Origin of the sequence: Streptomyces flavovariabilis, from assembly GCF_000725785.1 — a bacterium.
Taxonomy (GTDB): Bacteria; Actinomycetota; Actinomycetes; order Streptomycetales; family Streptomycetaceae; genus Streptomyces; species Streptomyces hawaiiensis.
The window spans coordinates 115,344-346,029 of the sequence record NZ_JNXD01000004.1 but is presented as its reverse complement, the minus strand read 5'-3'; the positions used below and the strand labels follow the sequence as shown (position 1 = coordinate 346,029).

Genomic DNA, 230,686 nt, shown 5'->3' with positions numbered 1-230,686 from the left:
TCGGCAAGGGCCCGTACTTCTACCTCCCCAAGACGGAGTCCCACCTGGAGGCCCGCCTCTGGAACGAGGTGTTCGTCTTCGCGCAGGAGTACTGCGGCATCCCCCAGGGCACGGTCCGCGCGACCGTCCTCATCGAGACGATCACCGCCGCGTACGAGATGGAGGAGATCCTCTACGAACTGCGCGACCACGCCTCCGGCCTGAACGCGGGCCGTTGGGACTACCTGTTCTCCATCGTCAAGAACTTCCGTGACGGCGGCGCCAAGTTCGTCCTACCGGACCGCAACGCGGTGACGATGACGGCCCCGTTCATGCGCGCTTACACCGAACTCCTCGTCCGCACCTGCCACAAGCGCGGCGCCCACGCCATCGGCGGCATGGCGGCCTTCATCCCGTCCCGCCGGGACGCCGAGGTCAACAAGGTCGCCTTCGAGAAGGTCCGCGCCGACAAGGACCGCGAGGCCGGCGACGGCTTCGACGGTTCGTGGGTCGCCCACCCCGACCTGGTGCCGATCGCCATGGAGTCCTTCGACAAGGTCCTCGGCGACAAGCCCAACCAGAAGGACCGGCTGCGTGAGGACGTCGACGTCCGGGCGGCCGACCTGATCGCCATCGACTCGCTGGACGCCAAGCCGACCTACGCGGGTCTGGTCAACGCCGTGCAGGTCGGCATCCGTTACATCGAGGCCTGGCTGCGCGGCCTCGGCGCGGTCGCCATCTTCAACCTGATGGAGGACGCGGCCACCGCCGAGATCTCCCGCTCCCAGATCTGGCAGTGGATCAACGCGGAGGTCGTCCTCGACAACGGCGAGCAGGTCACCGCCGAGCTGGCCCGCAAGGTCGCCGCCGAGGAACTCGCCGGCATCAGGGCCGAGATCGGCGACGAGGCCTTCGCGGCCGGCAACTGGCAGCAGGCGCACGACCTGCTGCTGACGGTCTCCCTCGACGAGGACTACGCCGACTTCCTGACGCTCCCGGCGTACGAGCAGCTCAAGGGCTGACCCCGCACCGAACGGCTAGCGCTCCGAGTGGCCCAGGGACTTCCCCGGGGCCACTCGGTCGCGTACGGCCCGCTTCACGGCCGTCGGCTCCGGGAAGCCCTGTTCGCGCCTGTCCCAGACGACCTCGTCGCCCACGCGGACGACGAACACCCCGCCCGTGCCGGGCTTGAGAGCCAGCTCCGTCAGCTCGGCCTCGAACGTCGTGAGCAGTTCCTGTGCCAGCCAGGCCGCGCGGGGCAGCCAGCGGCACTGTGTGCAGTACTCGATCTCGACACGGCCACTCATCCGAGGTGCACCGACCAATCCTGCTGGGCCGCGGGCTTGCCGTGCAGGTCGGGCACCTGCTTGAGCCACGCGGGGCGTTCCTGCTGGTTCTTCGCCGCCCTGAGGGCCTCCTCGGCGGCGAGCTCCTCCCGGGTGGGGAAGCCGGTGGGCAGCCAGGCCCCGGAAGCCTCCACGCGCGCGTGGAGGTACGTCACGTACGCCTCGCGGACCTCCTGCGCGGTGGCGAAGCCCGGCTCGTCCGCGAGCCAGGCGTCCGGGACCTCGTCGAGGATCCGCCGCAGCAGTTCCTCGGTGACCCGGGGTGCCAGCTCGGTGTCGGCGGCCCGGACGTCGGGCCCGTAGTGGCCGAGGGCGTGGTGCCGGAAGTCGTAGGCCTTGCGGGGGTCGGTGGCGTCCCAGCGGTGGTGGAAGACGAGGGCCGCACCGTGGTCGATCAGCCACAGGCGCGGGCGGGCGACACCGAGGGTGGGCCACACCATCAGGTTGGAACTGTGGACCGTACGGTCGACGTTCACGGTCAGGGCGTCGAGCCAGACGATCTTCCCCGCCTCCAGCGGATCGACCGGAAAGACCCGGGCGATCTCCGGTGTGAAGTCCCGGGCGCCCGGCAGGTGATCCATGCCGAGGTTGACGCCCGCGCTGGCGGCGTGCAGCTCCCGCACCTCCTGGTGCGGCTCGTGCTCCGCGATCGCCGGGTCGAAGCGCACCAGGACCAGCTCGGGGAAGCGCAGCCCGAGGGCGCGGGCCAGCTCCCCCACGATCACCTCGGCGACGAGCGCCTTGCGGCCCTGCGCGGAGCCGGTGAACTTCACGACGTACGTGCCCAGATCGTCCGCCTCGACGACAGCGGGCACGGAGCCGCCGGACCGCAGGGGTTCGACGTAGCGGGTTGCAGTGACCTCTCTCAACACTTACGAAGGTCCCGTCGCATACTTCCCTCACATTCCACGACTACCTCCGAGGTGCTGCAATCCGGGGAACCAGCCACGATCACCCCTGGGGAGAATGCCTCCGGCATGAAGTGAGCATAGTAACCAAGCGTGACAGCCGGAGCGGCTGGGTTTAAGCCCTACGTCGGTGCCTGAAAGCCGCCGATCTTCTGCTCAAGCAATGCGGCCAGCCGCAGCGGGGTGCGGTCCTCGAACATCGGGCCGATGAGCTGCACCCCCACCGGCAGGCCCTCGGGCGACCGGCCCGCCGGTACAGCGGTGGCGGGTAGACCGGGCAGAGTGGCCAGACCGGCCCAGACGAGCTGGTCGAAGTACGGATACTCGACACCGTCGATGTCGATCCGGCGTCTCATCGGGTCGGGGTGGTGGTCGTGCGGGAACGCGGGAGTGGGCGTGATGGGACACACCACGGCGTCGAACCCTGCGAAGAACCGCCGCCAGCCATGGCGGTGGAGCTCGCGCAAGCCGTTCGCCTCGATCCAGTCGCGGTGGCTGAGCACCATGCCGCGCAGCCGCGCCGCATCGAGGCTCCGGTCGTCCGCGCTCAGTCCGGCGGCGCGGGCCTGCAGCTGCTCGTACGCTTCGACGGGAAAACGTGCAACGGAGCCCGAGAACAGGAACTGCGTGTAGAGAATTGCGGCTTCGGCCAGATCGGGCAGCAGCGGACTGTCCCGCTCGACGCGGGCACCACCGTCGACAAGCGCGTCGGCCACCCGGCCCACGCCTGCCCGCACGGCAGACCCGGTCGGAATGAGCGGATGCTCGTCGAGGACCAGGACCCGGAAGTCGCGGAGCCGTTCGTGGCGCGCGGGCGGCAGCGTCAGCCGGTACGCCACACCGAGCGTCAGCGGGTCCGGTCCGGCCATGACGTCGAGCAGGAGCGCGAGGTCGCGAGCGGTGCGCGCCATCGGACCGACGACGGCGAGGTCGTGCTCGGCCGGCAGGGCCGGGCCCGGCGGCGGGACCATGCCTCGGCTCGCCGCCAGCCCGACGGTCGGCTTGTGCGCGTAGATGCCGCAGAAATGCGCGGGGGTGCGCAACGAACCGGCGAGGTCGGAGCCGATGGACAGTGCGCCGAATCCGGACGCCAGGGCCGCCGCCGAGCCGCCGGAGGATCCGCCCGGCGTACGACGGTGGTCCCACGGGTTGTTGGTCGTGCCGTAGATCTCGTTGAAGGTCTGCACGTCCTGCAGCCCCACGGGCACGTTGGTCTTGCCGAGCACCACCGCGCCCGCGGCCTTGAGCCGCGACACCTGCACCGCGTCCTCGGCCGGCACGAAGTTCCGCGGCGGCATACCCCAGGTCGTGGGCAGCCCCGCGATGTCGTACGACTCCTTGACCGTCACCGGAATGCCCAGCAGGGGCCGGTCCTCACCGCGGGCACGCGCCCGGTCGGCACCACGCGCGGCGGCCCGTGCGCGGTCGAAGTCCGGCACACAGATCGCGTTGATCGCAGCGTCGTCCCGTTCGATACGGGCGATCGCCTCGTCGGTCAGTTCCGCCGAGGTCACTTCACCGGCACGCAAGGCAGCCGCGAGTTGCTCGGCCGTCGCAAGATTCCACTCCATGAATCCGACCGTATGGGCCTGTGGAAGAGGGCACGAAATGCCGCTTCGCACAACGGAGTGGATGTCTCGGCCAGGTCATTCGTGTCCGGGCACGGTCTTCCTGTGGAAGCAGACTCGGTCCTGCCCCGGGCCGTCGTAGTCACTGCACACGGGCAAGCCGTCGACCTCGCGGTCGCCCGGTTCGAGAGTGAACCCCATGGCCTGGTGGAACGCGATGGAACCGGTGTTGCCCGGCGAGGTGATCGCACGTACTTCGCGACGGCCTGCGGCGTCAGCGCGTCGGAGGAACTCCGTGTAGAGCCTGCGGGCCAGCCCCTGCCCGCGCAGTGTCGGATCGACTCCCACGAAGTGGATGTAGGCCTCCTCGTCGTTGTCCGCGGAGTAGAAACCGATGAGGAACGCCCTGATGCCCGCGTCGTCCTCCAGCACCAGACTGGTGCCGGAGAAGAACTGCAGAAAAAGCTTCGGCAGGAGCAGCGACAGTTCGCGGGCCTGGTCAGGCGTGCGGGAGTCACTCCACCACTGCTGCACGCACCCGACGATCATACGGTGATCAGAGACGCGCGCCTGGCGCAGCTCGAGTGCAGCATTCACTTCCGGCTCCATTCGTCCTCCCCGACTGGAACGAGAGACCGCGAGATCCTTACCGTGCTCAGGGAGATCCGGCTGCCCGTCCGAGATGTCCCGCGCCATCTCCAGGAGCAGCATTCCCAGCCGGACCCCCAGCGGCCCCAACTCGGCGCGGTAGCGCCACAAGGCCTCATTCTCCCAGGCGAGCTCGGACCTCGGCCGGCCCATGGCGGTGCGCAGCTCACCCAGTCGGCGCGCCGCGTCGGTGCGTTGCCGCATCAGTGCGGCGATGGTCCGGTCCATACCGGCGATGAGGGCCAGTTGCTCTTCGACCGCGGAGAAGGAGACCCCCGTCATGCGAACGGATCCAGCGCTTCGTGGGCCTCGGCGAGGACGTCCCCCATGGTCGGCGCGGGCTCGTCGGCGACCGGTGTGGTCCGCATGACGATCGACGCGGCGACCTCCCGGACGCGCCGCACGGCCTCCGCACCGGTGGGCGCCTGCACCAGGACATAGCCAGGCCTGTCGTCGGACCACTGCGCGGGCCGGACGACGTCCCCGACCTCGGCCCGCACGCTCAGTTCCACCACCCCGTCCGCCGCTCGGGCGGAGTCGACGCCGGACACCTCGGTGATCCGGCCCGGCGCGACATCGAGGAACTGGACGGCTGCACCGCCGCGCAGCCGGGGGGCCGGGACGGTGAAGCCCGGGTCGGCGGCCATCCGGAACGGCAGCGCCTCCAGGTCGATCCCGGTGGCCAGCTCGACGAGCTTGCTGATGCGGTCGCCTCCGGCCCTGCTGTGCGACTCGATCACCCGCGGCCCCCGCGCCGTCAGCATGATCTCCGTGTGGGCCACACCGTCCACGAGGCCCACCCCGTCCAGCACCGCACAGGTGAACTCGCGGACCGCGGTGGTGTCCCGTTCGCCCAGCGGCGCGGGCACCACATGCCCCTGCTCGATCACGCCGTCCTTCGTGTCCTTTCCCGTGATCGCGAGGACGGTGTGGCGGCCGGCGTGGGAGAAGGTCTCGACACTCAGCTCCTCACCTGTCAGCAGCGCCTCGATCATGAAGTCGCCGACGCCGTACGAATCGATCCACTCCCAGGTCTCGGCGACCTCGTCGACCGAGCGGATCTTGCGCACGCCGAGGCTCCCGGAGCCCATCAGCGGTTTGACGACCGCGCCCCCGTGCTCGCTCACGAAGGCGCGGAGTTCCTCGCGGGTCGTCCTGCGGGCGGCGGGAACGGGCCCCAGACCCTTGTCGTTCAGCAGTTCCCGCAGCGCCAGCTTGTTGTGCAGGGTCCGGGTGACCTCCAGGCCGTTGCCCGGGAGCCCCAGGGTGGTGTTCAGGTGCCCGGAGATCACCTGCCCGATCTCGCTGTGCGTGATGATCCGGGAGAAGGGGGCGACGGAGTGGAGCGTGCGGGCCAGCTCCGTGACGAGCCGTATGTCCTGGAAGTCGAAGAGATGCAGTTGGGAACAGTACTGAGCCACCTGCGGGTCGAATGTGCCGGGCTTCTCGAAATTCGTGACACGCAGACCGAGGTTCGCCGCCTTCTCCAGAATGCGGGCGTTTCCGGCGAGAACAAGGATGTGAGGATGTGCCATTTCCTACCTCTGACCAGGAGTGTTAACCGTTTGATTTCGCCGGGCTGTGGATCGCGTCGGCCATGTGCCGGCGGAATCGGAGAGAGCCCGCGAAATAGAGTGCGCAGGCCGTCGCCACCGCGGCCGCGGGAATCCAGCTGCCGACGGAACTGCCCGCATGCTCCGCCACATAGCCACCCAGCGCGTTTCCGCAGGCCACACCAATGTTCGCACTGGCACCGGCCCAGGTGAACACCTCCTGCAGCCGGGCCTCCGAGCCGGCGATCCGGCTGAGCAGATTGAATTCCTCGATTCCGATCGCGGCCATCGGAATACCGGCGAGGAAGAGGGCGCCCGCGAGCAGCCAGGGATCCGACTGCAGCGCGACGAGAGCGAAGAGGGGCAGCCAGACAAGCAGCAGCCGGCCGAATCGGCGGCCGGGCGCCGATTCGGCCGGCAGCAACCCGTAGGCGACGCCGCTCAGCACGCTCGCCAGCGCGGGCGCGAGCAGTACGAACCCCGCTGCCTCCGCGTCACCGGCGTCACCCAGCACCGACACGACGGATACGTCCATGGCTCCGGTCACCGCCGCCGTCACCCCGCCGACGCCCACCAGCCAGGCCACCGGCAGCGGCACCTGCCGGGAGGAGCCCCGGCGCCGGGTGCCGCCGTCGGGACCCAGGCACTCGCGTACGAGCCGCGTGCACGAGAACCCCACCCCGCCGACGACGACACAGCCGTCGGCGACGGCCAGGGCCAGTCCGGGGTGGACGGCGGCCAGCACTCCCATCACCGGGGGCGCGACGACGAAGAGCAGTTCCGTGACCACGGACTCCAGGGAGTTCGCCGTGCCCCGCAGCCGTTCAGGGGTCCCCGACCTCGGCCACAGGGCGCGCATCGCCGCCCCGACCGGCGGTGTCGTCATGCCGATGACGCAGCATCCGGCGACGAACGAGGGGACCGACCGGCCGTCGGCCCCGGCCAGCGCCAGCGCGGTGCCCGGGACGCTGACGCAGGCCATCGTGGCGTAGACCGCGGAGGTGCCGTACCGGGAACTCAGCCGTCCGGCGACGGGACTGCCGACGGCGACCCCGAGCATGAGGCCGCCGGCCCCCAGGCCACCGACACCGATGCCGAGGCGGGCGGTTCCCAGGAAGAGGGCTCCCAGCCCGCACGCGACGTAGCCGAACCGGCCCAGGACCGAGAAGAACTCGGCCTGCCTCAGCCCCGGGCGGTGGAAGAGTTCGGCGTACTGCCTCATCGTGCGCCGGGATCGGAAGGCTCTCGCAGCGGAGCCAGTTCCAGGGTGATGGCGCCCTCGATCGCCTTCAGCCGGGTGAAGAAGTCGCCGAAGTCGTCGCTCGTCGCGAGCACCCGGAACGGGTGTGAGATCGTCCCCTCGTCGGCGACCAGCCGGTCCCCGCGCCGCTTGGCGCGTACCACCTCCAGTACACCGGGGAGCCGGGCGATCTCCTCCTCGCCCCCGATCTCGATCACCTCGTACTCTCCCTGCGGCGGCTGAGGCGTGTAGTAGAAGGCGTGGCCGCGGAAGCGGGGCAGGCCCGCCGGCGGCTGCCCGAGCGCGATCCGTGCCAGCTGTTCCACGACGTCGTAACCGGCGGCCGCGCGCAGGAGTTCGGACACGCCACCGCCGATGCGTCCGTTGATCTCGATGACGACCGGGCCGGCGGCGGTGAGCATGAGTTCCGTGTGGGTGGCACCGCGAGTGACGCCCAGGGCCCGCAGCGCGTCGGTGGTGGACTGCCGGATCTCCGCGACCCGGGGCTCCGGCAGGCCGGACGGCATCACGTCCCCCACTTCCCGGAAGGGGGGTGCCAGGGGCAGCTTGTCGGTGACCGCCAGGTGGTGGACCGTGCCGTCGTCGATCAGTGACTCGACGCTGACCCGGGTTCCCATGCGGTCGTCGGCGTGCCAGTTGTCGCCCTCGATGACCTCCTCCACGACGAACACCGGCGGAGCGCCGATGACCCGCGGGTCCGTCGCATACATCCCGGCCGCTCGCCGGAAGGCGGCGAGCAGCTCGGGCAGGTCGTGCACGAGCGTCACGCAGAGGCTGCCGACGCCGACGGCGGGCTTGAGCACCACCGGGAACGCCAAGTCGGCGGCGGCGGACCGCAGTCCGTCCTCGTCCGACACGACGGCGAAGGCCGGGCAGGGCACTCCCGCCGCCCGCAGCGCCTCTCGTTGCAGGTCCTTGCGGCGCAGGCGAGCGGTCGCGACGGGCGGGTTGGACGGCAGCCCGAGCGCGGCGGCGGCGACGGCGGCGTGGTAGCTCACCAGCTCGCTCAGGGCCAGAACGCCGTCCACGGGCCCGGACCGCGCGGCGATCCGGAGCACCTCGTCGATGGCTTGATCCGGTCGTTCGATGACCTGGACGGGACCGAGTGCCGCCAACTGCCCGACCCGCCGGTCCTGGTCCTCCCGTGTTCCCCAGCGCAGTGTGACGACACTGCAGCGGGCCACGCCCCGCAGGGCGCTCAGGATGTCCTGCAATCCCGGTCCGGGAGGCGCGTCCACCAGGATCAGATGCGGCTTGGGCGGCGACTGCGGCACTGCGTTCTCCCTTGTTACCCACATTTCGGCACGGATTGACAAGCGTAGATCGGCAAGCATGGATCGACGCTCGACAAGCCCGGACAAGCGGGCCCGAAAAGGCCGCCGGAAGCGTATCCCGAGTCCTTTCCGGCCAACACCGTATTTCAAGCCAGTTGATCGTCTGCGCTCGCCGATCCGATGCCGACGCTTTCCGGGAACCCACTGGTCGGCGGCGGGCGAATACGGCATGATGACCTCGCCGAATCACGTTCCCGAAGGAGGATTGAGTGAGCCTCGTCGATCTGAAGCCGATTCCGAGGGACCAGCTGGCGTTACGAGCGCCGCAGGTTTTCGAGGATGTCACGGAAGAACGGCGGCATCGCCAGGAGGGGCTGGTTATCGCATTCCGTCTCTTCGGAAGGTTCGGGTTCGAAGAGGGAATCGCCGGCCATATCACGGCTCGCGATCCTGAACACACCGATCACTTCTGGGTGAACCCGTACGGAATGTCTTTCAAACACATCCGGGTCAGCGATCTGGTGCTCGTCAACTCCGCGGGCGAGGTGGTGCACGGCCGGTACGACATCAACGAGGCCGCGTTCGCGATCCACTCCCAGATCCACGCCGCGCGCCCCGAGGTGGTCGCGGCGGCTCACAGTCACTCCCTGCACGGCAAGGCCCTGTCTGCGCTGGGCGAGAAGCTGGAGCCGATCACCCAGGACGTCTGCGCGTTCTACGAGGACCACGGCCTGTACGAGGAGTACAACGGCCTGGTGGACGACACCGAGGAGGGCCGCCGCATCGCCCGCGCCCTGGGTGACCACAAGGCGGTGATCCTGCGCAACCACGGGCTTCTCACCGTGGGACGGTCGGTGGAGGCCGCCGCCTGGTGGTTCGTCACCATGGAACGTTCCTGCCAGGCGCAGCTGCTGGCCAAGGCGGCGGGCAAGGTGGTGCACATCGACCACGAAACGGCCGCGGCGACGCGCCGGGACATCGGCGGCGACGACTTCGCGTGGGTCAATTTCCAGCCGTTGCGCGACCAGATCCTGCGGGACGAGACCGACCTCTTCGACTGACACTCCCGGCCCGGGGGCCGGCCCGCCCTTCACTCGCGATGCTCCTCGCCCGCCGGCGCCCGGTCCTCCCCCTTCACCGCCCGGCCGCGTTGCCCGCCCACTGCCGCCCGGTCCCACCAGGCCGGGACGAGGGCCGTCAGCATCAGGGCCGCGGTGAGGGCGAAGGCCCAGGGGTAGCCGGTCAGGCCGGCCACCGCGCCGAAGCCGACGGCGCCGATGCCCATACCCGCGTCGTAGGCGACGTTCCACAGGGCGCTGACCGTCCCGTATCCGGAGGCCGGGACCCGGGAGTACATCAGCGTGATGGTCGCGTTCTGGGTGATGCCGAAACCGATCCCGAACACGGCCACGCCCACGAGGACCGCGACGGGGACATTCGTGAGGGCGACGACGAGGATGCCGGCGGCCGAGGCGAGCAGCCCCGGCACCATCAGCCCGGCGGCCCCGTGCCGGTCGCCGTGCCGGCCGGCGAACCAGCGGGAGGCGGTCGCGGCGGCGGGCTGCAGGAACAGCGCCGCGGCGACCACGCCGGAATGGCGCGACGCAACGGCCAGCGGCAGGAACGTGACGACGATCCCCGCGCCCAGCGCCGTCACCGCGAAGACGGCCGTGGGCCGGGCGAGCGCGCCGGAACGGGCCCCGGCGAACACCCCGAGCGGCGGGCCCTGCGTCGCCTCCCGGTCGGGCAGGCCCGGTACGGCGGCGATGGAGACCAGCGCCAGCAGGGCCGCCGCCGCGCAGACCGGACCGTATCCCGTGTGCGAGGCCAGCCACGCCCCGAGCGGCAGCGCCACGAGCGACGGCACACCGGCCACGATCCCGGTCAGGGCCAGTCCCTCGCCGCGGCGCTCGGGCGGGATCAGCGATACGGTCAGCGCCCCGCCCGCCACGACGGCGAACGCGAAGCCGAGACCGCGTACGAGACACACCGCGACGATCCACACCATGCTCTGCGAGACCGTCAGGGCCAGGGCCGGAGCACCCAGCAACAGCAGCCCCGCGCCCAGCATCAGGCGATAGCCGCAGCGGGCTGCCAGCCACGGGGCCATCAGCTCGCCGACAACCGTCGCCAGCATCAGCGCGCCGGTGACCAGGCCCGCCTCGTCGCTGCCCCGGCCCGGCACGCTCTGCGCGTACATCGGGACGACCGAGAGCAGGAGGAAGAAGCTGGCCGAGGAGCCGACGACGGTGACGAAGCGCATCAGCAGCGCCCGGGTCAGCAGCCGCGGCCGTGACCCGGCCGCCCGGTGCTGCGGATCGACGGATGAGGTCATGCGGTGAACCTAAGGATCGGGCCGGCCATCGGTAAGCTCCAATTCCATGCCGCTCGAGTGGGCCGGTTCGTCGCCGGACCTGTTGCTGGTCATCGACCGGGAGAGCCACGAGCCGCTGCGCTCCCAGGTGGAGCGCGGGCTGCGGGAGGCGATCCGGGCCGGCCGGCTGTGCGGCGGCGAACGGCTCCCGTCCTCCCGCGCCCTCGCCCACGGTCTCGGTCTGTCCCGCGGGCTGGTGCAGGAGTGCTACGCCCAACTCCAGGCCGAGGGCTATCTCGTGCCCCGCGTCGGCTCGGGCACCCGGGTCGCCGTGCACACGCCCGTACGGCAGCCGCCGGCCGAGCGCCCGGCCCGGCTCGTCCTGGAGTTCGGGAACGTGAGCGAGGACGCCCTGACCGCCGGCGTCGCGGCGGTGGGCGACCTGCTCGGCGGTGACGGCCGCGGACCGCACGGCCGTCACGTGGGGCGGGTGTGAATCACGAGCCGGCCGGCGGCCCGGCGGGACCGGGCGACGGCGGTGTCCGTGTCGGGGCCCCGGGCGGCCACGTGGCCCAGGCCGTCCCACTGGCCGGCGAACGGCCGCACCAGGTCGCCGGGGCCCACCCACAGGTCGACCGCCACCGTGTCCGGGTCCGCTTCCACCGTGGCGAGGCCGTCGACGCGGTCCACCCGTCCCTCGTCGGCCAGCAGCAGCCAGCTGGCCGCGGCCCCGCGCGGCGCCGGCCGCTCCGGCAGCGGGTCCACCAGGCCCGCCGGCCAGCCGATGGCCATCGACATCGGGTCGTGCCCGTAGACGTCCTCGATCATGTCGGTCAGCAGTGCGCCACCGACCCGGTTCTGCGACTCGCAGATCACCGGGCCGCGCGGGCCGAGAATGATCTCCGTGTGCGTGGGACCGTCCCGGAAGCCCATGGCGTCGAGGAACGCGACCGCCGTGGCGGCGACCGCCCGCTCGGCGTCGGGGCCGAGCCGGGCCGGGATGGCGTGCCCGACATGGACGTGGTTCGACTTCTCCGTGATCGCCTCCGTCACGGCCATCACCACGTGCCGGCCGCCGAAGCTGAACGTCTCGGCGCTGTAGAGCGGTCCCTCGACGTACTCCTCCATGACGAACCGGTCGATCCGGTAGGCGTCGATCAGCGGATGTCCGGAGCCGGACCGCAGGTGCTGGACCTGACGCCAGGCCGGTTCGGTGGCGGCGCGGTCCCGCACCACCATCACGCCGAAGCTGGCGGTGCCGTTGCTGGGCTTGACGATGAACGGGTATCCGTGTGCCTCGCCGAACCGGACGAGGCTGTCGTGGCCGTCCACCAGCTCCGCGGCCACGGGCAGCAGGCCGTCGGGTGCCGTCTCGGCGAGACGGCGGCGCATCAGCCACTTGTCGGTGAACCGATGACTCACCTCGTACGGCGTTCCGCCCAGCCCCAGCAGGTCGTTGACGCGGGCGACGGGGTCGAGACCCGGCTCGGTCAGCGACACGGCTGCCGAGAAGCCCCACTTCTCGTACGCCTCCTCCACCAGCGGCCGCAGGGTCGTCCAGTCGGTGTAGTCGGTGAGCAGGACGTCGTCGACCAGGTCCCGCTGCCCGGGAGCGAAGTCCTGCTCGAACTGGCAGTACACGACGTCCAGACCCAGGTCCTTGGCCTTCTGGAGCTGGTAACCCGGGCCTCCGACGAGGAGGATGCGCTTCGGACTGGTCACAGGGATCCCTCGTTGAACAGGTTCGGGAAGTAGTTGATGTCGGCGGTCAGATCGGCGAGCACCGAGCGGGCCGACGGGCTGGGGCCCGCGGGCAGGCACAGGAGTTCCCGGTGGCGCGCCAGCGTCCCGGCGGACAGCGGGAGGCCGCCGGCCGAGAGGTAGCGGACGGCTCCTTCGGGGTCCCGCTTGGGGATGACCCGGGACCGGGCGAACCGGCTGGCGCTGAACGGGATGTCGAGGGTGCCCCGGTCGAACGCCTCGACGATCGCCGGTATCGGTTCCCGGCGCGCCAGGACCGGTTCGACGATCTCGTCGACCTCGGCCAGGATCCACTCCCGCTCGCGGCGTACCTGGTCCCGGTCCACGGACAGGAAGCCGAGCAGCGGGGAGTTGCACCGGTCGGCGAGCCTGAGCCCCTCGATGTTCGCGCGGGTGCCCGGAATACCGAGCGCCTCCTGGTGGGTCTTGGTGATGATCTTGGAGGCGCCGCCCAGCCGGGCCACCAGGGCGCCGTAGAGGATCAGGTCCTCGGCGTTGCCGCGGAGCCTCGGGAAGACGCCCATGAACGCGTGCAGGACAGGGTGGACGTCGACGCCCGCCGGCAGGTATCTCCCGGCCAGCTCCGGGATGGCCTCCAATGCGGCCACGTCCTGGGCCAGATGGCCGCCCTGCGGATAGGCGACGGAGACACACCGCACTCCGGCCCGGGCGGCGAGCACGGCCTCCAGGACGCTGACGGCCAGGCTGACCGACGGCGGCACCAGGACGGCGGTCAGGGTGCCGAAGAGTTCCCGGTCGACCACGACCCCCGCCTCGGCCAGTTCCCCGCACCTTCTGTCCACGGCCTCCCATGCGGCCAGCGAGGTGGCCAGCGGCACCGCCTTCGCGTAGGGCAGGTTGTACGAGATCCCGCCCCCCTCGAACGACGTGATACCGCTGGCGAGACAGACGTCGAAGAGGATCCGGGGGTCCGGCGAGCCGTGCCGCACCTCCAGCGGGGCCGCGACCGCCTCGTTGAGCTCCCGGCCCCGGCGCCACCCGTGGGCCACGAGCGGATAGCCGTTGAGGTCCTCCGGCCGCGTGGCGAGGGTGCGCGCCGCCTCCTCGAAGCGCCGCAACCGGGTGTGGGAGTCGATGGTCACGGTGAGGACGTCGGGCTCGGCCTCCGTCTCCAGGGCGAGGAGCAGCGCCTTCATCTCCTCGTGGCCGCCCACTCCGCACCGGGGCTGAACGGCCACCCGTCGCCGGGCCCGCACCTCGCCGAGTACCTGCGCGACGGTGGGCTTGCCCAGCGAGGTGATGTAGGAGACGGACTCCCTCAGGCCGGGCAGGGGGCCGGGCGCCCCGGCGCCCCGCCTGGGTCCCCGGCGCCCCGCGGAGGCGAGGGAGCTCGGTCGGTTCATGACGCGGCCGGCTGCGCGAACCGCCCGTCCGTGGCCCGGGTGGCCCGCAGCTCGTCCAGTACGGCGGGCAGGTCGGCGGGGTCCGCCACGATCCGGTCCACGCCGCAGGCGTAGAGCCGGGCCAGGGCCGAGGGGTCCTTGCGGCTGCCCACCGACAGGTTCCCGCCGACCACGACCGGGCACCGGATGCGTCCCGAGAGCTTGGCCTCCGCCAGATCGCGCAGGTCCGCGTGGACATGGCCGTTGAGGCTGCCGATCAGGACCGCCTCGGCCTCCGGGTGCGCCGCGCAGGCGTCGGCGAACTCGTCGACGGAGGTGCACGCGCCCAGGTTGACCACGTGGAAGCCGAGCTCGTCCAGGAAATGGGCGATGAGCTGGTTGGCCACCACATGGGAATCGCTGGCTGCCACGCCGAGGATGACCAGCCGGCGGCCGCCGGGCGCGCGGGGTGCGGGGGTCCGCGGTTGCTCCCGTGACGTCGACATGTGAACTAGACCAGTTCGCCGGTGCACAGGTCGTCGAGGTACGCCTGCTTGGCGGCGTGGTCGCGCTTCGAGAGCAGGTAGCGGGACCAGCCGCGCCGCTCGTGGGCGGTGGCGTCGAGTTCCTCGATGCTCTGGGTGGGCCGCAGAAAGCCGGGCTTCGGCGGGTAGGGCAGGAAACCCGCGTCGTCCTTGTAGTAGAGGCCCTGCCACATCTCGTTCTTGTCCCGCCAGACGCAGACGAGCATGAAGTACTTCGCGCCGTCCCGGTGCAGCAGGACGAACCCCAGTTCCCGGCGGAACTCGAGCCGTTCGGCCGCCACCTCTGCCGCCAGGAAGTCCCGCGCCTCGGCGCTGACCTCCGGGGTGGCGTGCTGGTCGGCGCCTCGGACGTCGTACCACTTCAGACAGGCTCCGGGCAGGTACAGGGGCTCGCCGGGGAAGATCCGCTTGGCGCTGTGCGTCCAGTCCGCCGGGTAGTCGGCGAGACCGTCGAGGGAGGACGTCGTCTGGGTCATGGGATGCGGGTGCCTTTCCATGGGTGGTGTCGCGGGGTCAGGCCGGCCGGGCGCACGGAAACGCGGCGTAGAGGCCGTTCTTCTCGAGGTCGCGCAGTCGCCGGTAGTCCGCCTCGACCCGGGCGGTGTCGGCGGCGGCGAGGTACAGGTAGCCGGGTGAGGTGAACAGGTCGACGGTGCGGGGCAGCGGTGCGTCCTGAGGGAGGGTGAGGACCAGGTCGACGAAGGAGTCGAGCGACCGCACCTCCGCGAGGTGCTCGGCCGACAGGACCGCCGCGTCGTACGGGTTGACGAGGGTCACGTACCGCAGCCGGGACGAGGGCCGGTAGCGGGGCAGCCGGCGTTCTGCGAGGTCCTCGGGCCGGGCGATGGCCCGTGCCATGCAGTCGAGTTGGTCGGTGCCGAGGAACCGCGAGACCACCGCGGGGGCGTGCGATCCGCCGACCCGCGCGGCGGCCTCGACCAGGACCGGTCCGCGCTCGGTGAGGATCACCTCGGTGTGCGCCGCCCCGTTGCGGATCTCCAGCGCGTCCAGGACGGACAGGACGTACGGCACGACGGTGGCGACGGCCGGGTCCTCCGGCGGCACCGGCTCCTCGAAGTCGTACATCGGGCGGGCGCCGTCGACGGGGCTCTTGTGATACCTCCACACCTCCACCAGGTGGTGGGCTCCGTCGCGGCTCACGGTGTTGACGAAGTACTCGTCGCCGTGCAGGTACTCCTGGGCGAGCACCGTCGTGTTGTCACCGCCGTAGCGGTCGGTGCAGGCGGTGACGGCCTCGAACGCCTCCTTCAGGTCCTGCTCCGAGTGGCAGAAGCGGACGTTGTCCGTACCGGCGCTGGCCCTCGGTTTGAGCACCACGGGCCAGGAGTCGTGGTCCCGCGCCCACCGGGCGAGCTCTTGCGCGGACGAGGTGGCGATGCTCGCCGCGGTGGCCAGGCCGGCCTCGCGGACGGCCTGGGTCATCTCGTACTTGTCCCGCCTGGCCGCCGGCCGCGACATGCCGTTGCCGGCCGTGCCGAGTTCCGCGGAGAGCCGGTCGGCGAGCAGGACGCCCGACTCGGTGCCGGCGATGACGAAGCCGACGCCGTGCATCCGCAGCGCCCGGGCGGTGGCGGCCACGTCGCCGTGGTGCCGTACCTCCACGGTGAAGTCCCCGGCCGCCCGGTCCGCCATCTGGAGGTCGGGGGTGTCGGAGCACACGTGGACGCACGCGACCCCGTGCCGGGCCAGGGCCGCGGGCAGGAAGGCGCCCATGCCGTGGGCGTCGACGACGGCGGCCGTCAGGGCTCCCGCGGAGGCCGCCGGTGCGCCGGCCGCGGGCGGCCCCGGGTCGGCGGAGCGCCGGGCCGTCATACGGCGGCCACCTGAGGGATGCTCGCCGCGGCCCGCTCCAGCGTCTCGTCGTCGGCCTCGGCCTCGTTCAGTTCACCGGCGAAGTACGAGTCGTATGCGGCCAGGTCGAAGTGGCCGTGGCCGGAGAGGCCGAACACGATGGCCCGGGAGACGCCCTCCTCCCGGCAGCGCATCGCCTCGTCGATGGCGACGCGGACGGCGTGCGTCGACTCGGGCGCCGGCAGGACGCCCTCGGCGCGGGCGAAGGTGACGCCCGCCTCCAGACAGCGGACCTGGCCGACGGCGACGGGCTCGATCAGCCCGTCCTCCACCGCGCGGCTGACCAGCGGGGCCATGCCGTGTGCGCGCAGCCCGCCGGCGTGCACGGCCGGCGGCACGAACGCGTGGCCGAGCGAGTGCATCCGGAACAGCGGGCCGAGCCGGCCGGTGTCGGCGTAGTCGTACACGACGGAGCCCTTGGTCAGGGTGGGGCAGGCGGCCGGCTCCGCCGCGATCACCCGCACCGGTGTGCCGCCGCGCAGCATGGCGCCCATAAACGGGAACGCGAGGCCGGCGAGGTTGCTGCCGCCGCCCGCGCAGCCGACCACGATGTCCGGGTAGTCGTCGGCCAGCTCCAGCTGCCGGACGGCCTCCTGGCCGATCACGGTCTGGTGGAGCAGGACATGGTTGGCCCCACTGCCGAGCACATAGCCGAGCGAGGGGTCCCGGGCGAACGCCTCCAGCGCCTCCGAGGTGGCGATGCCGAGGCTGCCGGGGCTGTCCGGGTCGTCGGCGAGCACGGCCCGGCCGACCGCCGTCTCCGGACTGGGGCTCGGCACGCAGACCGCGCCGTACGTCTCCATCAGCGACCTGCGGTAGGGCTTCTGACGATAACTCACCTTGACCATGTAGATCTTGGCGGTCATGCCGAAGAACGAGGCGCTCAGCGCGGTGGCGCTGCCCCACTGGCCGGCGCCCGTCTCGGTGACCAGGCCCGTCTTGCCGGCCAGCTTGTTGTAGTAGGCCTGCGGGATGCCCGTGTTGGGCTTGTGGCTGCCGGTCGGTGCCACGCCTTCGTACTTGTAGTAGATCCGCGCCGGGGTGTCCAAGGCCCGTTCCAGGCGGCGGGCGCGGAACAGCGGGGAGGGCCGCCACAGGGCGTACAGCTCCCGGACCTGCTCGGGGATCTCGTAGGTGCGGTCCGTGCCGGTCTCTTGCTCGATCAGCGGCTCCGGCATGGTGTGGGCCATCTCGTCGCGCGTCAGGGGCTTGCCCGTGTCCGCGTTGAGCGCCGGTGCGAGCGGCGGTCCCGGCAGGTCCGCGGCGATGTTGTACCAGTGGGTCGGTATGTCGGCCTCAGCCAGCGAGAACTTCGTCCTCGGCATGTCAGGAACCCTCCACAGTGATGGCCTCCGTGACGAGCGAGCCGGCAGCCGTCCGGTCCGTGCTCGCGAAGAGCAGCGGATGCGCCTGCCTGATGCCATCGGTGACCAGGGAATAGGGAACGTCGTCGAACTCACCGCGCAGGGTGAGGAACTCCATGTGCCGTCGCCCCTGCTCGTCGTAGGGGTGGTAGAGGCTGTCCGTGCGGCCGTCGAAGTCGAGCGGCTTGATGCCGTAGAGCCGGCAGAGCAGTTTGTTGAAGACCGGAGTCGCCTTGAGCCAGGTGCCGCCGAGGTGGACCGACGTGAGGCTGTGAAAGCGGAAGACGTCGCCCCCGACCAGCTCCCGCAGCCGTGGGGAGGCGAGGTGGTTGCGTACGTCCGCGTAGACGATCCGGCTGGGGACGCCCACGGCGCGCAGCGCGGCCGCGTACACGATGGACTTGTGGACGCAGAAACCGGCGCCCCGTTCGATGACCCGGCTCGCCGTCAGACCGCGGCGGGACAGATCGGCGTCGTAGACCTCGTACCGGATGCCGTCCCGGACCGCGTAGTACAGCGCGACGGCCCGGTCCGTGTCCGTGGCCGCGCCGGTGCCCGCCAGGGCCCGGTCGACGAACTCGCGGACCACCGGGGACCGGTGGTCGAGGAACTCCGTCGGGCTCAGTGTCGCGTCGAGGCTTTCGGTCATGTGCGCACTCCTCTAACCGCCCTGCACCGCAGGGGACTTGTGCAGGCCCATGAAGGAGGCGAGTCGCTGCCGTTGCATTTCCGAGGTGCCGGAGTAGATGGTCCCGGCGACCGCGTTCCGCAGCTCCTTCTCGATTCCGTACTCGGTGCTGTATCCGGCTCCGCCGAAGATCTGCACCGCCGCCAGCGCCGACCGTACGTTCGCCTCGCTCACCACGAGTTTGGTGATGGCCAGGTCTGTGGCTATGCCCTGTTTGCCGGCGAACTTCTCCGCCGTGTCGTAGAGCCACTTCCGGGATGTCTCCACGTCCATCCGCATGTCGACGACCCGGTGTGAGATCGCCTGGTTGGAGCCGATGTTCACACCGAACTGGACCCGGTCGCGGACCTGTTCGACGCAGCGTTCCAGCCGGTGGCACATCTCGCCGAGGGTGCTCGCGAACGAACAGAGGATCTCCCACTTCATCACTTCGTCCAGGACGAGGAATCCCGAACCGACCGCTCCCAGAACGTGGGTGCGGGGCACCCGGACGTCGTCGAGGAACAGTTCCGAGGTGGGCGAGGTACGCAGGCCCATCTTGCCGATCGGTGCACCGACGGCGAGGCCGGGCGTGTCCGCCGGGACCAGGAACGCGGTGATGCCGTCCAGGGCGCCCGCCGCCCCGGTACGCGCGTAGACGACCACCAGATCGGCGATCGGACCGTTGCTCACGAACGACTTGGTGCCCTTGAGCACGAACGCGTCACCGTCGGCGACGGCCGTGGTGCGCATGTTCAGCACATCGGAACCGCCTTCCGGCTCGGTGATCGCGTGTGCTCCGATCAGCGAGCCGTCGCAGACGGACGGCAGGTAGTGCGCCTTCAGCGACTCCGAGCCGAAACGCTGCACCGATACGCCCGTGCTGACCAGGTGCGTGACGGCCGAGAAGGTGAGGCCGGCGTCGCGGCATCCGTGGCCCAGGCCCTCCAGGACGTACATCGTGGTCGGCAGGTCCAGCCCCGCCCCGCCCCATGCGGCGTCGAAGGGCGCCCCGAACAGGCCGATGTCGCGCAGTCCCGCCCAGCCCTCCCATGCGAAGCTGCCCGGACCGTCACGCTCCAGATGATCGGCGCCCACGGCCTCGCCGGCCTTCTCGGCCACGGCCCGCAGCGCCTTCTGCTCGTCACTCCACCGAATCACTCGAGGCCCCCTCAGTACTGCGAGAACGCGTCCTCGTCCAGGGTGTGCCGCTCATCACCCTGGAGCGGCGGATTGAAGACGCTGATCAGCTCGAGATCGACGTCCGGAGCCGCGATCAGGAAGTGCGCGTCGTGCTCGTCGAGCGCGTAGAGGACGCCCGGGAGCAGTTCGTGCGCGGTGCTGCCGTCGGCGGTGGAGACCCAGCCACGTCCGGCGATGCAGTAACAGGCCTCCAGGTGACGCCGGTATTCCAGCCGTGACTTGGTGCCGGCGCGGACCACGGTGTGGCAGACGGTGAATCCCATCCGGTCGCCCTGCAGAAGGAAGCGATAACTGAGACCGTTTCCCCAGTCGACGATCTTCACCTCTTCTTTCCTTCTGACGATCATCCCCGTCATTCCCCGTCCACTCGCGCATAGGACAGCTCCTGGGCGTTCCCCACGAATTCCCGTATCGCTGCCACGGAGCGGAACGACCGTGGAGACAGCGCCAGGTCGTCGACCGGAATGGCATAGCGGCTGCGCAGCCACTCGATGAGTTCGAGCAGTTGCAGACTGCTCACCACTCCGCTGTCGAACAGGTCCAGTGTCGGCTCGAGTTCGTCGGCGGGAGTGCCGGGCAGATAGGTCGACACGATGTGCTCGGTGATCTCACGTTCCAGGCTCATGCGGGAATCTCCAGGGAATCGAGCGGCATGCGTGCGGGCACGAAGTGGAACCGGACGGCAGGGAGGTGACGGTGGTGTCGGCCGCCGGCCCGCGGGGGGGTCAGGCGAGCGCCGGGTCCGTCCGGAACGCGTCGCGGATGCGGGCCCGGTCGGGCTTCCCCGTCGGGCCGACGGGCAGCGGCTCCCGGGTGAGGCGCACGGTCGGCACGGCCGGCCGCGCGAGCCTGGCCGAGCAGTGCGCCAGGAGCTTCAGGCCACTGAGAGCGGCCTCGGGGCGGGTCCGTACGAGGGCCCACAGACGCGTCCCGGCGAGGGTGTCGGGTACGGCGACGACGACGGCGTCGAGCACCTGCTCGTGACTGAGGATCACCCGCTCCACCTCTTCCAGGTTCACGCGCACGCCGGCGGCCTTGACCTGGAAGTCGTTGCGGCCGACCAGGGTCAGCTCGCCGTCGGGGCCGCGCCGCACCAGGTCACCGGTGCGGAACCAGCGGCGGGCACCGGGCTCCGGGCCCTCTTGGAAGAACCTCTCCTGCGCCGCCTGCGGGTCGAGGTAGCCGTGCGCCTGGAACGGTGTGGAGACGACCAGTTCGCCGGTGCCGGGGCCGTCCAGGACCGTGTCCGCCTCCCGCAGGGACAGGTGTACGCCCGGGAGCGGCTGCCCCAGGGGGAGCACCTCCCGTTCGGCGGCCTCCTCGGCCGTGCACGAGTACAGCAGACTGTCGTTGGTCTCCGTGCATCCATAGACGTTGTGGAACACGGCGTCCGGGAACATCCGCGCGATCGTGCCCCGCAGCGGGCGGGGGGCGTGGTCGCCGGTCAGCAGCACGTGCCGGACGCCGGCGACGCGGTCCGGGGCCTTCGAGCCCTGGGTGAGCAGGCGGAAGAACAGGGGTACGGCCTGGACGACCTCGGGCCGGGTGTCCTGCAGGAGCTTCGCCAGATAATGCGGGTTGGCGGCTCGTTCCGGGTCGACGAGGATCACACAGCCGCCCTGGCTCAGGGTGGTCCAGATGTCGAGCAGAGTGAGGTCGAAGTTCAGCGGCGCGTGGCTGAGGACCCTCGTGCCGGGTCCGATCCCGAAGGCCCCGGCCGCCCATGCGGTGAACCGGTCCACGGCCGCGCCGCCGAGCGGCACGAGCTTGGGAAGACCCGTCGAGCCCGAGGTGGAGAGAAGGAGACTCGTGTCCGGCGGAACGACGGCCGCGGGCGGTGCGGGCTCGGCGGCGGGTGCGCCGGGGCGGGTGGACCGTTCGTCCTCGTCCGCCGGACCGTCCCCGGTCGTCAGCAGCTCGGGACAGCCGGCCCGCCGAGACAGCCGCTCCAGCACGTCGTGCCCGAGTTCCGGCGACGGCAGGAACACCGTCCGGCCGGCGGCGAGACAGGCGAGGACCATCGCGATCGAGTCCGGCGATTTCCTGGCCCGAAGGCCGATCGGCGCATTTCCTGGTAACGCCGATAAACCGATCCTGTCGGCAGCCCGCCGACTGAGTTCTGCCAGGTGTGCATAGGTGACGACGGCGCCGTTCCATAACAACGCCGGTGCGTCCGGCGTTCTCCTGGCATGGGCGAGGACATCACCGGCCAACAGTTTTGACACTCGTCTCCCCGTATCCCCCGTAGGAAACCGCTCTCTACTGTCACACCGTCGACGTTGAAGCGTCAACGGATCCTGAGGCTGTCAAGACCGAAGTCGAACGCGAGTCCGGATCCGACTCCAGCCACCTTGGCGACGATACCCCCATGGCCAACAGAAATCACCCTGGATTTTCCAGCGCCCGGGGAGGCGCCGTCACATCGGCCCTGATCAGGCATTTCTGCCAAAAACCGGATCTGCGGGAGCGGATTCGCCGACCTGGATGGCCCATGAAAGCAAACTTCCGGCCAGAATGGCTCATTCCGCCGGGGTGCTTCCAGGACAGTGTCGATGAGCCCTTTTCGGACAAGGAGAATCCGATCTTCCACCCCACAAACCGCTGCCCGGCACGGCGACACCCCACCGGAAGGCGCGTCCAATTCCATCGGTCGGCCGTTGACAGGGGCCAGGACCTGTGAGAGAAATCTGCGGTCAATGGATCATAGTTTTCGCTGCAATCCGAGCCACTGCACGACCCGGAACATCGCCCTCCGCCCATTCCGCCAGTGGAGTTGATGAGTGAGCCGCAACGATGTGACCCGCAGATCGGGCAGCCGGGTCGACTCCCAGAAGTCGTAGAAATCACCGGATATCCGCGGATCGGGTAAACGTCCACTTTCTGTTTTCTTTCGGCCGGCACACGGGATGGTGTCACGCCGGTACACGGGGCCCCACGTTCGCGCTTCACGGTGCCCGCCGCCTCGGTCTCCCGGGGCGCGGGCCAAGAGCCGTGCCCGCGCACCGTTCCTTCCGCGCCCCTCTCCCCCCGCAGACGGCGGATCACGTTATGGAGCATGTGCGTGTTTGAGACGTCACCCTTCGACAGGCCGAGAACCGTATCGGCCGACCTCGTGGTGGACGGGGGCCGGCCGCCCCACCCGGCGGCAGCCCGCTCCGTCACGGTGCCCGGCGACAAGTCGGTGAGCCACCGCGCCCTGCTGGCGGCGATGCTTCCCGGCGCCCCGTCGCGTCTCACCGTCCGCAACGCCAACCTGGGCGGCGCGGTGCGCGCGTTGCTCCCCGCCATGCGGGCCCTGGGACACCGCACGACCGTTGACGCCGGCACCCTCACCGTCGAACACGGCGGCCCCGTCACCCCGCAGCCCAGACGCCCGCACCCGGACATCGCACGATGGCCGGACGGCGTGCCGTACCTCGAAACGGGAGGATCCAGCGCCGCCGCACGGCTCCTCATCGGTGTGCTCGCCGGCCTCGGTCGCACCGCCGTGGTCGACGGCGACGACACCTTGCGGCACCGGCCCATGTCCTGGCTCGTCGAGCCGTTGATCCAGCTCGGCGCGGACATCGTCCACCTGGGGGACGCCGGCCGGCTGCCCGTGCTGGTGCGCGGCGCGGTGCACCGGCCCGGAACCGTCGAGCTGACCGTGGGCAGTGCCCAGGCGCGCTCCGGAGTGCTGCTCGCCGCGGTCGCCGCGGGTCTCCCCGTGACCGTGCGCCATCCCGTGCGTTCCCGCGACCACACCGAGCGCATGCTCACCGCTTTCGGCGCGGCCCTGACGGAGTCCCCCGGCGAGGTCCGCTACGACGGCGGCCCCGTCACCGTGCCGCCGGTCGTCGACGTGCCTGCCGACCCTTCGCTCGCCGCGTACCCCGTCGCCGCGCAGCTGCTCGCGGGCGACGGCGGAGAGCTGAGTGTGCCGGAGGTCTGCCTGAACCCGACCCGGCTCGGCTTCTTCGACGTACTGCGCCGGGCGGGCGCCGACATCCGCTACCGCGACACCCGGCTGGGCTCCAGCGGGGAGCCGGTCGGCACGATCGTGGTCCGGGGCGGCACCGAGGGCGTCGAGGGCGTACGCGTGGACGACCCCGCCACCCTGCACGCCCTGATCGACGAGGTGCCCCTCCTCGCGGCCGTCGCGGCCACACTCCCCGGCCCGTCCTGGATCGGCTGTGCCGAGGAGCTGCGCTTCAAGGAGACCGACCGGCTGACCACCACCGCGGGTATGGCCGCGGCCTTCGGGGCTCGGATCGAGGTGGCCGACGACGGGCTGCTGGTGAACGGCGGCGCGCCGCTGTCCGCCGGCCACGTGCCCAGTTACGAGGACCACCGCATCGCCATGGCCGCCGCGACCCTTGCGACCCGCCTGCCCGGCCGCACCACCGTGTCCGGCGGTGCCTGCCACCGGACGTCCTTTCCCGACTTCGCCGAGGTACAGCGTGCCGTCGGCGCGACGATCACCGAGGTCACCCCACGATGAACAGCAACTGCGAGAAGAATGTGGCAGAGGCGCGGTCCACCGGCACCACCCTGGGGCCGGAGTTCCACAGCGGACAGGGCCCCTGGTTACGCGCCGCCGACGGCACCGCCTGGTTCGACGCCACGTCGGGCAGCGGCGCGGCGACCCTGGGCCACCAGCACCCGGCCGTCGTCGCGGCGGCCACGGCCCAGCTCGGCCGGCTGGTGCACACCGGCTGCAAGCTCGGCTCGGACGCACGGGCCTCCCTGGTCCGCCGGCTGGGCGAGCTCTCCCCGTACCGGTCGCCCGCCGTGCTGCCCACGGTGACCGGTGCCGAAGCGGTCGAGAGCGCCCTGAAGATCGCCCGCGCGGCCACCGGAAACCGGGCCGTGGTCGGCTTCACCCACGGATACCACGGCAAGACCACCGGCGCCCTGGGACTGACCTGGCGAGCGGAGTTCAGGCAGTACAGTGCGCTTCCGACCGACGCGGTCGTCACCGCGTCCCTGCCCGAACTGCGCGGTCCCCAAGCGGTGTGCCCCGAGGACACCGCCGCGTTCCTGTCCGGCCTCGAAGCGGCGCTGGACCAGGCCGACCGGCTGGGCGGGACGGCTGCCGTCGTCCTTGAACCGGTGCAGGTCACCGAGGGTGTCCTGATCGTTCCCCCCGCCCTGCTGGACGAGATCGCCCGGGCCGCTCACGCGCGGGGAGCCCTGCTCGTGCTGGACGAGATATACACCGCGCTCGGGCGCGCGGGCCGGATGTTCACCGCCGAGCTCATGTCCGAGACACCCGACCTGACCCTCGTGGGCAAGACACTCGGCAACGGGTTCCCGATCGGCGCCGTCGTCGGCGAGCGCGAGGTGGTGGACGCGCTGCCGGCCGGTGTGCAGACCTCCACGTTCTCCGGGAGCCCGGTGAGCTGCGCCGCGGCCGCCGCGGTGCTGGAGACCGTCGTGGCGGAGGACCTGCCCGCCCGGGCCCGCACGCTGGGCGCGCGGCTGGCGGACGATCTGGCCAGGACGGCGAAGACCTTCCCGTGGCTGAGCCGGGTGCGCACGGCCGGGGCGCTGGCCGCCTTCGACTGCGTGGTGGACGGTCGGCCCCACCCCGGTCTGGCCCGCGCGGTCAGGGAGGCCGCGCTGCGTGGCCGGCTGTTGCTGTTCGGCGGCGGCCCGGAGGACGCCACGATCAAGATCGTCCCGCCTGCGCTTCTCACCGGCAGTGACTACGACGCCCTGATCACGAGCCTGACCACGGCGATCGGCGAGGCCGACCGCGACCTGCCCGCCACGGCCCGCGCGGCCGACGCAGAGGTGGAGACCGTGCGATGAGCTTCCAGCAGCTGGCCAAGGACGTGCTGGAGAACGACCTGTGCACGGTGTGCGGAGCCTGCCAACTGGCCTGCCCGCCCGGTGTCATCGGCTTCGACGGCCTCACCCCGGTGCTGACCGAGCCGGCCTGGACCGAGTCCGACTGCGGCACCTGCGGCGACTGCCTGGACGTCTGCCCCGGGGCCGACCCCCAGACCCCGCGCTCCGAGGAACGGCTGTTCGGCCGCACCCGCGCCCCGGAGGAACGGTGGACCGGCATCTTCTCCGAGGTACTCGCCGGGCACTCCCTCGCCCCCTCGGTCTACGAGTCCTCGGCCAGCGGGGGCAGCCTCACCACACTGCTGCAGACCGCCCTGCTGGCGCTGGACGTGGACGTCGTCCTGTCGATGGGCCGGGACCCGGACGAGCCGTGGCGGGCCGCCCCGGCGATCGTCCGGGACCCGGCGGAACTGACCGAGACCGCCCAGTCCACCTACCAACTGGCGCCGTACCTGGGCGCCTTGCGGCAGGTGATGGACGAGGAGCCCGACGCCCGGGTGGCGCTGACGGGCGTGGCCTGTCATATCCAGGCCATGCGCAAGCTCCAGGGGATGCACACCGAGGCGGGCCGGTGGGCCCGTGACCACGTGGTGCTCATGCTGGAACCGGCCTGCTCCTCCAGCACCCGCCCCGAGGGGACCCGGGCGGTGATCGAACAGCGGGCCCTGGTCCCGGCCGAGTCGGTGGTCCGGCTGCGCTACCGCGAGGGTGACTACCCCGGCGACATCGCCATCGGCACCGACGACGGGGAGCGGCACATCGTCCCGTTCTGGCAGGCCGTGCGCGACTTCGCGGGCAACAAGACCCACCGCTGCCTGTCGTGCGGCGACTGGATGTCGGGCCTTGCCGACGTGAGCGTCAGCGACGGCGACCCGAACATCTTCGCCGCGAGCGTGCACCGCAGCGAACACACCAAGCACGGCCGCGTGTTCGTCCGTACCGGAGCCGGCGCCGAGGCGGTCTCCGCGGCCCTCGCGCACCGGCTGCTGTCCGTGCGTCCGGTCGAACTGCGCGGTCTCAACCTCGGCCTGGAGCGCAAACGCAACCGGCGGGCCTCCTACGAGCAGGCCGACGCGGTCATACCGGCCGGGCCCATCCCGGGTCACCGGGAGGAGCTGGACATCGTCCCCGACGAGCGCTGGATCGCGGCTCCGGATGACACGGATCCGGACGAGGCCGCCGCGAACGGGACGGCGCGACGAGAGGCGGACGAGTGATGCCGGCACCCGGCACCGCCCACGTGGCCTCGCGCCGGCTCCTCGCGGGCGGGCACCCGCTGCCCCGCGTCGAGAAGGTGCGCACCGGCCCGCCCGGCCCCGGCGAGCTGCGCATCCGGGCCGCACACAGCCTGGTCAGCCCGGGCACCGAACTGCACTACCTGGACCGCTTCGCCGACACGGCACAGGACTTCCCCCTCGGCTACTGCTCGGCCGGCATGGTGGACGCGGTGGGCCCGGACTCGCCGGGGTTCGCCGTCGGGGACCGGGTGACCGCGATGGGCTGGGGCGAGGCCGTGCACGGTGACGTGATCGTCGTACCGCACCGCCTGTGCACTCCCGTCCCGGACGACATGGACCTGGCGGACGCGGTGGTGGCCACCCTCGCCGCGACGGCCGTGCACGCCGTGGACCGTGCGGTGCTGCGGCCCGGTGACGAGACCGCGGTCGTCGGCGCCGGGATGGTCGGCCTGCTGGTCGCGCAGATCACCGCCGCCCGGGGACACCCGACCACCGTCGTGGACCTGCGTCCGGACCGGGCTCGCACCGCGGCGGTCCTGGGCCTGGACGCCCACGTCGGGCGCGACTTCCCCGAGGACAGGGCGACGGCACCGGCCGAGGGCGGCCGCTGTGTCTTCCTGTGCGTCACCGGCGAGGCGGGCGACACGGTCGCCGCGGCGGCCCGCTGGGCGGCCCGCGCCCCGGGCCGGCCACGACTGGTCGGGGTGGGCCGCTTCACGGCGCGGGTCGACTTCAGCGTCGAGCTGGGCAACGTGGACATCCGCTACGCGGCCCGCTGCGGTGCCGGATACCGCGATCCGTCGTACGCCCGCGGACTCACCGAGGTCACCGCGCCCGAGGGCGAGGGCACCGTCACCGAGAACCTGCGGCGGGCGCTCGACCTGATCGGTGCCGGAGCCATCCGGCCGGACCTGCTGGGTCTGCCCAGACTGCCGCTGGAGCGGGCCGCCGAGGCCTACGCCGAGCTGCGCGAACGCCCGGCGCACCCCGCCGTGATCTTCGACTACGGATCGAGGTGAGTCCCCTGAAGACGAGCGCCCCCGGCCCCGCCGCGCCCGACGCGGTCAGCGGTCACCGCCCCTTCCCGGCCCCCTCCGAGGCCCGCACCCTGTCCCACCGGTTCCTGGCCATGGCCTCGGCCCATCCCGGCCGGGAGGCCGTCGTCACCCCGCAGACCCGGTGGACCTACGCGGACACCCGCGAGAGGTCCGCACGCGTCGCCCAGGGGCTGAGCGCCGCGGGCCTGAACCCGGGAGAACGGGTCGGGCTCCTGTTCTCGCACGGCGCGGAGATGATCGCGGCCCTGCTCGGCGTCCTGCGGGCCGGGCTGTCGTACGTGCCGCTGGACGCGTCGTACCCGCCGGAGCGGCTCGCCTTCATGGCGGCCGACTCGGGCGTCCACGCCCTGGTCACCGCCGGCCCGCAGGCCGGTCTGGCGACGCGTCTGGCGTCCGAGGCGGAGCTGCCCGCCCTGCCGGTGCTGTCGTACGAGGACCTGGTACGGCACGCCGACGCCGGTGACGAGGAGGACGTCGACCGCGCCCTCCCGGACGCCGAGGCCTACGTGCTGTACACCTCCGGGTCCACCGGCCGGCCCAAGGCCGTGTCCCAGCCGCACCGCAACGTCCTGCACCACACCAGGGCCTGGGTCGACGGCCTGGGCGTCGGCCCGGCCGACCGGCTGTCGCTGCAGTCCGCCTACAGCTGGGACTCGGCGGTCCAGGACACCTTCTCGGCCCTGCTGACCGGGGCCTCGCTGTACCCGGTCGACCTCAAGGCGCTGGGCGTCACGGGTCTGCTGGAGTGGATGCACACCGAGCGGATCACCGTGTACCACTCGACGCTGCCCGTGTTCCGGGCGCTGGTGCGGGCGATGGAGAGCCGCGGCACCCGGCTTCCCGCGATGCGGATGCTGGCCCTCGGCGGGGACACCCTGCACCTCGCCGACCTGGAGGCCTGCCGTCGGCACTTCGAGACAGAGTGCCGTGTGGCCGGGGCGTACGGATCCACCGAGTGTTCCTGCGCCCTGCTGCGCGTCGCCGACCTCGGCTACCGGCCGCCGACCGGCGTGTTCCCCCTGGGGTTCCCGGTCTCCGGGACGGAGGTGCGGCTCACCGACGCCGACGGCCGCACGGTCGAGGGCCCCGGCGAGGGCGAGATCGTCGTCGTCAGCGACCACCTCGCCCCTGGCGCGACCCCCGACGGACGGACCTACCGCACCGGCGATCTCGCGCGGCGCCTGGACGACGGGACGCTGCTGCTCGTCGGCCGCCGCGACTTCCAGGTGAAGATCTCCGGTATCCGGGTGGAGACCGGCGAGGTGGAGAGCGCGCTCAAACAACTGCCGGAGATCCGTGAGGCGGTGGTCGCGCCGTTCACGGACCGGCTGGGCGAACGCCAGCTCGTCGCCTACGTGGTGCCCGACGACGGCGTCGCACCCGAGGGGCCGTCCCTGCGTGCCGCGCTGCGCCGGGTCCTGCCCGACCACGCCGTGCCCACGGCGTACCTCGTGCTGGACGAGCTGCCGCTGACGGCGAACCACAAGATCGACCGGGCCGCGCTGCCCGACCCCCTCACCGAGCAGGACCGGCAGGGCCTCTCCGGCCGCCGTCCGCAGGCTCCCGGCACCCCCGTGGAGGAGGCCGTCGTCGCCGCCTGGCGCGAGGCGCTGGGGGTGCGCCGGCCGGGCCTCGACGACAACTTCTTCGACCTGGGCGGCACTTCGCTGCGCTTGGCCGGCGTGCACGAGCACCTCACCCGCACCGTCGCCCCCGACCTGCGGATGACCGACCTGTACCAGGCACCGACGGTGCGCTCCCTGGTCCGGTTGATCTCGGCCTCCTCGGCGTCCCCCGCCGGTTCCGGCGCCGGTGGCGCCGCCCGCGGACAGAACCGCGGCGAGCGCCGCCGCGCGGCGGCGCGCGTGCCCCGCCGGCCGTCGGGGCGCGCCCCCCGCAGCCCGTACCCGAGCCCGCTGCCCGGCGAGGCTCATGACACCGCCTCAGGAGGCACACGTGACTGAACAGCCGCACCAGGACCCCCTGTCCGGGCGCATCGCCGTGGTGGGCCTCGACTGCCGGCTCCCGGGCGCCCGCGACCACGCCGAGTTCTGGCGCAACCTCCTCGCGGGCACGAGCCACGTCACGGACCTCGACGAGGAGGCCCTGCGAGCCGCCGGGGTGCCGGAGGAAACGTTCACGCACCCCCGTTACGTGCGGCGGGCGGCCGCCGTGGAGGACGCCGACAAGTTCGACGCGTCGTTCTTCTTCCTCAGCTCCCGCGAAGCCGAACGCATGGACCCGCAGCTGCGGCTCTTCCTCCAGACGGCATGGGCCGCCCTGGAGCACAGCGGCCACGACTCGGAGGTCTACGACGGCCGTATCGGGATCTTCGCCGGGTCGCTGACCAGCACCTACCTGCTGAACAACGTGCTCACCGGGGAACGCGGGTTCAACGGCTCGCTCCAGCGCATGCACCAGGACATGGCCACCCTGATGGGCAACGACCCCAACTACCTGACCACCCGCGCCTCCTACCACCTGAAGGTCACCGGCCCGAGCATCGCGGTGCAGACCGCGTGCTCCACCTCTCTGGTCGCGGTGCACCTCGCGGCGCAGAGCCTGCTGACCCAGGAGTGCGACGTCGCACTGGCCGGCGGGGTGGCCCTGCGCTTCCCGCAGGAGGCCGGCTACGTCCACGAGCCCGACGGCATCACCTCGCGCACCGGAGTCGTCCGTCCGTTCGACGCGAACGCGGACGGCACCGTCTTCGGCAACGGCGTCGGAGTCGTCGTACTCAAGCGCCTGGAAGACGCGCTGGCCGATGGAGACACCGTGTGGGCGGTGCTGCGCGGCTCGGCGGTGGGCAACGACGGCAACGACCGCGCCGGCTTCACCGCGCCCGGCATCTCCGGGCAGGCTGCCGTCCTCAGCGAGGCCCTCGCGGTCGCCGACGTGGACCCGGCCACGGTCAGCTACCTGGAGGCGCACGGAACCGGGACCCGGATGGGCGACCCGATCGAGCTGTCCGCCGCCGCCCAGGTCTACCAGGTGCCCGACGCCACCCCGCTCACCCTGGGCTCGGTCAAGGCCAACATCGGACATCTGAGTACGGCGGCGGGGGTCGCCGGACTGATCAAGTGCGTCCTGATGCTGCACCACCGCACCCTGGTGCCCACCCCGCACTTCACCGAGTGGAACCCGGAGTGCCCGGTCGACGGCACCCGCTTCCAGGTCGGCATGGACGTGCGGCCGTGGCAGGACGCGGCCGGTCCGCTGCGCTGCGCCGTCACCTCCACCGGCATGGGCGGAACCACCGCGCACGTCGTCCTGGAGGAGGCGCCGCGAACCGTCGCCGCCCCCGCCGGGACTGCGGCCGTGCCCCCCGTGGTCATGATCCCGGTATCCGCCAAGTCACCCGCAGCGCTGGAGAAGGCGCGTCACGCACTCGCCGACCACCTGGACGAGACCGCGCCGCAGGACTCCACGGCCGCGCCCGGCGACACCTACCTGGACGACGTCGCCTACACCCAGGCCACCACCCGGCACACCTTCGACTACCGGGCCGTCGTCACCGCGCCGGACCGGGCGACCGCCGTACAGGCGCTGCGCACCGCCGACCCCCGGTTCGTGTTCCAGGACTCCGGCCACCCCGCCGACCGCCGGGTCACCTTCCTGCTGCCCGGACAGGGCGCCCAGTACCCGGCCATGGGCCAGAGCTGGTACGAGCACCTGCCCGTCTTCCGCGCCACCCTCGACGAGTGCGCCGAGTTGCTGGCACCGCACCTCGGCCTCGACCTGAGGGACGCCCTCTTCCCGGGACCACGCGGCTACGAGGGCGAGCGGCTGAACCTCGACCGCACCGCGCTCACCCAGCCCGCCCTGTTCGCCGTCGAGTACGCGCTGGCGCGGCAGTGGATGTCCTGGGGGATCCGTCCCTCCGCCCTGATCGGCCACAGCGTGGGAGAGTACGTCGCCGCCACCCTGGCGGGGGTGTTCACCCTGCCCGACGCCCTGCGGGTGATCGCCGAGCGCGGCCGCCTCGTGGACGCGCTGCCCGGCGGTGTGATGCGGGCCGTCATGGCCACGCCCGAGGAGGTGACCCGCCACCTCGTCGACGGAGTCGACCTGGCGGCGGTGAACGAGCCCGGGGTGTGCACGGTCGCCGGACCCAAGGAGGCGATGGGCGAGGTGACCGCCGCGCTGACCGCCGCCGGCATCACCCACCGCAAGGTCTCCACCTCGCACGCCTTCCACTCCGCCCTGATGGACGCGGCGGTGGCGCCCCTCACCGAGGTGCTGCGCGGGGTCGAACTGCGCCGTCCGCAGATCCCCTTCCTGTCCAACCGCACCGGCGACTGGATCCTCGACGAGGAGGCCACCGACCCCGCCTACTGGGGGGCGCACCTGCGGGAGACGGTCCGGTTCGCGGACTGTGTGGAGACCGCGCTGGGCGAGGGGGGCCAGGTCTTCGTCGAGGTCGGGCCCGGTCACACCCTGGCCACCTTCGTCCGTCGCCATCCCGACCGGCAGACCGGGATACCCGTCATCACCTCCACGGCCCGCGGCAAGGACCCGTCCGCCGACCTCACCGCGCTGACGGCCGCCCTGGGCCGGCTGTGGGCCATGGGCCTGACCCCCGACTGGGCGGGCTACTACGCGGGCCGCGGCCGCCGCAAGGCGCCCCTGCCCACGTATCCCTTCGAAGGCACCCGCTATTGGGTCGAGCCCGGCTCGGGCGTCCTGACCGGAGCGGGCGCCACCGCGAACCGCACGCCGGGCAAGCTGCCCCTGGACGAGTGGTTCTCGGCACCGGTGTGGCGGCCCGCCGTGGGCAGCCTCGACGCCGACGCCGAGCCGCTGACGGAACCGGTGCTGCTGTTCGCCGACGACCGGGGCACCGCCGCCCGCCTGGCCGGCCACGCCTTCGCGGGCACAGTGCTCACCGTCACCGCGGGCGACGCGTACGGCCGGGACGGCGACGCCTTCACCGTCCGGGCCGACTCCGAGGAGGACCACAGCCGGCTGATCGGCGAGCTCCTCGCCGAGAACCGGCTGCCCGGCCGTGTCGTACACGCCTGGTCCACCGCTCCACTGCCCGCCGAACGGAGCATCGAGCGGTTCGAACAGGCCCAGCGCCACGGGTTGTACAGCCTGATCGCGCTGGTGAAGGCGTTCAGCAAGCACGACGTCACCAGCCCGCTGCAGCTGGACCTGATCAGCGCCGGAGCCTATGCCGTCACGTCCGCGGAACCGGAACCGGCAGCCGAACTGGTGTCGCTGGCGGTCGCGGCCCGGGTCATCGGCCAGGAGCACGGCAACATCGGCGCACGCCACTTCGACCTGCCGGCCGGCGTGGACGAGCGCTCACTGCGCACCCTCGCCGCCGAGCTCACCGGGCAGCGATCGCCGGAGCTGGCCGTCACCCTGCGCGGCGACAGCCGCTGGACCGCCGACCTGGCACCGGTGCGTGCCGACTGGTCCACCGCGGCCCGGTCCCGGCTCAGGGACGGCGGCGCCTACCTCATCACAGGCGGCCTCGGCGAGATCGGCTCTCTGATCGCCCAGTGGCTGCACCAGGAGTGCGGGGCACGGCTGGCCCTGCTGACCCGGGACCCGCTGCCCGACCGCGAGCAGTGGGACGACTGGCTCGCCGGCCACGACGCCGATGACGAGACGGCGCTGCGCATCACCCGGCTGCGCAAGCTGGAGGCAGCCGGCGCCGAGACCTTCCTGGTCCACACGGACGTGGCCGACGTCGACGGCCTGCGCGCGGCCGTGGAGCGCGTCGAGGGACACTTCGGGGCGCTGCACGGCGTCGTCCACGCGGCCGGCCTGCCCAGCGAGCAGTGGGACCGCGCGATCACCGGCGCCAGCGTCGAGCAGTGCCAGTGGCACTTCGTTCCCAAGGCCCACGGCCAGATCGCCCTGGAGCAGGTGCTCGCCGGCCGGCCGGTCGACTTCTGCCTGATGCTCTCCTCACTGGCCGGAGTCCTCGGCGGACTGCGGCTGCTGGCCTACGGCGCGGCCAACCACTACATGGACGCCGCCGCGGAACGCGCCAACCGGGGCCTGGACCGCACGGTGTGGATCAGCGCGGCCTGGGACGTCTGGCAGCACCACCAGGACGAGAAGCGGGCGATCTCGGCCATCGGCCGGAGCATGGACGACAAGGCGATCCAGCCCGACGAGGGGCTGGAAGCCATCCGCCGGCTGCTGACCCTGCGGGACGTCTCCCACGTGGCGGTGTCCACCTGGGACATCGGGCACCGACTGGACCAGTGGGTGCGCGACGAACGGATCGCACGGCCGGCCGCGCGCACCGCCGCACCCGGGCCGCGCACCGAGACGGAGGCGGCCGGCGACCTCACCGGGCAGGTGGCCCGGCTGGTACGGGACGCGCTGGGCGACGAGGAGATGCCGCCGTCGGGCGACATCTTCGAGTTCGGCGGCGACTCCCTGCTCATCGTCAAGCTGCTGTCCGACATCCGCGAGTTCTTCTCCGTGGAGGTGCCGCTGGCCGACGTCCTCGCCGATCCGACACCGGCCGCCCTGGCCGGACTGGTTCAGCAGCGGCTGGACGCCCGTGAGGAGACCGAGAGCGCCGTACCCGGGGCGGCGCCGGCCGGCGACGCCGACGAGGTCGAGGCACTGGCGGCGGAACTGGCCGGGCTGGACCCGGACCTCACCGAGCAACTGCTGTCCGAGGCCGCCGGCGGGGCCCCGCGAGAAGACGCCGACGAACCCCAGCGAGAGGAGCACTGACCGTGGACTTCAGCCTGATCTTCTTCTCCGGCGACGAGAAGAAGAAGTACCGATTCGTCTTCGACGCCGCCCGGTACGCCGACGAGAACGGCTTCACCGCCATCTGGACGCCGGAGCGGCACTTCCACCGCTTCGGCGGGCTGTACCCGAACCCGTCCGTGCTGGGCGCCGCGCTGGCCACGGCCACGCAGCGGCTGCAGATCCGGGCCGGCAGCGTCATCCTGCCGCTGCACAGCCCGATCCGGGTGGCGGAGGACTGGGCGGTCGTCGACAACCTGTCCCAGGGCCGCGTGGGCATCGCCCTGGCCACCGGCTTCAGCCCGGTCGACTTCGCCATCAACCCGTCCGGCTGGACCGACCGTCGGCAGCACACCTTCGACGCGGTCACCACGATCCGCGAGCTGTGGGAGGGCGAACCGGTCACCGTCCAGGACGGTCTGGGCAACCACGTGGAGGTGGAGCTGCATCCGCAGCCGGTCCAGCCCGAACTGCCGGTCTGGCTCACCTGCACCAAGAGCCCGGAGACCTTCGAGACGGCCGGCCGGCTCGGCTGCAACGTGCTGACGGCCCTCATCGACATGTCGAACGAGGAGCTGGAGGAGAAACTCGACCTCTACTTCAAGACGCTCGAGGCGCACGGGCACGACCGGGACGACGTGACGGTCACCCTCATGCTGCACACGTTCATCGGCACCGACCTCGACGAGGTACGCGAGACGGTATGGCCGCCCTTCAGCGAGTACCTGCGATCCTTCCTCACTGTCATCGACTCGCAGAAGAAGAACCTCGCGCCCGGCGCCGGCGTCCGCGACATGTCGGAGGGCGACGCCGACCAACTGGTCCGGTTCGCCTTCGACAAGTACTTCGAGAAGGGTGCTCTGCTCGGCACGCCCGACTCCTGCATGGCCGTGGTCGAGCGGTTCAAGGGCATGGGGGTGACCGAGATCGCCTGCCTGATCGACTTCGGCGTGGACGAGGACCTGGTCGTCCAGAGTCTCGGCCAGCTCAACGAACTGCGGAGGCGCTACGCATGACCTCGTCACCGTCGCCCGCCCTCGCCGCCCGGCTCGCGGCCCTCACCCCGCAGCAGCGAGCGCTGCTGCGCGCCAAGGTGCTGAGGGCCCGGCCGCAGGAGCGGCTGACACCGGGCCAGCGCAGGCTGTGGGAGACCCACCACGCGATCGGCGGCCGGCCCGCGGACGTGGTCTGCCAGGCCGTCCGCCTCACCGGAGCGACGGCCGACCTCGATCGGCTGGCAGAGCGCGTCGAGGGGTTCGTCCGGGACCACGAAGCGCTGCGCACCACGTTCGAGGAGACCGGGGGTGAGGTCCGGCCGGTCGTCCACGAGGCGCTGCCGCCCCGGCTGACCCGGTCCCACTGTGCGACAGCCCAGGAGGCCGAGGCCCTCGCACGGGAACTGGCCCGGGAACCGTTCGATCTGGCGAGCGGTCCTCTGCTGCGCGTCGTCCTGGCCACGGGGCCCGCCGCCCAGGAGGCGTGGCTGCTCGTCGTCGTGCACAACCTGGTCTTCGACGCGTGGTCCTTCGAAATGCTGCTGGACGCGCTCGACCGTGATGCCGGCGCACCGGCGCCCGCCGTGACCCCGTTCAGCCGTTGGGCCCGGGAACAGGCCGCGTGGGTGGCCGGCGACGCCGGGCGGGCCGCGGCCGAGTACTGGGCGGGGGTGGTCGACGCCCCGCCCCCGCCCCTGCCGACGGACCGGCCGCGGTCCGGGACCACTGCACGGAACGGAAACCGGGTGGCGTTCTCGCTCCCGCCCGGTGTCACCGCGGGGATCGCCGCGCTGGCCAAACGCGAGGCCGCCTCCGCGTACGCGGGCTGGCTCGCGGTGGCCTGGGCGGCCCTGGAGAAGTTCGGAGGACACGCGGACGTCCTTCTGGGGACCTTCACCGCCGGCCGGGACCGGCCGGGCGCCGAGACGGCGGTGGGCTACCTGCTCAATGTGCTGCCGGTGCGGCTGCGCAACCCGGATGACGGTTCCTGGGCTGCCCGCGTGCGGACTGCCCGCACGATCTCCCGCGCGGGGCTGCGGCACGCGGCGTACCCGGGAGAACTCATCGACGCCCCGCGTCGGGTTGCCGGTACGCATCCCCTCTTCGACGCCGTGTTCGTCTTCGACAACCTCGGGGAAACCACCCGCACCCTCCAGGACGCCGTGGTGTCCACGACGGACGTCGACAAAGGCACCGCCCGCTACGACCTGACCCTGGCGGTCTACCCCCGTGCCGACGGAGTGACGGGCTGGCTTGAATACGACACCGAGCTGTACGAGGAGGCCACCGTACGGAGGCTGGCCGAGTTGTTCACGGCCGCCGCCGAGGAAGCGTCCCGGGAGGGCTGCCGGTGATCACTCCGCGTCTGTGCGCCCCCGCCTACGAACTGGGCGAGTATGCCGAGCCGGTGGCCGACCTGCCCGAGTTGTCGGGGTCACCGGCCGCCGCCGACCTCACCTCCCCCTCGGCGGGGTTCGTCACCTACCACTGGTCCGAGGCGCCGATGGTCGAGTTGATGACCGCTTCCGTCAGTCGGACACTGGCGCATTCCGGAGTGCCGGGCAGTGAGATCGACATCGTGCTGCTGGCCACCGACTCGCTTCCACCGGGCCGCGCCGCTCACCGGGATGTCTCGGAGTTCCTGGCGGAGACCGGGATGAGCGGGGCCACGGTGATCACGGTCGGTCTGATGGACTGCGCCACCTCCATGGCCGCGGTGGGAACCGCGGCGTCGTTCGTCAGGGACGGCACCGCCCGTCACGTCATGGTGGTGAGCGGTGACCTCGCCGACATCTCGACCGGAGGTCTGCGTGTCGTGGCGGGCGGGGTGGCGATCGCCAGCGACGGGGCGGCCTCGGCGCTCGTGTCGGCGGAGGCCGCCGGTCTGCCGGTGCTGGCCATGGCACACCATGCCGCCCCGGGTCAGGAGTCGGGGGGCGGATCCGCACACCGGCAGCTCACCTCGCGGATGAACGCGTACCGCGAGGTGTTCGCCCGGCTGTCGGCGCGGCATCCCTTCCGGTCGGCGGGAACACTGGTGCTGCCCAGCAACTTCGCGCGCCATGTGATGCGCATGTACCTCGCGGAGGCCGGTTTCACCGCCGACCGGATCGCGCTGGAGGGGGTGGGCCGTATCGCCCACTGCCAAGGCAGCGATCCGCTGATCGGCCTCGTCGACCGGAGCGGAGAAACGAAACCGGCCGACCCGGAACAACTGGCCGAGCCGGAGACGTACGTCATGCTCGGCGCCGGCATATCCCATCTCGGTGCCGTGCTCCTGGGAGCGCGTCCGCTCCCGGAATCGAAGGAGGGATCGCCCTGAGCCGCCGGACCACGCCCGCATCGTCGGTGACACCGGCGGAGCTGCGCACGGTCGCCCGGCAGCTGCCCACCGGGGTCACCGTGGTGACCAGCGGACGGGGAGACGACATGCACGGGATGACGGTGAACTCCTTCGCCACGCTGTCGCTCTCCCCGCCGCTGGTGAACTTCTCCGTGCGGCACGGGGCCCGGATCACCACTCTCATCGAGAGCACGGGCGGCTTCGTGGTCAATGTCCTCGGCGCGCACCAGCACGCCTTGGCACGCCGGTTCGCCGATCCGGACCGGCCCACCGGATCCGACTGTTTCGCCGCGGTCGAGACAGCGGGTGCTCCCGCGTCGGGCGGAATGCGGCTCGCGGGCACCATCGGGCACTTCGCCTGCCGGGCCGTCCACCTCGTCGAGGCCGGGGACCACACCATTGTCGTCGGCTCGGTGGAGGAATGCGGGATTGTGGGTACGGCCGACCCGCTGCTCTTTGTCAATGGAGAATTCCGATCCGTCCTGTCGGGGTCTCTCCAGTGAGCGTGCACCGGTAACTCCCGTCCAGGATACGGCAGCTGGCGGTGCATCAGATTGTTTCTCGCCAACACTTGCGAGGAAGTCTGCGCCCTTGCCAACATCAAGTGTTTGTCGTTCTGACACCGATCCCATCAAGGAGAAACATCTTGAAGTACGTCAAGCTGGGCTCGACCGGTATGGACGTGTCGCAGATTTGCCTGGGCGCCCTGAGTTACGGCGTACCCGGAAAGGGCGTCCACAGCTGGACCCTGGACCTCGACGAAGCACGGCCGATGCTGCTGCACGCCCTGGAGTCCGGGATCAACTTCCTGGACACCGCCAACGTCTACTCCGCCGGGACCAGTGAGCAGATCGTCGGGCACATACTCCGTGAATACGGCCACCGCGACGAGATCGTGCTGGCGACCAAGGTTCACGGGCGGACGCGTCCCGGACCCAACGGCGTCGGCCTCTCCCGCAAGGCGATCATGACCGAGATCGACAACAGCCTGCGCCGGCTCGGCACCGACTACGTCGACCTTTACCAGATCCACCGGTGGGACCCGGCGACGCCGATCGAGGTCACCATGGAGGCGCTGCACGACGTGGTGAAGGCGGGCAAGGCGCTGCACATCGGCGCGTCATCGATGTGGGCCTGGGAGTTCGCCAAAGCCCAGCACGTCGCCGAGCGGAACGGCTGGACTCCCTTCACCACGATGCAGAACCACTACAACCTGATCTACCGCGAAGAAGAGCGGGAAATGCTGCCGCTGTGCGCCGACCAGGGCGTCGCCGTCATTCCTTGGAGCCCGCTGGCCAGGGGACGACTCACCAGGGAATGGGACAGCGTCAGCGCCCGCAGCGAAACCGACGAGTTCGGCAAGACCCTCTACCGCGACACGGATCGCGAGATCGTCGGCCGGCTCGGACAGCTGGCCGCCAAACGCGGGCTGCCGATGGCACAGCTCGCTCTGGCGTGGCTGCTCTCCAAGCCGGCCGTCACCTCCCCCATCGTCGGCGCCACCAAGATGAGCCATCTCCAGGACGCCATCGCCGCACCGGACGTGGAACTCGACGACGAAGAGATCAGCTACCTCGAAGAGCCGTACCAGCCGCACAACGTCGTCGGACACCCCATCACCCAGTTGCCCGGCCAGCACTGAGGCGCTCCCCGCACGGCGTCGGTTCAGCCAAGTCGCATGACCGGCTCGCTCAGGGCCTCCGGGAACCGGGCCAGCAGGGCGGCGAGCTCGCCGGCCAGTTCCCGGGCGTGTTCGCCGCCCAGCTGTTCTCCGCGGTGGGCCACCAGTCCGATCAGATCGCCGTCCCGCTGCGCCATGGTCACCGTCAGGCCGAACTTGGCGTTCTCGCTGCGCAGCGAGTCGTCCAGTACCGGCGTCAGCCGCGTCCCGCCCAGCACAGCGGCGTGGGCGTCCAACAGGTTCATGTTCAACGTGACGTTCACATAGGGGGTGTGCCCGAACCGCCGGACCGGACTCAGCCGGGTGATCACGTCGTCGAACTGGACGGTCTGGTGCTCCAGCGCACCCAGCGCCTCGCCGCGCATCCGCAGCAGTGCGTCCAGCACTGTGCTGTCCGCGGTCACCCGGGAGCGCAGCACCGCGGTGTTCAGGCACGGGCCGAGCAGTTCGGCGAACCGGGGCTCATTCCGGTTCGCCGTCGGAGACCCGAAGGTGACATCGTCGAGGCCCGTCCACCGGTGCAGGGTCACCGCCAGCGCGGTGGCGGCCACCATGAACCAACTGACGCCGTGTTCGGACTGCACCGCGCCCAGCGAATCCAGTAGCCCCTCGGGCAACGGGATCCGGAACGCCCCGTTCGGCTCCGGCTGCTTCGGCGCGGGCAGCGGCGTATCCGCGGGCGCTCCCTCCAGTGCGGACGCCCAGTACTCCAGATCGGTGTTCCAGGCCTCGCTGTCCCGCTGCTCTCGTTGGTAGGCGGCGAACTCCCGGTACTGGACGACCGGTCGCGGCCTGTCCGAAGCGGTGTAGTGACGGTCCAGCTCCGCGAGCAGCACGGGAATCGACTCCCCGTCGATCACCAGGTGGTGCAGGCAGAGCAGCAGCACCTGCCGGCCGTCACCGAGGTCACCGAGGGCGGCCCTCAGCAGCTGTCCGGACTCGAGGTCGAACGGCAGGCGCAGGGCGGCGTCCAGCCAGTCCATCATGCCGTCGGGGGCGTTCCGCAGGTCGAGCAGTTCCAGCGGCGGCACCCACGGTTGCCCCAGCCGCACGGACAACGCGTCGTCGTCATCGACGAACCGGGTACGGAGTATCTCGTGCTCGGCCACCAGCCGGCCCAGCGCCACACGCAGCCGGCCGGGGTCCAGCCGGCCCTCCACCCGCCAGGCGAGCGGCACGTGATTGCGCACGCTCGGATCGATCAGCTCGGCCAGCCAGATCCGCTGCTGGAAAGCGGTCATCGCCAGGGGAACATCCGTGGCGACGGCATCCGGGATCGGCGCGGTGGGCGCCGCCAGCCCCAGCACGTGCTCGGTGAAATCGCCCAGCCGGGAGTGCTCGAACAGCGTCCGGAGCGGGATCCGCACCCCGAACCGTTCCCCTGCGGCGGTCACCAGGGCACCGGCCATCAGGGATTGCCCGCCCAGGGTGAAGAACGAGTCATCCGGCTTGATCTCATCCTTCTTCAGCACCTGTTGCCACACCTCGGCCATCCGGCGCAGCTGCTCCGGCTCCACGGCGCTCGCTCGCCCGGCCTCGGCCCGCTCGGGCCCGGCCGGCGCGCTCACCGCATCCGGGACCGGGGCGATCGGCCGGCCGGGATCAGCGGCGATCTCCGAGAGCATGTCCAGATACTCCGAAACCATCGCGCGAGCCTCCGCCTCGCCGGCCAGCCCCAGGGGGTCCTTCCACAGCACCTGGGTGCCGGTGCTGTCCTCCCTGACCATGAGCGTCGGGAGGAATCCGGCACTGCTCTCGGTGTCCAGCGGGTTCAGCACGCAGTGGTCGTCGCCCGACACCAGTTCCGGCCGCTGCACATCCAGGCCGGCGCCCGAGCCCACGGTCGTGTACTGGAACGCGGTCTGCCAGGTACGTTCCCCGGCGGCCGACCCGGTCGGTCCGAGTTCACGCATGACCGCCGGAAGCGGCAGCTCGCCGTAGGTCAGGCAGTCCTTCACCTCGCTGCCCGATCGAGACAGCACATCCGCGTAGGAGTCCTGTGCTTTGAACCGGTGGCGGATCGGCAGCATGTTGACGAAGCAGCCGACCTTGTCACGCAGCCCGGGTGCCGTGCGAGAGTGGAACGGGACGGAGACCAGCAGGTCGTCCAGCCCGGTACGCCGCCGCAAGGCCACGAGGTACCCCGCGTACAACGCGGTGAAGTAGGACACACCGAGTTCGCGAGTGCGGTCCCGCAGCCGCCGCGCCAGCGCCGGCGGAACGTCGGCCCGGTACATGACGCTGCGACCGTCCCCGCCCGTCGGCAGCGGAACGCGCGGCAGGTCTGTGCCGAGGAACCGCCTCCAGTGCGCTCGATGCGCATCGCCCGCCGGCGTATCCGACACTTCCCTGGACCGGCGGGCGAACTCGGACAGGGGGCCGCTGTGGTCGGCGGGCTGGAGACGCTGTCCCGCATATGCCTTGCGCAGCGCCTCGGTCAACAGCGGCACGCTCGCGTCGTCGCACACAAGGTGATGCGCGGTCAGCAGCAGAACCGTGTAGTCCGGCCCGTGCAGGACGTGCACCCGCGCCAGGGGCCCGGCCTCGAGATCGAAGGGCCGCTGCCACGCCTGCCGCACCGCCTCATCCCGCCCCAGCGAGATGCTCCGCTCGGCCACCGGAATTCGGGGCGCGTCGGTCCAGGTGAGCAGGGGCCCGTCCGGGGTGCGCTGAATCCGGCCCCGCAGGTGGGGGTACGCCGCGTCCAGGGCGTGAACGGCCGCGCGTAACCGGGGCATATCCAGCGTTCCGTGCACCTGGAACGGAATAGGCAAGATATGGACAGGCGTTTCGGGCTCGGTTCTCCAGGCGGTCCACATCGCCTCCTGACCAACGGACAGCGGAATACTCGACACGGAGTCCATGAGCGTGGCGTCTCCTCATCTCGCGGCGTGAGATATCTGCGTAGATGCTCTGTTCCCAGGCCGGTCTGCAAGCGCACGCGGCCCCGCACGGCAATCTCAGCGGCGGCGGTGCGACCATGCGGTCATCTGGAAAGGCAATTCCCCCTGCCTTCAGTAAGGCTACAGCCCGGGCACGGGCGGGACATCGTCATGTGCCATACGTGGCTGCCTGTCGACCGCCCCTGACGTTCGACAGGATGACTCGGCCCCTGGTCTGTGATCGGATCGGACCTCGGCGAGTGTTCCACCCGCGGGGGGATGAAGATGTCGGACAACGGCTTGTTGCACACCCGGATTCTCGACAAGGCGCAGGCGGACACGGCCTGGCTCGACAGTGCCGGACGGTCGCTGACCTACCGGGAGTTGGACGAGCGGTCGGGACGGCTGGCGAGGCGTCTGGCCGACGCGGGAGCCGGCCCTGGCGAGCGGGTGGCGCTGTTCCTGGAGCGCGGGGCCGACATGGCGATCGGCATGCTCGGTGCGCTGCGGGCGGGTGCCGCGTTCGTGCCGCTCGGTCTGCAGGAACCCGCCCCTCGGCTGGCACGGATCCTCGCGGACTGCGCACCGGTCGTGACGCTGGTGCACGACGCGACGGCGGCCCAGTTCCGGTACGACCGTGTCCGCACACTCGGCATGGACGGGGGCGAGGACGGGGACCGGGAAGGTGAACCGGCCGCCGCAGGAAGCCCGGACGATCCCGCGTACGTCACCTACACCTCCGGATCGTCCGGCACGCCCAAGGGCGTGGTCGTCGAGCACCGTAACCTCACGCCACACCTGGACTGGCTCGCCGAACGACTGCCGCTCGGGCCGGGCGACCGGCTGTTGCAGGTGGCGCCCTACACGTTCGACGCCTCGCTGACCGACTTCTTCTGGCCACTCGGTGCCGGCGCCACGGTGGTCTCCCTCGCCGAGGGCGATCATCTGGACCCGCTCGCCATCGCCACCGCACTCGTCGAGCACGAGATCACCGCGGTACGGCTCCCCCCGGCGATACTGCCGTCACTGCTCGATGAGCCGGAGTTCCGGAAAGCCACCGGCCTGCGGTACCTGATCAGCGGTGGGGACCGGCTGCCGGCCTCGGTGGCCCGCCGCATCACCGAACTGCTGCCCGGGGTGCGGCTGTTCAACCGGTACGGACCGACCGAAGCGGCTGTGGCGGTCACCTACCACGAGTTCGACGCCGGCACGGACACCGGGCCGGAGGTACCGATCGGCCTCGGCGTCACGGGGGTCGAGCTGCACGTCTCGCCGGACGGGGAGCTGCTGATCGGCGGCGCCTGCGTGGCGCGTGGCTATCTCGGCGATGCCGCGCTCACGGCGGAGCGTTTCATCCGGCTGCCTGACCTGGGCCGGGTGTTCCGGTCCGGTGACCGTGTCCGGATGAGCGCTGCGGGCGTGCTGGAGTTCCTCGGCCGGGACGACGATCAGGTTCAGATCAACGGACTCCGGGTGGAGACCGGGGAGGTACAGTCCGCTCTGCGCACGCATCCGGAGGTCGAGGACTGTGTGGTCCTGCTCCAGGACCAGACGCTCGCCGGGTACGTGGTGGCCACGGTGAACCGACCGTCGGCCGATGAGATCCACGACTACCTGCGGGACAGGCTGCCGGGCCACATGGTGCCCAACGTGATCACCTTCGTGGACCGGTTGCCGATGACCGACCGGGGCAAAGTAGATCTCGCGGCCCTGCGCGCCACGCACGCCACAAGCACGGCGCCCACCACGAACAGCCCGGCACCCGCCGAGAACCCGGTACGGGAGGTGGTTCGGCGGGTGTGGTCTCAGCTTCTCGGCGGCATCGAACTGCGGGAGGACGACGACTTCTTCAAGCGCGGCGGACATTCGCTGCTCGCGGTGCAGGCGGTCGGCCGGATCCGCACGGAGCTGGGCCACCGCGTACCGGTGCGGATCATGTTCCAGAAGACCACCCTGGATGAGTTCACCGACGCGGTCACGGAGATCGTCACCTCCGCCGGGACGGTGTCGCCGGCACCCGTTGCATCGGGTGCTGACGGAGGTGATGGTCACCCTGGTCGTCTCCTCCCGGAGCAAGTCCGGGAATGAGACGGAGATGCTCGGGGCGCACCAGGTCGAACTTCAACGCCACCGTCGCCAGCGTGACCCGCTTCCACGCCCGGGTCATCCCGCGCGGGGCCACGATCCCGAGTTTCGTGGCCAGGTAGTCGATGTGGTAGTTGACCGCCGAGCGGCCGAGCGGCCGGTCGGAGGCGGACAGCCGGGCCGAGACCTGCGCCGGGGTCGGTACCGCCGCCACACCACAGTCCCGCAATCTCGGCTCGCACAAGCAGACCAGCACCTGGAAGTACCGGCTTTCCTCGTCCAGCAACGGAATTCCGGCGCCATCCGGCCCGGCGGTGGAGCGGCGTTCCGGGGCGTAGACGGTGAAGCTGTTGCTCCCGGCACCCACGGTCAGCGTCACCCGGCTCAGCTCGAAGGGGATCGGCACCCCGACTCTGCCGGCCCGCACCTTCACGTACTCCCCTGCCCCCTCCAGGTTTTCCACGCAGTAGGTGCCCGCCGCGCCGTAGTTCGACATCAGCCAGTAGTCGCCGAACGCGTGGATCCGGCCCGCGGTCAGCGCCTGGTCGGTGCCGACGGTGATCTCCCCGCCCCGCCAGCCGAACAACACACTGTCGCCGTCGGGCAAGTCCACGGCCGGTGCCCCGTCCAGGCAGACCAGCAGTGACCGGGTGGTGAGTTCAGCCCGCGACATGGCCTGCGTCCACATACGGTTCACGGAGTGCGTCGGCGATCCCGGTCGCGGCGGCACCGGGCACGATCGTGGGATCGTGATCGATGCGCAGCGACAACTCACCCCGGTCATGGACGGCCATGACGATCACCGGGTCCTCGATCCTGGTGCCCGGCGGGTACCTGAACCGGCCGGGCACGCCGTCCAGCACCGGCGCCGGGCGGCGCGTGCGATCGATGACGGTCAGCACGAGATCGAGGTGGCCGGTCCACGGCGCGTGGGACGCTCTGGCGGCCCGGACGACTTCGTCGAACGGGGTGTCCACGAACTCGAGATCCTCCCACCAGCTCTCGCGAACGCCATCGCCCTGCGGGTTGGCCAGCACCGTGTTGATGAAGCAGCCGACCACCCCCGCCCCGTCCTGGCCTCCCCAGGTGTAGGCGACCGGCGCGGTTCCCGGTATCCGGGCCAGCGCCTTGTGGCAGGCGGCCAGCAACACCGGGAACGGCCGATCCGTGGCCTGCCCCGGCAGCGCGACGCGTTGCCAGGTGGACTCCCGCCCGCCCGGTTCACCCGCGTCCCTGCCTCTGCCCCACAGGCCGGGCCCCGCGTCACGCACCCGGGATGTCCAGTGCGCCAACGCCTCCGGCCCGCTGGCCTCGTGTTCCCTTGCCAGCTGCCGCTCCACCGCGTCCCGGTAGCGGCGCAGTTCGGCGGCGGCCTCGGAATCCGGCACGTGCGCCCCGCCCTGATAGCGGGACATCAGCTCGTCCAGCACCAGGCCGGTGGACTCGCCGTCACAGACGAGGTGGTCGAACCCGATGGCCAGCAGATCCCTCCGATCGTCCCTGGCCAGGATCACCCGGAACGAACCACGTTCGGCGGGCCAGTCGTCCAAGGCCGCCCATACGGCGCCGTCGGTGTCCGAGGCCACGATCTCCCGCACGATGGGACCCTCAGGAACCGGACCTATCCGCAGTACCGGCACCCCGCCGGCCGTGTCCGCCGCCCCGCGCAGCGCCGGATGCCGCAGCAGGACCGATCGTGTCGCCTGTTCCAGCCGGTGGGTCGACAACAGGCCGGGCGGGAATTCCACAAAGACCGGCAGGATCCTGACCCGGTCGCGTGGATCGGCGGCCCTGGTGTGGTGGAACCTCCGCTGGGCGCCGGTCAGAGGCATCAGCTCGTCGGCTCCGTTGTGGACGTTCGCGTAAAGCTTGAGGTAAGTCCCGGTGATACTCCGGTGCACGGCTGATCCCCACTGTGTTCTCTTCCCGAGTCGGGTTGTTCACCCCCGTAGGCGGCCCGCCGGCCCACAAAGGACCCGGCGAACCCCTACGCCTTTCATCTGGGCACACCGCGCTCGGCGCGAATCAGATCGGCGCGTACCGTGTCGCTGAGCAGCTTGCCCAGGCCATCGAGGTCGTCCCGGGTGTGGAAGTGACCTCCCGGCCGCACGCACGACTCGAAGGCTCCGTCGGTGTGGTCCCGCCATCCCGTCATCCACGCCCCGCCCTCCGGCTCCCCCGCACCGGCGACAGCGGTGACGGGGCAACGCAGCCGGGGGCCGGGCACGAACTCATAGGTCTCCAGCACCTGGAGATCCGCGCGATAGCAGGCCAGTGCGGCGGAGAGCAGGTCCTCGTCGGATCTGGTCGCCGCGGGCAGCGGGCCCCAGCGCCGTTCGATCTCGGCGTGCAGCGCGGAATCGTCCAGCAGGTGCAACGGCTGGGCCCGCCCGGGCAGGGGCGGAGGCGGGCACGACGAGACGAAGAGCCGTAGTGGCCTTGGCTCCAGGGCCCTGGCCACCTCGTACGCGATGAGCGCGCCGAGGCTGTGGCCGAACAGGGCGAACGGCGGGGTGAACTGCACCTGCGCGAGGATCTCGCTCACCAGCTCCGGCATCGCGGTGAGCGCCCGCTCACCGAGATTGTGCGCCCTGCCCGGTGGTTGGACGGCCACCAGCCGCAAGCCAGGGGCGTACTCCGCCCACCGCGCGTACTCCCCCGCCGCACCACCCGCGTGCGGAAAGCAGTACAGGGTGGCCACAGCGGTGGCCGGCGCCGGGCGCCCGATGACCCGTATGTCAGCCATGCCGCACCGCCGAGTCACGCATCCGCTCTTCGATCAGCGCGGTGAACTCCCGCAGCGACGGCGCGAGATACAGCGACCGCACCTCCAGCTCCACCGGCAGCAACTGCTCGATCCTGGCCACGAGCTCGGTCGCGACCAGCGAATCCCCGCCGAGATCGAAGAAGCTGTCCTCCGGGTCGACGTCCGGCAGGCCGAGCATTTCGGTGAACAGCATGGACACCGTCTGTCGCGTGTCCCGTTCGGCGTCCGGAGTGGACGACGGCGGCTGTGCGGCGGGCCCCGCCTCCAGCAGATAACGCTGCCGCTGGAACGGATAGCCGGGCAAGGGCACCCTTCTCACCTGGCTCGTGTGGGCTGCCGCCCAGTTGACCGGCAGTCCGGCGAGCCACAGCTCACCGAGTGCTGCCAGTGGATCGGTGACCGTGACGGCGATGTGCTCCCGCGTCCACCGGGGGTGCTCCCGCAGCCGTGCGGACAGCCGTGAGTCGCCGATCTCCAGGAACAGCCGGCCCGGAGTGTCCAGAGCGGACCCGATCTCGGCGTCACCACAGTCCGGATGCAGGGTGAGGTCCGGATTCAGGCCGAGGGCCTTCCAACGCCGCACCACCTCCGCGTCGGCCGTCTCCGGCACCAGCAGGGCCACGGCTCGCCCGTCCCGGGCGTGGTCACCGGTGACCAGCCGCTCCGGCGCTTCCCCGCCGAGCACCAGCAGCGCGTCCTGCCGATCCCGCACCACCGCGTACCGGCGGTGCCCGTGCAGCCGCCTGCCGACCTGCAGCGTCCACGCCACATCCCGCAGTTCGAGCTCGGGATGATCGGTCAGCTGAGCGGCGAGCCGCGCCGTCAGTTCGTCAAGGGCGGCCGGGGTGTGCGCGGACAACACCAGCACCTGGTCATCCGCGGTCTGCGCCCTCGGCAGCGGTGACGGCGGCTGCTCCAGCACGACGTGCGCGTTGCCACCGCCGAGCCCGCGCGCGGTGACACCGGCCCGGCGCGGCAGCCCGACGGGCTCCCACGGCGTGGGCTCGGTCACCACGGCGAACGGGCCCGCCGCGAAGTCGATGTCCGGGTTCGGCTCGGAGTAGTGCAGGCTCGGCGGGATGACCCCGCGTTCCACGGCGAGCACCGTCTTGATGAACCCGGCGATACCGGCGGCGGCATCGGTGTGCCCGATGTTGCCCTTCACCGAGCCGAGCAAGCAGGGCTGCTCGTGTGGCTTCCCGTCGGCGAACGCCTGGTTCAGCCCGGCGATCTCGATGGGGTCTCCCACCCGGGTGCCGGTGCCGTGTGCCTCGACGTAGGTGATGGACGAGGGAGTGACGCCCGCGGCGCTTTGGGCGGCCCTGATCACCTCGACCTGCCCTCGGACTCCTGGCGCGGTGAACCCCGCACGGTCCCTGCCGTCATTGTTCACCGCGGAGCCCCGCAGCACGGCATGGATGTGGTCGCCGTCGGCGATGGCGTCGGACAGCCGCTTCAGCACGGTGATCCCGCATCCCTCACCACCGATCACCCCGTCAGCGGCCGCGTCGAACGGGCGGCACGTGCCGGTGGGTGAGGTGATTCCGCCGACCCGGTAATTGTCCAGCTTGGCGGGCAGCCGTACCGAAGTGCCGCCGGCCAGTGCGAGATCGCATTCTCCGGCGAGCAGTGCCTTCGCGGCGAAATGCACGGCGTACAGCGAGGTCGCGCAGGCCGCCTGCACGTTGGCGGTCGGTCCTCGCAGACCCAGCTTGTAGGCGACGCGACTGGCCAGATAGTCGCTGGTGGTGCCGGTCAGGATGTCCCAGTCGGTGATCGAGCCGTCTTCTTGTTGCTTGGCCCGCAGGATCTCCGTGTAGCTGGACAGGCTGCACCCGGCGTAGATGCCGATCTGGCCGGGAAATCGGTCCGGGTCGTAGCCGGCGCCCTCGATCGCCTCGACCGCGCACTCCAGCAGCACCCGATGCTGGGGATCGATGAGCAGGGCCTCACGCGGGGTATAGCCGAAATAACCCGCGTCGAACCATTCCGGTGCCTCAAGCAATCCACGCGCGGGTACGTATTCCCGCGTTCTGCCGCCGGGACCGGTGATGCTTTTCGGGGAGAAACGGCTGACACTGTCCACACCGGACACGAGATTGCCCCAGAACTGGTCGACATCCGCCGCGTCCGGGAAACGACAGGCCAGGCCGATGACGGCGATATCCGTATCGCGCCGACCGGCTCCTGAATCAACGGAGTCCGGACTTTCAGCCCTTTCCTGCGCAGGTGCGACCGCTTCTTGCTTCTGGGCCGATCCGTCAAGAAAAGCGGCGCATGACCGGATCGTGGAGTGGATGAACAGTTCGGTCAGGGTCGGCCGGATGCCGATACGCTGCGCGATCTGCTCTCGCACCAGCTGCATGAGCATCGAGTACCCGCCGACTTCGAAGAAGTTGTCGAGTACGTCGACCTCGTCGAGTTCGAGCAGGTCACACCAGATCTCGGCGAGGATCCGCTCCGTCTGGGTGGCCGGGGGCTGGAGGGTGCTCACTGCATCACATCCCGGCGTCGCCCGTTTCCATGATCAGTTAATAGCGCCCAGCATGAAGAAGTCATCAACACCACCCCGTCCGACAAACCCCAGCAGCTTTTCCGGTCGACACCAGCGAGCATAACCATGCCGATTCACGAAACAACAGGTCCATGGCCAATGCATCTGCTGCCCATCACCTATTGTGCACCGCGTGGACGGAACGCACGAAAGGGATTTGTGCTGCACATTCGGCATTCCAGGTCGACAGGTAGATCCGCACTTGGGGCAACAAGCTGCCATGACCAACCAGTCCGCGTCAACGCTCTGCCGGCGACCGGCGAACCCCCGACTGCCCGTCAGGCCGCCCAGATGGCGCGATAACGCCATCACCGCCCCGTGAACCCCTCACTGACCTGCACATTCAAAGAGTAGCCGATTCCCTTTGCATGGAGTCTGGCGCCGAGAGTGGCTGGTTTCTTGCGACCTCGGCACTCCCGGTTCCCCCATGATCGGGCGTCGAAACACAGGGGGGACGAGAATTCGATCACCGACGAGAAGTATTCCCTTTACATCCGGCAGAGTCGGTCTGTAGAGTGCCGACGCTGTCGTGATCACGAGACTTGCACTATCACTGTCTCCCGACATTCACGCCGGTAGAGCCACCTATTATTCACGATCCATACAATTACTCATTCACCTGCGAAGTGGCGCTGGGGACTGGGGTCGTCGGGACACGTCGTGAATGACGAGGAAAGATGGGGGACCCCATGGGTGAACAGCAGCTCTTTCTCGCCTGCCTGCCCTTCGCGGGCGGTGGTGCCGGATTCTTCCGAGAATGGGAAAAGCTAGGCATATCGGAGGTCACCATGCTTCCGGTCCAGCTGCCGGGACGCGAGGAGCGATTCCTGGATGACCCGTTCACCGAGGTCGCCGACGCCGTCGCCGAACTGACACCGAGGATCCTGGCCGATGCCGGCGAAGGAGGGGCCATCGCGTTGTTCGGCCACAGCCTCGGCGCGGTGCTCGCCTACGAGATCGCCAGGGAACTCGAGCGGATCGGTCACCCTGGACTGAGTCACCTGTACGTCAGTGGATCGCCGGGGCCGCACAGCGGACGGTCCGAACGGGCGACCGGCCTGGCCGACAAGGAGTTCCTGGCCGGGGTGCAACGGTTCGCCGGTTACCGGCATGCGGCCTTCGACGATCCCGAACTGGCCGAGGTCCTGCTCCCGGTGCTCCGCGCCGACGTGGAGATGCACGAGAACTACCGGGCGAGCGGCACCGAGCCGCTCTCGGTGCCGATCACCGCCCTGCGCGGCGAGCAGGACGAACTGGTCTCCCGGGAGCAGGCCGAACAATGGGCCGGGGAGACGCGGGGTCCGTTCGCCTACCGAGAGCTTCCCGGCGGCCACATGTTTCTGGTCGACGAGCCGGAACGGGTGCTGCGCGTGATAGCCGAGAGCCGGGCATGAGGCTGACCGGCAAGACCGTGATCATCACCGGCGCGGCCCGCGGCCTCGGCCGCGCCTGCGCGCTCCGGTTCGCCGACGAGGGCGCCGACCTGCTCCTGCTGGACATCGCGCGGGATCTCGACGACGTGCCTTATCCGCTCGGATCATCCGGCCAGCTGGAACACACCGCGACCCTGTGTGAACGCGCGGGCGCCGCGACCGTGACCGCCGCCGTCGACGTGCGGGACGCCCGGCAGTGCGAGCTGGCGGTCGAGCAGGCACTGGACCGGTTCGGCGCGGTGGACGCGCTGGTCAACAACGCCGGAATCGCCTCGCCCTCCGGGAAGATCGCCCATGACATCACCGAGCGGGAGTGGTCGCTCATGCTCGACATCGACCTCTCCGGCGCCTGGCGGATGATGAAGGCGGTCGCACCGGTGATGGTCCCACGCAGATCCGGCAGCATCATCAACGTGTCCTCGACCGCCGGCACAGTCGGATACCGGCATTTCTCGAGCTACGTCGCAGCCAAGCACGGGTTGATCGGACTGACCAAGGCCGCGGCCCTGGACTACGCCCCGATGGGGGTACGGGTGAACGCGCTGTGCCCCGGCTCGGTCCGTGATGATCCGGTGCTGGAGGGCCGGATGCTCGCCGAGATCGCCCGATCGCTGGAGGTCCCGGTCGCCGAGCACGAGCGGATCTTCGTCCGGGACCAGCCGATGAACGCGTTGATCGAGCCGTCCGACATCGCGAACGCGGCACTGTGGCTCGCAGCCGACGAGTCCCGCCAGGTCACCGGCAGCGTGCTGACCGTGGACGGCGGCTTCACCTCCCGATGACCAGGAGGTCACCCGTGACGACATCGACGATCGAAGACTCCGCCGCCGGATGCCACAGCCTCGTGCTGCGGCTCCCCGACACGGCGGATCCGCAGCGCCTGCTGTCCCGGGCGATGCCCGATCCGGTCCAGGTCTGGCAGACCTCGGTGCCGGTCGGCGCGGACGAACCGACGGCCGAGGAACGCAGGCGCGCCGAGTCCCTCCGGCCGATTCATCGGGACGGCCCCCCGTTACGCGTCGTGGCCCTGCGGTACGCCGACGGGACCGTGGACGTGGTCCTGGTGGCCGTCCGCGCGGTGGTCCCCCCGGACTCACTGCGGCGCATCGCCCGGCTGCTGCTGAACGGACCCGGTGATGGCGTGCCCGGCCTGCCCGCCACCGCCGCCCGGCCGGCCTTCACCTATCGCGGGGGCCTCGAATGGGGCCTGGGCGATCCGGAGCTGCGCGGGGTCGTCGGCAGTGAGCGGATCGATCTCACCCCCCTTGGCGGGCAAGCCGAACGGCTCTTCCTTCCCGCGATCGCACTGGCCGTGAGCCGATACGGCGGCGGTCATCGAGCGGAGCTGGGTGTGCTGGACCTGGGCGACGGCACGGGCGACCATGTCCGCGTTCACGCGGTGGACGAGCATCCGGAGTGCTCGACCGGGGACTTCCTCCGCCGGTTCGACCAGGCGCCGGTCACGCCGCAGGAGCCGCCGTCGGTCGGTGTCATCCTGAGCCCGGCCTTCGAGGAAGGCTGCTATACGGCCTGTCTGACGCCCGTCTTCCCGCTCACCGTCCAGCTGGACCGGGGGTCCTCACGCGCGGTCTGCCGGTTCGACCGGGGCATCGTGGACGCTTCCGTCGCGCAGCGGTTCTGCGCGCACGTGGCGCATCTGGCCGGGCAACTGGCGGACGGCACAGCGGATCGGCCACTGTCCGGGCTGGAGCTCCTGCCCCGCGCCGAACAGGCGGCGCTCCTGCGGGCGGGCGGAGCGGGTGACACGACGCCCGTGCGGGGACGCATCGATCGCGCCTTCGAGGAGGTGGCCGCCAAACAGCCGGAAGCCGTGGCACTGCTGGCCGGCGATGAGCAGTTGACCTACCGGCAACTGGACGAACGGGCGGACGCGGTGGCGGCCGGCCTGAGTGCGCTGGACATCGCGCCGGGCAGCCGGATCGGTGTCTGCCTGGAACGGGACGCCGATCTGGTGGTCACCCTGCTCGGCGTGCTCAAGGCGGGCTGTGCTTACGTGCCGATGGATCCGCGCTATCCGGCGCAGCGCCTGCGCTTCACCGCGCAGAACGCGGGGCTGCCCGTCATCGTCACGTCCGCACCGGAGTTCCCGCCGGTTCCCGGGATTCGGCTGCTGACCCCGTCCGCGCTGACGGAACTCGGAGCAGGTCGGGCGACGACCGGTGCACGGCCTTCCGCCGAAGGTGACGACCCCGCCTACGTGATCTACACATCCGGTTCCACCGGCACGCCCAAGGGCGTGGTCGTGCCGCATCGCAACGTGCTGGCGCTGTTGCGGGCCACCGCCGAGGATTTCGCCCTCGGCCGGGACGACACCTGGACACTGTTCCATTCCAGCGCCTTCGATTTCTCCGTATGGGAGATCTGGGGTTGCTTGCTCACCGGTGGTCGCCTCGTCGTCGTGCCCTATTGGACCACCCGCGATACCGAGGAGTTCTACGCCCTGCTGGCCGAGCGACGCGTCACGGTGCTGAACCAGACGCCGTCGGCGTTCGCGCAACTCATCCGCCACGATCACCACGCCGGCGGGGACCTGGCCCTTCGACTGATCATCTTCGGTGGCGAACCACTCGACGTGCGCATGCTGGCTCCCTGGTTCGCCCGGCACCCGGCCACCGATTGCCGGGTGGTCAACATGTTCGGCATCACCGAGACCACCGTGCACGTGACCGCCCAGACGGTGACCCCGCAGGAGGTCGTGGCGGGCTCACGATCGGTCGGCCGTCCGCTGCCGGGGTGGTCGGTGTCCATCCGGGACGAACGGGGGCGGGTCCTTCCGCCCGGTCCCTCGGGTGAGATCTACGTGGGTGGCGCGGGGGTGGCCGACCAGTACCTCGGCAGGCCCGAACTGACCGAGCAGCGGTTCATCCTCGATGAGCTGACCGGTGAACGGATCTACCGCAGCGGCGACAAGGGGCGGCTGCACCCCGACGGCCGCCTTGATCACCTCGGCCGGCTGGACAGCCAGGTCAAGGTGCGCGGGCACCGCATCGAACTGGATGAAATCCGCATGGTGCTGCTGGGTGCCCCCCAGGTGACCGCCGCGGCCGTCGTGGTCAGCAGGGACCAGCCGGATGATCCGGCGAGCAGCCGGATCGACGCCTACGTCGTCCTCGAGGCAGCCGCGGACTGCGCACAGGTGCTCGTGCATGCCAAGACGATGCTGCCCGACTACATGACACCCGCGACGATCACCGAGGTCACCGAGATTCCGCTGACGATCAATGGGAAGCCGGACATCTCCAGGCTGCCCGATCCACGCACCGGGCCGGCCGGCGCACCCGACGCCCAGGAGCCCGCCTCCAGCGAACTCGCCGATGACATCCTGAGCATCTGGAGCAAGCTGCTGAACACCCGGGTGAGCCTGCAGGACAACTTCTTCACCCTGGGCGGAAACTCGTTGCTGGTGGTCCGGGTTCTTGCCGAGATGCGGGAACGAAACCTGCCGAAGGTGTCACCGAAGCAGTTCTACGGTCATTCGACCGCGGCGCAGTTCGTCGAGCTCGTCCGGGGGCTCAGCGAAGCCGACCGGTGACGTCGGGCGCCGGGCCGGTCCGGCACGACGAGGGGACCCGCGCCCGTGCGGTGCGCCTCGAGTGCCGTGGGCGCGGCCGATGTCGAGGTGAAGGCGTTCCGGCGTCGGGTGACCGCGCCGGAACGCGCCGGCGAGACCTGTGAGACCGCTGCGGCGTTCACCGCTCAGGCGGGGCTCGACCGCCGGCTCGAGTGATCGTCGCCTGCGTCGACGCCCACCGGCACCGCTTCGGCGCCGAGCCTTTCCGCACCTGCTGTCGCAGCACGGCTGCCCGATCGCGCCGAGCACCTCCGGCGCCCGTCGAGCGCGGCCGGTCAGCCCCGCGGTGCCGGCCGGGACGCCCCGGGCGGACAGGCTGATCGGCCTGTTCGCCGTCAGCCTGCAAGGTCCGCGTCGACGGAGTCCACGATCGGCCTGTACACCACCCCAACTGGGCGACAAGGATGGCCAGTCGTGGATCGGAGGCGCCGAGTCGGACGGGGCTGCGCTCCCGGCTCGGCTCCAGTCCACCCGTCCTGTTCGAGACCACTACCATGCCAGCAAAACGCCGCTCGTCTTCCCGAGGCGGCATGACCGAACCCTCCGACGAATCCAGGACGGTTCACGATGGGAGAACCATGCCAGAGGACAAGCGCACCTCCATACTCCTGCTCGGCGTCGATCGGTACGTGGTGAGTGCCTGCTGCAGGCTGGGTGTTGACGCCGTAGCCGTGTATGGACCCGTCACCCGGGACAACGGCTTGCAGGAGATCCCCGACGGCGTCACAGCCGTGTTCTGTGATGATCACCGCAACCCCGAAGCGGTGCTGACGGCCTTACATCGCGCTGGTCTGGCCGACCGCCAATTCGATGCCGTGCAGACCACTGACGAGTGGGCCCTGGTGACGGCAGCCGTCCTCGGAGCGGCCCTCGGATGCCGGGCCCTCGATTCTGGTGCTGCCGTGTTGTTCCGTGACAAGTACCTCCAGAAGGAGCGGGTGCGCGCAGCGGGTGTTCTCACCGCCCGCACTTGGTTGGTGGAAGACATCCATTTCCTCGACGGCGATGTGCCGCCCATGCCGTTCACGCCGGCTGTGATCAAGCCGGTCGCGGGCGCCGGGACGTCACAGACCTCGGTCGTGAACGATGGTGCGGAACTGGAAACGCTGGCCCGCGCTTACCGGAAGCGGCGCACGGCCAGTCGGACTTTCGTCGCCGAGGAGTTCATGGAGGGCCAGGAGTGGACCGCTGACGGCATCGTGTCCGGAGGGGAACTGGTCTTCTACGGACTGGGTGAGTACGGCGCGTCCTGTCTGTCGGTCATCGAGTCGGGCGCGTCACTGCGGATGCGCAAGTTCGATCCCCACACCGAGCGGTGGGCGTACGACCTGGCCGGTCCGGTTGTACTCGCGGCGCTGACGGCGCTCGGCGCCCCCGACGGCGTCTTCCACATGGAACTGTTCCATGACCCCGAAACCGGTCAAGTCGCCTTCAGTGAGTGTGCGTTGCGGCGTGGCGGCGCGCTCACACAGGAGGAGATCCACTGCAAGTTCAACGTCGACCTCGGGGAAGCGGCGGTGCTGTGCGCCCTGGGCGACCGGCCGGCACCGGTGGTCAAGGTACGGTCCGGAACGGTGGGCTCGTCGTACCTGCCCAGCCGGGCCGGCACCCTGCTGTCATGTCCCACGCCGGAGCAGCTGCGACAGCTGCCGGACGTGGAGTTCGCCCGCATCGACCAGCCGCCGGGCATGGTCCTTCCTGAGGCGTTCGGGGCCACCGGTGAACGGCTCGGCCAGGTGATGTTCACAACGGACTCCGTCGACCTGCTGGATCAGCGTGTCGAGGAAACCCAGTCCTGGTTCCTGGAACATCTGCGGGTGATACCTCACGAGGTCGTCACCCGACGGCTGCGCGATTGGAGTCGGGAGGTTGTCGGAGCGGACTACGCGGACGTTCTGTACGACCCGGAGGGGAAGTGAAGATCCCGTCCGACTTCGTTGGCCGGCGCGCGCTGGCTGATCGGGCCACCCGCCGCTTCGCCTTGGTGACACTGGTGGATTCCATCGGCAGCGGGATGTTCCTGACCGCGTCGGTGCTGTTCCTCACGCAGTGGGCGGGCTTGACGCCGAGCCAGATCGGGACCGGCCTGGCAGTGTCCGCCGGCGTGGCCCTGCTGCTCTCCGTGCCGGTCACCGTGGCCGCGGAGCGGCTGGGTGTTGTTCGGGCGCTCGTGTTGCTGCAGATCTGGCGCGGCGGGTGGTTCCTGGCCTATCTGACGGTGGAGACCTTCCCGGCCTACCTGGTGGTGTGCTGCATGCTGGGACTCGCGTTGCGGGTCATCGGCCCCCTCACCCAGTCAGTCGTGGCAGCGGCTACCTCCAAGGAGGACCGCGTGACAACGATGGCCATGATGCGCTCGGTGCAGAACGCCGGCTTCGGCGTCGGGGCGTTCGCGGGCACGTTGGTCATCGGCGCGGGCTCGCGGGCTGCCCTGGCGGGGCCCATCGTCTTCACGGCCGTGTCGCTCTTCGCCGCCGCCGCGCTGCTGCGAGGACTGCCCGTCCCGGTCGTGCCCGCGGCCTCGATCCGCCGCTCGTCCGCCTGGCGGCAGCTGCGCTCGCTGCGCGACAGACGGTACCTGCTGCTGACCGCCCTCAGCGGTGTTCTGGTGCTGCACATGACCCTGTTGACGGTGGGTCTGCCGCTGTGGATCGTCGAGCACACCGACGCTCCGCCTGCGGTTGTCGGCGTGAGCCTGCTCGCCAACACGGTGCTGGTCGTGCTGTTGCAGGTGCGAGCGTCCCGTGGCTGTGACGACGTGCGGGTCGCCGGCCGTCGGATGGTCCTGTCCGGCATCGCGCTGGCGGTGTTCTGCGCGCTTCTGGCGGCTTCCGGCGAGATGTCGGCGGTCCCGGCGACCGCCGCGATTCTGCTGGCGGCGATCACACTGACCATGGGGGAACTGTGGCACTCCGCCGGCGCGTGGGGGATTTCCTTCGAGTTGGCCCCGGTGGACCGACGCACCGAGTATCTGGCGGTGTTCAACTTGGGGACCATCGTGCAGGGCATCGTGGGCCCGCCGCTGGTGACCGCCCTTGTGCTGCCACTCGGCACACCCGGCTGGTTGATGATCGGTGTCGTCTTGATGGTCGCCGCTGCCGCGGTCCCCGCGGTGACCCGCCTGTCCTCACCGCACGACGCCGAACTGGCGGTGGAGTGACTCGGCCGGGTGCCCCACGGCCGGTCGTCCGGTCCGGGTGCGAACCGAGTTCCATCGCAGTGTTTTCAGCCAGCATTGAATTCTTGACCAGTCTTGTTTCAGTCAAGATCTCGCTTCCCCACTCCGTGCACAGGGCATCGAGCTAGCGTTCGGCGCGTTGAGGGAACCTTCGTTTCGGTGTGCTGGTGCACCGCAGGTCGGGTGGCTGTGTATTGGGCGCGAACGGTCCGGGCAGGCGTGGATTGGCGGTTCCGGGCCATTGTGTCCGCCTATGCCCTGTCGGGCTACGGCAACTACCTCAACCTGATCGCGCTGAGCCTGTTCTCCTACGACGTCACGGGCACCGCGTTCGGTGTCGGGGCGGTCATGGCGTTACGCCTGTTCTCCGGATTTCTGGCCGGGCTCGCTGCGGGGGCGCTGTCGGCCAGGGTCACCCGGCGAACCATGATGATCTCCGCGGATGTTGCCCAGGCCGCTGCCATGACCGTGCTGGCGCTGTGCGTCTCGCGGACGCCTCTGTGGCTGCTCGCCTGCGCGGTCGTCGTCCTGGGTGCGGGCAACACTTTCTTCACCGTCGCTCTGCGCAGTTCGATTCCGGTCATGGTCGGGCAGGAGGCTCGCTCCCGTGCGAACGGGTTGCTGGTCACAGCGCGGTCTTTCGCCACGGTGCTCGGATTCGCCTCCGCGGCGCCGGTCATCGGGCTCGGCGGCTATACCGCCGCCTTTGCCGTCAACGCCGCGAGCTTCGTGGTGTCCGCCACAGCTCTGCTGGTCCTGCGCCCGCGCACGGACGAGACGGACGTCGGTGACTCCGAGGAAGACGCGAAGCCGGACGGTCCGAGGAGCGATGGGCCGCTGCTCCCCAGGTCGCGCCGCGTACGGCGCGCGATGGCAGGCGTGCCGGCACTGCTGATGGGCATGATCCTGCTCAGAGGCGTCGACGCTCTGGCCTCTTCCTCGCACAACGTGGCCTTGCCCGTGGTCGCGCACGCCACCGCCCCGTCCGGCCCTGCGGTGTTCATGACCCAGTTCTGGGTGGCGTGGGCGATCGGCACGCTCCTCGCCCACCAGGCCCTCAAACGCAGGCGCGACGCGGCAGCGTGGGGCGAGCGCGCGTTCGCGGTCGGCACCTGCCTGATGTCGCTCTCCTTCGTGGTCGCGTTCGCGGGACTGCCCACCCCCGCACTGATCGTGGCGGCTGCGTCGGCGGGATTCGCCGACGGCTGCACGGAGATCGTCTACACCTCGCGCCTTCAGGCGGCTCCCGACCGGCAGCGCAGCCGGCTGTTCGGATGGTCCGCCACGGCGGAGCAGTCCGGGTTCGCGCTGGGAACGGTCGCCGCGGCCGCGGCTCTCGAGGTGCTGCCGGCGGTGTCCGTCGTGGGCGCCTTCCACGGCGCGGCGATGTGCGGGGCACTGGCTCTGCTGGTCATCACCATCCGCCGCGGCACGGCTGCCACGCGGTCGTCCACCAGTAAAGAAGACTGAGAGGACACACATGGAACGCGTACGAGGGCAGGCCGTCTGCCGAGGGCCTGAGCCGGAGCACACCGAGGACGATCCACGGAGCGCCGTGCGGGCCCTGCTGCGCGCCGCGGACGCCGCCTCCGGCGCGGCGGTCGTCACCATCTCCCCGGACGGCTCCGCGACCGCGCTGTCGTACCCCGACCTTCTGGCCCGGGCTCGCCGACTGCTGACCGGTCTGCGGGAGCAGGGGCTGCGCGCCGGTGACGTGCTGGTGCTCTGCGGACTGCCGCTGGAGGAGTTCTTCCCCGCTTTCTGGGCCGGCGTGCTCGGCGGCGCCCGGCCCATGGCCATCGCGGAGCACCCCGCCGAGGGCTCCCCGGCGCTGGAACGGCTGCTGCACGCCTGCACGTTGCTGGACCAGCCGCTGGTACTCAGCGACGCGGCCGGGGCTGCGGCTCTGGCGCAGGCGGCACCGCACCTGCGGGCCGTGGTCGCGCAGGACTGCCTGAGTGCGCTGCCCGCGGACGCGCTCACCGAGCCGGCCGCATCCGACGTCGCGCTGCTGATGCTGTCCTCCGGAAGTACCGGTGTACCCAAGGCCGCGCAGCTGACGCACGCCGGTCTGGCCGATTTCGCCGCGAGCAGCCGACGCATCCTGGACGTGCGCCCGGACGACACCATGGTGAACTGGCTGCCGGTCGACCACAGCGGTGCCTTCCTGCTGTACCACCTGCTCGCGGTCTTCACGGGATGCACCAACGTCCATGCCCCGACCGAACTGGTCCTGGCCGAGCCGCTGCACTGGCTCGACCTCCTCGACCGGTATGAGGCGCAGCACAGTTGGGCACCGACCTTCGCCTACCAGCTCGTCGCGGACGCGCTCGCGGCGCGGGGCACGGGCGACTGGGACCTCGGGCGGGTCAAGTCCCTGCTCTGCGGCGGCGAGCAGATCGTGCTGCCGGTGCTGCGTCGTTTCCTCGACGCGACAGCCGCGTACGGCATCCGGGAAGGGCACATCGTTCCGGTGTGGGGCATGGCCGAGACGGTCACGGCCGTCACCTACGGCCGGCTCGACCTGCCGGGCACCGTGCAGCGCCTGCTCAAGAGCAGCCTGAACGGCGATCTGGTGCGGGCCGACGAGCGGGCACCCGAGCGTGACTGCGTCACCTTCGTCGCGGCGGGCTCACCGGCGCACGGGGTCACCCTGCGCATCGTGGACGACCGCGGCGACCCGGCGCCCGAGGGGCGGATCGGCCGGCTGCAAGTGCACTCGCCCGCCCGCCTGACCCCCGGCTACGTGAACAACCCGGCAGCGGACGCGGCGGCTTTCCCCGGCGGACGTGACTGGCTGGACACGGGTGATCTGGCCTTTCTCGACGCGGGCCAGGTCGTGATCACCGGCCGCCGCAAGGACGTGATCATCATCAACGGGCACAACATCCCTTGCCACGAGGTCGAGGAAGCCGCCGGCACCGTCGTCGGCATCCGGCCGGGAGAGGTGGCCGCCTGCGGCGTTCCGCACCCGGACAGCGGCACGGAGGAGTTGGCCGTGTTCTTCGTGAGCCGCGGTGTCCCCGACGACGCGCGCATCACCCGGGAAGTGAAGGCGGCGTTGTTCTCCCGGCTTCGCCTCACCGCCGCCCATGTCCTGCCCGTCCCGCACGACGAGTTCCCGAGAACGCCCGCGGGCAAGGTGCGCCGTGGCGAACTCAGGGAGCGCCTGATCGGCGGCGGGCTGCGGACCGCCACCACGCCGCGTGTCGCAGCGGACCCCGACGAGGTGACGCGGGCGGTGCAGGAGGAGATGTCCGCCGTACTGGGGCGCCGGGTGGAGGTGGATGCGCCGTTCTATGAACAGGGCCTGACGTCCGTGCTCCTTGTGCGCCTTCGTGCGCGCCTTGAGTCGCGGTTCGCGACGACGATCGCGCAGACCGCGTTCTTCGAACATCCCACCGTCGCCGCGCTCGCCGCGTACGTGGCCGAAGCCACCGGGGTGCCGACGGCCTCCGTCAACGCCGGTACCGACACCTCCGACGCCTCCGACGCCTCCGACGCCTCCGACAACATGAACAACAGGGACGACCGCAGCATCGCGGTCGTCGGACTCTCCGTCCGCTTTCCGGGCGCGGACACGGTGGAAGAGTTCTGGTCCAACCTGCGGGACGGCGTGGACAGCGTCCGTGTCTTCGACGAAGAGGAACTCGCGGCGGCGGGGCTCCCACCGGAGCAGCGGCGCGCACCGGATCTGGTGCCCGTCGCCGGAATCCTCGACGGCGTCGACGCATTCGACGCGGACTTCTTCGGGATGAGCCCCAAGGAGGCCGGGCTCACGCACCCCGCGCACCGGCTGTTCCTGGAGTGCTGCCATGAGGCGCTGGAGGACGGCGGCTACGCCGCGGCCGAACCGGGCACCGGCATCGGGGTGTTCGCGGGGTCGGGCATGAACCTCTACGACCACCAGCAGCCGTCGGCGTCAGGCGCCCCGTACGACGGGAGTGATCCCGCCACCGGCATGCAGGCCGCCGTCGGGCAGCAGCCGGACTTCCTCGCCTCCCGAGTCGCCTACCGGCTCGGTCTCACCGGCCCCGCCATCGGCGTGCAGACGGCCTGCTCCACCTCGCTGGTCGCCGTGCACCTCGCGGTCCAGTCCCTGCTGAGCGGCGAGTCGGATCTGGCGCTGGCGGGCGCCGCCGCTGTGCACCTCCCCCAGGAGACGGGTTACCGCAGTCACCCCGGCTCCATCCTGTCCCCCACCGGACGCTGCCGGGCCTTCGACGCGGACGCCGACGGAACCGTCGGCGGCAACGGCGTGGCCGCCGTCCTGCTGAAACGCCTCGACCGCGCGCTGGCCGACGGTGACACCGTGCACGCGGTGATTCTGGGCTCCGCGGTCAACAACGACGGTGCGGAGAAGGTGGGCTTCAGCGCCCCCGGCGTCACGGGTCAAGTGGAGGTCGTACGCCGGGCGCTGCGCAGAGCGGCTGTCCCCGCGGACACGATCTCGTACGTGGAGGCGCACGGGACCGGCACCAGGCTCGGCGATCCGATCGAGCTGGAGGCACTGAGCCGCGCCCTTGGTGAAGGCACACGGAAGACGGCCTTCTGCACCGTCGGTTCCGTGAAGCCGAACATCGGCCACCTCGACAGTTGCGCCGGAATGGCCGGGCTGATCAAGACGGTCCTCATGCTGCGCCACCGGACGCTGGTACCGACACTGCACCTGACTCGCCCCAACCCCGAACTCCCGTTGGCGAACGGCCCGTTGACGTTGGCCACCGAGCTGCGGCCGTGGCCGTCGCCGCACGGTGTGCCACGGCGGGCCGGGGTCAGCGCCCTCGGGGTCGGCGGCACCAACGCCCATGTGGTGCTTCAGGAGCCCCCGCCGCCGACAGCGCCCGCGGCCGCTGACGCCGGCATACCCGTACTCGTTCCGGTGTCGGCCCGCGACGCACAGGCTCTGGCCGAACTGACCGAACGGCTCCGCGACCGGCTGCGACAGCGGCCCGAACTCGCGGCCGGGGACATCGCGGCGACCCTGGCACTCGGCAGGCCACACCGCCCGGCGCGGACCGTGGCCGTCGGCCGCACGGCCGAGGAGCTCGCCCGCGCCCTGCAAGAGCAGCCGGCACCGCCCGGTCCGCTCGGACCGCTCGCGTTCGCCTTCTCCGGGCAGGGCAGCGCCCGCCGCGGCATGGCGGGCGGCCTCTACGCCGCGCATCCCGCGGCCCGGCACATGCTCGACCGGTGCGAGGAGCTCTACGCCGACGAGTTCGGCGGCACCCTGCTCCCGCTCCTGCTCGACGAGTCGGGCCACTCCCCCGCCGCGGGCGACCTGTGGCCCACCGAGACCGCCCAGGCCGCCCTCTTCGCGCACCAGACGGCACTGGTCGAGGTGTGGCGCACCGCCGGTGTCCGCCCCGCGCTGCTGCTCGGCCACAGCGTCGGCGAGTACGCGGCCCTGTACGCGGGAGGCGCCCTGACCCTCGAGGAGGGGCTGCGGCTCACCGCGTGGCGCGGCAGGCTGATGCACACCCTCTGTCCGCCCGGCGGCATGCTGGCGGTCCGCGCCGGCACGACGGTCGCGCAGCGCGTCGCACAGGCAACCGGAGCCGAACTGGCCGCGGTCAACGGGCCGCACGCCCAGGTGCTCTCCGGCTCACCGCAGGTCATCGAGGAAACGATGCGCATGCTGGACCGGGAAGGGCTGCGGTGGCGGGCGCTCGCCGTCGACCGGGCCTTCCACTCGGCTGCGGTCGAGCCGGCGCTGCGCGACTTCCGTTCCCAGGCGGAGCGCATGACGTACAAGCCGCTGCAGGTCCCGTTGGTCACCGCGGCCGACGGCGAGTTCCGCCCGGCGGGCTGGACCGTCGACGCGGACTACCTCTGCGATCAGGCGCGCCGGCCGGTCCGCTTCGATCGCGTCATGGCCGCCGCGACGGAGCACGGTTGCGAGGACTTCCTGGAGATCAGTGCCGGGGACACCCTCTCCGGCCTCGGCAGGCACTGCGTTCCCGGGAGCCGCTGGGTGAGCGGGCAGGGCCGGGGCTCGGTGGCCGACCAGATGGAGGGACTCCTGACAGCGCTGGGGTCGCTGTACCGCGCGGGCGCCGAGCTGGACTGGCGCGCCATCACCGGGCCGGGAGGCAGGGTGCCCCTGCCGGGGCATCCCCTGCGGCGGCGCAAGGTGACACCCCGAGCCACCCTGCCGGCGCAGGTCCCAGGCCACCACCCCCGGCCACAGCCGGCCATCCCCGCGCGGTCCGCCGCCCGGGACCAACTCCTCGATGCCGTACGGGAGCTGACGGCGAACAAGCTCGGCAGCGAGACGGCGGACGTCGCACCCGACAGCTCGTTCTTCGAGCTGGGCGCGGACTCCCTCTCCCTGATGGGCATGACGACGGAACTGGAGCACCGGTACGGCGTACGCATACCCATCAGGGAACTGTTCTCCTCGGCCGACACTCCGCGCAGGCTCGCCGAACGCCTGGTGTCGCTTCGGGGCGGCGCGGCCGAAACCCCGTCCGCGGAACCGTACGCGGCGGAGGCGCCCGTCACCCCACAGCGGCCGCATCCGGAGCCGGGTCCTGCGCCCGGGAGTTCCGGGGAGCACCACGACCTGTTCGCTCGGCAACTGAAGCTGGCCGAGCACCTCATCGACCAGGTGACCGGGGTGATCTCCCGCCAGCTCGACACGCTCACCTCCGCTCCCTCCGCCGCTGCGGCCACCCCGGCCCCGGCGCAGCGGACCTCGGCCGCCGTCCCCGTACCGCCCAAGGCCGAGCCGGAGCCCGAACTCCCGGCCGCGGCACACCTTCCACCGACCCGCGCGCCCGGATGCGACATCAGCCTGTACTTCTTCGGCGACTACCCCGAGGACGCCGAGCGCGACAAGTACACGCTGATCATGGACGCCGCGGAATTCGCCGACCGGCACGGGTTCCATGCCCTGTGGTTTCCGGAGCGGCACTTCAACTCCTTCGGCGCGCTCTTCCCCAATCCCTCCGTGCTCGCCGCCGCCCTCGCGGCCAGGACCCGTCGTATCCGGCTGCACGCGGGTTCCGTGGTGCTGCCGCTGCACCACCCGATACGGGTCGCCGAGGAGTGGTCGGTGGTGGACAACATCTCCGGCGGACGGGTGGGCCTGTGCTTCGCGAGCGGGTGGCACGCCACCGACTTCGCGCTCGCTCCGGAGCACTTCGGCCGGCACCGCGAGGTGATGTACGAGCAGCTGGCGACCGTACGGCGGCTCTGGTCCGGGCAGCCGGTCACGGTGACCGCGGGCGACGGCAAACCTGCCGAGATACGGCTGTACCCCCGTCCTGTGCAGGAGCAGCCGCCCTTGTACGTCGCTGTGGTGGGCAACCCGGACAGCTACCGTCAGGCTGCCGCCCACGATCTGGGTGTGGTCACCAACCTGATGACCCAGACCGTCGAGCAGCTGGCGGAGAACATCTCCCTGTACCGGCGCACGCGCGCCGAGCACGGGCTCGATCCCGCGGCGGGCAGGGTGGTGGTGCTGGTGCACACCTATCTCGGCGACGACGCCGAGCGGGCCCGGGCCGAGGCGTACCGGCCGTTCGTGTCCTACCTGCGTTCCTCGCTGTCCCTCTTCGACCAGGTCACCAACAGCCTCGGCTTCGACGTCGACCTGGACAACACCTCCGAGGACGACGTGGAGTTCCTGCTCGGGCGCGCCTACGAACGCTACTGCGACTCCCGCGCGCTGATCGGTGACGAGCACACGGCCGCCGAGACGGTGTCCCGGCTGGTCGACGCCGGAGCGGACGAGATCGCCTGCTTCGTGGACTTCGGCGTGCCGAAGGAGAAGGTGCTGGCGGCGCTGCCCGCGCTCGACCGGCTTCGCCGCCGTGAGCAGCCGAGGGCTCCGCGGCGAGCGGCACGCGTGCCCGAACGCCTGCCTCTGTCACCCGCCCAGCGCCGCATCTGGTTCCTGGAGCGACTGCACCCGGGGACCAGCATGTACCACGAGCCCAAGGCGATCCGCCTGGACGGCCCGCTGAACGTGCCCGCGCTGCGGTGGGCGCTGCAGCGGGTCGCGGACCGCCACCCGGCGCTCCGTACCGTGTTCCCGGACGCCGACGGCACCCCGTACCAGGAGATCCGTCCACGGGCGCGCCTCGACTGTCCGGTCGACGACCACAGCGGGGAGTCGGAGGATGAGGCGCTGCGCCGCGCTCTGGAGACCGAGGGCCGCCGGATCTTCGACCTGAGCACCGGCCCGCTGGTCTCGGCCCGGCTGCTGCGCCTGTCGGAGGATCGGCACCTGCTCTTCCTGCTGGCCCATCACATCGTCTTCGATTCGGCTTCCACAGCGGTGCTGGCCCGCGATCTCGCCGCCTGCTACCGCTCCTGGCCGCACGGCGATCCCGAACTGCCGTCTCTGCCGGAGGTGTTGACAGCCGGTGAGCCCGGTCCCGCGGCGGTTGCCGCGTCCCTCGACTTCTGGCGGCGCGAGCTGAGCGGCGCCCAGGAACTCTCGCTGCCCACGGACCGGCCCCGCCCGCCGGTCAGGTCGGGGGCGGGGGCGAGCCTCACCCACACGCTGGATGCCGAACTCGTGCACAGGTTACGGGTGTTCGCCGCCGGACACCGCGTCACGGTCTTCATGACGCTGACCGGCGCCATCGCGGCGGTGCTCGGCCGGTTCAGCGGGCAGGAGGAGGTGGTGCTCGGCACCGCGGTCGCCGCCAGGCCCTCCGGCACCGAGCACTGCGTCGGCCTGTTCCTCGACACCGTGGCGCTGCGCCTCGACCTCTCCGGCGACCCCGACTTCCCGGCCCTGCTGCACCGCGTGAGGGAGAGCAGCACCGCGGCGTACGAGCACCTGGCCGTCCCCTTCGACGAGCTGGTCGGCACCCTGAACCCGCGCCGTGACCCGAGCCGCAACCCGCTCTTCCAGGTGATGGTGGAGTACGAGAACGAGGGAGAGGTGGAGTTCGACCCGCCCCGGTTGACGGCCGCACTGCTGGACATGCCGAGCGAACGAGCCCCCTTCGACCTCAGCGTGTATCTCACACACCACCGTGACGGTGTGCGGTTCATGGTCGAGTACGACACGGCCCTCTTCGACGAGAGCACCGTGCGCCGCTTCGCCGACTACGTGGAGCAGGTACTGCGCCGCGCCCTCGATGCCTCAGACGCGCCCCTCGCCGACCTGACCGCTGTCACCGACGCCGACCGCACGGCCCTTGCCCGGCTGGGACACCTGGGCGAGATGTCCGCACCCGGCGTGCCGGACACGTTGCACGCTCTGTTCGAGGAGCAGGTTCGCCGGACACCCGACGCCATCGCGCTCCTGAGCGGCGAACGGCGTGTCGCCTACGGGGAGCTGGACGCGCGCGCGAACAGGCTCGCCCGGCTGCTGCGCACCCGCGGCGCGGCACGCGGACAGCGCGTGGCGGTGCTGCTGCCGCGCGGCCCGGAACTGATCACCGCCCTGCTGGCCGTGCTCAAGAGCGGCGCCGCCTACCTGCCCCTCGACCCGTCCATGCCCCCGCCCCGGCTCGCCGCGCTCGTCGAAGACGGTGCCCCCGTCCTGCTGCTGACGTCCGAGTCCGTCCTCGCACGGAATCCGACGCTCGGGGGGCGTCTCCCCGTGGAGCTGGCGGACCAGGTCGACGACGATCTCCCGGACACCCCCCTGGACGACGGGGCGCGGCCCGAGGACCCCGCGTACTGCATCTACACCTCGGGCTCGACCGGACGCCCCAAGGGGGTCGTCGTGCCCCATCGCGGACCGGCGGGCCTCGTACGCGGGCATGTGGCACGGCATCCCGCGCTGCGCACCCTGCAGTGGACCTCACCCGCGTTCGATGTCAGTGTGCAGGAGATCTTCACCACGCTGGCCGCCGGAGCCGCGCTCGTCCTCGTCGACGACATGGTCCGGCACGATCCCGCGGTGGTCGAGGAGATCGTGCGCCACCACGGGGTGGAGCGCGTGTTCATGCCCTGCACCCCGCTCAAGTACCTGATCGAAACCGGCCCCGAACTGCCGTCCCTGCGCGAGCTGTTCTCAGCAGGCGAGGCCCTGCAGCTCACCGACGCCTTCCGCCGGTTCCTCACCGCGCACCCGCAGTGCACGCTGTACAACCAGTACGGGCCCACCGAGGCGTCGATCATCGTCACCTCGCACCGCGTCGACCCCGGCGGCGAGGAGTGGCCGCCGATCGGCACCCCGGTACCCGGCGCGCGGATCGTGCTGCTGGACCGTGCCGGGCGGGAGGTACCCGTGGGCGCCGTCGGTGAGATCCACCTGGGCGGCAGGCCCGTCGCGCACGGCTACCACGCGCGGCCCGAGGAGACGGCTGCGGCCTTCCTCGACGACGGAACCGGGGCAGTGCTGTACCGGACGGGTGACCTCGGCCGCTGGCGCACGGACGGCACCCTCCAGTACTGCGGCCGCACCGACGACCAGGTCAAAGTCCGTGGCCACCGGGTCGAACCCCAGGAGATCCAGGGGGCGTTGACCGCGCTTCCCGGTGTCCGCGACGCGGCTGTGGTCGCTCGCCGCGACCGGCACGGCGACACGGAACTCGTCGCCTACGTGGTCCCCACGGCACCGGCGGACGACCTCTCCCCGCTGCGCGCCGCGCTCTCGGCCGAACTGCCCGATCACCTGGTACCGCGCCGCTGGGTGAGCCTGGAGCGGCTCCCGGTGAACGCCTCCGGCAAGCTGGACCGCGACCGGCTGCCCGGCCCCGGCACCGACGGCGCGGCCCGTCAGCCGGACGCCGCGCCGGTCACCCGGCTGGAGAAGGCGCTGCACGAACTGTGGTGCGACGAACTCGGGGCGCGGCAGATCCCGGTGACCCGGTCCTTCTTCGAACTCGGTGGCCACTCCCTCAGTGCGATCCGGCTGCTGCACCGGATGACCGACCACCTGGACGTCGAACTCTCCATGGCCGACTTCTTCCTCGATCCGACCATCCGCGGCGTCGCGGCACGCTGCGAACAGCCCACGCCCGCGGGCCGGGTGGTCGACACCGTGCCGATGCCTTCCACACTGCGCCGCCTGTGGCACCGCCACCACGAACGGACCGACCCGAGCGTCTACAACATCGCCCACCGCATCGATCTGCACGGCGATCTGGATCCCGGAATCCTGGCGCGGGTTCTGGAGGACCTCGTCGGGCGCCATCACGCGCTGCGCAGCCGGGCCGCGGTACGTGACGGGCAGTACCTCGTCGAGGTTCTGTCCGACGTGCCCGTGGACCTCTCGATCACCGATCTGTCCGCACACGCACAGGACGCGGCGTTCGTCGAGCGGCACTGCCGGGACGTCGCGTCCGCTCCGTTCGCCATGGACCGCGAACCGCTGTTCCGCTTCCGGCTGGCGCAGCTGGGCCCGGACCGCTGGGTCCTGGTGACCGTCTTCCACCACGCGATCTGCGACGGCTGGTCCATGGGGATCATCCGGCGCGAGCTGCAGGAGCTGTACAACTCCCGGCGTGACGGCGTCGACGGCCGGCTGCTCCCGCCCACCGCACAGTTCACGGATGTCGCACGAGCGGAGCACGCGTTGGACGGTGACCGCAGAGCGGCACTCGAACGGTTCTGGCGCACCGAACTCGACGGCGCACCACTGCGCCCCGCACTGCCCTACGACCGGCCTCGGCCCGAGGAGCTGTCCGGCCGGGGCGCCCTGCACACCTGGGTCATCGACGACGGCACGTCCCGCAAGGTCGCGGATGCCGCAGCCCACCTGCACACGACCCCGTACGCCGTGCTGGCCGCGGCCTTCGCGACCTGGCTGGCCGGGCTGTGCGGCGAGTCCGTGGACGTGGTGCTCGCCGCGTCCAGCGCGAACCGTCTGCGGGCCGAGCGTTCGGAGGTGGTCGGGCTGCTGGGCGACGCCGTCCTGCTGCGCGCTCGGCTGGGCGAGGCCCGGACCTTCGCCGACCTGGTGGGGCAGCTGGCCTCGACGCTCTTCACCGCACTCGACCACGAGGAACTGCCACTGACCGAAGTGGTCGAGCTGGTCGCGCCCGGGGCCGCGGACACCCTGTTCCCCACCGTGCGGTTCACCGTGGTCACTACACCGCCGCCCGCTCTGGACCTGCGGTCGGTGGCGGCTTCGGTCCACGCTCTGCCCACGTCGGGAGTGGCACGGAACGAGCTGTACGTCGTTCTGGAGCCCCTGGACGACACCCTCACCGTCACCTTCGAGTACTCCACGGATCTGTTCGACCACTGCACCGTCGAAGCGTGGGGCAAAGGCTTCACCGAACTCCTGCGAGATGCCACGGACGACCCGGGGCTCGCTGTGTGGAGCCTGCTCCGTCGCTGATCGGAGGAGTCGCGGCACAGCGGCCGGGGCGAGAAGGCGGCACCACCTTCTCGCTCCGCCGGGCGGACCCCGTGGCATCGCGTCTGAGCTGCGGGTCCGCGTGGCGCCGTCACCCCGCTGTTCTGTTTGCCGCCGCTGCCGGTGGGGACCCGGCCGAGCATGAGCACAACCCCTCGTCGCCGCCTGACGCGGCAGAACCGGGTCCTGTGGCTGCTGGACCGCCTGGAGCGGGAGCCCAGGGCCGATGCGGTGATCGACACGCTCCGCGCGGGCGTGCGGGCCCTGCCCCTGGGGCGCGGCCGGGACCTGCTGCACGGCAGGTGGCTGGGGCACCCCGTGCATCCGCTGCTGGTGCAGGTGCCGATCGGAAGCTGGCTGTCGGCGGCGGTCCTGGATCTGCGCCCCGGCCGCTCCAGGGAGTCGCGGCTGCTGGTCGGGGTCGGGCTGGGCGCCGCGGCTCCCGCGGCCGCGGCCGGCTGGGTGGACTGGGCCGAGCTGCACCATCGGCAGCAGCGCGTCGGGCTGGTGCACGCCCTGTCCAACACGGCGGCCGTCGGCCTGTACGCCGCCTCGCTCGTCTGCCGCGTCAAGGGGCGTGAGGCAGCGGGCCGGACGTACGGCTTCCTGGGGCTGACGGCGGTCGGTCTCGGCGGCCTGCTGGGCGGCCACCTGGCCTACCGGCAGGCCTCCGGCGCCAACCACGCCGAAGAGGTCCCGAACGTCGTCTCCGAGGGCTGGCACCGGATCGGGGCCGTCGGCGAGTTCCCGGCCGGGGAGCCGGTGCGGCGCAGTGTGGACGACGTGCCGGTGCTGGTGGTGCGCGAGACCGGCGGGGCGATCCACGCGCTGGCCGAGCGGTGCAGCCACCTCGCGGGGCCGTTGTCCGAGGGCACCGTCGCCGACGGCTGTGTGCGGTGCCCGTGGCACGGCAGCGTCTTCCGGCTGTCCGACGGCTGGAACGTACGCGGGCCGGCCACCGCCCCCCAGCCCTCCTTCGAGACGCGGATCACCGACGGCCATGTCGAGGTGCGCCTGCGTCACCAGGACGGCGGCGAGCACTCGGGGAACGGCCGGGAGATGGCCGCGCAGGGGACCGGAACACGATCGGGGGCTGCCCGTGGGCACGGCGACAGCGACTGACAGCCGCCTCGCGCGGCGGCTGCGCGGAGCACTGCGGCGCACCCGCCGGGACTACGCCGCCGGGCATGACCGGCCACTGGGCGGATATGCCGCGGCCATGGCCGGGTTCGCGGCGTACACGGCCGCCTGGGCCACGGCGGTCCGGCGCAGCGGACGCCCGGTGCCCGAGCGGCCCGAGCCGTGGGACGTGGTCCTGACGTCGGTGGCCACGTTCCGGCTCAGCCGGCTGCTCAGCAAAGCATCGGTGACCAGCCCGCTGCGAGCTCCCTTCACCCGGTACGTCGGGCCCCAGGGCCCCGCCGAGCTGCACGAGGAGGCACAGCCCGAGCAGGGCAAGCACACCGTCGGCGAGCTCGCGACCTGCCCGTTCTGCATGAGTGTCTGGGTGGCCTCGGCCCTGACCGCCGGCCAGCTGCTGTGGCCGCGCGCGACCCGCACGGCCATGGGCACGCTCACCGCCCTGGCGGGTGCGGACACGCTGCAACTGGCGTACGGCGCGCTGGTGGACAGGACGACCGGCGACTGACCGCGGCCGCGAAGGCGAAGGTCCCGTCGGCGTCGCCTTCGCAGAGGCACAACCGGTCCGGCGTCTGCCCGGGCCCGGTCGCCGTGGCGGACGGCCTCGACGCCGACGGGGGACGACCGCGACGGACTCGCCGCGCTCGATGCGGACGGTGACGGGAACGACGCCGGGCGTCCCACCCTCTTGTCAAGGCGATATTAGGTTAGGCTAACCTTCGCCGCGTGAGATGTGGTGAAGAAACGGACGGCGGCCTGCGGCTGCGCGGGCATCGACTGTCGGCCACGGGCGTGACCGTGTCGTACGACGGCACGGACGTCGTGCACGACGCGGCGATCGCGCTGCGGCCCGGTGAGGTGACCGTCCTGGTCGGCCCCAACGGCAGCGGGAAGTCGACGCTGCTGCGGACGATCGCCCGGCTGCAGCGGGCCCGCCGGGCCGAGCTCAGGATCGACGCCGACACCGACGGCCTCGCCCTGACCGCCCGCGAGTTCGCCCGGTACGTGGCCCTGCTGACGCAGGGCCGCCCCACGCCCAGCGGACTGACCGTGCGGGATCTCGTCGAGTTCGGCCGCTACCCCTACCGGGGCCGCTTCGGCCGCCCCGATCCGGACGCGACGGCCGCGGTGGAGCGGGCGCTGGCGCTGACCGGGGTGACGGACCTCGCCGAGCGCGGCGCCGACCACCTCTCCGGCGGGCAGTTGCAGCGCGTCTGGCTGGCGAGCTGTCTCGCCCAGGAGACCGGCGTGCTGCTGCTGGACGAGCCGACGACCTATCTCGACCTGCGCTACCAGATCGAACTCCTCGACCTCGTCCGCGACCTGGCGGACGACCACGGGATCGCCGTCGGGGTCGTGCTGCACGACCTCGACCAGGCGGCGGCCATCGCCGACCGGATCACGCTGCTCGAAGCGGGCCGGATCGTCGCCGACGGCCCGCCCGAGGACGTCCTGACCCCGCAGCGGCTGACCGCCGTCTACGGCATCCGGATCGACGTCGACACAGACCCCCACACCGGCCGGATACGGACCCGTCCGATCGGCCGGCACCACACCCGCACCTCCCGAAGCGAAAGGCTCGGCACCACTTCATGAGACGCCTCCTGCTCACCGCGGCCACCACCACCGCCGCGGCGCTCACCCTCGCCGCCTGCGGCACCACCGAGCCTGCCGCCGACAGCTCGAAGAAGAAGACCTCCGAGGCCATCAGCCTCACCGACTCCACCGGCGCGAAGGTCGAACTCGACAGCCCGGCCGAGAAGGTCGTCGCCACCGAGTGGAACGAGGTCGAGAGCCTCATCACCCTCGGCGTCGACCCCGTGGGCGTCGCCGACGTCAAGGGCTACAAGACCTGGGACACCGCCGTCCCGCTGAAGAACGAGCCGAAGGACATCGGCACGCGCGGCGAGCCGAGCATGGACACCATCGCCTCGCTCTCCCCCGACCTCATCGTGGCGAGCTCCGACCTGCCGGACGCGGCCGTGAAGCAGCTGCGGAAGATCGCCCCGGTGCTGGAGATCAAGTCCGCCGACGCCTCCGACCAGGTCGGCCAGATGTTCAAGAACCTCGACCTCATCGCCGAGGCCACCGGCACCACCGACAAGGCCGCCACCGCCAGGAAGAACTTCGAGGCCAAGGTGGCGGAGGGCAAGAAGGCCCTCGCCGACGCGAAGCTCGACGGCACCGACATCGCCTTCGCCGACGGCTACGTGACGTCCAACCAGGTCTCCCTGCGCCCGTACACCAGCGGCTCCCTCATCGGCGCCGTCAACGAGCAGCTCGGCCTGAAGAACGCCTGGAAGGTCAAGGGCGACCCCGCCTACGGCCTCGGCACCACCGACGTCGAGGGTCTCACCGCCCTGCCGAAGGACGTGCGGTTCGCCTACATAGGCAACGACGGCGACAAGTCCAGCAACCCGTTCTCCGGCCAGCTGAAGAAGAACGCCGTGTGGACCTCCCTGCCGTTCGTGAAGGCGGACCGTGTGCACCGGCTGCCCGACGGCATCTGGATGTTCGGCGGTCCCGGGTCGATGGAGGCGTACATCGACGCCCTCGTCGACGCGCTGACGAAGTAGCGGGGCCATGGCCGTCACCGAAGCGCCCCCCGTCCCCCGTCCGCCGGCGGCCGCGTCCCGGACGGGTGCGGCCGCGGTGACGGCCGCTCTCGTCCTCCTGGTCGCCGCCCTCGCCGTCGTCGACATCACCCAGGGCACCGCGGCCGTCGGACCGGCCCAGGTGTTCAAGGCCCTGACCGGGCAGGCCGATCCGGGCGACGCGTCCGTGGTCGTCGCCTCCCGGCTGCCGCGGATGACCGCCGGCATCCTCGTCGGCGTCGTCCTCGGCATCGCGGGCGCGGTTCTGCAGGCCGTCAGCCGCAACGTCCTCGCCTCCCCCGACACCCTCGCGGTGAACGCCGGTTCGTATCTGGCCCTCGGGCTGGTCGGCGCGACCGGCGTCTCGCTGCCGCTGCTCGCCTCGTCCGGCGTGGCCTTCGCGGGCGGGCTGGCGGCCGCCGCCGTCGTGCTCGCCCTGTCCGGCCTCGGCACGGGCACCGTACGGCTGGTCCTCGCCGGCACCGCGCTCGCGCTGGGCCTGAACTCCGCCACGGAAGGGCTGCTCCTGCTGTTCCCGCAGCAGACGGAGGGCCTCTACCAGTGGAACCAGGGCAGCATCAGCCAGAACGGTTTCGACGGCCTCCTGCAGATGCTGCCCGTCGCCCTGATCGGGCTCGTCGGGCTGCTGCTGGTCGCCCGCCGGGTCGACGCGCTCGCCCTCGGGGACGACGCGGCGCGCGGACTGGGCGTACCGGTGCGGGCCACCCGCGTGACGGTGGTGGTCCTGGCGGCGCTGCTGTCCGCGGCGGCCGTCACGCTCGCCGGGCCCATCGGCTTCGTCGGCCTGTGCGCCCCCGCGCTGGTCCGCCCGCTCGCCCGCCGGTTCCGGGGCTTCGTCCGCGCCCGGGCGGTCCTGCCCCTGGCCGGTCTGGCCGGTGCCGCGCTGGTGCTCGGGTCGGACGTGCTGCTGCGGGCCCTCATCCCGGCGGACACGGCGGTCGCCGTCCCCACCGGCATCGTCACCAGCCTGGTCGGTGCCGTCTTCCTGGTGGTGACGGCCCTGCGGCTGCGGGACACCGCCGGGGCCGACGCACCGGACCGGCTGCGCATTCCGAGCCGGACGGCGTTCCTCGTCACCGTGGCCGCTCTCGTCGCCGCGGTCGTCGGCGTCACGCTGGCCGGCGCCCTGCTCGGCGACAGCAAGCTCCTGCTCGGGGATGTCGCCAACTGGGTGCAGGGGCGGGCCGGGCAGACCGTCTCCTTCGTCCTGGACACCCGCGTGCCGCGGGTGCTCGCGGCCCTCTGCGCGGGCGGCGCGCTCGCCCTGTCCGGCACGCTGGTGCAGGCCGTGACCCGCAACCCGCTGGCGGAGCCCGGCGTGCTGGGCGTCTCCGGCGGCGCCGCGCTGGGGGCCGTCCTGCTCGTCACCACCGTGCCCGCAACCGGGTCCTGGGGTGTCGCGGGCGCGGCGTTCGGGGGCGCGGCGCTGGCCTCGGCCATCGTCTTCGGGCTCTCCGCCCGGGGCGGCTACCGGCAGAACCGGCTGGTTCTCGTCGGCATCGGCATGGCGGCCGGTTCCACGGCCCTGATCAGCCTGCTGATCGTGCTCACCGACCCGTTCAACGCCACCAAGGCGCTGACCTGGCTGTCCGGTTCCACCTACGGGCGGACCACAGCGGACGTCCTGCCCGTCGCGCTCGTACTGGTGCTGGGCCTGGCCGTCGCGGTCGCCCGGCGCACCGAGCTGGATCTCGTCTCCCTGGACGAGGACACCCCGCGGCTGCTCGGCCTCGGACTGCCACGGGCCAGGCTCGGCTTCCTGGTGGTGGGCGTGCTGCTCGCCGCGACCGCCGTCGCCTCGGCCGGCACGATCGGCTTCGTGGGTCTGGTGGCGCCGCACGCGGCCCGTGCCCTGGTCGGCCGGCGGCATGTGCGGGTCGTACCCGTCGCCGTCCTGCTCGGCGCCGCGCTGGTCGGTACGGCCGACCTGCTCGGCCGCACCGTCATCGCCCCCGCCCAGCTGGGCGCCGGCCTGATGACGGCGGTGATCGGCACGCCGTACTTCCTGCACCTACTGGTCCGCGGCCGTAAAGCGACATGATGTCCGAAATGGGGATCAATAGTTAAATTGCTCCGCAGGTGCCTGTTGTATGGACGCACGCACAACGGGAGCGAGGGAGCATGGCCAAGGACATCACGGACTCGGGCCCGCCCCCGGAGGCGAGCCTGAAGCCCAACGCGATCGGATTCGTCGACGCGCTGGTCATCGGGCTCAACGCGACCTCCCCCGCGTACTCCGTGGCGGCGGTCATCGGCCCGATCGTGGCGCTGGTGGGCATCTACGCCCCCGGAGTGATGCTCGCGTCGTTCGTGCCCATGCTGCTGATCGCGTCGGCCTTCTACTACCTCAACAAGGTCGACCAGGACTGCGGCACGACGTTCTCCTGGGTCACCCGGGCCATGGGGCCATGGGCAGGCTGGCTGGGCGGCTGGGCCATCGCGATGACGGGCGTCCTGGTCGTCGGGTCGCTCGCGGACGTCGCCGTGACGTTCTTCCTGCTGGCCGTCGGCCTGGACAGCTGGGCCGACAACGACGTGGTGCGCCAGGTGCTCACCGTGCTGCTCATCCTGGTGATGACGGCCGTCTGCGTGATCGGCACCGAGGTGTCGGCCAAGGTGCAGAACGTCCTCATCCTGGCGCAGGTCGTCTGCCTGCTCGCCTTCGCCGTGGTGGCGCTCTACCGCGTCTACGCCGGCACCGGCACCCTCGACGCCATCGATCCGGAGTTCGGCTGGCTCGATCCGTTCGGCGCCGGCGGAGCGTCACTGACCGCGTCCCTGCTGCTGGGCGTGTTCATCTACTGGGGGTGGGAGTCGGCGGTCAACCTCACCGAGGAGGTCGAGGACTCGGCCACCGCCCCCGGCAGGGCGGCCGTCTGGTCGACGGTGCTGCTGCTGGTGACCTACCTCGCGGTCGCCTTCGCGGTCGTGGGTTACGCCGGAACGGACTACCTCGCCGAGAACGCGGCGGAGGAGGAGTTCATCTTCGCCCTGCTCGCCGAGGAGGCCATGGGCGGCTGGGACTGGGTCGTGCTGCTGGCCGTCTCGACGTCCGCGCTCGCCTCCACGCAGACGACGATCATCCCGGCGTCGCGCACGGGCCTGTCCATGGCACGCCGGCACGCGCTGCCCGCGCACTTCGGCCGCATCCACCCGCGGTTCCGCACCCCCGACGTGAGCACCTGGTGGGTCGCCGGCATCGCCATCGCCTGGTACCTCGTCCTCTACCACGTCAGTGAGAACGCCCTCTTCGACTCCCTCACCGCCCTGTCCCTGCTGATCGCCTTCTACTACGCGCTCACGGGCCTGGCCTGCGCGGTGTACTACCGCCGTCAACTGACGCGCAGCGTCCGCAACTTCTTCCTGATCGGCCTCGGCCCGCTGATCGGTGCGGGGCTGCTGGCGTGGCTGCTGGTGGAATCCGTGGCGGACATGTCCGACCCCGACAACTCCTACAGCGGTGTCTCGTGGTTCGGCCTCGGCCCGCCGCTCGTCATCGGGATCGGCATCATCGTCGCGGGCGTCGTCCTCATGGTCGTGTGGCGGCTGATGGCGCCCGCCTTCTGGTCGGAACACCCGAGCGTGGTCGACCCCGACCTCGTCGACGGCAAGGAGTCCTGAAGATGTCGGTGGTCCTCGGCTACGACGAGTCCCCGGGCGCCCTGAGCGCGCTGCGCGTGGCCATCGAGGTGGCGGCGGCGTACGACGAACCCCTGGTGATCGTCTACGGCGTCGCCGCGCCCGGCGTCACGGGCGAGGAGTACGGCGCCCATCACGAGGCCGTCCGCGAGGCCGGCAGCGCCGCGCTCGGTCATGCGCTGCGGGTGGCCGACGAGGCCGGTGTGCGGACGTCGGTGGAACTCATCGACGAGCGGCCCGCGCAGGCGCTGATCGACGCCGCGGCCCGCCACGAGGCCAGGGTCATCGTGGTGGGCACGTGGGGCGAAAGCCCGGTGCGGGGCGCGCTGCTGGGCTCGACCCCGCACAAGCTGCTGCATCTGTCGACCGTTCCCGTGCTGTGCGTGCCGGCCGCGTCATGAGCCGCCGGAGCGGCGTCGCGCGAGCGGTGTGAAGACGTACAGGCCGAGGATGTCGGGCAGGGGCGCGACGCCGGGACCGCCCTCCCGCACCCAGGAGACGACGTCCTCGGTCGCCGCCGGGTCGTTGACCAGCCCCAGCCACACCGGCCGGCCTCCCGCGGCCCGGCCTTCCGCGGACGGCTGGACGACGATGACGTTGGCCTGGTCGCAGACGTCGAGACAGCCGGAGACGCGTACCGGCGCCGCCGCGCGCAGACGCTCGGTCTGGGCGGCGTGATCGACGCCGGTGACCTTGGGACTGCCGCAGCAGCAGTCCCGGCAGACGACGAGGCGGCACGGAAGCCCCCCGGCCGGCGTTGCGGACATGCCGCACCTTCCCTCTCCCCGGGGAGATCCGCCCCGGTGGTCAGTGTCCGTCCGCGCGCGAGGGCGCCGCAGGTGACGTTCCTTCCCTGAGCGGGTTGGGCAGCGGCAGGTAGCGGGCGTCGGCGCCGTCCGCGCCCGTCCAGCGCAGCAACAGGTTCGTCTTGGCCGGGAGCGTGGGTGAGGCGAGCAGGGCGGAGATCTCCGGCAGGTCGTGGCGGGCGAGTTCGCGGCGGGCGGCGGGCCAGGGGTCGAAACCGGGGTGCCGTTCGGTGAGGGCTCCGGCGATCTCGACGAGGTGGTTCACGACCAGGCAGTACACGAGCCGCTCCCAGCCGGCCTGCCGCCCCACCTCCGGCAGCAGCTTCACGCCCTCGGCGTCCCGGTACAGCGCCTGCACCGGCAGGCCGTCGGCGTCCACGGCGACCAGTGTGTTCTGCAGGTGAGCCTCGATGACGACGCCGTGCTCGGCGAACGCCGCCAGCGCCGGGGGCACGACGTGGGCCAGGTACGCCGCCCACCAGGCCCCCGGGTCGGCGGCGCGGTCGAGGGGGCTGCCGTCGAAGCCCTCGACGAGCCCGGCGGCGAGCAGCGGGGTCGCGCCGGGCAGGAGGCGGTCACCGAAGCCGTCGCGGACGAGGACGGCGAGGGCCTCGAAGGCGAAGTCGGCGGTGCGGTATCCACGGTCGGCGAGCCACCCCGGGGGCCCGTCGAACGTCTCGAAGGCGGAGCGGACGGCCGCGTCGGTCCGGCGCAGGGCGAGCAGGTCGTGGCGCCACAGCCGGCGGATGTCGTTGGTGATGCGCACGTCCAGACTGAACTTGAGGAAGAGGTCCTGCTCGGGTGTGTACAGCGTGCGGATCGCGGCTGTGGGCCAGGTGTCGAAGGCGCTCGGGCCGAGCCGGACCAGCCTGCCGTCGGCGAAGGCGGCGGCGAGCTCCGGGGCGGCCAGGTCGAGCTGCCAGGGGTGGGCGGGGAGCAGGCGGTAGCCGGGCGGGGCGGTGCCGAGGGCGTCGAGGGCGGAGGTGTCGCCCTCCTCGGCGACGGCGTCCTCGCGCAGGCCGAGCAGGGTCATCGGGAAGCGGGCGTACGCCTCGGGCGCGTACGGCAGCCAGCCTGCGGCGGGTCCGCCGCCGCGCGCCTTGGGGGCCGGGTGGTGGGTGTGACCGGTGAGGAGAGACTGCTCGGAGCGCAGGTAGGGGTCCTCGGGCGGGGTGGCCCGGACCCGGGCGGCGAGCAGGGCGGCCACGGTGTCCCGGCTGTCGAGCATCTCGGCGGGCAGTTCGTGGTTGGACAGCCCGGTGTGCCGGCGCAGCTCCTCGACGACGAGCTTGACCAGTTCGGTGTGGCCGAGGCGGTGCCAGGCGCCGGCGACCTCGACCTCCGGTTCGGCGGGCCGCCGCGTTCCGCGCACCCGCAGCAGGCGGTTCCCGCCGGGCAGTCGGTAGATCCGGTGCCCGCCCTCCTGGCGCACCGGCCGGGCCACTTCTCGCAGCAGGCAGTTCAGCAGGGGCACGGCGGCGTACGCGTCGGCGAGGCCGGTGGCTGTGTCGTCACCGTGGGCCGAGTCGTCATCGGCGGGCGGGGGCATGAGGTCCACGCGTTCCACTCGTCCCTACGGTCGTTCCAGCGTTCCGGGCGGAGAGGATCAGTATGTCGGTCGTCGCCATTCCGCTGTGACGCCCCTATTCGTACCCGAGGAGCCCGCCCGTGCACCGTCCCCCCTCCGCCGAGTCCGAGGTCGCCGACGAGCTGTCCGTCGTACGGCCCGGCCTGCTGACGCGGTACGAGGCCGAACTGCCCGGCGCCCGGGCGGCCGTGCTGTCCCGGCTGTGGCGAGGTCTCGCCCATGATCCACTGCCCTGGGTCACCCGCAGGGAGCGGGGCCGGGACGGACTGACGCTGTCCTTGTCCGACGGCCGCCGGATGCACGGCCCCCTGCCCGATCCGTACGCGACCGGCGCCCATGTCACCGTCGTACGGCTCGGCGCGGCGGCGCACGAGGATCCGGCGCGGCTGGTGACGGACCTCGCCGTACCGCACTCCGCCTCCTTCGCCGCCGAACTCGGGCACAGTGTCGCCTCGTTGGCGCTGTCGAGAGCGGGGCAGGAGGCCGCTCGGGACGAGTGGCCGGAGAGCGACTGGGCGTGGGAGCAGCGGATCGTCGACGGGCATCCGTTCCATCCGGCATGCCGGTCCCGGCCGGGTTTCTCGGTGGCCGAGCAGCTCGCCTACGGGCCCGAGCACCGGCCGGTCGTGGAGCTGGGTTTGATGCCGGTGCGGGCGGAGGACTGCCTGGTGACGGGGGTGTGGCCGGGCGAGCTGCGGGACGGCGGGCGGGTGATGCTGCCGGTGCACCCGTGGCAGGCGGCGCATGTGCTGAAACGGGCGTGCGAGGAGCGGCGCCCCGCGCATCCACTGATGTCCCTGCGGACGCTCGCCCTGCGCGGCGGGCCGCATGTGAAGACCTCGCTGAGCGCCCGGCTGACGTCCTCGGTGCGGGACATCTCCCTGCCCTCGGTGGCCGCGTCGGCGGTGCTGTCCGACTTCGCCGGGACACCGGCGGCGCGCACGGACGGCCTGTTGCACGTCACCCGCACGCTGGGCGCGGCGGCGGCCGGCTCCCCCGACCTGGCGGCGGTCCTGCGGGAGTCGCCGCAGACGTACGCGGGAAGCGGCGAACGGGTCCTGCCGGTGGCCGCGCTCGCCACCACTGATCTGCCCCGCTCCCCGGCCTGGCTGTCCGGCTTCGCGCGTCTCGCCCTCACCGTCGGGCTGCGACTGCTGGAGCTGGGCGTGGCTCTGGAGGCGCACGGCCAGAACCTCCTGGTGGTCCTCTCGGCGGCGGGCGATCCGCTGCGGCTGGTCTACCGCGACCTGGCCGACATCCGCGTCAGCCCGGCCCGGCTGGCCCGGCACGGCATCGCGGTGCCCGACCTGCCCGCCCGTATGGTCACGGACGACGAACGCGCGCTGCGCCGGAAGCTGTTCGGCTCGCTCGTGGCGGGCGCGCTGGCCGGCACGGCGGGATCGGGCCCGGCGCTCGGGGCGGCGCTGGAGACGGCCGTACGGGACCTGCCGCGCACCCCCGACCTCGCTGCACTGCGTGCGGATCCCCTGCCCACGAAGGCGCTGACGCTGATGCGGCTCTCGCCGCAGACGCCCGGTGACCAGTGGGCGGAACTGCCCAATCCGCTGCTGTGAGCACCGTTTTGGAGCACGGCCGGGATGATCAATAAGATCCGCCGATGATCACAAGTACACGGCTGGCGGCGGGCGTCTGCGCCCTGCTCGCCGCGCTGACGGCCGGGCTCGCCTTCCCGGCCGGAGCGGCCGCCGGTGAACCCACGGGCCAGGACGCCCCCAAGGTCGACCTCGTCCTCGATGTGAGCGGCTCGATGCGGGCCCGGGACATCGACGGCCAGTCGCGGATGGCCGCCGCGAAGCAGGCGTTCAACGAGGTGCTCGACGCGACGCCCGAGGAGGTCGAACTCGGCATCCGCACCCTCGGCGCGAACTACCCCGGGGACGACCGGAAGACGGGCTGCAAGGACACCGCGCAGCTCTACCCCGTCGGCCCGCTCGACCGCACCGAGGCCAAGACGGCCGTCGCCACCCTCACCCCGACGGGCTGGACGCCGATCGGCCCGGCCCTGCTGAAGGCGGCCGGCGACCTGGACGGCGGCGACGGCTCCAAGCGCATCGTGCTGATCAGCGACGGCGAGGACACCTGCGCCCCGCTCGACCCGTGCGAGGTGGCCCGCGAGATCGCCGCCGAGGGCATCGGCCTGACCATCGACACCCTGGGCCTGGTGCCGACCGCCAAGCTGAGCAGGCAGCTGAGCTGCATCGCCGAGGCCACCGGCGGCACGTACACCTCGGTCGAGCATCAGGACGAACTCACCGACCGGGTCAACCAGTTGGTGGACCGGGCGGCCGATCCGGTGGTGACGCCGGTGCCGGCCGAGGGCGCCGGCCGGTGTGCCGGGGCGCCGACGCTGAAGTCGGGCCTGTACAGCGACCGCGAGGAGTTCGGGCAGCAGCGCTGGTACCGGGTGGACGTGCGGCCGGGGCAGGAACTGCGTGCCTCGGTGAGCGTCGCGGCGGACCGGGCCGTGAACCCCGGCTACGGCCTGCTCATGCGGGCCGTCACCTCGAAGGGCCGCGAGATCGTGCGCGGCGAGGCGGCGGGCACCGGCCGTACCGACGTGATCTCCACGGGCCTGCGCTATCCGAAGGCCGGGAGCGACGACGAGGACGCTCCCGCCGAGGCGGTCTGTCTCGCCGTCACGCACTCCTTCTCGGCGGCCCCGGGCGTGAAGGCCACGCCCGGTCTGCCGCTGGAGCTGACGGTGGACGTCGTGGACGCCCCGAGCCAGGCGGGTGATGTGGCCGCCTTCGGCCTCGGCCGCGGCTGGTGGCTGCTCGGCGTGCTGATCCTCGCCGGCTTCCTCGCCGGTCTCGTATGGGGCTGGCTGTCGCGCTGGCGGGTCACGGTCTGGAGGACCAACTGATGCGATTGGTACGTGCGTTGAGCACCGCTGTGCTGACCCTGGGCCTGGCGGCCGCTCCGGCGGCGGCCGACGCCTCGCCGAGTCCGTCGCAGGACGACTCGTCGGCACCGACACGGGCGGGTACGTCGTTCCGTACGGCGACGGAGATCGAGCAGGGGCAGGCGGCCACGGCGAGCGGCTCCACCGGCGACTACCTGTACTGGTCGTTCCCCGCGGACACCGGGCAGCGGCCCACCGTCAAGGCGACGGTGAAGCTCCCCGAGACCCACGTCTCCCAGACCTGGCAGATCGACGTCTACGACGGTCTGCGCCGCCGCCAGGCCTGCCGGTACGGGGCGCAGACGCGCACCGCGGCGGCGGACGCCTCCTCCGTGGAACTGGCCTGCGCTCTGCGCACGGTCCGCGCCTGGTCGGAACCATGGGCCGATGACCCGCTGCCGGGCACGTACTACATCCGGCTGACGGCCACCGGCGTCGCCACCGCCGACCTCGGTCTCCCGGTCGGCAGTGACGTACGGGTGGACTCCGAGGACATCGGCGGATCCGCGGCGGTGGACGGCTCGCTCGCCGAGCCGCTGGTGCCGGGGATCGCCTCGAAGCCCGAGGAGGAGCGGGAGAACGCGGCGGTGCCGGCCGGTCTCGAACCCGAGGACGGCTGGGCGTCCGGCTGGTGGTCGGACCGGTGGGTGTGGACCGCGGCCGGCGGGATCCTGGCCGCGCTGGCGGGTGTCGGCGGGTACGCGCTGACGCGCGGGACGGGACGGCCGCCCCGGGTGCCGCCGGCCGCCTGACCGGCCCCCCACCTGGTCGCACCTCACCCATCAGCCCTCAGAAGGCCCGCTTCGGCGGGCCTTCTCTCATGCCTCGCGCAGCGCCTTGGCGAGCGTGCCCTCGCCGCTCACCTCGACCCGCCCCTCGCGCACGGCGTGCGCGAGGCCCAGCTCACCGCGGGCGATGGCCGTGCACGTGGCGGTGTCCAAGGTCAGCCGGGCGTCCGGCTCCCCGGGAGCGGGGCCGTCACCGTACACGGGTCCCTCCTCGGCACCGGCGTGCAGATGGAACAGACCTTCCTCGAGGCGGACTTCGACAATCCCCTCGCCGTCCAGCTGACGCAGCAGGGGCAGGGCGAACCAGTGCGCCCGCACCGCGTCCGTCGGCCGGCGCTCCCCGAGTCCGGGCCGCCCCCACTCCCCCAGCGCCTGCAACACGGGCAGCAACTGGCGTCCGCGCGGTGTGAGTTCGTACACGAAGGCCGCGCCGGGCGGTGGCAGCCGGCGCCGGGTCGCCAGGCCGTCGCGCTCCATGTCCTTCAGCCGCGAGGCGAGTACGTCGGTGCTGACGCCGGGCAGGTCCGCGTGCAGATCGGTGTAGCGGCGGGGGCCGGCGAGGAGCTCACGGACGATCAGCAGGGTCCAGCGGTCGCCGACGACGTCGAGCGCACGGGCGGCGGAGCAGTACTGGTCGTAGCTTCGGCGAGGTGGCATGCGACGCAGTCTAGACAAGTTGTTGGACTTTCCAAGCGCCTACTTGGTAAAACCAAGCAACACCAGTCGCCAGAGGGGAAGCAGCGCATGGAGTTCCGGCAGTCGAGCAAGCTCAGCGAGGTCTGTTACGAGATCCGCGGCCCGGTCATCGAACACGCCAACGCACTGGAGGAGGCGGGCCACAGCGTGCTGCGCCTGAACACCGGCAATCCCGCGCTCTTCGGCTTCGAGGCGCCGGAGGAGATCCTCCAGGACATGATCCGGATGCTGCCGCAGGCCCACGGCTACACCGACTCGCGCGGCGTCCTCTCCGCCCGCCGGGCCGTGGCCCAGCGCTATCAGACCCTCGGCCTGGAGGTCGACGTCGACGACGTCTTCCTCGGCAACGGCGTCTCGGAACTGGTGTCGATGGCCGTGCAGGCACTCATCGAGGACGGCGACGAGATCCTCGTCCCCGCCCCCGACTTCCCCCTCTGGACGGCGGTGACAACCCTCGCGGGCGGCAAGGCGGTCCACTACCTGTGCGACGAGCAGGCCGACTGGTATCCCGACCTCGACGACATGGCGTCGAAGATCACCGACCGCACGAAGGCGGTCGTGATCATCAACCCGAACAACCCCACCGGCGCCGTCTACCCCGAGGAGATCGTCGAGGGCATCCTCGACCTCGCCCGGCGGCACGGCCTCATGGTCTTCGCCGACGAGATCTACGACCAGATCCTGTACGACGGCGCCGTGCACCACTCCGCCGCCGCACTCGCCCCCGACCTGGTGGTCCTCACCTTCTGCGGCCTGTCGAAGACCTACCGCGTGGCGGGCTTCCGTTCCGGCTGGCTGGTGGTCACGGGGCCGCGGCAGCACGCCAAGGACTACCTGGAGGGCCTCACCATGCTGGCCTCCATGCGGCTGTGCGCCAACGCGCCCGCGCAGTACGCCATCCAGGCCGCACTCGGCGGCCGGCAGTCCATCCGCGAGCTGACGACCCCGGGTGGGCGGCTGCTGGAGCAGCGGGACGTGGCCTGGCGGATGCTCAACGAGATCCCGGGCGTGACCTGCGTGAAGCCGAAAGGTGCGCTGTACGCCTTCCCGCGCCTCGACCCCAAGGTGCACAAGATCCACGACGACGAGCGGTTCGTCCTGGACCTGCTGTTGCGGGAGAAGATCCAGGTGGTCCAGGGCACGGGCTTCAACTGGCCGGCCCCGGACCACTTCCGCATCCTGACCCTGCCGCACGCGGACGACCTGGAGGCGGCGATCGGCCGGATCGGCCGGTTCCTCGGCGGGTACCGGCAGTAGAGGGCGGCTGTCAGTGGTGGGTCGTAGCCTTCGAGCAGGTGGGGCGTGTGCCCCGGGACTGCCCGAAGCCGGAGAGGAGCGCGCCGTGACCCGACCGCCGACCGCCGCACAGCGGCGTGTCATCGACGCCGCCGATCCGGTGACCGGGCGGCTCAGGGGCACGGCGCCGCAGCTCGCGGCTCTGGTGAAGCGGGGGCTGGCCTTCCGGCACCCGAGGCCGCCGCACGACCACTTCCTGACACCGGAGGGACACCGGGTGCGGCAGGGCGTGCTGGAGACACCCGAGCCCGCCGCCCGGGCCCCCGCATCGGCGGGCGTCTTCGCGGCGCGGGTCGGCGGCGAGGAGGTCCCTGTGGATGCCGGGCCCGCCCGGCGCCGAGAGGTGCACAGCGCCTGGGAGGGGCTGCTGGAGCTGCGCCGGATGACCAACCCGGGCGGGGCCACGGACCGGCCGTGCGGCTGGGAGCGTGCGCATCTGGTGCGGGCCGCCGCGCTGGCGCTGGAGGCGGCCGGGCACAGTCCGGCGGGGCAGGAGGGCGGGGGGTACCGCGTGCGGGAGACCCCGCAGCCTGAGGCCGTCGCGGTGCACGAACCGGACGGCGAGGCGCTGCGGGCCTGCGCCGCCACCCTGGAAGGGGCAGGCTGGCAGGTGAGCGAGCACCGCGAGCCACGTGGCGGGACCCGGTATCTGCTGGCTTCGCCGCGCCGGGCGTGATGAGCATGCCAAGATCGGGGGATCGTTGTGCAGTGCACGAGTCCTCGAAGGGGAAGCCGTGAGCGAGCCGTTTTCCGTCCCTGTGACCGTCCGTGGATACGAGACGGACGTGCAGGGACATCTCAACCAGGCGGTCTACCTGAACTACGCCGAGCACGCCCGCTGGACACTGCTGCAGGCCGCGGGGATCAGTCAGTCCGCCCTCATCGGCAGCGGCGTCGGCCCGGTCGCCCTGGAGACGACCATCCGCTACCTGCGGGAGCTCCTCGCGGGCGACGAGGTGGAGGTGACGTGCGCCTTCCGGTGGGGCGGCGGCAAGACGTTCCGGATCGAGCAGAGTGTGGTGAAGGCCGACGGGACGGTGGCCGCCGAGATCTCGGCGGTCGGCGGGATCCTGGACCTCGAAAAGCGCAAACTGGTCGCCGATCCCGCGGCGGTCTTCCGGAAGCTGGCGTCGGACCCGGGCATGTTCGGGCTCCCGTAGTGCCGTGCACCGGGTCCCGGGAGTGCCGCGGCCCGGATCCCGGGCGGGCGGTGGCGCGGCGCGCGCGGGTCAGCGCATGCCGCGCTCCTCCAGGGCCGTCCTGAGGCTGCGCAGGGCGTAGTAGACGCGGGACTTCACCGTGCCCTGGGGGACGCCCAGGGCGATGGCCGCCTGCTGGGTGGTGCGGTCGGCGAAGAAGGTGGCCTCCAGGGCCGCACGGTGTGCGGGGGTCAGCGCCCGGAGGGCGTCGTGCAGGACGATGGACGACAGCATGCGTTCGATGTCGTCGGCGTCGCTGCCCAGTTCGGTCAGCCAGCTCGCGCCGCCTATCTCCTGCGGGCGGGCCGTCTTCGTACGGTGTGCGTCGATCACGATGTTGCGGGCGATGCGGAACATCCAGGGCCGCACGGCCATTCCCTCGCCGTCGGCCAGCGTCTGCTTGTTCCAGCAGCGCAGCAGCGTCTCCTGGAGAACGTCCTCCGCGCGGTGGGTGTCCCCGCCCAGCATGCGCAGCACGTACGCGTAGAGGGCCGGCCCGTGCTCCAGGTAGAGGTTCCTCAGCGCCCGTTCCTCGGGCGACACCGCGCTCGCCGACCCGATCACCGTCACGTTCATGGTGTGCTCCTGCTCCTGCTCCTTGGGGTGGCCCGGCCGGCCGTGCCGACTGGAACCGGGGCCTCCGGTGGAACGGAGTGTGGTCAGGGCAGTTCCACGTTCGTTTGACGCTCGATCGACGGCTCGTACATCGCCCGTCCGCCCGAACGACGCCCACCCCGGTCACACGCAGGACGACAGCACCTCCACGTGAGCGCGCACCCGGTGGGCCAGGTGTTCGTCCGCCGGCGAGAGGCGGCCGCCACCGCGCAACCTGCCCCACATGTGCAGCAGTTCCCGGCCGTGGATCTCCGCCGCCCGGTCGTCCTCCAGCCGTTGCCACGCGGCCGCCGCCCGTGCCACCGCCGCGGGTGCCTGCGGGGCACCCGCGCCGCACAGGATGCGGGCCACCGACAGGGCCAGCACGGTGGCTTCCCGGTGATCCCCGCGCAGGTACGCCAGGTACGCCTCCATGGCCCGGGCCTCCAGGGCGTCCGGGTGCTCCGTACCCGCCGTGCGCGTCAGCTCCTCGCGCAGGGCGGTCACCTCGGCGGACGCCTCCTCCAGTCGGCCCCTCCTCGCCAGCGCGTTGATGTGCGCCACCCGGTCCGCGAGTTCCCGTGGAAGGGGCCGGGAGGGCGGCGGGGGCGGGACGGGGGCCGGCGACGGGACGGGTGCGGGGGGTGCGGTCGCGGCGGCCCGGGCCCGCGCGACCGCCGTGGCGACGGCCGACGCGGGAGTGGGAGCTGCCGGCACGGGAGCGACGACGGACGCGGCGGGACCGGGGGCGGCCGACGCCGGAGTGGGGGCGGCCGGCGCGGGAGTGGGGGCCGGGCCCGGGGCCGGGGGTGGCGGTTCGGGGGCGTGGTCGGCCGGCTCGGTCCGCTCCGTCGGGTCGAGGAGGCGGCTGGAGCCGTCGGGTGCCACCTGGAGGACGAAGTGCGCCCCTCCGGGGCCGTCGTTGACCGTGGCCTCGACCGCGGCGTCGCGCTCCTGCGCGTACTGCTGCAGGCGGTCCAGCACGGCCTCGTGCACGGACCGGCCCTGCCCGACGGCCAGGAGCTCTCCGTTGATCTCGGCGAGTCCCTCACCCGGGATGCGCACGGCGAAGTGGGTCATGACTGCGAGTCCTCCTGATGCTCAAGCGCCGGAAGCGGCGGACGCGGACGGGGATCCCGTGGGGCCGGGGCCCGTTCCGGGGGTGACGCCCGGGGTGGCACCGGGGGGCGGCGCCGCCACGCCCGCGTACTTGGCGAACTGGGCGCGGATGGCGAGGACGTAGCCCTGCGCCTCGTTCGTCTGCGGCACCCCCTTGGCCGCGCGTACGGCGTCCGTCCCCACGTGGTAGCCGGCCAGGGCGAGGTCCAGGACGCTGCCGGTGGCCTCGTTCGCCTCGATCATCCGCCGGGCCTCCTCGGCGAGGTCGCACAGGTAGCGGCCCTGCGCCATGATCGAGTCCTCGGCGTCGAGCGCCGACGTCTCGTCGTTGTCGTCGTCGTCCTCGCCGTACTTCTCGAAGACCGCCGGCGGCAGCTGGGAGATGCCGGTCTCGCCGTTCTCGCCGACCAGTTCCGCGTTGAAGCCGGACTCCCGCTCGATCTGCGAGGCGATGACGACCGGGCCGATCTCCTCGCACAGGCCACCGGCCTCCTCGATCGGGTCCGCCAGATCCTCCGGCACCGTCGAGGTGTCCAGCTCGCCCTTGCCGTCGCCGTTGAAGACGGCGATCACCTCGTCCGCGTCGTCCGCACCGGCGGAACCGTCTCCGCCTCCGCCTCCGCCCGAGAACAGCAGGATCAGCGCGATGAGCGGGGCCAGCAGCACCCCGAACCCTCCGATGATGATGATCACGACCAGGGCGCCGAGCAGCGCGAGCGGCGACAGCAGGCAGCCGCAGCCGGTGCCGGCGGCGATGGTGTTCCGGACGGCGGTGGAGGTTCCGCCCTCCCCGCTCTCTCCCGTGCCCGCGCTCATGCGTGCCCGCCTTCTTCCTCTTCCCTTGAACCGCGACGGCTGGACGGCCCGTTGTGCTGTCGACGGGCTCGGGAGATCGAAACGGGCCCCGGCGCAATTCAGTTCAAACCCGTGGACATCAGATGAGCCAGAGCAGCCGAATCGCGAGCGGAGAAGGAGGGCTGACCGCACATGGGCACTCCTGAGACGACGCCGTCGAACCCGCACTCATGGGTCCGGGGGCCGAAGACCGGACAGCCGGCGGCCCCCGACGGCGGTACCCCCGGTGGCGGTACCCGCGGTAGGGGCACCCCGCCAAGCGCGGGGAAGGGCCCGGCCCCGGCGACGAGCCGTGCCCCCGCGACGACTCCCGGCCCCGCGCGCACACCCGGCCCCCCGGGGACACCCCGCCCGGGCCCCGCGCCCGGCCCCGGCCCCGCTCCGGCGGCCCGCCGAGTCTCCGCCGCCCCCCGCAAGGCCTCCCCGCCCGCCGGCGGCGAGGCTCCCTGGGACGAGCCGGGGCGGCGTACGCCGGTGCGCGGGACGTCGCGGGACGGGATCGCGTGGGTCAAGGCCCACGGCGGGGCCGGCGCCACCTCGCTCGCCGAGGCGCTCGGCGGGGCCGACGTGGGGGCCCGCTGGCCGGAGCCCGCGCGGGGCGAACCGCGCCGGATCGTGCTGGTCGGCCGGACGAGCGCCCGCGGACTGCGCGCCGTGTCCCGGGCGTTGGGCGCGCTGGAGGACGGCAAGGCTCCGCAGGGGCTCGAGCTGCTGGCCGTCGTCCTCGTCGCCGACGCCCCCGGGCGGCTCCCGCTCGGCCTGCTGCGCCGCATCCGGGTCGTCCGCTCGGTCGCCCCCGTGCGGCGGGTGCCGTGGATCCCGGCCTGGCGCGTGGGCGGGCAGCCCACGTACCTCCCCCGGCAACTCAGCGCGCTGGCCGACCTGGTGGGCGCCGACGGCGAAAGAACCGCATCATGACCTCCCCCTTCCTGAGCCTCGCCCTCCCCCCGGGCGGGCTGCTCGCCGCCTACAACCCGACCCCCGACGCGGGCGCCATCCTCGGCGTTCTCGCCTGGTGCGCCTCAGCCGCGGGAGTCGCCGGCCTGCTCATCGTCGGCATGCAGATGGCGATCCAGCTGCGACGCGGCGAACCGGGCGAGGGCGGCGCGTACTTCCACGGCTTCTTCTTCGTCACCCTGGCCTGCCTGCTCGCCACGACGGCCGGCCCGATCGTCGCGTTCCTCGGCGATCTGTCCCTCCACTGAGGACCACGCACCACCTCGGCACCACGCACCTCACCCGCTCCCCGCGCCCGCCGGGCGCCGACCACCCGGAGATCCCATGTCCCTGCTCCACGAAGCCACCCACCTGCTCGCCGCCGGGGTGCCCCAGCCGCAGAGCAACGCCCCCGGCGAACTCACCAGCAAGGTCAACACCGTGCTCGGCATAGCCGCCTGGGCCGGCACCGCCGCCGGTGTCGCCGGGGTGCTGATCACCGGCACGATGATGGCCATCTCGCTCAAGCGCGGTGAGAGCTCCGAGCACATGAGCCGTCTCGGCATGGTGCTCGGCGGCTGTGTCCTGGTCGCCACCGCGGGTCCGCTGGTCGGCTTCGTCTTCAACTGAGCCGGCGACGGGACGATCGAGATGTTCACACGCAGGGAGTACCGGGAGCCACGCCGGCGCCGGTCTGAGCTGTCGGAGCCGTACTGGAGGCAGCGCGGCTGGCAGGTGTCGGCGGCGTTCCTCGGCGTCGTCGTCCTGCTGAGCGGGATCGTCGCCCTGACGGCCGGCCGGGGCACCGCCGACGACCGCGCGGGCGCCCCGCCCTCGAAGGGGCCGCTGTCCGGCTCCCCGGCCATGCGGGACGGCCGGCCCGACGGGTGCCGCACCGACGACGGAGGCGGCGACGTCATGCCCACGGCCCCGCCCGGCGACGTCGACTGGCGCACCCTCGGCGTCACGCGTGTGCCCGTCTCGGCGTCGGCCGGCCCGACCCTGACCCAGGGGCCCGTGTGGTGGTGCTTCGCGCACACGCCGGCCGGGGCCGTGCTGGCCGCCCACATCATTCCCTCGCACATGAGCGGGCCCGACTGGCGGACCGTCGCGCAGGAGCAGGTCGTTCCCGGCCGGGGCCGGGATCTGTTCGTCTTCAAGCGCTCCACGGTCCGGGACGACGCCCCGGGCGGCGGGCGGGACACCGGCTCCGGCTCCAGCCCGGACACCGGGTCCGGCAGCTCGTCCGTCGCTTCCTACGCCGGATTCTCGGTGCCCGCGTACTCCGGCCGGGCGGCGACCGTGGAGCTGCTGCTCAAGACCGCTCAGGGATACGCCACCACCTCGGTCTCCCTGCGCTGGAGCGGCGGCGACTGGAAGGTCCAGCCCTCCGACAACGGTGCCCTGCACACGCCGGTGAAGGCGGTCCAGGGTACGAACGGCCATCTGCTCTGGGGGGTTTGACATGGCGTGCCCGACCGGTAATCCCATCGTCGACATCGCGGTCGGATTCTTCAGCTTCCTCGGCGACCCCATCGGGACCATCGTCGAGGGGGTGGCCAACGCCGTACTGGCGGGCGCCATCGCGGTGTTCGGGGCGCTGACCACCAGCATTCCGACCCTCTCGGGGACCACCACCGCCCAGGACATCAACAGCCAGACCCAGTGGATCGTGGTCTACCTGGCGGTCGGCTCGCTGCTGTTCGCTTCCGCCCGGATGGCGATCGAGCGGCGCGGCGCGGCCGGTACGACCGCCCTGAAGGGCATCCTGCGGGTCGTGCTCGTCTCGGGTGCCGCGACCACCGTGGTCACGGCCGCCGCCGCCCTCTCGGACGACTACTCCACCTACCTGTTCAACGCGGGCGCGGAGAAACAGCTGAGCGCCGTGGGGGCCTGCTCCGACGGCAACGGCATCGAGGCCTTCCTGCTGCTGGTCCTCGCGTTCCTGCTGCTGATCGCCGGGATCATCCACACGATCCTGCTCTACATCCGCCTCGGCGTCATGATCCTGCTGCTGGGCACCCTTCCGCTGGCCGCCGCCGCCTCCATGACGGACTGGGGCGGCGGCTGGTGGCGCAAGCACCTCGGCTGGATGATCGCCTGGCTGTTGTACAAACCTGCGGCCGGTCTGGTGCTGTACGCGGGCTCGGCCATGATCAGCTCGGGGCAGAACGGCGGCAGCGACATCAACGAACGCATCGCCGGTATCGGCGTGATGCTGTTGTCCGCCGTCGCCCTGCCCGCCCTGCTGAAGCTCGTCGTGCCCGCCACCGCCGCTCTCGGCGGGGCGTCCGCGATGTCCGGGGCGATGTCCACGGTCGGCGGGTCCCTCGCCTCCGGCGCCCGTTCGCTCGGCAGCGCCGCCGGCGGCGGGGGCGGCGGGCAGAGCGGTCCGCGAGGCGCGTCGGGGGCGTCCGGTGCGGGCGGCGCGGGCGGCTCACAGGGCACGTCCGGTACCGCCGGCATGTCCGGCCCGTCCGGTACCGGCGGCGCGGGACAGCCCGGTGCCTCGGGCGCCGGAGCGGGCGGCGGCGCCGGCGGGGCGGCCGCGGGCGCGGGCCGGGCCGCCGCGGCGGCGGGCGGCCCGGTCGGTGTCGCCGTCGGGGCGGCGGTGACCGCGGCGCAGATCGTCGGCCGCACCGCCTCCGGCTCCCTGGAGGGCGCCGATCCCGACAAGGGTCACAACACCTGACCCCCGCGGCCCGGACGGGCCCGGCGTTCTCACCGGACGCCCCTCCCGCCGCACCCCGAACGGCCGCCGGGCTCCCGATCCCCCCGCGGAGCCCGGCGGTCTCCGCCCTCCGCCTCCCGCCCGTCACCCCACCACCCCACGAAGGGAAAACGGACCCCCATGTCCACGGAAGCCGCCACCCACCCGACCTACGGGAACTGGCGCCGCCCCCGGCGTCCCGGGCTCGGCCCGCTCGGGCTCGTCGGCACCTTCGGTGTCTTCGGCGGGCTCGTTCTCACGCTGCTCGCGTCACTGATCTCGCTGTACGCGGCGGTGATCGTGTTCACCCCCATCGCGGTGCTCCTGGTCCCGCTCGCCATCCGCACCCAGGACGGCCGCAACGTCTACCAGCTGATGGCCCTGCGCGTCGGCTGGCGGCGGCGCCGGGCCAAGGGGGCGCACCTGTACGTCTCCGGGCCGCTCTCCGCCCGGCCCGGCGGCCGGTTCCGCCCGCCGGGCCTGCTCAACAAGGTGACCGCGACCGAGGGCCGGGACGCCTACGACCGCCCCTTCGGCGTGCTGCACCACCCCAACCGCAACCTCTACACGATCGTGCTGGGCTGCGACCCCGACGGCGGTGCGCTCGTCGACCCCGACCAGGTCGACGTCTGGGTCGCGCTGTGGGGCGAGTGGCTGGCCCGGCTCGCCCACGAGCCCGGCCTGCGCGGCGCGTCGGTGATCGTGGAGACCGCCCCCGACCCCGGCACCCGGCTCGCCCACGAGGTACTGCCCCGCATCCGGGACGACGCGCCGGCCGCGGCCCGGGCCGTGATGGAGGAGGTCGTCGAGCGGTACCCCACCGCGTCCTCCGAGATGCACACGTACGTCAGCCTCACCTACGGCGTCCCCGCGAACCAGCGGCGGAAGAAGGAAGACGTGATCACCGACCTCGCCATCCGCATTCCCGGCCTGCTCAGCGGTCTGGTGGCGGCCGGCGGCGGAGCGGCCTACCCGCTGTCGGCGGAACGGATCGCGGAGGTCGTGCGGGTGGCCTACGACCCGGCGGTCGCCGCCGACGTCCTCGACGCCCGCGCCCGGCACGGCGGCACGGGCCTGGAGTGGGACGACGCCGGTCCCGCCGCCGCCGTCGAGACCGTGGGCAGCTACCAGCACGACTCGGGGGTGTCCCGGACCTGGCTGATGACGCTGGCGCCGCGCGGCACCGTCCGGTCCTCGGTGCTCCGGGGCATGCTGGAGGCGGCGCCCGGCACGCGGCGCAAGCGCGTCGCGCTGGTGTACCGGCCGATCGACCCGGCCACCTCCGCCAGGATCGTCGAGGCGGACCGGCGCAGCGCCCAGTTCATGGCGACGTCGGGCCGGGGCATGGTGCAGGCCCGGGCGGCCTCGGAGATGCGGGCGGCGGAGCAGACCGCGGCCGAGGAGGCGTCGGGCGCGGGACTCGTGGAGTTCTCGCTGATGCTGACGGTCACCGTCGACACCATGGAGCAACTGGCCGACGCGAGTGTCACCGTGCGCAACCTGACCGCCGCCTCGCGGGTGCTGATGCGGCCGGCGGACCGGATGCAGGCGGCGGCGTTCAGCTGCACCCTGCCCGCCGGGATCCTCCCGTGGGAGCAGACCCTGATCCCGCACGAACTGCAGGAGGCGCTGTGAGCCGCCGGGCGGAGAAGCGGGCCGAACAGGCCGACCGGCTGGCCGAGTTGCGGGCGCGCGAGGAACTGGGGGTGCTGCGTGCCGGAGCGGGTGCCGCGCGGCCGGGAAAGTCCGGGCGGAACAAGGCGCCGGGCGAGGACGGCGGCGGGCGGAACGGTGGCCGGAAGGGCCGGAAAGGCCGGAAGGAGAGCGGTTCCCGACCGCGCGAGCTCTTCGTGCCGCCGCGTGGCTGGTACGGGCCCGGGGGCGGGCGGGTCGGCTATCTGGACCCGCCGACCATGTGGCGGGCCACGACCGTGCAGGCGTGCGGCATGTGGCCGTTCGCGGCCGGTTCCGGCTCTCCCATGACGGGCGTGCCGCTGGGACAGCACCTGTTCACCGGCGCCACGGTCTGCGGCGACCCGCTGAACTGGTTCACCCGGGCCCGCTACATCTCCAATCCGTCGCTGTTCATGCTCGGCATGCCGGGTCTGGGCAAGTCCACGCTGGTCAACCGCATGCTGATCGGACTGTCCGCGACCGGGGTCGTCCCGCTGGTCCTCGGCGACCTCAAGCCCGACTACGCCGACACGGTCCGCGCCCTCGGCGGCCAGGTGATCTCCATCGGCCGCGGCCGGGGCGGCATCAACGTCCTCGACCCGGGCGCCATGGGCGCGGCGGCGGCGCGGATCGGCGGCGAGGCGGGCGAGGTACTGAAGGCCGAGACGCACGGCCGGGTGCTGAACATGGTGGCCGCGCTGATCACCATCGTGCGCGGCCGGCCGATGGACGACCACGAGCAGTCGGTGCTCTCCGCCGTCCTGCACCACCTGCGCGAACGCACCCCGCCGGGCCGTACCGTCCTGCTGCCGGACGTGCTCAGGGTGCTCGCCGAGGGCCCCGACCGGGTGCGCGCGGTCACCCTGGACCGCGGGGACGACGCCCGCTACCGGGACGCCGTCGACCCGCTGCACCGTTCCCTGCTGGGCATCCTCGACGGTCCGCTGGGCGACACCTTCGCGTCCGAGACCTCCACGCGCATCGACCCGGCCGCCCCCGCGGTGTGCATCGACATCTCCGGCATCGGTGAGGCCGACACCCAGCTGACCGCCGCCGCGATGCTCGCCGCCTGGTCCGACGGGCTCGGCACGGTGGCCGCCTCGCACGCGCTCGCGGACGCCGGACTGGAGCCGCGGCGCTGGTTCTTCACGGTGCTCGACGAGTTGTGGCGCCCGCTGCGCGCCGCCTCCGGCATCGTCGACCGCATCGACGCGCTGACGCGGCTGAACCGTTCCCTCGGCCTGGGCGACGCCAAGATCACGCACACGCTCAAGGACGCCGAGGCCCTCGGTACCGACGCCGACCGGGCCAAGGCCCGCGGGTTCGTCGAGCGGGCGGGGATGGTGGTGTGCGCGGGGCTGCCGAAGGCGGAGATGGAGGACCTCGGCAAGGTGGTGGGTCTGTCCCGGCGCGAGATCGAACTCGTGTCGTCGTGGTCCTCGCCGCCCGGCTGGGGAGTCACCGGGGAGCACGAGGAGCCGCCCGGCCGGGGCCGCTTCCTGATCAAGGTCGGCGGCCGCCCCGGCATCCCGATCAAGGTCGCCATCACCGACGCCGAACGCCGGCTGCACAACACCAACACCCGCTGGACGCCGAACGAGAACGCCGTCGAGCGGGCGGTCGAGCAGGAACTCGCCCATACCGCCGCGCAGGTGGCACGGGCCGCTCAGGAGGGGGCGTACGCCATGCCGGGGGTGCCCGGCGGCCCGGTGGCCGGGGGCGACGCGGGGAGGTGGACCGCGTGAAGGCCCCGGGCACCGGTTCCGCGCACGAGCAGCTGCCGTGGGCGATCGTGGCGCTCGCCGGCACCGGGCTGGTCATGTTCACCGTCGTCTGGTCCGGCGGGACCCTCGGGTCCGGGCTGACCGGCAACGGCTGGGAGGGCCCCCCGTTCGCCCTGTCCACCGTGGAGCGGCTGGTCTCCGCCGGGCCCGGCGGCCTGTGGCCCGGGACCCCGGCCGCGGCGCTCTACGGGGGCATGCTCGGTCTGCTGGCGCTCGTCGCCCTGCCCGTCGCCCTCCTGGTGCGCTTCCTGCTGGGCCGGGCCGGCCGCACCGAGGGCCTGGCCGGGCGGCGCGAACTCGCCGCGATGTGCCCCAAGGGCATCGAGGCCCGCGCCCGCGACCTGCGCCCCACCCTGGAGGGCCGCGACCGGCTGCACCCGGACGAGACCGGCAACCTGCTGGGCGACCTCATGCCGAACGGGCCCGAGCTGCGCAGCAGTTACGAGGACGTGGAGCTGGACCTGATGGCGCCGCGGGCCGGCAAGTCCACCGGCATCGCCGTCCCCCGGGTGCTGCGTGCCCAGGGCGCGGTCCTGCTCACCTCCAACAAGTCCGACGTGTACGCCGTCACCCGTGCCGAACGCGAGAGGGCGGGCACGGTCTGGACGTTCGACCCGCAGGGCATCGCCCACACCCCACGGGCCATGTGGTGGAACCTGCTCGGCGAGTGCCACACCATCGAGGGATCCCGCCGCATGGCCGGTCACTTCGTGGCGTCCGTCAACGACGACACGGCGAAGAAGGACTTCTGGATCTCGGCCGCCCAGAACACCTTGACGGCTCTCTTCCTGGCCGCGGCCCGCAGCGGCACCCCCCTGCCCGAACTGCTCGGCTGGCTCGCCGACCCCGCCGACCGCACCCCGGTCGACCTGCTGCGCGACGCCGGACTCGTGGCGATGGCCGAGCAATTGCAAGGTACCGTCCGCGGTGCAGTCGAGACCCGGGACGGCATCTACGAGACCGCCCGCCAGACCGTGTCCTGCCTGCTGGACCCGGAGATCCTCGCCTGGGTCACGCCCGACCACCGGCTCCCGGAGTTCCGCCCCGACCGGCACGTCCTCGGCCGGGACACGCTCTACCTGCTGTCCAAGGACGGCGGCGGTTCCGCGGCCGGTGTCATCGCGGGGCTCGCCGACGCGACGATGCGGGCCGGTGTGGTGGCCGCCGAACGCATGGGCGGCCGGCTCGATCCGCCGCTGACCGCGGTGCTCGACGAGGCCGCCAACGTCTGCCGCATCTCCGATCTGCCCGACCTGTACTCGCACTTCGGCTCCCGCGGCATCAACGTCGTCACGCTGCTGCAGAGTTACCGCCAGGGCGCCCGGGTGTGGGGCGAGATGGGCATGGACGCGCTGTGGAGCGCGGCGACGGTCAAGCTCCTCGGCGCGGGTCTGGACGACGCCGACTTCGTGCAGAAGGTCTCCACGCTCGTCGGCCAGCACGACGTCCGCACCCCCACCGTCTCGCGCGGCAAGGAGGGCACGTCGCGGTCGTACTCCTACCGCCAGGAGGCCGTCCTGCCGCCGGACCGCATCCGTGCCCTGCCCAAGGGCACGGCGCTGCTGCTCGCCACCGGCGTCAAGCCCGCGCTGATCCGGCTGCGGCCCTGGTACAAGGAGCCCGGCGCGGCGGCGATCTCGGCGGCGGCGAAGGCGGAGACGGCCGCCATCACGGAGCGCGCCGCGCGCCGTCTTCCGGCGGGGCCGCGCACTGTTCCCGGTCTGCCCGGGCCGCAGGAGGTACCGCTGTCCGAACATGTCTCGTGACCCTCCGCCGGAAGGCCCCGGGGCGCCGTCCCCGTGTGACGGCACGCAGGACGTACTCGGCCGGCCCGTAGCGCACCCGCGCCGACAGCCGGGCGCCGAGCGCCAGCTGGACGGCGTAGAGCAGGACGCACCCGGTCAGGACCACGACCGTACCGGCCCGGTCGTGCAGACCCAGCCCGTACCCGGAGAACACCCAGGCGAGCACGAGCGACTGGGTGAGGTAGTGGCTGAGCGCCATGCGCCCGGCGGCGGCGAGCACACCGGCCGCCGCCGGAACGCGGCTCCCGGCCCACCGCAGCAGCAGGAGCAGACCGCAGGCGTACGACGTGGCGAGCGCCGGGGCGGTCAGGACGGTCGCCGCCTGGCCGACCAGGAACCAGCGGCTGTCCAGCGGCCCGCACGCACAGCAGGCGGCGATCACGCCACCGGCGAGGCCGTACGGCAGCCCGCGCAGGGCTGTCCGGCGCAGCCATGCGCGGTCCCGGCCGCGCCGCTCGGCCAGCCGGGACTTCGCCGCCGCCAGCCCGCCCAGGAACGCGGCCAGCATGGCGGGCGCGTACAGCAGATCGGTGCCGATCGCGGCCGGCAGGTCGCGCAGGTGGGTGCCGAGCACCGAGGCGGCGTCGCCCCGGTAGGCGGCGACCCGCTCGGCGGCCCGGGGCGCGTACGCGGTGACGGTTGCCGGCTCGGTGAGGGCGACGGTCAGCAGTCCGTACCCGAGCAACAGCGTCGCGAGGAGCAGCAGCAGGGCGGCCGCGAGCCGCAGTGCGGCCCGGACGGTGAGCCCGCTCAGCCCGTACAGGACCAGGGCGAGGACGGCGTACGTCGTCAGGACGTCCCCGGGGTACAGCAGGACCGCGTGTGCCGCGCCCAGGACGAACAGGCCTGCTGTGCGCCGCAGATGGCGGGGTGCGAAGGCGGTACCGGCCCGGCGCGCGGACCGGGCCTGGAGGACGAAGCTGTAGCCGAAGAGGAAGGAGAACAGGACGTAGAACTTGGCGGTGACCAGCGCGGTCACCAGCCACGCGGCGCCCCGGTCCGGGGCCGGCGCCCCCGGCCCGCCCCCGAAGACCGTGTACGGGCCCGCCACGAGCAGGGCGTTGACCACGAGGATGCCGAACAGGGCGAACCCGCGCAGCACGTCCAGTTCGCCGACCCGCGGAGCACCGGCCGGGCTCACCCGGCCGTCACGACCCCGGTGCCGAACGCCAGGGTGGCGGACAGGAACCAGCCGAACGACGGCGCCAGCAGGTGCCGGGACGTCCACAGTCTGGCCCGGGTGGGGTGCTCGCGCGCGTACACGACCGGCACGCTGCCGCCGACCGGGGGAACTCCGCAGAACGGCCCGAACGGGCCCGGATCGAGGACGAGTTCCCTTCCCAGGTGGTCGGAGAACACGACCAGCCCGCCGCGCCGCCCGTCGGTCGCCGCGCGTGCCGTCACCCGCCCCATCACCCGCCGGCCGCGCGCCCACAGGGCGGCGGCCGTCGCCAGTGCCCGGACCGCGGCCAGCAGGCATCCGAGGCCGAGCCCCGTACACAGCGCGAGCAGCACCACCTGTGCGTTCACATCAACCCCTTCGCCCGACGCCCCGAGGGCACAACGGGCCGCGGGGGCGTCCCGGTTCACACCGTCCTTGAACCTCCGCAGGGCACGGGTCCGTTGTGCGGGTGCCCAGATGACCACGAAGGAGCCACGAACCGCATGAGACAGATCCCGGGCGCGCACGGCCGCCGGACGGCGGCCGTCGTCACGCTGGCCCTGGCCCTGACGGCGACGCTCCACCAGCCCGCCGGTGCCGAACCGCAGTCCCTCCCCGAGGTACGCGCCGAACTCGACCGCCTCTACCACCAGGCCGAGGTCGCCACGGAGAAGTACAACGCCCTGGACGGCAAGGTCACCCGGCAGGAGAAGCGCCTCGGCACGCTCCGGACCCAAGTGACCTCTGCCGAACGGAAGCTGAGGCGCCTGACCGGACTGGCCGGGGCTGCGGCCCGCTCCCAGTACCGCGGGGGCGCCGTCCCCGCCGAGGTGCAGTTCGCCCTCGCCGGTGATCCCGAACGCGCCCTGGACAACGCGTCGTTGGCCCGTCAGGCGCAGCTGGCCACGAATCGGAGGATCAAGGCCCTTTCCCTGGCGGAGGAGGAGCTGCGCACCCGCGGCGACGAAGCGGCCGACGAGCTGAAGCGGCTGCGCCGCAACCGCGGTTCCCTGGACTCCCACCGCAGGACGATCCGGACCCGGATCGGCGCGGCGCGGCGCGTCGAGTCGCGGCTGGAGCAGAAGCAGCGCCGTGAACTGGCCGCGCTCGAACGCAGGACGGCCGACGAGGCCCAGGCGGAGTGGGTGCGGTCGGGCGTCCTCGACAGCGCGGGCACCGAGGGCAGTACCGCGGGCCGCGAGGCCGTCGCCTTCGCGACCGGGGAACTCGGCAAGCCGTACGTCTGGGGCGCCGAGGGCCCCGACTCCTACGACTGCTCCGGTCTCACCTCGCAGGCCTGGCTGGCGGCGGGCGTGGTCATCCCGCGCACCTCGCAGGAGCAGTGGCGCCTGCTGCACCGCGTCCCGGTGACGAAGATGCGCCCCGGTGACCTGATCATCTACAACGCCGACGCCAGTCACGTCTCCCTCTACATCGGCGACGGCCGGATGATCCACGCCCCTCGCCCGGGGCGTCACGTGACGGAGGCGCCGGCCGGGTCGATGGAGATCCTCGGGGTGGTCCGACCCGACGCCTGACCTCACGGACACGCCTCCACCGGGCACACGACGCCGCCCGGAGCACCGGTCCTCCAGCCGCCACCCCACGCCACGCACGAGCAGGAGAGCGCCATGTCCACCAGCCAGTCGACGCCCCCCTCGGTCTCCGGGGCCGCGCCGCCCCAGGCCGCCCCGGCCGACGCGTCCGCCCCGGCACCCGGTGGGGAGCCACCCACGCCGCCGCGCTTCATCCTCTACCTGGACGGGCCGGCGTACGCGCAGACGCTGCGCCAGCTGACCCTGTGGACGCACCACGTGCTGCTGCCGGTCTACGGCAGGGAGGTCACCTCACAGTCCCCCTGGTGCCCCGTCTGGTGGGAACACCCCGAGGCGGTCGCCCGGTTGCACGGCCTATGGCTCGCCTGGGGCGATCTCACCGGGCCCGGCTCCGACATGACCGGACCGGCCGTCTGGCACCGCGACCACCTGTCGTCGGTCATGGACACGCTGCGGGACCCGCAGGGCCCGTTCGCGGGCTGCAAGCCCGGCATGCACCGCCCCAAGGAGAAACCCACCGTCGAGACGATGGACCCCTTCGGACCGCCGCCCCCTCCCCCGCCGCCGTCCCCGTGGTCGTGAGCGGGCCGCCGGGCGGGCGCCCCGGCGAACGGCACGTGCGGGCGGAAGGGGATGAACCGTCCACCCCCGCCGCCGCGTTGTGGTTCCCGATCGGTACAGCCATCCGGTCGGCGGTGCCGGACCCGGCACCGTCACAGGCTCCGTGCGGAGCTTCGTACGGAGCGCTCACCTCCCGGAAGGAAGGGTGACATGGCAGGATCCCAACACTCGGACGACAGCGCCAACAGCAACGCCAGTTCCTACTCGTCCGTCAGGGTCTCCGACGACGGAAGGCGGGCGCAGGCCCGGGCCTCCAGCGCGCCGGTCCCGGACGACGCGCCCCCGCTGTTCGCCAACGCGGGGACCGGCGTGTACGACCAGACCGCCCGGCAGTTCTACGCGGTCAACACGGCCCAGCCGAAGGGCCAGCAGGTCGCGCGATGGAGCAAGAGCGCCGCCGCCTGGGTCTCGGAGAACAAGTCCCGCATCGTGAAGGCACTGGTCGACGTCACGCCGACGATCATCCAGGGCGCCGCGGGGTTCACGACCGGCCGGGCCAAAACGATCGTGAGCGGCGTCGGCATAGCCGCGCAGGCCGGGGTGGCCGGCTACGAGCTCTACGACCAGGCCAAGCAGAGCCTCGCGGGCGGCCACGTGGACCCGGTCCAGGTCAGCGCGAGCCTCGGCAGGCTTGCGTCCACGGCGCTGAACACGTACGCCGCCGTTGCCGACCAGGAAGCCGCGGCCACCGCGAGGGTCGGCGGAGCGGGTTCCTGGGTGGCCGGAGCCGCCACGATGACCGACGTCGTGCACCACGCCCACACCGACCCGGGACGGGTGGCGGCCGACCCCGGCTACGAGATGTACGGGATGCACCGCAACCCGACGCTCGGTAACCAGCCCGGGCAGTATCCGCCCGGGTTCACCCCCGCACCGGCGCCGCCGTCCTCCAACTCGTCCCTGTCGGCGCCGGCCAACAACACCCCGGCCGGGAACTTCAGCCCGGCCGGCACCTCCAGCGGACGCGTCAGCAGGCAGCAGCCGGCGGAGGCGCAGCTGTCCCAGAAGGCCCAGGGCAAGAAGCCGGTCGGCCGCCGCTGAGGGACACCGCACCGCGGTACCGGCGCGGGCGTGCCGGGGTTGAACCGTTGACCCCGGCACGCCCGTTGTCGCCTCGTGTCCGCACCTTCCCAGCTGAGAGAGGGCCACCGTGGCGGATGACAACGCGGCCTCCCCGGACCGGAACCGGAACCGCCCGGCCGAGGAGCGTCCCGAAGCCGCACTGGCGCGTGACCTGATCAGGACCGAGTACCGCCTGCGGGACGGGCGCCTCGGCGCCGGACGCGACACGGCGGACACGCCGGGCGCCTGGAGGCGTCTGACGGAGCGCCTGCGCAGGCTCGTCGACCGGCTCCTCGGCCGGGACCAGGCCGGTGTCGGCGGCCCGGACGCGGACTCGGCCGGGTCCTGGCAGCCGGCCCCGGCTCAGATGCCCGCCCGGACCTCCGTGGACGGGCCGTCCCCGGCGGCCGCCGGGCCGTCGGCGCATCCGGACGTGGTGCGCCTGGAGCAGCGGATCGGCCGGCTGTCGCCCCTTCGGCACGAGGCGTTCGAGGACGCGGTGCTCCACCTGCTCAGAACCGACGACAGGTGGAGGAAGGCCTTCGAGCGGTCCCCGGAGAGCATGCCGACGGTCGCCCGGTACGCGACCGACGCGCACCTGCGGGAGGCGCTGCGGGAGACGTCCCCGGGCGCGGGCCCGCGGGAGCCCGCGTCGGCTCGGGACGATCTGTCGCGGACCGCGCCGGTCACGCGCATGAACGCCACCACCGACAGCAGTACGCAGACGGAGACCCAGGCGGGCACCCGCAGCGCCGCCGAGGCGCTGGACGCCGCCCGGGACCGGATCATGGCAGCCGACGCACGGCAGTTCGCGGCGCTGCGCGCACGCTGGGAGCGGGCGGCCGCCCCTGAGCAGCCGGGCACCGCACCGGCCCCGGGCGGAACCGGAGCGGGTCCGAGGGCCCCCGGGCAGGACGAGATGGCCGACGGCCAGGCCTTCCGGGCGGCCCAGCGGGCGCAGTGGGAACGGCTCGGCACCGGCGCCACCGCCTCCCCCAGCCCCACCGAGGCCCTCGACGGCGAGGCCTTCCGGGCCGCCGCCGAAGCCCGGCGGGAGCAACTGGGCAACAGCCCCACCACCGTTCCTCGCTCCACCGACGCCTTCGACGGCCACGCCTTCCTCGCGGCCGAGCGAGCCGCTCAGGGGACCGGGCGGGCCCCGGACACCACCGGGCCGGTGGTGGACGCCCTCACGAGCGCGCCCCCGAGCCCGGTGGCCCCGGTGTCGCCCCAGACGCCCGCCGCATCCCCGCCGTCCCTGCTCAGCGGCGAGGGCCACGCGGCCGTACGCAGTTCCCTCGACACCCTCCAGCCCTTTCTCACCTCCACGGCCCCGGGCACCCCCGATGCGCCGACGGGTCCCCACCGCCCGGCGCCCGTCCACAGGCCCACCACCCCCACCACCACTCCCCAGAAGAGAGGACGGACATGACGTACGTCGCCCCCGCGGGAGGCGCGGTCCATGCGTAGACCTCCCCTCCGCAGCCGCATCTCGTTCCTGCTCGCGCTGCTCCTGGTCGTGGCCGGTGTCACCGGCACCGCGCTGCTGATCCAGAACCAGCGCCCGGACGGTGTGAGCATCGCGGGCACACCGGCCGCCGGTGCCGGCTCTGCCGAGCACACCGTCACCTTCCGCAACACGACGGACCACCGCATCTGGATCGGCAGCACGGTCAACGCCGACGGGTCGGCCGCGCTCACCGGGCTGCCCACGCTGGACCCGGGCCAGTCGGGCACCGTCACGATCCCCGAGCAGTCCGGCGCCGGGCACTGGCGCGGCAAGTTCTTCGCCCGCGAGGGCTGCACCGGCGAGGAGGGGAGCACGTTCCACTGCGCCGTCGGTGACTGCGGCCCCTACGCCGACCGGTGCTCGACCGGTGAACAGCCCACCGGACTGGCGGAGTTCAATTTCGACCCGAAGGACGGCCAGGCGCCCTGGTACAACGTCAGCTACGTCAACGCCGTGGCCGCGCCGATCACCATCACGCCGGACGGCGTGACGCCGCCCGAGTCGGGCGAGTGCGCGCCGGCCGGGTGTGCCACGGATCTGCTCGCCGCCTGCCCGGCGGACAACCTGGTCGAGGACCAGGCCACCGGCCGTCCACTGGTGTGCGTCAACCCGAACCGGGACGCGAAGACGCCCTACAGTGACGCGCTGGCCGCGAAGTGCCCGACCGCGTACAGCTGGTCCAAGCACGACACCGAGCAGGGCAACCGGGTCGTGTACCAGTGCCGCGCGTGCACGGGCCTGACCGTCACCTTCCACGGCAGCGGCGACGGCGCCGCCGCACCCGGCCCCGGCCCCGCCGTCACCGGGCAGCCCGGCAGCGGCGGCGCCCCGGAGGCCGCCGGCAAGGGCGTCGCCCTGAACCCCGTGGCGGGCGCCTCGGAGGCCCTGGCCGACTCGGGATCCTCCTGGTACTACAACTGGGCCTCATCGGCCGACGGCGTCACGGGCACCGCGGGCGCCGAGTTCGTCCCGATGATCTGGGGTCCGGGCTCGGTCACCGACGCCGAACTGGGGCAGGCCGCCCGCGAGGGCAAAGCACTCCTGGGCTTCAACGAGCCGGACCATCCGGGCCAGGCCGACATGTCCCCGGAACAGGCCCTCGACCTGTGGCCCCGGCTGGAGTCCACCGGCCTGCGGCTGGGCGCACCCGCGGTCGCCTCCGGCGCGGACGTGGCGGGCGGCTGGCTCGACCGGTTCATGAGCGGGGCCGAACAGCGCGGCCTGCGGGTCGACTTCATCCCGCTGCACTGGTACGGCGCCGACTTCGGCCCCGGCGCCACCGACCAGCTGCGCGGCTATCTGCAGGCCGTCCACGACCGCTACAAGAAGCCGGTCTGGCTCACGGAGTACGCCCTGACCGACTTCTCCCGGGGCGCTCCGCGCTACCCGAGCGAGCAGGAGCAGACCGACTTCGTCCGGTCCTCCACCGAGATGCTGAACGGGCTGGACTTCGTCGAGCGGTACGCGTGGTTCGCGCTGTCGAAGGAGACCAGTCCGACGGGTCTCTACGACGGGGCGGTGCCCAACGCGAGCGGGCGGCTCTACCGAGAGGCGCGCTGAGGCGCCGCCGGCCCGGTGAGGGCGGCTCGCGGGCGTTGAACCGCCCTCACCCCCGCACGCGTTGTGCGGGTGCCCGCCGGCGCATCGCCGGCGGGCCCCACGAACGAAGGAGAGCCATGTCAGGCGGTCCGTCTCGGCGCGGCCTCCCGGGTACGCGCGCCGGCCGGACCGTCCGGCAGGCGGTCGAGCCGCTCACGGACCTGCTCGGCGTCCGGATGGCCGAACTCCGCGAAGATCGCGAGGGCGTGCCGCCAGCTCTCGCGGGCCGCCTCGGTCTCTCCGCCGTCGAGGTGGACGTCCCCGAGGTGGCCCAGGGTGTGGCCCTCGCCCCAGCGGTTGCCGATGTCCCGGTGCGTCGCGAGCGCCCGGCGGTAGTGGTCGACGGACTCGCCGTGGCGGCCGAGCCGGTGGTGAATCGTGCCGAGGATGTCGAGGGTGACGCCCTCGACCCAGCGGTTGCCGCCCGCCCGCAGGACGACCAGCGCCTGCTGCAGGCAGTCGAGGGCCTCGTCGTAGCGCCCCATCCGCTGATAGGCGTCGCCCAAATTGCACAGGGCGATGCCCTCGCCCCAGACGTTGCCCACGATGCGGTCGAGGACCAGTCCGCGGCGGGCGTACTCGACGGCCTCGCGGAGCCGGCCGGCGTGCAGGTAGGCGTCGCCGAGATTGGCGATCACCGAGGTCCAGGTCGCCCTGTCCCCGAGTTCCCGGCTCAGCACCAGCGCCTGCCGGAGGTGCTCGACGGCCTCTTCGAACCGGCCCCCGTTGCGCAGCGCGGCGGCCGTGTCGCACAGGCCCTGGGCCTCCCCCTCCCGGTCCCCGGCGTCACGGGCGGCGGCCAGGCCCGTCCGCGCGGTGTCCAGCCAGTCGTGCACGTGGCTGCGGAGGTAGAAGAACCCCCACAGGACGGCGGGCAGGCGCCACGCGATGCGCGTCTGCCCGGCCTGGGCGGCCTGGTGCACCGCGACGATCAGGTTGGACCGTTCGGTCTCGCACCAGTCCAGGGCCCGTTCGTGCGTCGTGAACTCCAGCGGCCGGCAGTCCTGCGGCCGCGGCTCCAGCGGGATGCGGCGGCGGTTGGGGGTGATGTGCGGGTAGGCCGCGTCGGCGGTGTGCAGGTACCAGGTCAGCAACCGCCCCAGGGCGAGGTCCCGTTCCTGCCGGGTCTCCTCGACGCGGACGCGTTCGGCGGCGTACACGCGCAGCAGGTCGTGCAGGGTGTAGCGCCCCGGGAAATGCTCGGTGAGCAGGTGGGCACGGGTCAGTTCGGCGAGGGGCCCGCGCGCCTCACGCGGGGGAAGACCGGCGAGAGCGGCCGCCGCGGGCGCGGAGATGTCCGGTCCCGCGTGCAGGCCCAGCAGCCGGAACAGGCGCGCGGCCGGGGCGGACACCGCCTTGTAGGACCAGGAGAAGACGGCCCGTACGTCGGTGGTGATGTCGTCGCCGCCGGCGAAGGCGTCCAGGCTGCCGTGGCTGTCGTTCACCTCGTCGGCGATGGCGCTGAGCGGGAAGCCGGGGTGGGCGCGGGCGTGCGCGGCGACGATGGCGAGGGCCAGCGGCAGGCGGCCGCACCGCGTGATGATCTCGTCCGCGGCCTGCGGCTCCGCGGCCAGCCGGTCGGTGCCCAGGCGCAGGGCCAGCAGGTCGTGCGCCTCGGCCCGGGTCAGCTGGTCCAGCGTCAGGGGGTGCGCCCCCTCGCCGGCGACCAGGCCGGCGAGCCGGTTGCGGCTGGTGACGATGACCAGACAGCCCGGGGAGCCGGGCAGCAGCGGACGCACCTGTTCGGCGTCGCGGGCGTTGTCGAGCAGGACCAGCACCCTGCGGCGCGCGAGCAGGCTGCGGTACAGCGCGACCTGCGCGTCGAGACCGGCGGGTATGCGCATCGGCGGGACGCCGAGCGCGTCGAGAAAGCTGCGCACGGCTTCGTCGGGGGTCACCGCGGAGCCGGTCGGGTCGAAGCCGCGCAGATTGATGTAGAGCTGACCGCCGGGGAAGCGGTCGGCGATCCGGTGGGCCCAGTGCACGGCCAGAGTCGACTTGCCGATGCCGCCCATGCCGCCGATCGCGCTGATCACCACGGCCGACGGAGGGCTGCCGTCCGGGGGCAACAAGTCTCCGATGCGGGCGAGTTCGCTGCTGCGTCCGGCGAACGTGGACAGGTCCGCGGGCAGTTGTGCGGGGCGGGCCGGCTGGAACCGGGGCTCGTGCGGGTCGGCCGGGCCGGGCCGGTCAGCGCTGTCCGGCGCCGTGGCGCCGGTGGCTGCGGCCGGTACGGACGGCCGGGCACCCTCGGGCGCCGCCGGAGCCGGACTCCTCGCCGGGTGCGGCATGAGGGCCGGGTCGGCGGCCAGGATGCGGTCGTGCAGCTCCTGGAGCGACACCCCGGGCTCGACGCCCAGTTCCGCCACCAGGGCGTCGCGTGTGCCGCGGTACGCGGCCAGTGCCTCGGCCTGCCGTCCCGACCGGTAGAGGGCGAGCATGAGCAGCCGGCACAGCTCCTCCCGCAGGGGGTGACCGGCGGTGAGCGGGAGCAGTTCGGCGATCACCTCGTGGTGGCGTCCGAGGGCGAGGTCGGCGTCCAGCCGCGCCTCCAGCGCGGTCAGCCACTCCTCGTCCAGCCAGGAGCACACCGTCTCGGCCAGCGGGCCGGGGAGTCCGGTCAGGGCGGCGCCGCGCCAGCCGTCGAGCGCGGCGCGCAGCAGGTCCGCGGCGCCGGGGACGTCGCCCGCGGCGCGCGCCTTCTTCGCCTCCGCGACCCGGCGCTGGAACACGGCGAGGTCGAGGCCGTCGTCCGGCACGCGCAGCAGGTAACCGTCCCCGACGGAGACGAGCACCCGGGGCTGCTGCGCCGGGCCGCGGTCGGGCTCCAGCACCTTGCGCAGGCGCGACACGTAGGTCCGCAGGACGGACACGGCAGCAGCGGGCGGCTCCTCCCCCCAGACGGCGTCGATGAGTTCACCGAGCGGCAGGGGGCGCCCGCGGCGTAAGAGCAGTGCCGCCAGCACCACCCTCTGCTGCGGCGAGCCGAGGTCCAGTTCCCGTTCCCCGCGCCACGCGCGGACCGGCCCCAGCAGAGCGAAACGGAGGGTATTCACGTAGTCCACGTTCGGACTCTAGTGCGCACCCGCCCCGGCGCGGCACTTCAGTGGAACGTGGCGTTCCGTCACAGTCACCGCTGACGTGCCTGCCATCCCCTTGTCACCCGCGCGTTGAACCCTTCGCGGCCGGGGTCCGTTGCGGTACGCGGGCAACGCCGATACCGCCCCGGCCGCACGATCGGCCGGGGCACGTCAGAGAGGAACGCCGATGAGCCCGGGACACGAGGAAGCGGACGAGCCGGTCACCGGAGGCGAAGCCGTCGCGCACGAGGGGCAGTTCGAGCAGTCCCCGCACGTCACGGTGGTCATCTCCGGTGACGGATCTGCCGCCGTCGACGGTGAACCGGTGCCGGTGGCGGAGGGGGCGACGGTCGACGCCGCGATCCTCGACCTGCTGCACGCCCGGGCGAGCGACCAAGGCACCGCCGTCACGGCGGCGATCTCCGACCCCGCCGCGGGGTACGTGGCGCACGTCGAGGTCTTCCCGGACGGCTCCAGTTCGCTGCGGGAACAGCGGCGCGAGACTCCGGAACCGTCCCTCGCCGGGGAAGGCGCCGAAGCGGAGGCCGACGGCACGGCTCCCGCGCCCGCCGCGGGCCCCGGGGGCGGCCCCGTCGACGTCGACGAGGCGGCGTACGCGCTGCCCGAGCCGGAGGGGACACCGGCCGCACGCCCCGTGCCGCCGCCCGCGCCCGCCCGCAGGCCCGGCTCGCGCCAGTCGGACGACGAGTTCGAGGGCCCCGGACTGCTCGGCAGGCCCCTGGTGATCGGGCCGGTGGCACTCGGTGTGGCCGCCCTGGTCGTCGTACCGCTGGTGATCCTGGGCAGCGGCGGGTCCGGCGACGGCGGGAACCGGGAGGAGACCGCCGCGCGTGCGGGCGGCTCGCCCTCGGCCGGGACCTCACCGGCCCTGAGGCCGTCCTCGCTCCCGATCCCGCCCCCGTCGGCCTCGGCGTCCGCCTCTCCGTCGGCCTCGGACAAGGGCAAGGACGGGAGCAAGAAGAAGCCGAAACCGTCGGGCGCTTCGGGGGGGAAGGGCGCGGGCCGGGTCACCGTCACCGTCACGGCCAGACCTCCCGCGGCCACCACCACCGTCACCGCGAAGCCCCCGCAGGACACCGCCGCCAGTGCCGTGAAGCGGCTCGCCGCGAGCGACCCCTCCGGACGGCACATCTGCTACCGCGCGTACGTCTCCGGGCAGGGCTGGCAGAAGCCGGTGTGTGACGGCACGATCGCCGGCAGCTCGGGGCAGAACCGGCCGATCAAGGCCCTCAACATCGCGGTGCACGGCGTCGGCGGGTCGGCCGCCAACGCCTTCCGGCACGTGGCGAAGCCGGTGGACGGCCGCGGCAAGTGGCAGCCGAGCTGGACGGCCGTCACCGGCGACGGCGAGAACTTCACCATCGGCAGCGCGAAGCGGAACGCCCCGAACATGCTGGGCTTCGCCATGAACGTCGGCAGCGGCGAGATCTGCAACACCGTCCGTCTGCGTGGGCGCGACTGGGGCGGGCGGGTGTGCAGCAAGCCCCGCCCCGATTTCACCTTCGGCGGCACCCTGGACAACGACGTCTGGCTGGAGGCCGTGAAGCTCACGGTGTGACACTGCGCCCCGGCCCCCGGTCAACCGTCGTTGACCGGGGGCCGGGGCCTGAGCGGAGTCCCGGGGGCTCAGGACGCGGCCGGTGCCTTGGGCGCGCCCGTGAGCTCCTCGCCCGCCTCCATCGGGTGGGTCACGTCGTGGGCGTCGGGGTTGCCCCGGCCCAGGTGGTTGAAGACCAGGTTGAGCAGCACGGCCGCCACACAGCCCGTGGAGATGCCGGAGTCCAGGACGATCCGGGCCGTCTCCGGGAACGCGTGGTAGAACTGCGGCGCCGTGATGGGGATGATGCCGACGGCCAGCGAGACGGCCACGATCAGGACGTTGTTGTCCTTGTCCAGGGCCGCCCGGACCAGGGTCTGGATGCCGCTGGCGGCGACCGAGCCGAACAGGACCACGCCCGCCCCGCCGAGCACCGGGCGCGGTACGACGGCGATCAGCGAGGCCGCCATCGGGCACAGACCCATCAGCACCAGGAAGCCGCCGCCCGCGGCGACGACGTACCGGCTGCGGATCTTCGTCATGGCGACCAGGCCGATGTTCTGCGCGAAGGCGCTGCACATGAAGCCGTTGAAGAGGGGGCTGACCGCGGAGCCGAGGGTGTCGGCGCGCAGGCCGGCCGCGATGGTCCGCTCGTCGGCCGGGCGGTCGACGATCTCGCCCAACGCCAGCATGTCGGCGGTCGATTCGGTCATCGACACCACCATCACCACGCACATCGAGATGATCGCGGCGAGCTGGAACTGCGGGGCGCCGAAGTGGAACGGGGTGGGGAAGCCGATGACGGCCGCGTCCGCGACGGGAGCGAAGTCCGTGGCGCCGAACGGGATCGCGATCAGCGTGCCGATCACCAGGCCGAGCAGCACGGCGATCTGCTTGACGAAGCCCGTGGTGAAGCGGCGCAGGAGCAGCACGATCAGCAGGGTGACGGCGGCGAGCCCCAGGTTGGTCGCCGAACCGTAGTCGGGCGCCTGGGGGTTCGGGCCCTGCGCCCAGCCGAAGGCGACCGGGAGCAGCGATATGCCGATCAGGGTGATGACCGTGCCCGTCACCACGGGCGGGAAGAAGCGGATCGCCTTGCAGAAGACGGGGGCCGCCAGGAAGCCCAGCAGTCCGGCGACGATGACCGCGCCGAAGATGATCGGCAGGGCGTCGGACTTGTCCTCGGTGGAGGCGACGATCGCGGTCATCGGGGCGACGCCGGCGAAGGTGACGCCGTTGACGAACGGCAGCCGGGCGCCGATCTTCCAGATGCCGAGGGTCTGCAGGAAGGTGGCGAGGCCCGCGGTGAACAGGCAGGCGCCGGTGAGGAAGGTCAGGTCGGTGGCGGAGAGGCCGATGGCCGCGCCGACGATCAGGGGTGGGGCGACGACGCCCGCGTACATGGCGGCCACGTGCTGGAGGCCGGTCGTCGCCATCTTGAGCGCGGGGAGTTTTTCGTCAACGGGGTGGTCGGCCACGGCGGCTTCCCTCCGGTCGGTTACACGGCCGCGTCGATGGCGGCCGTGGGTGTCAGGGAGGTGGTGCGGGTGGTCGTGCGGGACCGGACATGCGGCGGACGGGTCGTGCCGTTCCGGGGCGCACGCGTGGACGCGAGCGCCCCGGAGACGGCGCCGCGGTCCCCGCTCGGGTCCACGGCCACCGGCCGGGAGCCGTCCCTCCCGGCCGGAGTCATCCGGGTGTTCAGGCCTGGGCGGCGATCCTCGCCAGCCGCTGGGCCTCGTCCCGCGTGGCGCGGGCGATGGCGTCCTCGTCGGCCGTGAGCAGCCGCCCGTCCTCGACGATCTGCCGGCCGTCCACGAAGGAGGCGGTGACCGGTGCCGCCGCGCCGAAGACCAGGGCGGTCACCGGGTCGGCGATGGAGGCGTGGGCGAGCGTGTCCAGCTTCCACAGCACGAGGTCGGCGAGCTTGCCCGGCTCCAGGGAGCCGGTCTCCGCGGCCCGACCGAGGACCTGGGCGCCGCCGTACGTGCCGAGGCGCAGGGCCTGACGGGCGTTCAGGGCGGCCTCCCGGTGGGCGCCGAGGCGGTTGATGAGGAGGGCGTTGCGCAGCTCGGTGTGGAGTTCGCCGGACTCGTTGGAGGCGGTGCCGTCGACGCCGAGGCCGACGGGGACGCCGGCCGCGAGCATGTCGGGGACGCGGGCGATCCCGGCCGCGAGGCGGGCGTTGGAGGAGGGGCAGTGGGCGACGCCGGTCCTGGACCGGGCGAAGGCGGCGATGTCGGAGTCGTTCATGTGGACGCAGTGCGCCATCCACACGTCCTCGCCGAGCCAGCCGGTGGACTCGAAGTAGTCGGTGGGGCCCATGCCGAACAGCTCGTGGCAGAACTTCTCCTCCTCCACGGTCTCCGAGCCGTGGGTGTGGAGCCGGACGCCGAGGCGGCGGGCCAGCTGGGCGCCGTCGCGGAGCAGTTCGGTGGAGACGGAGAAGGGTGAGCAGGGCGCGACGGCGACCTGGGTCATGGCGTCGAAGGAGGAGTCGTGGTGCTGCCGCACGGTCTCCTCGGTGGCGGCCAGCGCACCGTCGAGGGTCTCCACGGCGAAGTCCGGGGGCAGGCCGCCGTCCTTCTCGCTGCGGTCCATGGAACCGCGGGCGAGGGTGAAGCGGACGCCCATGTCGCGGGCGGCGCCGATGATCGCGCCGGAGAGGTCGCCGGAGCCCCGCGGGAAGACGTAGTGGTGGTCCATGGCGGTGGTCACGCCGCCGCGGGCCATCATGGCGAGCGAGCCCTGGGCCGCCGCGCGCACCATCGGCTCGTCGATGCGCGCCCAGGTCGGGTACAGCGCGACGAGCCAGTTGAACAGGTTGTGGTCGGTGGCAAGGCCCCGGGTGATCCACTGGTAGAAGTGGTGGTGGGTGTTGATCAGGCCGGGGGTCACGAGGTGGCCGGTGGCGTCGATTCGGCGTACGACGTTCTCCAGGCCCTCGGGGGCCCTGCCCGCGCCGAGCGACTCGATGCGGTTGCCGGCGAGGACGACGTACCCGGAGGCGTACTCGGTGTCGTGTCCGTCGACGGTCGCGATCGCGCAGTTCTCGATGACGATGCGCCGGTCTGCTGCCATGGTGCGTCCCTTTTCACGGAGTGTGCTGAATTGGAGAGGGCACGGCAGGACCCTGGGAGTTTTGAGTGCCGTGGCCGGGAGGAGGGTTCCCCGGCCACGGGTGCCGAAAGAGGGAACGTCAGAGGTTGGTGAGGTCCTCGGGGATCCGCGGCTCACAGCCGTCCCGCAGGATCGTCGCCTCGATCAGGCCGTAGGGGCGGTCGGCGGCGTAGTACACCTCGTTGTCGTTCTTCAGTCCGAACGGTTCGAGGTCGACCAGGAAGTGGTGCTTGTTCGGGAGGGAGAAGCGGACCTCGTCGATCTCGCTGCGGTGGTTGATGATCCGTGAACCCATTTGGTACAGGGTCTGCTGAAGGGAGAGCGAGTACGTCTCGGCGAAGGCCTGGAGCATGTGCTTCTTCACCTGCTCGTAGGACTTCTCCCAGTTCGGCATGCGCTGCTCGTCGTCGGTCCAGTTGAAGCGCCAGCGGCCGGAGACCTCGGTGGCCAGGATGCGGTCGTAGGCCTCCTTCAGCGTCGTGTACTTGTCCTTGACGTAGCCCCAGAACTCGGAGTTGGTCGAGTTCATCACGACGAGGTCCTTCAGCCCCGAGACGACCTCCCACGACGAACCGTCGTAGGTGATCTGGGTCAGCCGGGTCTCCTGGCCCTTGCGGACGAAGGAGTGCTTGACCTCGTCGGCGCCGATGAACTGCGAGTTGACGTCGGAGGCCTCGATCCGCTCCCAGGCGTACTCCTCGATGCGGATCCGGGCCCGGTGGATCGGCGCCTGGCTGGTGACGAAGTGCCGGGCGAGGTGGATGCCGAACTGCTCGGCGGACTCGATGCCGTGCTCCTTGGCGAACGCGTACACCGTGTTCTTGGTGGTGTCGGTCGGCAGGACGTTGGCGTTCGAGCCGGAGTAGTGGACCTCGTCCATGTCGCCGCTCAGCGCCACGGATACGTTCAGGTCCTTGATGTGGTGGGTGGCGCCGTCCCGCGTGATCTTGACGACTCGGTTCTCGGCCTTGCCGTACTGGTTCTGTCCCAGGATCGTGGGCATGTGTCTGCTAGCTCCCTCGGTATACGGAGTAGCCGAACGGGTTGAGCAGCAGCGGTACGTGGTAGTGCTCACCGGGCTTCACGGCGAAGGTGATCGCTACCTCTGGGAAGAACGCACCGCTGTCCCGATTCGCGGGGGCGTCCTGCTGCGCATCGGCTTGCTTCTTCTCGAAGTACGGTTCGACCGCGAAGTCGAGCCGTACGTGGGTGGTGGCCGCCGGCAGCGCCGGCAGGTCCTTGCACCGCCCGTCCGCGTCGGTCGCGGAGCCGCCGAGCCTCTGCCAGTCCGCCTCGCGGCCCGAGCGGGCGGAGAGGTGGACGGCGACGCCCTCGGCGGGGCGGCCGACACTGGTGTCCAGGATGTGCGTGGACACGGATGCGGTGGCGGAGGTGCTCATGCTGCTGTCAGTCCTCTTCGACGAGTCGGGCCAGGCGGATGCGGTTGATCTTCCCCAGTTCGGTGCGGACGATCTCCCGCTCCCGCTCCGGCGTGTTGCCGATCCGTTCCCTGACCGCGTCGCGCATCTGCTCGCCGGTCCGGCCGGTGGCGCAGATCAGGAAGACATGGCCGAACCTCTCCTGGTAGGCGAGGTTCAGCTCCAGCATCTCCGCCTTGAGTGCGTCGGAGGCGCCGGCCATGCCGCGCTGTTCCCGGGCCGAGGTGGGGTCGCCGGGCTTGGGGCGGCCGATGGGCGGGTGGCCGGCCATCGCCTCGTCGAGGTCCGCCGCCGTCAGCTCCGCCATGGCGGCGTCGCTCGCGGCGTACAGGTCCTCGCGGGTGGCGTAGGGGCGGGCGGCCAGCAGACGCTTCGCCCACGCCGTGGCGGCGCACGCCTCGTGGAGCGCGGTGAACGCCGCGTGCTCCTCGAGCGCGTTGAACCGGGCCAGGCCCGGCGGCGTGGAAGTGGAAGTCACGGGAGCCTCCGTGGCCGGATGCGGCCTTCGTGCTGAACGGGCGTGCCGATAGCTAACGCCCTCCCGCGACAGCACGTCAACAGTTTGTTGAAAATTCGGTGGCGCGAAACCGAACCGGTGCGGTGCCGGACCGGTCAGGCCCCCTTCTCGCGGTTGAGGTAGTTGTAGACGGTGAAGCGGCTGACGCCGAGGGCGCTCGCCACGGTCTCCACGCCGTGCCGTACGGAGAAGGCGCCGCGCGCCTCGAGTATCCGTACGACCTCCTGCTTGGCCCTGCGGTCCAGGTCGGCCAGCGGCATGCCCTTGCGGCGCTCCATGGCGGCCAGGATGTGATCGAGGGAGTCGGCGAGCTGCGGCAGCCGTACGGCGACGGCGTCCTTGCCCTCCCAGGCCAGGACGACGTCGTCGGGGCCGGCCTCGTCGGGTGGGATCATCTCGCCGCCCATGGCGTCGACCAGGGGTTTCACCGCCGCGATGAACGGCTCGTCCCCCGCGCCGCTCACGCCTCGCCCTCCTCGACCACGTTGACCTGGAGCGAGACCCGGGTGGCACCGGCCTCCAGGGTTTTGCGCAGCAGGGCGTCCACGGCGGTGAGCACCGCGTCGGCACCACCCTCCGCGGTGTTGCCGAACGGGCCGACGTCCACGGCGTCCAGCTCGGCGGCCTCGATGACCTCCCGGGCCACCAGCGCGTGCGCGGGCGCCTCGTCGAGGTCGAAGGGCTCGGTCGTGAACTCCACCTTCAGTCGCACTGTGCCCCCATGCATCTGCTCCGACCCGCGCGTGCCGCCAGGTCCGCGATCGGGACCGGACCGCCCCGGCCGCTTGGGGAGACCTTAACGGACACGGTTGCGGACCTCGCCTGCTCAGCGGGCCCCGTTCCGTGCGACGGACGTGCCGCCCCGCCGCGTAGAGCAGAGGACGAATCCACACAGGGAGGGGAACGCGAGGTGCGCACATTCAGGAGAGCCGTTCTCAGGGGTGCCGGAGGTACGGCGATCGCGGCGGCGGCCATGGCCGCGCTGACGGCGTCCCAGGCGTCGGGGGCGCTCCCGGCCCGGGCGGCGGAGCCCGCGCGTCAGGCGACACCCGCCGAGCGCGGGCCGAGCGTGTCCGGCGACACCCCCTACCGGACCGAGCTGCCGCCGCTGCGGACGGGGAAGCCGAAGAAGGGCACCGGGCCGGTGACGGGCGGCGGTGCGCTGCCGGCGAGCGTGTTCGCCGCCTACCGGCACGCCGAGCGGGATCTGGCCCGCACCACGCCCGGCTGCGGACTGCGGTGGCAGCTGACGGCCGCGATCGGGCAGGTGGAGTCCGGGCAGGCGCGCGGCGGCCGGGTGACGGCGGACGGCACGACCGTCACGCCGATCCTCGGCCCCCGGCTGAACGGCGGCCCCTTCGCCGTCATCCGCGACACCGACCACGGGGTGTACGACGGGGACACGGCCTACGACCGCGCGGTGGGCCCGATGCAGTTCATCCCGTCCACCTGGGCCCGCTGGGGCGCCGACGGCAATGGCGACGGCCGGGCCGACCCGAACAACGTCTTCGACGCCGCGCTCGCCGCGGGCCGCTATCTGTGTGCGGGCGGCCGGAACCTGTCCGACCCGGCCGACCTGGACCGGGCGATCCTCGGCTACAACCACTCGCGGGCGTACCTGCGCACGGTCAGGGCCTGGTACGCGCACTTCGTGGAAGGGCACCGGGTGGTGCCGGACGGCCGCGCCGAAGCCCCCGGCCGACCGGAGCCGTCGCGCCCGGGCACGCAGAAGCCCGCCGCGCCGCAACCCTCCGGCCGCCCGAGTGCGACCCCCTCCCGTACGCCCGCCGCGCGGCCCGCCTCACCCTCCCCCGCGCCGTCCCGTCCGGCAGGCGGAGCCGGGGAGTTGGAGGAGCCGCTGCTCCCCGTGCCCGACCCGGAGGTGCGGCTGCCCGAGGGCGGGGTGCTGCCCGGTGACGGTCCGCTGACCAGCAACGGTGAGGACACAATGGGAACCGCCCCCTCCACAACCACGGCTACCGGGGGGTAATGTCGCCAGCCGCCGGACGGCACAGGAACCGGCGGGTGAGCGTGGAGGGGCCCTCATGGCGACGGACATGCCTGCTGAGGCAGAGGCGGCCATGGCTGCTCGGACACAGGAGGCCCACGACCGTTGGCAGCGCATGTGGAGCCACCGCGAGCAGTTGCTCAAGGTGGCCCGACGGCGGTCGATGAGCCTGGAGGACGCCGAGGACGCCGTGCACGAGGCGATGCTGCGCGCCGCGGAGCGCCCGGACCTCGACGACGAGCGCCTCGGCGCCTGGCTGACCACCGTGACCATGAGGCTGTGCGTCGACCGGTACCGCCAGGTCAACCGTGAGGCCGAGGTGCGCACCAGCCCCACGCTCGTCGCGCCGGGTCCGGTGCCCGTCGACGAGGTCGTGTGCGACCGGGCCGAGGCCAGGTGGCTGGCGGTGCGCAGCGGGGACCTGCCCGCCCGCCAGGCGGAGGCGCTCCGGCTGAAGTCCGAGGACCTGGACGTCGGCCAGGTCGCCGTGCGGATGGGCCTGAGCTACCGGACCGTCGAGTCGTTGCTGGCCCGGGCCCGGCGCACGCTGCGCGCCTCGCTGGCCGGGACGCTGGGGGTCGTGCTGTTCCTGATCGGGCGCGGGCGGCCGCGCGGGGGCGGCAAGGCGCACGCGGTGGCCGTGGCCTCCACGGCCGCGACCCTGGCGGTGGCGGGGTTCGTCCTGCCGTACGCGCTCGACGGGGGCGGCAGCGGGGGCGGTCCCGCGTCGAAGCCCTCCGTGTCGGGGCCCCCGGAGGCGCTCCGGCCCGACGGTGACGGCCGGGTGGGCACTCCCGGATCGCCCGGGTCGTCGTCCGCGCCGGCGGTGCCCGGTGGCCGGGCGGCGGGGTCTCCCGCCGAGGGTCCGCTGCTGCCGCTGTCCGTGCCGTCCCTGCCGGAGGCTTCGGTGCCCCCGCTTCCGGCGCTGTCGGCCCCCGAGGTCCCACAGGTTCCGCAGGTCCCGGACGTGCCGAAGGTGCCGGAGCTGCCCGAGCTCTCCGGCGTGACCGAAACGCCGGGCCTCCCGGACGTGCCCGATGTTCCGGACGCGCCGGACGTTCCGGTCGGGTCCGCCGTCCCGTCGGTCGTCCTGCCGACCCCGGCGACCCCCTCCGTTCCGGACACCTCCGCCGTACCGAACACCGCCCTCACAGCGCCCACGCTCCCGTAGAACCGCACGTCGGGCCGCCCGTGGAGCGGCCCGCCACCCGACCCGCGAAACCCGTTCGAAAAAAATCCGCCCCGGTCGCGACGGACGCCCCGCCCCTCCCCGTAGAGCAGATGTCGGAGCTGCTCCACGGCTGAAGGGTGAACCGGATGGGTGTCGAGATCTGCGTGGAAGGGCTGACCAAGTCCTTCGGCCACCAGGTCATCTGGCAGGACGTCTCGCTGACGCTGCCCGCCGGGGAGGTCTCGGTCATGCTCGGCCCCTCGGGCACGGGCAAGTCGGTGTTCCTCAAGACGCTCGTCGGCCTGCTGAAGCCGGAGCGCGGCTCGATCACGATCCAGGGCCGGGACATCACCAAACTCCGCGAGCACGACCTGTACGAGGTGCGGAAGCTGTTCGGGGTGCTGTTCCAGGACGGCGCGCTGTTCGGCTCGATGAACCTCTACGACAACATCGCCTTCCCGCTGCGCGAGCACACCCGCAAGCCCGAGAGCGAGATCAGGCGGATCGTCCTCGAGAAGATGGACATGGTCGGCCTGATCGGCGCCGAGGAGAAGCTGCCCGGCGAGATCTCCGGCGGCATGCGCAAACGGGCAGGGCTGGCCCGCGCCCTGGTGCTCGACCCGGAGGTCATCCTCTTCGACGAGCCGGACTCGGGCCTCGACCCGGTGCGCGTGGCCTATCTCAACCAGCTGATCGTCGACCTCAACGCGCAGATCGACGCGACCTTCCTGATCGTCACGCACGACATCGCCTCGGCCCGCCAGGTGCCCGACAACATCGGGCTGCTGTTCCGGCGCGAGCTGGTCATGTTCGGCCCCCGGGAGAAGCTGCTGACCAGCGACGAGCCGGTCGTACGGCAGTTTCTGAACGGCCGGATGCAGGGGCCGATCGGCATGGCCGAGGAGAAGGACGCCGCCCAGGTCGAGCAGGAGCTCGCACAGCTCGGCGCCGGCGCGGGCACGGAGACTCCCGGCGGCCGGGACCTGACTCCCCGCCTGCTGCCGGGACCGGGCATCGCCCGCCCGCCCCGCTGGGAGGCGATAGCCGGACGTGAGGCCGAGCCGCACCGCCGCAAGGAGGTGGCGGACGCATGAGCCTGTCGCCCACCGGGGCGCTGCGGCACTCGGGCAGCCTGTTCGCGATGGCGCTGGACGTCCTGCGCACGATGCCCCGTCGCCCTTTTCAGGTGCGGGAGTTCATCCAGCAGGCGTGGTTCATCGCGAGCGTCACGATCCTTCCCACCGCGCTCGTGTCCATCCCCTTCGGGGCGGTCATCGCGCTGCAGATCGGCAGCCTGACCCGGCAGCTCGGCGCCCAGTCGTTCGCCGGTGCCGCGTCGGTGCTCGCGGTCCTGCGGGAGGCCTCCCCGATCGTCACCGCGCTGCTGATCGCGGGCGCCGGCGGCACCGCCATCTGCGCGGATCTGGGGGCGCGCAAGATCCGCGAGGAGATCGACGCGATGCAGGTGCTGGGCATCGACCCGATCCACCGCCTCGTCGTCCCGCGGGTGCTGGCGTCGATGGTGGTCGCCCTGCTGCTCAACGGCCTGGTGTCGGTGGTCGGCGTCGCGGGCGGCTACTTCTTCAACGTGGTCCTCCAGAACGGCACGCCCGGCGCGTACCTGGCGTCCTTCACCACCCTCGCCCAGCTCTCCGACCTGTGGGCGGCCGAGCTGAAGGCGCTGGTGTTCGGGGCGATCGCCGCGATCGTCGCCTCGTACAAGGGGCTGACCGCCAAGGGCGGGCCGAAGGGCGTGGGAGACGCGGTGAACCAGTCGGTGGTGATCACCTTCATGTTGCTGTTCGTGACGAACTTCGTGATGACCGCGGTGTACTTCCAGGTCGTCCCACAGAGGGGTTAGCCGATGAGACTCCTCGACCGCCCCCTGCGCTCTCTCGAAGAGCTGGGCACCCAACTCTCCTTCTACGGCCGCTCCCTGGCCTGGACCGGCCGTACCCTGCGCCGCTACAAGAAGGAGGTCCTGCGTCTGCTCGCCGAGGTGACCTTCGGCCGTGGCGCGCTGGCCGTCGTCGGCGGCACGGTCGGCGTGATCGCCTTCCTGTCGTTCTTCACCGGCACCGAGGTCGGCCTCCAGGGCTACGCGGCCCTCAACCAGCTCGGCACCTCCAACTTCGTGGCGTTCCTGTCGGCGTACTTCAACACCCGGGAGATCGCCCCGCTGGTGGCCGGCCTCGCCCTGTCCGCGACGGTGGGCGCCGGCTTCACCGCCCAGCTCGGCGCGATGCGGATCAGCGAGGAGACCGACGCCCTGGAGGTCATGGGCGTCCCCTCGCTGCCGTTCCTCGTGACCACGCGGATGATCGCCGGGTTCGTCGCCGTGATCCCGCTGTACGTGGTCGGGCTGCTGTCCTCGTACCTGGCCGCCCGCACCATCACCACCGGCTACTACGGGCAGTCGGCCGGCACCTACGACCACTACTTCCAGCAGTACCTGCCGCCGGTCGACGTGCTCTGGTCCTTCGGGAAGGTGATCGTCTTCGCCGTCCTGATCATCCTGGTGCACTGCTACTACGGCTACTACGCGAGCGGCGGACCGGCGGGCGTCGGCGTCGCGGTGGGCCGCGCGGTGCGCACCTCGATCGTCGCCATCAACGTCCTGGACTTCTTCCTGAGCCTCGCCATCTGGGGCGCCAGCACGACCGTACGGATCGCGGGGTGAGTCACATGAACCGGATGAGAGTGCTCAGGCTGCGGTTGTACGGCATCGCCTTCCTCACCGTGCTCGCCCTGCTGCTGTCCCTCGCCGTGGCCGTCTACCAGCAGGCGTTCACCCCCGTCGTGCACGTCACGCTGGAGGCCGGCAGCCTGGGCAACCAGCTCGATCCGCGGGCCGACGTCAAGCTGCGCGGGCTGCTGGTCGGCGAGGTGCGCTCGGTGCGCGCGGACGGCGAGAAGGCCACGCTCGACCTCGCGCTCAAGCCGGAGCACGTCGCGTCCATCCCGTCGGACGTGCACGCGCGGCTGCTGCCCAAGACGCTGTTCGGCGAGAAGTACGTCGACCTGGTGGCACCGCGCGGCTCCTCGGCCGCCCGGTCCCTCCGCGCCGGGGACGTCATCACCCAGGACCGCACCAGGGTGGGCATGGAGGTGCAACAGCTGATGAACGACCTGCTGCCCCTGCTGCGGACCGTCGAGCCGGGTGAACTCAACTCGACGCTCTCGGCGTTCGCCACCGCGTTGGAGGGCCGGGGCGACCGGATCGGCGACAACCTGACCCGCGTCGAGGACTATCTGCGGCGCCTCAACCCGCACCTGCCGTCCCTGAAGGAGGACATCGCGCGCTTCGCCGACGTCGCCGAGGTGTACGGGGATGCCGCGCCCGACCTGATGAGGATCCTGCGCAACACGGTCACCACCAGCCGCACTCTCGTCGAGAAGAAGGACCGGCTGGCCGCCGCCCTGCGCACGACCGCGACCATGGCGGGCACCACGGAGGACTTCCTGTCCGAGAACGGCGGCCGGCTGATCACGCTGGGCCGGGTCTCCCGCCCCACGCTGGCGCTCTTCGCCCGCTACTCCCCCGAGTACCCGTGCCTGCTGGACGGCCTGGTGCGGCAGGAGGAGGCCTCCGAGGAGGCGTTCCGGGGCGGCAGGATGCGGATCACCCTCGAAGTGGTGCGGGCCCAGCGCGCGTACGAGCCCGGCGAGGAGCCGCGCTACGGCGAGCGGTCCGGACCGGACTGCCGGGGGCTGCCCGGTCCGCCGGTGCCCGGCCCGAAACCCAAACTCAACGACGGTACGTCGTCCGGCGGTTCGGACGACGCCCTGCCCGGAGGTACGCACGTGTCCGCCACCGAGGCCGAGCAGCGGGCCGTCGGCTCGCTCGTGGCCCCCGTCCTGGGCGTGCCCGCCGACGAGGTGCCGCCCGTCACGACCCTGCTGTTCGGACCGCTGGCCCGCGGGACGGCGGTGAGCATCGCATGAGGGCGACCGGAGCACGCAGCACAGCCGCGCCGCTGATCAAGTTCAGCCTGTTCGCGCTGGTCACGATCACGGCGACGGCCCTGCTCGCCGCGACCATCGTCAATGTCTCCCTCGCCGACAAGCACACCTACCGCGCGGTGTTCAGCGATGTGACGGGCCTGGAGGAGGGAGACGACATCCGGGTGGCCGGGGTGCGGGTCGGCGAGGTCGAGGGCATCCGGATCAAGGACCGGACGCTGGCGGAAATCAGCTTCACGGTGGCCTCGGAACGCCCGCTGCTCACCAGCACGCACGCGGTGGTCCGCTACCGGAACCTGGTCGGGCAGCGGTACATCGCGCTGACCGAGGGCGTCGGCACCGACACCCGGCTGCGGCCGGGCGGCACGATCCCGCTGTCGCGGACGCAGCCGGCGCTGGACCTGAACGCGCTGCTGAACGGCTTCAAGCCGCTGTTCGCCGCGCTCAGCCCGCAGGACGTCAACCAGCTCGCCACCGAGATCATCAAGACCCTCCAGGGGGAGGGCGGCACCGTCAACAGCCTGCTCGCGCACACCGCGTCGCTCACCACGACGCTCGCGGGCCGCGACAAGCTGATCGGCTCCGTGATCGACAACCTCAACACCGTGCTGGCCACGCTCGACAAGCGCGGTGCCCGCTTCTCCGGGCTGCTGAAGCAGCTGCGGCGGGTGATCTCCGGGCTGTCCGCCGACCGCAAGCCCATCGGGTCGTCGCTGGTGAGCATCGGCAATCTCACCGCGGCCACCTCGGGGCTGCTGGAGGACGCCCGCCCGGCCCTGAAGGACGACATCGCCGGGCTGACCGATCTCACCGGAACGCTGAACAAGAACGAGAAGACCGTGGAGGGCGTGCTGAAGCGGCTGCCGAACAAGCTGAACGAGCTGACGGGGACGGCGTCCTACGGCTCGTGGTTCAACTTCTACCTCTGCGACTTCGACGGCCGGATCGTGCTGCCGAAGACGAAGCAGGTGCTCACTCCCGAGATGCACGTGGCGCGGGCGAGGTGCGGCGGATGAGCCCGCGCGTCATACGGCGGCGCCGCCGTCGCCCCGAGCCGCTGGTGAAGGTGCGGATCCTGCCGCCGAAGCTGCCGCGGCTGCCGCGCGTCCGGCTGCGCCGCCCGCGCACGAAGCCGTTCCGCGACCGCAACCCGGTGGTGATCGGCGCCGTCGGCCTGACCACCCTGGCCCTGCTGACGGCCGCCGCGTTCAACGCCGACAGCCTGCCGCTGATCGGCGGCGGCGAGACGTACAGCGCGGCCTTCTCGGAGGCCGGCGGGCTGAAGCCGGGCGACGAGGTGCGGATCGCCGGGGTCAAGGTCGGCAAGGTCGAGGAGGTCGACCTGGCCGGCGGCCACGTCGAGGTGACCTTCAAGGTCAAGGACGATCCGGAGTTCGGCACCGAGACCGGCGCCTCGATCCGGGTGAAGACGATCCTCGGCGCGAAGTACCTCGCCCTGCACCCGAAGGGGCCCGGCCGGCTGGAGCCGGGCAGCGAGATCCCGCTGAAGCGGACGGTCTCGGCGTACGACGTCGTGCAGGCGTTCAGCGATCTGACGACGACGACCGAGGAGGTCGACACGCAAAAGCTGGCGAAGGCGCTGGACACCATCTCCACCACCTTCCAGGACTCGCCCGAGGAGGTACGCGCCTCCATCAAGGGGCTGTCGAGGATCTCCCGCACGGTGGCCTCACGCGACAAGGCGCTGCGCGGGCTCCTCGACCACGCGAACGGGGTCACCGGCGTGCTGTCCGACCGCACCGAGGACTTCTCCGCGCTGGTCGAGGACGGCGACAAGCTGTTCAAGGAGATCAGCAAGCGGCGCACGGCGATCCACAAGCTGCTCAAGAGCTCCGCCGCGCTCGGCATCCAGCTCTCCGGCCTGGTCGAGGACAACCGCGAGGAGATCGGGCCCGCGCTCAAGGGACTGAACACCTTCGTCAGGATGCTCGAACGCAACCAGGCGAGCCTCGACCGCAGCGTCGCACTGCTCGCCCCGTACGTGCGGGTCTTCACCAACACCCTGGGCAACGGCCGCTGGTTCGACGCCTACGTCCAGAACCTGGTGGCCGCTCCGGTGGCCCCGCGGACGGGAGGCACGCCATGAACAAGCGCCTGAAGGCTCTCGCCCTGCTCACCGCGCTCGCGGTCGCCGCCGCGCTCACCGTCGCCCTGTGGCCCCGCTCCGGGTCCGTCCGCGTCACGGCGTACTTCCCGCGCACCGTCGGCATCTACCCCGGCTCGGACGTCCGGGTGCTCGGCGTCCGGATCGGCGAGGTCAGGAAGATCACGCCGGAGGGCGGCCGGGTGCGGGTCGAGCTGGAGTACGACGAGGGCCGCGAGGTCCCCGCCGGAGCGCAGGCCGCGATCATCAACTCCTCGGTGGTCAGCGACCGTTACGTGCAGCTGCTGCCGGTCTACCGCAAGGGCCCGGTGCTGCGGGACGGCGACGTCATCCCCGAGTCGCGGACCGCCGTACCGGTCGAACTGGACCGGGTCTTCGACAGTCTGCACACCACGTCCGAGGCGCTCGGCCCGAAGGGCGCGAACCAGGACGGCTCCCTGGCGCGCCTGCTGGGCGTGAGCGCGGACAACCTCGAAGGGCAGGGCAAGAACCTGAACCGGACGGTAGAGGACCTCTCCAAGGCGGTCGCCACCCTGTCCGACGGCCGCGGCGACCTGTTCGGCACCGTGCGCAACCTCCAGGTCTTCACCGCCGCGCTGGCGGCCGACGACAAGAGCGTGCGGTCGTTCAACGGCAGCCTCGCCAAGGTGGCCGGTCAGCTGGCCGGGGAGCGCAAGGACCTGGCGGCGGCGCTGAAGTACCTGGCGGCGGCGCTCGGTGACGTGGCCGACTTCGTGAAGAAGAACAAGAAGACCCTGGCCTCGGACGTCAAGGGCCTCAGCAAGGTCACCAAGGTGCTGGTCACCCAACGGGCCGCGCTGAAGGAACTGCTGGAGGCGGCCCCCACCGGACTGGGCAACCTGCAGAACGCCTACAACCCGTCCGCCGGCACCCTCGACACCCGCAACAACGCGCAGCAGTCGCAGGACCCGGCCGACCTGTTGTGCTCCCTGCTGAGGACGACCGGCGACGAGGGCGGCGAGAACCCCGACTGCGAGGAGCTGGACAAGCTCTTCGACTCCTTGCCCGAGGTGCCGAAGGCGCCGGCGGTGCCGAGCACGGGCTCGGTCGACCGGACACTCGGCGGACTCCTGGAGGCGGACGCATGAGGGGCGGACGCATGAGCGGCGGACGCACGAGAGCCGGGGCGGTCGCGTGGGCGACGGTCGGGACGCTGCTGCTGTCCGGCTGTGAGTTCAACGGCTGGTACGACGTCCCTCTCCCCGGGGGCGCCGCCGCGGACGGCCGTGCCTACCACGTCACGGTCGAGTTCAGGGACGTGCTCGACCTGGTGCCGCAGTCGGCGGTCAAGGTCGACAACGTCACCGTGGGCGCCGTCGAGAAGGTGGAACTCGACGGGTGGCACGCGCGCGCACGACTGCGGGTCGCCGACTCGGTGAAGCTGCCGGGCAACGCGGTCGCCGAGCTGCGGCAGACCAGCATGCTCGGCGAGAAGTACGTGGCCCTGTCCGCCCCGGCCGGCACCGCACCCGCCGGACGGCTGCAAGACGGCGACCTGATCCCGCTGTCCCGCAGCGGCCGCAACCCGGAGGTCGAGGAGGTGCTCTCCGCCCTGTCCGCGCTCCTGAACGGCGGCGGGGTCGCCCAGCTCAAGACGATCACCGTGGAGCTGAACAAGGCCCTCCAGGGTCGCGAGAACCGGGTGAAGTCCCTGCTCAAGGAGCTGAACACGTTCCTCGGCGGCCTGGACGGCCAGCGCGAGGACATCGTCCGCGCACTCAAGGGCATCGACCGGCTGGCCAAGCGGCTCGGGAAGGAGAAGAAGACGATCGCCACGGCCGTCGACACGATGCCGCCCGCGCTGAAGGTCCTCGCCGACCAGCGGCGCGACCTGACGAAGATGCTCACCGCCCTGTCGAAGCTGGGCAAGACCGGCACCAGGGTCGTCAACGCCTCGCGGGACGACACGGTCGCCAACCTCAAGTCGCTGCGGCCGATCCTGGAGCAGCTCAACAAGGCGGGCGACGACCTGCCCAACTCCCTCGAGATGCTCACCACCTACCCGTTCCCGCGCAACGCGGTGGACGCCGTCAAGGGCGACTACGTCAACCTCCGTGTGACCGCCGACCTGGACCTGGCGGGCATCTACGGCAACCTCACCGACAAGCCCGGCGGCAAGGACGGCGACTCGGGCAGGCCCGAGGCCCCGGACCTTCCCGACCTTCCGGATGTGCCCGACGTTCCCGATGTGCCCGGCCTGCCCTCACCGACGGCCCTGCCGGACGCACCGGACGTGCCGGACACGCCCGTCGAACCCCCGGCGCCCCGGGACGCCGACCCGCTGTGCCCGCCGGTGTGCACCGCGGCCCACGGACCCCTGCCCGACTCGCGCCGCCTCCCGCCGGGGATCGACCTCGCGCTCGCGGAGCTCATGCTGAAGGGGATACAGCCGTGATCACACGTACGGTCAAGGCCCAGCTGCTCGCCTTCGCCACCGTCACCGCCGTGGGGGTGTCGTACGTCGGCGCCGAGTACACGGGCCTGGTGGACGGCCTCCTCGACCGCGGCTACACCGTGCGGGCCGACTTCGCCGACTCCGGCGGCATCTTCAGTGGCGCGGAGGTCACCTACCGCGGGGTGCCGGTGGGCCGGGTCGGCGCTCTGCGGCTGACCGGCTCCGAGGGTGTCTCGGTGGCCCTGGAGATCGATGACGGCGCGCCGCGCATCCCGGCGGACACGCTGGCGGTGGTGGCGAACCGCTCGGCGGTGGGCGAGCAGTACGTCGACCTGCAGCCGCGCCGCTCGGGTGGCCCGTACCTGCTGGACGGCAGCGCGATCCCGCGCGAGGACACCCGGGTGCCGCTGCCCGTCACGGACATGGTCGTCAGCCTCGACCGGCTCGTCACCTCGGTCGGCAAGAAGGACCTGCGCATCACCGTCGACGAACTGGGCGAGGCCTTCTCCGGCACAGGGCCTCATCTGAGCCGGCTGGTGGACTCGGGCAACGCGCTCGTCGAGTCGGCCTCCGACTCGCTCCCGGAGACGGTCTCGCTGATCGAGGACTCGCGGAAGGTGCTCAAGACGCAGGCCGACCAGGGCTCGTCCATCAAGTCGTTCTCCCGCGATCTGGCGGCGCTCACCGCGGAGTTGAAGTCGAGCGACGGGGACCTGCGCCGGCTGATCGGCAACTCGGTGCCGGCCGGTCAGGAGGTCAACTCGTTGCTGCGGTCCACCCGGCCGCATCTGCCGGTCCTGCTGGCCAACCTCATCAGCGGCGGCCAGGTCACCGTGGCCCGGCTGCCCGGCGTGGAGCAGGCCCTGGTCACCTTCCCGGTGGTGGTCGCGGGCAGCCACACCGTCATCCCGGGGGACGGCACCACCCACTTCGGCCTCGTCCTCAACGCCGACGACCCGCCGCCGTGCACCCAGGGGTACGGCACGCGGCGGCGCGACCCCGCCGACACCGGCACGCGCCCGGCGAACACCGACGCGCGCTGCACGGCGCCGCGCGGCGGCGGCACCTCGGTGCGCGGGGCGCAGAACGCCCCCGGCGCGTCCGGCCGTTCCGGCGGCGCCGGACCGGCCGCGTACGTCGCCCCGTACGACCCGGAGACCGGGACGGCAACCGGCCCGGACGGAACGCCCGTCGAGATCGGCTCTACGGGCGGCGAACAGACCGTGTTCGGAAAGGATTCGTGGCAATGGCTGCTCGTCGGACCGATGGCATGAGCGGGGGCCTCCTCCCGCTGATAGGCGGCTCCCTCACCTCGGCGCTGCGACCGCTGCGACGGCTGGCCGCCGGACGGGCGGACAGCGGCCGCCGCACCGGGCGGTCCGCCGGGCGCCGCAGGGCCCAGTCGGCGGGACTCGTCGCCTCGACGGCCCTGACCACGGTGCTCGCGGTGTGGCTCGGCCTCCAGACGATCGAGCAGCGCGCGGTGGAGCAGCGCCGGCAGGAGATCCTGGCGGCGGCCCGGCAGTCGGCGCTGAACTTCACCTCGCTCGACTACCGGCACTACGACCGGGACAGCCAGAACGTGCTGAAGGGCGCGACCGGCGACTTCAGGAAGCAGTTCGCCGCGCAGACCGCGCAGTTGACCAAGCTCGTCGCCGGGAACAAGTCGGTGTCCGAGGGCCAGGTCCTCGAAGCGGGCATCGTGCGGTCCGACGCGCGTTCGGCCCGGGTGCTGGTCGTCGCCGACAGCAAGGTGACCAACACCGCCGTGCCGGACGGGGAGGCACGCACCTACCGGCTGCAGCTCGACCTCGTGCACCAGGGCGGCCGCTGGCTGACCTCCGACGTCGAGTTCGTCGGCTGACCACTCGTACCACCCCCGTACCGCCTGTGAGGAGAAAGACCGTGGCGAACCCGACCTCCCGCGTCCGCGGCGCCGGCTCCCCCGCCCGCCGCACCATGACCGCGGCGGCCCGCGCGGCGGCCAAGCGCGCCCGGCGCCCGGAACATCCCGAGCACGGCAGGAGTACCGTCTCGTCCCCGGCGAACGAGGCGCCGCCGCTTCGGGCGGAGGAGCCCGGCTCCGGGCGCACGGTGCTCGTCGACGCGCCGGACGGCGCCTGGGACGACCCGCCGGAGCCGTCGCCCGAGGCCGCCGAGGAGGAGCCGCGGGAGAGCACGCGCGTGCGGCGGTTCCCGCGCGGGAGGCTGCTCACCGCCGCGTCGGCCGTCCTGCTCGTGGCGGGTCTGGTCGCCGCCGCCGTGCTCGGCTGGCAGTACCGGGAGGGGCAGCGCGCGGACCGGGCCCGGGGGGAGGCGCTCGACGCGGCGCGGAAGGCGGCGCCGGTCGTGCTGTCGTACGACTACCGGCGCCTGGACCGCGACTTCGCCCGGGCGCGCACGCATCTGACCGGCGACTTCCGCGACGAGTACGGCAGGACCACGAAGACGGTGGTCGGGCCGACGGCCCGTAAGTACCACGGGGTGGTGAAGGCGACGGTCGTGGAGCCGGCGGGCGGTGGCGCCCCGGCGGCCTCCGTCGTGTCGGCCTCCCCGGACCGGGCGGTCGTGCTGCTCTTCGTCAACCAGGTGACCAGGAGCACCCAGGTCACGGGGTCCCGCGTGGACCTGAACCGGGTGCGGATGACGCTCACCCGTGCCTCCGGGGGCTGGAAGGTGAGCGGCGTCGACGCGCTCTGAACCTCCTCCGCCCCAGCGCCCCCGCGTCCCCGCGCGGGGGCGCTTTTTTGCGGTCGCTCTTGACAGTCTTTCCCGGTCACAGGCAATCTTCCAGTAAGCAGAAAGCAACTTCCGCATTACGGAAAATCCAGGAAGGGAGCGCCGAGCCCGATGGGATTCGCAGAGCAGCGCTTCAACGTCAACCTGTCGATCCTCTTCACGGAGCTCCCGCTCCTGGAGCGTCCCGCCGCCGCGGCGGCTGCCGGGTTCACCGCGGTCGAGCTGTGGTGGCCCTGGGTCGACTCGCCCACGCCGGTGCGTCCCGAGCTCGACGCCCTGAAGCGCGCGATCGAGGACGCGGGTGTCCGGCTCACCGGCCTGAACTTCTACGCCGGGCAGCTCCCGGGCCCGGACCGCGGCGCCCTGTCGATTCCCGGCGAGGAGTCGGAGCGGTTCCGTGCCAACATCGATGTGGCCGCCGACTTCGCCGCCTCCGTGGGCTGCACGGCGCTCAACGCGCTGTACGGCAACCGCGTCGAGGGCGTGGACCCGGCCGAGCAGGACGCGCTCGCCCTGGAGAACCTGACCCTCGCTGCCCGGGCCGCCGACCGGATCGGCGCGATCCTGCTGATCGAGGCGCTGAACCAGCCCGAGTCCCCGCTGTACCCGCTGGTCTCGGCCCCGGCGGCCGTGGCCGTCGTGGACCGGGTGAACGAGGCGACGGGGCTGGGCAACGCCCACTTCCTCATGGACCTCTACCACCTGTCCATGAACGGCGAGGACCTCCCGTCGGTGATCGAGCGGTTCGCCTCGAAGACGGGCCACGTGCAGATCGCCGACAACCCGGGCCGCGGCGCCCCCGGGACGGGCTCACTGCCCCTCGAAGACCTCCTCGACCAGCTGAAGAAGGCGGGTTACGACGGCTGGGTCGGCCTCGAGTACAAGCCGGGCGAGCGCCCGAGCACCGAGGCCTTCGACTGGCTGCCCCGCTGACCCCCGTACCGAAAGGCACCCCATCATGAGCAACGCACTTCCCAAGGTCGCGTGGATCGGCCTCGGCATCATGGGCTCCCCCATGTCCGAGAACCTGATCAAGGCGGGTTACCCGGTCACCGGTTACACACTGGAGCAGGACAAGCTGGACCGCCTGGCCGCCGCCGGTGGCACCGCGGCCGGTTCGATCGCCGAGGCCGTGAAGGACGCCGACGTCGTCATCACGATGGTCCCGGCCTCCCCGCAGGTCGAGGCCATCGCCTACGGCCCGGACGGCATCCTGGAGAACGCGAAGTCCGGCGCGCTGCTGATCGACATGTCCTCGATCACCCCGCAGACCTCCGTCGACCTGGCGAAGGCGGCGAAGGACAAGGGCATCCGCGTCCTGGACGCCCCGGTGTCCGGCGGCGAGGCCGGTGCCATCGAGGCCGTACTGTCGATCATGGTCGGCGGCGAGCAGGCCGACTTCGACACCGCGAAGCCGATCCTCGACGCGCTCGGCAAGACCATCGTGCTCTGCGGCCCGCACGGCTCGGGCCAGACCGTGAAGGCCGCCAACCAGCTGATCGTCGCCGTGAACATCCAGGCGTGCGCCGAGGCCGTGGTCTTCCTGGAGAAGTCCGGCGTGGACCTGAAGGCCGCCCTGGACGTCCTCAACGGCGGGCTCGCCGGTTCGACCGTGCTGACCCGCAAGAAGGACAACTTCCTCGGCCGGGACTTCAAGCCGGGCTTCCGGATCGACCTGCACCACAAGGACATGGGCATCGTCACGGACGCCGCCCGCAATGTCGGCGCGGCCCTGCCCGTCGGTGCCGTGGTCGCCCAGCTGGTCGCGTCCCTGCGCGCGCAGGGTGACGGCGGCCTGGACCACTCGGCGCTGCTGCGGGCCGTGGAGCGGCTCTCCGGCGCGCAGCTCTGACGACCTCCCGGCCCTCGTGATCGCGAGGGTCCCCCAGACCCCGGGCGGCGCCGCCGCTGACACCTGTCCTGTCGCGCCCAAAGCGGCGGCGCCGCCCGGAACCAGTCATGCCCATCGCTTCAACAAACTGTTGACGCTCCGATCGCCCGACCCTAGGCTCCACGAAGCGGAAACATATTTCCGCTGCCCTCTCGTACGGAAGGTCACGATGTCGCAGCGCGTGCTCACCACCGAGTCCGGCGCCCCCGTCGCCGACAACCAGAACTCCGCCACCGCCGGCGTCGGCGGCCCGCTCCTGCTCCAGGACCAGCATCTGCTGGAGAAGCTGGCGCGCTTCAACCGCGAGCGCATCCCGGAGCGCGTGGTGCACGCCCGCGGCTCGGGCGCGTACGGCCACTTCGAAGTGACCGACGACGTCACGGACTTCACCCACGCCGACTTCCTCGGCGGCGTCGGCAAGCGCACCGAGGTGTTCCTGCGCTTCTCGACGGTGGCCGACTCGCTCGGCGGCGCGGACGCGGTGCGCGACCCGCGCGGTTTCGCGGTGAAGTTCTACACCGAGGAAGGCAACTACGACCTCGTCGGGAACAACACCCCGGTGTTCTTCATCAAGGACCCGATCAAGTTCCCGGACTTCATCCACTCGCAGAAGCGCGACCCGTTCACGGGCCGTCAGGAGCCGGACAACGTCTGGGACTTCTGGGCGCACTCCCCCGAGGCCACGCACCAGGTGACCTGGCTGATGGGCGACCGCGGCATCCCGGCCTCCTACCGGCACATGAACGGCTACGGCTCGCACACCTACCAGTGGACGAACAGCCGGGGCGATGCCTTCTTCGTCAAGTACCACTTCAAGACCAACCAGGGCATCCGCTGTCTGAGCAGCGGGCAGGCCGCCGAGATCGCGGGCAAGGACCCCAACTCGCACCAGACGGACCTGCTCCAGGCCATCGAGCGGGGCGTGCACCCGTCCTGGACCCTCTACGTCCAGCTGATGCCGGCGGCCGAGGCGGCGGATTACCGCTTCAACCCGTTCGACCTGACCAAGGTGTGGCCGCACCAGGACTACCCGCTGAAGCGCGTGGGCCGGCTGGTGCTGGACCGCAACCCGGACAACGTTTTCGCCGAGGTCGAGCAGGCCGCTTTCTCCCCGAACAACTTCGTGCCGGGCATCGGCCCCTCCCCGGACAAGATGCTCCAGGGCCGCCTGTTCGCCTACGCGGACGCCCACCGCTACCGCCTGGGCGTCAACCACACGCTGCTGGCCGTCAACGCGCCGAAGGCGACGACCGCCCAGAACTACGGCCGCGACGGCTTGATGGCGTCCAACGCCCAGGGCCGGCACGCGAAGAACTACGAGCCGAACTCCTACGACGGCCCGGTCGAGACCGGCCGCCCACTGTCGGCGCCACTCGCGGTGAACGGCCACACGGGCACCCATGAGGCGCCCGCGCACACCAAGGACGACGACTTCTTCCAGGCCGGCGAGCTGTTCCGGCTGATGTCCGCCGAGGAGAAGTCCCGGCTGGTCGCGAACATCGCCGGGGGCCTGTCCCAGGTCTCCCGCGACGACGTGATCGAGAAGAACCTCGCGCACTTCCACGCCGCCGACCCCGAGTACGGGCGGCGCGTGGAGGAGGCGGTCCGCGCCCTGCGCGAGGACTGAACTCCCTGACCGTGTCCGACCGCCCGGGGCGACCCGGATGAGGGGTGGTCCCCCGGGCACGGACACGGTCAGGGCGCGGACCGCGGCGGCTGCGAGCCAGTGCGGTGGTGAAGGGCCCGGGCCGGTTTCTCGACCTGAGGGAAGCCCGCCCGGAGCCCGTCGCACCCGCCGCGGTCCCAGTGGTGCCTGCCCCCGCAAAGACCCCGTCCGGCGGCGCGAACGTCCTGTCGCGCCCAGCCTCGCGCCGTCGGACGGCCAGCCCCTTTCAGGGTGCGGAACCGTCCCGTTCGCAGCAGCCTGAAGGCATGGCACCTCCCACCGAACATCCGCATGTCGTGGTCCACGCCCCCGCCCTGGACGGCTCCCGCCGGGTCACCCTGGGCGAGGAGCCGCTGGGCGTCGCCACCCACACCGACGACGTCGCCGAGATCCTGCGCCTGGCCGACCTGTACGTCACCGACGTCGCGGAGAGCGACCTCGTCGAGTGGCAGGGCGGCGGCCCGGACGACTGGCCGGGGCTGTCGGAGCACCACGAGGCGTGAGTGCGCCTACGGCACCGGTCGTACAGCCCGTACGGAACCCTCAAATGAACCTCTGAACCCGGCCCCGGGGGCTTCAACTGCCCCCGGGGCCGGGCACATTCTCAACACACGGGGCTCGCCGGCACGGGGGCGGCGGGCCCCGGTACGGGGGTGAAGCCATGAGCGACGGTACGGCGGTCCGGCTGGAGCCGCACGAGATCGCACTGCTGGGGGAAGGCCCGCGGGCCGCCGTCACCGTCGCCGTGGTGGATCTGCATCTGCGGGGCCTGGTGGAGGCGGACCGGCCCGGGACCATCCGGGCCGGTGTCGTGGACGCCGCGCGGGCGGAACAGCCGCCGTCCAGCCTGGCGGCCGCGGTGCACGCCTCGCTGCGGGCGCCCGCCGCTCCCAAGACGCTGGTGAAGGATCCGGACATCCGGCTCGCGGTGGCCCTCATGCGCATTCCGCTCGCTGAGGCGGGCCTGCTGCGCTATCCCCTGCTCGGCGCCACCCGCGCCGCCCGCCGCCACGTCCGCGACCTGCGGCACGTCCATCCCCTGCCCACGAGCAGGCACGGCCTGACCGACCGCGAACGGCTGCTGCTGGTCGCCCTCCACGGCGAGGCGGCCCTGCGGCTGCTGGTGCCGCGCTTCGCCCTGCGGGCGGGTCTGGTCCGCCGGGCCGAGGTGGGCGGCACAGGCCTCCTCAAGCACTCGCCGCACGGCACGAGCAGCGGCGGCGGTGGCGGCTCCTTTTCCTGCGGCGGAGGCGGTGGAGGCGGCGGGGACTGAGGTGTCCAAGGCCCCATGAGGATGCCGGAAACGCGACAGGGGCGGCCCGTCCTCCCGGACGGGCCGCCCCTGTCGCTGCGCGGGCGTCAGACCTTCAGCGTCCTGATCGAGGTCGGCGCGTGGCCGGGCTCGGTGGCGATCTCCTCGAACTCCACGACGTTGCCGATGTCGTTGGTCGTCGACATGGAGATGTTGGTGACGCGCTCCAGGATCGCCTCGACGACCACCGGGACCCGGTGCTCCGCGGCCAGCTTCTTGGCCTGCTCGAAGGCGTCACCCAGCTCGGCGGGGTCGGTGACGCGGATAGCCTTGCAGCCGAGGCCCTCGGCGACCTTGACGTGGTCGACGCCGTAGACGCCGAGCTCCGGGGAGTTGAGGTTCTCGAACTCCAGGTTGACCTGGAAGTCGATCTCGAACGCCCGCTGCGCCTGCCGGATCAGCCCCAGGTAGGAGTTGTTCACCAGGACGTGGACGTACGGGATCCTGTGCTGCGCGCCGACGGCCAGTTCCTCCAGCATGAACTGGAAGTCGTAGTCGCCGGAGAGCGCGACGACGGGCGCCTCCGGGTCGGCCTTGGCGACGCCGAGCGCGGCCGGGATGGTCCAGCCGAGTGGGCCGGCCTGGCCGCAGTTGATCCAGTGCCGGGGCCGGTAGACGTGCAGCATCTGGGCGCCGGCGATCTGCGAGAGGCCGATGGTGGAGACGTAGCGGGTCTCCGGGCCGAAGGCCTTGTTCATCTCCTCGTAGACGCGCTGCGGCTTGATCGGGATGTCGTCGAAGTGCGTACGGCGCTGGAGGGTCGCCTTGCGCTCCTGCGCCGCCTGGGCCCACTCGGAGCGGTCGGGCAGCCTGCCGGCCGCCTTCAGCTCGCGGGCCACCTCGACGAACAGCTCCAGGGCGGCCTCGGCGTCGGAGGCGATGCCGTAGTCCGGGGCGAAGATCTTGCCGATCTGGGTGGGGTCGACGTCGACGTGGACGAACTTCCGTCCGGCCGTGTAGACGTCGAGTTTGCCGGTGTGGCGGTTGGCCCAGCGGTTGCCGATGCCGAGGACGAAGTCGGACTCCAGGAACGTCGCGTTGCCGTAGCGGTGCGAGGTCTGCAGGCCCACCATGCCGGCGTTCAGCTCGTGGTCGTCGGGCAGCAGGCCCCAGCCCATCAGGGTCGGGACGACCGGGGTGCCGGTCAGCTCGGCGAACTCGACGAGGAGTTCGGCGGCGTCGGCGTTGATGACGCCGCCACCCGCGACGATCAGGGGTCGCTGGGACGCGTTCAGCATCCCGATCGCCTTCTCGATCTGGGCGCGGGTCGCGGCGGGCTTGTAGACCGGGAGCGGCTCGTACGCCTCCGGGTCGAACTCGATCTCCGTCAGCTGCACGTCGATCGGCAGGTCGATGAGGACCGGGCCGGGGCGGCCGGAGCGCATCAGGTGGAAGGCCTGCTGGAAGACGCCCGGGACCTGCGCGGCCTCCAGGACGGTCACGGCCATCTTGGTGACCGGCTTGGCGATGGAGGCGATGTCGACGGCCTGGAAGTCCTCTTTGTGGATCACGGCGGTCGGGGCCTGGCCCGTGATGCACAGAATCGGGATGGAGTCGCCGATCGCGGAGTACAGGCCCGTGATCATGTCGGTGCCGGCCGGACCCGAGGTGCCGATGCAGACGCCGATGTTGCCCGGGTGCGTGCGGGTGTAGCCCTCGGCCATGTGCGAGGCGCCCTCGACGTGCCGGGCGAGGGTGTGGGCGATGCCGCCGGAGGCTTTGAGCGCCGCGTAGAAGGGGTTGATCGCCGCGCCGGGGACACCGAACGCGTCGGCGACGCCCTCACGCTTGAGGATCTCAACTGCCGCGCGGGCAGCGGTCATTCGAGCCATCGAGTACTCCTGCTTCGGCTGTCGGATTCGCACTCCCGTCGCGCCCCGCGGTGAGCTCTTCCGTATTGTGGAAATTGTTTTCTACGATCTGGAATTAATGTATGTGGGGTGGGCGAAGGGCGTCAAGAGACGGCAAGCGCCGGACAGGGCGGGGCCCGAGGGAGCACGATGGGCTCTCTGTCCCGTTGCGACACGGTTCTGGAGTGGCCATGGCCGAGACCGTTCCGGTGCGCTGCCCGGCCTGCCGCCGCGAGCACCGCTACACGGCTCCGGCGTACCCCTGCGTGTGCGGCGCGCCGGTCGCCCCGCGCCTGGACCGCGACGGCCCGGCGACACCCGTCTCGCACCGGGTCTGGCAGGACGACTGGGTGACGGTGCGCTGCGGATCCTGCGGGCGACGCGGCGAGTGGCCCCGCCCGGAGGTGGGGTGCGCGTGCGGGGTGGTGCTGCGGGTGGCGGTGGCGGAGGGCCGGGACGACGGAAGGGCTCAGGGCGGCACGGGCGACCATGACGCCGCGCCCGGCCTCGACCCCACGGCCGGCCCGCGCGAGACCGCCGCCGCGCCCGCCGATGCCACCGCCCCCGCCGACTCCGCCTCCGCCAAGCCCCCGTTCCCGTCCGTCACCATCCGCACCGCCCTCGACGCCGTCACCGCCACCGCGCTGTATCTGCGCCGGCTCGGCTACCGGGGTGTCCGCCGGGCGGACCAGCGGCCCCCCTCCGGCATCGGACTGGCCGCCCGCGGCGTCCTCGCGCTGGTCGACCCGGCCGTGCGCCCGGCGACCCTGCGGGACGTGGAATGCCTGTGGCTGACGGCCATGACCGAGTCCGCGGACTGCCTCTGCTTCTCCCTCACCGGGTACGCGGACGACGCCCGGGCCCGCGCCGACACCCTGGGCGTCCCACTGTTCGTCCTGGACCTCACCGGCACACCGAGACCGGTGAACACCCCGGCCGAGGGGCTGGCCTCCGGCGGCTCCGGGAACCGGACCCCCTGACCTCCGGCCGTGTCGCATCGCATACTCACCGCATGCGCATCCGCCCCGCCGCCCCCGCCGAACTCCCGGCCCTCCAGGACATCGAACGGGCCGCCGGGGCCCCCTTCCGCGACCTCGGCATGCCGGAGATCGCGGACGACGAGCCGCCCGCGCCCGACGTCCTGGAGCGCTACCGCCGGGCGGGCCGCTGCTGGGTCGCGGCGGACGAGCGGAACCGGCCGGCCGCCTATCTCCTCGCCGAACCCGTGGACGGCGCCCTGCACATCGAGCAGGTCTCGGTCCACCCGCGCGCCGCACGCCGGGGCGCGGGCAGCGCCCTCCTGGCCCACGCCGCCGACCGCGCCCGCCAGGAGGGCCTGACCGCCCTGACGCTGACCACCTTCACGGAGGTTCCGTGGAACGCCCCCTACTACGCCCGCCTCGGCTTCCAGCCCCTCCCCGAGGCGGATCTCACGCCCGGCCTGCGCGAGATCCGCGCGACGGAGGCCGCGCACGGCCTGGACCGTTGGCCGCGGGTGTGCATGCGAAAGCCGCTGTGAGCGGGCTTCCGCCGCCGCGACGACGCGCCCCATGGGCGACACAGGCCCCGGCGCTCGCCCGGCGCCGGGCGACTCCTCTACCTCTGCCCGTCGGAGAAGCGCTCCCGCAGCTCCACCTTGCGCACTTTCCCGGACACCGTCATCGGGAAGGAGTCGAGGATCCGCATCCGGCTCGGGGCCTTGTAGTGCGCCAACCGCCCCTCGCAGTAGGCCCGGAGCTCCTCCAGGGTCGGCGGGTCGGCCGGGTCGCGGGCGATGACACAGGCCAGGACCTCCTCGCCGTAGCGCTCGTGCGGGACGCCGACGACCTGGACGTCCTGGATCTTCGGGTGGCCGTAGAGGAACTCCTCGATCTCGCGGGGGTAGATGTTCTCCCCACCCCGGATGATCATGTCCTTGATGCGGCCGACGATCTCGACGTAACCGTCCTCGCGCATCACGGCGAGGTCGCCGGTGTGCATCCAGCGGCCGGCGTCGACGGCCTCGGCGGTCTTCTCCGGCTCGTTCCAGTAGCCGAGCATCACGCTGTAGCCGCGGGTGCACAACTCGCCCGCCGTGCCGCGCGGTCGGGTGACACCCGTGGCCGGGTCGACGATCTTCACCTCGATGTGCGGCAGGACCCGGCCGACCGTGCCGGTGCGGTGCTCCAGGTCGTCGTCCCTGCGGGTCTGCAGCGACACCGGGGACGTCTCGGTCATGCCGTAGCAGATGGAGACCTCCGCCATGTGCATCTCGGCGACCACCCGCTTCATCACCTCCACCGGGCAGGGTGAGCCGGCCATGATGCCGGTGCGCAGGGAGGAGAGGTCGTAGGAGGCGAAGTCGGGGAGGTTCAGCTCCGCGATGAACATGGTCGGGACGCCGTAGAGCGAGGTGCAGCGCTCCTGCTGCACCGCCTCCAGGGTCGCCTTCGGGTCGAAGGACGGGGCGGGGATGACCATGCAGGCGCCGTGCGAGGTGGCGGCGAGATTGCCCATGACCATGCCGAAGCAGTGGTAGAAGGGCACCGGGATGCAGATCCGGTCCTGCTCCGAGTAGGCGACCAGCTCCCCCACGAAGTAACCGTTGTTGAGGATGTTGTGGTGGGAGAGGGTCGCGCCCTTCGGGAAGCCCGTCGTGCCCGACGTGTACTGGATGTTGATCGGGTCGTCGCAGGACAGCTCCGCGTACACCGCGCCGGGGGCCGCCCGCCCGAGCAGCGCCTCCCAGCTCGGGTCGCCGAAGTAGACCGCCTCGCGCAACTCGGGACAGCCGCCCCGTACCTGATCGACCATCGCCCGGTAGTCGCTCGTCTTGTGGCTGAGGGAGGCGAACAGCAGGGACACGCCGGCCTGCTTCAGGACGTACTCCACCTCGTGGGTGCGGTACGCCGGGTTGATGTTCACCATGATCGCGCCGATGCGGGCGGTGGCGTACTGGACGAGCACCCACTCGGGGCAGTTGACCGCCCAGACGCCCACCCGGTCGCCCTGGGCGATGCCGGAGGCGTGCAGGGCGGAGGCTAGCTCGTCGACCGCCGCGCCGAACTGCGCGTACGTCCAGCGCCGGCCGGACGGTACGTCGACCAGTGCCTCGCGGTCCGGCCAGGCGGCCACCGCCCGGTCCAGGTTGGCCCCGATGGTGTCGCCGAGCAGGGCCGCCTCACCGGTTCCATGGCTGTACGAGTTCACCGGAAGTCCTCCTCGCGGTGCTCGGCGTCCGACCCGGCCGCCGTGGCCTCACGCAGCTCGATCCGGCGGATCTTGCCGGAGACGGTCTTGGGCAGGTCGCCGAACTCCAGGCGGCGGATGCGCTTGTAGGGGGCCAGCACCTCGCGGGAGTGCTCGAACAGGACCTTGGCGGTGCCGGGGCCCGGCTCCCAGCCCTCGGCCAGCACGACGTAGGCCTTGGGGACGGCGAGCCGCAGCTCGTCCGGGGCGGGCACCACCGCCGCCTCGGCAACCGCCTCGTGCTCCAGCAGCGCGCTCTCCAGCTCGAAGGGACTGATCTTGTAGTCGGAGGCCTTGAAGACGTCGTCACTTCGCCCGATATAGGTCAGATATCCCTCTTCGTCCCTGGAGGCGACGTCCCCCGTGCGGTAGTAACCGCCGGCCATCGCCTCGGCCGTCCGGTCGGCGTCGCCGTGGTAGCCGGTCATCAGGCCGACGGGGCGGTCCGACAGATCGAGCGCGATCTCGCCCTCGGCCGCGCCCGGCGCGCCGGAGACGGGGTCGAGGAGTTCGACGCGGTAGCCGGGGCTCGGCCGCCCCATCGAGCCGGTCTTGAGCGGCTGGCCGGGGCTGTTGGCGACCTGGACGGCCGTCTCGGTCTGGCCGAAGCCGTCGCGGATGGTGATGTTCCAGGCGCGGCGGACCTGCTCGATGACCTCCGGGTTGAGCGGCTCGCCGGCCGCGACGACCTCGCGGGGCGGGGTGCGCAGCTGCGTCAGGTCGGCCTGGATGAGCATGCGCCACACGGTCGGCGGGGCGCAGAAGGTGGTGACGCCCGCCCGTTCCATCTCGGTCATGAGACGGACGGCGTCGAAACGCGTGTAGTTGTGCAGGAAGACGGTCGCCTCGGCGTTCCACGGGGCGAACAGGTTGGACCAGGCGTGCTTGGCCCAGCCGGGTGAGGAGATGTTCAGGTGTACGTCGCCGGGTTTCAGGCCGATCCAGTACATGGTCGACAGATGGCCGATCGGGTACGACGTGTGGGTGTGCTCCACGAGCTTGGGCCGGGCGGTGGTGCCCGAGGTGAAGTAGAGCATCAGCGGGTCGTCCGCCCGGGTGGGGCCGTCGGGGGTGAAGCCGGCGGAGGCGCCGTAGGCGTCGTCCAGCGGCAGCCAGCCGTCGGGCACGGCGCCGGAGGCGCCTGCGGCGATGCGCGTGTAGTCACCGGGGACCTCGGCGAACTTGCCGGTGTCCGCCACGCGCGCGATGACGTGCCGGACCCGTCCTCGCGCCACGCGGTCACGCAGGTCGGCGGGGCCGAGCAGCGGGGTGGCCGGGATGACCACCGCGCGCAGCTTCATCGCGGCGAGGGCGGTGATCCACAGTTCGGCCTGGTTGCCGAGCATGACGAGGATCCGGTCCTCGGCACGCACGCCCCGGGCGCGCAGCCAGGTGGCGAACTGCGCCGACCGTATCGACATCTCCCCGAAGGACAGCCTGGTCTCGTTGCCGTCCTCCTCGACGAGGTGCAGGGCGGTGCGGGCGTTGCCGTCGGCGATCTCGTCGAACCAGTCGAGCGCCCAGTTGAAGTACTCGGGGCGGGGCCAGCGGAAGCCCGCGTAGGCCGTCGGGTAGTCCTCGCGGTGTTCCAGCAGGAAATCCCGCGCGTCGCGGAACAGCTCCGTCGCCGATGTCATCTGTCCTCCTGGGTGCCGGACCATTGCCGGGCGGCTCTGAGCCATCGTGTAATCCGTGATGCAGGTCTCACTACCCCCGAACGGGGGGTGCGCCCGCACAGGAGCCGTAGTGAAGGGGCGAATCAGGTGACGGCAGACGCGTCCGACGCGGCCGAGATACGGAACGCGCTGCTGCGTCTGCGGCGGGGCACCGGCCTTCCGGTCGCCTTCGGCGGCCTGATGGAGGCCGGGCGGCAGATGCGCATCAGCGAGTTGAGCGGCACGGCGACGCATGCCCTGCGTTCGCTGGTGGTGACGTCCGGCACCGGTCTGGGCGGCAAGACCGTGGCGCTGTCCCGGCCGTGCGTGGTGGCGGACTATTCGGCGTCGCGGCAGATCAGCCACGAGTACGACGCCCCGGTGGCCGTGGAGGGACTGCGCTCGGTGCTGGCCGTGCCGGTGGTGGTGCGGCACCGGGTGCGCGGGGTGCTGTACGGGGCGCTGCGCACGGCTCTGCCGCTGGGCGGGCGGATGCTCGACGCGGCGGTCGAGGCGGCGCGGGACGTGGAGCGGGCGCTGGCCGTGCGGGACGAGGCCCGCACGCTCGCCGGTGGCGGGGCGGGCGCGGGGTGGGAGCAGGTGCGGGAGGCGCACGCGGCGCTGCGGGCGCTGGCCCCGCGGATCACGGACCCGGAGCTGCGCGCGGAGCTGCTCGGCGCGTGCGCGCTGCTGACGGCCGGCACGGACCCCTCGGCCCGGGTCCGGCTCGCGCCGCGCGAGGTGGACGTGCTGGCGTGTGTGGCGGCGGGGGTGACGAACGCCGTCGCCGCGGAGCGGCTGGGCGTGACGCCCGAGACCGTCAAGGGGTACCTGCGGTCGGCCATGCGGAAGCTGCGGGCCCGCACCCGTGGCGAGGCCGTGGTCGCCGCGCGCCGGGCGGGGTGGTTGCCATAGGTTTGTGGTGCTTTCTGTTGTGTTTGCTCGTTCGAGCTGCCGAGGGGTTCCCGACGGGACGCCGGCCTCGTGTTCCGCCGCATTCGGGAGTCCGATGAATTCGCCCGCCGGCAACCGTTGTTATTTCCCTCACCACGCCGTCCCTCCGAAATTCAAAGAGCTGTTGCCTAATATTGGCCAGGACACGACACAGGGAGGGGAGCGGTGACCGTGCGACGGGACTTCCAGGAGCCTCCCAGGAGCCGCCCCGACCTGGTCATCGGCCGGGAGGATTTGTTCACATCGGCGCGTGAACAGCTCGGCCGAGGGGGCAGCGTGCTGCTTCACGGCCCCGCCGGAATTGGAAAGTCGACGGTCCTGCGGGCGCTGGCAGCGGATTACGGCGGTGCGGACCGGACGGTGTTGCGCTGCTCGGCGACCGAGTCCGAATCCCACCTGCCCTTCCTGGCGCTGGCCGACCTGTTCGGACTGGTCCTGGAGGACGTGTCCGGGGCGCTGCCCGGTGCCCAGCGCACCGCCCTGGAGTCGGCGCTCACCGGCCGCGGCGAGTCCACGCTCCAGCGGGACGGGCTCGCGCTGCGTCTTGCGGTGCTGTCGGCGCTGCGCGCCCTCGCCGCGAAGGGCCCGGTGCTGGTGGTCGCCGACGATCTCCAGTGGCTGGACGCGGCCAGTGCCGAGCTGCTCGGCTTCGCGGCCCGCAGGCTCGGTGACACGCCCGTGCAGATGCTGTGCGCGGTACGGACCGAGGGCCAGGAGTACGACCGCCACCTGCCGGCGTCTCCGCCCGACACGCTCGCCGTCCGGCTGGGCCCGCTGACCCGTACGCAGGTCTCGGCCCTGCTCGACCACCGCGGCTACACGCCCCTGTCCCGCTCCACGGTCCGCGACATCCACCGCACCAGCGGCGGCAACCCGCTCTTCGCGCTGGAGCTGGGCCGCGCCCTGGCCGAGAGCCCGGCCCGGCCGCGGCCCGGTGAGCCGCTGCCGGTACCGACGTCGCTGCGGGCCCTGGTGCTGAGCCGGCTGGAGATGCTGTCCGACGAGGCGCGCCGCACCCTCCTCGTCGCCAGCGCCGGTGCCCGACCCACGCTGGCGCTGCTGCACGCGGCCGGGCGGGAGCACGCCGAGGCCGAGACCGCCCAGGCGGCGGCGCTGGGGCTGCTGGCCACGGACCCCGAGGCACCGGCCCTGCGGTTCGCGCACCCGCTGATCTCGGCCGCGCTGTACGCCGAGGCCCCGGCGCAGGAGCGGCGGGCCGTGCACGCCGCGCTGTCCACGGCGGCCTCCGACCCGATCGAGCGGGCCCGGCACCTGGCCCTGGCGACCACCGGCACCGACCCGGACGTGGCGGCCAGGCTGGCCGAGGCCGGTGCGCTGGCCCGGGACCGCGGGGCCCCCTCGGTGGCCGCCTCGCTCGGGCTGCTCGCCGCCCGGCACACCCCGGTGGACAGCGCCCCGGGCCCCGACGAGCGGCGTCTGCAGGCCGCGGAGGACGCGATCACCGCCGGCGAGGCCGATCTCGCCCGGGACATCGCCCGTGACGTACTGACGCGTGCCACCGTGCCCGCCGAGCGGGTGCGGGCCTGGATGGTGGTCATCGAGGCGGCCGGGCAGGCCCTCGGCGAGGTCGACGCGGTCTTCCCGCAGGTTTTGGCCGACGCGGGTGACGACCCGGGCCTCCTCGGTCTGGTCCACTACCAGCTTGCCTGGCGCGGCCTGGTCGTCGAGGGCGACTTCGCCGAGGCCCGCCAGGAGGCCGCGCACGCGGCGGAGCTGGCCGCCCGGGGCGGGGACCGGCGCACCGAGCTGATGGCGCTGTCGTTCCAGGCCTCCACCGAGACCCTGATGGGCCACCCGGACGCCCCCGTGACGGTCAAACGGGCCCTGAGGGAACCCCAGGACCCCTACGTGGCCTGCCACCACAACGGCGCCGGGTCGGCCCGGTTCCGCTGGCTGATCATGAGCGACCAGCTGCCCGAGGCGCGGGCGGCCATCACGGCGCTGCTGCGCGAGGTGCGCCGGCGCGGCATGGTCGAGAGCGAGGTGCACTTCCTGCGCTTCCTCGCCGACACGGAACTGCGCTCCGGGCACTGCGGCCGGGCTCTGGACCTGGCCCGCGAGAGCCTGCGGCTGGCCCGGGACTCCGGGATCGGCGAGGGCGCCTCGGCCATGCTCGCCTCTCTCGCGGAGGCCTCGGCCGGGGACGTCGACCGGGCTCTGGCCCTCGCGCGGGAGGCGGCGGACCACGCCGAGGTCGACGGCGACCAGATGTACCTGTCCCGGGCCCTGGCGGCGCTGGGCTACGCCCAGTTGGTGGCCGGCGACCCGGCCGCGACCGTCCGTTCGCTGCGCCGGGTGCGGGAGCTGGAGCACGGCCTCGGCATCAACGACCCCGGGCGCGGCCGCTGGCACGGCGACCTCGCCGAGGCCCTGGTCCGCATCGGCGAGCCGGGCGAGGCCCAGGACGTCATCGACACGACCCGGGCGCACGCGCTGCGGCTGGGCCGGCAGAGCGTGCTGGCCGTCCTGGACCGGGCCGAGGCGCTGGTGCGGGCGGCACGCGGCGAACACGAGGCCGCCGCCGTCCGGCTGACGTCCGTGCAGGACCGGCTCGGGCGGCTCGGGTACGGCCTGGAGGAGGCGCGGGCCGCCTTCGCGCTGGCCCGCCTGCGCACCCAGGCCGCCGCCTCCCCCCGCACCGGCGCGAGGCCCCTGACGGGACCGGCGTCGTACGACGAGGCCGCCCGGCTGTTCCGGCGCTGCCGCGCGCTGCCGTGGCTGCGGCAGGTCGACGCGGCCGCCACGGCCGGTCCCACGGCGGTGGAACCGGCCGCCACCGCGCCGGCCGCCGCCCTCGACGCGCTGGAGGGCCTCGCCTCGATGGAGCGTCAAGTCGCCTCGCTGGTGATGGAGGGCGCGACCAACCGGGAGATCGCGGCGCGCCTGTTCATCAGCGTCAAGACCGTCGAGGCGACCCTCACCCGGGTCTACCGCAAGCTCGGGATCCGCTCCCGGGTGGACATCGTCCGGCTGGCCGCGGGCCGCCGCACGACCTGACCCCCACCTGGGTTTACAGGGCCCGACCGAGGGTTATCCCTGCCCAACTCCCTTAGGGGGTTCCCTCATTGGGGGCCTCCCCCGCCGGGCCCTAGCTTGGGGGCGTGCCGCTCGCCGGGCACACGGAGATCCGAACAACGACGTGAGGGTCCCGTGTACCACCACCCGCGCGACCCCCCACCGGCAACTCCCCAAGGAGACCCATGTTCGGGCTCAACGCTGCCAAGAAGGCCGCCGCCGTCGTCGCGGCGACCGCCGCCGCCGCGACGACCGCGCTGCTCGCCGCTCCCACGGCCGTCGCCGCGCCGCAGCCGATCGTCGGCGGTACCACGACCACGACGTCCGCGTACCCCTTCGTCATGCAGATCACCGACGCCTCGCAGAACCAGTTCTGCGGCGGCACGCTGGTCTCGCCCACGAAGGTGGTCACCGCCGCACACTGCATGGTCGGCGAGACCACGAGCAGCGTGCGCGTCGTCGGCGGCCGCACCTACCTCAACGGCACCGACGGCACGGTCGCCAGAGTCAGCAAGATATGGATCCACCCGAGCTACACCGGCGTCAACAAGGGCGACGACGTGGCGGTGCTGACGCTGTCGACGTCGATGCCGTACACCACGGCGAAGTACGTCTCCGCCTCCCAGACCTCGGTGTACGCGGCCGGCACCACCGCCCGCATCCTCGGCTGGGGCACCACCTCCTCGAACGGCAGCAGCTCCAACCAGCTGCGCACCGCGACCGTACCGACCGTGTCCGACTCCAGTTGCGGAAGCTCCTACGGCTCCGACTTCGTGCAGAGCGACATGGTGTGCGCCGGAAAGACCACCGGCGGCGTGGACACCTGCCAGGGCGACAGCGGCGGCCCCCTGCTCATCGGGGGCGTCCTGGCAGGCATCACTTCCTGGGGCGAAGGCTGCGCCCAGGCCGGTTACCCGGGTGTCTACACCCGGCTGACCACCTTCTCCAACCTGGTCACGACGCAGGTCAACTCGTGACCTCACAGTAGCTCCTGAGTACCCCTCAGGTGACATACCAGGGGGCGTTGCGGGCCTCCACGAGCGGCCCGCAACGCCCCCTCTCCATGTCGTGAAGCGGCCCCTAGGTCCGAACGGCGCCGAAGCGGATGTCGTAGGCCGACTCCGGGTGCATGACGCGCAGCATCCGTTCGCCCTCGGCCGTGACCTCGTCCTGCCGGGCCCGGGTGAGGCGTTCGAAGGGCTCGATGACGAGCGCGTCCTCCTCCAGCCGCCACAGCCCCGCGAGGAAGCCGTCGACGAGGAGCGTGCAGTAGGCCAGGTTCCCCTTCCACGAACGGCCCCGGTGCTCGGGCGGGACGACGCGGGTGCGGTCGGCGTGCGAGAGCAGCAGGTTGTCGAACTCGGGGAGGAAGCGCGGCGGCGCCGGGGTGTCCGGGCCGGGGCGAGGGGCGTCCAGCAGGTCGAAGAGTTCCACGCCGCTCTCGTCCCGGAAGGTCACGAGCTGCGGGCGGAGGCGTTCGAAGGCCTCGCGCAGGCGGGTCATTCCGGCCCAGGCCTGCATGTCCCGCACGGAGGCCGGGCCGAAGGCGCCGAGGTAGCGCAGGACGACCGCGTCGGGCGTGGGGGCCGGTTCCGCGGACCGGCCGAGCCAGTGCTCGGCGGTCGTGAGACTGACCTGCCCGCTTCGCCCCCACAGGCCGCGCGGTGTCACCTGCACGAGCGGGAGACGGCAGCGGGCCGCGACGGCCAGGGCCTGCGGATCGGCGTCGGGCCACTCCCGGAGCAGGGCCTCGCGCAGTTGCCTCATGGTGCGGGGCTCGGTCTCGACGAGGTCGCGGGCGAGCACGGCGAGCCGGTCCAGGTCGACGCCGGCGAGTCCCTTGCGGAAGGTGACGAGTTCCCGGTCCCGGGCGGGCTGCACCAGCGGCCGCAGGGTGAGGCAGTCGTCCGCGGTGTGGGTGTGGATGGTGGAGCGCATCGTGACGATCCGCACGGCCTCGCGCTCCGCCATCAGCCGGGACAGCGCCTCCGGGGTGAACCCGTCGAGGCGGGCGGCGAGCGCGTAGTACGGAGGCTTGACGTTCTGCGCCTGGAGCCCGAGCAGGTGCTCGACCGCCGCCGCGACGGACAGCCGGGCGGGGCGCAGGAGCAGCTGCCGTTCGAGGGTCGCGCGGTTGAGGGCACGCGTGCCGAGCAGGGGTTCCGTGCCGGTGACGCTCCGCTTGGTGTTCGTCATGTGAGGCACGGTAGCGAGACTTGCGGACAGGTTCTGGCCGCGACTCCCGAGGAGGAGGGCCGGCCTGTGCGTGCCGACCGGCGCCTGAGCAGGTTGTTAGGCCCGCCGCGCCGCCGGGTACTCAGCAGTGCATTCCCGGAACCCGCACCACACGCTCCACTCGGGAGATCCGATGCTCCGGCTTCCACCCCGACCAGATCTCGCCGCATCCGATGACTGAACGAGGTGCAGATGCGACGCGGTCGGCGCTGATCGTGATCGACATGATCAACACGTACGACCACGAGGACGCCGAGCTCCTCGTGCCGTCCGTCGAACAGGTCGTGCCCGTGCTGGCGGAGGTGCTCGGCCGGGCCCGTCGGGCGGACGTTCCCGTGATCTACGTGAACGACAACTTCGGGCGGTGGCGCTCGCACCACGGAGAGCTGCTGGACGCGGCGCTGGCCCGGCCGCACGCCCATCTGATCGAGCCGATCCGGCCCGACGACCAGTCGCTCTTCGTCCTGAAGGCCCGCCATTCGGTCTTCTTCGAGACACCCCTGTCCTACCTCCTGGGGAGGCTGGACGTCGGGCACGTGGTACTGACCGGCCAGGTCACCGAGCAGTGCGTCCTCTACTCCGCTCTGGACGCGCACATCCGTCACCTGGGGGTGACGGTGCCGAGGGACGCCGTCGCCTCCATTCACCCCCATCTGGCGTCCGCCGCCCTGGAAATGATGGAGCGCAACATGGGCGCCCGGATCATCACGGCGAAGGAGACCGAGTTCGGGCCCCGGGAGGACTGAGGCCTGCCTTTACTCCCTCGCCATTACCTGACTAAGGTCAGAGAAATGGCGAAGGAGCAGGTAGAGCAGGTACGGCGCTTCAACCGGACGGTCGCCGAGCGGGTGGGGGTGCTGCACGACCACTATCTGGGCGGTGCGCGTCCCTACGGTCAGGCCCGGCTGCTCTGGCAGATCGGCGACGGCGGCACACACGACGTGCGCGGCGTGCGCGAGCGGCTCGGTCTCGACTCCGGCTACGTGAGCCGGCTGCTGCGGGCACTCGAGCGCGACGGTCTCGTCGCCGTCGCGCCCCACCCTCACGACCGGCGGGTACGCACCGTGCGGCTGACCGAGGCCGGCCGCCGGGAACGTGCTCAGCTCGACGACCGCAGCGACGCACTCGCCGCCTCGCTCCTCGCCCCGCTCGATGGCCGGCAGCGGGAACGGCTGACCGCCGCCATGGCCGAGGTGGAGCGACTGCTGACCGCTTCGATGGTCTCCCTGGAAGAGCTCGACCCCGATCACCCGGACGCCACGCACTGCCTGCGGTCCTACGCCGCCGAGCTGCGGGAACTCTTCGACGGCGGCTTCGACCCCGCGAACAGCCTGCTGCCCGACCCGGGCGAACTGCGTGCACCGCGCGGGCTGTTCCTCGTCGCCCGGTTGCACGGCGAACCGGTGGGCTGCGCCGGGCTCAAGCTGCCGGCCGGGGCCCCCGCGGAGATCAAGCGGCTGTGGGTCTCCCCCCGGACCAGAGGGCTCGGTCTGGCCCGGCGCCTGCTGTCCGAACTCGAGACACGCGCCGTCCGGCACGGCAGCGACCGGGTGCGGCTCGACACCAACAAGGCCCTCGAAGCGGCCGTGCGTCTCTACCGCGACAGCGGGTACACCGAGGTCCCCGCCTTCAACGACGAGCCCTACGCGCACCACTGGTTCGAGAAATGGCTGTGAGACCGCGGGCTCATCGGGCTCAGCCGCAGCGGCGGCCGGAGTTGATGCAGCGGACGGCCTGCTTCATCAGCCGCTCGGGCATCGCGTTGATGAAGTCGCCGTGGTCGGTGACGGGCTTGTGCAGCGACTCGGGGAAGCTGTCCACGGCGTAGCCGGTGCTGCCGGCAAGACCGCCGTAGGTGAGGCGCTGGACCAGCTGCGGAACCGCTTTGAACCCGGCCGGGCACCTGCCCCGGGCGTCGGCGAAGGCGACATGGCTGCGGTGGTTGGCGCTGTCGGTGTTCCGGCCGTCCCAGCAGCTCTGGAACCGTTCAGTGCGGACCACCTCGCTGCCGGCCGGGCAGATCGGGTACTTGTCCTTGAGCTGGACGCGGTTCTCGAAGCCGGTGCAGGACCAGGCCGCGTTGGCGTTGGCGCCGCCGTTCGCGTTGGCCTTGGCGTCACCGGTGATGATGCGCAGGAAGCGCGGCATGGCGACCACCTTGGCGGTGGGGCTGCCGACGAAGGTGAGGCTCACGGACGTAGGGGTGAGGATCTTGCCGATGTTCCCCTCGGCCCCACCGCCGGGACGGCCCGCGTCCGCCTCCTCGACTCCGCCGCGGTCACGCAGCACCGGCCAGTAGTAGGTCGACCGGTCGCCGTTGGTGCAGGTGGTGGCGGCCGCGGCGAGGGTGTCGTCGGTGGTGAAGGCGTCGACGCCGATGGCGCCGACGTAGTCGTGGGTGTGGTGGGCGCCGTTGCCCACCCCCGGGGCGACGATCACGTTGTCGGAGTTGTGCCGGCCCTCCGCGTTGACACCGCAGCGGGTCTTGAAGGCGCCCTTGGAGGCGTTGCGGTCGTTGCGCGGTCGAGCCGGCACGTTGGGGCTCACCTTGGTGATGTCCACGAAGTCCTCGGGCACCGGGCCGTTGCCGGCAGCCGGAGACGGGCTCGCTCCCTGCCCCTGCCCGGCACCGTTCAGTGTGCATGCGGCCAGGCTGCTCAGCCCCTGCGGCCTGGGTGCGCCGGTGCGGCTGATCGCGATGGCGATGCGGTCGAGGGTGGCGGTCCGCTTACCCTCGAGGGGGCCGAGAACGGCGTTCCGCGCGAAGTCCGGACCGCCCTGACCGCGCGTGGCGGCCAGCCGGTTGCCGGCCTCGGTGATCTGCGACTCCAGCAGTCGCAGATTGCGGTCGACCTCCGCACGCGCCCGATCGGGTACGTCCGGCAGCCGGCCGGCCACGGAGGGGCAGGAGAGCGGCGAGGCCGCGCGGGTGGTGGCGCGGGGGGCGTCGGTGGCGTTGGCCTGCATGTTGACCAACGCGAGTCCGACACCGCCCGCTGCCAGCCCGGCGACGAGGACGATCGCGTTGCGACGCTTTCGGTTCCGCCTGTGTCCCTGGTTCATGGTGGCCTTTCCGTTCATGTGTCAGGTGTGACCACCGTGGCCGCTGGGACGAAGGTCGACCACCGGTTCCGACCGGGCGTCACCGTCGCGTAAGAACTGGCCTCTCCCCCGCATCGACGGCCGGGCCCCGAAACCGGTGCCGCGAGCGGATCGGCTCCGCGGTGACGCCACCCGCACCGTCTTACGAAGTCATGACGTACGGCCGCGCTCCGTGGGACGACGCCGGTGGGCGCCCTAGCGTGCCCGTATGCGCGTACTGGTCACCGGCGGTGCCGGGTTCATCGGCTCCCATGTGGTCGCCGCCCTGCGGGAGCGGGGGCACGAGGCGATCGTGTTCGACGTGCGGGAGGATCCCGCGGCCGACGTGCGGGACCCCGCGGCGGTGGGCCGTGCCCTGGCCGGTGTGGACGCCGTGTGCCACCAGGCCGCGATGGTCGGGCTCGGCGACGGGGTCGCCGACGCGGCGGACTACGTCTCGCACAACGACCTGGGGACGGCCGTGCTGCTCGCGGCCATGGCGGAGGCGGGCGTACGGACCCTCGTGCTCGCCGGGTCGATGGTCGTCTACGGGGAGGGACGGTACGCGTGTGCGCGGCACGGGGTGGTGAGGCCCGGGCCGCGGGCCGTGGCCGCGCTCGACGCGGGCCGGTTCGAGCCCCCGTGCCCGGTGTGCGGGGAGGACCTCTCCCCCGGCCTGGTCGGCGAGGACGCCCCGGCCGATCCGCGGAACGTGTACGCGTCGACCAAGCTGGCCCAGGAGCATCTGGCCGCCGCCTGGGCCCGCTGCACCGGCGGGTCGGCGGTGTCGCTGCGTTACCACAACGTGTACGGGCCCGGTATGCCCCGGGACACCCCCTACGCCGGTGTCGCCTCCTTCTTCCGCTCGGCCCTCGCCCGGGGCGAGGCCCCGCGGGTGTTCGAGGACGGGCGGCAGCGCAGGGACTTCGTGCACGTCCGGGACGTGGCGGCGGCGAACGCCGTGGCCCTGGAGGCGGAGGCCGCCCCGGGCGCGCTCACCGCGTACAACACCGGCAGCGGTGACCCGCACACCGTCGGCGGGATGGCGCGGGCGCTGGCCGCCGCGTACGGCGGGCCCGGACCGGTCGTCACGGGGGAGTACCGGCTCGGGGACGTACGGCACATCACCGCGGACTCCTCGCGGCTGCGGGCGGAGCTGGGGTGGAAGCCGGAGGTCGGCTTCGAGGAGGGCGTGACGGAGTTCGCGCGGGCGGGAATGCGGGGCGCGTAGACGGCCGGCCCGGGTGAGTACCCGTGGCGCCCGTGGCGCCGTCGCCGCCGGCCGCGGCCGAGACCACGCGGCGAGGAACAGCGGCGCGGCGGCGGCCGTCGCGCGGGCCCCCGGCCACCTGCCGAGCCCGCCGCGTCCGCGGGAGCGGACCGAACGCCCCGCCTGCCCGCGGGTCACGCGGCTCGACGAGCGGACCGGGGTGGCGGCGCGGAGGCGAGGTGCCCACGGTCGCGCTCGCGACGCGGTTCCCGCGTCCATGACGCCGGTCCGCCGATCAGGGCCAGGCCGGAATGGCCGGCGCGGGAGCCAGGTCCTCGCGGCACTGCTCCCGCCCTGCGGGTACCAGCCCACCGGTCGAGCCGAGCCACCGTCACCGATGCCGACGCCGACGCGAAAGCACGTGCCCACGGGCACCGGTCCGCCGATCACCGCCGGGGGCTCGGCGCGGAGCCTGCCCGGGTAGGTTCAAGAAGCGGCGGCGGGCAGTACCACCTCGAAGCGGCAGCCCCCGGGGATGTTGCGTACGCCGGCCCGGCCCTGGTGGGCCTCCACGATGCCGCGCACGATGGCGAGGCCCAGGCCGGCGCCCGCCGGGGGTGTGCGGGCGTGCGTGCCGCGCCAGCCGGTGTCGAAGACGCGCGGCAGGTCCTCCTCGGGGATGCCGCCGCAGCCGTCCGTCACCGACAGGACGACGCCCTCGGGGGAACGCTCGGCGGCGATCGCGACCGTGCCGTCGGCCGGGGTCCGGCGGATCGCGTTGACCAGCAGGTTGCCCAGCACCCGGCTCATCTCCTTGCCGTCCACCTCCACCGGAACCGGCTCGATACGGCCGCCCACCAGCCGCACCCCGTACTCGCGGGCGAGGGGGTCGACGCCGGCGAGGGCGTCGCCGACCAGGTCGTACAGGGAGATCCGGGTGGGGGTCAGGGCCAGGGCTCCGGCGTGGATGCGGGAGAGCTCGAAGAGGTCGCCGACCATGTCGTTGAGGCGTTCGACCTCGGTCCGCATCTGTTTGAGATAGCGGTTCGGGTCGGCGGCGACGCCGTCCTCCAGGGCCTCCGACATGGCGCGCAGACCGGCCAGCGGGGTCCGCAGGTCGTGCGAGATCCAGGCGACGAGTTCACGGCGGGAGGCCTCCAGGGCGCGTTCCCGCTCCCGGGACTCGGCGAGTCTGGCGCTGGTGGCCGCCAGCTCGCGGCTCACCGCGGCGAGTTCGGCGGTGGCGGGCCCGCCGGGTGCGGCGAAGTCCCCGCCGTCGCCGAAGGAGCGCGCGGCCACGGCGAGTTCCCGGCTGCGGGCGACGACCCAGCGGCCGAGCAGCAGGGCGGTGGCCAGGGAGACGACGGCCGCCATGGCGACGACGGTGGTGACGACGGTCAGGTCGTGCGGCGACAGGAACATCGCCCAGGCGACGGCGAGCGTGCCCGCGAGCATCGCGACGACGCCGACCGCCGCCACCACCGCGAGCGAGACGGTCAGCGAACGGCGGCGGATCAGGCGCAGTACACCTGCTCCGGCCAGCCCCGTCACGGCGGCACCGGCGAAGGCGTACAGGGCGATCAGGAGGTTGTCGCGCACGGTCAGTCGTCCCCTTCGCCGGGCTCGAAGCGGTAACCCACGCCCCAGACGGTCTGGATCAGGCGGGGCCGGGCCGGGTCGTCCTCGACCTTGCCCCGCAGGCGGCGGACGTGGACCGTGACGGTCGACAGGTCGCCGAAGTCCCATCCCCAGACCTCACGCATCAGGTCCTCGCGGCCGAACGCCCGCCCCGGATGCCGCAGGAAGAAGGAGAGCAGGTCGAACTCCCTCAGGGTGAGGGCGAGTTCGGTGCCGTTCTTGGTGGCCCGGCGGGCCGCCGGTTCGACGGTCAGACCGGCCGCCGCCAGCAGGTCCCCCGTGGTGGCGGGGCGGCTGCGGCGCAGGACCGACTCGACGCGCAGGACGAGTTCGCGGGGGCTGAAGGGCTTGGTGACGTAGTCGTCGGCGCCGACCTCCAGGCCCAGGATGCGGTCGTCCTCGTCGCCGCGGGCCGTGAGCATGATGACGGGCACGGGGCCGTGGCCGCGGATCCGCCGGCACACCTCCAGACCGTCCATGCCGGGCAGCATCAGGTCGAGCACGACGAGGTCCGGCCGGCGCGCGGCGGCGCGGGCGAGGGCGGTCGGCCCGTCGTCGGCGCGGTCGACGGCGTACCCGGCGCGGTCCAGATATCCGGCGACGACCTCGGCGACGGTCGGATCGTCGTCGACGACCAGGATCCTGGGGGACCCGCCCGCGGTCCCGAGGGGCTCGTACGGCTGCTGCTGCATGTCTCCAGCCTGGCATCGCGCCGCCGTCAACGGGGGTCCGGGCACCCTCCCGGCTTCCGACGTCCGCGTTTCGTAAGAAGCGATGGTCCGGTATGCCTGATTCGCGTTCGTAGGGTGAAACCGTGACGACGACACCTTCGGACGTCGACGTGGTGCTGCCCTGCCTGAACGAGGCCGAGGCCCTTCCCTGGGTGCTCGAACGGATTCCGCCGGGCTGGCGCGCACTCGTCGTCGACAACGGTTCCACGGATGGCTCGGCTCACGTCGCCCGCGCGTGGGGCGCGACCGTGGTGCACGAGCCACGGCGGGGCTTCGGCGCGGCCTGCCACGCCGGGCTGACGGCCGCCACCGCCGGCGTGGTGTGCTTCTGCGACTGCGACGCCTCCCTCGACCCGGCGCTCCTGGTCCCCTTCGTGCGCGAGGTGCGTGACGGCAGGGCCGACCTGGTGCTCGGGCGGCGGCGTCCGCAGGGGCGCGGCGCGTGGCCGCCGCATGCCCGGGCCGGCAATCTCGCGCTCGCGCGCATGCTGCGCCGCCGCACCGGGCTGCGCCTGCACGACCTCGGTCCGCTGCGTGCCGCCCGCCGGGAGCCGCTGCTCGGCCTCGGCCTCAGCGACCGGCGCAGCGGCTATCCGCTCCAGATGGTCGTCCGTGCGGCCGACGCCGGGTGGCGGATCGCCGAGCACGACGTGCCGTACCTGCCGCGCACCGGGGCCTCGAAGGTGACGGGCACCTGGCGCGGAACCTGGCAGGCCGTACGGGACATGAGCCGCGTGCTGGCCGAAACGCCGGCGCCTGAGAGGGGAACCCTCCGTTGACCACGCTCCTCGTCATCGCCAAGGAGCCGCGCCCGGGGCGGGTGAAGACGCGGCTCACACCGCCGTTCACGCCCGGGCAGGCAGCCGGACTGGCCGAAGCCGCCCTCGCGGACACGCTGCACGCCGTGGCCGCCACGCCCGCCGCCCGGCGTGTGCTCGTGCTCGACGGTGCACCCGGCCCCTGGCTGCCGCCCGGTTTCGAAGTCGTGGCGCAGTGCGCGGGCGGTCTGGACGAACGGCTGGCGGAGGCCTTCGCGCGCTGCTCCGGCCCGGCCCTGCTCATCGGCATGGACACCCCGCAGGTGACCCCGGAGCTGCTCACCGTGGACTTCGCCGACGGCGACGCCTGGTTCGGCCCGGCGGAGGACGGCGGTTTCTGGGCCCTCGGCCTGGCATGTCCGGACCCCGCCCTGCTGCGGGGCGTACCCATGTCGACGCCGGTGACGGGTGCCGTGCAGCGGGAGCGGCTGGTCGCGGCGGGACTGCGCGTGCGCGACCTGCCGCGGCTGCGCGACGTCGACACCGCCGCCGACGCCCACGCGGTCGCCGCACTGGCCCCGCGAGGGCGCTTCGCCGCGCGGCTGGCCCGGTGCCCGGCGGCCGGGGGGCCTGTCACCGGGCCGGTCGCGCGCCCGGCCGGTCCCCGATGAGCGCCCCACCCGCCAGCGCCCTGGCCTGGGCCGCCGCCGACCCCTACGACGCCGCCCTGCGCGCCGGCCGCGGCCCCCTGTTCCTGCGGCGCGCCGACGGCTGGCTGCTGCCGCTGGAGGTGGAGCGCTGGTGCGCCCGGGCCGACCCGGTCGACCGGGATGTGCTGGACCGGTGTGAGGGGTCCGTGCTGGACGTGGGGTGCGGGCCGGGGCGGCTGGTGGCGGAGCTTGCCTCCACGGGGCGGCCCGCCCTCGGGATCGACGTCAGCGAGGCCGCGGTGGAGCACACCGTGCGGCTCGGGGGCCAGGCGCTGCGGCGGTCGGTCTTCGAGCCGCTGCCGGGCGAGGGCCGCTGGGACACCGTGCTGCTCATGGACGGCAACATCGGCATCGGCGGTGATCCGCGCGCCCTGCTGGAGCGGGTCGCCGGGCTCCTGCGGCCGGACGGTCTGCTGATCGCCGAGACCGCACCCGCGGACGTCGACGAACGCGTGCGCGTCCACATCACCGACGCGCACGCCGCCACCGGCGACCCCTTCCCCTGGGCGCGGCTCGGCACCCGCGCGCTGCTCGGGTACGCGCAGGGCTGCTGGGAGCGGGACGGTCAGTGGACGGCCGGCGGACGGCGCTTCGCCGCCCTGCGCAGCCGCAGCAGCCGCACCACCAGCAGCAGCGCCGAGCCTCCGAAGAGGACCGCGGTGATCAGCAGCCAGCGTGCCAGGAACACGTCGGCAGGCAGGCCGGTGGCGGACCGGTAGCGCTCCTCCACCATGCCGCTGATCAGCGGGAACCATACGAGGAGCAGCAGCCCGGAGAGGGCTGCCGGCACGCGTGCGTACGGCACCCACTCCCGGCGGTGGGCCGCGTCGAGCCCCCGCACCACCGCCCGGTCCGCCGCCGCGTACAGCGGCAGCAGCACGAGGTCGTGCAGCAGCGCCGAGCCCACGACCCACAGCGCCACGCCGAACCAGTCACCGGCGAGCAGGCGCACTCCCGCGTAGGTTGCGAGGGCGAACGAGCAGGACAGCAGCAGGAGTTGCAGGGGGCTGCCGATGACGAGGCGTCCTCGCATCACAGGTCTCCGAACGTCATCCGGGCCACCCACTTGGTGTTCAGCACACCGGGCGCCGCGGGCACGATGATCCGCGCCGGGTAGCCGTGGTCGGGGGACAGCTCCTCGCCGTTGACGTACAGGGCGAGGAGGGACCGCGGGTCGGCCACCTGGTTGGCGCGCAGGGCGGCCTTCCGGAAGGCGCCGCGGGGCTGGAGGGACTCGACGAACAGGTCCGGCGGGTCGTCCTCGTACCCGACGAGGGCCGCGAGGTCGTGCAGCCGCACCCCGCGCCACCACTGGTCCGGCGTGGACCAGCCCTCCACGCAGGCGATGGGCAACGCCGCGCTGGACAAGGGCAGTTCGGCGAGCCGGGCGCGGCTGAGGCGGACCGTGCCCGTGCGCCCCGTCACGACGAGCCGCCATCTGTCCCCGGCCGTTTCCGCCGTGTCGATCCCGGCGTACGCGGCGGTCTTGTTGATCTGGAAGCCGTTCGGGCCGCTGCCGGGTTCGGCGCCGCCGTGCGGGGCGAGGAGGGCGGTGCGCCGCAGCGGGCCGCCGAAGTTCTGCCCCACGGTCGTGGCGAACAGCAGCAGCGAACCGCCCCCGACGAGCCACAGGGCGCCCCGCCGGGAGACGGTCGGCTCGGCGGGACGCGGGGACACCAGGTCGTTCCTCTCCTCCCGCAGCTGCCGCAGATTGCGCAGTGCCGTGGGCGTCTTCAGCAGTGCGTGGGCCACGAAGGCGGCGAAGAACACCCAGGCGCCGTAGAAGTGCAGGGGGTAGAACGAGCCCGGGAAGACGTAGTCGAGCTGGACGTTGAGGACGCCGGTCACGAACTCGAACAGGCCGCCGCCCACGAGCAGGAGCAGCGAGATCCGCTCCAGGGCGTGGGCGAGCGAGCGGGCCGGCGGCAGGGTGAACAGTCTCGGCACGACGGACCACAGCTTGGCGAGCAGGACGGGGACGAGGGTGATGCCGAGGGTGACGTGGACGCCCTGGTTCAGCCGGTACAGCCAGTGCGGATTCGTCGGCCAGGCGAACAGGTAGAAGCCGAGGATCCCCTTGTCCGGGGTCTTGTCGTTCACCGGCGACAGGTCCGGGTTGTAGGCGGCGTACGAGAGGAGTCCCGTCACGAACAGCACCGTGATGCCGGCGAGCAGGACGAGCCCCAGCACCGAGGTGAACCGGGGGCCGCGCAGGGGGCTGCGCCAGAAGCCGGGGGACGTGGGGAGCCGCGGATCGCGTGGGTCGTCTCGCATGAGCCGACGGTAGGCCGGGGCAGCCCCGTGAAAGGGTGCACGACCCATGACGAAACGCTGACATCGGGCCCGGCCGGCGGCCGGTGACCGGCCGCGCGGCCTAGCGTGCCGGTGTGATCCGCACCCCGCCCTTCGCCCCACCGTCCCGAGGCCTGCGCCGCGACCTGTACGCCGCCGGGGCCGCCGTACTGCTCGTGGCGGCGTCCGTGCTGGTCGGCCGCCACATCGAGGGCACCAGCCGGACGCTGTTCGTGGACTGGCCCCCGCTGCTGGCGTCCTGGGGACCGCATCTGGGCCCCGGCACCCCGGCCGCCGTCCTGGTGGCGATCGCCACCGTCACCCACGGCCCCGCGCTGGCGGCCCGTCTCCCCTGGCGTGCCCTGCTCCCGGCCGCCTGGGGCACCGCCACGGCATGGATCTTCTCCCTCGCCCTGGCCGACGGCTGGCACCGGGGAATCGCGCGCAGGCTCACCACCCGCTACGAGTACCTCCAGGTCATCGACCGTTTCCACGACATCCCGGCAGCGCTGCGGGACTTCACCCAGCACATCCTGCTCGACTCCCCCGACAACTGGCCCGCTCACATCGCCGGGCACCCGCCCGCCGCCACCCTCACCTTCGTGCTGCTCGACCGGATCGGGTTGCGGGGCGGGGGCTGGGCGGGGATGTGGTGCATCACCGTCGGGGCGACCGCCTGCGTGGCCGTGCTGGTCGCGATCCGCGCCCTGGCCGACGAGGCACTCGCCCGCCGGGCGGCCCCGTTCCTGGTCCTGGCCCCGGCGGCCGTGTGGATGGGCACCTCGGCGGACGCGTACTTCGCGGCGGTGGCGGCGTGGGCGGTGGCCCTGCTGGCTCTGGCGGTCACCCGCAGATCCCCTGGCTGGGCGGCCGCGTCCGGGCTGCTGCTCGGCCTGACCTGCTACGTGTCGTACGGCCTCACGCTCGTCGCGCTGATCGCGGCGGCGGTGCTGGTGCTGGGCCGCCACGGGGTCCGGGAGCGCCCGGCCCTGCTGGCGCCGCTGCTCGCCGGACTGGCCGTGGTCCCCACGGTGTTCACGCTCGCGGGCTTCGACTGGTGGGAGGCCTACCGCCTGCTGGTCACGCGCTACGGCCAGGGTGCGGGCGGCATCCGTCCCTACGGCTACTGGGTATGGGCCAATCTGGCCTGCACGGTGCTCATCACGGGACTGGCGACGGCGGCGGGACTGCGGCGGACGGGCGCCGTGCTGCTCGGGCGCCGCACCGGGCCCCGGGCCGGCGTCCGCCTCGCGTTCCTCGTGTCCGCCGCGCTCCTCGCGCTGCTGGTCGCCGACCTGTCCGGCATGAGCAAGGCCGAGACGGAACGCATCTGGCTCCCCTTCGCCCTGTGGCTGCTCCCGGCATGCGCGTTCCTCACGCGCCCTCGCTTCTGGCTCACCGCCCAGGCGCTGCTCGCCCTGCTCGTCAACCATCTGCTGCTCACCGGGTGGTGACCGCTGCCGGGACGGGTCCCGTCGGCCGGGCGTCAAGCGGCGGTGACGGCTGCGGCCTTCGCGCCGGGATCGTCGTCCGGGACGGGGCGCAGACAGGCGGTGATCTGCTTCCCGTGGCCGAGGGATGCGACGGAGACCTCGCTGCTGACCGCGTGCACCACGTGCATGCCGTGGCCGCCGAAGCGCTGCCCGTCGCGCTTCCTGACCACCGGCTGTTCGGTGGAGGTGTCCCACACCGTGATGGCCAGTCCGTCGCCGGACAGCTGAAGGATCATCCCGCAGGGGCCGGGAGCGTGCCGGATCGCGTTGGTGACCAGTTCGCTGACGACCAGTTCGGCGTCGATCGCCAGCGGGGCCGGCACGGGAGTGCGGCCGGTACACGGTACGTGCGCCAGGAACGCCTGCAGCGCCCGGCGCGCCTCGACAGCGCAAGCCGCGCCGTCGGCCCAGACCGCGCCGCAGCGCAGGGCGGCCTGCTCGTCCGCGCCCGGCTCATCTGCCGCCTGCTTCATAAGCGGGATGACCATATGGGAGCTCTTTCATTGTTGCTCGTGGTCCCTCAGTGACCTTTCGGTCGTTCACTTACCCCGGCGCGGACCACGCATACTGCCGGCAGCCCACCGTTGTGCTGTGCTCTGCGCCGCACGCGCGGAGCGGCGTTCCCCGCGCTGAGCCGTTCAGCTCTTCGCCACCAGGTCCTCGAGCGCGATGTTGAGCGCGAGGACGTTCACGCGGGGCTCCCCCGTGAAGCCCAGGGTGCGGCCCTGGGGCGTCTGGCCGGCCAGCGACGACAGCTGGGCCGCGTCGGCGAGGTCGGCCTCGCTCACGCCGTTCACCGGCACGAACCCGACGGCCTGCCGGTTGCCGCGAAACGGACGCTTCGAGGAAAGCGCCCGGACGGCCGGATCGGATCGTCCGTTGACGGGTCCCATACGGCGGTGGTCACGGCTTTGACGGGACCTTGACGGGCCCGGCCCCCGGCGGGCGGATCGGTCGCCGGCGCGGGCGGCGATCCGGGCCGTGACGGCGGGAGAGCGAGGTCACAGCCAGGGCGAGGGCAAGGTCACAGCCGCACCCTCTGCTGCTCGTTCGTGTCCGTGACCTAGCATCCGAGCATGACGGTCCTGCCTGACGACGGGCTTGAGCTGGCCGGCGAGTTCCCTGACGTGCCCCATGAGCAGTGGCAGCGCCTTGTGGCGGGTGTGCTGCGCAAATCGGGCAAGGACGTCGAGGGCGCCGAGGCCGAGGAAGCCCTGTCCACCGCGCTGGAGGACGGGTTGCGCACCCGCCCTCTCTACACCGCCCGCGACTCCGCGCCCGAGCCGGGTTTCCCCGGTTTCGCCCCCTTTGTACGCGGCGGCCGTGCCGAGGGGAACACGGTCGGCGGCTGGGACGTACGGCAACGGCACTCCGCGGCCGACCGTGACGCGGTGCTCGGGGACCTGGAGAACGGGGTCACCTCCCTCTGGCTGACGGTCGGGGAGGGCGGCATCGCGGTGCCGGACCTCCGCCGGGTCCTCGACGGCGTGTATCTCGATCTGGCGCCCGTCGTCCTCGACGCGGGGCGCGAGGCCGAGCCCGCCGCGCGGGAGTTGCTGCGGGTCTACGAGGAGCGGAGTGTCGCCCGGGACGCGGCGCGCGGCAATCTGGGCGCGGACCCGCTCGGGCACGAGGCCCGCACCGGGGAGCGGTGCGACACCGCGTCGGCCGCGGAGCTCGCACGGCTGTGCGCCGGAGGGTACCCGGGGCTGCGGGCGCTGACCGTGGACGCGCTGCCGTACCACGAGGCCGGCGGTTCGGCAGCCCAGGAGCTGGGCTGCTCGCTGGCCACCGGGGTGGCGTATCTGCGGGAGCTGACGGGGGCCGGGCTGGATGTCGAACAGGCCTCCGCGCAGCTGGAGTTCCGGTACGCGGCGACCGCCGACCAGTTCCTGACGATCGCCAAGCTGCGGGCCGCGCGCCGGCTGTGGGCCCGGGTGGCCGAGGTCTGCGGGGCACCGCGCGCGGGGGCGCAGCTCCAGCACGTCGTCACCTCGCCGGTGATGATGACGCGCCGCGACCCGTGGGTGAACATGCTGCGCACCACGATCGCCACGCTGGCCGCCGGTGCGGGCGGGGCCGACGCGGTCACCGTGCTGCCCTTCGACCACGCCCTGGGCCTGCCGGACGCGTTCGCGCGCCGGATCGCCCGCAACACCTCCACGATCCTCATCGAGGAGTCGCACCTGGCCCGGGTGACCGACCCGGCGGGCGGCTCCTGGTACGTGGAGCGGCTCACCGACGAACTCGCCCACGCGGGCTGGGAGTTCTTCCAGCGCATCGAGCGGCTCGGCGGCCAGGCGGCCGCCCTGCGTTCCGGGGATCTCGCGCGGGACCTGGCCGAGACCTGGCAGGCCCGCACCGGCAGGCTCGCCAAGCGGCGCGAACCCGTCACCGGCGTCAGCGAGTTCCCGTTCCTCGCGGAGAAGCCGGTCGTCCGTGCGGACGCACCCGAGCCGCGCTCCGGGGGGCTGCCGCGCGTACGCCGTGACGAGGCGTACGAGACGCTGCGCGCCCGCTCCGACGCCCATCTCGCCGCGACCGGCTCCCGGCCCCGGATCTACCTCGCCGCGCTCGGCCCGGCCGCCGCGCACACCGCACGCCTCACCTTCGCCTCCAACCTCTTCCAGGCGGGCGGCATCGAGCCGGTCACCGAGGGCACCTTCGCCGAGAGCGGTGCGCCGGAGGCCGTGCTGTGCTCCAGCGACGCCCTGTACGAGGAGCAGGCGGCGGCCCGGGCCGCGGAGCTCAAGGAGGCGGGAGCCTCGCACGTGTTCCTCGCCGGGCGGCCCGGGGAGTATCCCGGTGTCGACGCGTACGTCTTCGCGGGCTGCGACGCCGTGGCCGTGCTGTCCGCGACCCTCGACCGCATGGGAGTGTCCTGATGTCCGCCCCTTCCGGCCCGTCCGTCCCCGACTTCTCCGGGATCGAGCTGGGCACCCCGGCCCCCGACGGCGGCGCCGACGAGTGGCGTACGGCGGTGAAGAACGCGTCCGGCGGGGACGACCTGCTCTGGGAGACCCCGGAGGGCATCGCCGTCAAGCCGCTCTACACCGGCCGTGACCTGGAGGGCCTGGACTTCCTGGACACGTACCCGGGCGCGGCGCCGTTCCTGCGCGGCCCGTACCCGACGATGTACGCCAACCAGCCCTGGACCATCCGCCAGTACGCCGGGTTCTCGACGGCCGAGGAGTCCAACGCCTTCTACCGGCGCAACCTCGCTGCCGGGCAGAAGGGCCTGTCGGTCGCCTTCGACCTGCCCACGCACCGCGGCTACGACAGCGACCACCCGCGGGTGACCGGCGATGTCGGCATGGCGGGCGTGGCGATCGACTCGATCTACGACATGCGGCAGCTGTTCGACGGGATCCCGCTGGACAGGATGACGGTGTCGATGACGATGAACGGCGCCGTGCTGCCGGTGCTGGCGCTGTACATCGTGGCGGCGGAGGAGCAGGGCGTACCGCCCGAGAAGCTGGCCGGGACCATCCAGAACGACATCCTCAAGGAGTTCATGGTCCGCAACACCTACATCTATCCGCCGAAGCCGTCGATGCGGATCATCTCCGACATCTTCGCCTTCACCTCGCAGCGGATGCCCCGGTACAACTCCATCTCCATCTCCGGCTACCACATCCAGGAGGCGGGTGCGACGGCCGACCTGGAGCTGGCGTACACGCTCGCGGACGGCGTGGAGTACATCCGGGCGGGACGGGAAGCCGGCCTGGACGTGGACGCGTTCGCGCCGCGGCTGTCGTTCTTCTGGGCGATCGGCATGAACTTCTTCATGGAGGTCGCCAAGCTGCGGGCGGCGCGCCTGCTGTGGGCGAAGCTGGTGAGGCAGTTCGATCCGCAGAACGCCAAGTCGCTGTCCCTGCGCACCCACTCGCAGACCTCGGGCTGGTCGCTGACCGCGCAGGACGTCTTCAACAACGTGACCCGCACCTGCGTCGAGGCGATGGCGGCCACCCAGGGCCACACGCAGTCGCTGCACACCAACGCCCTGGACGAGGCGCTCGCGCTGCCCACGGACTTCTCGGCGCGCATCGCCCGCAACACGCAGCTGCTGCTCCAGCAGGAGTCCGGCACGACCCGCGTGATCGACCCGTGGGGCGGCAGCGCGTACGTGGAGAAGCTGACGTACGACCTCGCGCGGCGGGCCTGGCAGCACATCGAGGAGGTCGAGGCCGCGGGCGGCATGGCCAAGGCCATCGACGCGGGCATCCCCAAGCTGCGCATCGAGGAGGCCGCGGCCCGCACGCAGGCCCGGATCGACTCGGGCCGCCAGCCCGTCATCGGCGTCAACAAGTACCGGGTGGAGACCGACGAGCAGATCGACGTCCTGAAGGTCGACAACTCCTCCGTGCGGTCGCAGCAGATCGAGAAGCTGCGGCGGCTGCGCGCGGAGCGGGACGAGCGGGCCTGCCAGGACGCGCTGGACGCGCTGACCCGGGCCGCCGGCGGCGAGGGCAACCTGCTGGAGCTGGCGGTGCACGCGGCCCGCGCGAAGGCCACGGTCGGGGAGATCTCCGACGCCCTGGAGAAGGTGTACGGCCGGCACGCGAGCCAGATCCGTACGATCTCCGGTGTGTACCGCAACGAAGCAGGCGAGTCCCCGTCCGTGGACCGCACCCGCGCGCTGGTGGACGCCTTCGACGAGGCCGAGGGCCGCCGCCCGCGCATCCTGGTCGCGAAGATGGGCCAGGACGGCCACGACCGCGGCCAGAAGGTGATCGCCACCGCCTTCGCCGATCTCGGCTTCGACGTGGACGTCGGCCCGCTGTTCCAGACGCCCGCCGAGGTGGCCCGGCAGGCCGTCGAGGCGGACGTGCACATCGTCGGCGTCTCCTCGCTCGCGGCCGGTCACCTCACCCTCGTCCCGGCGCTGCGCGAGGCGCTGGCCGAGGAGGGGCGCGAGGACATCATGGTCGTGGTCGGCGGCGTGATCCCGCCGCAGGACGTGCCGACGCTGCTTCAGATGGGCGCGGCGGCCGTCTTCCCGCCCGGGACGGTGATCCCGGACGCGGCGTACGACCTGGTGAAGCGACTGTCGGACGGCCTCGGGCACGACCTGTGATCGATGTCGACGCGTATGTGAAGGGCGTGCTCGACGGGAAGCGGGCGGTCGTCGCCCGCGCGATCACACTCGTCGAGTCGACCCGGCCGCAGCACCGGGCGCTGGCCCAGGAGTTGCTGACCGCGCTGCTGCCGCACAGCGGCCGGGCCCGGCGGATCGGCGTCAGCGGGGTGCCGGGCGTGGGCAAGTCGACGTTCATCGACGCCTTCGGCACGCTGCTCACCTCGTTCGGGCACCGGGTGGCGGTGCTGGCCGTCGACCCGTCCTCCAGCCGTACGGGCGGTTCGATCCTGGGGGACAAGACCCGGATGGAGCGCCTGGCGGTGGACCCGGCGGCGTTCGTGCGCCCCTCCCCCACCGCGGGCACGCTGGGCGGGGTCGCCAAGGCCACCCGCGAGTCGATCGTGGTGATGGAGGCGGCCGGCTACGACGTGGTCCTGGTGGAGACGGTCGGTGTCGGCCAGTCCGAGACCGCGGTCGCGAACATGGTCGACTCCTTCCTGCTGCTCACCCTCGCCCGCACGGGCGACCAGCTCCAGGGCATCAAGAAGGGCGTGCTGGAGCTGGCCGACGTGATCGCCGTCAACAAGGCGGACGGCCCGCACGAGCGCGACGCCCGGGCCGCCGCGCGGGAGCTGTCGGGCGCGCTGCGGCTGATGCACGGCAAGGACGCGTTCTGGACGCCCCCGGTCCTGCATTGCAGTGCCCGGGAGTCGACCGGCCTGGACACCGTGTGGGAGCGCCTCGAACAGCACCGCGCGCTGCTGGACTCCACCGGCCGGCTCACCGCCAAGCGCCGCGACCAGCAGGTCGACTGGACCTGGACCATGGTCCGCGACGAACTCCTCGGCCGGCTCCACGCCGACCCGGCGGTGCGGGCTCTGGCACCCGTGCTGGAACAGCGGGTCCGGGAGGGCGAGCTGACCCCGACGCTGGCCGCCGAGCGGATCCTCGGCGCGCTCGGCGGCTCAGCGGCAGCGGATTCCTGAACCGGAAGCAACCGGAACGGCGATTTCGCATACCCGGCTTGCATGACTATGCAAAGTGATACATACTCTTTCTATGTCCAAGGTCCTCACCTCCCTGCCCGCCGGCGAGCGCGTCGGCATCGCCTTCTCGGGCGGTCTCGACACCTCCGTCGCGGTCGCGTGGATGCGCGACAAGGGCGCCGTCCCGTGCACCTACACCGCCGACATCGGCCAGTACGACGAGCCCGACATCGCCTCGGTGCCCGGCCGCGCCCAGACCTACGGGGCCGAGATCGCGCGTCTGGTCGACTGCCGTGCCGCGCTGGTCGAGGAGGGCCTGGCCGCGCTGACCTGCGGCGCGTTCCACATCCGCTCGGGCGGGCGGGCGTACTTCAACACCACCCCGCTCGGCCGCGCCGTCACCGGCACGCTCCTGGTCCGGGCGATGCTCGAGGACGACGTCCAGATCTGGGGCGACGGCTCGACGTTCAAGGGCAACGACATCGAGCGGTTCTACCGCTACGGCCTGCTCGCCAACCCGCACCTGCGGATCTACAAGCCCTGGCTGGACGCGGCGTTCGTGACCGAGCTCGGCGGCCGCAAGGAAATGTCGGAGTGGCTGCTCGCCCACGGCCTGCCCTACCGGGACAGCACGGAGAAGGCGTACTCCACGGACGCCAACATCTGGGGCGCCACCCACGAGGCCAAGACCCTGGAGCACCTGGACACCGGCGTCGAGACCGTCGAGCCGATCATGGGCGTGCGGTTCTGGGACCCGTCGGTCGAGATCGCCGCCGAGGACGTCACGATCGGCTTCGCCGAGGGCCGCCCGGTGACGGTCAACGGCAAGGAGTTCGCCTCCCCCGTCGACCTGGTCATGGAGGCCAACGCCATCGGCGGCCGGCACGGCCTGGGCATGTCGGACCAGATCGAGAACCGCATCATCGAGGCCAAGAGCCGCGGCATCTACGAGGCCCCGGGCATGGCCCTGCTGCACGCCGCCTACGAGCGGCTGGTCAACGCGATCCACAACGAGGACACCGTCGCCCAGTACCACACCGAGGGTCGGCGCCTCGGGCGGCTGATGTACGAGGGCCGCTGGCTGGACCCGCAGGCGCTGATGATCCGCGAGTCGCTCCAGCGCTGGGTCGGTGCCGCCGTCACCGGTGAGGTGACGCTGCGGCTGCGGCGCGGCGAGGACTACTCGATCCTCGACACCACGGGCCCGGCGTTCAGCTACCACCCGGACAAGCTGTCCATGGAGCGCACCGAGGACTCCGCGTTCGGCCCGGTCGACCGGATCGGCCAGCTCACCATGCGCAACCTCGACATCGCCGACTCCCGCGCCAAGCTGGAGCAGTACGCCGGCATGGGCCTGATCGGCACCGGCAGCCCCACCATCGGCGCCTCCCAGGCCGCCGCGACCGGGCTGATCGGCACCATGCCGGAGCTGCCGCAGGGCGGCGCCCAGGCCATCGCCTCCCGGGGCGAGGTCTCGGAGGAGGACGCCTGGCTGGACCGCGCGGCGATGGAGTCCGGCACGGACTGACCGCACGGGCGGGACACGAAAGGCCGGCTCGACGGTGTCGAGCCGGCCTTCGCGTTCGGTTGCCCGCTGGTTCAGCGTGACGTGCCGGCCATCTCCCGGACCGGTGCGTCCAGGGCGTCGAGGCCGCGCAGGATGTCCTCGACTCGCTGCCTGGCGTCGCCGAAGAGCATCTGGGTGTTCTCGCGGAAGAACAGCGGGTTCTGCACGCCCGCGTAGCCGGCGGCCATGGAGCGCTTGAAGACGATCACATGGGCCGACTCCCACACGTGCAGGACCGGCATCCCGGCGATCGGGCTGGACGGGTTGTCGGTCGCGGCCGGGTTGACCGTGTCGTTGGCGCCGATGACCAGGACGACCGAGGTGGCGGCGAAGTCGTCGTTGATCTCGTCCATCTCCAGGACGATGTCGTACGGCACGTTGGCCTCGGCGAGCAGCACGTTCATGTGCCCGGGCAGCCGGCCGGCGACGGGGTGGATGCCGAACCGCACCTCCACGCCCCGGTCGCGCAGCTTGCGCGCCAGTTCGGCGACCGGGTACTGGGCCTGGGCGACGGCCATGCCGTAGCCCGGCGTGATGATGACCGAGGTGGCGTCGCGGAGCAGTTCGGCGGTCTCCTCGGCGTTGATCTCCCGGTGCTCGCCCTGCTCGCCGTCGTCGGCGGCCGCCGCCGGGGTGCCGAACCCGCCCGCGATCACCGAGAGGAAGGAGCGGTTCATCGCCTTGCACATGATGTACGACAGGTAGGCGCCGGAGGAGCCGACCAGCGCGCCGGTGACGATGAGCAGGTTGTTGGAGAGCAGGAAGCCCGAGGCCGCGGCGGCCCAGCCGGAGTAGCTGTTGAGCATGGAGACGACCACCGGCATGTCACCGCCGCCGATGGAGGCGACCAGATGGGCGCCGAGGGCGAGCGCGATCACGGTGACGGCGATGAGCAGACCCATGTTGGGGCGTACGACGAACGCCACCGTCAGCCCGACGAACGCGACGAGCGCGCCGACGTTGAGGACGTGCTTGCCCGGCAGCGTGAGCGGGCGGGAGTTGATGCGGGCCGAGAGCTTCAGGTAGGCGACGACGGAACCCGTGAAGGTGACGGCGCCGATGAACACCCCGATGAACACCTCGGCGTGGTGGATGCCCAGCAGCGAACCGGAGAGCTCGGCGTCGACGTCCAGGTAGCCGTTCCAGCCGACGAACGCGGCGGCAAGGCCGACGAGGCTGTGCATGATGGCGATCAGCTCCGGCATGCCGGTCATCTCGACCACCCGGGCACGCCACAGGCCGATGCCCGCGCCGACGGCCGTGGCGACGGCGATCAGCACGAGCCCGGTCGCGGTGATGCTGCGGGAGGCGAGCCCGACCGTGGCGGCCAGGGCGACAACCATGCCCGCGATACCCCAGACGACTCCCGAACGGGACGTCTTGTGCTGGGAGAGGCCGGCGAGGCTGAGGATGAACAGCAGCGCGGCGACGACGTAAGCGGCCTGGGCGGCCGTGTCTGTGGTCATCTCGATCAGCCCTTCGAGAACATGCCGAGCATGCGGCGGGTGACGGCGAATCCGCCGAAGATGTTGATGCTCGCCAGCAGGATCGCGGCGAACGACAGCACGGTGACGGCGGTGTCCCCCTGCCCGATCTGCAGCAGCGCGCCGACCACGACGATGCCGGAGATGGCGTTGGTGACCGACATCAGCGGGGTGTGCAGCGCGTGGTGCACGTTGCCGATGACGTAGAAGCCGATGACGATCGCCAGGACGAACACCGTGAAGTGGCCGAGGAGTTCACTCGGTGAGAAGGCCGTCACCAGGAACAGCGCGAGTGCTCCGGCGGCGACCAGGGCGTACGAGGACCAAACCGGGCGGGAGGACCTCGCCGGTGCCTCGGAGGGGGTCGGTTCCGGCTCCTTCGCCCCGCCCGGGGCAGGTGCGGCGGACACCTGGACCGGGGGCGGCGGCCAGGTGTTCTCGCCCTCGCGGACCACGGTCATCGACCGCTGCACCACGTCGTCGAAGTCGAGGACGAGCCGGCCGTCCTTGCCCGGGGTGAGCAGCTTCATCAGGTTGACGATGTTCGTGCCGTACAGCTGCGAGGCCTGGGCGGGGAGCCGGCCGGGCAGATCCGTGTAGCCGATGATCGTCACGTCGTTGTCGGTGACGACTGCCTTCCCGGCGACCGTGCCCTCGACGTTGCCGCCCTGGGCCGCGGCCATGTCGACGATCACGCTGCCGGGCTTCATGCGCGCGACGTCCTCGGCGGTGATCAGCCGCGGCGCGGGGCGGCCGGGGATGAGCGCGGTGGTGATGATGATGTCGACGTCGGCGGCCTGCTCGGCGTAGAGCCGCGCGGCGAGCCGGTTGTAGTCCTCGGAGGTGGCCTTGGCGTAGCCGTCGGTGCTCACCTCCTGCTCGGCGGTCACCGTGAGGAACTCCCCGCCCAGGGAGCGCACCTGCTCGGCGACTTCGGGACGGGGGTCGGTGGCGCGGACCACGGCGCCGAGGCTGCGGGCCGCGCCGACCGCCGCGAGCCCGGCCACCCCGGCCCCGGCCACCAGCACCTTGGCGGGCGGCACCTTGCCGGCGGCGGTCACCTGGCCGGTGAAGAAACGGCCGAAGGCGTGCGCCGCCTCGACCACGGCCCGGTAGCCGGCGATGTTCGCCATCGAGCTGAGTACGTCCAGGGACTGGGCGCGTGAGATGCGCGGGACGGCGTCCATGGCGAGCACGGTGATCGGCCGCCGTGCCAGTTCCTCGACGAGTTCGGGGTTGAGGGCGGGGCTGATCAGCGCGATCAGCGTCGCCCCGTCGGGCAGCCGGCCGATCTCCTCGCTGGAGGGCGCGTTGACCTTGAGCAGGATCTCCGCCTGCCACGGGTCGCCGAGCCGGGCTCCCGCCTCCTCGTACGCCGCGTCGGAGAAGCGGGACGAGGCTCCCGCTCCCGGTTCGACCACCACGTCGTACCCGAGCGCGACAAGTCTCCCCACGGTGGCAGGCGTGGCCGCCACCCTGGTCTCGCCCGCAGTGGATTCGGCCGGTATGCCGATCCGCTGGGGTTGCGGTTCCGCTGGGACCATCGTCTGCCTCTCCCGTCGTTCGACTGCCTGTCCTCCTTGGTGCCCGCATCCTGCACGTTCGACGCGGCATCCGTGGCGGGCCGTGGTCACATGGCCGAGGAGGCTGTCCTCACACCGCCCAGGGGTTGCCAGGAGAGCGTTTCGGGGGTATCCGTGTGACGCCCGGGGCGGAAGGAGTCCTGTGATGCGACCCGGCACGGCCGGGCGCAGACTGATGGCGTGAGCAGCACGCGCCCGGGGCGCGGCGACGCCGCGACCCCCTCCAGATCCGCACCGCAGCAGACCGTCGCGCTGGCGGCGATGATGTTCGCCGTCGCCATGACCTTCATCGACCAGACCATCGTGTCGATCGCGGCTCCGGACATCGTCCGCGAACTGGGTCTGTCGTCCTCCGGCATGCAGTGGGTGGTCAACGCCTACCTGCTGGCCCTCGCGGCGTTCTTCGCCCTCGGCGGCCGTCTCGCGGACCTCTACGGGCCGCGCCGGATCGTCGTGATCGGCACGCTGGTGTTCGTCGTCTCGTCGGTGCTGTGCGGCTGTGTTCCCGAGGGCGGCGCCGCACAGGCCTGGCTGATCCTCTTCCGCGGCACCCAGGGGCTGGGAGCGGCGCTGCTGTTCCCCGCTGCCCTGGCCGTGGTGGTGGCGGTGTTCCCGGTGGAGCGGCGCGGGCGTGCCCTCGCCCTGTTCTTCGGGGTCACCGGCGCGCTGACTGCCGTCGGCCCGCTGCTGGGCGGCTGGCTCACGAACTGGACGTGGCGCGCGGTGTTCTGGGTCAACGTCCCGGTGGCGATCGTGGCGCTGGTCCTCACGGCGCTGGCCCATATCTCCGACCGGCGGCGGTCCGGCACTCTGGACGTGCCGGGAGCCGCCCTGATCGCGGCCGGCATGGGCCTGAGCGTCCTCGGCTTCCAGCAGGCCTGGTCCTGGGGCTGGGACAGCTGGGCGACCTGGGTGTGCATCGCGGGCGGCCTCGCGATACTCGCCGGGTTCGTCCGCTTCGAGCGGCAGGCGGAGCATCCGCTGATCGACCTGCGGGTCTTCCGGGACAAGGCGTTCACCATGGACGCGGCGGTGCTGTTCTTCTCGATGCTCGCCTTCGTCCCGCTGTTCTTCTTCACCTCCGTGTACGCCCAGGTGTCCCTGAGCGCCTCGCCGAACCAGGCGGCGCTGTTCCTGCTGTACTTCTTCGTGGGCTTCGCCATCGCCTCGCAGTGGGGCGGCCGGATCCTCGACAAGAAGGGCGCCCGTCCGGCGCTGAAGCTGGGCACGGCCGTGGGCTGCGTCGGCTTCGCCCTGTGGGCGAACAAGCTCACCGACCTGTCCATGCACGATCAGTGGCCCTACGCGGCCCTGGCCGGGGCCGGCATCGGCTTCGTCCTGGCACCGGCCTCCACGGACGCCGTCAACCGGGCCATCGGCGCCTCGTACGGCGAGGTCACGGGCATCACCCAGACGGTGCGCAACTACGCGGCGAGCGTGGGGCTGGCCGTCTACGGCACGATCCTCACCCATGTCACGACCGACAACGTGGTGGGCACCCTGACGTCCCGGGGCATGTCCGCCGCCGACGCGAACACCGTGGCCCGCGACGTCACCGAGTCGATCACCGGCAGCGGCGACTCCCGGCCGCCCACCGGCACCGGCCCCGCCGCGGAGGCGACCCGGGAGTCGATGTCCGCGATCCGCATGGACTTCGCCGAGGCCAACCAGTGGGTGTTCTACGGGATGGCCATCGCCCTGGGCATCGGCTACCTGTGCGCCCTGCGGCACCCGGGCGGCAAGGTGGACGCGAAGGCCGAGGTGGCGGAACCCGCCGGGCGGGCCCGCTGACGCCGCCCGTCAGGTGAACGACTCGTTCGTACGCGCCTGGATCTGTTCCGGCGTCAGGTCCTCGATCGTCTGGGAGATCATCCAGAGATGGCCGAACGGGTCGGCGAGGCGGCCCCCGCGCTGCCCGTAGTGCTGGTCGGCTACGGGGTACACCACCGTCGCCCCGTCCCTCACCATGGCCTCGGCCACGGCATCGGCGTCGGACACGTCGAGTGCCATGATCACCGGGCTGCCGCCGAGGGACGTCGGTGCCGGGTCTGCGGGGTCGGCGTCCTTGACCGCGATCGCGGCCCCGCCGAGGCGCAGCATGGCGTGCACGATCGTCCCGTCCGGGCCGGTGTACCGCTCGGTCTCCTCGGCGCCGAGCGCGTCCCGGTAGAAGTCGATGGCCCGGGCCGCGTCGGAGACCACGAGGCGTGCGTAGAGGCGGGTGACGGCGGGTTCGCCGGTTGCGTTCGTCATTCCTTCACGATCGCGGGTCCCGGGGCGCGTGGATTGTAGAAAACCGTCGGCCGGGCGGGGTCCGTCACCCACCGAGCGGAACGTGGTTGCGTTCGAGCCGCGAGCGCGGCGCGTACGCGGTCGGGGTGATCCCGGCGAGGGCGCGGAACTCGTGGATCAGATGGGCCTGGTCGTGGTAGCCGCAGTCCGCGGCGAGGGCCGCCCAGTCCGGCGCCCCGTGCCCTGTGTTCATGCCTCCAGCTCCCGCAGCCCGGCCGCCGGGCCACCGGCGGCCATGGCCGCCAGCAGCCGCTCGCGCAGCACCGCGCCGTCCGTTCCCCACAGCTCGTCGAGTCCGACCAGCGCGTCGCGGACCGCGCAGACCGGGGCGGCGAGGAAGGGGCGGGCTCCGCCGGGCCGGAACGCCACCCAGACGACGGCCCGCTGCTGCGCCGGGTCGATCAGGGCCGGCTCCGTGTACGGCCCGTGCACCGCCGCGCCCCGGGTACGCCGGTCCGCTCCCCTCAGCGGGGAGGAGGACAGGGCGTCCCCGTCGAGGTTCACCAGCAGTTGTGCCGCGCCGGTCGGCAGGGCGAGCTCGGCGGAGTGCGCGAACCGCCCCTCCGCGTAGCCCATCGCGCCGATCAGCGGCACCAGGGCGCCCGCCGACGGCCGGACCGTGAGCGAGACCGGTGTCCGCTCCGCCGGACGAGCGGTACGAGCAGTACGCGCCATGGCTCCAGCGTACGGCCGGGCGGCGCGGCCACCGGCGTCTACACCGTCAGCCACACCGCCTGGTCCGGCCCCAGCACACCGCCCTCGACCGGGCCGCTGGCCACCAGGAGCGCGGAGTGTCCGGGCAGCTCGTACGGCTCGGCGGAGAGGTTGACGACGCAGACGAAGCCCGGCTCCCGGCTGAAGGACAGCACCCCCTCGGGAGCGTCCCGCCAGGTCATGGTGCCGTCGCCGAGGGCGGGGTGGGCACGGCGGACGCGCAGGGCCGTGCGGTAGAGCTCCAGCATGGCGGCCGGGTCTCCGCTCTGGGCTTCGACGCTGAGGCCGGCCCAGTCGTCCGGTTGCGGCAGCCAGGGCCGGGCGCCGGTGCCGAAACCGTAGGGGGCCGTCCCGCCGCTCCAGGGGATGGGGACGCGGCAGCCGTCCCGGCCCCGGTCGGTGTGGCCGGAGCGTTCCCAGATCGGGTCCTGGAGGGCGGATTCCGGCAGGTCCTCGACCTCGGGCAGGCCCAGTTCCTCGCCCTGGTAGACGTAGGCACCGCCGGGCAGGGCGAGCATCAGCAGGGCGGCGGCCCGGGCACGCCGGGTGCCCAGGGCGAGGTCGAGGGGCCCTTCGGGTTCGTAGCGCGCGTCGACCGTCCAGCTCCGGGCGGGCGTACGGCCGAAGCGGCTGGGATGGCGCATGACGTCGTGGTTGGAGAGCACCCAGGTGGCCGGTGCGCCCACCGCGCCGAGCATCGCGAGGGAGTCGTCGACGACCGCCCGCAGGTCCTTGGCGTCCCAACCACACATGAGGAAGTCGAAGTTGAAGGCGGTGTGCAGGCCGTCCGCCCGGACGTAGGCCGCCAGACGCCCGGGGGTGTCCGCCCAGGCCTCGGCGACGAAGGAGCGGTCGCCGGGGAACTCGTCGGCGACCTTGCGCCAGGCCCGGTATATCTCGTGCACCTCGTCGCGGTCCCAGTGCGGATGGTCGAGGTGCGGGCGGATCTCGTCCCGGCGGGTGAGCGGGCCCGCCACCGCCGGTTCCGCGCGCGGGGGCAGGTCGGGCAGTTCCGGGTGCTTGATCAGCCCGTGGGCGACGTCGATACGGAAACCGTCCACGCCCCGGCTGAACCAGAACCGCAGGATCGACTCGAACTCCGCCCGTACCTCGGGGTGTTGCCAGTTCAGGTCGGGCTGCTCGGGTGCGAAGAGGTGCAGGTACCAGTCGCCGTCGGGCAGCCGGGTCCAGGCGGGGCCGCCGAAACAGGACACCCAGTCGTTCGGGGGCTCCGACCCGCCGGGTCCGCGACCGGGACGGAAGACGTAACGCTCACGCTCCGGACTGCCCGGGGCGGCCTGCAACGCCGCCCGGAACCAGGCGTGCTGGTCGGAGGTGTGGTTCGGGACGATGTCGGGGATCACCCGGATCCCGTGCGCGTGCGCCTCCTCGATGAGCCGCTCGGCGTCGGTGAGCGTCCCGAACAGCGGGTCGATGTCCCGGAAGTCGGCCACGTCGTAGCCGTGGTCGGCCATGGGCGACTTGTACCAGGGGTTGATCCAGATGGCGTCCACGCCCAGCGACTTCAGATACGGCAGGCGCGTGCGGAGGCCGGCGATGTCGCCGATCCCGTCGCCGTCGCCGTCGGCGAAACTGCGGATGTAGACCTGGTAGATGACGGCACTGCGCCACCAGGGTGCGGTGAGGGACACAGCGGACCTCGCTCCTTGGGTGTCACGTGTCTACTTGGCCGCGCCGGCGGTGAGTCCGGCGACGATACGGCGCTGGAAGAGCAGCACCATGACCACCAGCGGAATGGTCACGACGATTCCCGCGGCCATCTGGCTGCCGAAGGGCGTCTGGTAGGTCGTGGCGCCGGAGAACTTGGAGATGGCGACCGTGGCGGTCTGCATGCCGGGCTTGTTGGTCATCGACAGGGCGATGAGGAACTCGTTCCATGCGGCGATGAACGTGATGATCGCGGTGGTGAACATGCCCGGCGCCGCCAGCGGCACGATGACCTTGCGGAAGGCCTGGCCGCGGGTGCAGCCGTCCACCATCGCGGCCTGCTCCAGCTCGTCCGGCATCTGCCGGAAGAACGTGGTCAGATTCCACACCGCCAGCGGCAGCGTGAAGGACATGCTGGGCACGATCATCGACTGGTAGGTGTTGATCCAGCCGATGTCCGTGAACAGCTTCAGCAGCGGCACCACGATCGACACCACCGGGAACATCGACGTGGCGATGATCAGGGTCAGGATCAGCCGTTTGAAGCGGAACTCCAGCCGGGCCATCGCGTACGCGGTGAACGTGGCGAGGAGCAGCGACAGCGCGGTGGTGGCGCCCGCGACGATCAGGCTGTTGAGCAGCGCCTTGGTGAAGCCTTGCGCCGGGCCGAACACGGAGCGGTAGTTCGCGAAGGACAGCGGGGAGGGGAACAGGGACGTGCTGAAGATGTCGTTGGTGCTGCGGAGGCTGGAGACCAGCATCCAGTAGAACGGGGCCAGGCAGTAGGCCACCACCAGGGCGATGCCGAGATACGGCAGCCACTGCCGCCACTTGGCCGTGAGGGTCATGCCGTCACCTCCCGCACGCGGCGGCGCGGCACCCCGGCGCGGCGGCTCCCGCTCTTCCTCGTGCCGCCCGCGTCCCCGATGAGGTCGGCGCCGAGCAGCCGCACGAAGGCGAGCGCGATGAGGAAGACGTAGAGGAAGAGGAGGACCGCGTAGGCGGAGGCCGGGCCGAAGCGGACGTTGGACGCCTCGTTCTGGGCGAGCATCGACAGGGTCTCCACGGAGCCCTTCTGGGCGCCGATGAGGATGTAGGGCAGGTCGAACATGCGCAGCGCGTCGAGGCAGCGGAACAGCACCGCCACCAGCAGGGCCGGCTTCACCAGGGGCAGGGTGATGCGCCGGAACTGCTGGAAGGCGTTCGCCCCGTCGAGCCGGGCCGCCTCGTAGACCTCCTTGGGGATGACCTGCAGGCCTGCAAGGACGAGGAGCCCGATGAAAGGGGCGGTCTTCCACACGTCGGCGATGACGACCGCGACCTTGGCGGAGAAGCCGTCGGCGGTCCACAGCACCTGGTGTCCGAGAAGGACGTTGGCGATGCCGTCGGCGTTGAAGATCCACTTCCAGAGCAGTCCGGAGATGGCCGTGGGGATCGCCCAGGGCACCAGGATGCTCGCCCGGACCAGGCCGCGGCCCCGGAACGCCCGGTGCATGATCAGCGCCATGGCCACGCCGATCAGCGTCTCCAGGGACACCGTGACGACGGTGAAGAAGGTGGTGTTCCAGAAGGCGTTCCAGAAGCGGTCCCCGGCCTGGGCGAAGATGCCGGTGTAGTTCTTCAGCCCGACGAACGGCTCGGTGTCGCTGATGAACCCGGTCCTGGGGTCCAGGCCCTTGACCCCGTACAGGGACTCGTCGAGCGCCATGAGCGTCGGGTAGAGGACGACGATCGTGAGGACCAGCAGGGTCGGGGAGACCAGGAGCGCGGCGAGGCGGCCCGTGCCGGCGGTGGCCCGGGAGCGGCGTCGCGGGCTCGCGGACGCGGGGGGCCGCCCGGGGCGGCGGGCGGCCGCCGTCCCGGGCCGGTGCGCGGTGGTGCCGGGCGGGATCGCGGTGTCGGCCATGAGCCACGCCCTCACTGAGCCGTCAGCTTCTGCAGGTCCGACTGGAGGTCCTTCAGCGCCTGTGCGCTGCTCTTCTTGCCGGTGAGGGCCGGGTAGACCTCGTTCTGGATCGCGGCGGTCACATCGCCGTACTGCACGACGCGGGGGCGTGGCACGGCCTTGGTGATGGACTGCTTCAGGTCGGGCAGGTACGGGAACTGCTTGTCCAGCGCGGCGTTGTCGTACAGGTCCGCGTACGGCGAGGCGAGGGAGGCGTTCTTCAGGAAGTAGGTGGAGCTCTCCTCGCTGGTGAAGAACTTCATGAAGTCCAGCGCGGTGGCCTTGTTCTTGGCGAAGGACGACAGGGCCAGGTTGGCGCCGCCGAGGCTGGAGGCGCCGGGGCCGTTCAGGCCGGGCAGGGGTGCGACGGCGAACTTGCCCTTGATGGCGCTCTTCTGGGCCAGGGAGTACACGTAGGGCCAGTTGTTCAGGAAGACCAGCTTGCCGGACTGGAAGGCCTGCCGGCCGTCCTCCTCCTGGTAGGTGATGGCCTCCTTGGGGATCGTCCCGTCCTTGAAGGACTTGACCAGGAAGTCCAGGCCTTTCTTCGCCTGCGGGGTGTCGACGTCCGGCTTGCCGTCGGCGTCGACGATGCGGCCGCCGGCGGAGTTCACGGCCTCGGCGAAGTTCACGGTGAGGCCTTCGTACTTCTGGAACTGCCCGGCGTAGCAGGACATGCTCTTCGCCTCGGGGAGCTTCTCCACCTTGGCGCAGTCGGCGGTCATCTGGGCCCAGGTGGTGGGGGGCTGGGTGATGCCGGCCTTCTTGAGCAGGTCGGTGCGGTAGAACAGCAGGCCGCCGTTGGAGCTGGCGGGGACCGCGTACAGCCTGCCGCGGTACTGGCCGGTCGCCACGACCGGCTTGAGCATCCTGCCGAGCGGGAACCGGCTCGCGGGCAGCGGTTCGATCCACTGGTGGGCGGCGAACTCCGACGTCCACACGACGTCGGTGGCGAGCACCGTGTAGGCGTCGGACTTCGTCTCCGCGTTCTGGATCATCTGCTGGCGCTGTGAGTCGGCGTCCGTCGGCAGCTGGATGAAGGTGACCTTCTCCTTGGGGTGCGCCTTGTTCCAGCGGTCGATGACGGTCTGGACGGTGCCGGTGGTGTCCTTGCCCGCGACGTAGGTGATGGGGCCGCGGCCCTTGAACGTGGCCGTCGCGGCCTGCGCCGACCCGCCCGAGCCGCCGCTGCCGCCGGACGAGCCGCAGGCGGTGAGGAGGAGTCCGGCGGCGGCGAGCGCTGCGGAACACTGAATCGCTCTGGCGGTGCTGCTCTTCACTGTCTCTCCTGGTCTGACGAACCGAAGTCGTGACTGTTCCCCCGGAATGGCTTTGGTCATGAGATTGCGTTGCCACGGCATTCCACTGCTAAAAACAGCAGGTCACAGCGGGTAAGGGGCGTCCCTCCGGGGCGACTTCGAAGCTGTCGAGACAACGTTTGCACGCTAGGAGCGCGCCAACGGGAAGTCAATGCGCGCCGACGTCGTAAAAGGGCAAGAATCAGGTGAGACAGCGCTGTCGGCGACAGGCGTCCGATGCGGCGTCGCTGTGCTAGCGTCCGGCGCATGCCACCAGGTCAGCGACACCCCACGATGGCTGACGTAGCGGAACGCGCCGGGGTCTCCACCTCCACGGTCTCGCGCACCCTGCGCGGCCTGTCCACCGTCTCGCCCGAGGTCCGTGCCCGGGTCGAACAGGCCGCCCGGGAGCTGGACTTCGCCGTCTCCCGCCATGCCGCGAGTCTGGTGACGGGCAGGACCCGCAACGTCGCGGTGCTCGTGCCCACGCTCGACTCGTGGTTCATGGGCGCGGCCCTGTCGGGTCTCGCCCTCGTCCTGCGGGCGGCCGGCATGGAACTGACGGTGTATGTGATCCCCGGCATGGCCGAGCGCACCGCGTTCTTCGAGCGTCTCCCGGCCCGGCGCAACGCGGACGCGCTGCTGGTGTTCTCCTTCGACCTGACCGAGGAGGAGACGGCCCGGCTGGACGACCTCGCCATGCCGGTCGTCTACGTCAGCCAGCACGTCGCAGGCCGCCCCAGCGTCTACGTCGACGACGTGGCCGGCGCCGTGCACGGCACCCGGCATCTGCTGAACCTCGGCCACCGCCGGATCGCCCATGTGCGGACGGTGGGTGCCGACGGCTTCTCCTTCAGCTCTCAGGAGCGGCTGACCGGCTACCGGCAGGCGCTGACCGAGGCGGGCCTGCCCCTGGACGACGACCTGGTGGTCGACACCCCGCCGGGCGACAAGCGGGGTGCCGCCGAGGCGGTCGGCAGGCTGCTGGGCCTGCGGGAGCCGCCCACCGCGGTCTTCGCCGAGCAGGACGAGGTGGCCGTCGCCGTCATCTGGACGCTGCGCGCGACACGGATCGAGGTGCCCGGGCAGATGTCGGTCGCCGGCTTCGACGACCAGCCGGTGGCGCAGTGGTTCGACCTGACCACCGTGGCCCAGTCGCCCTCACGGATCGGCCGGGAGGCCGGTGAGCTGGCCCTGTCGCTCATCGACGAGCCGGACGCGGACCGGGAGCGGCACCTCGTGCTGCCGACCCATGTGATCCCCCGGGCCACCACCGCCCCACCGCCGGCCCCGCGGAACGCACCGGAGTCCCGGCTGCCGCCGGACTGACGGAGATCCCGGCGCCTCGGCGGACGCTCCTGCCCGGGCACGGCCGAAATCGATGCCCTGGCCTGTGACGGCGCCGGTCGCTCCCGCGGGTCACGTCTGCCCGAACCGTTGACGACGGTAGGAGCCCCCCTTATCTTCTGACCACTTCATGGTCGAATCCACGAACTGCGTTCGAAATGACGGACAGAGGAGAACCCCTTGAGACGCATGGCCGTTCGGTTGCTTCTGGCGGTCCTCATGGCCCTCGCGACCTGCCTCGCGGGAGCGCCCGCCCGGGCCGCCGTGCCCGACTCCCCCGCCGTCACCTACACCAACCCCATCGCCGAGAAGCGGGCCGACCCGCACATCTTCAAGCACACCGACGGCTACTACTACTTCACCGCGACCGTCCCCGAGTACGACCGGATCGTGCTGCGCCGGGCGACCACCGTCCAGGGGCTGAAGACGGCCACCGAGACCACCATCTGGACCAAGCACGCCAGCGGTGTGATGGGCGCCCACATCTGGGCGCCGGAGATCCACTTCATCGACGGCAAGTGGTACGTGTACTTCGCCGCCGGCGCCACCGACGACGTGTGGGCGATCCGGATGTATGTCCTGGAGGGCACCGGAGCCAACCCGCTGACCGCCTCCTGGACGGAGAAGGGCCAGATCAAGACCCAGTGGGAGAGCTTCTCGCTCGACGCCACGACCTTCGTCGTGGGCGGCGTGCGCTACCTGGCCTGGGCACAGCGCGACCCGTCCGTGAACAACAACACCGACATCTACCTCGCGAAGATGGCCAACCCCTGGACGATCACCGGCACTCCGGTGATGCTGTCGCGGCCCACCCACTCCTGGGAGACCGTCGGCTTCAAGGTCAACGAGGGCCCGGCGGTGATCCAGCGCGGCGGCAAGGTCTTCATGACGTACTCCGCGAGCGCCACCGACGCCAACTACTGCCTGGGCATGCTCACCGCCTCCGCGAGCGCGAACCTGCTCAGCCAGGCGTCCTGGAGCAAGAGCCCCACCCCGGTGTTCACCAGCAGCGCCGCGACCAGCCAGTACGGCCCGGGCCACAACTCCTTCACGGTCTCCGAGGACGGCAAGAGCGACATCCTCGTCTACCACGACCGCAGCTACAAGGACATCACCGGCGACCCCCTCAACGATCCCAACCGGCGCACCCGCGTGCAGAAGGTGTACTGGAACGCCGACGGCACCCCGAACTTCGGCATCCCCGTGGCCGACGGGGTCACCCCGCAGCGCTTCTCCTCGTACAACGTCCCGGACCGGTTCGTCCGGCACTACGACTACCGGGCCCGGATCGAGGCGAACGTCACCAAGCTCGCCGACTCGCAGTTCCGCGTCGTGCCGGGCCTCGCCGGCAGCGGCACCGTCTCGCTGGAGTCGGCCAACTTCCCCGGCTCCTACCTGCGGCACAGAAACTTCGAGGTGTGGCTCGAGAAGAACGACGGCAGCGCGCAGTTCGCGTCCGACGCGACGTTCCGGCGGCGGGCCGGACTCGCGGACCCGGCCGGCGTGTCGTACGAGTCCCACAACTACCCGGGGCGATACGTCCGCCACTGGGAGTACCTGCTGAACGTGCAGGCGGTGAGCACGGCCACCGACCGGGCGGACGCCACCTTCTACGCCCAGTGACGGCACGGTAAATGCGCGTAATGCCCTGAATGTCTTCCCGGTGGGCGGGCACTCAGGGCATGTGCACACACAAGAGGGCAAGCGACCGCGCAGGGTGCTGCTCACCGGCTGGTTCAGCTTCCGCGACAGGGAGGCGACCGCCGGGGACGTGCTGGCCCTGCGCCGGGTGGAGGACGTGCTGCGGGGGACGGGCATCCCCTACGACGTCGCCTGGAGTCCCCGTTTCCGTCCGGAGGCGCTGCATCTGGACCGGCTGTGGCCCGAGGACTACACCCACCTGGTGTTCGTGTGCGGCCCGCTGCACGGGCCGCAGGTGGAGGAGCTGCACCGGCGGTTCGCGCACTGCGTGCGGATCGCCGTCGGCACCTCGGTGATCGACCCCGGCAGCGCGGCCGTGACCGGCTTCCACCGGGTGCTGCCCCGCGACGGGCCGGACAGCGAGCCGGTGGAGGACCTCGCGGCCCGCGCCCCGGACGTGCCGGCGCGGCCCGTCGTCGGGGTGATCCTCGCCCACGGGCAGCAGGAGTACGGGCAGCTGCGGCGGCACGGGCAGGTCGCCGAGGAGGTGACGCGCTGGCTGGCCGGGAAGGACTGCGGGCGGCTGGAGCTGGAGACCAGGCTGGACACGCACGACTGGCATCTGAGCGCGACGCCCGCACAGCTGCAGTCCGTGCTGGCCCGGCTGGACCTCGTCGTCACCGACCGGCTGCACGGGCTGGTGATCGCGCTGCGGGTCGGTACGCCGGTGCTGGCCGTCGACCCGGTCGCGGGCGGCGCCAAGCTGACCGCGCAGGCCCGTGCCTGCGGCTGGCCCGCGCTGGTGCCCGCCGAGCGGCTGGACGTGCGGCAGTTGGACCGCTGGTGGGACTGGTGCCTGACCGGCGGCAGGGTGACCGCGCGGCAGATCCGCGACGGGTTCCGCGAGGGCTCCGTGCCGGACAGCGCGGACCGGCTCGTCGAGGCGCTGGCGCGGCCGGTGCCGGGTTAGCGCGGGCGCACCACGGGGCACCCGCTTGTACGTCCCCCGCTTTACTTCCCCTGCCGCACGTCCCCCTGGAGGAGAGACGGTCCGGCCGCCCGGAAGGAGAGAGCGTGTCCATCGGCCGACTTCCCGAGAACGAGCAGCGCATCCTCGACGAGATGGAACGCGCCCTGCGCCGCGACCGTCGCCTCGCCCGCAGGCTGCGCACCCACCGAGTGAGCCGCCGCCCCGACCCCGCCCGGATCCTGGCCCGCCTGGCCTCCTACCGCCCCCGTGGCATGACCGTGGCGGTCCTGCTCGCGGTGTCGGCCGGGCTGATGGTGGCCGGGATCGTCACGTCCGAGCCCGGTGTGATCTGGGCGTTCGCCGCGCTGTGGCCCCTGACGATGTTCGCCGCGTTCCGGCTGTTGTGCCGGTGGTGCGGGAGCTGAACGCGGTCGCTACGGCGGCGGGGCGCCGGGCAGTTCGCCGACGGCCCGCACGACGTCCCCGACGCTGATGCGCAGGAGCGCCGGGTCGGGCCGACGACCGTGCGGGTCGCCCTCCGGGCCGTACCACAGGGCGCGGTGGCGCGGGTCGGGCGGCGGGCCCCAGCGGCTCGGCGCGACCGGGCCGAACAGGGTGACGGAGCACGTGCCGTGGGCGACCGCGAGGTGGGCGATGCCGGTGTCGCCGCTGATCACGGCGTAGGCGCCGGCGATCAGGGCGGACAGTCGTTCGAAGGGCAGGCCGCCGCCGAACACGTCGGTGTCCGGCAGGCCGGCCTGCTTGGCGAGCCGGGCCACCAGGTCGCCCTCGGCGGGGCCGCCGGTCACCACGGCCCGCAGGCCCCGGGCGCGCAGGCCGGCCGCGACGGCCGCGTACCGCTCGACGGGCCAGCAGCGCGCGGGTGCCCCGGCGCCGGGATGCAGCACGACCGCGCCGGGCGCCGGGGACGCTACCCGCGGACGGGGCAGCAGCAGATCGCCCGGGTCGGCGGCGATGCCGTACGCCCGCAGCAGCCGGCACCAGCGCTCGCGTTCGTGCTCCTCCGGGTACCAGGGCGGGCCGTCGATGCCGGGCAGGTCCGGGTGGGCGAAGGCGAGCAGCCTCAGCGGGCGCAGACCCAGGAGCAGCCGGTGGCTGGGCGGGCCGTTGCCGTGCAGGTCGACGGCGACGTCCGGGGGCGGGCCGGTCCAGTCGAGCGTGCGCGGCACGGCCCGGCCGTGGGCGGAGGCGGGCAGCAGGCGGTCCACGGCCCCGGTCGCCGCCGCGAGCGCCCCGAACTCGGCGGGCGCCGCCAGAACGAGTTCGTGCTCCGGGTGGGCCCGCCGCAGGGCACGCAGCGCGGGAACACCGGCGAGGAGATCACCGAGCCCGAGCGCACGCAGCACGAGGAGACGGGGGCGTACGGCCTGGGCTGTCCGATCCGGAGTCATACCAGCAGCCTGCCGTGCGCGCCCCGGACCCGCCGCCGCAAGCCCGCTCATCGGGTGCAGCAGAGCTCGTCCGCGGCCGGGTCGGCGAGGGCGGTGTCGACGTCGAGATGGGCCTGGCCGACGTGGGTCAACTCCTCGGCGGCCAGGAGCACGGCCCTGTGCCGCACCGGCCGCCGAAGGGGCCCGCCAGGGGCCCCGCGGCAGCCCGCACAACGGCTACCGCCCAGCTCCCCAGCGACCGGCTCGGCGAAAGCCGCAGCCCCGTGCCGAACCGGCCCTCACAGAGGCCTGCCCGGTCCCGGGTCAGCGGTGAACGCCTCCTGGATGGGGCGTTCGTCGGCGAGGACGCGGCCCTTCGGCGGTCCGTCCAGCAGCGCGCGGACGGCGGTGAGCAGGTCCGGGGCGACGTGGTCGGCCCGCGTGGTCTCCTCGGGGCGGGTCTGCGCGTTCGGGACGAGGATGCCGTGGGCGCCCGCCCGGCGCGCGGCCTCCGCGTCGGCGGCGGTCGAGCCGATCACGACGAGTTCGGCGGGCCCGGTGCAGATCCGTCCGCCCGCCCACAGCAGCATGCCGGGCTGGGGCCTGCGGCAGTGGCAGCCGTCGTCGGGGGCGTGCGGGCAGACGGCGAACACGTCGAAGGGGCCGAGGAGTTCGTCGACGCGGTGGTTGACGCGGCGGACGTCGGCGTCGGTGAGCAGTCCGCGCGCGACACCGGGCTGATCGGTGACGACGCCGGTGCGGATGCCGTGCCCGCGCAGTCGGGCGAGTGCCTCGCGGGCGCCCTCGACGGGGCGTACGCGGTCGGGGTCGGCATTGTTCGGGACGTCCTCGACGAGCGTGCCGTCGCGGTCGAACAGCACGGCCTTCACCGGGCTCACGGGGTGGCCTCCTCCTGCCAGGCGGGGGTGTGACGGTGGCGCCAGGCACCGGCCAGCCGGTGCCAGGTCGCGGTGGGCGGGATCAGCACGCTGGTCGCCAGCATCGTCGCCACCTCGTGGCGGGTGCGCGGGCCGGGCACGATGCGGGCGCGGGCGAACTCCGCCGTGCCGGCCGCCCAGCCGAGCGCGCAGGCCGTCGCGGCCCGGCCGTGCCCGGTGGCGGCGAGGGCGCACGCGGCGACCCCGGCGGTCGTGATGGCCGTGTGGGTGCGGATCCGGCCGCGCGGCGCGACGGCCTTGTCCCACCAGTCGGGGCCGTGCAGATGCCGCATGAGGGCGTCGTCGGCGTTGCCGCGCTGCTGGCGCACGGACACCCAGCGGGAGGCGGAGCGCACGGGGTGGCGGGTGGTGCGGCGGCCCTGCCGGATGCGCCAGCCCGAGTCGAGGACGCGCAGCGCGAGGTCCGCGTCCTCGCGGAAGGCGCGCCGGAAGCGTTCGTCGAAGCCGCCGACCCGCTTGAGGACGTCCGTGCGGTAGGCCATGTCGGCGGTGACCCAGTGGGCCCGGACGAGGCCGGCGGTGCCGCGTTCCCAGTCGGTGGGGCGGCGTTCGCCGGGCAGCTGCACGGCGAGGACGCCCTGGACGCCCGCGGTGTCGTGGGGCGCCTCGGCGAGGTCCTCGGCCAGCTGGTCGCACCAGCGGGGCCCCACCTGGACGTCGTCGTCGAGGAACACGGTCCACGGTGTGTGGACGGCGCGCAGCCCGGTGTTGCGGGCGGCGGCGGGCCCACGACCGCCGCCGCCCAGCACGGTGGTCCGCTCCCGCAAGTCCCCGAGAACGCTCAACGGGTGCTGCAGCGGCCCGCGTTCGCGATCGGTCCGGTCGTCGACGAGGACGATCTCCTCGGGTCGGGGCCCGGTCGCGGCGGCGAGCGCGGCGAGACAGTCGGCGAGGGTGTCCGGTACGAGGGTGGGGATCACGACGGCATACGGGGTCATGCGGGCGGGTCCTCCCTCCGGCGGCGTGCGCGGACTACGGTGCTGGCGAGTGCCGCGGTACGGCTCGCTCAAACACCAGGTCAGGCCGCCAGGGAACGCCTCGGCGACTATAAACCGCGCGTATACACGCGATGTATAGTCCCGGCATGCCTTCTCTGACCAAGAAGATGAAGAAAACGGGGACCGCGTTCCGGACAGCCGGAACGCTCGCGGCTACCGCCGCCCTCACCCTCGCCCTGAGCGGCTGCACGGGGGCCGACACCACGGCCCCCAGCGCCGTCCGGGCCCGCCCGGCCACGGACGTGCAGGCGGCCCGCTTCGGTACCGTCGACTGCCGCGAGGCCAAGTGCATCGCGCTCACCTTCGACGCCGGGCCGAGCGAGCACTCCGCGCGGCTGCTGGACATCCTGAAGGACAAGCAGGTCCCGGCGACCTTCTTCCTGCTCGGCGAGCGGCACATCGAGAAGTACCCGGAGCTGGTGCGGCGCATGGCCGACGAGGGCCACGAGGTGGCCAGCCACACCTGGGACCACAAGATCCTGACGAAGCTGAGACCCGAGGAGATACGCGAGGAGCTGGAACGCCCCAACGAGGAGATAGAGCGTCTCACCGGCCGGCGCCCCACCCTGATGCGCCCGCCGCAGGGCCGCACCGACGACACCGTGCACGCCATCTGCCGCGAACTGGGCCTGTCCGAGGTGCTGTGGAGCGTGACGGCCAAGGACTACGCGACGACCGACTCCGCCCTGATCACCCGCCGCGTCCTCGCCCAGTCCTCCCGGGACGGGATCATCCTCCTGCACGACATCTACGACGGCACGGTGCCGGCGGTACCGGGGATCATCGACGCGCTGAAGGAACGCGGCTACGTCTTCGTGACCGTGCCCCAGCTCCTGGCACCGGGGAAGGCGGAGCCGGGCGAGGTGTACCGCTGACGCGCCGCCGGTTCCCTACGATCGAGGGGTGGCGAACTTCCTGCTCGAACGCACCGTCCCGCTCCCCCTCGACGAGGCCTGGCGGCGGATCACGCGGTGGCCGCGGCACGGTGAGGCGGTGCCGCTGACGGCCGTCAGGGTGGTGCCGCCCGGACCGACGCGCGAGGGCACTCTCGTCGTGGCCCGCTCGGGTGCCGGGCCGCTGGCCTTCGACGACCCGATGGAGGTCACGGTGTGGCAGCCCCCGGAGGACGGGGCCGCGGGGCTGTGCCGGCTGGAGAAGCGGGGCCGTGTGGTGCTGGGGTGGGCCGAACTGGAAGTGCGGCCCGGACCGGGGGGCCGTGCGCGGGTGATCTGGCGGGAGCAGATCCGGGTCCGCTTTCTGCCGTCGCTCTTCGACGGTGCGGTGCGGCGCTCCTCGCGGTACGTGTTCGGGCGGACCCTGAACCGCCTGCTCCGACAGCCCTGACACACCGGCCGCCGACGGGTCGTCTCCCGACGGGGCCTCAGGCCACCGACCCGATCCGCCCCACCGCCTTCGACTCCGGCTCGTGGTGGATCGGCGTGTGCGCCCCGGTCAGCGAGACCCCGCTGCCGCCACGCCGGACGGCGACGATCTCCGACGCGATCGACAGGGCCGTCTCCTCGGGCGTACGGGCCCCGAGGTCCAGGCCGATCGGCGAATGCAGCCGGCTCAACTCCAGCTCGGTGACGCCGACTTCCCGTAGGCGTGCGCTGCGGTCCAGGTGGGTGCGCCGGGAGCCCATGGCACCGACGTACGCCACGGGCAGCCGCAGCGCCAGTTTCAGCAGGGGGACGTCGAACTTGGCGTCGTGGGTCAGCACGCACAGCACCGTCCGGCCGTCGGCGTCCGTGCGCTCCAGGTACCGGTGGGGCCAGTCGACGACGATCTCGTCGGCCTCCGGGAAACGGGCCCGGGTCGCGAAGACGGGGCGCGCGTCGCACACGGTGACGTGGTAGCCGAGGAACTTGCCCACGCGGACCAGGGCGGAGGCGAAGTCGATCGCGCCGAACACGATCATGCGGGGTGCGGGGACCGAGGACTCGACCAGGACCGTGAGGGGTGCTCCGCAGCGTGAGCCCCGCTCGCCGATCTCCAGGGTGCCGGTGCGTCCGGCGTCCAGGAAGGCGCCGGCCTCGGCGGCGACCGTGCGGTCCAGTTCCGGGTGGGCGCCGAAGCCGCCTTCGTGGGAACCGTCGGGGCGGACCAGCAGGGCCCGGCCCGTCAGTTCGCGCGGGCCCGACACGATCCGCGCCACCGCCGCCGCCTCCCCTCGGGCGGCGGCGGTGAGCGCGGACGCGACCACCGGGCGGACCGGGTCGGCGGCCCGTACCGGGGTGACCAGGATGTCGATGACGCCGCCGCAGGTCAGACCTACGGCGAAGGCGTCGTCGTCGCTGTATCCGAAGCGTTCCAGGACGGTGTCGCCGTCCCGCAGCGCCTGCTCGCACAGGTCGTAGACCGCGCCCTCCACGCAGCCGCCGGAGACCGAGCCGATCGCCGTGCCGTCGGCGTCCACCGCGAGCGCGGCGCCGGGCTGCCGGGGCGCGCTGCCGCCGACGGCCACCACGGTGGCCACGGCGAAGTCACGGCCCTGCTCGGTCCACCGGTTCAGCTCCTCGGCGATGTCCAGCATCTGTCTCGGTCTCCTTGAGGCTGCGGCGTCAGGGCTGTCGCGGGGCGTCAGTGGACGCCCAGCCAGCTCTCGATCGGGTTGAGGGCGAAGTAGACGAGGAAGACCGCCGTGAGGATCCACATGAAGGCGCCGATCTCGCGCACCTTGCCCTGGGCGGTCTTGACGGCGACGTAGGAGATGACGCCCGCGGCGACGCCGGTGGTGATGGTGTAGGTGAAGGGCATCAGCACGACGGTGAGGAACACCGGGACGGCGGTGGCCCGGTCGGCCCAGTCCACGTGCCGGGCGTTCATCAGCATCATGGCGCCGATGACGACGAGGGCGGCGGCCGCGACCTCCGACGGCACGATCGCGGTGAGAGGGGTGAAGAACAGGCAGGCCGCGAAGAACAGGCCCGTGACCACGGAGGCCAGGCCGGTGCGGGCGCCCTCACCGACACCCGTGGCCGATTCGATGAACACCGTCTGGCCGGAGCCGCCCGACACACCGCCGATCGCGCCGCCGGCCCCGTCGACGAACAGCGCCTTGGACAGGCCCGGCATGCGGCCCTTGTCGTCGGCGAGTTTCGCCTCGGTGCCGACGCCGATGATGGTGGCCATCGCGTCGAAGAACCCGGCGAGCACCAGCGTGAAGACGATCATGCCGACCGTCATGGCGCCGACCTCGCCCCAGCCGCCGAACTCGACGTCCCCGAAGAGCGAGAAGTCGGGCATGGAGACGGCACTGCCGTGCAGTTCGGGCGCGCCGCCCGCCCACTGCTTGGGGTCGATGACGCCGGCGGCGTTGAGGATCGCCGCGACGACCGTGCCGCCGACGATGCCGATGAGGATGGCGCCCGGGGTGTTCCGGGCCTGGAGCATGAAGATCAGCAGCAGGGTGCCGGCGAAGAGCAGGACGGGCCAGCCGGCCAGTTCGCCCGCCGGGCCGAGCGCGAGGGGTGTGGCCTTGCCCTGGTGCACGAAGCCGGACTTGTAGAAGCCGATGAGGGCGATGAACAGGCCGATGCCCATGGTGATGCCGTGCTTGAGCGCGAGCGGGATCGCGTTCATGATCATCTCACGCAGGCCGGTGACGACCAGCAGCATGATGACCACGCCGTACATCACGCACATGCCCATCGCCTGGGGCCAGGTCATCTCGGGTGCGACCTGGGAGGCGAGGACCCCGGAGACGGAGAGGCCGGCGGCGAGGGCCAGGGGCACCTTGCCGACGAAGCCCATGAGCAGGGTGGTGAAGGCCGCCGCGAACGCGGTCGCGGTGATCAGGGCCGGCTGGGCGAGCGTGGCCCCGGCCGCGTCCTTGCCGGACAGGATCAGGGGGTTGAGCAGGAGGATGTACGCCATCGCCATGAAGGTCGTGATGCCGCCGCGCACTTCACGGGCGACCGTGGACCCTCTGTGGGATATGTGGAAGTACCGGTCGAGCCAGGACCGTCCGGCCGGGACGCGGGTGCCTTCACCCGCGTCTTCGGCTGTGGCCCTCGGCTCCAGTGATTGCTGGGTCATGGGTGCCGTCTCCCAAGTTTCAAAGGGGGTTGGGATGTTCACGACCCGGGGGACGGCCCGAGACGAACAAGGGACCTGGGGGACGGAGTCCCCCAGGGGATCGTGACTGCTCAGCCCACGGAGAGCTGCGTACCCGTCAGGTGCTCGGGCCTCACCGGGGTCCGGTTCAGCTCGAGCCCGGTCGCGTTCCGGATCGCCGCGAGGACGGCCGGGGTCGACGACAGGGTGGGGGCCTCGCCGATGCCGCGCAGCCCGTACGGGGCGTGGTCGTCGGCGAGTTCGAGCACGTCGACGGGGATGGTCGGCGTGTCGAGGATGGTCGGGATCAGGTAGTCGGTGAAGGAGGGGTTCTTGACCTTCGCCGTCTTGGGGTCGACGACGATCTCCTCCATCACCGCCACACCCAGGCCCTGCGTGGTGCCGCCCTGGATCTGGCCGAGCACCGACAGCGGGTTGAGCGCCTTGCCGACGTCCTGGGCGCAGGCCAGTTCGATGACCTTGACCAGACCGAGCTCGGTGTCGACCTCGACGACAGCGCGGTGCGCGGCGAAGGAGTACTGCACATGCCCGTTGCCCTGGCCGGTGCGCAGGTCGAAGGGCTCGGTCGGCCGGTGCCGCCACTCCGCCTCGACCTCCACGGTCTCGCCCTCCAGGACGTCGGCCAGGCCGGCGAGGACCTCACCGCCGTCGGTGACGACCTTGCCGCCCTCCAGGAGCAGCTCGGCCGTCGCCCAGGCCGGGTGGTAGGAGCCGAACTTGCGGCGCCCGATCTCCAGGACCTTCTCGCGGACCAGCTCGCAGGAGTTCTTCACCGCCCCACCCGTGACGTACGTCTGCCGCGAGGCCGACGTCGAACCGGCGCTGCCCACCTGGGTGTCGGCCGGGTGGATGGTCACCTGCGCGACGCCCAGCTCGGTGCGGGCGATCTGCGCGTGGACGGTGACACCGCCCTGGCCGACCTCCGCCATGGCGGTGTGCACGGTGGCGACGGGCTCACCGGCGACGACCTCCATACGCACCTTGGCGGTGGAGTAGTCGTCGAAGCCCTCGGAGAAGCCCACGTTCTTGATGCCGACCGCGTAGCCGACCCCGCGTACGACGCCCTCGCCGTGTGTGGTGTTGGACAGGCCGCCCGGCAGCTGCCGTACGTCGGCGCCCTCGCTGGACTCCCACTGGCGCTCCGGCGGCATCGGCATCGCCTTGACGCGGCGCAGCAGTTCGGCGACCGGGGCCGGGGAGTCGACGGGCTGCCCGGTCGGCAGGAGCGTGCCCTGCTCCATGGCGTTGAGCCGGCGGAACTCCACCGGGTCCATGCCGAGCTTCGCGGCGAGTTTGTCCATCTGCGCCTCGTAGGCGAAGCACGCCTGCACCGCGCCGAAGCCGCGCATGGCGCCGCAGGGCGGGTTGTTGGTGTAGAGGGCGATGGCCTCGATGTCCACGTCCTCGACCACGTACGGGCCGACGGACAGGGAGGAGGCGTTGCCCACGACGGCCGGGGAGGCGGAGGCGTAGGCGCCGCCGTCCAGGACGATCCGGCACTTCAGGTGGGTGAGCTTGCCGTCCTTGGTGGCCCCGTGCTCGTAGTGGAGCTTCGCGGGGTGGCGGTGGACGTGCCCGAAGAACGACTCGAACCGGTTGTAGACGATCTTGACGGGCTTGCCCGTGCGCAGGGCCAGCAGGCAGGCGTGGATCTGCATCGACAGGTCCTCGCGGCCACCGAACGCGCCGCCGACACCGGACAGTGTCATCCGCACCTTGTCCTCGGGCAGGCCGAGCACGGGCGCGATCTGGCGCAGGTCGCTGTGCAGCCACTGGGTGGCGATGTAGAGGTGGACGCCGCCGTCCTCCTCCGGCACGGCGAGGCCGGACTCGGGGCCGAGGAAGGCCTGGTCCTGCATGCCGAAGGTGTACTCGCCCGTGACGATCACGTCGGCCCGCTCGCGCGCCGCCGCCACGTCACCGCGGATGATCGGCTGGCGGTGCACGATGTTGGGGTGCGGGACGTGGCCGGCGTGGTGGTCGTCGCGGTTCTCGTGGATGAGGATCGCGTCCGGTGCGGTCGCGGAGGCCTCGTCGGTGATGACGGGCAGCTCGCGGTAGTCGACCTTGATCTTCGCGGCGGCGCGGCGCGCGGTCTCCGGGTGGTCGGCGGCGACCAGCGCGACCGGCTCGCCGTGGTGGCGGACCTTGCCGTGGGCGAGGACCGGGGTGTCCTGGATCTCCAGCCCGTAGTTCTTCACCGCCGTGGGCAGGTCGTCGTACGTCAGCACGGCGTAGACGCCCGGCATGGCCAGGGCCTCGCCCGTGTCGATGGACACGATCTCGGCGTGCGCGACGGTGGAGCGCAGGATCTGGCCCCAGAGCATGTCCTCGTGCCACATGTCGGACGAGTACGCGAACTCGCCGGTGACCTTGAGGGTGCCGTCGGGCCGCAGCGTGGACTCGCCGATGCCGCCCTTGGTCTGGGACCCCTGGGTGATCTTCGTGGGGGTTCCGCTGGGGGACGCCATGATCAGACCGCCTCTCCCTGCCGGGCGGCCGCCAGGCGAACCGCGTCCATGATCTTCTCGTAGCCGGTGCAGCGGCACAGGTTGCCCGACAGGGCCTCGCGGATGTCCGCGTCGCTCGGGTTCGGGTTGCGCTCCAGCATCTCGTCGGCGGCGACCAGCAGACCCGGCGTGCAGAAGCCGCACTGCACGGCGCCGGCGTCGATGAACGCCTGCTGGACCGGGGACAGTTCGGTGCCCTCGCCGGTGTGCGAGTCGCTGCCCCTGGCCTGCCACCCCTGGGCGTCCTGCAACGGCGTACCGCAGGCGCCGGACGCGCAGCCGCCCTCGGCGCGCTGCTTGGCGAAGTCGGCCAGCCCTTCGACGGTGACGACCTCGCGGCCCTCCACCTGCCCGGCGGCGACCAGGCACGAGCACACCGGCACACCGTCCAGACGGACCGTGCACGAGCCGCACTCGCCCTGCTCGCAGGCGTTCTTCGAACCCGGCAGCCCGAGCCGCTCCCTCAGCACGTACAGCAGGGACTCGCCCTCCCACACGTCGTCGGCTTCCTGCGGACGGCCGTTGACCGTGAAGTTGACGCGCATTACGCAGCTCCCTCGATGGTGCGGCAGGCGCCGCGGTAGGACTCCCAGGTCCAGGTCAGCGTGCGGCGGGCCATGACGCCGACCGCGTGGCGGCGGTAGCTCGCGGTGCCCCGGACGTCGTCGATCGGGTTGCAGGCGGCGGAGCACAGGTCGGCGAACTGCTTGGCGACCGACGGGGTGATGATCTGACCGTTGTCCCAGAAGCCGCCCTCCTCCAGCGCGGCGTTCAGGAACTCCTCGGCGGCCTTGGCCCGAACGGGTGTCGGAGCGGCCGAACCGATCCCGGTTCGCACGGTCCGCGTCTCGGGATGCAGCGCGAGCCCGAAGGCACACACGGCGATGACCATCGCGTTCCTGGTCCCCACTTTGGAGAACTGCTGCGGCCCGTCGGCCTTCTGCACGTGCACGGCGCGGATCAGCTCGTCGGCCGCGAGCGCGTTGCGCTTCACGCCCGTGTAGAACGCGTCGATCGGGATGCGGCGCGTGCCGCGCACCGACTCGACCTCCACCTCGGCGCCCGCGGCGAGCAGGGCGGGGTGGGCGTCGCCGGCCGGGGAGGCGGTGCCGAGGTTGCCGCCGACGCCGCCGCGGTTGCGGATCTGCGGGGAGGCGACCGTGTGCGAGGCGAGGGCGAGGCCCGGCAGTTCGGCGCGCAGGTTCTCCATGATCTTCGTGTACGGCACGGAGGCACCCAGCCGCACGCTCTCCTCGCCGACCTCCCACTCGGAGAGGTCGCCGATGCGGTTCAGGTCCAAGAGGTACTCGGGCCGGCGGTGGTCGAAGTTGATCTCGACCATCACGTCGGTGCCACCCGCAATCGGCACAGCTGTGGGGTGCTCGGCTTTCGCGGCGAGCGCCTCCTCCCAGCTGGCGGGGCGAAGGAAGTCCATGACCGGCTCTCTTCTTCGTCTTCTCGTGGGGCGTTCGGTTTGAGCCAATCCGTGTGCGGCGGTCCCGGCTCTTTCATGTGCTGTTAACGCGTAGTGGCCTCAGTACACAGCGCGCTGCGCCGAGCGAGTCAGTCACGGAAACCATGAAGGAGTTGGCTGGCCAGGACAGGCATCTTGTAGATTCGTATGAACGGAGGCCCACAGAAACCTCCTCGTTCTCCTGTGGAAACGCGCGACACAGCCGCGTGACCTGGGACACAGCTGGGACACGGTCCGGAGGCCGGTGGGCATCGCCCACCAGTCCGACGAACAGGCGTTCCCCGCATACCCCTCCAAGATCCACCATAGATTTCGAGACAAAGAACGGCGGCGACGAGAATGCGGCTGCGCGCACTGCTGGACACCGACGCGCTGGGCCTCAAGCTGCTCGGCGGCGAGGACGAGCTGGACCGCACCGTGCGGGGCGTGATGACCACCGACCTCCGCGACCCCAGCCGCTATCTCGCGGGCGGCGAACTGGTGCTCACCGGCCTGGCCTGGCGCCGGGACGCCGACGACTCGGAGCCGTTCGTCCGGATCCTGGTGCAGGCGGGCGTGACGGCCCTCGCCGCGGGCGAGGCCGAGCTCGGGGACGTACCCGAGGACCTGGTCGTGGCCTGCGCCCGCCATCGCCTCCCGCTCTTCGCGGTGCACGAGTCGGTGGCGTTCGCGACCATCACCGAACACGTCGTACGGCAGGTGTCCGGCGAGCGCGCCGGAGACCTGGCCGCGGTCGTCGACCGCCACCGCCGGATGATGACCTCGGGCCCGGCGGGCGGCGGCCCCGACGTGGTCCTGGACCTGCTCGGCACGGACCTGGACCTGCGGGCCTGGGTCCTCTCCCCCACCGGCCGCCTGATCGCGGGCTCGAAGGCGGCGGGCCCCGCCCTGCCGGCCGGGACGTGCGCCCGGCTCGCGGGAGAACACCTGGCCGCCACCCGCACGGGCCGCCGCGGCCCCCACCGCGCCGTCCTGGGCGCCACCACGTACTCCCTGTTCCCGGTCCGCTCCGCGGGCCGCTCCCCGCAGCCGGCCAGGGACGTCCGCGAGACCGTCCTGTCGGACTGGCTGCTGGCCGTCGAGGCGGACGCCGGGGACTGGCCCGAGGAGCGCCTGGACCTGCTCTACGGCGTCACCCAGCTGATCGCGGTCGAGCGGGACCGCCGCGACGCGGCCCGTTCGGTCCGCCGCCGCCTGGCCCAGGAGGTCCTGGAACTGGTCCAGACGGGCGCCGCGCCCGCCGAGATCGCCGCCCGGCTGCGCGTCGCGGCACCGGTGCTGCTGCCCGGCCTGGGCGCCGCGCCGCACTGGCAGGTGGTCGTGGCCCGCGTCGACTGGGACGGCGAGGAGATCGAGGCCGGCCCGGTGGCGCAGGCCCTGCTGGAGGAGGTCCTCGTCGACCCCGCGGCGGCCGGGCCGGAGCACTCCGACCGCATCGCCGTCGCCCACACCGGCGACGAGGCCATCGCGCTGGTGCCCCTCCCGGCCGTCTCGACGGAGCACGACGGCTCGGAGGCGGGCATCCTCGCGGACACGCTCCTGGAATCGGTCCGGGACCCCCTCACGGCGGGCCTCGACGACGACGGACGGCTCACCCTCGGCGTCAGCGCGGCCGTCCACTCGGCGGAGGGGCTGCGCGGCGCGCTGGAGGAGGCCCGCCACGCCCGCCGCGTCGCCGCGGCCCGCCCGGGCCGGGTCTGCGCGGCGGGCCACCAGGAGCTGGCGTCGCACGTCCTGCTGCTGCCCTTCGTCCCGGACGACGTCCGCCGGGCCTTCACGGCCCGACTCCTGGACCCCCTGCGCGACTACGACCGACGCCACCGCGCCGAGCTGATCCCCACCCTGGAGGCGTTCCTCGCCTGCGACGGGTCCTGGACCCGCTGCGCCGCCCGTCTGCACCTGCACGTCAACACGCTGCGCTACCGGGTCGGCCGGATCGAGCAGTTGACGGGCCGTGACCTGTCGCGGCTCGAGGACAAGCTGGATTTCTTCCTGGCACTGCGCATGAGCTGAGATTCGGGGGTGTCCCGGTCCAAACCCGGGACACCCCCGAGTCCCACGACTTTGTGAAATCCTTCACCCACCCTCTTGGCCCGGCCCGCCGATTCGTGCTGAGATGCCGCCACCACTCAACAGCTCGATGGCGTGCTCGGGGAGGGCAACGTGGCGCATACCGCCATGTCTGGTAACGGAACGACCGCCGGTGACGATCCCCTCCAGACCGCGGTATGGCGGCTGCGCTCCCGCGGGTGCTGGGCCGACGCGGCCGCCCTGCTGCTGCCGGCCACACCGGCGACGGCGCTCCAGCGCGCTTCGTTGCTGGTGGAACGGTGTCTGTACACCGAGCAGGGCTGGGAGGAGGCCGAGGACGCGCTGCGCACGGCCGAGGCCCTGGCCCACAGCGACGACGAACGCGGAGCGGCCGCTTGTGAACGCGGGTACTTGGCCTACGCGGCGACGCTGCTCGCGGTGCGGGACCGGTCCGACGAGGCGCGGGCCGCGCTCGGGCGGGCGGCGGCGCTGATCCCTCCGGGTGCTCCGGCGCGTGCGCTGCTCGACTTCCGTCGCGGGCTCCTGGCGGAGAACCTGACGAGCGCGCCCCAGGCCGCCCGCGCCGCGTACCGCCGGGCCCACGCGGGCGCGACGGCGCACTCCGATCCGCTGCTGCTGTCCTTCACGTGGCGTCACCTGGCGGGACTCGCCCTGCGGGACGGGGAGTTGGCGGAGGCGCGGCACGGTTTCACGGAGTCGCTGCGGATCCGGGAGGAGCTGGGGTACCTCATCGGCACGGCTCCGGCGCTGGTGTCCCTCGCCGACACCGAGACGGAGCCGGAGGCGTCCCGCCTGCGCGAGGAGGCCCGGCGGTTGTTCCGCCTGCTGGGAGGCGTACCGACGTGGCTGGCCCGCCAGTTGGCTCCGCCGGTACCGCCGGCTGCGACGGCTTGAGGGGGTGCGGGGTACCCGGCGTTGCCGCTGAGGCCGGGTGGGTGCGCAACTCGGCGCGACGAGGTGCCGCTGCGCCCACCCGTGCCGCCCTTAGCGGCACGCATGCCCGCAGCGGGGGCGGCACGCACCCGCAGCTGGTTGGCGCGTCAACGGACAGTTAGTTGGTTCGCAACTCCATCGCGCCGTTCCGGGGACGGACACCCCCGACGCGGCCCCGACCCACCCACCGGCGATCAGGCGAAAGACCGCCCGCTAGCCCGCAGCCGCCGCCCCCGCGAAATGCTCGCCCACCAACGCCCGGACCACGTCCAGGTCCCGCGCGACCAGCGCGTCCAGCAACGCCGTGTGCTCGTGCGCGTCGGCCACCAGATCGGCCCGCCCCCGGACCCCCGGCCCACCCCCGACCAGCGGCCACTGCGCCCTGCGGTGCAGGTCCTCCGCGACCTGGACCAGCTGCGCGTTGCCCGAGAGGGACAGCACGGCCCGGTGGAACCCCCGGTCGGACTCCGCGTAGGTCGCTCGGCAGCCGGAGGACGCCGCACGCACCGTCGCCTCGGCGAGAGGGCGCAGCGCGGCCCAGCGTTCGGCGGGGACGGTGCGGGCCAGCCGCAGCATCACCGGCACCTCGATCAGGGCCCGGACCTCGGCCAGTTCCGCCAGTTCCCGCACACCCCGTTCGACCACCCGGAACCCACGGTTCGGCACGACCTCGACGGCCCCCTCGAGGGCCAGTTGCTGCATGGCCTCCCGGACCGGTGTCGCCGAGACCCCGAACCGCTCGCCCAGCACCGGCGCCGAGTACACCTCACCCGGCCGCAGGTCCCCCGCCACCAGCGCGGCACGCAGCGCGTCCAGGATCTGCCCCCGTACGGAGGCCCGCTGGACAACCGGCCGAGCCCGCGGAACGACCGGCCCGGGCGGCTCGCCGTGCGTGTGCTCTCCCCGCACCGCCGCCCAGGGAGTCCCCGTTTCCGCGGAGCCCTGCGCTCCCTGCTTCACGGGTCCTCCTCCGGACGTATCGGTACTTGGGGTCATTACGGGGGGTTGTTACTCGTCCGTCAAGCACCATAAGCGCCCCGGCCCCCAGTTCAAATCTCAGTTCAATTTCCGCAGATCTTGGGTAAGGTAAGGCTTACCTTCAAGAGCCCCGTTTCACCCCCGACGGATCGGTGATCACATGCCCGCGCCCCATTCGGCCGTCTCCGGCGCCTACACCCGCCTGGCCGAGGTTCTCCCGGGGCTCGCCGTCACCGAACTGAACGCCGAGGACGCGACGCCGCAGGGCGGCGGCTGGACCGCGGCAGCCGACCTCGCGGCCGCCGGTCCCGCCCTCGACCGCTTCCTGGCGTGGGACGTGGAGCAGATCCGGCGGGACTACGACCGGCAGGCCCGCCCCGACGTCGTCGCCAGCTTCGGCCTGCACCGCTACGCCTGGCCCGCCTGCCTCCTGATCACCGTCCCGTGGTTCCTGCACCGCCGGGTCCCCCGCTACCCCGTGACGCACGTCTCCTACGACCGCACCGCCCCGGGCCACGCCCTCGGGCACCTGGCCGTCCGCCCCGCCGGCTTCGCCTGCCTGCCCGGCGACGAGGCGGCCACGCTGCCCGGCGCCCGGGTCGTCCCCGACGAGGAGGCGCTGCGGGCGGAGGTGCGGTCGGCGGTCGCCGAGCACCTGGAGCCGGTCCTGGCCGGTTTCGGCCCCCGGATGCGGCGCCGCGGACGCGCCCTGTGGGGTATGGCGACCGACGAGATCGTCGAAGGACTCTGGTACATCGCCCAGCTGCTCGGCGAGATCGAGGAGCGGCGTGCGATGCGTGAACTGGAACTGCTCCTGCCGGGCGCGACCAAGCCGTACGTCGGCACGGCGGCGTTCCGCGAGCTGACCGGCCCCGGCGGCGAGCCACTGCTCACCCGGGACCGCGCGAGCTGCTGCATGTTCTACACGCTGCGCCCGGAGGACACCTGCGCCACCTGCCCGCGCACCTGCGACACGGAGCGCGTCACCAAGCTGCTGGCCACGGCCAGTTGACGTAGGGGCGTGGCGCACGGGCGGGGTCGATCGCCCCCGCCGTCCCGTAACATCATCGCGAAACCGGGCACCCACACGCCCACCGGCGCTTCGCAACTTCCTCACGCGTCACGGGAACTTTCCGGTGAACCACTCGTACGGGTAGTCTTGTTCGAACTCAACTCCCGCCCCTCAAGCGGCAGTTCGAGCAGAACGTCGCCCCGGCCATTTCCTTGCACTTCCTTGGCGGCCTCTTGCCCCGAAACCCCCTGAGGGCCGATGGGATTGGGCCACTATGGCGGGCGTTACGCCCTATCCCAATGCAAGGGACCACCCAGATGAGACTGACCGACATATCGCTGAACTGGCTGCTTCCGGGCGCCGTGCTCCTCCTGGGCATGCTGGCGGCGGTGGCGGTGCTCGCGCGCGGCAAGCGCTCCTCGGTCAAGGACACGAGCGCGGATGACTCCTGGGAGCGCAGCGAGGAACGCCGCAGACGCAAGGAAGCCCTCTACGGCACCCTCTCTTACCTCCTCCTCTTCTGCTGTGCGGCCGTCGCCGCCCTGCTCTCGTTCCACGGCCTGGTCGGCTTCGGCGAGCAGAACCTCGGACTGTCCGGCGGCTGGCAGTACCTCGTCCCGTTCGGCCTGGACGGCGCCGCGATGTTCTGCTCCGTCCTCGCGGTGCGCGAGGCCAGCCACGGTGACGCCGCTCTCGGCTCCCGGATACTGGTCTGGACGTTCGCCTTCGCCGCGGCCTGGTTCAACTGGGTGCACGCGCCCCGGGGCGCCGGTCACGCGGGTGCCCCCCACTTCTTCGCGGGTATGTCCCTGTCGGCGGCGGTGCTCTTCGACCGCGCGCTGAAGCAGACCCGCCGGGCCGCCCTGCGGGAGCAGGGCCTGGTGCCCCGCCCGCTGCCGCAGATCCGTATGGTGCGCTGGCTGCGGGCCCCCCGGGAGACCTACCGTGCCTGGTCGCTGATGCTCCTCGAGGGTGTGCGCAGCCTGGACGAGGCCGTCGACGAGGTGCGCGACGACAAGCGCAAGAAGGAAGAGGCCCGGCAGCGGCGGCGCGACCAGCAGCGCGTGGAGCGGGCCCAGCTGAAGGCGATCAGCCGCGGTCACCGCGGTCACTTCGGCCGTGGTACCGGACGGCAGCTCGAGGTGCAGGTGGAGCGCGGCTCCTCGCAGGTCTCCGCGGAGCCTGCCATATCCGCGCCGGAGCCCCTGCCCGTGCGCTCGCGTCCCTCCCTTCAGCCGGCACGCAAAGGAACTGACCCGGTGACGGTCGACCTCACCGCGGAGGACGACACCATGGCGCTGCCGCGTCTGGACTCCCTGGAGCGCAAGCTCAAGGACCTTGAGCAGCAGTTCGGCTAGCCGAACCGCATCGACACGGCGAAGGGGCGTGGCCTGCGGGCCGCGCCCCTTCGGCGTTCACGCCGCCTCGGCCTCCAGCTCGAACCAGACGGCCTTGCCCACTCCGTGCGGCCGGATCCCCCAGGCGTCCGCGAGGGACTGCACCAGGAACAGGCCCCTGCCGTTCGTACCGTCGTCGGCGACCGGTACGCGCAGCCGGGGCCTGCGGGCAACGAAGTCCCTTACCTCCACCCGCAGTCCGCGGGGTCCGACGGTGGCCGTGAGGACCGCGTCGTGGTCGGTGTGGACGATCGCGTTGGTGACGAGTTCGCTGGTGAGCAGTTCCGCCACATCCGACTGCCCGTGCTTCCCCCACTGCCCGAGCAGTTCCCGCAGGGCCCTGCGGGCTTCCGGGACGGCCCGCAGGTCCGCCCGCCCGAGTCTGCGCTTCAACTGCGGTGCCGGATCCCGCTCCGTGACGTCGTCGGTCCTGTCCTCCACCGCCTTCGCCGAGAAGCCCCCGATCGCTATGGGACCGCCTCGTCGTGCCTGCCTCTCCATGACCCCCGCCCGCGCGCCGATGTCGGTTCCCCTCCTGCTCGAACATGTTCACGGGGATCCATGCCCCATCGGGAACGCGGCAGTCATGTCGGATCGTCAACGACCGGGTGTTCGGCCACCGGAACGGGGCGGGCGGCCGGGGCGGCGGGCCGGTGGGCGGTACGGCGATGGAAGGCAGGGGGGCAAGAGGATAGCCGGTCATCGTCCTCGGGCGGATCCTGACCGCCGGAGATCGGACGATGGGCCGATGGCCGGCTGCCGATCCCTGCGTACGCGGTGAAGGGCCGGGGCGGTGGGCCCGGGTGCGCGGCGCCGCGGTGAAGTTGGCCGAAGTACGACGGTCCGCACGGCCGCCGCGACCGGTACGGGGCCGTCCTCCCCACCCCCGTGGCGGGAGGACGGCCCCGGTCTCCCGGCGGGGACGGTCAGTACAGCTTGTTGACGGCGGTGGTCGTCGTCTTCTTGAAGGCGGCCACCGGGGCGTCGTCGAAGTCGCCCATCTGGCCCCAGCTCACGACGGTGACGGTCCTGCCGTCCCGTCCGACGGACAGCAGCGAGATGTCCGTGGCACCCCAGGACGTCTCGGTGTGCAGGCCACGGACGCGGGCGCCCTCCTCGACCGGCAGAGTGCCGTAGTCCCGGCCCTCGGCCTCGATGTCCGAGGAGTTCTCCTCGATGCGGTCGGCGCAGGTGCGGATCAGGTCGTCGTAGTGCTTCGCCAGGGCCTTGGCCTGGGTGGCTGTGCCCGTCACGACGGTCAACTGCACGGCGCTGGTTTCCAGGTCGGTCCGGAACTCCCGGTGCCGGTAGTCGTAGTCGAGCACGCCCTCCGTACTCACGCAGGCGCCGAGTCCCTCCGGGAACCCCTCGGTGACCGGTCCGGCGGTCCAGGAGGACGTCGGGTGCGGCGGCAGCTGGGAGGCCGACAGGAACTTGGGCGCGGCGGCCTTCTGAGCGGCGCCGGCGGCCGGTGCCGTGAGGACCGTGCCCGCCGCGAGGGCGGCGACGGTGAGGGCGGTGAGAGCGCTTGCTCGGATGCGCATGGGCATGGGTGTTCCCCCGTGGGACGAGTGCGTGGATGTGGATGCGGCGGCGAGGCCGGCTGGTCGGCCCGGGCCTTCGGTGCGACACCAAGAGCATCAGCGGTCCCACCGCCCGGATGCAACAGCTCGCATCCGATCCGGCACGGTGGAACCATCCCAGCCCGTCTGACGTGCAGGTACATGGGGTGCCTGGGATGCCGTTCCGGGCCGGGTCGGACCACAAGGGCGGGGGAACGGTGTCGGCACAGGACGACGTCGACGACGTCGGGGAGTTCGCGGCGCGGCTGAGGACGCTGAAGGAGCGCACGGACCGCAGTTACGGTTCGCTGGCGCGGCGTCTGGCCATGAACACCTCGACGCTGCACCGCTACTGCGCGGGTGAGGCGGTCCCGCTCGACTTCGCGCCCGTGGAGCGCTTCGCCGCCCTGTGCGGGGCGTCGGCGGAGGAACGTCTGGAGCTGCACCGCCGCTGGCTCCTGGCGGTGGCGGCGCGGCAGCGCCCTCGTACGGCGAGCGCGGCCGGCACGGCGGAGGAGTCCACGGTCGCCGCAGGCGAACCGGGGGACGCACCCGAAGGCATCGACAGCCCTGCCGACGAGCCCCCGCTCCGCCACCGCCCCTGGTACCGCCGCAGACGCGTCACGGTCGCGGTGGCCGCCGCCTGTGCGGTGCTCGCGACGCTCGGGAGCCTGTCCGCGCTGCCGGACGAGCGGCGTGCGTCCGGCGGCGACCGGCCCCGTGCGGCCGGTCCGGCCACGTCCACGACGGAAGCCGATGCCTGGGACCGGCGCGGCCCCTCCCCCACCCCGAGCGGGAGCACTCCCGCTCCCGAGCGGCCCTCACCGTCCGCCACCCCGAAACAGAAGAAGCCCGCCCCCTCGCCCTCCGCCCGCACCACCCCTCCCGCCGACACGGCCACCCCCTCCGTCCCCCTCACTTGGTCGGCCAACTCCCAGGCCTGGAAGCTCGGCTGCGGTCACGACTACGTCGTCGCCGCGCCGCCCGGGCAGGTGCCACCGCCGCCCGTCCCGCAGGACGCCGCAGTCTGGGCCGCCTCGCAGAACGCCGTGCACGGCGGCGAGACGCTCGTACAGCTCTCCGTGCAGGGCCGCACCGACACGGCGGTCGTGCTGGAGGCACTGCGCGTGCGCGTGGTGGGGCGCACCGCACCCGCGCAGGGCAACGCCTACGCCATGGGCCGGGGCTGCGGCGGTTCGATCACCCCGCGCTCCTTCGACGTGAACCTCGACAAGGACCGCCCCATCGCCCGCGCGGTCGCCGGGAGCGACGCGGGTACGCCGATCCCGGCGGTGCGCATGCCCTACCGCGTCTCCGCGCAGGACCCCGAGGTGCTGCTGGTCAACGCCAGGACCCAGGCGTGCGACTGCCGCTGGTACCTGGAGCTGGACTGGTCCTCCCAGGGCCGCACGGGCACGGTCCGGATCGACGACCACGGCCGCCCGTTCCGTACCAGCGGCATCAAGGGCCTGCCCCGCTACGTGTACGAGACCTCCGCACGCGCGTGGACGCCGTACAGCTAGAACCGGGGCACGTTGCGCAGGTTGGACCGGGCCATCTGCAGCATGCGGCCGACCCCGCCGTCCAGCACGATCTTGGAGGCGGACAGGGCGAAGCCGGTCACCATCTCGGCCTTGATCTTCGGCGGGATGGACAGCGCGTTGGGGTCGGTGACGACGTCGACGAGGGCCGGACCCTTGTGCTTGAAGGCGTCCTTCAGGGCCCCGGGGAGGTCCTTGGGCTTCTCGACGCGCACCCCGTACGCACCGCAGGCGCGGGCGACCGCGGCGAAGTCGGGGTTCTTGTTGGCGGTGCCGTACGACGGGAGCCCGGCGACCAGCATCTCCAACTCGACCATGCCGAGGGAGGAGTTGTTGAACAGGACGACCTTCACGGGCAGGTCGTACTGCACCAGCGTCAGGAAGTCGCCCATCAGCATGGAGAAGCCGCCGTCGCCGGACATCGACACGACCTGCCGTTTGCGGTCGGTGAACTGGGCGCCGATCGCCATCGGCAGCGCGTTCGCCATCGAGCCGTGCGAGAAGGAACCGATGACACGGCGGCGGCCGTTGGGTGAGATGTAGCGGGCGGCCCAGACGTTGCACATGCCGGTGTCGACGGTGAACACGGCGTCGTCTGCGGCGACTTCGTCGAGCACGGAGGCCACGTACTCGGGGTGGATCGGCGTGTGCTTCTCGACCTTGCGCGTGTACGCCTTCACCACGCCTTCCAGCGCGTCGGCGTGCTTCTTCAGCATCCGGTCGAGGAAGCGGCGGTTCTTCTTCTCCTTCACCCGCGGGATCAGACAGCGCAGCGTCTCCCGCACGTCGCCCCACACCGCGAGGTCCAGCTTCGAGCGGCGGCCCAGGTGTTCGGGCCGGACGTCGACCTGGGCGATCTTCACGTCGTCGGGGAGGAAGGCGTTGTAGGGGAAGTCGGTGCCGAGCAGGATCAGCAGGTCGCACTCGTGGGTGGCCTCGTAGGCGGCGCCGTACCCGAGCAGCCCGCTCATGCCGACGTCGTACGGGTTGTCGTACTGGATCCACTCCTTGCCGCGCAGGGCGTGCCCGACCGGGGACTTGATCTTCCCGGCGAACTCCATGACCTCGGCGTGCGCGCCGGCCGTACCGCTGCCGCAGAAGAGGGTGACCTTGCCGGCCTCGTCGATCATCTCGGCGAGCCGGTCGATCTCGGCGTCACCGGGGCGGACCGTCGGGCGGGAGGTGACGAGGGCGGTCTCGGCGGCCTTCTCCGGGGCGGGCTCGTCGGCGATGTCGCCGGGCAGGGTGACGACACTGACGCCGCTGCGGCCGACGGCGTTCTGGATGGCGGTCTGCAGCAGCCGCGGCATCTGCTGCGGGCTGGAGATCATCTCGCTGTAGTGGCTGCACTCGGCGAACAGCCGGTCGGGGTGGGTCTCCTGGAAGAACCCGAGGCCGATCTCGCTGGACGGGATGTGCGAGGCGAGGGCGAGGACCGGGGCCATGGAGCGGTGGGCGTCGTAGAGGCCGTTGATGAGGTGGAGGTTGCCGGGGCCGCAGGAGCCGGCGCAGGCGGCGAGCCCGCCGGTGATCTGCGCCTCGGCACTGGCGGCGAAGGCCGCGGTCTCCTCGTGCCGGACGTGGATCCAGTCGATGGCGGAGTTGCGGCGGACGGCGTCGACGACCGGGTTGAGGCTGTCGCCGACGACCCCGTAGAGGCGTTTGACTCCGGCACGGGTGAGGATGTCGACGAACTGTTCCGCGACGTTCTGTTTGGCCATGGTTCTCGTCTGCCCCTTCGGTCTCCTGGGATCCCTCCGGGTTCCATCAAGTCACACCGGTCGCGCTCACGCCTCCCACACCGCGGCGGCCGTACGGTCGTCCGCATAACCCTTGACCCGTACTTGGGAGTCGGCGAGGAAGGCCGCGAGGCCGGGCGGGTCGGGGCGGGACCAGCGCTCGGCGAGGTACTCGCCCAGTTCGGGCTCGCCGCGCAGGGGCTCGGCGAGCCCGCCGCTGCACATCAGGAGCGTGTCACCCGGGCGGGCGACGGAGGTCCGGAAACGGAAGGGCTCGCGGGGCGGCTCCGGGGCCGGTTCGTACGGGCTGGGCGGGGTCGGGATGCCCAGGTCCATGGTGAGCCGGTCGCCCTCGGGGGTCTCGGAGGGCGGCGAGCCGAACCCCACGACGGGTTCGCCCCTGACCACGGCGACCTGCGGCTCGATGTCCTGCCACTCCCCCTCCCGCAACCGGAACAGTCCGCCCGGCCCGACCCCGAAGAACACGCGCGTACGGCATGCGGGGTCGGCCGACAGCAGCAGGCAGCGCAGGCTGGCCGCGTACTCCTCGGGGTCGACGCCCTGCTCGGAGGCGCTGGCCCGGAGCTTGCCGAGGCTGCGGGCGGTGAGCCGGTGCAGCCCGGACTTCAGGTCGCCGCGCCGACCGTCCCTTATGTCCTCGGCCAGCCGGGCATGACTGCGTCCGACGGCCCGCCCGATCCAGTGGCAGGCCTCGGCTGCGGCCCGGTGCGCACCCGGGGTGGCCCGGGCCCCGGTCGCCATCGCCACCAGCAGCAGCGCGTGCTCCCCCGTGCCGAAGCGGGCGGTGAGCAGCGAATCCCTGCGGGGCTCGCCCCGGTACCGCGCGGAGTCCCCCCGCACGGAAACGGCCCGCAAGGTACAGGCCCCGTACCGGGCCCCGTCCAGCACGGTGTCCGCCACGAGGTCGTCGAGATCATCCGGATCGGCGGCCGGGAGAGCGGTGGGTTCGGCGTCATAGGTGGGCGGCCGGGTTCCGACGTGGCCACGCGACCGGGGAGTGGGCGCGGGGCGCTCGATCCGGGGGCCGGGCCGGTCGGGCGGGGGATCCGTGGTGAGGGGCGTGGGCGCGGGGCCGGCGGGGCGTGGCAGTACCGCCTGAGGGTCCTCGGGACGCGGGACCGCGTCCGGCGGCTCGGCGGGGAGCGGAGGCACAGGCTTCTGATCAGCCGGTCCCGCCGGGACGCCGGGGCCCGGAGGCCGGGGCCGCCGGCCGGCCGGGGGTGAGGGCGCGGGGGGCGAGGCGGTGGGGCGCGGCGGCACGGGGGGCCGGTCGGCCGAGGCCGGGTACGCGGCGTCGCCCGGGTCGGTGGCGGGTGACGCGGCTCCGCCCGACTCGGGCGGGTGGGACGCGGCCCCGCCGGGAGCGGTGGCGGGGGCCGGAGGGGCAGGCTGCCCGGGCGGGCCCACGACAGGGGCCGGGTCGGCCTCCGGGGCCGGCCAGGTCGGAGGGGCCGTGGGGGGCGGGGGGACCGGGGGTGTCCGTGAGGCGGGGGGCGTCGGGGCGGGGGGTTGCCTCGGGTTCTCCGCGGGTGGCCGGGGGGCGGCGGCTGGCGGGCCCCCGTCACCTCGGCGCTCACCCGCGGACGCACCCGGGCTGACCGGCGAGGCTGCGTCGCGGGGACGCTCGTCCGTGGGCGTGCGGTCGGGTTTCCGCTCGGCGCGCCCCGGCGGTTTCGCCGCGGCCGGGAAGCTCACGGGCCCGGTGGGCCCGGACGGCGGCGGCTCCCAGGGCGCGCGCTGCGGGGACCGGCCGTGCGGCCGGGGCGGGTCCGGTACGTCATCGGCCCCGCTCCGGGGCGCCGGAACCGTCGGCTCCGCACCGAGGGGCCGCCCCACCGGCCGGTCCGGGGGCCCTGTCCGCTCCTCCGCCCCGTCTCCCACCGCTCCCGACGCCGAAGCGAACCGGTCGTCCAGGGAATCCCGCGCCGGTGTGGGGCCCGTGTCGTCGGTGGAGTCCTCGTACAACTCCCTCCACCAGTCGTCCTCGTGACCGGTGGGCCTTCCCCCCTGCTGGCTCATGCCCGTAATTGTCCACCGCACGAGCCGGATGAAAACGGGGCTTGTGGAAAAAACCGCCCCGCCACGGGACGGTGAACGGCACGTCGAGTGAGCTGTAGAACGGTCATGCGATATCGGGAGCCCGGCGGGCCGCGAGCGGCTGACCTGCGGGTCTGAGCCCCGGCCACGCTTCTGACCTGCGCGTTCTCGCGTGTTCCGGCAGTCTGGTCAGATGGGAGTGTGGGACCTCCTGCTGGTCGGGCTGGTCATCCTGCTCGGGCTGTGCGGAGTGCTGCTGCCCGCCATGCCGGGATCGTTGCTGGTGTGGGCCGCGGTCATGTGGTGGGCGCTGAAGGATCCGCGGCCCGTCGCGTGGTGGGTGCTGGTCGGAGCCACCGTGCTGCTGCTCGTCTCCCAGGCCGTCCGCTGGGCGCTGCCGCCCCGGCGGCTGCGTATGAACGGCACCACCCGCCGCATGCTGGCCTGCGCCGGAGCCGGTTCCGTCCTCGGCTTCGTCCTGGTCCCCGTACTGGGCGCGATCCCGGGATTCCTGGCGGGTGTCTACCTCTTCGAACGGCTCCGCCTCGGCCGTCACACCGACGCGGTCGCCGCCCTGCGCACGGTCATGCGCGCGGGCGGCTCCGGCATCCTGTCCGAACTGTTCACCTGCCAGCTGATCGCGGCGGCCTGGGTGGGTGCGGTCTTCTGGGGGTGAGCCCTCAAGCGGGCAGCACGCCCTCGTGCGTCAGCAGCCGGACCTTGCGGTCCAGACCGCCCGCATAGCCGGTCAGGGCGCCGTCCGCGCCGATCACCCGGTGGCACGGCCGGACCACCAGCAGCGGATTCGCGCCGATCGCACCGCCGACGGCCCGCACGGCCGCCCGGGGCGCCCCGATGCGCGCGGCGATCTCGCCGTACGTCGCGGTCGAGCCGTAGGGAATGTCGTCCAGCGCGGCCCAGACCCTCTCCCGGAAGGCGGTGCCCTCGGTGCGCCAGGTCAGGCGGAACTCCTTCAGTTCCCCGGCGAAGTAGGCGGCGAGCTGCTCCTCGGCCTCCCGGAAGGGCCCGGGGTCGCGCCGCCAGTCGTCCCGCACCTCGCGTCCGCCCTTCTGGCCGGGCACGGACAGGGAGGTCAGCTCGCCGGCCGGGGCGGCGGTGAGGAGCAGCGGCCCGAGAGGGCCGGTCACACTCGTCCAGTAGGTCGGGCAGGTCATCGGGACTCCCACTCCCCTGCTGCGCGCAGGTGGTTCAGAGCGTACGAGCGCCAGGGGCGCCAGCTGTCGGGGACGTCGAGGCCGGGCGGGGCCACGTCCGGGTCGCCGAGGGCGCGGATGCGGATCTCGGCCACGGTACGGGCGTCCAGGCCGGGCACGGCACGCAGGGCGTCCTGCGCGTCGTCCCGGTCGGCGCCGGGGTCCAGGCGGACGGCCTGGTCGGCGAGGGCGGCGGTGAGTGCGCCGAGGGTGCCGCCGGGCTCGGCCCCGGCGAGGACGGCCGGCTCGGGGAAGAGGTGGGTGAGGCTGCCGCAGGGGGCGTCGAGGGCCTTGCCGTAGCGGCGTACGAGCCGTTCCGCCTCCGTGCGGCCGGTCAGTGCGCGCACCGCGAGTTCCTCCGGGTCGGCGGTGCCCGGTGAGCGCAGCCCGGGCCGGGCGGCGACCAGGGGTGCGAGTCGCGGGTCGGCGGCGAGGCGCTCGTCGACGGCGTAGGGGTCGGCGTCGAGGTCGAACAGCCGCCGCAGCCGCTGGACGGCGGTGGTCAGGTCGCGTGGGTCGGTGAGGTGCAGCCGGGCGTCGAGCCAGCCGCCCGGGTGGGCGCCGAGTCCGCTCCGGGCGGTGCCGGGGCGCTCTTCGACCGCGACGATGCCGGTGCCGTACGGGAGGCGCAGGGTGCGCCGGTAGGTGCGGGTGCCGGGCGGGCCGCTCACCTCCTCGATGCCGGGTACGGCCTCGCGGGCCAGCAGGTCGAAGACGGGCCCGGCCCGGTAGGGGCCTCGGTGGGCGAGCCGGAGCGGGATGCCGGCGTTCGGGGTGGCCGTGCGGCGGCCCCGGCCGTGCTTCGGCGCGGCGGCGCGCAGCTCGCTCGGAGTCGACGCGTACACCGCCCGGATCGTGTCGTTGAACTGCCGCACGCTGGCGAAGCCCGACGCGAACGCGATCTCGGTGATGGGCAGCTCGGTGGTCTGCACCAGGACGCGTGCGGTGTGGGCCCGCTGGGCCCGGGCGAGGGCGACCGGCCCGGCGCCGAGTTCGGCGGTGAGCTGCCGCTGCACCTGCCGTGCGCTGTAGCCGAGGCGTCCGGCGAGCCCGGCGACGCCCTCCCGGTCGACCACGCCGTCGGCGATCAGCCGTACGGCCCGGCCCACCACGTCCGCGCGGACGTTCCACTCGGCGGAGCCGGGCACGGCGTCCGGGCGGCACCGCCGGCAGGCCCGGAAACCCGAGCCCTGCGCGGCGGCGGCCGTGGTGAAGAACCGTACGTTGGCCCGCTTCGGGGTGACCGCGGGGCAGCTCGGCCGGCAGTAGATGCCCGTCGTCTCGACCGCGAAGAAGAACACGCCGTCGAAACGGGCGTCGCGGCTGCGCACCGCCTCGTACCTGGTGTCTTCGTCCGTTCCCTGGTTCGTCACCCGTCCAGTCTCCGCCGTCGGCCGGTCGGCCGCTGGCGGAAATCGGACACCGCGATCGGGCCGGGAACCCGGACGGCGGGACGCGGACGGCGGGACGCGGAGCGGTTACGAACGCCGGTGCGGTCCCCGCTTCGCTTCCATCGCGGCCTTGCCGATCGCCCCCTTCCGCTTCCAGTCCTTGCGGATCTCGGCCCGCAGGCGGGCGTCGGTCTTGGCGACGATGCGCTGGTTCTCCCGCAGCAGCTTGCGGTAGCTCTGCAGCCGCCGCTCCGGCAGCTCACCGGTCTCGACGGCGGCCAGCACGGCGCACCCCGGCTCGGCCTCGTGGGCGCAGTCGTGGAAGCGGCACCGCCCGGCCAGCTCCTCGATCTCGGAGAACACCTGCCCGACGCCGGTTCCGGCGTCCCACAGGCCGACGCCCCGCAGCCCGGGGGTGTCGATCAGGACACCCCCGCCGGGCAGGGCGAGCAGGTTGCGCGTGGTCGTGGTGTGGCGGCCCTTGCCGTCGACGTCCCGGGTGGCCTGGACGGTCATGACGTCCTCGCCGAGCAGCGCGTTGGCGAGGGTGGACTTGCCGGCGCCGGACTGCCCGAGCAGCACGGACGTCCCCCCGCCGACGATCGCGGCGAGCACGTCGAGCCCGGCCCCGTCCACGGAGCTGACGGGCACGACGGCCACGCCGGGCGCGCTCGTCTCCACGTCCTGGACGAGGTACGAGAGGGTCACGGCGTCCGGCACGAGGTCGGCCTTGGTGAGGACGACGACGGGCTGGGCCCCGGATTCCCAGGCGAGGGCGAGGAAGCGCTCGATGCGGCCGAGGTCCAGCTCGACCGCGAGCGACACGGCGATGACCGCGTGGTCGACGTTGGCCGCGAGGATCTGCCCCTCCGAGCGCTGGGAGGAGGTGGAGCGGACGAAGGCGGTGCGGCGCGGCAGGCAGGTACGGACGTAGCGCGGGTTGCCGCCGGGTTCGACGGCGACCCAGTCGCCGGTGCACACGACCCGCAGCGGGTCGTGCGGGGTGACGAACGCGGTGTCGGCCCGCAGCAGCCCGTCGGCGGTGACGACGTCGCACTGCCCGCGGTCGACCCGGACGACCCGGCCGGGCAGCAGCCCTTCGGTCTCGTACGGGGTGAACGCCTCGGCCCAGGCCTCGTCCCAGCCGTAGGGAGCGAGAGCGGTGGAAACGGATGAAGCGGAGGAGGAGGACAAGGGTGACCCTTCCAAGGTCGGCCCCCGGCCCGACAGTCGGTCGGATCAGCCGGCGGCCACGGAGGTGGACTGGATGAACTGGATGCGGGCAGCGCCCATCGCAATGACAGCCATCGGTCAACACCTCCCTGTCTCTTCGGGTCTTCTCTTCGCGGCACCGCCGTGTGCGCGGAACCGCCCTGCGCACGAACCGCCGTGTGCGCCGGACAGCCGTCACGCTATCCCGTCACGGCGGAGGTGCGTCAACTGCTTTTCGCGCAGGTGTGGCCGTTCAGCTCGAAGTCGTACGGCGGGGAGTTCTTGCCCCGCCAGGAGGCGAGGAAGCCGAAGGCCAGGTCGCCGCCGGCGGGGACCGACTTGTTGTAGTCGGCGGCGGTGGCGGTGACGCGGGAGCCGTCCTGGGCGACGGAGGCGTCCCACATCTGTCCCACCCGCTGGCCGTCCCGGAAGGACCAGGCGACGCGCCAGGAGCCGAGGGCCTCGGTGCTGGTGACGGTGACGGTGGCCTGGAAGCCGTCGGGCCACTGGTTGACCAGGTCGTACTCGACCCGGCAGGCGGGGTCCGCGCTCTCGCCGGGTTCGGTCCGGTCGGTGGGCGAGGAGGTGCCCTGCGGTTCGGTGTGGCGGTCGGTGCCCTTCGACGTGCCGGGCTTCTCCGGCTGCTTCGTGGCCTGGGTGGTCCGGTCGGCCGGTTTCGAGGTCGCGGGCGGCAGGGACGGTGCGGACGGCAGGGGAGGAGCGGGGTCGGCCACCGGCTGGCGGTCGCCGCCGCGCGCGCCGAGGTCGTCGTCGCCACCGCCGAAGGGCATCAGCGAGACGCCGAGGGCCAGCACGGAGACCAGGACCGCGGCGACGAGGAGGCCGTTGCGGGCGACGCGCGCCTTCTGCTCCCCGTCCTCCGGTTCTCCGGCCGCCTTGTCCGCCGGGCCGGGGCGGCCGGCACCCAGCCGCACCTCGGCGGCACGGCGGCGGCGCTCCAGGTAGGCGAGGCCGCCCCAGCCGATCACCCCGCCGGCCAGTGCCCCGGGCAGGGCGCCGCCGTGCAGGCGCAGGCAGGCGGCGGCTTCGGCGCACTGCACGCAGGTGGCCAGGTGCCGGGAGAGGTCGCCGGGGGTCTCGGCCTCGGAGGAGCGGGTCACGGCGTCGAGCAGCCGGGCGTAGCTGCGGCACCGGGCGTCCATCGGCGTGTCGAGGTGGTTGCGGTGGCAGCGGTCCCGGAACAGGGTGCGCACCTGCTGGAGTTCCTGGCCGGCACCGGCCGGGTCGAGGCCCAGGCGGCGGGCGACCACGGGCAGTGGCAGGGCCTCCACCTCGGCGAACCACAGCAGTTCGGCGTCGGGTTGCTGGAGATCGCGCAGGCCGCGCAGCGCGAGCGGGCGCTGCAGGGGCGGGCCGGTGTAGCGGGCGGCCTTGTCCGAGTTGAGCCACAGGCGCAGGTCGGGGTCGAGTTTGTGGCCCTGCCCCTCTTCCTCCCAGGCCGCGGCGGTGGTGCGTACGGAGGTCAGCAGCAGGGGTATGCGGGGCAGCCGGGCCGGGCGGCGGCCGGTGCCGCGGACCGGGCCGGTGCCGGCGGCGCGGGCCTCGCGTATGCCGTGCGCGAACGCCTCGCGGCCCAGCTGTGCGGCGGCCGAAGAACCGGACGTGCACAGGTCCGCGTACGCGAGGACCGCGTCCCAGCACTCGGAGAACAGCGCGGCCTCGGTGGCGTCCTGAGGGGTCGGCAGGTCGGGCATGAGTCTCCTGCATCCACAAGCGAGGTCAACTCACCACATCGGCATTGGAGTTGGGGGGAACCTCGCGGCAGTGCAAGAGCTTTTCACGCCTCCCACACAACTGACAAGCGCCCTGTTCAGATATCACGACAGGGCGGCCGCACCCCCATGGCTCCGGCCTCGGAGTGCCATACGGGTGCGGCCGCCCTGCGACTCAGCGGTGTGCCGTCAGAAGGGACGACGTGATCGAAGTGTTATCAAACGGCGGTGGGTTCGTCGGCCGGGAGGCTGTCCATGAAGGAGCTGACCGAGAAGACCGCGTTGCCTGCGCCGGGCGGGCCGTAGCCGGGGGGCGAGGAGAGACCGAAGTCCTCCATGGTCTGCCGGTACGCCTGGAGCAGGCGGATGTGGTACTCCAGCGGCGCGCCCTGCGGGTTGGCCTTGCCGAGCGGCGTCGTGGGCTCCGGGCACCAGGTGGTGAAGCGGGGCGTGATGCCGTGCGACATGAAGAAGCGCAGGCCCTCGGTGGTGGAGGCGATGGCCTCGTCGACCGTCTTGAAGCCGAACGGCTCGGCCATCTCCACGCCCGCCACGAAGTTGGGGATGACGTTGCGCGCGCCGAAGATCCCGGCTGAGTCGAGGATGCGCTTGTGCCACTCGTCGCGGCCGACGTAGCGCTCCTTGCCCGGGCAGTACATCTTGAAGAGGTACTCGTCCCACACCTCGTAGTTGGGGTGGTAGATCTGCACGCCGTAGTCCTTGAACCGCTGCACGTCGTCACGCGGCAGCGCCTGGGCGACGACCTTGCCGATCCAGCGGCCGGGGAAGCGCTCCTCGATGGCCTTGGCGTAGTGGCCGTAGAAGTCGGCCTCGTCGCGGCCGGAGACCGTCTTGGTGATGGCGCCGCCGGTGAGGGTGTAGGCGGTGGAGGCCTTCGCCGTGTCGTAGCGGTCGATGATCTCCAGGGCCTCGAGCACCTCCTCGACGTCCTTCACGCCCGTGTAGGGCCGGCCGGCGGCCTTGTGCTGGCGCCAGTTGTGGTTGATGTCGCAGTACTGGCACTCCTCCTTGGCGCCGAAGTACTGGCAGACCCGGAAGACGGTCAGGTAGATCAGGTAACCCCACTGGATGGTCGGGGCGACCTCCATCACCGACTTCCCGCTGGCGAGGGTGTGCCGGTAGTACTCGGGCATCGGCGGCACTCCGACGTCGGAGATCCGCTTGCCGTCGAGGTAGAGACCGAGCACCCCGTCCTCGTTCGCGGCGACGCGGTACGGCGAGGACGGGTTCACGCGGACCGAGACGACGGTGCGGCGCAGGTCGTAGGGGCCGCCGGTGAGGATGATCTCCTCGGGCGGCCGGCGCAGCGCCGCCTCGCCGAGCTCGGGCAGGGTGCCGTGGTCGAAGGAGAAGATGAAGTACGACTTCGGCTTGACCTCGCCGCCCTCGTTGTCACTCAGTGCGGACGGGTCGAAGGCGACGCCGCCGCGAAGCAGGTCCTCCTTGAAGACGGCCTCCCGCGGTACGTGCGGGAACCGCTCCATCAGATCCTCGACCAGCGCGGTACGGCTGCCCATCCCGACTCTCCTCCCGGTTCGGACGTACGACTCCTCACGGTATGCCCATGGGTGTACGCGGCCGGTACCGGGTCCCCCCGAGCCGGGGGAATGCCCCCTTTGCGGCATTGTGCTGGGTGATGCGGGTCAGGCTTCGCGCGCCAGCGACGCCCAGTCGACCCCGTACGCGGGCTTCTCCCCGGCCAGCAGCCGTTCCGCCTCCTGCGCGACCGTCAGGCCGAGCCGGGCCAGCTCGTTGCCCTGGGAGCCCGCGAGGTGCGGGGTGACGAACGCGCCGGGCAGGTCGTAGAGGGGCGAGTCCGCGGGAAGCGGCTCCGGGTCGGTGACGTCGAGGATCGCGGTCAGGCGCCCGGTGCGCAGTTCCGCCACGAGGGCGTCGTGGTCGACCAGCGCGCCGCGCGCGGTGTTGATCAGCACCGCCCCGTCGGGCATGAGGGCCAGCTCGCGGCCGCCGATCAGGTGGTGGGTCTCGGGCGTCTCCGGGGCGTGGACGGTGACGATGCCGGACGTGCGCAGCAGCTCGTCCAGGGGCAGCAGGGGGACGCCGAGCGCGGCGGCCTGCCGCTCGTCGACGTACGGGTCGGTGAGGGCCGGCCGCAGGTCGAAGGGGCGGAGCAGTTCGAGGACGCGGCGGCCGATGCGGGAGGCGCCGATGACGCCGACCCGGCGACCGTAGTTGCCGATGCCGGGGATGACGCCCCAGCCGGCGGAGGTGCGGGCCGTGCGCATCCGGTCGCGGGCGGCGAGGACGTCCTTGCCGGCGAGCAGGATCATGGCGAGGGTGTACTCGGCGACCGGGAGCGCGTTGGCGACGGCCGCCGAGGAGACGGCGATGCCGCGCTGCCAGATCCCGGGGGTGGCGAAGGACTTCACCGAGCCGGCCGAGTGCAGCACCGACCGCAGCCGGGGAGCGGCGTCGAGGACCGCCTCGTCGAGCCGGGGGCACCCCCAGCCGGTCACCAGGATCTCGGTCCGGGCCAGCGCGCCGAGGACGCGCGGGTCGGTGAAGTCCTCGGCCACGAGGCCGGGATCGATGTCCACGGACTCGCTCAGCCGCTCCAGCACCTCGGGCGGGAAGACCTGCGGCACGTTCTCGGCGGCCATGGCGAACAGTGCCTGGGGACGCTGACTCAAGGAGGTGACCTTCCGGCTCGGCGGGGGGCACTGCTGGAACGGCTCCCGTGACACGGACGGAAACCGGGACGGGAGACCGGCGGTGGAAACCGGGGTAGTAACCGCTCTCTACGGCCCCTACCGTAGGCGGAGCCGGGCGGCAGCGGCAATGGACACCGGACCGGGGTAGGTTCCGGCGGGGGCTTCCCGGTCCCCGCTGCCTCGGGGAAGGACGAAGCGATGAACGGGACCGTGACCAACTGGGCGGGCAACATCACCTACGCGGCCAAGGAACTGCACCGGCCCGGCTCGCTCGCCGCGCTGCGCGCGCTCGTCGCGGACGGCGACCGGGTGCGGGTCCTGGGCAGCGGACACTCGTTCAACCAGATCGCCGAGCCGGGGCCCGAGGGCGTCCTGCTGTCGCTGGCCGACCTGCCCCCGGAGGTGGACGTCGACACGGCGGCCCGGACGGTCCGGGTCGGCGGCGGCGTGCGCTACGCCGAGCTGGCCCGCCGCGTGCACGGGCAGGGACTCGCGCTGCACAACATGGCGTCCCTGCCGCACATCTCGGTGGCCGGGTCGGTCGCGACCGGCACCCACGGCTCGGGGGTGCTCAACGGCCCGCTCTCGGTGGCCGTGCGCGAGGTGGAGCTGGTCACGGCCGACGGTTCGATGGTGACCATAGGACGGGACGAGGAGCGGTTCGGCGGGGCCGTCACCTCGCTCGGCGCGCTCGGGGTCGTCACCGCGCTCACCCTCGATCTGGAACCGGCCTACGAGGTGGAGCAGCACGTGTTCACCGAACTGCCCTTCCAGGGGCTGGACTCGGGGACGTTCGAGACGGTGATGGCGACGGGGTACAGCGTCAGCCTGTTCACCGACTGGCGGGAGCCGGGCTTCAGGCAAGTGTGGCTCAAGCGGCGCACCGACCAGCCGCTGCCCGCCTTCCCCTGGGCCGCGCCCGCCACGGAGAAGACGCACCCGGTGCCGGGCATGCCCGCGGTCAACTGCACCGAGCAGTTCGGCGTTCCGGGGCCGTGGCACGAGCGATTGCCGCACTTCCGGGCGGAGTTCGTCCCGAGCAGCGGGGCGGAGCTGCAGTCGGAGTACCTGCTGCCGCGCGGGCACGCCGTGGAGATGCTGCACGCGCTCGACGCGATCCGGGAGACCGTCGCCCCCGTCCTGCAGACCTGCGAGGTGCGCACGATCGCCGGCGACGACCAGTGGCTGAGCCCTTCCCACGGCCGGGACACCGTCGCGGCGCACTTCACGTGGGTGGAGGACACGCAGGCGGTACTCCCGGCGGTGCGGCGGGTCGAGACGGCCCTGGCCCCCTTCGGCGCCCGGCCGCACTGGGGAAAGGTGTTCACCCTGCCCGCCTCCGCCCTGCGCGAGCTGTACCCGCGACTCGACGACTTCCGGGCGCTGACGCAGGAGCTGGACCCCCGGGGGAAGTTCACCAACCCCTTCGTCCGGAGCGTGCTCGCACAGGCGTAGGCGGTACCGGGGGGCGGCCGGTCGTCCTGATGCGGATCGCCCCACCGGCCCGGGCATGACACGCGGGGCCGCAGATCGGCCGTGGCGTGCGGGTGGCCTGCCGGCCGGGCGGTGACATGCGGGTGGTCTGCCGGCCCGGCGTGGCATGCGGGGCCGCAGCGGCCCGTGGCATGCGGGGGCCCGCCGGCCAGACCGTGGCATGCGGGTGCCCCGCCCAGACCATGGTGTGTGCAGGCCGCAGATCGGCCGTGGCGAGCGTAGGCCGGAGGGTCGGGCATGGCGTGCGTGGGCCGGAGGTCGGGCCTGGCGGGCGGATGGCCCGCCGTCAGACCGTCGCGTGCACAGGCCGCAGATCGGCCGTGGCGAGCGTGGGCCGCAGATCGGCCGTGGCGAGCGTGGGCCGCAGATCGGCCGTGGCGAGCGTGGGCCGCAGATCGGCCGTGGCGAGCGTGGGCCGCCTGTCGGCAGCGGCGCGCGCGGCCCGTCGGCCAAGCCGTGGCGTGCGGTGACCAGTTGGGCAGGGCGTGGCGTGCGCAGTCCGCCGGCCAGGACATGGCGCGCACGGCCCGGAGGTCAGCCGTCGCGCGCCACCCGCCGACCGGGCGGTGTCTGCGGGTGGCCCGCCGACCAAACCGTGGCTGGTGTGGGCCGCAGGTCAGGCCGTGGCTTGCGGGTGGCCCGTCGGGGGGCGCGGTCGTGGCCGGCCCCCGGTCGAGGCCCGCCGTCAGGTCGCCGCGTGTGGGCGGCTGCGGGCGGCGGAGGTCGTGGTGCGGTCGGCCTCGTCCTTGACGAGCAGGGACATCAGGGACGCCACGGTCAGACCCGCCTCGGCCGGGTGTCGCAGCACCTTGCCGGGGTCGATCCGGTACGTGTTGGTGCGCCCCTCCCGGGTGTGGGAGAGGTATCCGTCCTGCTCCAGGTCCGCGATGATCTTCTGCACGGCTCGCTCGGTGAGCCTGCAGTGGGCCGCGATGTCCCGGATACGAGCACTGTGATTGTCGGCAATGGCGGCCAGCACACGGGCATGGTTGGTGAGAAACGTCCATCCGGTGTGTGGCTCGGGCACTCCATCCATGCCCCCAACTCTAGCGACCGAACATTCACGCACCCAAAAACACGTACTCCGTTTCATGTATCGGTTGACGTGTGTGGGGTAGAGGGGCAACGCTGGAAGCGGAGGCAAGGCGAACAGAGCAAGACAGAGCAAGGGAGAACAGGGCCATGCCGGAGCCTGCGTACTCTGCGCGGTCTCACACGCAGGGGGGCGCCCTACGCACGGCGGGCGACAGTGCGCCGGCGGCGATCCCGCCCTGCATGGCGACCATGGACGTCGTTCCGGACGGCGACCGGCTGACCGTGACGCTGTGGGGTGAACTGGACCTGGGCAGCCGACGGTTGCTGCCCGAGCTGTACGACATGCTCACCTTGTCCGGTGGCGGCATCGACCTGCGTCTGGACGCGGTCGGGTTCTGCGACTGCTCCGGCCTCAACGCACTGCTCGATCTGCGCAGCCGCGCCATCGACCAGGGCAAGACGGTCACCGTCCGGTCCTGCGGCGTCGCGGTGGAGCGCCTTCTCGACCTGACGGGCACACGGGAGCTGTTCGCGGACTCCGGCCCGCCGGAGAGCAGCCCGGCCGCGCCCGACGCCGACCCGCCGGAGGAGAGCGGCCAGGACCTCCGCGCCGAAGTCGCCCAGCTGCGCCGCGCCATGCAGACCCGGCCCACCATCGACCTGGCCCGAGGCATCCTGATGGCCTCCTTCGGCCTGAGCCCCGAAGCGGCCTGGAGCGTGCTGGTGAAGACCTCCCAGAACACCAACATCAAGCTGCACAACCTGGCCCAGGACCTGGTGGGCAGCGTGCACGGCAGCACCCTGCCGGAGCAGGTGCAGCAGCAGCTGGCCGCCGCGGTCGCCGGCGCGAGCCGCCCCGGCGAGGTGGCGGCGCACCCCGCGGGCGAGCCCGCCGAGGACAGGGACTGACCCACCCGGTCCGACACCGCCGCGATCACCTCACCCGCATGCGACACCGCACCGGCCCCCTCTGAGGCATCATGGGCAGGCCATGGTCGGTCACCCCGGTCCGCACCGGGCGAGCACTTTATAAAGCCCCTTTCCAAACCCCTTGTCGAAAGTCCCGGCAGCCCATAGCCTTGCGCCGCGCCGGTGCCGACGTCGACCCGGCCCGGCCGGTCTGGGAAGGAATGGGGCACCCCGGTGAAGCGCACATCACGTGACATCCGCACCGCGAACCGATACGAGGTGCTGCGCCAGATCATCGCGGAGTCACCCACCTCCCGGCAGGAGCTGGCAGCGGCCACAGGCCTCAGCCTCGCGACGGTCGCCACCCTCGTCGGTGAGCTCCTCGACCTCCGCATGATCACCGAGGTCGGCTTCGAGGACTCGGCGGGCGGGCGCCCCCGGGGCCTGGTCGCGGTCAACTCCTCGGGCGGCGCGCTGATCGGCGTGGACATCGCCGAGACGTACGTGCACGTCGAGCTGTTCGACCTCGGGCTGAACGTGCTGGCCCGCGCCGAGGAGGACGTCCGGCCCAGCGAGAGCCTGCCCGAGCAGGTGGTGGGCCACGTGGCCACCGCCGTCGGCTCGGTGGTCATGCAGGCCGGCATCGAGGGCGCCCGGGTGCTCGGCGTCGGCGTGAGCGTGCCGGGGCAGGTGGACCGCGCGACCGGCATCTCGGAGTACGCGCCCAACTGGGACTGGCACGACGTACCGCTGCTCGACCTGCTCACCGAGCACATCGCCTACCCGCTGTACCTGGACAACCCGCTGCGCGCCAGCGCGGTCGCCGAGCTGTGGTTCGGGGCGGCGCGCGGGCGCGGGAACGCCGTCGTGGTCAACCTCGGCACCGGCGTGGGCGCCGGCCTGGTCCTGGGCGGCGGCCTGCACCGCGGGGTCAGCAACAGCGCCGGCGAGTGGGGCCACACCACGATGGTGCTGGACGGACGCCTGTGCCGCTGCGGCAACCACGGCTGCGTGGAGACCTACGTCGGCGCCCGCGGCATCATGCTGAACCTGCGCGAACTCAGCCCCGACAGCGCACTGTTGCACGCCGACGACCAGACGGCGACCATCGACGCCCTGGCCCGCGGGGTCGCGGCGGACGACCCCGTGGCGCGTCGGGTCGTCCACGACACCGCGCGCTACCTGGGCGCCGGTGTCGCGGACCTGGTCAATCTGTTCAACCCCGAGATCGTCGTGCTGAGCAGCTGGGTCGCCCGCACCCTGGGCGAGCCGCTGCTGCACGAGGTGCGCGAAGCCGTGACCCGGCACGCGCTGCCACGGCCCCTGGCCGCCACCGAAGTCGTTCTCTCCCCCATCCCCACCGACCCGGTGTGCCTGGGCGCGGCGACGTTCGCGCTCGAGGGCGCGCTCCAGGCCGTCGGGCAGAAGAACGGCAAACGCACCGCCCCCGTGAGGAGCCGTACCACCACCCCACCTTCGTAACGGCGGAACCAACTCCTCCGCTCCCCCCGCGCGTTCGAAATCGCGAACCGGACACAACGCTTCGTACAGACTTCGTCCAACCCCTTGCCGAAGCCTTAGCCGAAGCTCTAGCGTCCCGCACCGCACCTCTCTTTGAGCCATCTGGCGCGAGCCCCCGGGCCGTGAGCCATCAGGCAGTGAGCCGCAGAGCCGCAGCCGCACTCGAGACAAGGACGTCAGCATGTCGGCATCGAGCAACATGAACTGGGACCGCCGAAACGTACTGCGGGCCGCGATGGGCCTGGCCGCCGTCGGCGGACTCGCCGCGTGCGGCGGCAACACCGGACGGAGCGGCGGCGGGTCGGGCGACGCCCTCGTCCAGTACTTCCACGCCTACGGCGAGGCCGGCGTCGAGCAGGCCGTGAAGCGCTACGCGAAGGAGTACAAGGACGCCAACGTCGCCACGCAGTGGATCACCGGCAACAACTACGAGCAGAAGCTCTTCGCCGCACTGCTCACCAAGAACGCGCCGGACGTCTTCGAGTTCCACCCGCAGATCCAGCTCGTCAAGAGCGGGCAGGTGGCCGACCTGACCGACATCATCGAGCCGGTCAAGGACGACTTCAACCAGGCCGACATCAAGTCGCACACGGTCGACGGCAAGATATACGGCATCCGGATGATCGACGACCCGCAGTTCCTCTTCTACCGGCCGTCGCTGTTCAAGAAGGCCGGGGTCGAGGTTCCGACCACGCTGGAAGAGCTGATCGAGGCCGCCGACAAGCTGACCACCAGCAAGGTCAAGGGCCTCTTCCTCGGCAACGACCTGACCTCGGTGGATCGCCCGCTGATCTGGTCGGCCGGTGCCGACACGCTCACCGCGGACAACAAGCCCGCCTTCAACACCGACGCTGTCGCCGAGGGCCTCAAGCAGCTGCGCGGCCTGTTCACCAGCGGCAACCTGCTCCTCGACGCCCCCGCCGACTCGTGGGACCCGTCGGCCTTCATCCAGGGCCTGACGGCGATCCAGTGGTGCGGCATGTGGGCCATGCCGGCCATGCAGAAGGCGCTCGGCGACGACATCGGCATCTTCCCGTTCCCGAAGGTCGGCTCGGCCGGCAAGCAGTCGGTGTACAACGGCGGCTGGTCGATGTTCGTCAACGCCAAGGGCAAGAACGTCGAGGCGGCCAAGGAATACGTCAAGTGGCTGTGGATCGACCAGAAGAAGCACCAGGAGGACTTCGCCACCTCCTACGGCTTCCACATCCCGCCGCGCACCTCGCTCGCCGCGTCCGCGACCAAGCTGAAGTCCGGTCTGCCCGCCGAGGGCGTCAAGCTCTTCAACGAGTTCGGCCACTTCGACAACATCGGCTGGACACAGGCCATGATCGCCGCGTTCTGGGACGTGATCGCCAACACCGTCCGCAAGGACGGTGACCCGAAGGCCCAGCTCGACGCCTGTGAGAAGAAGGTCAACGCCGAACTCAAGAAGCTCTTCGGATAGACCACCGGACGGATCTCGACATGTCGACCACCACCACGCGCGGGGTCGCCCAGCCCGCCCCGGCCAAGGTCTCCAAGACCCGGCCGCGGCGGGGCCTGAGGGCGAGCAGCACCTTCAACTTCTGGCTCTTCACCGGTCCGTTCCTGATCGGTCTGGTGATCTTCGTCTTCGTGCCCATCGCCTGGAGCATCTGGCTCAGCTTCTTCGAGGCACGCTTCACCGTCACGCCGAGCGAGTTCGTCGGCTTCGACAACTACAAGCAGATCCTGACGGACACGAACTTCCGGAACTCCCTCGTCACGTTCACCGTGTTCGCCGCGTTCATCGTGCCCGCGACCTGGGCCCTCTCGCTGGGCCTGGCGCTGCTGGTGAACCGGCTGCGGTTCATGCGGGCGTTCTTCCGTTCGGTGTTCTTCCTGCCGACCGCGGTCAGCTATGTCGCCGCCGCGCTGATCTGGAAGATGTCCATCTTCAACGGCGTCCGCTTCGGCCTGGCCAACACCGTCATCGGCTGGTTCGGCATCGACAACGTCGCGTGGCTCGCCAACCCCGACCCGCCCTGGTACTGGCTGGTCATCGTGACCGTCCGTCTCTGGCTCCAGTCGGGCTTCTACATGATCCTCTTCATCGCGGCACTGCAGAACATCCCGCGGGAGCTGTACGAGGCCGCCTCCATCGACGGCGCCAAGCCGGGCTGGCAGACCTTCCGGCACATCACGCTGCCGCAGCTGCGGGCCACGTCCACCGCGGTGATCCTGCTGCTGTTGATCGCCGCCTACCAGGCCTTCGACGAGTTCTTCAACCTGCTCGGCAAGGCCACCTGGGGCCAGCCTCCGCTGGTCGAGCTCTACAAGATGGCCCTCGGCCAGAACCAGAACTACGGCGCGGGCAGCGCGGGCGCGGTCGTCCTGACCCTGCTCATCTGCGTCGTGACCCTCTTCCAGGGCAAGATCATGGGCTTCGGAAGGGGTGAGGAGACCAAGTGACCACCACAGCACCCGACGTCAGGAAGACCGCCAAGCCCGCCAAGGCCGCCAAGGCCAAGCGCGGTGGCGTCATCGGCAACACCGGCCTGTACCTCGCGACCGGCGTCGCGGGCCTGCTCTTCCTCATCCCCTTCTACCTGATCATCCGCAACGCGCTGATGACCGACCCGGAGATCACGGGCGAGGAGTGGAAGTGGTTCCCCACCTCCATCCAGTGGAGCAACTTCAGCGAGCCGTTCGACGACGTCACCGTCGACTTCGCCCGCTCCCTGTGGAACTCGGTGGTCGTCGCCGTCCTGCACACCTCGGGCATCCTGCTGATCTGCTCGATGGCCGGCTACGGACTCGCCCGGATCCCGTACAAGCACGCCAACAAGGTGTTCTACGCCGTCCTGGTCACCCTGATGGTTCCCACGGCGGTCACCTTCGTGCCGAGCTTCGTCCTGGTCTCGTCCCTCGGCTGGGTCGACAGTTACCGGGGTCTCATCATCCCGGGGCTCTTCAGTGGTTTCACGTGCTTCCTGTTCCGGCAGTACTTCCTGGGGTTCCCCAAGGAGCTCGAGGAGGCGGCGCGGGTGGACGGGCTCGGCTACTGGGGCGCCTACTGGCGTGTCGTCGTGCCGAACTCGCTGAACTTCTTCGCGGCCATCGCCACGATCACCTTCATCAACGGCTGGAACGCCTTCCTGTGGCCCCTGGTCATCGGACAGGATCCGAGTGCCTGGACAGTCCAGGTGGCGCTGTCGTCGTATATGACGAACCAGACCGTCAACTACCACCTGATCTTCATGGCCACCGCCATCTCGATCCTGCCCCTGATCTTCGTCTTCCTCTTCCTCCAGCGCTGGCTGGTGCAGGGGATCGCACAGACCGGCATCAAGGGCTGAGCTAGGAGACCGATGTCTTTCCGCACGACCCCATCCGTCGACTACGTCGAGGACGTCTCTCCGGGCAGCGGTGCCCTGCCGCCCCGCGCCTGGTACGCGTCCTCGGACGCGCGGTCCCTGTCGCTGAACGGCAGCTGGCGCTTCCGGCTGTCGGCCACCGCCGGCGCCGAGGACGACTCGTTCGCCGAGGAGGGCCACGACGCCGGGAACTGGGCCGAGGTCACGGTCCCCGGGCACTGGGTCCTCCAGGGCGACGGGGCGTTCGGCTCCCCGATCTACACCAACCACCTCTACCCCTTCCCGGTGGATCCGCCGTACGTCCCGACGGAGAACCCGACCGGTGACCATCTGCGCGTCTTCGACCTGCCGACCGACTGGCCGTCGGACGGCGGGGCGGTGCTGCGCTTCGACGGTGTCGAGTCCTGCGCCCGCGTCTGGCTGAACGGCACGGAGCTCGGCGAGTTCAAGGGCTCCAGGCTCCCGCACGAGTTCGCGGTCGGCGAGCTGCTGAAGCCGGGCGGCAACGTGCTCGCCGTGCGCGTGCACCAGTGGTCGGCGGGGTCGTACCTGGAGGACCAGGACCAGTGGTGGCTGCCGGGCATCTTCCGTGACGTGACGCTGCTGCACCGCCCGGCGGGCAGCGTCGCCGACTTCTTCGTGCACGCCTCCTACGACCACACCACCGGCGAGGGCACCCTGCGCGTCGACTCCGACGTCGACGGGCGGGTGACCGTGCCGGCCCTGGACATCGATGTCGCCACCGGCGAGCCGGTGACGGTCGCGGTCGAGCCGTGGACTGCCGAGACGCCGAAGCTCTACGACGGTGTGCTGGCCACGGACGGGGAGCGGGTGCCGCTGCGGATCGGTTTCCGCACGGTCGCCCTCGAGGACGGGCTCATCAAGGTCAACGGCAGGGCGATCCTGTTCAAGGGCGTCAACCGGCACGAGTGGCACCCCGAGAAGGGCCGCGCGCTCGACCTGGAGACCATGCGCGAGGACGTGCTGCTGATGAAGCGGCACAACCTCAACGCCGTGCGCACCTCGCACTACCCGCCGCACCCGGCCTTCCTGGACCTGTGCGACGAGTACGGCCTGTGGGTCATCGACGAGTGCGATCTGGAGACCCACGGCTTCACCGAGCAGGACTGGCGGGACAACCCGGTCGACGACGACCGCTGGACCCCGGCCCTGCTGGACCGCGCGGCGCGCATGGTCGAGCGGGACAAGAACCACCCGTCGGTCGTGTTCTGGTCGCTGGGCAACGAGGCCGGCACCGGCCGCGGCCTGACCGCCATGGCCGAGTGGATCCACGACCGCGACCCCGAGCGGCTGGTGCACTACGAGGGCGACTGGAACTGCCGCGACACGGACGTGTACTCGCGGATGTACGCCTTCCACGACGAGGTCGACAAGATCGGGCAGCAGCTGGACGGCGGCACCCGCAAGCGCCGCGAACTGCCGTTCATCCAGTGCGAGTACGCGCACGCGATGGGCAACGGCCCCGGCGGGCTCGCCGACTACCAGGAGCTGTTCGAGAAGTACGACCGGCTCCAGGGCGGGTTCATCTGGGAGTGGATCGACCACGGCGTCAAGCACGCCGAGCTGGGCTACGCATACGGCGGTGACTTCGGCGAGGAGCTGCACGACGGCAACTTCGTGTGCGACGGCCTGGTCTTCCCGGACCGGACGCCGTCGCCGGGCCTGATCGAGTACAAGAAGGTCATCGAGCCCGTCCACATCGAGGGCGACGGCGCGAACGGCATCGTGCGGATCACCAACAAGCAGGACTTCGCCGATCTGTCCGCGCTGGCCTTCGAGTGGTCGTGCCAGGTGGACGGTGAGACGGTCGAGTCGGGTTCGCTGTCGGTGCCCGCGCTGGCGCCGGGCGAGAGCGCCGAGGTGAAGCTGCCGGAGCCGCCCGTGGACGGCCGGGGCGGCGAACGCCAGTGGACCGTGCGGGCGCTGCTCGCCGGCGACACGCTGTGGGCCGCGAAGGACCACGTCGTGGCCTGGGGGCAGTTCGCCGCGGGGGCGCGGCCGCTGCCGTCCTTCCCCGCGACCGACCGGCCCGCGCTCGACGACGGCCGGATCGCGCTCGGCCCGGCCCGGTTCGACGCCCGCACCGGTGCGCTCCTCTCGGTCGACGGGGTGGAGGTCACCGCCGCGCCCCGGCTGGACGTGTGGCGGGCGCCGACCGACAACGACGACGGCGCCGAGTGGCAGACCGACACCCGCTACGGGATGCTGTGGCGCACGCTCGGACTGCACCGGATGCGCCACCGCCTGGTCTCGGTCGAGGCGGGCGACGACGCGCTGACGGTCCGCACCCGGGTGGCGCCCGCCGCCCGCGAGGTGGGCCTGGACACGGTGTACCGCTGGACGTCCGACGGCGAGCGGCTGCGGCTGACCGTGTCCGTGACGCCGGAGGGCGACTGGACGGTGCCGCTGCCCCGGCTCGGTGTGCGCTTCGGACTGCCGGAGGCGGACCGGGTGGAGTGGTTCGGCGGCGGTCCCGGCGAGGCGTACCCGGACACCGGCAAGGCGTCCATGGTGGGCCGCTGGCAGTCGACGGTGGACGGGCTGCAGACGCCGTACGTCCGCCCGCAGGAGAACGGCGCCCGCGCCGACGTCCGGTGGGTGGAGCTCGGCGGCCTCAGGATCGAGGGCGACCCGGAGTTCTGGTTCACGGCGCGGCGCTGGACGACCGAGCAGCTCGACGCGGCCCGGCACCGCAGCGACCTCACGGCCGGCGACACGGTGTGGGTCAACCTCGACCACGGGCTGCACGGCATCGGCTCGCAGTCCTGCGGCCCGGGTCCGCTGCCGCAGTACTTCCTGAAGGCGGAGCCGGCGGAGTTCTCGTTCGTCATCTCGACCACCAGGTAAGAAACCGATAAATCGATTGACTGATTGATCGACATTTTGACAGTGTCGTGGCGTCATCAGCGGCCGGTCGGCTCTCGCAGCCGACCGGCCGCAACTGTGTTCACCACAAGGGAGTTGGTGGGTCAGTTGAGTGTCGCCATCGAGGTCCGCGGGCTGTCCCGCACCTTCCACACCACCGTCCGCCGCCCCGGCTTCACGGGTGCCGTCCGTTCTCTGGTCAACCCCGAGCGGGTGGCCAAGCACGCCGTCTCCGACATCACGTTCGACGTGGCCACGGGCGAACTCCTCGCCCTGCTCGGGCCGAACGGCGCCGGCAAGTCGACCACCATCAAGATCCTCACCGGCATCCTCACCCCCACGTCCGGCGAGGCCCGGGTCGCGGGTGTGGTGCCGTACCGGGAGCGGGAGCGCAACGCCCGCAATGTCGGGGCCGTGTTCGGGCAGCGCACCCAGTTGTGGTGGGACCTGCCGGTGCGTGAGTCGTTCGCGATCCTGCGGGACATCTACGAGGTGCCGAAGGCCGAGCACGCCGCCCGGCTACGGGAGTTCGACGACATCCTGGAGCTGTCGTCGTTCTGGGACACCCGCGTCCGTCACCTCTCGCTCGGCCAGCGGGTGCGCAGCGATCTGGCCGCCGCACTGCTGCACGACCCGCCGGTCGTGTTCCTCGACGAGCCGACCATCGGCATGGACGTGGTGGTGAAGGAGCAGGTGCGGGAGTTCCTGCGGCACCAGGTGGAGCAGCGTGGCCGTACGGTGCTGCTGACCACGCACGACATGACGGAGGTCGAGCGGCTCGCCGAGCGGGTCGTGCTGGTCAACCACGGCCGGCTGATGCTGGACGGCTCGCTCGACGAGATCCGCCGGAAGTTCGGCTCGACCTGGCAGGTGCGGGCAACGCTGGCCGATCCGCACGCCGAGGTCGTGCCACCGCCGGGCACCGCGCTGCTGCGGCACACCGGCGCGCAGGTCGTCTTCGGCCCCGACGGGGACGCCGCGCCCACGGTCCACCAGGCGCTGAAGGCGGTGATCGAGCGGTTCGAGGTGACGGACATCGCCCTGGACGAGGCGGACCTCGAGGACGTGATGCGGGCCGCCTACGCGCACGCCGGGGAGGCCTGACGTGGCCGTGCTCCACGCCTGGCGCGCCGCCCGCGTCACCCCGCTGGGCGAGCTGAACGCACCGCCCCGGATGACCGCCGTCGCCCTCCGGATGGCCGTGCAGGTGGTGCTGGTCTGGTCGCTGTGGAGGGGCCTGTACGCGCAGTCGGGCACGACCGCGGGGCTGAGCCGCGACCAGGCGGTCACGTACGCCGTGCTGGCCGTCCTGGCGTCCCGGCTGCGGGAGCTGGACCAGTACGCGGGCCGGGACACGGTCCTGCAGCACATGCACTTCGGCACCATCGTCTACTGGTACCTGCGGCCGCTGCCGCCGCAGCGTTACTACGCCCTGCGGGCCGCCGGAGAGCAGCTCTACGGGCTGGCGTGGGCGCTGACCGGGTACGTGATCTGCCTGGCCGCGGGCGTCGTCGAACCGCCGGGATCGCCCGCCGTGGCGGGGGTGTTCACGCTCAGCATGCTGCTGGGCCAGTGGGTTCTGTACTACGTCATGCTCGTGCTCGACCAGTTGTGCTTCTGGACGGTCCGCAACACCGCGGCCATGCTGATCCTGCTGTTCGCGCAGAACCTGCTGTCGGGTGTGTACGCACCGCTGTGGTTCTTCCCGGACTGGTTCGTGACGATGAGCGCCTTCCTCCCCTTCCAGGCCACACTGAGCGTGCCGCTGTCGCTGTACGTGGGGCGGATTCCCCTGTCCGACGCGGCGTTCCAGCTTTCCGTGCAGGCCGCGTGGGTCGTGGCGCTGGCGCTGTTCACCCGGCTGCTGTGGCGGCGGGCCGCCCGGCGCGTGATCTCGCAGGGAGGCTGAGATGTCGCTGAAGGCTCTGCGGATCGTGTGGCGTGTGACGGCGCTCAACTTCCGGGCGCAGATGGAGTACCGCACGGAGTTCCTGCTGATGATCGCGATCGGGGCGATCTGGCAGGTGTCGGTGATCGTGTTCGCGACGGTGCTGTTGTCGCGGTTCGCCGGGATGGGCGGCTGGGACAGCTCCGACGTGCTGCTGATCCCGGCGACGCGGATGCTGGCGCACGGGCTGTTCGTGCTGTTCCTGGGGCGTATGCACTGGGCCGGCCGGCAGATTCAGGAAGGCCGCATCGACATCTATCTGATGCGCCCGATGCCGGTCCACCGGCAGATCCAGCTGGCGTTCTTCCCGACCAACGCCATCGGTGACCTGACGGTGGCGGCGGGCCTGATGGTGGGCGCGCTCTCCCGCAGCGACCTGGACTGGACGACGGGCCGCGTCACCTACCTCGTCGCGGCCGTACTCGGCGGCATGCTGCTGGAGGCGGCCCTGTTCACGGTCGTGGCGAGCGCCTCCCTGCGCTTCCCGGCCGCCGACATGTGGGGCCGCTGGCTGGAGGAACTCCTCGGCACGTTCGGCAGTTACCCGCTGAACGTCCTGCCCAAGGCGGTGGGCGGTTTCCTCACCTACGGCCTCCCGCTCGCGTTCGTCGCCTACTTCCCGGCGGCGGTCCTGACGGGCCACGGCCACACGACGGGAGTCCCGTACTGGCTCGCGGCGGCCTCACCGCTGCTCGGGCTGGTGGCGTATCTGGCGGCTCGGGTGCTGTGGAAGTGGAGCCTGCGGCACTACAGCGGGGTCAACGGCTGACGGTCCGGCCCGCGCCGCGGATCGGGGTGAACAGGGCGGTCACGGCGAGCAGGACGCAGGTCGCTCCGGCGGCCAGGGCGACCGGTGCCGTGCCCTGTTCCTCCGCGGCCCACGTCAGCACGGCGGCACCGGCCGGTGCCGCCGCGTAGTGCAGGGTCCAGAACGCGGAGGTGACCCGGCCCAGGAGGTGTTCCGGGGTCACCTCCTGGCGGAGCGACAACGAGCAGGTGCCCCCCATGGCGGCACAGGCGAGGAAGGCGGCGCTCAGAGCCGCGACGACCGGCACGTCACGGGCCCAGCCGAGAACGGCGAACGCGAGACCGCAGCCCGCGACGGAGCCGGTCCACGTCGGCCCGAAGCCGAGGCGGCGGCGGATCCTGGCCACGAGCAGGGCGCCGGTGATGGTACCGAGTGCGCCGGCCGCCATGACCGTGCCGACGGTGCCGTCGTCGTGCCCGAGGTCGTGCTTGAGGTGGTAGATGACCAGGTCGTAGATGCCGAGGGTGAGGAAACTGAAGACGAACAGCAGGGCGGTGAGCGAGCGCAGCACGGGGTGGCCGTAGAGAAAGGCGATGCCGGTGCGCAGGTCCTGCCACAGTCCGGTGCGCTTGCCCGGCTGTTCGTCCGGAGTGCGCCCGGGGAACCGTACGAAGAACAGGCACATCGCCGACCCCCCGAAACTGGCCGCGTCCACGCCGACGGCCGCGGCCGGGCCGGACCACGCGGCGACCAGCCCCGCGCCCAGCGGCCCGAGGACACCCGCCGCGGCGGCGGTGGCGTTGAGCCGCCCGTTGGCCTCGGTGAGCCGCTCGGTGCCGACGAGGCCGCGCACGACCGTGACGTAGCCGACCGCGAACAGCATCCCGACGGCCTCGCACAGCGGCAGCACCACGTACAGCAGCCAGATCTGCGGGCCGAACAGCCACACCAGCGGGATCACCCCGTACAGCCCCATGCGCACCAGGTCGCAGGCGATGAGCAGCCGGCGCCGGTCCACCCGGTCCACGACCGCCCCGGCGAACACCGCCGCCACGACCGCCGCCGCCCCGCCCACCGCCGTCAGCAGACCCATCCGCGCGACCGACCCCGTGGCCTCCAGCACCAGCAGGGGCAGGGCGATCAGCGCGAAGGAGTCGCCGAGCACGGAGAGGGTCTGGGCGGCCCAGAAGATCCCGAAGTCGCGTTGCCGCCACAGCGGACGCGCTTCGCGTAAGCCGTCGTCGGCGGCCTCCGCCGGGCTGCCGGTCCCGTCCTCGCGCCGCGCCGACCCGTGCGCCATGCCGCCTCCCCCGCGTCCCCGGAAACCCTACGGCCTGCACAGGTCTGCCCAACGGGCTGAACCCGCACGCCTGAAACGGTGGCCCCGGCACCGTGAAGTGATCTCTCCGGCGACGCACTCGTCCCCCGTTGTTTCCCCGACTTCCCTTGCGCACCACAGCGGTTGCCCTCGAACCTGAGCACTGCTCACCTCTCCCCCTGCTGGGCTCCCCGACCT

At 72.1% G+C, this 230,686-nt stretch carries 186 protein-coding genes and 1 pseudogene (1 of these 187 running past the window's edge); 106 read left to right on the top strand and 81 right to left on the bottom strand.

Annotated features, from left to right (window positions below; translation table 11 throughout):
- Positions 1-1,001, top strand: the 3' portion of a protein-coding gene (gene aceB / locus IO24_RS0110670) for a malate synthase A (protein ID WP_031134356.1). 625 nt of this gene lie to the left of the window's left edge; only the last 1,001 of its 1,626 coding nucleotides appear in the window; its start codon lies off the left edge, out of view; the stop codon is at positions 999-1,001.
- A 15-nt stretch (positions 1,002-1,016) separates the two neighbouring features.
- On the opposite strand, the gene IO24_RS0110665 is transcribed toward aceB, so the two are convergent.
- The 7 genes from IO24_RS0110665 to IO24_RS42000 all read right to left on the bottom strand — a co-directional run bounded on the left by IO24_RS0110665 (position 1,017) and on the right by IO24_RS42000 (position 8,537).
- Positions 1,017-1,286, bottom strand: a complete 270-nt coding sequence (locus IO24_RS0110665) for an Rdx family protein (RefSeq protein WP_031134355.1) — start codon at positions 1,284-1,286, stop codon at positions 1,017-1,019.
- Positions 1,283-2,197, bottom strand: a complete 915-nt coding sequence (locus IO24_RS0110660) for a HipA family kinase (RefSeq protein WP_031134354.1) — start codon at positions 2,195-2,197, stop codon at positions 1,283-1,285. Before IO24_RS0110660 ends, IO24_RS0110665 begins: the two co-directional genes overlap by 4 nt.
- Before the next feature lie 158 nt (positions 2,198-2,355).
- Complete coding sequence (locus tag IO24_RS0110655) at positions 2,356-3,804, bottom strand: amidase (protein ID WP_031134352.1); 1,449 nt, start codon at positions 3,802-3,804, stop codon at positions 2,356-2,358.
- Between the two features lie 75 nt (positions 3,805-3,879).
- Complete coding sequence (locus IO24_RS46290) at positions 3,880-4,731, bottom strand: GNAT family N-acetyltransferase (protein ID WP_234335236.1); 852 nt, start codon at positions 4,729-4,731, stop codon at positions 3,880-3,882.
- Positions 4,728-5,984 carry an ATP-grasp domain-containing protein gene (locus tag IO24_RS0110645; protein ID WP_031134348.1) on the bottom strand — a complete coding sequence of 419 codons (1,257 nt, stop codon included), beginning with the start codon at positions 5,982-5,984 and terminating at the stop codon, positions 4,728-4,730. The genes IO24_RS46290 and IO24_RS0110645 overlap by 4 nt, the downstream gene beginning before the upstream one ends.
- A gap of 22 nt (positions 5,985-6,006) precedes the next feature.
- Positions 6,007-7,224: an MFS transporter gene (locus IO24_RS0110640; RefSeq protein ID WP_031134346.1), complete on the bottom strand. Its 1,218-nt coding sequence runs from the start codon at positions 7,222-7,224 to the stop codon at positions 6,007-6,009.
- Positions 7,221-8,537 (bottom strand): ATP-grasp domain-containing protein, encoded by a 1,317-nt coding sequence (locus IO24_RS42000; RefSeq protein WP_051905884.1) that lies wholly within the window; start codon positions 8,535-8,537, stop codon positions 7,221-7,223. The genes IO24_RS0110640 and IO24_RS42000 overlap by 4 nt, the downstream gene beginning before the upstream one ends.
- A 269-nt stretch (positions 8,538-8,806) precedes the next feature.
- On the opposite strand from IO24_RS42000, the gene IO24_RS0110630 reads away from it, so the two are divergent.
- Positions 8,807-9,598 (top strand): class II aldolase/adducin family protein, encoded by a 792-nt coding sequence (locus IO24_RS0110630; RefSeq protein WP_031134342.1) that lies wholly within the window; start codon positions 8,807-8,809, stop codon positions 9,596-9,598.
- Between the two features lie 29 nt (positions 9,599-9,627).
- Here the strand turns inward: IO24_RS0110630 and IO24_RS0110625 are convergent, their stop codons facing one another.
- Positions 9,628-10,872, bottom strand: coding sequence for an MFS transporter (locus IO24_RS0110625; protein WP_063768069.1), 1,245 nt, complete (start codon positions 10,870-10,872; stop codon positions 9,628-9,630).
- A 46-nt stretch (positions 10,873-10,918) separates the two neighbouring features.
- On the opposite strand from IO24_RS0110625, the gene IO24_RS0110620 reads away from it, so the two are divergent.
- Complete coding sequence (locus tag IO24_RS0110620) at positions 10,919-11,347, top strand: GntR family transcriptional regulator (protein ID WP_031134338.1); 429 nt, start codon at positions 10,919-10,921, stop codon at positions 11,345-11,347.
- On the opposite strand, the gene IO24_RS0110615 is transcribed toward IO24_RS0110620, so the two are convergent.
- The 11 genes from IO24_RS0110615 to IO24_RS0110565 form a co-directional block, all read right to left on the bottom strand.
- A complete protein-coding gene (locus IO24_RS0110615; protein WP_037667686.1) occupies positions 11,329-12,573 on the bottom strand; it encodes an ATP-grasp domain-containing protein in 1,245 nt (414 codons plus the stop codon). The two genes, IO24_RS0110620 and IO24_RS0110615, sit on opposite strands and share 19 nt — an antisense overlap.
- Positions 12,570-13,976 carry a methylaspartate mutase gene (locus IO24_RS0110610; RefSeq protein ID WP_031134334.1) on the bottom strand — a complete coding sequence of 469 codons (1,407 nt, stop codon included), beginning with the start codon at positions 13,974-13,976 and terminating at the stop codon, positions 12,570-12,572. Before IO24_RS0110610 ends, IO24_RS0110615 begins: the two co-directional genes overlap by 4 nt.
- Positions 13,973-14,461: a cobalamin-dependent protein gene (locus IO24_RS0110605; protein WP_078899308.1), complete on the bottom strand. Its 489-nt coding sequence runs from the start codon at positions 14,459-14,461 to the stop codon at positions 13,973-13,975. The genes IO24_RS0110610 and IO24_RS0110605 overlap by 4 nt, the downstream gene beginning before the upstream one ends.
- 5 nt (positions 14,462-14,466) lie before the next feature.
- Positions 14,467-14,976, bottom strand: coding sequence for a hypothetical protein (locus tag IO24_RS41995; protein WP_051905883.1), 510 nt, complete (start codon positions 14,974-14,976; stop codon positions 14,467-14,469).
- A 37-nt stretch (positions 14,977-15,013) separates the two neighbouring features.
- A complete protein-coding gene (locus IO24_RS40540) occupies positions 15,014-16,333 on the bottom strand; it encodes an ATP-grasp domain-containing protein (RefSeq protein ID WP_078899307.1) in 1,320 nt (439 codons plus the stop codon).
- On the bottom strand, positions 16,330-17,697 hold the full coding sequence (locus IO24_RS0110590; RefSeq protein ID WP_031134328.1) for a TrpB-like pyridoxal phosphate-dependent enzyme: 1,368 nt from the start codon (positions 17,695-17,697) through the stop codon (positions 16,330-16,332). The genes IO24_RS40540 and IO24_RS0110590 overlap by 4 nt, the downstream gene beginning before the upstream one ends.
- 1 nt (position 17,698) lies before the next feature.
- The gene (locus tag IO24_RS0110585; RefSeq protein WP_031134326.1) at positions 17,699-18,385 is read right to left on the bottom strand and encodes a transglutaminase-like domain-containing protein; all 687 of its coding nucleotides are present in this window, start codon (positions 18,383-18,385) and stop codon (positions 17,699-17,701) included.
- A 12-nt stretch (positions 18,386-18,397) separates the two neighbouring features.
- The gene (locus IO24_RS0110580; protein ID WP_031134324.1) at positions 18,398-19,564 is read right to left on the bottom strand and encodes an acyl-CoA dehydrogenase family protein; all 1,167 of its coding nucleotides are present in this window, start codon (positions 19,562-19,564) and stop codon (positions 18,398-18,400) included.
- Positions 19,565-19,575: 11 nt separating this feature from the next.
- On the bottom strand, positions 19,576-19,953 hold the full coding sequence (locus IO24_RS0110575) for an ectoine synthase (protein WP_031134322.1): 378 nt from the start codon (positions 19,951-19,953) through the stop codon (positions 19,576-19,578).
- A gap of 5 nt (positions 19,954-19,958) precedes the next feature.
- Positions 19,959-20,231, bottom strand: coding sequence for an acyl carrier protein (locus tag IO24_RS0110570; protein WP_031134320.1), 273 nt, complete (start codon positions 20,229-20,231; stop codon positions 19,959-19,961).
- Positions 20,232-20,331: 100 nt separating this feature from the next.
- Positions 20,332-21,831 (bottom strand): AMP-binding protein, encoded by a 1,500-nt coding sequence (locus IO24_RS0110565; RefSeq protein ID WP_031134318.1) that lies wholly within the window; start codon positions 21,829-21,831, stop codon positions 20,332-20,334.
- 836 nt (positions 21,832-22,667) lie between these two features.
- On the opposite strand from IO24_RS0110565, the gene IO24_RS40535 reads away from it, so the two are divergent.
- The 11 genes from IO24_RS40535 (at position 22,668) to IO24_RS0110510 (ending at position 39,438) form a co-directional block, all read left to right on the top strand.
- Positions 22,668-24,086, top strand: coding sequence for a 3-phosphoshikimate 1-carboxyvinyltransferase (locus IO24_RS40535; RefSeq protein ID WP_234335235.1), 1,419 nt, complete (start codon positions 22,668-22,670; stop codon positions 24,084-24,086).
- Positions 24,083-25,399, top strand: a complete 1,317-nt coding sequence (locus tag IO24_RS0110555) for an aspartate aminotransferase family protein (protein WP_045296278.1) — start codon at positions 24,083-24,085, stop codon at positions 25,397-25,399. Before IO24_RS40535 ends, IO24_RS0110555 begins: the two co-directional genes overlap by 4 nt.
- Entirely contained in the window at positions 25,396-26,655 is a 1,260-nt protein-coding gene (locus IO24_RS0110550; RefSeq protein ID WP_045296276.1) for a Coenzyme F420 hydrogenase/dehydrogenase, beta subunit C-terminal domain, read from the top strand. Before IO24_RS0110555 ends, IO24_RS0110550 begins: the two co-directional genes overlap by 4 nt.
- Positions 26,655-27,695 (top strand): MDR/zinc-dependent alcohol dehydrogenase-like family protein, encoded by a 1,041-nt coding sequence (locus tag IO24_RS41990; protein WP_051905882.1) that lies wholly within the window; start codon positions 26,655-26,657, stop codon positions 27,693-27,695. The genes IO24_RS0110550 and IO24_RS41990 overlap by 1 nt, the downstream gene beginning before the upstream one ends.
- A complete protein-coding gene (locus tag IO24_RS0110540) occupies positions 27,692-29,698 on the top strand; it encodes a non-ribosomal peptide synthetase (protein WP_051905881.1) in 2,007 nt (668 codons plus the stop codon). The genes IO24_RS41990 and IO24_RS0110540 overlap by 4 nt, the downstream gene beginning before the upstream one ends.
- Positions 29,691-34,439 carry a type I polyketide synthase gene (locus tag IO24_RS0110535; RefSeq protein WP_051905880.1) on the top strand — a complete coding sequence of 1,583 codons (4,749 nt, stop codon included), beginning with the start codon at positions 29,691-29,693 and terminating at the stop codon, positions 34,437-34,439. The genes IO24_RS0110540 and IO24_RS0110535 overlap by 8 nt, the downstream gene beginning before the upstream one ends.
- 2 nt (positions 34,440-34,441) lie before the next feature.
- On the top strand, positions 34,442-35,473 hold the full coding sequence (locus tag IO24_RS0110530; protein ID WP_031134306.1) for a MupA/Atu3671 family FMN-dependent luciferase-like monooxygenase: 1,032 nt from the start codon (positions 34,442-34,444) through the stop codon (positions 35,471-35,473).
- The gene (locus IO24_RS0110525) at positions 35,470-36,807 is read left to right on the top strand and encodes a condensation domain-containing protein (RefSeq protein ID WP_031134304.1); all 1,338 of its coding nucleotides are present in this window, start codon (positions 35,470-35,472) and stop codon (positions 36,805-36,807) included. The genes IO24_RS0110530 and IO24_RS0110525 overlap by 4 nt, the downstream gene beginning before the upstream one ends.
- The gene (locus IO24_RS0110520) at positions 36,804-37,775 is read left to right on the top strand and encodes a beta-ketoacyl-[acyl-carrier-protein] synthase family protein (RefSeq protein WP_078899304.1); all 972 of its coding nucleotides are present in this window, start codon (positions 36,804-36,806) and stop codon (positions 37,773-37,775) included. The genes IO24_RS0110525 and IO24_RS0110520 overlap by 4 nt, the downstream gene beginning before the upstream one ends.
- Before the next feature lie 26 nt (positions 37,776-37,801).
- A complete protein-coding gene (locus tag IO24_RS0110515; protein WP_031134300.1) occupies positions 37,802-38,299 on the top strand; it encodes a flavin reductase family protein in 498 nt (165 codons plus the stop codon).
- 143 nt (positions 38,300-38,442) lie between these two features.
- Complete coding sequence (locus IO24_RS0110510; RefSeq protein ID WP_031134298.1) at positions 38,443-39,438, top strand: aldo/keto reductase; 996 nt, start codon at positions 38,443-38,445, stop codon at positions 39,436-39,438.
- Between the two features lie 23 nt (positions 39,439-39,461).
- Here IO24_RS0110510 and IO24_RS0110505 read toward each other — a convergent pair whose 3' ends face one another.
- Complete coding sequence (locus IO24_RS0110505) at positions 39,462-42,341, bottom strand: condensation domain-containing protein (RefSeq protein WP_078899302.1); 2,880 nt, start codon at positions 42,339-42,341, stop codon at positions 39,462-39,464.
- A 303-nt stretch (positions 42,342-42,644) separates the two neighbouring features.
- On the opposite strand from IO24_RS0110505, the gene IO24_RS0110500 reads away from it, so the two are divergent.
- Positions 42,645-44,447: a non-ribosomal peptide synthetase gene (locus tag IO24_RS0110500; RefSeq protein WP_158872483.1), complete on the top strand. Its 1,803-nt coding sequence runs from the start codon at positions 42,645-42,647 to the stop codon at positions 44,445-44,447.
- On the opposite strand, the gene IO24_RS42795 is transcribed toward IO24_RS0110500, so the two are convergent.
- The 4 genes from IO24_RS42795 to IO24_RS40525 all read right to left on the bottom strand — a co-directional run bounded on the left by IO24_RS42795 (position 44,347) and on the right by IO24_RS40525 (position 49,705).
- The gene (locus IO24_RS42795; protein ID WP_045296274.1) at positions 44,347-45,117 is read right to left on the bottom strand and encodes a hypothetical protein; all 771 of its coding nucleotides are present in this window, start codon (positions 45,115-45,117) and stop codon (positions 44,347-44,349) included. The genes IO24_RS0110500 and IO24_RS42795 overlap by 101 nt on opposite strands.
- Complete coding sequence (locus IO24_RS0110490) at positions 45,104-46,345, bottom strand: condensation domain-containing protein (protein ID WP_051905877.1); 1,242 nt, start codon at positions 46,343-46,345, stop codon at positions 45,104-45,106. Before IO24_RS0110490 ends, IO24_RS42795 begins: the two co-directional genes overlap by 14 nt.
- 95 nt (positions 46,346-46,440) lie before the next feature.
- Complete coding sequence (locus tag IO24_RS0110485; RefSeq protein ID WP_045296301.1) at positions 46,441-47,190, bottom strand: thioesterase II family protein; 750 nt, start codon at positions 47,188-47,190, stop codon at positions 46,441-46,443.
- Positions 47,183-49,705 (bottom strand): type I polyketide synthase, encoded by a 2,523-nt coding sequence (locus IO24_RS40525; protein ID WP_051905875.1) that lies wholly within the window; start codon positions 49,703-49,705, stop codon positions 47,183-47,185. The genes IO24_RS0110485 and IO24_RS40525 overlap by 8 nt, the downstream gene beginning before the upstream one ends.
- 737 nt (positions 49,706-50,442) lie before the next feature.
- Between IO24_RS40525 and IO24_RS0110475 the strand changes: the two genes are divergently transcribed.
- From IO24_RS0110475 to IO24_RS0110400, 14 genes are all read left to right on the top strand, one after another.
- Positions 50,443-51,159, top strand: coding sequence for a thioesterase II family protein (locus tag IO24_RS0110475; protein ID WP_338055576.1), 717 nt, complete (start codon positions 50,443-50,445; stop codon positions 51,157-51,159).
- On the top strand, positions 51,156-51,980 hold the full coding sequence (locus IO24_RS0110470) for an SDR family oxidoreductase (protein WP_031134284.1): 825 nt from the start codon (positions 51,156-51,158) through the stop codon (positions 51,978-51,980). Before IO24_RS0110475 ends, IO24_RS0110470 begins: the two co-directional genes overlap by 4 nt.
- A 266-nt stretch (positions 51,981-52,246) precedes the next feature.
- A complete protein-coding gene (locus tag IO24_RS0110465) occupies positions 52,247-54,751 on the top strand; it encodes an amino acid adenylation domain-containing protein (RefSeq protein ID WP_199808841.1) in 2,505 nt (834 codons plus the stop codon).
- 617 nt (positions 54,752-55,368) lie between these two features.
- A complete protein-coding gene (locus IO24_RS0110450; protein WP_157851245.1) occupies positions 55,369-56,709 on the top strand; it encodes an ATP-grasp domain-containing protein in 1,341 nt (446 codons plus the stop codon).
- Complete coding sequence (locus tag IO24_RS0110445; protein WP_045296272.1) at positions 56,706-57,950, top strand: MFS transporter; 1,245 nt, start codon at positions 56,706-56,708, stop codon at positions 57,948-57,950. Before IO24_RS0110450 ends, IO24_RS0110445 begins: the two co-directional genes overlap by 4 nt.
- A gap of 261 nt (positions 57,951-58,211) precedes the next feature.
- Entirely contained in the window at positions 58,212-59,438 is a 1,227-nt protein-coding gene (locus tag IO24_RS0110440) for an MFS transporter (RefSeq protein ID WP_338055575.1), read from the top strand.
- A gap of 10 nt (positions 59,439-59,448) precedes the next feature.
- A complete protein-coding gene (locus IO24_RS0110435) occupies positions 59,449-70,224 on the top strand; it encodes a hybrid non-ribosomal peptide synthetase/type I polyketide synthase (protein ID WP_031134272.1) in 10,776 nt (3,591 codons plus the stop codon).
- A 159-nt stretch (positions 70,225-70,383) separates the two neighbouring features.
- Positions 70,384-71,364: a Rieske (2Fe-2S) protein gene (locus IO24_RS0110430; protein ID WP_031134270.1), complete on the top strand. Its 981-nt coding sequence runs from the start codon at positions 70,384-70,386 to the stop codon at positions 71,362-71,364.
- Positions 71,365-71,440: 76 nt separating this feature from the next.
- Positions 71,441-71,890 carry a DUF1360 domain-containing protein gene (locus IO24_RS0110425; RefSeq protein WP_234335238.1) on the top strand — a complete coding sequence of 150 codons (450 nt, stop codon included), beginning with the start codon at positions 71,441-71,443 and terminating at the stop codon, positions 71,888-71,890.
- A 218-nt stretch (positions 71,891-72,108) separates the two neighbouring features.
- The gene (locus IO24_RS0110420; protein WP_037667682.1) at positions 72,109-72,978 is read left to right on the top strand and encodes an ABC transporter ATP-binding protein; all 870 of its coding nucleotides are present in this window, start codon (positions 72,109-72,111) and stop codon (positions 72,976-72,978) included.
- Positions 72,975-73,958 carry an iron-siderophore ABC transporter substrate-binding protein gene (locus IO24_RS0110415; RefSeq protein ID WP_031134264.1) on the top strand — a complete coding sequence of 328 codons (984 nt, stop codon included), beginning with the start codon at positions 72,975-72,977 and terminating at the stop codon, positions 73,956-73,958. The genes IO24_RS0110420 and IO24_RS0110415 overlap by 4 nt, the downstream gene beginning before the upstream one ends.
- A 7-nt stretch (positions 73,959-73,965) precedes the next feature.
- Positions 73,966-76,038, top strand: coding sequence for an iron ABC transporter permease (locus tag IO24_RS0110410; protein ID WP_031134262.1), 2,073 nt, complete (start codon positions 73,966-73,968; stop codon positions 76,036-76,038).
- A gap of 80 nt (positions 76,039-76,118) precedes the next feature.
- The gene (locus tag IO24_RS0110405) at positions 76,119-77,618 is read left to right on the top strand and encodes an APC family permease (protein ID WP_031134260.1); all 1,500 of its coding nucleotides are present in this window, start codon (positions 76,119-76,121) and stop codon (positions 77,616-77,618) included.
- A 2-nt stretch (positions 77,619-77,620) separates the two neighbouring features.
- Entirely contained in the window at positions 77,621-78,037 is a 417-nt protein-coding gene (locus IO24_RS0110400; protein ID WP_031134258.1) for a universal stress protein, read from the top strand.
- On the opposite strand, the gene IO24_RS0110395 is transcribed toward IO24_RS0110400, so the two are convergent.
- On the bottom strand, positions 78,032-78,403 hold the full coding sequence (locus IO24_RS0110395) for a hypothetical protein (protein ID WP_031134256.1): 372 nt from the start codon (positions 78,401-78,403) through the stop codon (positions 78,032-78,034). The genes IO24_RS0110400 and IO24_RS0110395 overlap by 6 nt on opposite strands.
- A 40-nt stretch (positions 78,404-78,443) precedes the next feature.
- Positions 78,444-80,009 carry an IucA/IucC family protein gene (locus IO24_RS0110390; protein ID WP_037667681.1) on the bottom strand — a complete coding sequence of 522 codons (1,566 nt, stop codon included), beginning with the start codon at positions 80,007-80,009 and terminating at the stop codon, positions 78,444-78,446.
- 101 nt (positions 80,010-80,110) lie between these two features.
- Between IO24_RS0110390 and IO24_RS0110385 the strand changes: the two genes are divergently transcribed.
- From IO24_RS0110385 to IO24_RS0110375, 3 genes are read left to right on the top strand one after another with little or no spacing between them, the layout of a single operon-like run.
- On the top strand, positions 80,111-81,604 hold the full coding sequence (locus IO24_RS0110385) for an IucA/IucC family protein (RefSeq protein ID WP_031134253.1): 1,494 nt from the start codon (positions 80,111-80,113) through the stop codon (positions 81,602-81,604).
- 44 nt (positions 81,605-81,648) lie between these two features.
- Positions 81,649-82,914, top strand: coding sequence for a VWA domain-containing protein (locus IO24_RS0110380; protein WP_031134252.1), 1,266 nt, complete (start codon positions 81,649-81,651; stop codon positions 82,912-82,914).
- Entirely contained in the window at positions 82,914-83,705 is a 792-nt protein-coding gene (locus IO24_RS0110375) for a hypothetical protein (protein WP_031134250.1), read from the top strand. The genes IO24_RS0110380 and IO24_RS0110375 overlap by 1 nt, the downstream gene beginning before the upstream one ends.
- A 66-nt stretch (positions 83,706-83,771) precedes the next feature.
- On the opposite strand, the gene IO24_RS0110370 is transcribed toward IO24_RS0110375, so the two are convergent.
- Positions 83,772-84,398, bottom strand: a complete 627-nt coding sequence (locus tag IO24_RS0110370; RefSeq protein WP_031134248.1) for a winged helix-turn-helix transcriptional regulator — start codon at positions 84,396-84,398, stop codon at positions 83,772-83,774.
- Between the two features lie 87 nt (positions 84,399-84,485).
- Here IO24_RS0110370 and IO24_RS0110365 point away from each other — a divergent pair, with 87 nt between their 5' ends.
- The 3 genes from IO24_RS0110365 (at position 84,486) to IO24_RS0110355 (ending at position 86,893) form a co-directional block, all read left to right on the top strand.
- Positions 84,486-85,694 carry a pyridoxal phosphate-dependent aminotransferase gene (locus IO24_RS0110365; protein ID WP_031134246.1) on the top strand — a complete coding sequence of 403 codons (1,209 nt, stop codon included), beginning with the start codon at positions 84,486-84,488 and terminating at the stop codon, positions 85,692-85,694.
- A gap of 85 nt (positions 85,695-85,779) precedes the next feature.
- The gene (locus IO24_RS0110360) at positions 85,780-86,409 is read left to right on the top strand and encodes a hypothetical protein (protein WP_031134244.1); all 630 of its coding nucleotides are present in this window, start codon (positions 85,780-85,782) and stop codon (positions 86,407-86,409) included.
- 58 nt (positions 86,410-86,467) lie between these two features.
- Positions 86,468-86,893: an acyl-CoA thioesterase gene (locus IO24_RS0110355; RefSeq protein ID WP_031134243.1), complete on the top strand. Its 426-nt coding sequence runs from the start codon at positions 86,468-86,470 to the stop codon at positions 86,891-86,893.
- Positions 86,894-86,962: 69 nt separating this feature from the next.
- Here IO24_RS0110355 and IO24_RS0110350 read toward each other — a convergent pair whose 3' ends face one another.
- The 3 genes from IO24_RS0110350 to IO24_RS41980 form a co-directional block, all read right to left on the bottom strand.
- Positions 86,963-87,508: a sigma-70 family RNA polymerase sigma factor gene (locus IO24_RS0110350; protein WP_031134241.1), complete on the bottom strand. Its 546-nt coding sequence runs from the start codon at positions 87,506-87,508 to the stop codon at positions 86,963-86,965.
- Positions 87,509-87,670: 162 nt separating this feature from the next.
- Positions 87,671-88,606 carry a hypothetical protein gene (locus IO24_RS45135; protein WP_031134239.1) on the bottom strand — a complete coding sequence of 312 codons (936 nt, stop codon included), beginning with the start codon at positions 88,604-88,606 and terminating at the stop codon, positions 87,671-87,673.
- A 21-nt stretch (positions 88,607-88,627) separates the two neighbouring features.
- Positions 88,628-89,461: a lytic transglycosylase domain-containing protein gene (locus IO24_RS41980; protein WP_045296270.1), complete on the bottom strand. Its 834-nt coding sequence runs from the start codon at positions 89,459-89,461 to the stop codon at positions 88,628-88,630.
- A 513-nt stretch (positions 89,462-89,974) separates the two neighbouring features.
- Between IO24_RS41980 and IO24_RS0110335 the strand changes: the two genes are divergently transcribed.
- From IO24_RS0110335 to IO24_RS0110300, 8 genes are all read left to right on the top strand, one after another.
- Positions 89,975-90,418 (top strand): DUF6668 family protein, encoded by a 444-nt coding sequence (locus tag IO24_RS0110335; protein ID WP_045296268.1) that lies wholly within the window; start codon positions 89,975-89,977, stop codon positions 90,416-90,418.
- Entirely contained in the window at positions 90,415-90,705 is a 291-nt protein-coding gene (locus tag IO24_RS0110330) for a hypothetical protein (RefSeq protein WP_051905873.1), read from the top strand. The genes IO24_RS0110335 and IO24_RS0110330 overlap by 4 nt, the downstream gene beginning before the upstream one ends.
- Positions 90,706-90,781: 76 nt before the next feature.
- Complete coding sequence (locus IO24_RS0110325) at positions 90,782-91,066, top strand: hypothetical protein (protein ID WP_031134229.1); 285 nt, start codon at positions 90,782-90,784, stop codon at positions 91,064-91,066.
- A 21-nt stretch (positions 91,067-91,087) separates the two neighbouring features.
- A complete protein-coding gene (locus IO24_RS0110320; protein ID WP_031134227.1) occupies positions 91,088-91,900 on the top strand; it encodes a DUF8175 domain-containg protein in 813 nt (270 codons plus the stop codon).
- Position 91,901: 1 nt separating this feature from the next.
- Positions 91,902-93,128, top strand: a complete 1,227-nt coding sequence (locus IO24_RS0110315; protein WP_031134225.1) for a hypothetical protein — start codon at positions 91,902-91,904, stop codon at positions 93,126-93,128.
- A 159-nt stretch (positions 93,129-93,287) separates the two neighbouring features.
- Positions 93,288-94,781 (top strand): SCO6880 family protein, encoded by a 1,494-nt coding sequence (locus IO24_RS0110310; RefSeq protein ID WP_031134223.1) that lies wholly within the window; start codon positions 93,288-93,290, stop codon positions 94,779-94,781.
- Positions 94,778-96,565 carry an ATP/GTP-binding protein gene (locus tag IO24_RS0110305; protein WP_031134221.1) on the top strand — a complete coding sequence of 596 codons (1,788 nt, stop codon included), beginning with the start codon at positions 94,778-94,780 and terminating at the stop codon, positions 96,563-96,565. Before IO24_RS0110310 ends, IO24_RS0110305 begins: the two co-directional genes overlap by 4 nt.
- Before the next feature lie 74 nt (positions 96,566-96,639).
- Complete coding sequence (locus tag IO24_RS0110300; RefSeq protein WP_078899314.1) at positions 96,640-98,370, top strand: type IV secretory system conjugative DNA transfer family protein; 1,731 nt, start codon at positions 96,640-96,642, stop codon at positions 98,368-98,370.
- Here the strand turns inward: IO24_RS0110300 and IO24_RS0110295 are convergent.
- Positions 98,273-99,550 carry a DUF418 domain-containing protein gene (locus IO24_RS0110295; RefSeq protein ID WP_107062929.1) on the bottom strand — a complete coding sequence of 426 codons (1,278 nt, stop codon included), beginning with the start codon at positions 99,548-99,550 and terminating at the stop codon, positions 98,273-98,275. The two genes, IO24_RS0110300 and IO24_RS0110295, sit on opposite strands and share 98 nt — an antisense overlap.
- Positions 99,547-99,939, bottom strand: coding sequence for a hypothetical protein (locus IO24_RS44320; RefSeq protein ID WP_031134216.1), 393 nt, complete (start codon positions 99,937-99,939; stop codon positions 99,547-99,549). Before IO24_RS44320 ends, IO24_RS0110295 begins: the two co-directional genes overlap by 4 nt.
- A 135-nt stretch (positions 99,940-100,074) precedes the next feature.
- Between IO24_RS44320 and IO24_RS0110285 the strand changes: the two genes are divergently transcribed.
- The 5 genes from IO24_RS0110285 (at position 100,075) to IO24_RS40510 (ending at position 105,880) form a co-directional block, all read left to right on the top strand.
- Positions 100,075-101,109 carry a C40 family peptidase gene (locus IO24_RS0110285; protein WP_031134214.1) on the top strand — a complete coding sequence of 345 codons (1,035 nt, stop codon included), beginning with the start codon at positions 100,075-100,077 and terminating at the stop codon, positions 101,107-101,109.
- 93 nt (positions 101,110-101,202) lie between these two features.
- Positions 101,203-101,709 carry a DUF4913 domain-containing protein gene (locus tag IO24_RS0110280; protein WP_078899299.1) on the top strand — a complete coding sequence of 169 codons (507 nt, stop codon included), beginning with the start codon at positions 101,203-101,205 and terminating at the stop codon, positions 101,707-101,709.
- A gap of 189 nt (positions 101,710-101,898) precedes the next feature.
- Positions 101,899-102,789, top strand: a complete 891-nt coding sequence (locus IO24_RS0110275; RefSeq protein WP_031134210.1) for a hypothetical protein — start codon at positions 101,899-101,901, stop codon at positions 102,787-102,789.
- 109 nt (positions 102,790-102,898) lie between these two features.
- Positions 102,899-104,242, top strand: a complete 1,344-nt coding sequence (locus tag IO24_RS0110270; protein ID WP_031134208.1) for a serine/threonine-protein kinase — start codon at positions 102,899-102,901, stop codon at positions 104,240-104,242.
- A gap of 30 nt (positions 104,243-104,272) precedes the next feature.
- Positions 104,273-105,880 carry a glycosyl hydrolase gene (locus IO24_RS40510; RefSeq protein WP_037667680.1) on the top strand — a complete coding sequence of 536 codons (1,608 nt, stop codon included), beginning with the start codon at positions 104,273-104,275 and terminating at the stop codon, positions 105,878-105,880.
- A gap of 119 nt (positions 105,881-105,999) precedes the next feature.
- On the opposite strand, the gene IO24_RS0110260 is transcribed toward IO24_RS40510, so the two are convergent.
- Positions 106,000-108,984, bottom strand: coding sequence for an AfsR/SARP family transcriptional regulator (locus IO24_RS0110260; protein ID WP_338055574.1), 2,985 nt, complete (start codon positions 108,982-108,984; stop codon positions 106,000-106,002).
- Between the two features lie 202 nt (positions 108,985-109,186).
- On the opposite strand from IO24_RS0110260, the gene IO24_RS41975 reads away from it, so the two are divergent.
- Positions 109,187-110,578 carry a hypothetical protein gene (locus IO24_RS41975; RefSeq protein WP_051905872.1) on the top strand — a complete coding sequence of 464 codons (1,392 nt, stop codon included), beginning with the start codon at positions 109,187-109,189 and terminating at the stop codon, positions 110,576-110,578.
- Between the two features lie 68 nt (positions 110,579-110,646).
- Here IO24_RS41975 and IO24_RS0110250 read toward each other — a convergent pair whose 3' ends face one another.
- The 8 genes from IO24_RS0110250 to IO24_RS0110215 all read right to left on the bottom strand — a co-directional run bounded on the left by IO24_RS0110250 (position 110,647) and on the right by IO24_RS0110215 (position 116,345).
- A complete protein-coding gene (locus IO24_RS0110250) occupies positions 110,647-112,035 on the bottom strand; it encodes a nucleobase:cation symporter-2 family protein (RefSeq protein ID WP_031134202.1) in 1,389 nt (462 codons plus the stop codon).
- Positions 112,036-112,055: 20 nt separating this feature from the next.
- Positions 112,056-112,250 carry a hypothetical protein gene (locus IO24_RS45590; RefSeq protein ID WP_031134200.1) on the bottom strand — a complete coding sequence of 65 codons (195 nt, stop codon included), beginning with the start codon at positions 112,248-112,250 and terminating at the stop codon, positions 112,056-112,058.
- An 8-nt stretch (positions 112,251-112,258) separates the two neighbouring features.
- On the bottom strand, positions 112,259-113,638 hold the full coding sequence (locus IO24_RS0110240; RefSeq protein ID WP_031134198.1) for an 8-oxoguanine deaminase: 1,380 nt from the start codon (positions 113,636-113,638) through the stop codon (positions 112,259-112,261).
- Between the two features lie 118 nt (positions 113,639-113,756).
- Positions 113,757-114,680: a factor-independent urate hydroxylase gene (gene pucL / locus IO24_RS0110235; RefSeq protein WP_031134196.1), complete on the bottom strand. Its 924-nt coding sequence runs from the start codon at positions 114,678-114,680 to the stop codon at positions 113,757-113,759.
- A gap of 7 nt (positions 114,681-114,687) precedes the next feature.
- Complete coding sequence (uraH, locus tag IO24_RS0110230; RefSeq protein WP_031134194.1) at positions 114,688-115,077, bottom strand: hydroxyisourate hydrolase; 390 nt, start codon at positions 115,075-115,077, stop codon at positions 114,688-114,690.
- 7 nt (positions 115,078-115,084) lie between these two features.
- Positions 115,085-115,594 carry a 2-oxo-4-hydroxy-4-carboxy-5-ureidoimidazoline decarboxylase gene (uraD, locus tag IO24_RS0110225; RefSeq protein WP_031134192.1) on the bottom strand — a complete coding sequence of 170 codons (510 nt, stop codon included), beginning with the start codon at positions 115,592-115,594 and terminating at the stop codon, positions 115,085-115,087.
- Positions 115,595-115,728: 134 nt separating this feature from the next.
- A complete protein-coding gene (locus IO24_RS0110220; RefSeq protein WP_031134190.1) occupies positions 115,729-116,097 on the bottom strand; it encodes a helix-turn-helix domain-containing protein in 369 nt (122 codons plus the stop codon).
- Entirely contained in the window at positions 116,094-116,345 is a 252-nt protein-coding gene (locus IO24_RS0110215) for a YkoF family thiamine-binding protein (RefSeq protein ID WP_031134188.1), read from the bottom strand. Before IO24_RS0110215 ends, IO24_RS0110220 begins: the two co-directional genes overlap by 4 nt.
- 261 nt (positions 116,346-116,606) lie before the next feature.
- Here IO24_RS0110215 and IO24_RS0110210 point away from each other — a divergent pair, with 261 nt between their 5' ends.
- From IO24_RS0110210 to IO24_RS0110125, 18 genes are all read left to right on the top strand, one after another.
- A complete protein-coding gene (locus IO24_RS0110210; protein ID WP_037667679.1) occupies positions 116,607-117,623 on the top strand; it encodes a lytic transglycosylase domain-containing protein in 1,017 nt (338 codons plus the stop codon).
- A 91-nt stretch (positions 117,624-117,714) separates the two neighbouring features.
- Entirely contained in the window at positions 117,715-118,812 is a 1,098-nt protein-coding gene (locus IO24_RS0110205; RefSeq protein ID WP_244310211.1) for a sigma-70 family RNA polymerase sigma factor, read from the top strand.
- A 146-nt stretch (positions 118,813-118,958) separates the two neighbouring features.
- Positions 118,959-119,906 (top strand): ABC transporter ATP-binding protein, encoded by a 948-nt coding sequence (locus IO24_RS0110200; RefSeq protein WP_031134182.1) that lies wholly within the window; start codon positions 118,959-118,961, stop codon positions 119,904-119,906.
- A complete protein-coding gene (locus IO24_RS0110195) occupies positions 119,903-120,673 on the top strand; it encodes an MlaE family ABC transporter permease (RefSeq protein ID WP_031134180.1) in 771 nt (256 codons plus the stop codon). The genes IO24_RS0110200 and IO24_RS0110195 overlap by 4 nt, the downstream gene beginning before the upstream one ends.
- Positions 120,674-120,676: 3 nt before the next feature.
- Complete coding sequence (locus tag IO24_RS0110190) at positions 120,677-121,492, top strand: MlaE family ABC transporter permease (RefSeq protein WP_031107739.1); 816 nt, start codon at positions 120,677-120,679, stop codon at positions 121,490-121,492.
- Between the two features lie 14 nt (positions 121,493-121,506).
- Positions 121,507-122,757, top strand: coding sequence for an MCE family protein (locus IO24_RS0110185; protein ID WP_037667677.1), 1,251 nt, complete (start codon positions 121,507-121,509; stop codon positions 122,755-122,757).
- Positions 122,754-123,791 (top strand): MCE family protein, encoded by a 1,038-nt coding sequence (locus tag IO24_RS0110180; RefSeq protein ID WP_031134177.1) that lies wholly within the window; start codon positions 122,754-122,756, stop codon positions 123,789-123,791. Before IO24_RS0110185 ends, IO24_RS0110180 begins: the two co-directional genes overlap by 4 nt.
- Positions 123,788-124,882, top strand: coding sequence for an MCE family protein (locus tag IO24_RS0110175; protein ID WP_078899298.1), 1,095 nt, complete (start codon positions 123,788-123,790; stop codon positions 124,880-124,882). The genes IO24_RS0110180 and IO24_RS0110175 overlap by 4 nt, the downstream gene beginning before the upstream one ends.
- Entirely contained in the window at positions 124,879-126,009 is a 1,131-nt protein-coding gene (locus IO24_RS0110170) for an MCE family protein (protein WP_031134173.1), read from the top strand. The genes IO24_RS0110175 and IO24_RS0110170 overlap by 4 nt, the downstream gene beginning before the upstream one ends.
- Before the next feature lie 11 nt (positions 126,010-126,020).
- Positions 126,021-127,316, top strand: a complete 1,296-nt coding sequence (locus tag IO24_RS0110165; RefSeq protein ID WP_031134171.1) for an MCE family protein — start codon at positions 126,021-126,023, stop codon at positions 127,314-127,316.
- Positions 127,313-128,590, top strand: coding sequence for an MCE family protein (locus IO24_RS0110160; protein ID WP_031134169.1), 1,278 nt, complete (start codon positions 127,313-127,315; stop codon positions 128,588-128,590). The genes IO24_RS0110165 and IO24_RS0110160 overlap by 4 nt, the downstream gene beginning before the upstream one ends.
- Before the next feature lie 155 nt (positions 128,591-128,745).
- Complete coding sequence (locus IO24_RS0110155; RefSeq protein WP_031134167.1) at positions 128,746-129,180, top strand: hypothetical protein; 435 nt, start codon at positions 128,746-128,748, stop codon at positions 129,178-129,180.
- Between the two features lie 41 nt (positions 129,181-129,221).
- A complete protein-coding gene (locus IO24_RS0110150; RefSeq protein ID WP_031134165.1) occupies positions 129,222-130,016 on the top strand; it encodes a hypothetical protein in 795 nt (264 codons plus the stop codon).
- A gap of 150 nt (positions 130,017-130,166) precedes the next feature.
- The gene (locus tag IO24_RS0110145) at positions 130,167-130,988 is read left to right on the top strand and encodes a TIM barrel protein (protein WP_031134163.1); all 822 of its coding nucleotides are present in this window, start codon (positions 130,167-130,169) and stop codon (positions 130,986-130,988) included.
- Positions 130,989-131,013: 25 nt separating this feature from the next.
- Positions 131,014-131,907, top strand: a complete 894-nt coding sequence (locus IO24_RS0110140) for a 2-hydroxy-3-oxopropionate reductase (RefSeq protein ID WP_031134161.1) — start codon at positions 131,014-131,016, stop codon at positions 131,905-131,907.
- A gap of 208 nt (positions 131,908-132,115) precedes the next feature.
- Positions 132,116-133,573 (top strand): catalase, encoded by a 1,458-nt coding sequence (locus IO24_RS0110135; protein WP_031134160.1) that lies wholly within the window; start codon positions 132,116-132,118, stop codon positions 133,571-133,573.
- Between the two features lie 305 nt (positions 133,574-133,878).
- Entirely contained in the window at positions 133,879-134,115 is a 237-nt protein-coding gene (locus tag IO24_RS0110130) for a hypothetical protein (RefSeq protein ID WP_031134159.1), read from the top strand.
- A gap of 158 nt (positions 134,116-134,273) precedes the next feature.
- Entirely contained in the window at positions 134,274-134,885 is a 612-nt protein-coding gene (locus IO24_RS0110125) for a hypothetical protein (protein ID WP_031134156.1), read from the top strand.
- Between the two features lie 86 nt (positions 134,886-134,971).
- On the opposite strand, the gene gcl is transcribed toward IO24_RS0110125, so the two are convergent.
- Positions 134,972-136,756, bottom strand: a complete 1,785-nt coding sequence (gene gcl, locus IO24_RS0110120; protein ID WP_031134154.1) for a glyoxylate carboligase — start codon at positions 136,754-136,756, stop codon at positions 134,972-134,974.
- Between the two features lie 209 nt (positions 136,757-136,965).
- Between gcl and IO24_RS0110115 the strand changes: the two genes are divergently transcribed.
- Positions 136,966-137,754 (top strand): hypothetical protein, encoded by a 789-nt coding sequence (locus IO24_RS0110115; RefSeq protein ID WP_031134152.1) that lies wholly within the window; start codon positions 136,966-136,968, stop codon positions 137,752-137,754.
- Positions 137,755-137,786: 32 nt separating this feature from the next.
- The gene (locus IO24_RS0110110) at positions 137,787-138,293 is read left to right on the top strand and encodes a GNAT family N-acetyltransferase (protein ID WP_031134150.1); all 507 of its coding nucleotides are present in this window, start codon (positions 137,787-137,789) and stop codon (positions 138,291-138,293) included.
- A gap of 77 nt (positions 138,294-138,370) precedes the next feature.
- Here the strand turns inward: IO24_RS0110110 and IO24_RS0110105 are convergent, their stop codons facing one another.
- Positions 138,371-139,963 (bottom strand): AMP-binding protein, encoded by a 1,593-nt coding sequence (locus IO24_RS0110105; protein WP_031134148.1) that lies wholly within the window; start codon positions 139,961-139,963, stop codon positions 138,371-138,373.
- Positions 139,960-141,639: an AMP-binding protein gene (locus IO24_RS0110100; RefSeq protein WP_031134146.1), complete on the bottom strand. Its 1,680-nt coding sequence runs from the start codon at positions 141,637-141,639 to the stop codon at positions 139,960-139,962. The genes IO24_RS0110105 and IO24_RS0110100 overlap by 4 nt, the downstream gene beginning before the upstream one ends.
- A gap of 126 nt (positions 141,640-141,765) precedes the next feature.
- On the opposite strand from IO24_RS0110100, the gene IO24_RS0110095 reads away from it, so the two are divergent.
- The 3 genes from IO24_RS0110095 (at position 141,766) to IO24_RS0110085 (ending at position 146,624) form a co-directional block, all read left to right on the top strand.
- Positions 141,766-142,572, top strand: coding sequence for a helix-turn-helix transcriptional regulator (locus IO24_RS0110095; RefSeq protein ID WP_031134144.1), 807 nt, complete (start codon positions 141,766-141,768; stop codon positions 142,570-142,572).
- A gap of 204 nt (positions 142,573-142,776) precedes the next feature.
- Positions 142,777-145,629 carry a helix-turn-helix transcriptional regulator gene (locus IO24_RS0110090; protein ID WP_031134142.1) on the top strand — a complete coding sequence of 951 codons (2,853 nt, stop codon included), beginning with the start codon at positions 142,777-142,779 and terminating at the stop codon, positions 145,627-145,629.
- 203 nt (positions 145,630-145,832) lie between these two features.
- Positions 145,833-146,624 (top strand): S1 family peptidase, encoded by a 792-nt coding sequence (locus IO24_RS0110085; protein ID WP_031134139.1) that lies wholly within the window; start codon positions 145,833-145,835, stop codon positions 146,622-146,624.
- 103 nt (positions 146,625-146,727) lie between these two features.
- Here the strand turns inward: IO24_RS0110085 and IO24_RS0110080 are convergent, their stop codons facing one another.
- Positions 146,728-147,843, bottom strand: a complete 1,116-nt coding sequence (locus IO24_RS0110080) for a winged helix DNA-binding domain-containing protein (RefSeq protein WP_031134138.1) — start codon at positions 147,841-147,843, stop codon at positions 146,728-146,730.
- Between the two features lie 263 nt (positions 147,844-148,106).
- On the opposite strand from IO24_RS0110080, the gene IO24_RS0110075 reads away from it, so the two are divergent.
- Positions 148,107-148,628 carry a cysteine hydrolase family protein gene (locus IO24_RS0110075; RefSeq protein ID WP_234335232.1) on the top strand — a complete coding sequence of 174 codons (522 nt, stop codon included), beginning with the start codon at positions 148,107-148,109 and terminating at the stop codon, positions 148,626-148,628.
- A gap of 45 nt (positions 148,629-148,673) precedes the next feature.
- Entirely contained in the window at positions 148,674-149,558 is an 885-nt protein-coding gene (locus tag IO24_RS0110070) for a bifunctional helix-turn-helix transcriptional regulator/GNAT family N-acetyltransferase (RefSeq protein WP_031134134.1), read from the top strand.
- 19 nt (positions 149,559-149,577) lie between these two features.
- Here IO24_RS0110070 and IO24_RS0110065 read toward each other — a convergent pair whose 3' ends face one another.
- Positions 149,578-150,945: a DUF1996 domain-containing protein gene (locus IO24_RS0110065; protein WP_045296285.1), complete on the bottom strand. Its 1,368-nt coding sequence runs from the start codon at positions 150,943-150,945 to the stop codon at positions 149,578-149,580.
- 247 nt (positions 150,946-151,192) lie between these two features.
- On the opposite strand from IO24_RS0110065, the gene IO24_RS0110060 reads away from it, so the two are divergent.
- On the top strand, positions 151,193-152,194 hold the full coding sequence (locus IO24_RS0110060; protein ID WP_031134132.1) for an NAD-dependent epimerase/dehydratase family protein: 1,002 nt from the start codon (positions 151,193-151,195) through the stop codon (positions 152,192-152,194).
- A 465-nt stretch (positions 152,195-152,659) separates the two neighbouring features.
- On the opposite strand, the gene IO24_RS0110055 is transcribed toward IO24_RS0110060, so the two are convergent.
- Together IO24_RS0110055 and IO24_RS0110050 are read right to left on the bottom strand one after the other, a co-directional pair.
- Positions 152,660-153,772 (bottom strand): sensor histidine kinase, encoded by a 1,113-nt coding sequence (locus IO24_RS0110055; RefSeq protein WP_031134130.1) that lies wholly within the window; start codon positions 153,770-153,772, stop codon positions 152,660-152,662.
- Between the two features lie 2 nt (positions 153,773-153,774).
- The gene (locus IO24_RS0110050; protein ID WP_031134128.1) at positions 153,775-154,503 is read right to left on the bottom strand and encodes a response regulator transcription factor; all 729 of its coding nucleotides are present in this window, start codon (positions 154,501-154,503) and stop codon (positions 153,775-153,777) included.
- Positions 154,504-154,625: 122 nt separating this feature from the next.
- Here IO24_RS0110050 and IO24_RS0110045 point away from each other — a divergent pair, with 122 nt between their 5' ends.
- The 3 genes from IO24_RS0110045 to IO24_RS0110035 are packed head-to-tail and all read left to right on the top strand — an operon-like array spanning position 154,626 to position 156,729.
- Positions 154,626-155,321, top strand: coding sequence for a glycosyltransferase family 2 protein (locus IO24_RS0110045; RefSeq protein ID WP_031134126.1), 696 nt, complete (start codon positions 154,626-154,628; stop codon positions 155,319-155,321).
- Positions 155,318-155,971, top strand: a complete 654-nt coding sequence (locus tag IO24_RS0110040) for a TIGR04282 family arsenosugar biosynthesis glycosyltransferase (RefSeq protein ID WP_031134124.1) — start codon at positions 155,318-155,320, stop codon at positions 155,969-155,971. The genes IO24_RS0110045 and IO24_RS0110040 overlap by 4 nt, the downstream gene beginning before the upstream one ends.
- The gene (locus tag IO24_RS0110035) at positions 155,968-156,729 is read left to right on the top strand and encodes a class I SAM-dependent methyltransferase (RefSeq protein WP_031134122.1); all 762 of its coding nucleotides are present in this window, start codon (positions 155,968-155,970) and stop codon (positions 156,727-156,729) included. The genes IO24_RS0110040 and IO24_RS0110035 overlap by 4 nt, the downstream gene beginning before the upstream one ends.
- Positions 156,730-157,042: 313 nt before the next feature.
- Here the strand turns inward: IO24_RS0110035 and IO24_RS0110025 are convergent, their stop codons facing one another.
- Positions 157,043-158,284, bottom strand: coding sequence for a molybdopterin-dependent oxidoreductase (locus IO24_RS0110025; protein WP_037667673.1), 1,242 nt, complete (start codon positions 158,282-158,284; stop codon positions 157,043-157,045).
- A gap of 113 nt (positions 158,285-158,397) precedes the next feature.
- Between IO24_RS0110025 and IO24_RS0110020 the strand changes: the two genes are divergently transcribed.
- On the top strand, positions 158,398-159,756 hold the full coding sequence (locus IO24_RS0110020; protein ID WP_420823214.1) for a hypothetical protein: 1,359 nt from the start codon (positions 158,398-158,400) through the stop codon (positions 159,754-159,756).
- 32 nt (positions 159,757-159,788) lie between these two features.
- Here the strand turns inward: IO24_RS0110020 and IO24_RS0110015 are convergent, their stop codons facing one another.
- Positions 159,789-160,283 (bottom strand): ATP-binding protein, encoded by a 495-nt coding sequence (locus tag IO24_RS0110015; RefSeq protein WP_031134114.1) that lies wholly within the window; start codon positions 160,281-160,283, stop codon positions 159,789-159,791.
- A gap of 225 nt (positions 160,284-160,508) precedes the next feature.
- Positions 160,509-160,622 (bottom strand): annotated as a pseudogene (locus IO24_RS47535) (hypothetical protein); the annotation flags it as partial.
- 249 nt (positions 160,623-160,871) lie between these two features.
- Between IO24_RS47535 and IO24_RS0110005 the strand changes: the two are divergent.
- The 4 genes from IO24_RS0110005 to argG all read left to right on the top strand — a co-directional run bounded on the left by IO24_RS0110005 (position 160,872) and on the right by argG (position 167,389).
- On the top strand, positions 160,872-162,680 hold the full coding sequence (locus IO24_RS0110005; RefSeq protein ID WP_031134111.1) for a methylmalonyl-CoA mutase family protein: 1,809 nt from the start codon (positions 160,872-160,874) through the stop codon (positions 162,678-162,680).
- Positions 162,680-164,872 (top strand): methylmalonyl-CoA mutase, encoded by a 2,193-nt coding sequence (scpA, locus tag IO24_RS0110000; protein ID WP_031134110.1) that lies wholly within the window; start codon positions 162,680-162,682, stop codon positions 164,870-164,872. The genes IO24_RS0110005 and scpA overlap by 1 nt, the downstream gene beginning before the upstream one ends.
- Complete coding sequence (gene meaB / locus IO24_RS0109995; protein WP_031134108.1) at positions 164,869-165,861, top strand: methylmalonyl Co-A mutase-associated GTPase MeaB; 993 nt, start codon at positions 164,869-164,871, stop codon at positions 165,859-165,861. Before scpA ends, meaB begins: the two co-directional genes overlap by 4 nt.
- Positions 165,862-165,934: 73 nt before the next feature.
- Positions 165,935-167,389, top strand: coding sequence for an argininosuccinate synthase (gene argG, locus IO24_RS0109990; RefSeq protein WP_031134106.1), 1,455 nt, complete (start codon positions 165,935-165,937; stop codon positions 167,387-167,389).
- A gap of 71 nt (positions 167,390-167,460) precedes the next feature.
- Here the strand turns inward: argG and pntB are convergent, their stop codons facing one another.
- Both pntB and IO24_RS0109980 read right to left on the bottom strand, forming a co-directional pair.
- Positions 167,461-168,894, bottom strand: coding sequence for a Re/Si-specific NAD(P)(+) transhydrogenase subunit beta (gene pntB, locus IO24_RS0109985; RefSeq protein ID WP_031134104.1), 1,434 nt, complete (start codon positions 168,892-168,894; stop codon positions 167,461-167,463).
- 5 nt (positions 168,895-168,899) lie between these two features.
- The gene (locus IO24_RS0109980; RefSeq protein ID WP_031134102.1) at positions 168,900-170,456 is read right to left on the bottom strand and encodes a Re/Si-specific NAD(P)(+) transhydrogenase subunit alpha; all 1,557 of its coding nucleotides are present in this window, start codon (positions 170,454-170,456) and stop codon (positions 168,900-168,902) included.
- 300 nt (positions 170,457-170,756) lie between these two features.
- Between IO24_RS0109980 and IO24_RS0109975 the strand changes: the two genes are divergently transcribed.
- Positions 170,757-172,286 carry an MFS transporter gene (locus IO24_RS0109975; protein WP_037667701.1) on the top strand — a complete coding sequence of 510 codons (1,530 nt, stop codon included), beginning with the start codon at positions 170,757-170,759 and terminating at the stop codon, positions 172,284-172,286.
- A 9-nt stretch (positions 172,287-172,295) separates the two neighbouring features.
- Here IO24_RS0109975 and IO24_RS0109970 read toward each other — a convergent pair whose 3' ends face one another.
- The 7 genes from IO24_RS0109970 to IO24_RS0109940 form a co-directional block, all read right to left on the bottom strand.
- On the bottom strand, positions 172,296-172,748 hold the full coding sequence (locus tag IO24_RS0109970) for a VOC family protein (protein WP_031134099.1): 453 nt from the start codon (positions 172,746-172,748) through the stop codon (positions 172,296-172,298).
- Positions 172,749-172,812: 64 nt separating this feature from the next.
- Positions 172,813-172,980, bottom strand: coding sequence for an AraC family transcriptional regulator (locus IO24_RS45130; RefSeq protein ID WP_157851244.1), 168 nt, complete (start codon positions 172,978-172,980; stop codon positions 172,813-172,815).
- Positions 172,977-173,462, bottom strand: a complete 486-nt coding sequence (locus tag IO24_RS41970) for a DUF6597 domain-containing transcriptional factor (protein ID WP_031134098.1) — start codon at positions 173,460-173,462, stop codon at positions 172,977-172,979. The genes IO24_RS45130 and IO24_RS41970 overlap by 4 nt, the downstream gene beginning before the upstream one ends.
- A 38-nt stretch (positions 173,463-173,500) precedes the next feature.
- Complete coding sequence (locus IO24_RS0109955; RefSeq protein ID WP_031134096.1) at positions 173,501-175,153, bottom strand: glycoside hydrolase family 13 protein; 1,653 nt, start codon at positions 175,151-175,153, stop codon at positions 173,501-173,503.
- Between the two features lie 30 nt (positions 175,154-175,183).
- Entirely contained in the window at positions 175,184-176,017 is an 834-nt protein-coding gene (locus IO24_RS0109950; protein WP_031134093.1) for a carbohydrate ABC transporter permease, read from the bottom strand.
- Positions 176,014-177,075: a carbohydrate ABC transporter permease gene (locus IO24_RS0109945; RefSeq protein WP_031134091.1), complete on the bottom strand. Its 1,062-nt coding sequence runs from the start codon at positions 177,073-177,075 to the stop codon at positions 176,014-176,016. Before IO24_RS0109945 ends, IO24_RS0109950 begins: the two co-directional genes overlap by 4 nt.
- 11 nt (positions 177,076-177,086) lie before the next feature.
- Positions 177,087-178,394, bottom strand: a complete 1,308-nt coding sequence (locus IO24_RS0109940) for an ABC transporter substrate-binding protein (protein ID WP_031134089.1) — start codon at positions 178,392-178,394, stop codon at positions 177,087-177,089.
- A gap of 312 nt (positions 178,395-178,706) precedes the next feature.
- Between IO24_RS0109940 and IO24_RS0109935 the strand changes: the two genes are divergently transcribed.
- From IO24_RS0109935 to IO24_RS0109920, 4 genes are all read left to right on the top strand, one after another.
- The gene (locus tag IO24_RS0109935) at positions 178,707-179,741 is read left to right on the top strand and encodes a LacI family DNA-binding transcriptional regulator (protein WP_031134087.1); all 1,035 of its coding nucleotides are present in this window, start codon (positions 178,707-178,709) and stop codon (positions 179,739-179,741) included.
- A 198-nt stretch (positions 179,742-179,939) separates the two neighbouring features.
- Complete coding sequence (locus IO24_RS0109930) at positions 179,940-181,382, top strand: family 43 glycosylhydrolase (protein WP_031134085.1); 1,443 nt, start codon at positions 179,940-179,942, stop codon at positions 181,380-181,382.
- A 61-nt stretch (positions 181,383-181,443) separates the two neighbouring features.
- Positions 181,444-182,370 carry a polysaccharide pyruvyl transferase family protein gene (locus IO24_RS0109925; RefSeq protein ID WP_031134084.1) on the top strand — a complete coding sequence of 309 codons (927 nt, stop codon included), beginning with the start codon at positions 181,444-181,446 and terminating at the stop codon, positions 182,368-182,370.
- Between the two features lie 104 nt (positions 182,371-182,474).
- Positions 182,475-182,795 (top strand): DUF3040 domain-containing protein, encoded by a 321-nt coding sequence (locus IO24_RS0109920; protein ID WP_031134083.1) that lies wholly within the window; start codon positions 182,475-182,477, stop codon positions 182,793-182,795.
- Between the two features lie 9 nt (positions 182,796-182,804).
- Here IO24_RS0109920 and IO24_RS0109915 read toward each other — a convergent pair whose 3' ends face one another.
- The 3 genes from IO24_RS0109915 to IO24_RS0109900 form a co-directional block, all read right to left on the bottom strand.
- Positions 182,805-183,782, bottom strand: a complete 978-nt coding sequence (locus IO24_RS0109915; protein WP_031134082.1) for a glycosyltransferase family 9 protein — start codon at positions 183,780-183,782, stop codon at positions 182,805-182,807.
- 278 nt (positions 183,783-184,060) lie between these two features.
- A complete protein-coding gene (locus IO24_RS0109905) occupies positions 184,061-184,660 on the bottom strand; it encodes a D-glycero-alpha-D-manno-heptose-1,7-bisphosphate 7-phosphatase (protein WP_031134081.1) in 600 nt (199 codons plus the stop codon).
- Positions 184,657-185,658, bottom strand: a complete 1,002-nt coding sequence (locus tag IO24_RS0109900; RefSeq protein WP_031134079.1) for a glycosyltransferase — start codon at positions 185,656-185,658, stop codon at positions 184,657-184,659. The genes IO24_RS0109905 and IO24_RS0109900 overlap by 4 nt, the downstream gene beginning before the upstream one ends.
- A gap of 167 nt (positions 185,659-185,825) precedes the next feature.
- On the opposite strand from IO24_RS0109900, the gene IO24_RS0109895 reads away from it, so the two are divergent.
- Together IO24_RS0109895 and IO24_RS0109890 are read left to right on the top strand one after the other, a co-directional pair.
- Positions 185,826-186,593 (top strand): polysaccharide deacetylase family protein, encoded by a 768-nt coding sequence (locus IO24_RS0109895; protein ID WP_045296282.1) that lies wholly within the window; start codon positions 185,826-185,828, stop codon positions 186,591-186,593.
- 28 nt (positions 186,594-186,621) lie between these two features.
- Positions 186,622-187,062 carry a hypothetical protein gene (locus tag IO24_RS0109890; protein ID WP_031134075.1) on the top strand — a complete coding sequence of 147 codons (441 nt, stop codon included), beginning with the start codon at positions 186,622-186,624 and terminating at the stop codon, positions 187,060-187,062.
- A 37-nt stretch (positions 187,063-187,099) separates the two neighbouring features.
- Here the strand turns inward: IO24_RS0109890 and IO24_RS0109885 are convergent, their stop codons facing one another.
- The 5 genes from IO24_RS0109885 to IO24_RS0109865 all read right to left on the bottom strand — a co-directional run bounded on the left by IO24_RS0109885 (position 187,100) and on the right by IO24_RS0109865 (position 193,740).
- Complete coding sequence (locus tag IO24_RS0109885; RefSeq protein WP_031134073.1) at positions 187,100-188,251, bottom strand: XdhC family protein; 1,152 nt, start codon at positions 188,249-188,251, stop codon at positions 187,100-187,102.
- Positions 188,252-188,298: 47 nt separating this feature from the next.
- Entirely contained in the window at positions 188,299-189,756 is a 1,458-nt protein-coding gene (locus tag IO24_RS0109880; protein WP_031134071.1) for an NCS2 family permease, read from the bottom strand.
- A gap of 110 nt (positions 189,757-189,866) precedes the next feature.
- Complete coding sequence (locus tag IO24_RS0109875; RefSeq protein WP_031134069.1) at positions 189,867-192,266, bottom strand: xanthine dehydrogenase family protein molybdopterin-binding subunit; 2,400 nt, start codon at positions 192,264-192,266, stop codon at positions 189,867-189,869.
- A 2-nt stretch (positions 192,267-192,268) separates the two neighbouring features.
- On the bottom strand, positions 192,269-192,850 hold the full coding sequence (locus IO24_RS0109870) for a (2Fe-2S)-binding protein (protein WP_031134067.1): 582 nt from the start codon (positions 192,848-192,850) through the stop codon (positions 192,269-192,271).
- Complete coding sequence (locus IO24_RS0109865) at positions 192,850-193,740, bottom strand: FAD binding domain-containing protein (RefSeq protein ID WP_031134065.1); 891 nt, start codon at positions 193,738-193,740, stop codon at positions 192,850-192,852. The genes IO24_RS0109870 and IO24_RS0109865 overlap by 1 nt, the downstream gene beginning before the upstream one ends.
- A gap of 378 nt (positions 193,741-194,118) precedes the next feature.
- Here IO24_RS0109865 and IO24_RS0109860 point away from each other — a divergent pair, with 378 nt between their 5' ends.
- Both IO24_RS0109860 and IO24_RS0109855 read left to right on the top strand, forming a co-directional pair.
- Positions 194,119-195,792 carry a PucR family transcriptional regulator gene (locus tag IO24_RS0109860; protein ID WP_031134063.1) on the top strand — a complete coding sequence of 558 codons (1,674 nt, stop codon included), beginning with the start codon at positions 194,119-194,121 and terminating at the stop codon, positions 195,790-195,792.
- Between the two features lie 165 nt (positions 195,793-195,957).
- Positions 195,958-196,725 carry a hypothetical protein gene (locus tag IO24_RS0109855; RefSeq protein WP_045296263.1) on the top strand — a complete coding sequence of 256 codons (768 nt, stop codon included), beginning with the start codon at positions 195,958-195,960 and terminating at the stop codon, positions 196,723-196,725.
- 252 nt (positions 196,726-196,977) lie between these two features.
- On the opposite strand, the gene IO24_RS0109850 is transcribed toward IO24_RS0109855, so the two are convergent.
- Positions 196,978-197,760 carry a GntR family transcriptional regulator gene (locus IO24_RS0109850; RefSeq protein WP_031134059.1) on the bottom strand — a complete coding sequence of 261 codons (783 nt, stop codon included), beginning with the start codon at positions 197,758-197,760 and terminating at the stop codon, positions 196,978-196,980.
- Between the two features lie 142 nt (positions 197,761-197,902).
- Here IO24_RS0109850 and IO24_RS0109845 point away from each other — a divergent pair, with 142 nt between their 5' ends.
- Positions 197,903-198,754: a (2Fe-2S)-binding protein gene (locus IO24_RS0109845; protein WP_031134058.1), complete on the top strand. Its 852-nt coding sequence runs from the start codon at positions 197,903-197,905 to the stop codon at positions 198,752-198,754.
- A 317-nt stretch (positions 198,755-199,071) separates the two neighbouring features.
- Positions 199,072-200,112 carry a DUF2637 domain-containing protein gene (locus tag IO24_RS0109840; RefSeq protein WP_031134057.1) on the top strand — a complete coding sequence of 347 codons (1,041 nt, stop codon included), beginning with the start codon at positions 199,072-199,074 and terminating at the stop codon, positions 200,110-200,112.
- A 57-nt stretch (positions 200,113-200,169) separates the two neighbouring features.
- On the opposite strand, the gene IO24_RS0109835 is transcribed toward IO24_RS0109840, so the two are convergent.
- Together IO24_RS0109835 and IO24_RS0109830 are read right to left on the bottom strand one after the other, a co-directional pair.
- Positions 200,170-200,652 carry an ATP-binding protein gene (locus IO24_RS0109835; RefSeq protein WP_234335230.1) on the bottom strand — a complete coding sequence of 161 codons (483 nt, stop codon included), beginning with the start codon at positions 200,650-200,652 and terminating at the stop codon, positions 200,170-200,172.
- Positions 200,653-201,077: 425 nt separating this feature from the next.
- Positions 201,078-201,701, bottom strand: a complete 624-nt coding sequence (locus tag IO24_RS0109830; RefSeq protein WP_031134053.1) for a hypothetical protein — start codon at positions 201,699-201,701, stop codon at positions 201,078-201,080.
- 188 nt (positions 201,702-201,889) lie between these two features.
- Here IO24_RS0109830 and IO24_RS0109825 point away from each other — a divergent pair, with 188 nt between their 5' ends.
- A complete protein-coding gene (locus tag IO24_RS0109825) occupies positions 201,890-203,236 on the top strand; it encodes a helix-turn-helix domain-containing protein (protein ID WP_476718214.1) in 1,347 nt (448 codons plus the stop codon).
- Here IO24_RS0109825 and IO24_RS0109820 read toward each other — a convergent pair.
- Both IO24_RS0109820 and IO24_RS46280 read right to left on the bottom strand, forming a co-directional pair.
- Positions 203,233-204,975, bottom strand: a complete 1,743-nt coding sequence (locus tag IO24_RS0109820; RefSeq protein WP_031134049.1) for a pyruvate dehydrogenase — start codon at positions 204,973-204,975, stop codon at positions 203,233-203,235. The genes IO24_RS0109825 and IO24_RS0109820 overlap by 4 nt on opposite strands.
- 66 nt (positions 204,976-205,041) lie before the next feature.
- Entirely contained in the window at positions 205,042-207,033 is a 1,992-nt protein-coding gene (locus tag IO24_RS46280) for a protein phosphatase 2C domain-containing protein (RefSeq protein WP_078965988.1), read from the bottom strand.
- Between the two features lie 211 nt (positions 207,034-207,244).
- Here IO24_RS46280 and IO24_RS0109810 point away from each other — a divergent pair, with 211 nt between their 5' ends.
- Complete coding sequence (locus IO24_RS0109810; RefSeq protein WP_031134045.1) at positions 207,245-207,727, top strand: DUF456 domain-containing protein; 483 nt, start codon at positions 207,245-207,247, stop codon at positions 207,725-207,727.
- A 4-nt stretch (positions 207,728-207,731) separates the two neighbouring features.
- Here IO24_RS0109810 and IO24_RS0109805 read toward each other — a convergent pair whose 3' ends face one another.
- From IO24_RS0109805 to IO24_RS0109780, 6 genes are all read right to left on the bottom strand, one after another.
- Positions 207,732-208,226, bottom strand: a complete 495-nt coding sequence (locus IO24_RS0109805; RefSeq protein ID WP_031134043.1) for a methylated-DNA--[protein]-cysteine S-methyltransferase — start codon at positions 208,224-208,226, stop codon at positions 207,732-207,734.
- Positions 208,223-209,638, bottom strand: coding sequence for a DNA-3-methyladenine glycosylase 2 family protein (locus IO24_RS0109800; RefSeq protein ID WP_031134041.1), 1,416 nt, complete (start codon positions 209,636-209,638; stop codon positions 208,223-208,225). Before IO24_RS0109800 ends, IO24_RS0109805 begins: the two co-directional genes overlap by 4 nt.
- Positions 209,639-209,743: 105 nt before the next feature.
- Positions 209,744-210,850: a ribosome small subunit-dependent GTPase A gene (rsgA, locus tag IO24_RS0109795; RefSeq protein WP_031134039.1), complete on the bottom strand. Its 1,107-nt coding sequence runs from the start codon at positions 210,848-210,850 to the stop codon at positions 209,744-209,746.
- Between the two features lie 242 nt (positions 210,851-211,092).
- A complete protein-coding gene (locus IO24_RS0109790) occupies positions 211,093-212,583 on the bottom strand; it encodes a cellulose-binding domain-containing protein (RefSeq protein WP_031134037.1) in 1,491 nt (496 codons plus the stop codon).
- 236 nt (positions 212,584-212,819) lie between these two features.
- Positions 212,820-214,139 carry a radical SAM protein gene (locus tag IO24_RS0109785; protein ID WP_031134035.1) on the bottom strand — a complete coding sequence of 440 codons (1,320 nt, stop codon included), beginning with the start codon at positions 214,137-214,139 and terminating at the stop codon, positions 212,820-212,822.
- A 126-nt stretch (positions 214,140-214,265) separates the two neighbouring features.
- Positions 214,266-215,273, bottom strand: coding sequence for a hydroxyacid dehydrogenase (locus tag IO24_RS0109780; protein WP_031134033.1), 1,008 nt, complete (start codon positions 215,271-215,273; stop codon positions 214,266-214,268).
- 219 nt (positions 215,274-215,492) lie between these two features.
- On the opposite strand from IO24_RS0109780, the gene IO24_RS0109775 reads away from it, so the two are divergent.
- On the top strand, positions 215,493-216,749 hold the full coding sequence (locus IO24_RS0109775) for a D-arabinono-1,4-lactone oxidase (protein ID WP_031134031.1): 1,257 nt from the start codon (positions 215,493-215,495) through the stop codon (positions 216,747-216,749).
- Positions 216,750-217,473: 724 nt separating this feature from the next.
- Here the strand turns inward: IO24_RS0109775 and IO24_RS0109770 are convergent.
- A complete protein-coding gene (locus IO24_RS0109770) occupies positions 217,474-217,824 on the bottom strand; it encodes a helix-turn-helix transcriptional regulator (protein ID WP_031134029.1) in 351 nt (116 codons plus the stop codon).
- A gap of 248 nt (positions 217,825-218,072) precedes the next feature.
- On the opposite strand from IO24_RS0109770, the gene IO24_RS0109765 reads away from it, so the two are divergent.
- From IO24_RS0109765 to IO24_RS0109725, 9 genes are all read left to right on the top strand, one after another.
- Positions 218,073-218,732, top strand: a complete 660-nt coding sequence (locus IO24_RS0109765; RefSeq protein ID WP_420823234.1) for an ANTAR domain-containing protein — start codon at positions 218,073-218,075, stop codon at positions 218,730-218,732.
- A 234-nt stretch (positions 218,733-218,966) separates the two neighbouring features.
- The gene (locus IO24_RS0109760; RefSeq protein ID WP_031134025.1) at positions 218,967-220,214 is read left to right on the top strand and encodes an ROK family transcriptional regulator; all 1,248 of its coding nucleotides are present in this window, start codon (positions 218,967-218,969) and stop codon (positions 220,212-220,214) included.
- 220 nt (positions 220,215-220,434) lie between these two features.
- On the top strand, positions 220,435-221,697 hold the full coding sequence (locus IO24_RS0109755) for an ABC transporter substrate-binding protein (RefSeq protein WP_031134023.1): 1,263 nt from the start codon (positions 220,435-220,437) through the stop codon (positions 221,695-221,697).
- A gap of 20 nt (positions 221,698-221,717) precedes the next feature.
- A complete protein-coding gene (locus tag IO24_RS0109750) occupies positions 221,718-222,683 on the top strand; it encodes a carbohydrate ABC transporter permease (RefSeq protein ID WP_031134021.1) in 966 nt (321 codons plus the stop codon).
- Positions 222,680-223,570, top strand: a complete 891-nt coding sequence (locus IO24_RS0109745) for a carbohydrate ABC transporter permease (protein WP_031134019.1) — start codon at positions 222,680-222,682, stop codon at positions 223,568-223,570. The genes IO24_RS0109750 and IO24_RS0109745 overlap by 4 nt, the downstream gene beginning before the upstream one ends.
- 12 nt (positions 223,571-223,582) lie before the next feature.
- The gene (locus IO24_RS0109740; RefSeq protein ID WP_031134017.1) at positions 223,583-226,456 is read left to right on the top strand and encodes a glycoside hydrolase family 2 TIM barrel-domain containing protein; all 2,874 of its coding nucleotides are present in this window, start codon (positions 223,583-223,585) and stop codon (positions 226,454-226,456) included.
- Positions 226,457-226,582: 126 nt separating this feature from the next.
- Positions 226,583-227,578: an ABC transporter ATP-binding protein gene (locus tag IO24_RS0109735; RefSeq protein ID WP_031134014.1), complete on the top strand. Its 996-nt coding sequence runs from the start codon at positions 226,583-226,585 to the stop codon at positions 227,576-227,578.
- A 1-nt stretch (position 227,579) separates the two neighbouring features.
- Positions 227,580-228,383 carry an ABC-2 family transporter protein gene (locus IO24_RS0109730; RefSeq protein ID WP_031134012.1) on the top strand — a complete coding sequence of 268 codons (804 nt, stop codon included), beginning with the start codon at positions 227,580-227,582 and terminating at the stop codon, positions 228,381-228,383.
- A 1-nt stretch (position 228,384) separates the two neighbouring features.
- The gene (locus IO24_RS0109725) at positions 228,385-229,191 is read left to right on the top strand and encodes an ABC transporter permease (RefSeq protein ID WP_031134010.1); all 807 of its coding nucleotides are present in this window, start codon (positions 228,385-228,387) and stop codon (positions 229,189-229,191) included.
- Here IO24_RS0109725 and IO24_RS0109720 read toward each other — a convergent pair.
- Entirely contained in the window at positions 229,181-230,470 is a 1,290-nt protein-coding gene (locus tag IO24_RS0109720; RefSeq protein ID WP_031134008.1) for an MFS transporter, read from the bottom strand. The genes IO24_RS0109725 and IO24_RS0109720 overlap by 11 nt on opposite strands.
- Positions 230,471-230,686 lie beyond the last annotated feature (216 nt).

Coding starts and splice junctions, on each gene's coding strand:
- IO24_RS0109790 (WP_031134037.1), bottom strand. CDS start 212,583: ATGCCCGACCTGCCGACCCCTCAGGACGCCACCGAGGCCGCGCTGTTC.
- IO24_RS46280 (WP_078965988.1), bottom strand. CDS start 207,033: ATGAGCCAGCAGGGGGGAAGGCCCACCGGTCACGAGGACGACTGGTGG.
- IO24_RS0110005 (WP_031134111.1), top strand. CDS start 160,872: ATGACGGTCCTGCCTGACGACGGGCTTGAGCTGGCCGGCGAGTTCCCT.
- IO24_RS0110180 (WP_031134177.1), top strand. CDS start 122,754: ATGAGGGCGACCGGAGCACGCAGCACAGCCGCGCCGCTGATCAAGTTC.
- IO24_RS0110100 (WP_031134146.1), bottom strand. CDS start 141,639: ATGACATCGGCGACGGAGCTGTTCCGCGACGCGCGGGATTTCCTGCTG.
- IO24_RS0110200 (WP_031134182.1), top strand. CDS start 118,959: ATGGGTGTCGAGATCTGCGTGGAAGGGCTGACCAAGTCCTTCGGCCAC.
- IO24_RS0110585 (WP_031134326.1), bottom strand. CDS start 18,385: ATGACCGAAAGCCTCGACGCGACACTGAGCCCGACGGAGTTCCTCGAC.
- IO24_RS0109885 (WP_031134073.1), bottom strand. CDS start 188,251: ATGCTGGACATCGCCGAGGAGCTGAACCGGTGGACCGAGCAGGGCCGT.
- IO24_RS0109915 (WP_031134082.1), bottom strand. CDS start 183,782: ATGACTCCGGATCGGACAGCCCAGGCCGTACGCCCCCGTCTCCTCGTG.
- IO24_RS0110140 (WP_031134161.1), top strand. CDS start 131,014: ATGAGCAACGCACTTCCCAAGGTCGCGTGGATCGGCCTCGGCATCATG.
- IO24_RS0110500 (WP_158872483.1), top strand. CDS start 42,645: ATGTCGGACAACGGCTTGTTGCACACCCGGATTCTCGACAAGGCGCAG.
- IO24_RS0110325 (WP_031134229.1), top strand. CDS start 90,782: ATGTCCCTGCTCCACGAAGCCACCCACCTGCTCGCCGCCGGGGTGCCC.
- IO24_RS0109740 (WP_031134017.1), top strand. CDS start 223,583: ATGTCTTTCCGCACGACCCCATCCGTCGACTACGTCGAGGACGTCTCT.
- IO24_RS0110365 (WP_031134246.1), top strand. CDS start 84,486: ATGGAGTTCCGGCAGTCGAGCAAGCTCAGCGAGGTCTGTTACGAGATC.
- IO24_RS0109975 (WP_037667701.1), top strand. CDS start 170,757: ATGATGTTCGCCGTCGCCATGACCTTCATCGACCAGACCATCGTGTCG.
- IO24_RS0110350 (WP_031134241.1), bottom strand. CDS start 87,508: ATGAACGTGACGGTGATCGGGTCGGCGAGCGCGGTGTCGCCCGAGGAA.
- IO24_RS0110125 (WP_031134156.1), top strand. CDS start 134,274: ATGAGCGACGGTACGGCGGTCCGGCTGGAGCCGCACGAGATCGCACTG.
- IO24_RS0110065 (WP_045296285.1), bottom strand. CDS start 150,945: ATGAACCAGGGACACAGGCGGAACCGAAAGCGTCGCAACGCGATCGTC.
- IO24_RS0110285 (WP_031134214.1), top strand. CDS start 100,075: ATGAGACAGATCCCGGGCGCGCACGGCCGCCGGACGGCGGCCGTCGTC.
- IO24_RS0110190 (WP_031107739.1), top strand. CDS start 120,677: ATGAGACTCCTCGACCGCCCCCTGCGCTCTCTCGAAGAGCTGGGCACC.
- IO24_RS41990 (WP_051905882.1), top strand. CDS start 26,655: ATGCCGGCACCCGGCACCGCCCACGTGGCCTCGCGCCGGCTCCTCGCG.
- IO24_RS0109785 (WP_031134035.1), bottom strand. CDS start 214,139: ATGGGCAGCCGTACCGCGCTGGTCGAGGATCTGATGGAGCGGTTCCCG.
- IO24_RS0110620 (WP_031134338.1), top strand. CDS start 10,919: ATGCCGCTCGAGTGGGCCGGTTCGTCGCCGGACCTGTTGCTGGTCATC.
- IO24_RS0110570 (WP_031134320.1), bottom strand. CDS start 20,231: ATGAGCCTGGAACGTGAGATCACCGAGCACATCGTGTCGACCTATCTG.
- IO24_RS0110165 (WP_031134171.1), top strand. CDS start 126,021: ATGAGCGGCGGACGCACGAGAGCCGGGGCGGTCGCGTGGGCGACGGTC.
- IO24_RS0109980 (WP_031134102.1), bottom strand. CDS start 170,456: ATGGTCCCAGCGGAACCGCAACCCCAGCGGATCGGCATACCGGCCGAA.
- pucL (WP_031134196.1), bottom strand. CDS start 114,680: ATGCCCACGATCCTGGGACAGAACCAGTACGGCAAGGCCGAGAACCGA.
- IO24_RS0109860 (WP_031134063.1), top strand. CDS start 194,119: ATGCGGCTGCGCGCACTGCTGGACACCGACGCGCTGGGCCTCAAGCTG.
- IO24_RS0110525 (WP_031134304.1), top strand. CDS start 35,470: ATGACCTCGTCACCGTCGCCCGCCCTCGCCGCCCGGCTCGCGGCCCTC.
- IO24_RS40540 (WP_078899307.1), bottom strand. CDS start 16,333: ATGACGGCCCGGCGCTCCGCCGACCCGGGGCCGCCCGCGGCCGGCGCA.
- IO24_RS0109900 (WP_031134079.1), bottom strand. CDS start 185,658: ATGACCCCGTATGCCGTCGTGATCCCCACCCTCGTACCGGACACCCTC.
- IO24_RS0110505 (WP_078899302.1), bottom strand. CDS start 42,341: ATGGACTCCGTGTCGAGTATTCCGCTGTCCGTTGGTCAGGAGGCGATG.
- IO24_RS0109825 (WP_476718214.1), top strand. CDS start 201,890: ATGCCGTTCCGGGCCGGGTCGGACCACAAGGGCGGGGGAACGGTGTCG.
- IO24_RS0110085 (WP_031134139.1), top strand. CDS start 145,833: ATGTTCGGGCTCAACGCTGCCAAGAAGGCCGCCGCCGTCGTCGCGGCG.
- IO24_RS41970 (WP_031134098.1), bottom strand. CDS start 173,462: ATGGCGCGTACTGCTCGTACCGCTCGTCCGGCGGAGCGGACACCGGTC.
- IO24_RS0109970 (WP_031134099.1), bottom strand. CDS start 172,748: ATGACGAACGCAACCGGCGAACCCGCCGTCACCCGCCTCTACGCACGC.
- IO24_RS0110110 (WP_031134150.1), top strand. CDS start 137,787: ATGCGCATCCGCCCCGCCGCCCCCGCCGAACTCCCGGCCCTCCAGGAC.
- IO24_RS41980 (WP_045296270.1), bottom strand. CDS start 89,461: ATGAGCGCGGGCACGGGAGAGAGCGGGGAGGGCGGAACCTCCACCGCC.
- IO24_RS0110625 (WP_063768069.1), bottom strand. CDS start 10,872: ATGACCTCATCCGTCGATCCGCAGCACCGGGCGGCCGGGTCACGGCCG.
- IO24_RS0110645 (WP_031134348.1), bottom strand. CDS start 5,984: ATGGCACATCCTCACATCCTTGTTCTCGCCGGAAACGCCCGCATTCTG.
- uraH (WP_031134194.1), bottom strand. CDS start 115,077: ATGAGCACCTCCGCCACCGCATCCGTGTCCACGCACATCCTGGACACC.
- IO24_RS0109895 (WP_045296282.1), top strand. CDS start 185,826: ATGAAGAAAACGGGGACCGCGTTCCGGACAGCCGGAACGCTCGCGGCT.
- IO24_RS0109720 (WP_031134008.1), bottom strand. CDS start 230,470: ATGGCGCACGGGTCGGCGCGGCGCGAGGACGGGACCGGCAGCCCGGCG.
- IO24_RS0110275 (WP_031134210.1), top strand. CDS start 101,899: ATGGCAGGATCCCAACACTCGGACGACAGCGCCAACAGCAACGCCAGT.
- IO24_RS0110380 (WP_031134252.1), top strand. CDS start 81,649: ATGATCACAAGTACACGGCTGGCGGCGGGCGTCTGCGCCCTGCTCGCC.
- IO24_RS41975 (WP_051905872.1), top strand. CDS start 109,187: ATGAGCCCGGGACACGAGGAAGCGGACGAGCCGGTCACCGGAGGCGAA.
- IO24_RS45135 (WP_031134239.1), bottom strand. CDS start 88,606: ATGACCCACTTCGCCGTGCGCATCCCGGGTGAGGGACTCGCCGAGATC.
- IO24_RS0110410 (WP_031134262.1), top strand. CDS start 73,966: ATGGCCGTCACCGAAGCGCCCCCCGTCCCCCGTCCGCCGGCGGCCGCG.
- IO24_RS46290 (WP_234335236.1), bottom strand. CDS start 4,731: ATGACGGGGGTCTCCTTCTCCGCGGTCGAAGAGCAACTGGCCCTCATC.
- IO24_RS0110205 (WP_244310211.1), top strand. CDS start 117,715: ATGGCTGCTCGGACACAGGAGGCCCACGACCGTTGGCAGCGCATGTGG.
- IO24_RS41995 (WP_051905883.1), bottom strand. CDS start 14,976: ATGACCCAGACGACGTCCTCCCTCGACGGTCTCGCCGACTACCCGGCG.
- IO24_RS0110240 (WP_031134198.1), bottom strand. CDS start 113,638: ATGGCAGCAGACCGGCGCATCGTCATCGAGAACTGCGCGATCGCGACC.
- IO24_RS0109950 (WP_031134093.1), bottom strand. CDS start 176,017: ATGACCCTCACGGCCAAGTGGCGGCAGTGGCTGCCGTATCTCGGCATC.
- IO24_RS0109845 (WP_031134058.1), top strand. CDS start 197,903: ATGCCCGCGCCCCATTCGGCCGTCTCCGGCGCCTACACCCGCCTGGCC.
- IO24_RS0109810 (WP_031134045.1), top strand. CDS start 207,245: ATGGGAGTGTGGGACCTCCTGCTGGTCGGGCTGGTCATCCTGCTCGGG.
- IO24_RS0110640 (WP_031134346.1), bottom strand. CDS start 7,224: ATGAGGCAGTACGCCGAACTCTTCCACCGCCCGGGGCTGAGGCAGGCC.
- IO24_RS0110375 (WP_031134250.1), top strand. CDS start 82,914: ATGCGATTGGTACGTGCGTTGAGCACCGCTGTGCTGACCCTGGGCCTG.
- IO24_RS0110300 (WP_078899314.1), top strand. CDS start 96,640: ATGTTCACCGTCGTCTGGTCCGGCGGGACCCTCGGGTCCGGGCTGACC.
- IO24_RS0109870 (WP_031134067.1), bottom strand. CDS start 192,850: ATGCGCGTCAACTTCACGGTCAACGGCCGTCCGCAGGAAGCCGACGAC.
- IO24_RS0109880 (WP_031134071.1), bottom strand. CDS start 189,756: ATGACCCAGCAATCACTGGAGCCGAGGGCCACAGCCGAAGACGCGGGT.
- IO24_RS0110605 (WP_078899308.1), bottom strand. CDS start 14,461: ATGTCGACGTCACGGGAGCAACCGCGGACCCCCGCACCCCGCGCGCCC.
- IO24_RS0109855 (WP_045296263.1), top strand. CDS start 195,958: ATGTCTGGTAACGGAACGACCGCCGGTGACGATCCCCTCCAGACCGCG.
- IO24_RS0110050 (WP_031134128.1), bottom strand. CDS start 154,503: ATGCAGCAGCAGCCGTACGAGCCCCTCGGGACCGCGGGCGGGTCCCCC.
- IO24_RS0110070 (WP_031134134.1), top strand. CDS start 148,674: ATGGCGAAGGAGCAGGTAGAGCAGGTACGGCGCTTCAACCGGACGGTC.
- IO24_RS0110320 (WP_031134227.1), top strand. CDS start 91,088: ATGTTCACACGCAGGGAGTACCGGGAGCCACGCCGGCGCCGGTCTGAG.
- IO24_RS0110080 (WP_031134138.1), bottom strand. CDS start 147,843: ATGACGAACACCAAGCGGAGCGTCACCGGCACGGAACCCCTGCTCGGC.
- IO24_RS0110145 (WP_031134163.1), top strand. CDS start 130,167: ATGGGATTCGCAGAGCAGCGCTTCAACGTCAACCTGTCGATCCTCTTC.
- IO24_RS0110370 (WP_031134248.1), bottom strand. CDS start 84,398: ATGCCACCTCGCCGAAGCTACGACCAGTACTGCTCCGCCGCCCGTGCG.
- IO24_RS0109770 (WP_031134029.1), bottom strand. CDS start 217,824: ATGGATGGAGTGCCCGAGCCACACACCGGATGGACGTTTCTCACCAAC.
- IO24_RS0109865 (WP_031134065.1), bottom strand. CDS start 193,740: ATGGACTTCCTTCGCCCCGCCAGCTGGGAGGAGGCGCTCGCCGCGAAA.
- IO24_RS0109840 (WP_031134057.1), top strand. CDS start 199,072: ATGAGACTGACCGACATATCGCTGAACTGGCTGCTTCCGGGCGCCGTG.
- IO24_RS0110015 (WP_031134114.1), bottom strand. CDS start 160,283: ATGGTCATCCCGCTTATGAAGCAGGCGGCAGATGAGCCGGGCGCGGAC.
- IO24_RS0109875 (WP_031134069.1), bottom strand. CDS start 192,266: ATGGCGTCCCCCAGCGGAACCCCCACGAAGATCACCCAGGGGTCCCAG.
- pntB (WP_031134104.1), bottom strand. CDS start 168,894: ATGACCACAGACACGGCCGCCCAGGCCGCTTACGTCGTCGCCGCGCTG.
- IO24_RS0110035 (WP_031134122.1), top strand. CDS start 155,968: ATGAGCGCCCCACCCGCCAGCGCCCTGGCCTGGGCCGCCGCCGACCCC.
- IO24_RS0110185 (WP_037667677.1), top strand. CDS start 121,507: ATGAGAGTGCTCAGGCTGCGGTTGTACGGCATCGCCTTCCTCACCGTG.
- IO24_RS0110430 (WP_031134270.1), top strand. CDS start 70,384: ATGAGCACAACCCCTCGTCGCCGCCTGACGCGGCAGAACCGGGTCCTG.
- gcl (WP_031134154.1), bottom strand. CDS start 136,756: ATGGCTCGAATGACCGCTGCCCGCGCGGCAGTTGAGATCCTCAAGCGT.
- IO24_RS0110610 (WP_031134334.1), bottom strand. CDS start 13,976: ATGAACCGACCGAGCTCCCTCGCCTCCGCGGGGCGCCGGGGACCCAGG.
- IO24_RS0109775 (WP_031134031.1), top strand. CDS start 215,493: ATGAACGGGACCGTGACCAACTGGGCGGGCAACATCACCTACGCGGCC.
- IO24_RS0110405 (WP_031134260.1), top strand. CDS start 76,119: ATGGCCAAGGACATCACGGACTCGGGCCCGCCCCCGGAGGCGAGCCTG.
- IO24_RS0110210 (WP_037667679.1), top strand. CDS start 116,607: ATGGCCGCGCTGACGGCGTCCCAGGCGTCGGGGGCGCTCCCGGCCCGG.
- IO24_RS0109850 (WP_031134059.1), bottom strand. CDS start 197,760: ATGACCCCAAGTACCGATACGTCCGGAGGAGGACCCGTGAAGCAGGGA.
- IO24_RS45590 (WP_031134200.1), bottom strand. CDS start 112,250: ATGACTCCGGCCGGGAGGGACGGCTCCCGGCCGGTGGCCGTGGACCCG.
- IO24_RS0110485 (WP_045296301.1), bottom strand. CDS start 47,190: ATGGCTGACATACGGGTCATCGGGCGCCCGGCGCCGGCCACCGCTGTG.
- IO24_RS0109830 (WP_031134053.1), bottom strand. CDS start 201,701: ATGCCCATGCGCATCCGAGCAAGCGCTCTCACCGCCCTCACCGTCGCC.
- IO24_RS0110135 (WP_031134160.1), top strand. CDS start 132,116: ATGTCGCAGCGCGTGCTCACCACCGAGTCCGGCGCCCCCGTCGCCGAC.
- scpA (WP_031134110.1), top strand. CDS start 162,680: ATGTCCGCCCCTTCCGGCCCGTCCGTCCCCGACTTCTCCGGGATCGAG.
- IO24_RS0110575 (WP_031134322.1), bottom strand. CDS start 19,953: ATGATCGTCAGAAGGAAAGAAGAGGTGAAGATCGTCGACTGGGGAAAC.
- IO24_RS0110330 (WP_051905873.1), top strand. CDS start 90,415: ATGACCTCCCCCTTCCTGAGCCTCGCCCTCCCCCCGGGCGGGCTGCTC.
- IO24_RS42795 (WP_045296274.1), bottom strand. CDS start 45,117: ATGTCGCGGGCTGAACTCACCACCCGGTCACTGCTGGTCTGCCTGGAC.
- argG (WP_031134106.1), top strand. CDS start 165,935: ATGTCCAAGGTCCTCACCTCCCTGCCCGCCGGCGAGCGCGTCGGCATC.
- IO24_RS0109725 (WP_031134010.1), top strand. CDS start 228,385: ATGTCGCTGAAGGCTCTGCGGATCGTGTGGCGTGTGACGGCGCTCAAC.
- IO24_RS0109945 (WP_031134091.1), bottom strand. CDS start 177,075: ATGGCCGACACCGCGATCCCGCCCGGCACCACCGCGCACCGGCCCGGG.
- IO24_RS0110550 (WP_045296276.1), top strand. CDS start 25,396: ATGAGCTTCCAGCAGCTGGCCAAGGACGTGCTGGAGAACGACCTGTGC.
- IO24_RS0110450 (WP_157851245.1), top strand. CDS start 55,369: ATGCCAGAGGACAAGCGCACCTCCATACTCCTGCTCGGCGTCGATCGG.
- IO24_RS0110315 (WP_031134225.1), top strand. CDS start 91,902: ATGGCGTGCCCGACCGGTAATCCCATCGTCGACATCGCGGTCGGATTC.
- IO24_RS0109750 (WP_031134021.1), top strand. CDS start 221,718: ATGTCGACCACCACCACGCGCGGGGTCGCCCAGCCCGCCCCGGCCAAG.
- IO24_RS0110310 (WP_031134223.1), top strand. CDS start 93,288: ATGTCCACGGAAGCCGCCACCCACCCGACCTACGGGAACTGGCGCCGC.
- IO24_RS0110195 (WP_031134180.1), top strand. CDS start 119,903: ATGAGCCTGTCGCCCACCGGGGCGCTGCGGCACTCGGGCAGCCTGTTC.
- IO24_RS0110475 (WP_338055576.1), top strand. CDS start 50,443: ATGGGGGACCCCATGGGTGAACAGCAGCTCTTTCTCGCCTGCCTGCCC.
- IO24_RS0110665 (WP_031134355.1), bottom strand. CDS start 1,286: ATGAGTGGCCGTGTCGAGATCGAGTACTGCACACAGTGCCGCTGGCTG.
- IO24_RS45130 (WP_157851244.1), bottom strand. CDS start 172,980: ATGAACACAGGGCACGGGGCGCCGGACTGGGCGGCCCTCGCCGCGGAC.
- IO24_RS0110655 (WP_031134352.1), bottom strand. CDS start 3,804: ATGGAGTGGAATCTTGCGACGGCCGAGCAACTCGCGGCTGCCTTGCGT.
- IO24_RS0110435 (WP_031134272.1), top strand. CDS start 59,449: ATGGAACGCGTACGAGGGCAGGCCGTCTGCCGAGGGCCTGAGCCGGAG.
- IO24_RS0110470 (WP_031134284.1), top strand. CDS start 51,156: ATGAGGCTGACCGGCAAGACCGTGATCATCACCGGCGCGGCCCGCGGC.
- IO24_RS0109765 (WP_420823234.1), top strand. CDS start 218,073: ATGGACGTCGTTCCGGACGGCGACCGGCTGACCGTGACGCTGTGGGGT.
- IO24_RS0109755 (WP_031134023.1), top strand. CDS start 220,435: ATGTCGGCATCGAGCAACATGAACTGGGACCGCCGAAACGTACTGCGG.
- IO24_RS0110280 (WP_078899299.1), top strand. CDS start 101,203: ATGTCCACCAGCCAGTCGACGCCCCCCTCGGTCTCCGGGGCCGCGCCG.
- IO24_RS0110170 (WP_031134173.1), top strand. CDS start 124,879: ATGAACAAGCGCCTGAAGGCTCTCGCCCTGCTCACCGCGCTCGCGGTC.
- IO24_RS0110400 (WP_031134258.1), top strand. CDS start 77,621: ATGTCGGTGGTCCTCGGCTACGACGAGTCCCCGGGCGCCCTGAGCGCG.
- IO24_RS0109820 (WP_031134049.1), bottom strand. CDS start 204,975: ATGGCCAAACAGAACGTCGCGGAACAGTTCGTCGACATCCTCACCCGT.
- IO24_RS0110175 (WP_078899298.1), top strand. CDS start 123,788: ATGAGCCCGCGCGTCATACGGCGGCGCCGCCGTCGCCCCGAGCCGCTG.
- IO24_RS0109935 (WP_031134087.1), top strand. CDS start 178,707: ATGGCTGACGTAGCGGAACGCGCCGGGGTCTCCACCTCCACGGTCTCG.
- IO24_RS0110130 (WP_031134159.1), top strand. CDS start 133,879: ATGGCACCTCCCACCGAACATCCGCATGTCGTGGTCCACGCCCCCGCC.
- IO24_RS0109805 (WP_031134043.1), bottom strand. CDS start 208,226: ATGACCTGCCCGACCTACTGGACGAGTGTGACCGGCCCTCTCGGGCCG.
- IO24_RS0109835 (WP_234335230.1), bottom strand. CDS start 200,652: ATGGAGAGGCAGGCACGACGAGGCGGTCCCATAGCGATCGGGGGCTTC.
- IO24_RS0110590 (WP_031134328.1), bottom strand. CDS start 17,697: ATGCCGAGGACGAAGTTCTCGCTGGCTGAGGCCGACATACCGACCCAC.
- IO24_RS0110025 (WP_037667673.1), bottom strand. CDS start 158,284: ATGCGAGACGACCCACGCGATCCGCGGCTCCCCACGTCCCCCGGCTTC.
- IO24_RS0110395 (WP_031134256.1), bottom strand. CDS start 78,403: ATGTCCGCAACGCCGGCCGGGGGGCTTCCGTGCCGCCTCGTCGTCTGC.
- IO24_RS0110555 (WP_045296278.1), top strand. CDS start 24,083: ATGAACAGCAACTGCGAGAAGAATGTGGCAGAGGCGCGGTCCACCGGC.
- IO24_RS0110415 (WP_031134264.1), top strand. CDS start 72,975: ATGAGACGCCTCCTGCTCACCGCGGCCACCACCACCGCCGCGGCGCTC.
- IO24_RS0110075 (WP_234335232.1), top strand. CDS start 148,107: ATGATCAACACGTACGACCACGAGGACGCCGAGCTCCTCGTGCCGTCC.
- IO24_RS40510 (WP_037667680.1), top strand. CDS start 104,273: ATGCGTAGACCTCCCCTCCGCAGCCGCATCTCGTTCCTGCTCGCGCTG.
- IO24_RS0110115 (WP_031134152.1), top strand. CDS start 136,966: ATGGCCGAGACCGTTCCGGTGCGCTGCCCGGCCTGCCGCCGCGAGCAC.
- IO24_RS0110060 (WP_031134132.1), top strand. CDS start 151,193: ATGCGCGTACTGGTCACCGGCGGTGCCGGGTTCATCGGCTCCCATGTG.